The organism is Latilactobacillus parafuchuensis (genome assembly GCF_055271665.1).
Genome location: NZ_CM143875.1, coordinates 1,441,788 through 1,672,473, shown reverse-complemented (window position 1 = coordinate 1,672,473; position 230,686 = coordinate 1,441,788). Strand labels below are relative to the sequence as shown.

The following is a 230,686-nucleotide window of genomic DNA, read 5'->3' as shown; positions in this document are numbered from 1 at the left end:
TCGAAGCGATTATCGAAACTGCTTGGAACTGGCATTTAAGCCATCCAAACGGTTACGCTGATCGTTAAATTGAACAAGAGAAGCACTTGATTCTTAATCAAATCAAGTGCTTTTTTCTATCTGTTAAATAGTTCAATCAATCATGCCCCGTTATCAATGGATAAAATCAGCTAAGATTACGCCGTCTACAACAACTTTTAACCTGCGCTATTTTGTTTGTCTTAACTATTCTTCAATACAATATAGACCATTGCGCGTTGATTCTCATTTTTAATAGCAATTGAACCATTCATTTTTTTCAGCATCAAATTAGCCATATAAAGCCCTAGTCCAAAGTGTTCCTTCTCTCTTTGCAGTTGACTGGAATAAAACGGGACAAACGCGTTTTTTAAGTAGTCATCTGAAAATAAAGAACCCGTATTGCCAATAGTCACAATACTTTCAGAACCGTTATGGATAACAGCACACTCAATATTGCCATTTATATCAGCATGCTCAACTGCATTTGATAAAATATTCTGGATAACTCTCGTAACCATTAACCGATCTCCATATATAACGCTTTGCTTATCATTATAAATTTCTTTAATCCTAATCCCTTTAGGCTTACACAATGATGTAAAGGCTAATATTGTCGCATGTAAGAGACTAATTATATTTAGTTCTTCATAATTCAGATTGTTCCTATCTGTATTTAAGCGTGTTATTCTGAGCAGTTCAGTCAATAATTGATCTATTCTAGAAACTTCAGAGGTGATGACTGCACACCGTTCTTGGATATTGACATCCTTCGATAAAAGCTCAATTAGTTCGGTTTCGGCATTAATGATTGTTAAAGGCGTCCTGACATCATGAGCAATCGACGCGAATAATTGCTTTTGCATAATAGATTCTTTTTGTGTGTCATCTAATGATTTTTTCAACTCAATTCTCATTTTATTGACTCGTCTAGCTAATTCACTAAATTCCCGATCATTAAAATCAGGTAGCGCTTTTGATAAATCGCCATCTTCAATTGCCACTAAATGTGTTTCAATTATTCTAAAATTCAAACGGATTATCTGGTACAATCTTCTTGTAAAAAAGCTCAGAAAAACAATAAACATTACAAATGGACTCACAATAATAAAATACTGAAAGACGACATTGATATAATCTATAAACTGATTGCCGGTTGAAAAAGCAGGATAAATCATTAATATTTTAACGCTCGGATATTTTGCATATGTTTTAAAGGAATACATTTTGTTATTTTCTACAAACGAATGTGTTCCAGTAGATGTTGTATTTAACTTAACGCCTTTATTAGGAAAATGCTGACTGCTTGTTTGAATTTGATTATCAACAGTCATTAAATATTGAAATTTTGGCTCTTTTTTGCTGATATCTAATTTTTCCCCTGCAAGTAGATCCGGCATTTTCTTTTCGACTGTCCTTAAAAAATATTCCGAATAATCTTTTTCATAATAATTTCTGGGAAATACAGATAGCCATACTAACCAAAGCGTCATCATAATTGCAAAATAGCCAATTGTCGAGATGACAACCTTTATGACTAGCATACTAAATAAGCGTTTAAGCGAGTAATTACTTCTCATATTTTGGCTCCCAAATATAGCCCAATCCATATTTAGTTTGGATATACGTAAAATCAGGATCATATTCTGCTAGTTTAAATCTGATTTTTTTGATATGTTCAGTGACTGTATTGATACTACTATCGCTGTCATAGCCCCAAATCATTTCGAAAAGCTGGTCTTTACTAATGACATGACCAATATTGTTAATTAGCTTTTCAATGACCAAGTATTCCTTTTTAGGAAACGCCACAATCTCATTATTGATAGTAATCTCTTTTTTGGTCATACAGAGCATTATATTTTGAGTATGAATTTTTTTAGGAAGCGTCTTATTTCGATGCTCTCTTCTTAAATGGCTATCAATCTTTACTTTTAATTGTTTTAGACTAAACGGTTTAGTGATGTAATCATCACCACCGCTTTCTAGTCCACGGATGATATCTCCCTCTAAGCCTAATGCGCTGATAAAAATGATTGGATATGAAACAACATTTCGAATGCGCTGACATACGCTTATCCCATCAACTTCCGGTAACATGACATCTAACAACATTAAATCAAAAATTGAAATATCTAATCTATCTAGTGCTTGAAATGAATGGACAATCGTCACTCGATAACCATTCATTTCTAAATATTGTTTCACTAACGCCGTTATTTGGCGATCATCATCAACATAGACAAGCTCAATCATTAAAAAACTTCCTTTGACTTTCCCAATCGAGTAAAAACACCGCGTCCCAATTAGTTTTTTTTATTGCTAAGCATTGATACCCCTTACACCATCAATTATACCAATACAATTAAGTCTTTTCATCGCAAATAAACGTAATCTTGTCCTTCTAAGCCTGCTTATCAATCAGTATAAAAGTGAAATATAACGTTCTTGTAAACTAATTATTTTTTATTTGTTTATAAAAAGTTGATTATTGGTTGCTAAGCTAAAAATAACCAATCTTAAAAGGAGTGTATACGTATGGATTTATTATTAAGGACAGAAACGTTAACAAAAAAATTTAGAGCATGTCTCGTGGTTGACGCTCTGTGTATCAATGTCCAAAGAAATACTATTTATGGATTAGTTGGCCCAAATGGGGCTGGAAAATCGACAACCTTAAAAATGTTGACTGGTGGCTTAAGACCAACAAGTGGTCATATCCATTTTTATGATGGCCTTACTGACAAGCCGGTCATCGGATCACTGATTGAAAATGCTGCATTATATAAAAACTTAACCGCTAAAGAAAATCTTTTGGTATTGGTAAAACTATTCGGTTTGAATAAAAACCGCATTAGTGAAGTGTTGCATCTTGTAGCGCTGGAAAATACCGGCGATAAAACTGTTGCAAACTTTTCATTAGGGATGAAACAACGTTTAGGAATTGCAGCGGCTCTAATCAGGCACCCCACTCTACTTATTTTGGATGAGCCGACAAACGGTCTTGATCCCATCGGTATTAAAGAACTGCGTGATTTAATTAAATCTTTTCCAGAATCTGGTATTACGGTCATTATATCTAGTCATAACCTAAGCGAAATTCAACATATGACTAATTATGTCGGTATCATGGCTAATGGTATTTTGAAATACGAGGGACCCATTCCGACAAAAACTGATTTAGAGGACTTTTTTTTAGAAACAATCCATTCAGAAAGTGTTGGTGAACAAATAAAATGACGACTTATATAACGGCCGAATATATCAAAGGAAAAAGATCTTTTAGCCATTTCTTTATTTTCTTGTTTCCTTTTTTCATCGTGCTCATTTGTGTGCCCTTTTCTCAATTTATGTATGCCGATATCAATTTTTTTGTCCCACTCATTTATAATTGGTGGCCGACCCTTTTTTTTCCCATGGGTCTATCAATCTTGGGATACCAATCAATTCAAAGAGAAATTGAAACCGGTACCGATAACTATTCTCACCTATTGAATCAAAGCCTATTTTGGCAGTCAAAAATGATTGTTTTAGTTGGCTATTCATTATTTTCTAATCTGCTAATCGCCCTGCTAACCATCCTGCTAGAATATCTGATGTACAGTTTCTCAACTATCATCATCCTGAATGTCATAACAGCCTCATTGATTCTTTGGATAACAACCCTGTTCATTATTCCCCTCTCCATTTTACTTTCACAATTGTGCACACCGATTTTTTCGATTCTGATCAATATTTTAGGAATCGTTGCTAGCATCTTCACCGTTTCTGGAAAATATTGGTATACAATTCCGTGGGGCTGGTCATTACGTTTAATGATGCCACTTATCGGAATAAATCCTAATGGGACTTTACTATCAAAAGAAGCGACCTTAAACGCATCCGCTGTCATTATTCCTGGAACAATACTCGCAATCGTGACTTTCATCATTTTATATACTTGTGTTCCGCTATTCTTAACTAAAATTAGGAGGCGTTACTAAATGCTGACTTTTTCTTTAAGCGCCGAATGGCTAAAAACAAAAAGAACTTTTTTTAGAATGAGTTTATATAGTGCCCCATTTTTATTTAATCTATTAATTTTTGGCTATATTATTTTAACAAAACAGCGCCTATCAGTAAGTCGCTTTTATTTTAATTACTTTTCAATTCTCAATTTTCTTTTACCATTTACTGTCTGTTTTATATTAACGTTACTAAATGATAGTGAACGATTGGCTGGTCATTTTAAAAATATTTTTTACCTTAATCATCATTATTATTTCTTAATGTTCCAAAAATTTATATTTTCCTATCTAGTCATTACAGTGGCTTATCTATTCAATGCATTATTAACACTACTATTACTTAAGTTATCTGTTAATATGGCTTCTACTAGTCTATACGCTTACTTTAATTATGGCTTTATTCTAACTTGGATCACTTTTCTAACATCATTTATTATGTTCTTTTTTTTAAGCATTATTTGCAGTTTTATAACAACTTTTTTTATTGGTTTAACGACCTCGTTATTAACTGCAATTATTGGCCTAACAAATTTAGGCACTAATATTTGGGTTTTCTTCCCATTTACTTGGGGAAGTCGTTTTATTACGATGGTTATTAGTAATAACGCCCTCATTAAATTCTTTTCTAACCATATTCATTTAAGTTGTATGATGCTACTATCCCCACTCGTTGTCTTCGTCATAGCTATTTTTTTCTCCGTATCATTATCCCGAAAATAGAAATTGTTGTTTATTCAACATTAGCTTTTCCAGCGCCTGCTAAATTCTAAACAAAAAAGTGACCGCCAAAATGAATTATATCATTCATTCTGGCGATCACTTTTTATTTATAGCTGACTGACATTATTCAACGGTGACACTCTTAGCGAGGTTCCGTGGTTGATCGACATCTAATCCGCGTTGCAAGCTGGCATAATAGGCGATTAATTGGGCCGGTACCACACCGACTAGCGCCGTTAACAAAGCATTAACTTGTGGTAAGACAATTTGATCAGTTGGTTGCGCGAAAGCTTCGCTAACAATCGTGATTGTTTGGGCCCCCCGCGCCGTGACTTCTTGGAGATTACCGCGCGTATGGTCAATGGTCGTCTGGTCCATTAAGAAAGCTAATACCGGCGTCCCGTCTTCAATCAACGCAATCGTGCCATGTTTTAATTCACCAGCCGCAAAACCTTCCGCCTGAATGTACGAAATTTCCTTGAGCTTCAGGGCCGCCTCTAAACTCAACGCATAATCGGTGCCCCGCCCGATGTAAAACGCATTGCGCGTCGTGGCTAAATAGTGTTTAACTAAGGCTTCAATTTGATTCTTATCGCTTAGGACGGCTTCCATGCCAGTTGCGACTAACGCTAATTCATGATTAACGTCGAATTCAAGCGCAGCGGTTTGTTGACGATGCCGACCTAACGCTACGGCTAAGAATAATTCAACCGCAATTTGCGCCGTGTAAGCTTTAGTTGAAGCCACCGCAATTTCAGGACCGGCGTGCAACAACAGGGTATGATCAGCTTCACGTGAAAGTGTCGACCCTTGGCTGTTGGTAATCGTCAAACTTGGGTAGCCCATTTGATTGGTTTGCACCAAGACCTGACGACTATCGGCGGTTTCACCACTTTGTGTTAAAAAGATAAAGAATGGTTTCGCCGATAATAGTGGCATATGGTAGCCGAATTCGCTGGCAACGTGGACTTCCACTGGTTTATTAGCCAGTTTTTCAACCAAAGTCTTCCCAATCAAGCCAGCATGATAACTCGTTCCGGCCGCAACAATGTACAACCGATCAGCTGCTTCCAGCGCCGTTAATAAATCAGCATTAATCTTGATCTGACCATCAGTCGTCACGTATTCGTTTAACAACCGGCGCATGACAGCGGGTTGTTCATCAACTTCTTTCAACATGTAATGGGGATAAGCCCCTTTACCGGTTTCACTGGCATCCATTTCAACATGATAACTTGCCCGGTGAATAAAGGTGCCGTCTAAATCTTCAATTTGGAGGCTATTCTTTTTTAAAGTGACCATTTCACAATCATGAATTTCAATAAAATCTTTGGTTTCGTTGAGCATCGCTAGCGCGTCTGAGCAGACGACGTTAAAACCGTCACCCACGCCGATTAACAATGGCGATTTATTTTTTGCGACATATAACGTCTCTGGATCATCACGGTCCATCATGACAAAGGCGTATGAGCCTTCAATCATGGTTAACGCCTTACGGAACGCTTCTTTGGCCGATAACTGATCATCCTGGGCAATTTTCGCAATCAACTGAACGGCTACTTCCGTATCCGTTTCACTGGCAAATTGAACATCAGCTAAGTAAGTCGCCCGTAATTCAGCATAGTTGGTTAAAACACCATTATGCACAAGGTAAAAACGACCATCAGCTGAAACGTGGGGATGGGCATTGGCTTGGCTAGCCACACCGTGGGTTGCCCACCGCGTATGCCCAACCCCAATTGTCCCTTGGACTTCAGGACCAACTGCTGCTTGTAAGACACTAATTTTGCCGGATTCTTTGACTAAATAATCTTGCCCCGTTTGACTATTAACATAAATGCCAGCCGAATCATAACCCCGGTAAGCTAATTTCTCTAATCCATTTAATAAAATTTCAGTTGTATTTGATTTTCCAATAACACCAACAATTCCACACATTATAAAATCCTCTTCTCATCTTTGGTATGCATTAATTTAACAATTGGTATAACACTTAAATATAATACCATTAGGCTTTTTAATGTCAAGAATTTTAATTGGTATAGACTTATATTCAAAATAGGTATAGTCCTATTTATAATTGTTATTCAGTACTTTTTTATTAAAAAATAACGTCCGATACTCCTGAAATACAGGGCTATCGGACGTTATTTATAGGATTTTAAAACGCGCTTTTGTTGACAATAATTTCCGTCTAATCTAAAATCACCATTCAACCTCAGTTCGGGTTAAATGGTGATTTTTAATTAATCCTCAAAACCTAAACCATTCGAGTCGCGCTCTACCCGATTTCTTCCTTAACAACTGCTGCGATTTGGTCTGCGTATTGATTGACCTTTTCTTCCGTAGCGGCTTCACACATGACGCGTAGTAATGGTTCTGTCCCACTAGGACGCACTAGGACACGACCGTCGCCGTTCATTTCTTTTTCAACCGTATCAATCGCGGCTTGAATTTTAGCGTTAGTTTCCCATGCATCTTTATCAGTTACCGTTAAATTGATTAATTTTTGCGGATAAGTTTTGACTGGTGCGGCTAATTCTGATAATTTCTTACCGGTTTGTTTCATGACGTTCAACAATTGAATCCCAGTTAACATGCCATCCCCAGTATTATGATAATCAAAGATGATAATGTGGCCTGATTGTTCGCCACCTAAGTTATAACCAGAAGCCCGCATTTCTTCAACAACGTGCCGATCACCAACGTCAGTTTGGGCCGATTTCATGCCGTTAGCTTCAATTGCTTTATACAAACCAATGTTACTCATAACTGTCGTGACAATCGTATCTTGTTTGAGACGACCCTTTTGTGATAGATAATGGCCCAAGATAAACATAATCTTGTCGCCATCCACAATATTGCCTAATTCATCAACGGCGATACAACGATCGCCGTCACCATCAAAAGCAACGCCGACATCGGCACCGGATTCAAGCACTTTACGAACTAGATTTTCTGGATGGGTTGAACCCACACCATCGTTAATATTTAAGCCATTGGGATGGGTGGCCGTTGTCGTGAAATCAGTTTCTAAATCCGCAAAAACACGGCTAATTAAACCACTTGTCGAACCGTTCGCGCCATCCAACGCCACTTTTAACCCCGCTAAATCATCTGGAATCGTATGTTCGAGGAATTGTGTGTACTTCAAAGCACCTTCTGGGTATTCTTCGACAGTCCCCAAGCCTTCACCTTCTGGACGTGGTAAGGTATCCGTTGGTGCATCAATAATCGTTTCAATTTCTTCTTCGGTTTCATCTGGTAATTTATAACCATCGGCACCAAAAAACTTAATCCCATTATAAATTGCTGGGTTATGCGAAGCCGAAATCATAATGCCGGCACTCGCTTCTTGCACCTTGATTAAATAAGCCACAGCTGGTGTTGTAATCACACCTAACGACAACACTTCAATCCCGACTGATAGCAAACCAGAGATTAATGATTGTTCCAACATTTGACCAGAAATCCGTGTATCTCGAGCAACCAATACCTTAGGACGTTGATTTTTGTCTGCGTGTTTCGTTAAGACATAGCCACCAGCACGGCCTAATTTAAATGCCATTTCCGGACTTAATTCTTGATTGGCGACACCACGGACACCATCTGTACCAAAATATTTTGCCATTTCAAAAACTCCTCTATACTTATTCAAGATTATTTTTATTCGGTTGTTGTACTTTGACTCGTCGATGCTGATGAATCTGTCGAGCTTGATGATTGATCAGTCGAAGAACTGCTACTACTTGATTCAGACTGACTGCTAGCTGTACTTGTGCTGGCAGTGGTTGACGCAGTTGAACTTTGACTACTTTGCGTTTCTGTATTATCACTCGTAACAGCAATAGTGACTTTAATTGAAGTGGGTGCACTATCATAAACCCCATCTGGTAAGCTGAGTTTAACGGTCTTAGTCGTTGAACTGGTCACCCCACTTAAATCAACTGTTACCGGCAATGATGACAACTTGGCTAAGGTCTGCTGCTTCCCATAAACCGTTGCATTTTGAGTATTCGTCGTTAAGGTGTATTGATACCCCGAAACGGCATTCGTTTTTTCTAAACTAATGGGTAATGCTTTTTTATTCATCGAAACGGCAATTTTAACGTTGACCGTTTGTGGTGAAATTAAAACATTTAAGGCCTTACCCGCAGAATCAACTGCTTGCAATAGCACTTCTTCACTGATGTCTTTTTTAGTCCCTTTAGCAGGATCAACCGTTGCAATCACTTGGCTAACCGCATTAACAGCGGATTTAGCCCCACTAACTTCAACCACATCTTGACTTAACTTAGGATTGCCAATACTATAATCGGTCGCCAAATTTTCTTCATTAACGTTAACTTGAATTGGAAAATTCTTCGTGACCTTTTTTTCAATCTTAACTTTAATCGTTGCCGGTTTAATTTTAACACTGATTTCTTTATTAATCCCAGTCTGCTTTAATTTAACCGTATGCGTCCCAGTCGATAATTTGGTTAAATCTCCGATGACTCTGAAATTCAACGTATTAACCGCAGAAGTCACCAACGCATTGGGGCCTGACAACTTAACTTTAACTTTCTGTGGATAACCCGTAATGAAATATTGATCCGTATCAGCGTTAATCTGTAATGGCACCTTAACCGTTTCGGAACGGGTCGCTAACATTTGAGTCGTATTATTATCCGTTTGACGCGTCGTATTAATCTTATCTAAATTGACGTAACTAAATAATAAAATTGCTAAAAATAACGCAAAAATCCGGTACGGCCAAGGCCCTTCCACCCATTTTTTCATCATTTATGGCCTCCTTTTTTGAAACCATCAATGAATTCTTGTAAAAGGCTATTCTTGTCTTCTTCTTGCGTGATCAAATGGGAATTGAAATATTTCATATAATCATCCCGCGTTAAATCACGCATCAATTCATTATTCTTAGTTAATGTGACACCACCGGTTTCTTCGGAAACGACAATCGTTAAAGCATCAGTGACTTCACTGATACCAACTGCTGCCCGGTGCCGGGTCCCCAATTCTTTCGGAATTAAATTACTTTCAGATAACGGGAGATAAGCCGCGGCGACCGCAATCTTGCCTTCACGAATAATCACCGCACCATCATGCAATGGTGTATTTGGGATAAAGATGTTAATCAATAATTCGCCAGTCACGTCAGCATCCAAATCAATTCCGGTTTCAATGTAATCTTCCAAACCAGTCTTCATTTGAAGCGTAATCAATGCGCCAATCCGGCGTTTGGACATGTATTGAATCGATTTATCTAACGCTTTAATCAGTTGATTTTCTTGTTCTAATTTTGGATTATTGCCCCGCATTAGTAGCGATCCGCGACCGATATGTTCCAAGCCCCGGCGGATTTCTGGTTGGAAAATCACGATTAATGCAATCACGATCCAGTTGATAAACTGATCCATGATATACGAAACCGTTCTTAACCCCAGATACCAACTCACAATCTTAATCAGTGCGATAACGAGAATCCCTTTAAAAAGTTGAACTGCTTTGGTGCCGCGAATCAGCATCATTAATTTATAGACAAAATACCAAACAACGATAATGTCTAATATGTTGGCCAGCATGCGCCAAGTTAGTAATTGTGACCAGTCAATTGACATAGCGACCTCCCTTAAAAAAAGCTGTGTTTATTATACCATATAAATTATTTCAATTAAGCCCAACCTTAGGCTTAGTGTTGCATCTTAAACTCTAAAAATAAATCGTTGTACAACCCCACCGTTGTCGGTGATAAATCGCTGTAAACTTGCAATTTTTGAATCAGTTGATTGCTAGGATAAAAGGCGGGGTTATTCCGCGTGGCGGCTGGCAATAATTTTTTAGCCGCTGTGTTCGGTGTTGAATAGCCGATATAAGCCGCATTTTGTGCTGCATTCCTGGGCTCTAACATGAAGTTCAAGAAGGCATACGCCGCCTTTTCATGCTTAGCGGTCTTCGGAATCACCAAATTATCAAACCACAAATTGCTACCTTCAGTCGGCACAACGTAGTGTAAATGCGAATTATTCGTCAGCATTTCAGCCGCTTCGCCCGACCAAGTCACCGCGACACTCGCTTCATTTTGAACCATGTACATCTTAATTTCATCCGCAACGACCGCTTTGACGTTTGGTGCCATTTGATCGAGTCGTTGTTTGGCCTTTTCCAAAGCCGCCGGATTCGTACTGTTGACCGATTGACCGGTTTCAATCAATCCAACCGCCATCATATCCCGCGCACTATCGACGACCATGATGTCGCCTTTATATTGCGGTTGCCATAGATCAGACCAACTGGTAATCGGTTGGGTCGTCAATTGATCATTGTAGATAATCCCCAACGTCCCCCAGAAATACGGTAATGAATACCGATTACCCGGATCAAACGGTTGATTTAAAAATGATTGCCCGAGATTTTGATACCCCGTCAATTTTGAATGATCAATTGGTTTTAACATCTTGGCTTTGCGCATCTTTTCAATCATGTAATCACTAGGCACCGCTAAATCGTAGGCGGTTCCGCCTTGCTTGATTTTGGTGTACATCGCTTCATTACTATCAAAGGTTTCAACCGACACGTGGTAGCCGGTCTTGGTTTCAAACTTTTTAATTAAGGCTGGATCGATATAATCGCCCCAATTATATAACGTCAATGTGTTGTCTTTCGTAAAGCCTTGTGACTTTTGTAATTGAACAATCCCCAGCCACAATGCTAAACAGGCCACTAAAATTGCAACTGCAATTCGACTTAATTTATTCATTTGATTCGAGTGCCCCCCTTTCTTTTTTGCCGGGCTTTTTGAGCCTGATTCCGTTGATTAATCAGATAATAGCCACCGACCAAAATTAATGAGAAAACAAACATCAATGCGGATAAAGCGTTGATTTCCAAACTAATCCCTTGGCGGGCCCGCGAATAGATTTCAACGGATAAGGTTTCAAACCCGTTCCCGGTCACAAAGAAAGTCACCGCAAAATCATCGAGTGAATAGGTAAATGCCATAAAGAAGCCGGCAAAAATTCCGGAACTAATATAAGGTAAAATGACGCGACTCAATACTTGCCAGTCGCTCGCCCCTAAATCACGAGCAGCATCGACTAGTGCGGGCCGCATTTCGTTTAACTTCGGTAAGACCATCAAGACCACAATCGGAATTGAAAAGGCAATATGGCTCAATAAAACAGAACCAAACCCCAATCCGAGTCCTAAGAAAGTGAAGAAAATTAAGAAGCTCGCCCCAATAATGACATCGGGTGACACCATCAATATATTATTCAATGACAAAATAATATTGCGCATTCGGCGTTGCTTGGTGGAATAAATCCCCAAAGCCCCAAAAGTTCCAATAACCGTTGCACATAACGATGATAGAATTGCGATCAACAAGGTTTCTAGAACAATTTCAATCATCCGTTGATCGGCAAATAACGTTTGGTAGTTTTGCCAAGTAAAGGATTTAAAACCGTTCATATTGTCACCACTACTAAATGAATAGAAAATTAAATAAAAAATCGGTGCGTACAACAAGATAAAGATGACGATTAAATATAAATTTTGCCATTTAAACGCGTGCTTTTTCATTTAAGGGTCACCTTCTTCTTTGTTTTCTTTTCACCGGTCAAGGTCATAATCAGCCCCATTGCAACGATTAAGACGACCCCAATTGTTGAACCCATCCCCCAATTCATGGTGGTTAAGAAATGTTCCTCAATTGCGGTCCCTAAGGTGATCACTCGGTTGCCCCCAATTAAACGGGTTAACATAAAGAGTGATAATGACGGGATGAAAATTGCTTGGACCCCGGCTTTAACACCACTCATCGTCAACGGCACAACCACTTTGGTGAAGGTTTGCCAATTGCTGGCCCCTAAATCGCGACTCGCGTTAACCAATGAGGGGTTTAATTCTTCTAAACTGTTAAAAATCGGTAAAATCATAAACGGAATTTCAATGTACGTCGCGACCACTAAGAAACTAAAATTGGTGAACAGAATCTGTTGCGGGCCAATGCCAAACCAACCTAGGAAATGGTTGATGGCGCCGTTTTGACTAAAAATACCGATAAAGGCGTACGCTTTTAATAATAAGTTAATCCACGTTGGTAAAATAATCAGCAATAACCACAATTGTTTATGCTTGGTTTGGTGCAACCAATACGCCGTTGGATAACTAATCAACAACGTGATTAAGGTAATTAAAAAGGCATACCACAGTGAATTCAACGTCATCTTCAAATAAGTCCCTGATTGAAAATAGGTTGCGTAATTTTGCAACGTCGCATGTCCGTTAATATCAAAGAAGGATTGATAAATAATCAGCGCGACTGGGGCCAATACGAATAACACTAGCCACAGCGCGTACGGAATATAATAAATAAACTGTTTTCGCCGCATGCTAACCTATTCCTCCTCTTCGTAACTATCGAGTCGCGCATCGAAATCTTCTTCTGATTCCCCAAAACGCATAATATGCACATCTTCCGGTTCAAAGAACAACCCAACTTGTTGGCCATCTTTAGCGGCATTCGTCGAATGAATTAACCACCGGTTCTGGTCGGTATCGTACGCCGTGATTTCGTAATAATCCCCTCTAAACAATTGGGTATCGACCGTCACCACTAGTTGGCCTTGATCAACCGCCACAATATCTAAATCCTCTGGTCGTAAAACGATTTCAACGGCTTCATGAGGCCGCATGCCGGCATCGGCACATTCGAAGACCTTATTGACCATCTCAACTTGATAATCCGCGACCATCTTACCGGGTAAAATATTGCTTTCACCAATAAAATCGGCGACAAAATGGTTGATTGGTTCATCATAAATATCCACTGGTGTGCCGCTTTGTAAGACCCGACCTTCATTCATGACAAAAATTTCGTCGCTCATCGCTAAGGCCTCTTCTTGATCATGCGTGACAAATAAGAAGGTAATCCCTAACCGTTGTTGTAAATCGCGTAATTCATATTGCATCGCTTTGCGTAATTTCATATCAAGTGCGGATAACGGTTCATCTAATAGGAGCACTTTCGGTTCATTGGCTAGTGCCCGCGCAATGGCCACCCGTTGTTGTTGGCCCCCAGATAGCTCACTGATTTCACGTTGATCATATCCTTCTAAACGGACTAGTTTCAACGCCTCAATAACTTTAGTTTGAACATCCGCTTTTTTGACTTTGCGTAGGTTTAACCCAAACGCAACGTTGTCAAAAACGTTGAGATGCGGAAATAATGCGTAGTCTTGAAAAACGGTATTCACTTGCCGCCGATTAGCCGGTAAATCATTAATCCGTTGGCCTTCAAATAAAACATCCCCAGAGGTTGCATTCGTAAAGCCAGCGATAATTCTTAAAATCGTGGTTTTCCCACAACCGGACGGTCCTAACAACGTATAAAATTTGCCTTTTTCCAAAGCCATATCGATGCCTTTTAAAATTTGGGCATCATCATATTGTTTAATGACATTTTTAAATTCCACCATTGGTTGTTCCATTTTACCTGGCCCCTTTAACAATTCATTCAATTAACTCAGTTGTCAATATCCCTTTAATTATACCGTTTCCGAACTCTTATGCCAATTTAAACTGACGTTTGATGTATAATGACAGTAATAACGAAATCAGAAATGGGGTTTTACAATGGTCGCCTATCAAGCTTTAGTTCTAACTGCAACCGAAACTAACGTCACAGCAGCGTACGAAACGAAATTAACACCGGCGTTACCCAAAACCGGGGTCTTAGTAAAAGTCGCCTATTCCGACATCAACTACAAAGACCGACTGACGATGAACGCTAAAAGCGGCGTCTTGAGAAACTATCCAGCAACCCCCGGTATCGACTTTGCCGGTACCGTCGTCACCTCCGATAATCTCTTTTTTGAACCTGGCGATACGGTTCTATGTACCGGTTATGGAACGGGCATTCAAATTGATGGCGGGTATGCGCAGTACGTTAAAGTTCCTAGTGATTGGCTTTTAAAACTGCCAGCAGACCTCAGTTTACAAGAAGCCATGCAATACGGCACGGCCGGTTTTACAGCGGCGATTGCGGTCACTAAATTACTCCGCCAACCAGCGACCATCGATCACCATACGCCCTTATTAGTGACCGGTGCAACCGGTGGTGTCGGTAGTTTCGCGCTTAGTTTTCTGGCTAAACTTGGTTTTAATCAAATCACGGCGACCACCCGTGATTTAACGCAAAGTACTTATCTCACCCAATTAGGGGCCGCCCACGTGTTAGCGACTGATCAACTGACTGAACAACCAACTAAATTATTAGCGCACCAAACCTATACTGGGGTAATTGATACCTTAGGCGGTTCCGTTTTAGAACACGTCTTACCGCTGATGCACCAAGATGGCGTGATTGCCGCTTGTGGTAACGCGGCTGGTATTCAACTCAACACGAGTGTCCTACCGTTCATCCTCCGTGGCGTCACCCTTTATGGGATTGATTCCGTCTATTACCCACGGAAAGACCGCAAAGAAATTTGGCAACTACTCGCCACTAATTTCAAACCAGTCAATTGGCCAACGACTGAAACAGTGGCCTTCAATCAACTAGCAACGGTGTTCAATGAAGCAGCCCCCCAAACAGCTTCCAGAACTGTCATTCAATATTAATCAGGACATCAAAAAAGCTGACCATTTTTGGTCAGCTTTTTTGCGCTTCAAATTGATAGGCCGGTTCATCTAACGTCTCATCGTAAGCCACGTGTAAATCATAGCCCGCAAAAAACCAATCATCACTATCACTGATAAAATAAGTGACCCCATCGATGATGGCCGTCGTGATTGGCGATTGCACTTCAGCGCGCTCCACACCCAATGAGAAACCATCGTGCACCGTAGTTTGGCCGTACACCTTACCGAAAAAGCGCACTGAATCGCCGTTCGTTAAGCCCAATTCAGATTGAAACCAGTGACTCGCTGTCGGTGTCATTGTGATTTGCATGCCTTTACCCCCTAAGCTAGATGATTCTTAATCGCATAAATCGCGGCTTGCGTGCGATCTTCAACTTGTAATTTGGCTAAGATATTCGAAACATGGGTCTTAACCGTCTTTAACGTAATAAAGAGTTCATCGGCAATTTCTTGATTGCTACGGCCTTTGGCAATCAAACCTAAAACCTCGCGTTCCCGATTGGTTAAATCTTCATATAATTGAACTTCTGATTGATGTGACAAGCGGTTCATCATTTTATTGGTCACTTCCGGTTCCAACACCGATTGCCCCTGCGCCGTTCTACGAATCGTATTCGCAATTTCTTCAGCCGTCGAGGTCTTTAATATGTAACTGGCCGCCCCAGCTTCAATTGCGGGATAGACTTTCTCATCATCAATAAAACTGGTCAAAATAATAATTTTAGCGGCTGGCCATGTTTTTAAAATCGTCTTAGTCGCTTCAATTCCGTCCATTTCGGGCATAACTAAATCCATTAAAATCGCGTCTGGACGTAATGCTAAGGCCTTTTCGACCCCTTCACGGCCATTGACCGCTTGATCCATTACCGTTATATCGGATTGAACGCCTAAATACGTCGCAATCCCTAATCGCACCATTTCATGGTCATCAACAATCAATACATTAATCACTTAAGTTATTCTCCTTTAACAGTGGTACTCGAATTTCAATACTCGTTCCTTGTTGGGGCAAGCTAATAATCTTCGCCGTCCCACCGATACTGTGGCTTCGTTCCGTAATGTTATTTAACCCATAACTGCCCGCTTTTTGAGCGACGGCCGGATCAAATCCCTGACCATCATCGATGACTTTTAATAAGACACTCGGACCGACTTTTTTGAGATAAACTTCAATTTCGTGGGCCTTAGCGTGTCGCAACGTATTCGACAACAATTCTTGCACAATTCTAAACAGATTATCCTCGATTCCACTCGGTAACTGAACGTTATCGATGTCCCACGTAATCTCAATACTAATCTTAGTCTTGAGTTCGTTCAACAATTGAATAATCCCATCGCGTAAACTCTTACCCGCCAGATTAACCGGTCGCAGATGTAATAAGAGCGCTCGCATTTCGGATTGTGCATCGTTTAAGACGCGTTCAACCGTGGTCAAAGATTGCAACAATTGTGGTTGATCAGTCGCCTTTTGGGCAATTTCACTGAGCGCCGATAACATCATCGTCGCTGCAAACAATTGTTGACTGACCGAATCATGCAATTCGCGAGCTAACCGGTGCCGTTCCTGCGCTAAAATTTCTTCTTTGGTTTCACCGACCAGAACAGTCGGTCGATCGCTGTAACTTTGGATTTCATGTTGCAAGCGTATCATTTTTTGACGTAATTGTTCAATGGTTTGCTCAATCGGTTGGACAAAATCCGTCGTGTTCGTCGTCTTATTTTCAAAAATTGGCGATTCATATTGCCCCGACGCCAAATATTGTAGCTGACTTTCGGTATGCGATAACTGTTGGCGCATCAATAAATACACGACCGAAGTGACACTCAGTCCGACCACCACTGCCGCCGCAATGATGTACACTAGCAATGGCACGTAAAACAAGCGAACTGTGACTAACTTCAAGAGCCACTGTTTCTGGTTAACACTATAGAAATACGCAAAAAACAACGCCACTGAAAACAGGAGCGTCAATAAGACAGTCATACCAAAAATAAGACTACGGGCTAATTTACTCATACGAGAATCACCTCAAGGTCACCAATTACCACGTTGGTAATTATTTTGAGATGGCGACTTTCTTCATCATAGTTTTTACTATACAACTGAATTGACTCATTTTTCAAGTTATAACGTTGATTCTCGATGATAACGCTCCCCATCATCGCCGAATGGTCTAAATAAACCCCAGTCCCGACCGGCACTAAAATCCGCGTTTTACCAAAGCCTTTACGAATCACAATATGATTATCGGCTTTCGGTAAAATCGTACTCCCCAAATCAATAATCGTATCCCCGGCAACAACCGCAAAATTAATATCATCCCATTCGAAAATATTATTGCCAATCGTTTGGTTGCCAAACCATTGATGACGCTTGACCTGATCCGACTTAGCGGTCGGTTCTTTAGTATTGACCGGCACAAAATTCTTGCGGTGCCATGGCGCATTATCAAATAATTGATTTAAATTGCGGTTGTTAAATTGACCCACCCGTCGATGATTAAGCGCCAAAAAAACGACCGCATTAATCAATAATAACCACAATGAAAAATTAATGAAGAGCGTCACTAAAATTGAAATCGTCCCAATCATCGTCAACAAAGTTGTTAAAAAGCCGACTTTACGGTTACTCCGACGTTTATTCGCCCAGATTAAACAAACAATCCCGAAGATGATGAAAAAGAGATTGGCGGGATACGAAATAATCTGCCAAATAAATGTGCCAAAAATAATGGCTTCGATAATTAAGAAAATACGCCAGACTATCGGCATCTAAAAAGCTCCCTTCACACTTACTCATTAGTTCTTATTATACTAAGGTTTCAACAAAACCCAATCCGTCTATGGGCTGATTAATCAATCAGCCTCATCAAAAAAGACAACCCGCTGGATTGTCTTTTTTGATAAAACCTTTATTTAACTTCGGTAATAGTGACGTGCATGTCGCCACCCGGTGTTTGAATCACGACTTTGTCGCCGGCTTGTTTGCCAACGATTGCTTGACCAATCGGTGAATCATTTGAAATCTTGCCCGCAAGTGGATCAGATTCAGCCGCCCCAACAATTTGGTACGTTTCTTCTTCACCATCTTCATCGTCGGTGAAAGTCACAGTTCTCCCAACCGCGATAATGCCATCAGCAACACTGTCAGCATCAATCACTTCAGCAAAACGTAACATATTTTCAACTTCTAAAACGCGACTTTCTAACGTGCTCTGTTCATCTTTTGCTGATTCATATTCTGAATTTTCAGATAAATCACCATAGCTACGCGCAATTTTAATCCGGTTAATAACTTCTGGTCGTTTCACCATTTTTAACGTTTCTAGTTCTTCAACTAATTTTGCTTTACCAGCTTCGGTCATTGGATATTTTTTTCCAGCCATATTAGCCACCTCATTTATTTCGTTATTTTTTTAATTAAGCGTGTAAAATCGATTGAATCTTCGTCACTAATAAATCAATCGCAACGCGGTTATTGCCACCTTCAGGCACAATCAAATCCGCATAGCGTTTAGTCGGTTCGATAAATTCATGAAACATCGGTTTAACCGTCTTCAAATACTGCGCCACAATGTCGTCAAAACTCCGGCCGCGGGCTTCCATATCACGACTCATCCGCCGTAATAGTCGGATATCATCATCGGTATCGACGTAGACCTTGATGTCCATTAAATCTCGTAGCCGTGGATCAGCCAATACCAAAATACCTTCTAAAATAATCACATCTTGGGGTTCGACGTACACGACTTCATCCGTTCGGTTATGAATCGTATAATCATAGACCGGTTGTTCAATTGCTTGATGTTGTTTTAATTGCGTGACTTGCGCCAACAATAAATCCGTATCGAATGCATCTGGATGATCATAATTGGTTTGTTGTCGTTCTTCAAACGGTAAGTCTTGATGTTTATAATAAGCATCTTGTGGTAATAACATCACCGAATGATTGGCAAATTTAGTGGCAATGGCTTGGCTAACGGTTGTTTTACCGCTACCTGATCCACCGGTAACCCCGATAATAATTGGTGCTTTCTTTTTACTCGACATGAGACGCTCCTCTATTCTCCACTTCTTTTTGGACAGACAGAAGTCGACCCCGATTGAGGTCGACTTCTACGATTTTATCAGTTAATCTTCAATCGAATTGGTTGTTTGGGTATGTTCATCTAACGTATGTGAATAATAAACTTTCCCAGTCTTGAGATTAGCGACAAAGTATAGATAATTTTGATCGCGATCGGCCGGATTTAAGACCGCCGTTACTGATTGTAAACTTGGTGAATTAAACGGTCCTGGTCCGTAACCCGAATGAACATACAAGTTATACGGTGAATCGACTTGGACATCTTTATTGTACAGATGCGTCTTATGTGTGTTCAACGCGTACATAACCGAAATATCAGATTGAATTGGCATCTCAATGTCTAATCGGTTAAAGAAGACACCGGCAATCTTTTGACGATCGCTTGCAGTCACCCCTTCACGTTCGACTAAGGAAGCCAAGGTCAAGACTTCTTGAACCGTTAACTTCTTGCTCTTAATGGTTGCGTAATAAGGGCGTAAGTTTTGATCCGTTGTTTTGACCATTTCAGTTACAATTTCTTTTAACGTACTGTCTTTATAAACTTCATAAGTAGCTGGGAATAGATACCCCTCTAGATGGTACCGGACATTTTTCTTAGCCATGGTTGACGTTAATAATTCTGGATATTTCTTTTTCAAGCTTGCTAAGAATTGCTTGTCTTTGATTAACTTAATGAAGTCCGCTTTTGAATACTTAGTATTCTTACCAACCGCCGTTGCGATTTCTTCCAGCGTGACCCCTTCTTTAACCAAGACCTTACCGGTCACATCTCGTGGTCGGGTTGGTGTGCCTTCTTTTTGCAAGTTTGAAATAATCTTTTCAAAGCCCATTGATTGTTTCAATACATGATAACCCGCTTGGAAATCCGAAAAATTATGGGTTTTAACGTAGTAATTGAAAACCGTTGCGCTCTTAATTAATTTCTTTTCTTGTAAAATAGCCGCAATTTCCTTATTGGTTGACCCATTCGGAATCTTGACCGTAATTTCAGTTTTAGCCGTTGTATTATAGGGTTTTAATGAGGTTTGGACATACCGATATCCCATTAAACCAATGATCACAACAAGGGCTAGTGCGATCCCAATAATCCAATAAACAATTTTATTGGCCGCTTTTTTCTCAGCCCGTCGTTCTGCATATAATTGTTCTGATGTTTGTTCAACTGGCTCCTTTTGATCAGCTTTCTTCAAAGGATGACCTCCTAATAAAACTTTTAAATACAATCCTTAAGACATTATACCAAAAATTTTATAAATTGCATTAAAGATTCGGTATTAACGTACTTTTGCGTCAAAAGTGGCCACTAAATGGGCAACGACTTTTTCAAATGCAGCATTGACTTCTTCTTCGGTCAACGTCGCGCTTTCATTGAGATACGTCAACGTATACGCCATTGATTTCTCACCGGCTTCAATATGACTCCCTACATAGACATCAAACAATTGAACGGACACCAAATGTTGGCCACCCTTGGCTTGAATCGCTGCCACTAAATCAGCGTTTGTCACCGATTCAGCGACTTGTAGCGCGATATCCCGAGTGATTTCTGGGAATTTAGGCGCTAGTTTAGCAATTAACGTTTGCGCTGGTAAGGCTAGAATTTGCGCAATATCAATTTGGAAAACATAAGTTTCTTTTAAATGATTTGCTTTAGCAATTTGCGGATGAATTTGGCCGACAAAACCGACCAAAATTTCACCAACATAGACTGCGGCTGTTCGGCCTGGGTGCATCTCAGCAAATTCACTCGTCGCAACATAGCGCACATCATCGACTAAATTGTAGCTTGCTAATAAAGCATCAACAACGCCTTTAATCGTATAAAAATCAACCACTTCAGCGGTTACTTGCCATGATTTAACTTGGCGGTTGCCGCTTAACAAGCCAGCGACGTATTCTAATTCATGAGGCCGATCTTGTTCAGCCGTCGTCTTCAAGAAAACCCGACCTTGTTCGTATAACGCTAAATCAGTTTGTTTACGAGCGACATTGTAGGCCGCATCATCCAACAAACCAGTGATTAAATTCATTCTTAAATCCGAATGATCTTGCGTCATTGGCCAATCTAGAACGGTCGCTGTCGCGGGTCGTAACATGAATTGTTGCGCCTTTTCTGGCGTGGTTAACGCGTAACTAATTGCTTGGGTTAAACCAGCGCCTTCTAAGAAATGGCGCGTGTGTCGTAGGGCTTTTTGGGCTGCATTTAACGCCCCAGTTGTCATGGCACCCGTTGGTAACGTACTTGGTAAATTATCGTAACCATATAAACGAGCGACTTCTTCAATCACATCGGCTTCAATTTCGATATCCCAACGACGCGCAGGCACGGTCACGATTAAATGGCCATCCTTATTTGCAACATCAAAACCAAAGCGGTTTAATAACGTAATCATCGTTTCAATCGTTAAATCAGTGCCTAATACATGATTAATCCGTTGGGCGTCAATTTCAACTACTTTAGCTGTGGGTGCCAATTGAGTTGGACTCACAATCCCAGCAGTCGCCTGCCCGTTGCCTAATTCAGCCATCATGGCTGCCGCAGCATCTAACGCCACTTGAACATCGGCTACGTTGACGCCTTTTTCAAAGCGTGATGACGCATCGGATCTTAAATTATGCCGTTGGGCTGTTTTACGCACCGCTGTCCGTTCAAAAATGGCCGCTTCGATAATCACATTCGTCGTTTGCGGTGTGATTTCTGAAGCCAAACCACCCATAACACCCGCTAAAGCGATTGGTTGGTGGCCATCGGTAATCACAATATCTTCAGTGGTTAATTCATGTTCGGCTTCATCTAAAGTCGTTAGTTTTTCACCGGCTTGTGCTAACCGGACTTCAATTTGTTTATCAGTGCCCGTTAGTGTATTGGCATCAAAAGCGTGCAATGGTTGACCGTAAGTCAACATCATATAATTAGTGACATCGACTAAATTGTTAATTGGCCGAATTCCAGCGTGCCATAAACGGGTTTGTAACCAGAGTGGACTGGGTTGAATCGTCACATTTTGAACCATTCGTAATTGATAGCTAGGGGCTAAGGTTGAATCCGCCACTTTAGCGCTAATTTGTGACGCCGTTGTCACGTCACTTTCAGCAACCGTCACGGTTTCAAAATGCGGTTTTATATCTTCAATGGCAGCCACTTCATGGGCCACACCGTGCATCCCCATCGCATCCGCGCGGTTAGCGGTTAGATCTAAATCAATGATTGAATCGGTCATCCCAAGGGCTTCATAGACTTCAGTGCCGGGTTCAATACTTTCTGGGAAAACAAAAATCCCATCGACATAAGCTTTGGGGACAACGCTGTCAGCAAAACCAATTTCTTGGAGGCCACAAATCATGCCCATGGAAGCCACGCCGCGCATCTTACCTTTTTTTATTTTAACGTTATCGGCAATTCGTGAATTTGGTAACGCGACAATCACATCTTGTCCGGCGGCCACGTTCGGCGCGCCACAGACGATCTGGAACGGTTCGTCTTCACCGACATCGACTTGGCAGACGTTTAAATGATCTGAATCTGGATGAGGTTGGCAACTTAAAATATGCCCAACCACAATTTTTTTCAGACCAGCGCTCATTTGGGTCACGCCAGCGACTTCAATCCCTGTCCGGGTAATTTTTTCAGCTAACGCGGTTGGTTCTGTTGTTAAATCTAGATAGTCTTTTAACCAGTTATAAGATACTTTCATGAATTAGCCCTCCTGTGTGAATTGATTTAAGAATCGAACATCATTTAAGTAGAAGTTTCGAATATCATCCACACCATATTTCAACATTGCAAAGCGGTCAATTCCGAGACCAAAGGCAAAACCACCATAAACGTCAGGATCAACACCAGCGGCTTTTAAGACGTTCGGATGGGTCATCCCAGCCCCTAAGACTTCAATCCAGCCGGTTTGTTTGCAGACGTTACAGCCTTGACCATTACAACGGAAACATGAAATATCCACTTCGACAGAGGGTTCCGTAAATGGGAAATAGCTAGGACGGAAACGTAATTGACGATCTTCACCAAAGATGTGGCGAATCGTGTATTCGAGTGTCCCCTTCAAGTCAGCCATCGTAATGTGCTTATCAATCACTTGGCCTTCCATTTGATAAAATTGATGTGAATGGGTCGCATCATCGGTATCGCGACGATAAACCCGACCGGGGCTAATCATGCGAATTGGACCGTTAGCAAAATCATGGCTTTCTAAATCGCGCGCTTCGTTAGGTGACATGTGCGTCCGCATCAACGTATCTTTCGTGATGTAAAACGTGTCTTGCATATCGCGAGCCGGATGATTGGCCGGAATATTGAGCATTTCAAAGTTATGCTTCTCATCTTCAACTTCGTACCCAGCGATGACTTGGTATCCCATCCCAACAAATAAGTCTTCTAAATCATCGATGACTTGGGTTAACACGTGCGGGGTGCCTTTGGTCACTGGTTGACCTGGCAACGTCACGTCCAGTGTTTCATGGGCTAATTGTGCTGACGCCTTCTTAGCTTCTAATTCAGCTTTACGAGCTTCGATGGCTTGCGCTAAATCAACCTTAATTTCATTGGCAAATGCACCAACTTTAGGCCGTTCTTCATTACTAAGATCACGCATCCCCCGTAATACTTCGGTAATCGGACCTTTTTTACCTAATACTTCAACCCGAATTTGATTTAACGCGTCTAGATCAACGACTTTTTGAATCTCTTGCAAACTTTTTTGTTGCAAGGCTTCTAACTGTTCTTTTAATGACATGCTTTGACCTCCTTATTTTTAACAACAAAAAAAGCCCCATCCCTCAAAAGGGACGAAGCTTCGCGGTACCACCCTAGTTTACAGTTATGGTAACTGTACACTCAAAATTGCATAACGGGCAACACCGGACTGATTAGTCAACTCTGAAAGTGAACTTCACCTAACCCCGTTTGAATAACTTCCAGTCAACTGGTTATTCTCCCTGTTAAAACGGCTTAATAGGTTACTCTTTTTCGTCTTTGTTTTAATAATTCTATTTTAGCGTAATTTAATCAATTTCGCAACTCATCTTCTGGGTCACACCACTTATCAGACCACTGGTGGACAGCCGCCATTACGGGTGCTAATTCTTCACCTTTGGCGGTTAAACGGTATTCAATTAATGCCGAATCCGTACTTGTTATTCGGTCAACAACGCCAACCTGTTCGAGTTCCTTTAGTCGTTCGACTAAGACGCGGTCGCTGCATTTTGGGACACTATGCACTAAATTTTTAAACCGTTGAGTTCCGTTTTCTAATAGGACATCTATGATCAGACCATTCCACTTCTTACCTAGAATTGAAAATGTTTTTTCAAATTTAGGACAAAGTTGAAAGGCCTTCTGACAGTCAGAAGTTGCCTTTTCCTTAATCATATCCATTTTTTTCACCTCACACTTATTAATAATAAGTGTACTGAATATTGTTTCAAAAATCAATCTTTTAGCCTAAGCTATTTATTGATTTGTGATGACGCAACTGGTTTAGACCAACGCTTCTTCATCTTTTGCCAAACGGGTGAACAAAATTCAGTAATTGCACAATAATCATCGACCAATGAGACAATGTAACTTTCCCGATAATGCGGTAAACCAACCGTTGCGCCCCACATGTGTTTAACAATGATGTCTTTTTCCAGTGGTGACAACTCAGTTAGCTTCTCCGCATTGCGCAAGGCAATTCGGGGATGCACGTACGCGTGGGTGCCTAAATCAAATTTAGTGTCGCGCCAATCGTAATAGAATAAATCATGCAATAACCCCGCCCGTGCGATTGAACGCGCGTTTAGGTGCCATTTAAGGGCGACTTCGTAGCTCCGGTAAGAGACACTCAAAGAATGTTCCAACCGGTCAGAATGATGATGTTGGGTGTAATTAGCCAACTGTTGCACTTCTGGTTTCTCTAACAAATCGGCAATAATTGCCATGTACGTTTCATCAGTGGACCATTTAGCAGATGTATTCATTCAAAGACTCCTGACATGATTTAAATTAAATTCTGCCCATAGGATAACAGCTTTTACATTAAAAAAGAAGTTAAACGCCTTAAAAAGTTTTGACTATTAGAAAAACTTAACGATTTAGCCTTCGATTAATTTAAACATCAGAATCCCAGCAGCGACTGCCACGTTTAATGATTCGGCATGTCCTGGAATTGGAATGTATAAATTATCATCAGCAGCGAGCAATAGATCAACACTGACACCATTGCCTTCATTGCCTAAAATCAAAGCCAAATTATCAGACTTAGGGACAGCTTGATAGCTAATCGCTGATTGGTTTAATTCAGTGCCGTAAACGGGGACTGATTGATGTTGGAATCGTTTAACCCAGTCCAGTAACTTACCTTGATAAACGGGCAAATGGAAATGGCTACCTTGCATTGACCGTAACAATTTAGGATTATATAAATCAACACTGCCTTCACCTAAGACCACACCAGCAAACCCAGCAGCGTCCGCTGTCCGAATCATCGTGCCAATGTTACCAGGATCTTGAACGGCGTCTAATAAGAGATAACGGCCTTCTAACGTTTCTGGTACGGTATTTTCAACCAGTTCAACGACTGCAAAGATGCCTTGAGGAGCTTTAGTTTCACTTAAATGTTGCGCCACTTCTGGGGCAATTTCAAAGGTTTGATCGTAGAAACCACGTAAAGCCCGTTCTTCAACATATTTATCCGTTGCAAAAATTTGACGAATCGTCGCTTTACTTTGGATGGCTTCTTGCACGAGATGCCAACCTTCTAATAAATAAGTATTTTCCTTACGTTGATTCTTTTTAACCGTTAATTTTTTAGCAGCTTTAATCTTAGCGTTTTGGTTCGATTGAATGTATTCCATAATGTGCTCCAGTCTATTTAGTACCTATTATTATACGCGATTTGCCCCCCAATAGCTATGGGGACCATTCTTATTGGTCGCCAAAATGACCAGAACAGCTTACAATAGTATTTGAGGTGATTGAGATGAAAAAAGCAGTGCAATTAAACGTTTATGGTCGCGTGCAAGGCGTCGGCTTTCGCTGGATGACTAAACTCGTTGCGGACCAACTCGGGATTAAAGGCACCGTTGCCAACCAAGCCGATGGTTCCGTCAAAATTATTGCGATTGGTGAATCCGCTATTTTAACCCAATTTATTGGAGCCGTTAAAGCGTCGCCGAGCCCTAGTGGACACGTTACTAAATTGGTTCAAACCGAGCTAACCGATGTGTCACCGTGTCGTAAATTTTCGGTTGTTGGTTGAAATTCAGCGTTCCTTCCAGTATAGTTACTCTTGTTGAAACTTTACTTGAGAGGGTTAAATTTATGAAAAAAAATAAACGCATTGCAACGCTTGCAATGTTAGCATTGACGATGACGTTCTTCTTGGCTGGCTGTGTGCCCCAAAAGATGAGCGCCCATCCTAAGATTCCAACTGGTTTGATTTACGGGTCATCTTACAAGTACATCGCATTACCTTTACAGCATTTAATGGAAAGCATCGCGAACTTCTTTGGTGGGTTGAACGGCTACGGCTGGGCAATCATCATCATCACCTTCGTGGTCCGGATGATTCTATTACCATTGATGCTCAATCAATCGAATAAGATGACGGAACAACAAGAAAAGACCCGTCGTTTAAAACCGCAATTAGATATTATTCAAGAACAACAAAAAGTCGCCACTTCACCTGAAGAAAAGGCAGAATTAAGCCAATTAATGATGAAAGTTTACAAAGAGAATGGCTCAAGTATGATGCCTAGTCTCGGTTGCTTAACGTTAATCATTCAATTACCAATTTTCTCCGGCTTATACCAAGCGATTCAATATTCACCAGAAATTTCGAGCAGTCATTTCTTGGGCATTGGCTTAGGCCAACCGAACATCATTATTACAATTGTAGCCACCTTATTCTACGTTGGTCAAAGCGCATTGTCACTCGTTGGCATGCCCGCAGAACAAAAGAAACAAATGCAAACAACGGTTCTTATGAGCCCAGCCATTACGTTCTTCATTTCATTATTCGCCCCAGCCGGCTTAGCACTTTACTTCTTGGCTGGTGGGATGATCATGATTATTCAACAAATCCTCACCACTTTCGTCATCATGCCCCGTGTTAAAAAACGGGTTGATGCTGAAATTGCTGAAAATCCAATTGTCACAGTCGTGACCCGCGAAATGTTTAACAAACAAACCGTTAAACCCGCGCAGGCTGCTAGTGAAACAAACGTCAACACTAATGACCATTCATCCACAACGACTGGCCACAAACGTAATTCTGGTAAACAAAACCATAAACCACAAGCTTAAATCAAAAAAACAGGGGTCATCGCTTAATTCAAAGCGATGACCCCTGTTTTTTTAATGGTTTTCTTCTGGTTGTTCAGTCGTTGAAGTTAGTTTTAAGGGAAGTTCAATCCGGAAGACCGAACCATGCCCGACGCTACTTTCTAGCGACACATTGCCTTCATAGCCTTCAACTAATTGTTGCGCGATGGCTAAGCCTAAGCCATTGCCACCCTTCTCGCGACTACGCGCTTTATCGACCCGGTAGAAACGGTGAAAAACCCGTTTCTTATCATCTTCAGAAATCCCTTCGCCGAAATCTTGAACGGCAACCTGCGCGTAACGTTCATCACTAGCAACCGCGATGTGAATTTCTTTGCGAGTCGTTGTATATTTAATCGCATTATCCAATAAAATAATCATAATTTGTTCCAAGTGATTGCGATTGACGTTGACTAACGCCGGTTGATGTAAATCATCGTCTAAAATAAACGTAAAATCAGGATAGAGCATTTCAAAGTTGTGGTAATTCTGTAACACAACTTCACCGACATCGGTGACTTCCGCGGTCCCTTCAGTCACTGCTTGGTCCGCACGCGTCAAATCTAACATCTCTTGAATTAAATTCTTCATGCGCAATATTTCCTGTAACGAAGCCGCTAATGATTCAGCAAGTACTTCTGGATCATCCTTACCCCAACGATTTAATAGTTGGAGATGGCCTTCAATAATCGCGACCGGCGTCCGTAATTCATGCGAGACGTCACTCACAAATTGGTCTTGTTGTTCAAAATAATGTTGAATTCGATTGAGCATCGCATTAAACGCCAAACCTAATTCGGACAATTCATCTTGACTACGTCCTGTTTTCGGAATTCTGACAGCTGAATTCGGTTCTAAATTAATCGTTTCAATCGTCTGTTTCATGACTTCAATCGGTTGTAAAAATTGATTCGCCAATAAATACCCAATCACGACACTAAATAACATCGCGAACAAAACCACGACGACTAATACAATCCGTAATTCATTCATCGCATGATTATAATCGCGTAGATTATTCAGGACTTGGACGTACCCTATCACTTTACCGGAACGGCCCGCTTTAATCGGCCGGATGCCCACTAAGCGCGTTTGCCCAAACGTATTTTGACGTCTCAGTGTATTACTATCGCCCTTTGGAAAAGTCCCAACGGAACCCCGCGAGGCAAAAACCCCATGTTTGTCAGCATTAAAGACTTTAACCGTGATATCTTGTTGGGCTAAACGCATTAAGGCAGTATCTTGATAAATTGATTTAGAGCCCCGTAATTCGGGATCTAACTGATTAGTCACGTATTGGGTCGATAGGGGTTGATCAGCTTGCGCTAGCCGCTGTTGGATTACTAGAACCGTATCATGGACATTGTCGACTTCTTTATTGAGTAAAATATTTGAAATACTACTCGAAATCACAATTGAAAAAATCGCAAAAGTAATAAAGATGGCTAACCCGACGGCAGCTGCCCATTTTACTTTTAGCGATATTTTTCGACCCTTATTAACAACTTCAATGGGTTGGTCTTGTTCGGCGTTCATCAAGAGCGCATCACATAACCCGTACCACGAACCGTTTGGATGTAACTTTGTTCGCCAGCACGATCAATTTTATTTCTTAGATAACGAATATAAACATCAACCACGTTTGTTTCGACGTCCGAATCATAACCCCAAACCTTGCTTAATAGCACATCACGCGCTAAAACAACGTTGACGTTTTCCATTAATGTTAGAAGTAATTCATATTCCCGCTTGGTTAATTCGATGATATCATCACCACGACGCACAACTCGATTTTCTTTTTCGATTGTTAAATCGCGATAAGTCACCGTCGTTTGTTTCGTCGCATTATGTTCGCCTTCAATATCAATTCGGCGCAATAATGCACGTAACCGAGCTAATAATTCTTCAATCGCAAACGGTTTAACGATATAATCATCAGCCCCATGATCAAGGCCAGAAACGCGATCAATCACTGAATCACGCGCAGTCATCATAATAATCGGTGTATTCTTGACTTGGCGCACTCGGCGACAAACCTCTAACCCGTTTAATTCTGGCAACATTAAATCTAATAAAATGGCATCCCATTCTTCACTTAAAGCAGCTTCCAAACCAGTTCGCCCATTAAAATGAACCTCGGTTTCATAACCTTCATGTTTTAGCTCTAATTCTACAAATCGTGCTAAATTCTTTTCATCTTCAATAATTAATATGCGACTCATGTGGTCACTCCCCAGAAACGAAATTTGATGTCTGCCATAAACGCTCATTATAATGAGACCTTTACTCATCATCAATTAATGTTACACAGAATATTCTCTTTATTATTTTAGCATAGATTAGTCTAAATAACTAACTAAACTAGCTAGCCCTAGCTCATTATCTACTTCAGGATACCCCTTAAATTTTAATCAAATTAAACAAGCACCCTAGCCATTTAGTGGCCTAAGATGCTTGTCGAATCGTAACTTAGTGTTACCTTATTGTTCTTGATACCAAGTATAATGGAACGTTCCTTCACGATCAGTTCGTTGATAAGTATGTGCACCAAAATAATCGCGTTGTGCTTGGATTAAATTAGCGGGTAAGACTTCTGAACGATATGAATCAAAGTACGTAATCGCTGCTGTTAAACCAGGTGCTGGGACGCCTTGTTGAATGGCTAAAGCAGCCACATCACGAACGGCGCCTTGATAATTTTTAGTAATGTCTAAGAAATAGTCGTCTAATAATAAATTATTTAAATCAGATTGATGATCAAAGGCATCGGTAATCTTTTGTAAGAAACGCGCACGAATGATACAACCTTCACGCCAAATCTTAGCGATTTCACCATAATTTAATGACCAATCATAATGATCTGAAGCCACCCGCATTTGTTCGAAACCTTGGGCATAACTCATGATTTTACTGAAATAGAGGGCTTGGCGAATCTTTTCAATCATCGCTTTTTGATCGCCACTAAATTTAGCAACCGTTGGGGCTGGTAAAATCTTGCTAGCCGCAACTCGTTCGTCCTTCATCGCTGAAATATAACGCGCATAAACTGATTCAGTAATCAAGGATTGGGGCACACCTAATTCAAGCGCGCTTTGGGAACTCCATTTACCAGTCCCCTTATTGCCAGCTGCATCTAAAATCACGTCAACAATTGGTTTACCAGTTTCTAAATCATCTTTACGGGTCAAAATATCAGCTGTAATTTGCATTAGATAACTATCCAATTCGCCGTGATTCCATTCTTGGAAGACCGCGGCAATTTCTTCAACTGATAAACCGACGACGTTACGGAGTAAGTTGTAACTTTCAGCGATTAATTCCATATCGCCGTATTCAATCCCGTTATGCACCATCTTCACGTAATGACCTGCACCATTCGGGCCGATATAAGTCACACAAGGTTGACCATCTTCAGCTTTAGCTGACATTTGTTCTAGGATTGGGGCAACTAGGTCATAAGCTTCCTTTTGACCGCCTGGCATCATTGAAGGGCCTTCTAAGGCGCCTAATTCACCACCAGAAACACCCATGCCGATAAAGTTAATCCCTGACTTATCCAATTCTTTATTCCGACGGATTGTATCACCGAAGAATGTATTGCCACCATCAATTAAAACATCACCTTTATCCAATAAAGGTAATAATTCAGTGATGACCGCGTCAGTCCCAGCACCGGCTTTGACCATCAAAATAATTCGACGTGGTTTTTCAAGTGTCTTCACAAAATCAGCGATTGTGTAACTAGCGACCAATTTCTTTTCAGCGTGGTCTTGCATGACCGCTTCCGTTTTAGAACCTGTCCGGTTATAAATGGCGACTGTGTAACCGCGACTTTCGATATTTAATGCTAAATTCTTGCCCATAACTGCCATCCCGATGACACCAATTTGTGGTTGACTCATGTAAAAGGCCTCCTAATAATGTTCTAATTTTAATCGTCACCCATTAATTTTCCAGTAACGTGTTTACTCTGATTATGTTAGCAGAATTGGGGCTCAAATAAAAGGATTTTAACCGAAATGGACCGGTCCATTTTAATTTTTGGTACAAAAAAACGCCAGCTTAGTTGGCGTCATCGTTTTTAGCATCTAACATTTCTTTTAACTTCGCTAATTCTGGATTCGGTGCATATTCTTCTTCAGCTTGTTTCTGCGCAAATTCTTCTTCAGAAATCACGGCCCACGCTTCGCCAGCTGGCATCACGTTTTCCTGTTCTTCTTCGGTTGTTAGAATGTGGCTGGGAATATGCAACAAGATATGATCTTCAATCGCATTTTGTAACGTTAATGTTTCGCCTTCCAATGGGAACAACATATCAGCATCGGTAAACCGATCTAAATCTTCATCTTCAGGATCGACATAAATCTCACTAAACTTAAAATCAAGTGGTAATTCAACGGGTAACAAGCTGCGTGTTGAAGGTACCGTTAATTGGCCGACAACGTGAACAACGGCAATAATTGCCCGTTGATCAACGGTTAATTGGCCATCAACTTTAAATTCAGAGACATCGATAATATCGGGTTCTCTTTCTTGCAAGTTCCCCTTTAGTGCGAGCACTTCTTCAAACGGAAGTGGTCGATCGCGGTGTTTTTGTAAAGCTTGGACTGACCATTGTAACATTATTCAACATCCTTTCCCTGATAAAAAAGTGGTTGTCTTGCAAAATTCTGATGCGTATTCGTCAATTGCTCAAAGAGTCGATCGACACGCACTTCTAATCCTAACAAACCAGTCTCGGCCCCCAGCTTCGCCGAAATTTTACTAATTAACGGCCAAGTCAGTTGCTTTTTTAATTGGTGTAGATAGGTTTGCCCGACTTGGTTAAATCCTAACAAACGAACATACGGCTGCTCAAGGGTTTGCTGAATCGCCGTATCTTTAATATTTAAAAGAACGTATAAGCAAACGCGTTGTAACCGCGCATACGTGTACCGTTTGGTCTTTAAAGCTTGCAATAACGCTTCGTAGCTGTCAACTTGGGTGATAACCTTCTTAAAACGGTATTCCAGGCCTTCCGACATCTGGTAGACCTGTCTTAATTCGGCTAACGGCGTACTATTAATCCGGTATTGTAACAATGGCCACAGTTGCGACCACTGGACCCCCTGCTGCGTTGTTAAAGCCGCCATGGTTGTGGCCGGCACGACTGGTTGAACCGTGGTCAAATCAACTGGCGTGTGCGCCAATACTTTGCGAATCGCACTCGCACTCGCGTACACCCCAGTTTGAATCAATTGGTCGGCATGTTGCGCTTGTTGGCGTTCAATCGCTACCAATTGCATCGGTTGTGCTAATCGTGCATTAGCGACCGCATAACTAATGCCTAACAAATGATTCGGCTGATCGATAGAAAGGTTCAACGTTTGTTGATAGAATTCATTTAACTGCGTCGCATACGTCTTTTGATAGTCGACAAAGGCTGCAGACTGCGCCGGTAAAGCCGCAATCTTTTGCCCGATTGTTTGATAATCAAAAGCCGCTTCTTCACTACCAAAGGCCACTGTTTGACACCCCAATTGGGCTAATAAATCAATCGCGCCAGTCGCAAATCGGTCGGCTGGTTGAACGGCACTCGCAAATGGCAACTCGACGACCATATCCGCCCCCGCAGCCAATGCAAGTTGCGCACGCGTCCATTTATCAAGTACTGCCGGTTCGCCCCGTTGCACGTAATTCCCGCTCATACAAACAATCACGACATCCGCCTGTGACGTTTGTCGTGCCTGTTGTAATTGATAACGATGACCGTTGTGCAACGGATTATATTCAGCGATAATCCCCGTAACTTTCATAGCAACTCCTATTTAACGGCGCTAAAGAACCAGCGAACACTATCGGTTTGAACCGCATTTTGACCAAAATCAGCACTGACTTGAACATTTTTGAAACCAACCTGTTCCAAAGTCGTCGTGAAATCAGCCAGCGGATAAGTGCGTTCATGATGTAATTCATTCAATTCTTGATAACCGTCGATTTGGTCATCCCACACAAAGAAACTCAAATCATGTTCAACCGAATGGGGCACTTCGCCCGCATAACTGGTCCACATAAAAGCCGTCTCTTCAGTTTTATCGTTATACATAAAACCTGGGAATAAGTCGTCCATCTGGTGGAGCGAATGGGCGTCAAACAAAAACTGGCCACCAACGTTTAACCGTTGATAAACCTGTTCAAAGACCTGTTTAACATGGTCGAGATCGGGCATATAACAAATTGAATCGTCAAAACACGTGACCGCATCAAACGTCCCAATTTCACCTAAATCCGTCATATCCCCTTGCAATAAGGGCAAAGTCACATCCGCCTCAGTCGCTTTTTCAGACGCAATACTGAGCATCTCTTCGGATAAATCTAACCCAACGACGTCCAACCCCGCTTGCTTGAGTAAAATGGCTAAATCACCAGCCCCACAAGCCAGTTCTAAGACGCTAGCTTGGCCTTGTAGCTGTTCAAGCGTATAATCACGCCATTGTGTGTAAAGACTATGATCCATCAACCGATCATAGACGGTGGCAAAACTTTGATAAATCATTCTGCCGTAATCCAATCAGCAACATCGACCTTTGGTGCTTGATCCCATAATTCTTCGAGTTGGTATAAATCACGTTCTTCGGACATGAAGGCGTTAATCACTAAATCGCCAAAATCCATTAAGATCCAACGTGAGCCTTTTTTACCTTCGATACTCTTAACGAAGACGCCCTTTTCTTCTTCGGCATCTTCAATTGCAGTCACAATCGCCTTTAATTGACGTTCTGAACTCCCGGTTAACATGACAAAATAATCAGCTAATAAACTGATCCCTTCCATATTTAACGCAACGATATCTTCTGCGCGTTTACTATCAGCGGCTTTAACCGCAATTTCTAACATTTCTAAACTTTTCACTAATAATTCTCCTTTATTGTTCCTGAGTGGGTACCCAGGCATTGTAAGTATCAATTGTTTTTGGATAAATCTTTTTTTGACCTTTAATTAAAAAACTTAACGTGTTTAAAATTTCATACCGCACACCGGCTGCTAAATCAGCCTTTGCTGTTTGACGCGCTTGGTCGATGCCTGGAAAATCACGGCCCGGTTCGATAAAGTCAGCGACGAATAAAATCTGATCGATCAAGGTCATTTCAGGGGCCCCAATCGTGTGACGCCGAATCGCATTCAAGATGATGTCATCATGGATGCCTAGATCACGTTCAATAAAATACGCACCAACCACACCGTGCCAAATCGCATTCCCGTAATTTAACAAATCAGGGTCAAAATGATTGGCTTGAATCGCCGCAATAAACGTTTCATCTGGTAACTGTTTGGCATAGTCGTGAACCAAACCCGCAATGGCAGCCCGTTCAACGTCAGCGCCATTTTGACGGGCTAATTCAATCGCCGTTTGTTCAACGCGTAAACAATGTTCAAAACGACTGGTTGATAGCTTAGCGGCCACCTTTTCGACTAATTCAGCGCGCGGATACGGGACTAAATTGGCCTGATAAACGAATTCACTCATGATATAACCCTTCTTCTTCAATATAGTCAGCAACTGCTGTTGGGACTAAATAACGAATCGAACAGCCTTGTTGCACTTTCTGTCTAACTTGTGTCGAACTCAACGCGATCGTTGGTGCATCGACCCACAGCACCGGATACGGCGTTTGTTTCGAATACCCGGGTCGTTCGACCCCCACAATTTGGACCAATTGGACTAAATCATCAATTCGGTGCCAAGTCGGTAGATAATCAACCATATCGCCACCGATAATCAGGTAATAATCTATTTCGGGGTGCTGTTGTTTCAACGTGACGATTGTATCGTACGTATAGCTAATCCCACCGCGGTCAATTTCAGCTAATGACAGTCTAAACAACGGATTAGCCGCAATCGCCCGTTTAACCATTTCAACACGTTGGATAGCCGGAATCGTCTCTTTGTGATCGACATGCGGCGGGTTAGCATCCGGCATAAATACTACGTAATCTAACCCCAACTGATTAGCGGCTTGATCAGCCATCATCAGATGCCCAATATGTGGCGGGTTAAAGGTGCCCCCCATAATCCCGACTTGCGGACGTTGGCCATTGACGGCCACTAGTTCGTCTGGTGCCGTTTGAATGGTGGTTTGTCTCAATGTTGTGTTTTGCATCTCATCACCCTATCGATTAACGCCCGAGTTTGGTCACAATTGGTGAAATCTTTTGATATTTTTCTTTATGCGAAGCCTTATAAACGACTAAAGTCCGACCGATTTTTTGTGCAATTTCCATCCGGCTGTCTTGTTGTTTTAAATAGTTCGCTAATTCATCAACAGTGACTTCCGTCGTTTGTAAGAGGTTAATTTTAACCAATTCACGTTTTTCGATTGCTTCTTCGATTTGTTCAAAATAAGTTTGACTCAAACCGTTTTTACCCATTTGGAATAGGGGTTTGGTGGTCTGTGCTAGACCTCTTAAATAATGCTTTTGTTTGCCTGTTAACACAAGTTCAACCTCTTTCTGATTATTAAATAAGTGCTTTACGAATCATGACCGAAACCCCTTTAGGCGCATAACCAGCGACAACGACGTCTGCGGGTAATGTAATCCAACCTAAACCGGCAAAGACCAAATCGCTCTTTTGCTTTGTCGAAAATTCGTAACGGTGTAATTCTGGAAAATCCGCTAAATCTTCTGGATGTGGTGGCTGCAATAAATCACCTAAGTGTTTGCCGTAAAAATCATCCGCATTTTCCAATTTAGTCCGGTGAATGTAAAGTTCATTGTCGAAATAACCCACGAAACCAGCCCGGTCGCCTTGAATGAAATCAAAACGTGCAAGGCCTGCTAAAAACAATGTTTGACCCGCGTTTAATTGATAAACTTTAGGTTTAACTTGTTTTTGAGGGGCAATCAAGCGTAAATCCTTGTCGTGTAAATAATGGGCCATTTGTTGGGCGTGGATAATCCCTGGTGTATCAATTAAAGCATGGCCGTCATCCAATGGAATTTCAATCCGGTCTAACGTTGTGCCTGGGAATTGTGACGTTGTAATCACGTCTTGCATACCGTTCGTCTGTTTGATGATCCGGTTAATTAACGTTGATTTACCAACATTAGTCACCCCAACAACGTAGACATCGCGGCCTTTGCGTTCGCGATCAATCAAGGCTAATAATTCGTCGACCGAATTGCCTTTTTTAGCACTAATCAACATCGTTTCAATGGGATGTAAACCTTGTTCTTTCGCTTCTTTTTGAATCCAATTAATCATCTTATTCGGATTCAAAGCGGTTGGTAAGATATCCACTTTATTCCCAACCAGAATCACGGGATTGTCACCGACAAATCGGTGTAACCCAGGGATAATACTCCCGTTGAAATCAAAAATATCCACCACGTTGACGATTAAAGCGTCACTATCACCAATTTGGTTTAATAAAGCTAAAAAGTCATCATCACTTAATTGAATATCGCTAATTTCGTTGTAATGACGTAATTTGAAACAACGTTGACAATAAAGTTGGCCTGTTTCCAATCCTTTTTTTAGGACTGAGCTAGGCGTGTACCCTAATTGATTTTTATCCGTTGTTTGAATCTTTGCACCACAGCCGATACAAAATAGTTCTTCTTGTGTTTGTTCTTCGATTGAATCAGTCATTTAAATCCTCCCGCCATGTTAAGTCAGTATTTTTTTTCAAGAGTTGTTGCATCATATATTTTTCAAAGAATCGATTGATTGACGTATTCCAAGCATCGCTATCGATAATGGGTTTCACTAAAATGGTCCGCACGCCAGCGACGTTGCCCGCATGCATATCCGTAATCAATTGATCGCCGACCATCACGACTTCGTGCCGTGATAATCCCAATTGTTGATGTGCCTTGGTAATCCCGCCCGCAAGTGGTTTATTCGCCCGTGAAATAAAGGGCAAGTTGAAGGGCGCTACCGCACGTTCAACCCGTTGATGGCTGTTATTAGAAACGACCATTACCGGAATGCCAGCAGCTTCTAGTTGGGCCAACCACGCTTTTAATTGCGGTGTCCCGTTTGGATTATTCCAGGCAATTAGTGTGTTGTCTAAATCAGTCAACACAGCTTTAATCCCATGGGCCTGTAATTGGGCTGGTGTTAAGTCGTAAATTGCATTAACCATCCAGGTTGGTTTAAAGTTATTTAACATGCATTGTCTCCTTTTATCTAGTCACTGGTTAATTATAGGGTATTTGCCACTAAATTGCACCTGTCTACAATTAATTATTTCAGACTCATTAATCCCCGATTATTCGATAAAAAGCCCGTAATAAGTCAAACTAGTCGACTTTTAAACCGCTTTCTGTTACGTTTAAAGAAATTGTAAAGGATGTGTTGTTATGGAAAAATTTGGTTTTAATCAATTTGGTGATCCAACCGTTTTTGAACGCTTTGAACAAGCAGTACCAGTTCCTAAAGAACAACAGGTCCTCATTAAAGTGTTGGCTTTCGGGATCAACCCCTACGATGCACTTTTACGGAGTGGCAATCAACAAACCGTACGTCCATTGCCATTCCCAATTTTCCTAGGCGCAGATGTCGTCGGTGAAATTGTCGAACTAGGCAGCGCCGTTGATGACTACCGTGTCGGTGAAATCGTGATTAACCATCGCAGTCTGGGTGGCTACAGCGAATTTGTAACGGCTTCGACGAATAAGATTATTCGTAAACCCGTTAGTTTAAGTATCGCTGAAGCCGCGGGTTTACCAACCGCTGGCATCACGGCCTACAATACGCTCATGAACTTTACGCATTTCAAACATGGCGATTCAATCGCGATTATGGGTGCTAGTGGTGCTGTAGGTAATTTACTCGTTCAACTCGCCTTAGCGGCTCATCTAGACGTGACCGCCATTGCGCACAGTCGCAATCGCGAATATCTAGAATCATTTGGCGTCCAACATATTCTGGCTTACGACGCACCAGAATCATTAGCGACAATTAACCGTCAAATTAAAATTGGCGTCAACACGAGCCAGAATCCTGAATCAACCCAATTACTCAATCAATTAATTGCACCGAATGGCTATTTTGCCAGCACCACCATTTTACCAACTGAGGACCAGCAATTAGCCGATGTCACCTATCAAATGGTTTATCCACGTAAGGACCAACCGTCTTTAACGGCCCTTCAAGATTTAAGTGAATTAATCGATCAAGGATTAATCCACGTGACCGTTCACGAAACGTTACCATTCACTTTAGACGGCGTGATTACCGCACATCAATTATTAGCCACTCATCACGCCCCTGGTAAAATCATCATTTCACGTTAATCACTTAATTTTAGCTAATTTAAAAGGCTTCATATTCTAAATAGAATACGAAGCCTTTTTGAATAGCTTAATAACTAATTATTTGTTTAATGCAGCTTTAGCAGCATCTACAACTGATGTAAATGCAGCAGCATCATTAACCGCTAAATCAGCTAACATCTTACGGTTCATATCGATTTCAGCTAAACGTAAGCCGTGCATCAATTGGCTGTATGAAATATCATTCAAACGTGCAGCAGCGTTGATACGAGTAATCCATAATTTACGGAAGTCACGTTTACGTTGACGACGATCCCGGAAAGCATAACGGTATGAAACCATTACTTGAGTATTTGCTGATTTGAATAATAAATGTTTAGCGCCGCGATAACCCTTGGCTAATTTTAAAATCTTTTTACGACGTTTGCGCGTCACTGTTCCACCTTTAACACGTGGCATAAGAAATTCCTCCTTGAATAACAAACAACGTCAATGCGTTGTTGTACTGATCTAATTTTTACTGACGTTCAGATGTCTATTTAAGACCTGTTAACATCCGACGGATCCGACGCATGTCGCTATTTGAAACCATTCCAGATTTTCTTAATTGACGACGTTGTTTCTTACTCTTACCGTGGAAACGGTGACTAGTATAGGCATGGGCGCGTTTTAAACCGCCATTACCGGTACGTTTAAAACGTTTTGCTGAAGCACGATGTGTCTTAAATTTTGGCATGATATTTCCTCCTAATGAATCAGAAACAGGTTTTTATTTTTGGTCTTTAAGCGGTTCTAACATTAAGAACATACTACGGCCATCCATCTTAGGACGTGCAGTTACTTTCGCAATGTCCGCTGTTTCCTTAGCAAGTCTTTCTAATACGCGTTGACCAATTTCTTTATGCGTAATTGCTCGACCTTTAAAACGAATAGAAGCTTTCACTTTATCGCCTTTGCCAAGGAACTTACGTGCATTGTTCAACTTAGTATTAAAATCGTTCTGTTCAATTGTGGGACTAAGACGAACCTCTTTGAGGTTAATGGTTTTCTGCTTTTTACGAGCATCACGTTGTTTCTTTTGAAGCTCGAAACGATACTTACCATAGTCCATAATACGAGCAACGGGTGGTTTTGCGTTTGGTGACACCAAAACGACATCCATATTAGCTTGTTCAGCTAATGCGATCGCATCTTGAGTACTCTTAATACCAAGTTGTTCGCCATCTTGATCAATTAAACGCAATTCTCGTGCACGAATACCATCGTTAACCATCAAATCTTTTGCTATGACTTTCACCTCCATAAAGTTTAAAGAGAAAATGCAGCTAAGCACTAAAAAACGGGCCCTTTCAACAGAAAGGCCCGCGCGTTCTAATGACTTAATTCGTCCGAATTAGAAACTATCAGCCCAGAGACATCAAGTGTCTACTTAGGCGAGAAGCGGGAACTTCTGCTTTATTTCTCAACAGACATTAGTATACCGAGATTAGATTATGAAGTCAAGCTTTAATTACCATATAAATTATCGAGTAATTGTGTGGCCTTCACTTCATCAATATTATGGGTCCCAGCGAGTTGCATGACAAGTTCTAATTCAGTTTGGAGATAATCAAAGACACTCTTGACCCCTTGGCTCCCGCCCAAGGCTAATCCGTAAATCACTGGCCGACCAATGGCCACGATGTCAGCCCCTGATGCCAACGCTTTAAAGACGTGTTGGCCACGACGAATACCACTATCAAAGACGATTGGCACCCGTTTATTCACGGCTTTAGCGACCACTTGCAATGAATCAAACGCCGCTGGTCCACCATCTAATTGACGACCGCCGTGATTTGACACCCAAATCCCTTTAGCACCCGCTTGAAGAGCAATTTCAACATCTTCTGCCGTTTGCACCCCTTTTACGAAGACTGGTAAATGCGTGTAATCAGAAATAAATTTGACGTCTCTAGGACTTAGGCTTTGTTTAGCTGATTTATAAACCACGTCCATCGTTTGACCGACACCACTTTGGTAGTCTTCCACAATTGGTAAGCCAACTGGGAACGTAAAATGATTTCGCTTGTCAGTTTCCCGGTTACCACCAACGGTTGCATCCGCCGTTAAAACAATCGCTTTAACGTGATGAGCCATCGCTTCATCTAAGATTTTACGGTTAATGTCATCATCTTTACTCATATAGAGTTGGAACCATTGTGGGCCACCATGGGCCGCATCCGCCATATCAGCAATGCTTGCTGAGGCAAATGAACTCATCGTTAGAATTGAGCCGTAATCGGCAATTCCTTTTGCCGTGGCAGCTTCACCTTGCGTATTCGCTAGCTTGTGCGCTGCAACGGGGGCCATGATGATTGGTGATGTCAGTTGATCGCCAAATATTTCAGTCTTCGTGTCCGGATTTTCAATGTCTCTTAAAACATGGGGCACAATATATTTATGATTGAATGAGGCAATATTTTCTTTAATCGTATAGAGATCGCCTGCGCCGCTGTAAATATAGCCGTAGCCATCTTGTGGGATCACTTTACCAGCATCTTCTTCTAGTTCGTATAGATTGATAATATTGAGTGCTTTCTCTGCTGAACTTGTTACATATTGATTATTTGCCATTTTAAAGACCTCCATCGATCGTGTAATCGTTTACAATTCCATTATAGCGCTTTTATGGTTGTGCACAACCAATTCAACTTATAAATCGTTAATTTCATTAATAATATTCAATTTAACCTAAACTAGTATTAAAGACCACTCGTTTTTAGTCCTTATTAATTGCTAAAATTAATTGATCATTTAATATCATTCCCGCTATCAAAAAAGTCATCATTTCCTAATTAGAAATGATGACTCTTTTAATAGCTTACACCACACCTATAGTTGACTGATTATCATACTGTACGGTGATTTAAACGCTTATTATTAATTATAGATTAACTTTACTTGCGTGTTTCTTACCATCACGACTGTAATTGCCAACTTCAGCAAAAATCGCATTAACAAACATGTCTGAGGCTTCTTCGACGGCATTGTCTTCACCGTATTTACGAACCGAGACCGTTGCTTCGGCCATTTCTTGATCCCCAACAACTAATGTATAAGGAATCTTGCTTGTTTGGGCTTCACGAATCTTATAACCCATTTTTTCGTTGCGATCATCGATCCGAACCCGTAAGCCCTTTTTAACCATAGCATCTTTAACGCCCTTAGCATATTCATAGTGCAAATCATTCTTAACGGGAATAATCACAGCTTGCGTTGGTGCTAACCAAGTTGGGAAAGCGCCTTTGTAGATTTCTGTTAAGTAAGCAGTAAAACGTTCTATCGTTGACACTAAGCCACGATGAATCATGACTGGACGGTGCATTTCACCATCTTCGCCGACATATTCAAGTTCAAAACGTTCTGGCAACATGAAATCTAATTGAATCGTTGACAATGTTTCTTCATTGCCAGTGGCCGTCTTCGTCTGAACATCTAACTTAGGACCGTAGAAGGCTGCTTCGCCTTCGGCTTCAACATAGTTCAAGCCCAAATCATCCATAGCACCCTTTAACATTGCTTGCGCCTTATTCCACATTTCGTCATCGTCAAAGTACTTTTCAGTATTCTTAGGATCACGATAGCTCAAACGGAAGGTGTAATCATTGATGTTAAAATCAGCATAAACTTGAATCATCAAGTTCAAGATTGATTTAAATTCATCTTTGATTTGGTCGGGACGAACAAAAGTATGCCCATCATTTAAAGTCATTTCACGAACCCGTTGTAAACCTGATAAGGCCCCTGATTTTTCATAACGGTGCATCATGCCAAGTTCAGCTAAGCGAATTGGTAATTCACGGTATGAACGAGGGTGATGTTTGTAAACTTGGATATGTGAAGGGCAGTTCATTGGGCGTAATTCAAGCATTTCACCATCACCCATGTCCATTGGTGGAAACATGTCTTCACGATAATGATCCCAATGACCTGATTGTTTGTATAAATCAAGGTTCGCTAAGATTGGCGTGTAAACAGGTTCGTAACCATTAGCGACTTCTTTGTCGATAATGTAGCGTTCGATTGTCCGTCGAATAGTGGCTCCGTTTGGTAACCAGTAAGGTAAGCCTGCCCCGACCTTAGGATCAACGAAGAATAAGTCTAATTGGTTCCCAATCACCCGGTGATCGCGTTCTTTCGCTTCTTGACGACGTTGTAAATCAGCTTCCAATTCAGCTTGTTTCGGATAAGCCGTCCCATAAACCCGTTGTAACATTTGGTTGCTTGATTTACCTTGCCAATAAGCACCGGCCACTGATAATAGTTCAAAGAATTTAACATCGCTGACTTTCGCCAACATTGGTGCTAAAGCAAAGTCTGAATAAGTCCCTAATTGATAAATGAGTACTTGATCAGCATCAACTTTATCTAATAATGCTAATTTATAAGTTTGGCCCGCAAATAAAGCTTTGGCATCGGTTTTAGCCATCATCACACGTTGAATGGCTTCACCTGATTGAATCAATTTGGCCATTGCTTTTTTAATATCGGGTAAATCAGTCACGGCTAATTGGCCGTTTTCATTGTCGGTATCATAAAAGAAACCATCTTCAGTAGCGTTGACTTCACCAAATTGCATTTCTGGATAACGTTGGTTTAAAACAGCTGCCAAAACAAACGCAGCGGTATTCCAAATTGCCTTCAAGCTGATTGCTTCATCATCTTTGGTGATGATTTCAATAGCCCCATCTTCTAAAAGTGGTTGGTGTAAATCGACCACTTCACCATTGAATTTACCAGCAACTGCTTTTTTAGCTAAGCTTGTACTAATTGATTTCGCAACATCGAATAAACTAGCTGCTTGTTCAAAAGTCTTCTTAGCACCATCTGGAAACGTTAATTGAATTTCTGCCATCTTTTGACACTCCTTTATTTTTGGTTATCAACAATAAAAAAAGTCCCTGAGATACATATAAAAATGTACCTCAGGGACGAATTGATTTCGCGGTTCCACCCATCTTGAGCTCAAAAATAATTGAACTCCAGCTTTAGCGTCTTTAACGGTAACGACCCGATCTTACGATAACTCTCAAAAAGTGGTCCATTAAATGTACTTTTGAAAAACTTTCAGCGCTGTTTTTCTCTCTGATCAATCCTGCATTCAATAGGTGTCTTTTATCATTGATTAAATTCATTAAACCACTTTCATCGGCGTTATGCAACCCCTAATCAGATTAATTTAACCGACGATTATGGCCGGATACTTCGACCTCTTTAGCCAAATAACGAACTCGTTGCATAATCCGCCCGGCTTTGACCGGTTCATTGTCCCCCCGTTGGCTGGTGGTTAGATGTTGTTCGAGTTCGTCCATCGTAAAGTTGGAACTGAAGAAAGTCGGTAATTGTTCTTGCATCCGATATTGCAAGATGATTCCAAGCACCTCATCCCGAATCCACGCGCTCAATGCATCGGCCCCAATGTCATCAATCATCAAAATTGGCGCTTTTTTAATGACGTTAACTTTATCTAGCACGTTATTTTGACCAATCGCATTTTTCATTTCAACCGCAAAGGTCGGAAAATGGATCAAGGTGGTTTCGAATCCGTCTAACGCGAGTTCATTGGCTAAAGCGCCTAGCAGATAAGTTTTACCAACCCCGAATTTACCACATAGGTATAAGCCTTGGTGGTAAATCGTTGGGGCGTTTTTGATATCCTCAATAAATTGTAGCGCCGTCACTAATGGTAACTTACGCTCATTGATATCGTATTGGGCTAAATTGGCATCCACAATATCTTTAGGCATATTAATCGATTTAACCCGGGCCTTTAAAGCTTGTTGTTCCCGCTGCTTCATTAGCGAGGCTGTTGGTTCATAACTCACATCAATAAAATGATTGATTAAAACCAGCTTAGGCGCGTATCCGGGCGCTAACGTCGTTTGCCCGTTGGCTAATTTCTGCTTTTCATTAACGTATTCGTAGATTTTAGCGGCGCTCCGCGTGACTGTTTCCTGCGTCAGCCGATCCTGATTCGCCTCAATAAAAGCTTGCACATCCGGATCTTGTAAGGCGGATTCAACCAATTGATTGAAACGTTGGTTTAACTGGCGACGATTCATCTGTTCGATGAGTCCTTTTTTCATATCTTCCATTATTCTCCCCGCCCTTCACGAATTTTTTTGAGCAATTGATCGACTTGATTCTGATCGGCCTTAGTTGTTGTTTCCTTGGGTGCCTGATAATCGGGTTGCGCCCACTTCGGCACGGTTTCTTGTTTCGTCGGTTTTGTTTGATAACGATTATTTTGTTTCGTCTTCGCTTTATCAGTTTGCGCCGTTTGGAACTGACGAATCTGCTGAATCGCATCAACCGGCGTTTGAACCCCTTTTTGCGCCCATTGATTAGCAATCCGGTCCAACAAGGCTTGCGTTAACCCTTCATAACGTTCAGTAATGTACGCCACTAAAATGTTGAGCACATCGTTACTAAAAATATAGCGTCCTTGCAAATCTTTTAGTGCCCGAATTTCATTTTTAGCGACGTAGCCGTGTTTTTTCTGCTTTAAATCGTTCAAATAATCGACCGGTAGATAGCGTTGGCTGTCTGTTAACCACTGCATTTCTTGTTCGTTAAACTTGGCCTGCTGCCCCTGCTTTTGTAATTCACTTAAGGTATATTTAGAATCAGTCGCTACTTTATTTTGAGCGGCGTGGCGGCGCGTATAGTTGCCCAGAACATTTTGTTCAAGCGCCTCCATATTCAACGTATTGTCTCTGGCATCCATCGTCGTGCCCATTAAGTTCGCGAGGGTTATTTCGTCTAAGCCGTAGAAATAATGTAAATTAAATAACCGTTGTTCATTGCGTAGCACTTCATCGGGTGAAATCTGCCGTTGCCCTAACACATCTTGCAACAGTTCCCAATCAAACGTCTGTAACTCAAGCGCGCTAAAACTAGGTTTATTCGGCGATTTCTGCTGATAAAGGCTCTTCGTTTCTGCCACGCCATCTGGTGTATTTAGCAAATGGTCATTTTGAACGTGGAAGACGGTTAAAAAGTTCTTACTGACTTCTTTATAATCTTGTGAACGTACCGGTTGGAGCTTAAACCGCTCCCGCAATTCGATAAACCGCTTCTCGCCAACCGATTCATACAACACAACGCTCAATAGATCGTCTTTAAAAAAAACATTTGGTTTCATTGGCGCGTATAGTTCATAAACCAATTGGCGGCCTGCTTCACCATTTTTTTGATACGTCCGGATTAAGCCTAATGCCTCTAATTTACTGCGGCCGTCATAGAACGCTGGTAAATCGACACTCAATAAATTCAATAGCGTTGCGTGGGTTTGAAATTGATGTTGGCTCGCAACATCCTTCACTTGGCTCCACAATAACAAATAAAGACTATAGGCAACGGCACCCATCAACGGTTGATACAAATACGTCACCACCGTTTGGTCGAAATCAGTTAAGTAGTTTGCTTTCGTCACCAAAAAGCCGTCTTTTGGACTTAAAAAATCAAATGCATCAGCCATAAAAACGTCCTTTCCTTATTTTGATTCTTTTGCTTTTTCTTTTTTCATCATGTCTTGTAATTCTTTCATGAAGACATTCATATCCTTGAATTGCCGATATACACTGGCAAAACGAATATAGGCAATCTCATCGATTTCTGGCAATAGTGCCATCACGTATTCACCGACTGCTTGTGACGACACTTCATTTTCACCTAATGCTCGAATTTTATTTTCGACATCGTCGACGATTTCCGTCATTTGTTCCATGGTAACCGGCCGCTTTTCAGCCGCCCGAATCAACCCACGCAATAACTTATCACGATTAAATTCTTCGCGCGTCCCGTTTTTCTTGATGACTAGTAATGGTGTTTGTTCAACGCGTTCAAACGTCGTAAACCGGAAGCGACAGTTTTCGCATTCACGACGACGACGGATAACTCGCCCCTCATCGGTTGGTCGACTGTCAATCACCCGTGAACTATTTTGATGACAATGCGGACATAACATAGTGACACCTTCTATTCTTAAATTAAGCTTTTATTTTAGTTTAGTATAAACCCATCTTATCCTAGTTATTATACCATGAACACGCAAATTCACTAAATGTTGAATCGTCAAAAATCCCGACCAAAGTTTAATTTAGTCGGGATTTTTTAACTAATCAGTGATTTTCGTTAATAAACTATTAATTTGCGCCTGCAGTATTGCTAACGACCCTTCATTCTCTAATATAAAATCGGCCCGCGCTCGCTTTTCAGCCAACGACAACTGACTATTGATTCGTAATTCAGCCGCTTCAGCTGTTAACTGATTACGGGCCATCAACCGTGCTAATTGCGTCGCATGTGAGACAGCGACCACAGCCACGCCATCAAATAATTCGGCGTACCCTTGTTCATACAACAACGGAATATCAACCACCACAACTGAGGCTTGCTTAATCGCGGCCATCTGTGCAATCAAGGCCTGGCGAATAACCGGTGCGGTAATCGCGTTCAACTGCGCTAAAGCTGTCGGTTGTCCAAAAACGAGTTGGCCTAATTTGTGACGATCGACCTGACCATCAATCACTAACGAGTCCCCAAAAGTGGAGGCAATTTGTTCTTTAACCGTTTGATTTTCCGCCATCACTTGATGGGCCACTTGATCCGCATCAATCACCGGTACGCCCAACGTCTTAAAAATGGTGGAAACTGCCGATTTGCCCGTCGCAATCCCGCCCGTTAACCCTAAAAAATAGGTCATTAACGCGCCTCTTTTCTAATCTGACAATGCGGACAAAAGTGAGTGCCACGTTGGGCGACCTTTATTTTTTCAATCGGCGTCTGACAACGTTCGCACGGTTCCCCTTTTTTACCATAGACATGTAACATCTCTTGAAAGGCACCAGCATGTCCGGTCGCGTTCAAAAAGGTGTTGACGGTGGTGCCCCCACTATTAATCGCTAATTGCAATTCAGTAATGATGTCATCGTGGAGTTTTTGAACTTCCGCTTGCGTTAATAAATCAGCCGGTGTTTCCGGATGAATCTGGCTCAACCACAATGTTTCATCCACATAAATATTACCTAAGCCGGTCACCACTTTTTGATCCAACAATAACGGTTTGATGGCTTTATGGTGTTTTTGTAACGCTTGATAAAACTGGTGCACGTCAAACGTCGCCGGTGTCGGTTCGGGGCCCAAGGTTTTCAGCCCAGCAACCGTCATTTCTTGGCCGGTTTCAATCAACTGCATCCGGCCAAATTTACGCGTGTCTAAATAACGTAATTGCGTCCCATCAGTCATCTCAAAAATCACGTGGGTGTGCTTGGTGACGGGTGCACTTTGATCATCCACTTCGTATTTACCTTCCATCCGCAGATGGCTAACGACCGTTAAATCGTGATCAAATCGAATCAATAAATATTTGCCCCGCCGATCGACACCGGTAATTTGCCGATCCACTAAGCCGTCTAAAAAGACTTCATCAGGATTAACGACAATTTTAGACCATAAAATTTGGATGTCTTTGACGGTTTTACCAATGACTAATTCCGCTAATCCACGCCGGACATTTTCAACCTCTGGTAATTCTGGCATTGTTTTCCACCTTATTTCTTAATGTCATACCAAGTGGGCCCAAAGCCACTTTCGACTTTCAGTGGCACGGCTAAACTAACCGCTGAATCCATCACACTCGGCACTAATTTTTGTAGGATTGGTATTTCTGCTTCTGGTGCTTCAAAAATCAATTCATCATGGACTTGTAATAACATTTTAGCTTGTAAGTTAGCCTTGGTTAATTCTTGTTGCATCAAAATCATGGCCACTTTGATAATATCGGCCGCACTACCTTGAATGGGCGTATTCATCGCAGTCCGTTCAGCAAATGACCGTAGATTAAAGCTTTTAGCGTGAATATCTGGTAAATACCGACGACGGTGAAAGAGGGTTTCAACGTACCCTTCTTCACGCGCTTTTTTGACAATATCGACCATAAACTGTTGGACACCCGGATATTGTTCAAAATAGGCTTCAATGAAGCTCTTAGCCTGCTGACGGGTAATCCCAATATTTTGTGATAACCCGTAGTCACTAATCCCGTAAACAATCCCGAAGTTCGTCGCTTTCGCTTGACGTCGCATATCCGGCGTGACTTGGTCCGCACTGGTTAAGCCAAAAATCTTCATCGCTGTATTGGCATGGATATCCCGATTTTCCTTAAAGGCTTCTTGCATGTTAACGTCACCCGAAATATGGGCTAAAACGCGCAATTCAATTTGGGAATAATCAGAAGAAAATAGTTGCCAACCCGGTTGACTAGGGACAAATGCTTGGCGAATCTTACGTCCTTCGGCCACCCGGACTGGAATGTTTTGCAAGTTAGGATCGACTGACGATAAACGGCCCGTTTGCGTTAAAGTCTGTAAATAACGCGTATGCACTTTATTGTCTTGGTGAATCGACTTCAATAAGCCCTCGACGTAGGTCGATTGAATCTTGGCAATCTGGCGATAATCCAAAATGGTTTGAACAATCGGCGCATCTTTGCGAAGTTGTTCAAGCACATCAACCGCTGTTGAATAACCCGTCTTGGTTTTCTTAATCACTGGTAAGCCCATTTTTTCAAATAAAATGACCCCTAACTGTTTAGGAGAGTTGATGTTAAAGGTTTCCCCAGCTTCGGCATAAACTTTTTCTTCCAAGATCTTTAAGGTTTGAATAAATTCGGCACCCATTTGTTGCAAGCAACTGGCATCCACTTTAATCCCAGTAATTTCCATCCGCGCTAAAACCAGCGCTAACGGCAATTCCATATCGGTAAATAAATCAAATTGCTGATGTTCTTTTAACTGAGCGACTAATTGGGGTTGTAATTGATTAATCGCAGCCGCCTTTTGAACTAAATGCTGATAGAACGTGGTTAGTTCTTCAGGTAGCGCCCGTTTAGCCCCTTTACCGTAAACTTGTTCATCCGTTTGCACGTTTTGGTAGCCGTGTAAGTTAGAGAGCGTTCCTAAATCATTACTATTATTGGTCGTATTTAATAAGTACGACGCGAGCAATAAATCAAATTCAACCCCCGCCAATTCAATCCCTAAGCGACTAGCCGCCACTTGATTCCGTTTAACATCAAATACGGCTTTGGTTTGGTCAGTATCTTCCAACCAATCTTTAAAAATCGGTTCTGCTAATAAAGCCACATCATCGCTGACGTACCAGTGTTTTGGCGTACCAACGTAGAAACCAACCATCTCGGCCGTATGATAATTGTCCGTTAACATTTCAATCCCAAATGTAGCGGTACCCGTTAATTCAGAAAGAAGCGTTAAATTATCATTGGTTAAAACCGTGTAATCATACGATTCAACTGGCACGGCTTCTTCTGAAGTGACGTTCAACTGACTCAAAAATGATTTGAAATTCATCGCTTGATAAAACGCAATTAAGGTCTCTAAATCCGGACCATTATAAGCGAGATCATCAATACCGATGGTTAACGGCGCATCCCGACGAATCGTGGCCAACATCTTACTCATAAACGCTTGATCACGATCTTCAATTAAATGTTCTTTTAACTTGCTAGCTTTCATTTCATCGACGTGCTCGTAGACCCCTTCGATACTCTCATGAGCAGCCAGCAATTTTAACGCCGTTTTTTCACCCACTTTAGTGACGCCCGGATAATTGTCAGAAGTATCACCCATCAAACCCTTTAAATCGATAATCTGACTCGGCAATAGTCCCAGCTTTTCTTGCACGTGCTCTGGCGTGTAGGCTTCGATTTCGTTGACACCTTTAACCGTAATGTTAACGGTCGTCTTATCAGTCGTTAACTGGGTTAAATCGCGGTCACCAGTGACAATATCAACGGCAAAACCGGCTGCCTCGGCTTCTTTCGCCAACGTGCCAATAATATCATCCGCTTCAAAATTAGTTAAATCATACGATTGAATCCCATACGCACTCAATAATTCTCGAATGTACGGAAACTGTTCTGATAATTCGGGCGGCGTTTTAGAGCGGCCCGCTTTATAATCACTAAATTCAGCCGTTCTAAAAGTCGTCTTGCCCGCATCGAATGCCACTAACACGTGACTCGGTTCAATTTTTTTCAAAATAATATCAAGCATATTTTTAAACGCATAAATCGCATTAGTATGTAACCCGTCTTGATTGGTAAAATGATCTAACGCTTGATGCATTGCAAAAAAGGCGCGAAAAGCCACACTGTTACCATCAATTAATAATAATTTTTTTTGAGAACTCATTTTGTTCCTCCTTGTTGTCAAACCACTATCCCTATTCTATCAAAGATAGCCATCGACCGATACTGATTCGCGTTACAAAAAATCACATAACTTTATCAATCAAGATACCAATTAAAAATCCGATTAGTCCCAAACTCAGGATTAATCGGATTTTTTTATGGCACTTTATTTAGCTTCGGGTCGGTTGCTGTTGATGGTCACCATACGTTCAAAGATTTCTTTACTTTGACCAATGGTTGCTTCAACCTTATCTTCACCAATTTCTTCTTTTAGATCGTTATATAGATCAAGGTAATAGAATAATAAATGACGATAAACTTGCATCCCGTTATCCGTTAAATGAACACGACGAATTCGTTGATCATTTTCATCAGATTGTTCAGCAATGAACGCCATCTTCCGTAATGAACGGCATTGACGCGAGATTGCAGAACGACTAACTTGCATCTTATCAGCTAAAGCACTATTTGTTGTTTCATTATTAGCATTTTGAATTTCGTGCATGACTAAAAATTGATCAAAAGACAAACCATATTTCTGGCTTTCCTTACTCATACATTCACTTAAGTTATTAATTAACCAGCGGTATAACCCCGCAAATTCCATAAAATCTGACCACGTGCTGCCGATTAAATCGGACTTGTCTACTACATCCATATTCTTCCTCCTACAAAATTCTGAGCCCAATAATCTTAAAAAGGATTATCGATTTCGAATCTTTATTCCCGCACTTATTCGATAAGCTTCGATTATAATTCTTATCAAAAATGACACAATTGGTAATAATTATGACTTAAAGCGATATTAATAGTTTATAGCATTAAAAGATATATTTCAACTCACTTTACAGCTCATTTACAAAACAGATAAGTAAGTTCAAAGATAAAAACCTTGCTGTATCAGTGTTATCATGAAAATGGCCTTTAATTTTAATAAAAAAATTTATTTTTTCTTAATGAAATCAAACCTGTTTTCACACTATTTTCCATCATTAAAGCGAATTCATTACGAGTCTCTAGTAAGTAATAGCATGTTTTATTAACAGATGCAAGTACTTAGTCTCCATCAAAAAAACGACATCAGAAATCTGATTGTCGTTTAATCGTGATTTATTTTAATTATTGCACAATCGTAATTGCGACGCTCCGGCGACCCCAACTAACACATTGGCCGACTGTTGGAAAATGAACATCAATAATGTGACCTTTAATCGCACCACCGGTATCACCCGCAATGGCATAACCATAACCTGGCACCATCACCAATGACCCAAGCGGAATGACACTTGGATCAACCGCAATACAGTTCGGGTTCTTCATTAAATCAATCCCAGTTGCGCCGTAACGGCCCATACCTGGCGTTGCAATTGAATAGGCAGTTGCTTGAACCTGAATTGTTTGACCAGCCTTACCGCTCGCTTTATCGGCCAAACTAGCCTGTTGCTTAGCGGCAGTATCGCTGTTGCTTGTATCAACAGTCGTTGCCTTAGTCACTGTTGCAGCAGCTTTGGCTTGTTCTGCAGCTTTAGCAGCCGCTGCCTTTTCAGCCGCAATTTTGGCTTCTTCAGTACTCTTTTCTTGCGCAATCTTAGCTAATTTATCCCGACTTTGACTTAAATTAGTCTTCATCTGATCAATTTGCGTTTGTAATTCAGTTGTTTGTTGGTCTAATTGAATTTTTTCTTGGTCTAAATCAGTCTTACTGGTTTCTAACCGTTCTTGGACGACTTTCATATCATGGTAACTTTGGACCAATTCGTCCATATTTTGATTATCAGCCGTTTGGAGCACCGTCAATGCATATGCCCGGTTAAAAAAGTCGCTTAATGAATCAGCTGACAACAACGCGTTAACGACGTTGCGATCATCAGCACTTTGCTGTAATGATTGTAGCCGCTCTTTAGCATAACCTTCACGTTTTGCTAATAAGACCGTTTGCTTTTTTAAGACCTGCTTACTCTTTGTAATATTGGTTTCATTATCAGCAATTTTAGTTTTTAATTGATCAACCTTTTGATATTGTGCGTTGACACTCGTTAACGTCACCTGAATCTTTGAATTTGTTTCTGAAATATCTTTTTGTGTACTACTTTCTTGATCTTTTAATTCACTCAAGCTAGCAGCACTAACAGATGTTACCATCGTTACCATTGCAACTAATCCTGTAACAACAATCAACGCTAGTTTTTTAAATCGCATCTTGTTAAACTCCTCCATTCATAACCCAGAGTCGATTATACCCAAGAAGCGCCCCCACTAGATTTCAGATTCATGACGTTATATTACAGTTTAACGACATTTATATTTTTTGTGTAATAAATTTAAACTTTAACCGACGCTAGTCCTACTTGATAATTGACCACTCAAACCGTTACCTCTAAAAATAACCGGTATTTGTGTGCAGTTGGACAAAAAAACTCGTCAACCTAGAATTCAGGTTCAACGAGTTTTAATCGGTTGCTTATCGATTTTTTAACACTCTAGCCATTTCACGATCTTGTTCTTTGCGTTTGAGTGTTTCGCGTTTGTCATATTCATGTTTCCCTTGACCAACCCCAATTAACACCTTCGCAAAACCATGTTTTAAATAGACCTTTAACGGGACAATCGTGATGCCTTTATTCTTAGTAATACCCACTAATTTATCAATCTCTTTACGGTGTAATAATAACTTACGATTCCGTAGTGGATCATGATTAAATTGATTGCCCTGTTCATAGGGACTAATATGGACGTTTTCTAAGTAAGCTTCACCGTTGCGGACCCGGGCAAATCCATCCCGTAAATTAATTTTACCTTTACGAACCGATTTAATCTCGGTCCCAGTCAACACTAATCCGGCTTCAAATGTTTCTAAAATGCTGTAATCATGACCAGCTTTTTTATTTTGAGCAATCAGGTTTGCTGGTTTTTGCGGATGTTTCTTTGCCATTTAATCACCTACTTTTTAAAAGTACGTTTTTGTGAATCTTTGGCTGGCGCTGGGCGCCGACCGTTATTCTTTTTATTGTCAAAATGACGATTGCGTTTGTCGCCACTCTTTTCATTATCACGTGGACGCATTGGCCGCTTAGGTCTTGGTTCTATTTTACTCAATATCTCAGCAGAAGCCAAGGGAACGTCCTCGGTCTTCAAGAGTTCAAAATCAACTGAATGCGCATCGAGGTCAACATTTGCAACCTTCACTCGAACGGGTTGGCCAATTCGATACATCTTGTGTGTCCGATCGCCAACTAAAGCTAATTGACTCTCAACAAAGCTGTAGTAATCGTCTTTCATCTGTGAAATGTGCACAAGCCCTTCAACCGTGGTTGGTAAGGCGATGAACATCCCAAAGCTAGTGACTGAACTGATGACGGCATCGTATTCATTGCCAACTTTATCTAACATAAATTCAGCTTTTTTAAGATCAACGACTTCCCGTTCAGTATCAATTGAGCGACGTTCTTCGATTGAAGTTTGTTCACCGATTGGGGCTAGTTTAGGTTCCCACTTCGCCTTTTCTTCAGTTGTCATGCCATTTTTAGCATATTCGTGAATTAAACGATGAACCATTAAATCGGGATAACGACGAATTGGTGATGTGAAATGCGTGTAAAATTCAGCCGCTAAACCAAAATGGCCTAATGATTCGTCTGAATAATGTGCTTGTTGCATACTTCTCAATAACATCGTTGTAATGATGGGTTGTTCTGGTTGACCTTCAATTTGCGTCAAGACTTCTTGTAACATCATTGGTGTCACTTTTTGACTTGATCCTTGGATTTGAATGCCGTAAGCCGTGATGAATTCAAAGAATTTCTTCATCTTTTCGCTATCTGGTGTTTCGTGAATCCGGTATAAGAATGGCGCATGAGCCGTGCTGTAATGTTCAGCAACCGTTTCATTGGCAGCTAACATGAATGATTCGATCATCCGTTCCGATAACCCGCGTGAACGTAATTCGATGTCAATTGCTTTACCGTTTTCATCCACGATAATCTTAGCTTCGTCTTCTTCGAAATCAATTGCGCCGCGGTTATGGCGTTTCTTCAATAAAATTTCGTGTAATTCAGACATATCTTCAAACATTGGGACTAAGGCCGCGTATTGTTGACGAAGATCAGTATCTTGATCCGTTAAAATATGATTGACGTTATTGTAAGTCATCCGAGCAGTTGATTTAATCACACTTGGGAAAATGTGGTGTTCAACGACTTGACCGTGTTCGTCAATTTCCATTTCACACGTTAAAGCCAAACGTTCAACATCTGGATTTAAAGAACAGATCCCATTTGATAATCGGAAAGGTAACATTGGAATCACACGATCCGTTAAATAAGTACTCGTCCCACGTTCTAGCGCTTCAACATCCAGTGGTGAGCCTTCCGTTACATAATAGCTGACATCGGCAATGTGCACGCCTAAATGAAAATGACCATTCGCTAATTTACGGACATTAACCGCGTCATCGAAATCTTTTGAATCGTCGCCATCAATTGTCACCACGTCTTGGTTCGTTAAATCTTTGCGCCCAACTTTATCGGATTCTAAAACCGTATCCGGTACGGATTCAGATTGTAACCGAACTTCTTCAGGGAAGTCTGTTTTAATATCATGTTGATAAACAATCGATAAGACATCGACACCAGGATCGTTTTTATTGCCTAAAACTTGTTTGGCAATCCCACGCATTTGACCGGGGGCTTCAACACTTGGGTATTTCGTAATATCGACTTGAACCATATCGCCTTTTTGAGGATGTAACCCATTGTCCGTTAAATAAATTAAATAAGTACTCAATTTTTTGGCGTGACTTTGAATGTAACCAATCAAACCGGTTTTTTCTTTTTGAATATCGGAATAAGGCATAAATTCGCCGACAATTTCTTCAATCCCACGAGTAATGACGTTGACAATCTTGCCTTCAGGTCCCCGACGACTATTTTCTTCGGCCTCTTTAACAATTTCAACTTCAACGGTATCGCCGTTCATTGCAAAATTGGTATTGGGTGGTGCAATAAAGATATCGGGATCCGTATTATCAACGGGGAGTGAAACAAACCCAAAACCGCGTTCGTTTGCATGAAAAACCCCTTCAACACGGCGTTGAGTGGCTGGCATTCTAAACTTGCCGGCTTCATCCATGTTTAATGTTTTAGCGGCTTCTAAATCGGCCATCACTTTAACTAAGTCTTTAAAATCTTGTGAACCACTGACACCAATCCGTTCACTGATTTCTGATACGTTTAATTGTTGCGTTTCATCTGCGGCGAAAATGGCCATAATGGCTGATTTCATCTGTTCAACTTGTGTCATATCAACACCTCTTTCTTGTTTTCAAAGCGCTTAATAAACGCCGTTACGTCTGCTTCTAATTGATGGTGCGCGGTATCAACTGTAATCACGTGCCCGGCCTCAGCGTACCAATGATAATCGACTGGACTACCTAGGTCGGTCAACCGTTGTTGCAATTGTTTAGCTTGATTGGGATCAATCACTTGATCGTGGCCTCCCTGCCCAATAAAAACGGGTTTCGGGCCAATTTGATTTAAATCGGTTTGAACCAACTGGCTAAACTGTTGGATTTGCGCCAATTGCTGCGGTAATTGTTGTTGAATCTGGCCTAACTTAGCGGTTTGTAACGACTGACTAACGGCCGTCATTTGATAAATTTTTTGGGCGTACTGTTGAAATAATGGGGCTAAATTATCCGAAGTGCCTTCTAAAACCGGGGTACTAAAGACGCCACCGCCAACTACTTCCGGCATTGATTCAAGTGCTCGCAAAGCAAAAAGCCCGCCTAACGATAACCCGAAAACAAAGATGGGCTTTTTGTGGGCCTTGCTTAACTGCTGAATCGCTGTCACGGTTGTTTGCCACCAAAGCGTGACATTGCCGCCATTTAAAATATCCAACGGTTCAAACGTCGCGTGACCCGCAAAATTCGGTGCTAAAACGGACCAGTTTTGTTTTTCTAAAAAACGGCCTAACATCCGGACATCATTCGCACTACCGGTATAAGCATGTAGCAAAACGATGCCAATTGGGCCTTGTTCAAAATAATAGGGTTCTGGTAATCGATAACGCATACCACGGCCTCCTACCGGCAAAATTCATTTAAAAAGGTCTCCTGCCATTCAACAGGAGACCGCATCAACGTTCTTATTAGAATTCGATCCGCCTGTTAAATTAGTGTGATGAAAGATACACCAACGCTAACGCAAAGACGAAGAATAAAATGCCTAGGACAACTGTGACTTTTTGCATGAAAGCTTCAAAGCCCCGTGCCTTTTGTTTACCAAATAAATCACCAGCACCGCCTGATAACGCACTCAAAGCATCTTGCTGTTTACTTGGTTGCATCATGACTGCAATTACAATCAAGATTGAATCGATTAATAATAAGTTCAGGAAAAGATTTTCCAACCTAACCCCTACCTTTCTATCTACACTGTCTTTTAATACTTTAGCATAAAAAGTAATCAGACACCACATTTTTATCAATTATTTCACTAGATTTTCATCGATTTCTTGCAACTGTTGCGCCGCCAATTCAATCTGCCGTCTCACCGACGCGCGCAATTGGTGTTTGGTTAAAATTACGAGCGTATCCCCCGCCCGAATTAACGTATCGCCATGTGGAATTAACTCGGATTCCCCCCGGCGAATTGCAATCAATAAACTGGCTTTTGGCCAATCCAATTCACGTACTTGGCGATCTTCCAATGGTGCGCCCACAAAAACCGGCACCTCTAGTCGATCACTATACCCTTCAATTTGCGGCGACACTTTGCCAATTAACCGTTGCAATAGCGATTCATAAATTGGTGCACCACCCATTAAATCAACCACCACATACGCGATTAACGACAGAATCGCCAATGGCATCAGATGCGTTAGTGAACCAACCATCTCGGTCACCAATAAAATCGCGGTAAACGGTGCTTTCCCGATGCCGGCGAAATAACCACCCATTGAAAAGATAATCAAATTAACCACGTAATTTGGTGCCAATAACCCTAATTTCATCATCGTTAACCCGTAAACCGCCCCGATTAAAGCCCCCAATGACAGAATCGGTAAAAATATCCCACCCGGTAAACCGGAACCATACGAAATCATCGAAAAAACAAACCGAATCACTAATAAGGCAATCACGATTTTTAAGCTGGGAATCTGCTGGCCTAATTGCGTAATCACCGCATTGCCGCCGCCCAAAATGGTGGGCCAAAAATACCCAATCGGAATGACTAAAATCAACGGCACTAATCCCCGATAACGTTGTGGTAATTTAAGCTGCGCATAAACTTGCGGCATCCATAACAACACTTTTTGATACAAATAACCGGCTAAGCCCAGAATAATCCCGAGCACAATCAAATGCCAATATTGATTAATCGGCAAACTCTTGGTGTACGCAATATGTAAAACCGGCGTTAATCCAAAAAAGTTTAACGACACAAAGTTAGCCGCTAACGCACTCGTCAACGCCGTCAGCCAAACTAACGGTGAAAAGTTATGGTAGATTTCTTCTAAAACAAATAACGTGCCGGCAATCGGCGCATTGAAAGCGGCAGATAAACCCGCAGCTGCCCCACCGGCAATCAACAATCGTCGATCGGTCCCTTTATTATGTAGCTTTTCAGCGACGCCTTGACCGACCGCCGCGCCGAGTTGAATGGAAGGCCCTTCACGCCCTAAAAACAAACCCGGACCTAGACTCAAAAGACCGCCAACAAATTTTCGCCAAAGAATCGACCACCACTTCAAGTCGAATTCGCCCGCTAATTGGCCTTCAACTTGTGGAATCCCCGAACCACTGATGTTCGGTTCCTGTTTCAATAAATGGGCGACGATTAAACCGCACACCACGCTAATCGCTAACACAACCAGCAAGAGACTTGGCGCCTGTTGCGCACGTTGGTATAGATTAACCGAAAGTGCTAAACTCTTTTCGATTAACAATCGGAAGAGACTCACCACAATACCGGCTAATAATCCAACAATGAGCCCCTTAATAAGAAAGAAAAAGCGCGTCTTATTAAAGCGACTCTCACGTCGTGAATTTTCTTGTGCCACACGCATTCCTCCAAAAATAAATTGATGATAGTTTTATTATAAACTACTTGTCTAATGAATGATGGTTAATCGGCTAAAACTCATCATATCACAGCTAATTCCGACTTCAAATCTGTGAAATTATCCGCATTCTAATCTTAACTAAAATTCGATGTTAAAGTCATTAAAATCACGTTACAGCATCATTTGTAACCGTTTACACCTTGCGGATAATATGTTTAGCTTAGGGTGTTCTTAACAATTAATTTTTTGGAGGAATCGACATGACAAGACTTGAACGTGATAGCGTCGGCGAAATGATGATTGATGATACAGCTTACTATGGTGTCAACGCTGCTCGTGCGCAAGAGAATTTTAAGATTACCGATAATTTATTAGATACCGACTTTATTATTAGTCTCGCTGAAATAAAAAAAGCGTGTGCCTTAACCAACCGACAATTAAACGTGTTAGACCCCGCGATTGCTAACGCGATTGTTCGCGCCTGCGACGATATCATTGGCGGTAAACTACACGATCAATTCATCGTAGATCCACTCCAAGGGGGCGCTGGTACGAGTTCAAACATGAACGCTAATGAGGTGATTGCCAATCGAGCCATCGAATATCTGGGCGGAACTCGTGGTGCTTATGATCTCGTCCATCCCAACGATCACGTCAACAAGGGCCAATCGACCAACGACGTCTATCCTTCAGCTGGCAAACTAACGTTACTCAAAAAAGTCCCACTATTAATGGCACAACTAGATTATTTAGAAAACACCCTTCTACAAAAATCGGACCGTTACCAAGACATCATGAAATTAGGACGTACCCAACTCAATGATGCGGTCGCCTTATCGGTCGGTGATGAGATTCACGCTTATTACACTGTGATTAGTCGCAATCATCAACGAATTTTAACCGCGACCAATGAATTATTACGGATTAATTTAGGCGGTACCGCCATCGGGACGGGGCTCAATAGCCATCCCGATTTTCCACAGACTGCTGCCCAAATTCTACGAGAAATAACCGGTTTTAATTTCTTGCCTAGCCAAGATCTAATCGATGGTACGCAAAACGTCGAAAGTTACGCCGTTTTGGCCGATAATCTTAAAACACTAGCCCTTAGCCTTTCTAAAATTGCCAACGATATTCGCTTGCTCTCTTCGGGACCCTTATCCGGTATTGGCGAATATCGGATTCCAGCCAAACAAAATGGCAGCTCAATCATGCCCGGTAAAATTAATCCGGTGATTCCTGAAATCGTTAATCAATGCGCATTTGCAGTGATTGGCAACAACACCACGATTTCAATGGCGGTTGAAGCCGGCCAACTCGAATTAAACGCCTTTGAACCGGTTATCTTCTATAAACTCCTCGAATCATTCCAATATTTAACCCGGGCCATCGACACCTTCGTCACCAATTGCTTAGTCGATTTAGAACCGGATCCACAACGCTGTCTCGAAAATCTCGAAAACAGCACTTCCTTGGCAACTGATTTGTCAAAAGTCGTTGGTTATTCACGAGCAGCCAAAATTGCCAAAGCAACGGTTAAATCAAAAGACGACTTCAGAACAACTGCCTTGAAAGATGGTATTCCTGAAAAACTAGTCAACCAATTACACTACTGAAAGGAAACATGATCATGACTATTAATGAAGAAGCACTCGCTTTACACGCCGCTAAACAAGGTAAAATCGCAGTAGAAAGTACGGTTCAAATCCAATCGATGCATGATTTAGCACTCGCATACAGTCCCGGAGTGGCCGAACCTTGTCGGGTCATTCAAAAAGACCCTGAAGCCGCTTATCAATACACCGCTAAATCCCATATGGTTGGCGTCATTAGTGATGGTTCAGCGGTTTTAGGTCTCGGTAATATCGGTGCTCAAGCAGCAATGCCCGTCATGGAAGGCAAATCAATTTTATTCAAACAATTCGGCCAGCTCGATGCTTTTCCGATTTGTTTAGACACGCAAGAGCCCGCAGCCATTGTTACGGCCGTCCAACAAATTGCCCCTAGTTTTGGCGGCATTAATTTGGAAGATATTGCTTCGCCTAAATGTTTTGAAATCGAAGCCACTTTGAAAAAAACATTAAATATTCCGGTCTTTCATGACGATCAACACGGCACCGCAGTCGTCGTTGCGGCCGGTTTAATCAACGCGTTAAAATTAATCCATAAATCAATCGACAAAATTAAAGTCGTCCTCAGCGGCCCGGGTGCGGCCGGGACGGCCATCATCAAGATGCTCCAAAATCTCGGCGTCACCAATATTATCGCGGCCGATCAATTCGGAATTCTGCGCGCTGACGATTCAAATAGTCAGGCCCATAAACGTGAAATTGCCGCAACGACTAATCCGGAGCACGTTACCGGTCAACTGACCGACGCAATCGTCGACGCGGACGTCTTTGTTGGTGTTTCTGTCGCAGAAGCACTAACCCCTGAAATGATTCGCACAATGGCGCCGGATCCAATTATTTTTGCCTTAGCCAATCCGATTCCAGAAGTCATGCCCGAAATTGCCAAAACCGCTGGCGCAGCGATTATTGCAACCGGCCGTTCGGACTATCCGAACCAGATCAATAACGTGCTCGCATTCCCCGGTATTTTCGCGGGCGCCCTCCAAGTGCGGGCGACTGAAATCAATGAAGCCATGAAAGTTGCGGCGGCTTACGCGATTGCCAATTACGTCACACCAGACCAACTAACGACCGAACACATCATGCCCGAAATCTTCGAACCAGCCATCAGTGACACTGTCGCCCAAGCTGTAGCTAAAGCGGCGATTGACGCCGGTGTCGCGCAAAAAGGAGTGACTGCCAAATGACCCGAATTGAACACGATGCGCTCGGTCCCGTTGAAATTGATGATACCCATCTATGGGGCCCACAAACGCAACGAAGCCTGGAACATTTTAAGATTAGTACCGAAACGATTCCACTCCCCTATATCACGGCCTTAGCCCAAATTAAAAAAGCGGCCGCAATCGTTAACCTAGCCGAACATAAACTATCTAATGAACGCCAACAAGCGATTTGTCAGGCAGCCGATGCGATTATTGCCGGTCAACATGACAGCGAATTTCCATTAAGCGTTTGGCAAACTGGTAGTGGCACGCAATCAAACATGAACGTCAACGAAGTGATTGCGCATCTCTGTAATCAAACACATGCCGATTGGATGCATCCCAACGACCACGTCAACCTTTCGCAAAGTTCTAACGATACTTTCCCGACCGCAATGCACCTAGCCATCGTCGAAGCGATTAGCACCCAATTATTACCTGAATGTCAAAAATGGGCCACGCTCTTACAACAAAAGGCCAGTGATTACGCCGCAATTATCAAAATCGGGCGTACCCATTTACAAGACGCCACCCCCCTATCCTTCGGTCAAGAGGTTAGTGGCTGGGCTGGCATGTTAATCAATAATAGCCAGTTTATCGACCAAGCCCAAGATGCCGTGCGCAACTTAGCGATTGGTGGAACCGCCGTTGGGACCGGCATGAACGCCTCACCAACATTTGGCACCGCAATGGCTGAACAACTCAGCCACCAATATCAGTTGCGTTTCACCAGTGATCCGAATAAGTTTTACGCTTTAACGAGCCATTCTGCCATCAGTTACCTGCATGGTGCCTTACGCGCTTTAGCCGGTGACCTACTCAAAATTGCTAACGACATTCGCTGGTTAAGCAGTGGTCCCCGGTGTGGTTTAGGCGAGATTACGATTCCAGCCAATGAACCAGGGAGCTCAATCATGCCGGGCAAAGTTAATCCAACACAATGTGAAGCCTTAACCATGTTGGCGGTTCAAGTCATGGGCAACGACACCACGATTCAAGTGGCTGCCAGCCAAGGTAACTTCGAATTAAACGTCTTTAAACCAGTAATCGCTTATAATATGATGCAATCAATTCAATTATTAACTGACGGTCTCCGTTCGTTCCGGCTTAATTGTTTAGTCGGCTTAACCCCAAACGTTGAAAAAATGGCAGCCTTATGTGAAAACTCATTAATGTTAGTGACTGCACTAAGTCCCCATATTGGTTATGAACAAAGTGCTAAAATTGCGCAAGCCGCACTGGCTAACCAACAAACGTTAAAAGAGGCCACGCTTGAATTAACCACTATTTCTGAAGCTGATTTTGATTTGTGGGTCAATCCACAAAATATGAGTTGATTTGTGATAAATACTACGTACACTAGTCATCAACACTCAATAGCAGTCATATTAATTTGACATGACTGCTATTTATCATTGCTATCTCATTAATTTTCGCTTAATATGCAAGGAGTACCTAATTAATATCAAAGGAGATTTTATCATGGCATCAGATACAAAACAATTGCGCTGGTTTAACGTTGCACTAATTGCCTTCGTCGCCGTTTGGGGATTAGGCAATGTCGTCAACAACTATGCACAACAGGGACTTTCTGTTATTACTTCTTGGATTTTGATCATGCTTTTATATTTCGTGCCTTACGCCTTAATTGTCGGTCAATTAGGTTCCACTTTTAAAGAGGCGAACGGTGGCGTTTCATCTTGGATTAAAGCCACCAGTACAAAACGGCTCGCTTATTACGCCGCTTGGACTTATTGGGTCGTTCACATTCCTTATTTGGCTCAAAAGCCCCAAGGAATTCTGATCGCGATGAGTTGGCTCTTTAAAGGCAATGGTAATTTCGTCAACACGATTTCATCCTTGACGGTTTCGATTATCTGTCTCGCGTTATTCTTATTATTTCTCTGGCTATCATCACGCGGGATTGCAACTTTAAATCGGATTGGGAGTATCGCAGGGACGGCCATGTTCATCATGTCGATTCTTTTCATTATTCTAGCCGTTTCAGCGCCTTTCATGACTAAAGGGGCGCACATCGCAACACCGGATATGACCAGTATCAAAACCTACATTCCTAAATTTGATGTCAACTACTTCACCACGATTTCAATGTTAGTTTTCGCCGTGGGTGGTGCTGAAAAAATTTCACCTTATGTCAACAATACGCATAATGCCGCCCGCGAATTTCCGAAAGGAATGTTAGTCCTCGCTGGGATGGTCGCATTCTGTGCGATCTTAGGGTCATTCGGGATGGGAATGCTCTTTAATTCCAACCACATTCCATCTGATTTAATGGCAAACGGCGCTTATGAAGCTTTCCGTCGTTTAGGCCTTTATTACCATGTCGGCCCAACTTTCGTAATTCTCTATGCGCTCGCCAATACGCTCGCTCAAGTCTCAGCTTTGGCCTTCTCAATCGATGCACCGCTTAAAATTTTGCTAGGTGATGCCGATAGCAACTTCATTCCTAAAAAATTATCGAAACTCAACGCTAAAGGGATTCCAACCAACGGTTATATTTTAACCGGGACCTTAGTCGGTTTATTGATTGTGATTCCCGCCCTTGGGATTGGCAATATGAATGAGTTATATAACTGGTTATTAAACTTGAACTCAGTTGTTATGCCATTGCGTTACCTATGGGTCTTCTTAGCTTACATGCTCTTAAATAAACAATTAAAGAAATTCAATTCAGAATACCATTTCGTTAAAAATCCGACTGTCGGTATGATTATCGGCGGTTGGTGCTTCTTCTTCACCGCTTTTGCTTGTTTGATGGGGATGGTACCGAAACTCAGTTACGCCGCTAACCCATCAACTTGGTGGTTCCAATTGAGCTTAAACATCATCACACCAGTCATCTTCATTGCACTGGGCATGATTCTACCAGCCATTGCGCGTCATCAAAATAAAGTAGCTTAGTCAAACTGTGACAGAACTCGGTTATCAATTGAGTATCAAGTTAAAAAATCAGATTATCCCGTATTTAGGATAATCTGATTTTTTTGATTTGAACGGAGATTGATGAGTTTGGGCACGCGTCAATCAAAAATAGCGTTAATCCCGGATCAACTCAGGATTAACGCTATTTTTGCATTTAATTTATTTTGCGACTGGTTTTAAACCAACTCAATCGTATTTTTCGTTGCCAAGGTCGATCGATGAATAACCAACCACCAATTCCGACGAGTACGACATTGCGGATGAGATACCAAAGTAATAAGTATTTTTCATGGGTGTCCAATAGGTCATAAGGCAGTCGACTGAAAACCCCATTCATCGTCATCAGAAAGGCCACGTATAAAGTCCCTAGGATCAATAGTGGCCATTTCAACCAGTCCATTGTCACCACTTGATTTTGGTGTTCTAACGAACTCTTTTGATAGATTCGCTGACCCAGCCATAAAACAAACATACTGGTCATTAGAATACCGATAATTAATACAAAATATTTCCTGTTTCTATAAACCGTACCAACGTAGTGCGTATCAAGAATCCGATTTAAAAAGAACCGGATACTCCCAGGATCCATTCCATACTGAGTAGTCGTTCGACTTTGGATAAAATGCCGAAGATCCTCTAAATTAGTGATATTAAACGTTAAGGTAAATAGGAGTCCATAAGCACCAACGAGCAAGGTGACTAGTTCACCAACGACTAACCCTAGGAAGCATCCTAAGACGTAAAGCCCCATTAGAATGATCAGTAAGGCCAATTCGTGCTGTAATAGGTTACCAATCTCGATATTAAAATAGGGTTGGTGAACCATTGTTTTTAAAATTAAATAATAACTACTCTGGCCAATGACAATGCCCGCCAGTACCATTAATCCAACTAATTTTATTTTGGCCCAATAGATTGATCGTCGGTTGGTGGCTAGTCCAAATAAAAAAGCATCGAAATTCGTCCGGCGATCATACGTAAAGGTCAGCAGGCCTGCCGTCATACAAATAAAAGCAATTGTCAGGGTCATCACGGACGGTACGGCATTCTCCCGATTATCAAAAAAGTTCAACACCTCTTCTTGAAAGCTTTCAAGCGTCACTTTAGCTGGCTGCTTACCACTACCATCCTGATAACCAGCATACTTCGCCGAATCTGCTTTATAGTCCTTCACAAATTTGGTTGAATGATAATATTGATTATCCCTTTGCCAAGATTGGCCTTGTTGTAAGCCAACGGCCGCTTGAATCCCGACCATCAGTAACAATAACCCGATTAGATATTTGAAATAACGTTGTTTCATAATGGCTGCTAATTGTTGTCGTGTCATTTTAAGTGTCCCCTCTTTTTTAAATAAAAACTTGATAATCATCTTCCGTGACTAAATTAGCTTCAAATAAATCCTCTAGCGTAATTGGTAAACTTTCACACAAGACTGGTTCATATGCTTGAATTTGCGCGTCTAATTCATCAGAATAATTAGGGAAATAAACGACCATCACGCGACCAGAAACTGATAAGACCCGACCGGCTTCTTTGAACAACGCCGGTATCGTATTGGTTTTTAACACAATTTGTAATTTACGGTCGGTTTGCCGTAATTGTTCTAATTGATAATCTTTGATAATTTTAGTTTCTTTCAGAATCAACGTGCGATCGATTAATTGATCGAGTTCGACTAAGTTATGCGACGTGATTAAAACTGCCGTTTGCGTTTGTCCAACGTGGTCTAATAAGAGTCGAATGATGTTCTTACGGACAATCACGTCCAAACCGTCAAATGGTTCATCCAATAATAAATAACGCGCATGGCTACAAACGGCCAAAATAATGTTGAACAACCCCTGCATCCCTTTAGACATCTGTTGGTAGCGTTGGTGGCCGTCCAGATGATACATCGCTAATAAATCCGTTAACTGATCGGTATCAAAATCGGGATAGGCTTGCGCATAGTAGCGACCAATTTGTAATAACTGATTGCCTTTAAAGAATAAGTGCGCTTCATCTAAGTAAAAAAGTTGCGTACGCATTTCAGGTTGAATAGCAACATCGGTTTGATCAATCAAGACCTGTCCATCATCTAATTGATACGAACCGGCAATACACCGTAATAACGTCGATTTACCGACCCCGTTGCGCCCGACTAAACCAATGATTTCACCCGGTTTTTGGGTAAAGCTAATCGCGGTTAATATTGATTTTTTTTCAATTGTTTTATGAACGTTTTGAATTGTTAACATCTGTTTGATTCCTTTCATAACTTGTCACCAGCCATTCTGTCATTTCAGTTTGTGCAACCCCTAAATAACTGGCTTCTAAAACAAGTTCGTCTAATTTTTGTTGAATCTGTTGTTGTTTGGCGATATCACGTTGTTCCGTTTGACGTTCGGCAATGTAGGTCCCGCGACCTTTAACGGTCACAATCACCCGTTGGACTTCTAATAATTTATAGGCTTTGCTGACGGTATTAGGATTCATCAGCAACTGACGTGCCATCTCACGAACCGACGGAATTTGTTCCCCAGGTTGTAAAATACCTTGCATCACTTGTTCTTTAATCATCCATATAATTTGTTCGTAATAAGGTTTAGCACTGGTTTTATCAATTATCATTAAGCAATTCACCACCTTTTCGATTGCTGTACTACTGTGTACTATTATACACAGTACACTTCTAAATACAACTATTTTTTAAGGTAAAATAAAAAAACAGGCATTATGGCATAAAACACCACAATTCCTGTTTTTAAGTTAATCCTCAAAATCTAACCCATTTGAGTCAGCATTTTACATTTCTTTTGGTGCTTGAACGCCTAATAGATCTAAGGCCGTTTCTAAAACGGTACTGACACTCTTAACCAATGCCAACCGTGCGTTGCGTTGATCGTCATCCGCTAAAATCTTAGAATTTGCATAATATTTATTGAAAACTTTGGCTAAACGTAACGCATATTTAGCGATTACTGATGGTTCGTATTCCTTGCTAGCACGCACAATGACGTTCGGGAAGTTATTCAACATTTTTAAAACATCCCAAGCATTGCTGTCGGCAACTACTAATTGATCGTCAGCAACGACTTCTTGGTTGGCTTTGCGTAAAATACTTTGCGCACGCGCATTCGTGTATTGTACGTAAGGACCGGTTTCGCCTTCAAAACGCACCACTTCTTCCAAGTTAAAGTCGAAATTATCTAAACGATCATTCTTCAAATCATGGAAAATAACCGCGCCAATCCCGACTTGCTTGGCTACTTCTGCTTTATTCGGTAAGTCAGGATTCTTCGATTCAATTTGTTGACCGGCTAATTTCACCGCGTCGTTTAAAACTTCTTCCAACAAGATGACCCGACCACTCCGGGTTGATAATTTCTTACCCCCTTGCGTAATCAAACCAAATGGAATGTGATGAATATCGTCTGACCAGTCATTGCCCATTTCTTTTAAAACAGCTTTTAATTGGCTGAAATGTTCACGTTGTTCGCCACCAACGACGTACAATGATTGCACAAAATGGTAAGTATCATGCCGATACATCGCAGCCGCTAAATCACGTGTCATGTAAAGCGTGGCACCATCTGATTTTCTAATCAACGCTGGGTTTAAGTTATAAGCCGTTAAATCAACAATTTCAGCGCCGCGGCTTTCTTGCAATAACCCTTTAGATTCAATCGCATTAACAACCGTATCCATCTTATCATTGTAAAAAGCTTCACCATTGTATGAATCAAATTTAACGTCCAACATGTCGTAAATCTTTTGGAATTCTTTTAAGGATTCACTTCTGAACCATGACCATAATTCAGTGGCTTCTTCATCGCCACCTTCTAGTTTTCTAAACCAAGCACGCGCTTCATCATCCAATTCAGGATGTTCAACGTCTTCTTGATGGAACTTCACATAATATTTCAATAAGTTAGTGATTGGATCTTCTCTAACAGCTTCTTCACTACCCCATTTTTTGTAAGCCACGATTAACTTACCAAATTGCGTGCCCCAATCACCTAAATGATTAATTTTAATGGGTTGATAGCCTACTTTAGTTAAAATTTTGGCAATTGAATTACCAATCACGGTTGAGCGTAAATGACCCATTGAAATTGGTTTGGCAATGTTGGGTGATGACATATCGATTGGTACGTTACCGCCTTGGCCTAAATCACTTTGACCATAGTTACTCATTTCAGTTAAAACGGTTTTTAAGATTTGATCACTAAACGCCGCTTTATCTAAAAAGAAGTTAATGTAAGGGCCAGTTGCGACCACTTTTTCAAAATCAGTCGCGTCAATTTCAGCGACTAAATCTTGGGCGATTTGTTGAGGCGCTTTATGCAAACTCTTCGCCAAAATGAAGGTTGGAAAGGCATAGTCCCCTAAATCTGACGTCTTAGGGGTTTCAATTAATTTTTCGATTTGGGCTAATTCTAATGTCTCACCTAAAACTGATGCTAACGTATTGGCCACTTGTTGTTTAAAATCCATGTTAAATTCCTCCTTTAATTTCCGAAAAAAAAGTCCCTTCCAAATAAATGAAAGAGACGAGATTTCCCGCGGTACCACTCAAATTGATCAATCGATCCACTTTAAAGTATGCAATTGTTCAATCAAAAGCGCGCCACATCAGTTTGATTATTCGGCTTACACAATCCCGAACTCGCTAGTAATCGCCACTGATATTATTCTTTCGACTGTTCTATCTTGATCCTAGTATAACCAATCCGAATTAATTTTTCAACTATTATTCAGCAGCCAACGCTTCAATTGGATCTAACTTCGCCGCTTTACGGGATGGCGCTAATGCTGCCAGTAAACTAATCAGAATACTGATGACAATTCCAAAAATAATATAACCACTTGAAATATCAACAATCGCCATATGCGTTAACGGTTTCGCAATCGTATTGACAATCACTTGGCCGACTCCCGCGATTAAAGCACCGAGGACACTTGATAATAGACCAATCAAGAACGCTTCCGAAACGAATAAATGGCGAATATCTTTCTTGCGCGCACCAATTGCCCGTAGAATGCCAATTTCTTTGGTCCGTTCAGAAACACTGATGTATAAAACAACAATAATCATAATCGCAGAAACTAAGAGTGAAATACCAGCAATACCCGCTAAGACATAGAAGGCTAACATCAAATAAGTGTTGATCGAGTCTAAAATCGCACCGACCCCCGTAATTTGATAATCTTTATGCGCTTTGCCAGCAACTTGGCTACTATAAGTCTTAATCTTATTTTGCACCGCTTTAACATTCGCCGTTTCATTAATCGTCACCGCGGCAAAATTCGGGGCAAACTCTAATTTTTGAGCAGCGTACATCGCCGCTAGTGTGTTGTAATTAATTGCGTCCGTGCCGGATTTAATAATTCCCGAAACTTTCAACGTCTTTTTCATTTGAACCGGTTGTTGATTCTTCGAAAGCGCGTTGACGTAAACCGTAATCGTCCGGCCGACCATCTGTTTATAATGTTTATTCAATTCCTTAGCGGTCGCTTTGGTTAACAGAATTTCATCTCGCCCAGGTTGATGACCAACCGTAATGTCTGACACCCGTTCGGTCTTATTAAAAGTTTGGAACATTTGAATCGTAGTCCGCTTCTTTAAATAATTAACCTGGACCCCTTGTGCGAAAAAGCCTTTTTCAACTTTTGTTACATTCTTAATCTTTTTAAAACGATTTAAATCTTTCGTTGCTAAATCTCCGGTATCACCCGCTTCGGTCTGTTCTTTGGTGATATTTCTGGCCACTTGGACCGTATTCGGATTAACTTGTGACGAGACCTGATCATTGATGTAGCCGGTCACTCCTTGTCCCAGGCCCAGCATTAAAATCACCGAGAAAATCCCAATCGAAGCGCCAAAGATAATCAACAGATTACGTTTAATATCGTAACGCATGTGTTGCATCGCCATTTTAAACGCCGATGCAAAGCTTAACGGACTATTCTTCTTTGTAGCAACTTCTGCTGGCGCTGGATAAGCCGCCTTCAATGACTTGTCATAATCAATTTGACCATCAACCATATGAACGACGCGCGTGCCGTGATCCGCAACTGCTTGGGAATGCGTGACGGCAATCACCAACTTACCATCTTCAGCAATCTTTTGGAGAATTTCGAGAATCTCCGCGGTATTTTGGCTATCCAACGCCCCCGTTGGTTCGTCGGCAATAATCACATCGGGATTGGCCGCTAGTGCCCGTGCAATTGCGACTCGTTGTTTTTGGCCCCCCGACAATTGATTAGGATGTTTATGTACATGGTCTTTCAACCCAACTTGTTCGAGCAAAGCGGTGGCTTTAGCGACCCGTTCTTTGTGCGATAAATTAGTCATTTCGAGTGGCACCATCACATTTTCCAAATTGGTTAAATGACTGATTAAATTAAAACTTTGAAAAATAAAACCAATCGTCTGACTCCGATACGCATCAAATTTCTTTTCAGACGCATTTTTAAGGGATTCACCGTTGACGATTAATTCACCATCGTATTGGTGATCTAATCCGCCAATAATATTTAATAAGGTTGATTTACCACCACCGGATTCCCCCAAGATGGAGACAAATTCGCCTCGATCAAAATTGAGATTAATCCCTTTTAAAACTTTAAATTCTTCTTTATTCACGTAATATGACTTGTGAATATCTTTGATTTCTAACAATGTCATTCGATTCACTCCTGCCCATTCAATCGCCTAGAGTTTAAGGCGTTTACTACAGTCATTACTTTACCAAACCACTAATTGGGACACAATCCGCCTAAAGTCTTAACCCTACTGAATAATCAGCATATCATTGGCATCAAATTGCCAGTCCTTGGAGTAAGCCACTTCCCAATAATAACCGTTCAACTCTTTAAAATAGCCACTGTAACCACCCCAGTCGCCCCACGTCAGGGGTTTCACTAAAGTGGCACCGTTGGCCAATGCCCTTTGAAAGACACGATCAGCTTCAGCTACACTCTTCGTATTATAAGCGTAGGTCACGCCATTAAACGTCGTCGGCATTGGGTTCTTCTCTGCATCAAGACCGATATCAGCCAACAACGCTTTGTACGGAAAGAGTTCCAGTTTAGTGCCAAAGTTATTAAAAAAAGCAATCACATCAGCGTATTCGCTAGCCGGTTCATTAAAACCAAGTGCTTGATAGAATTTACGAGATGCCGTTAAATCTAAAACGCCTAAACAAATTAAATGGATACTATTCATCAGTTTGACCCCCTTGATTAGTTGTGAACCCATTATAACTGATAAGGTTTCAAAAGACGATGCTTCGCACTCTGACTAGCACAAAAAAACGATTACCCTCAAAATCGGATAATCGTTTTTCACTTATACTGTTTTATAGAAGCGAGTGACGGGAATCGGACCCGCGACACAAGCTTGGGAAGCTTGAATTTTACCACTAAACTACACTCGCATACCGCTTTAGTACTTGCCTAGTATAGCATATTATTTCGATTTTGTGCATATTTTTTTAAAAAACCGGTTCAAGGACTTAACAAAGCGCTACCCGATAAGGTATACTAAGGTCATTAAGCTAAGATTGGAGTCCTATTGATGGTAGATACGCGTGAAGAAACACCAGTTGCCACTGAATCAACGACAACTGCCTTTCATTGTCCAGCATGCCAAGCCGCTATTGATTACGGTATCAAGCGTTGTCCTACTTGTCAGACTGCCATTTTCTATCGCGATATGTCTGAATCATTTTGGAATGATCGTAAAGTTAAATTACTCAAACAAACCGACGCGATTCATCGCTAAGCCTTAATTTATACAAGCACCGAGCTGTGACAGAACTCAGTTATTGATTGAGTGCCCCCATCCACGGTTTGATTCTGAGCATTAGCCTAGTTTCGTGAATAAAGTCTAAATTTTGACTTTGTTTACGAAACGTCGCTAAGCACAGGAATCAGTGGGGGTGGCACGTTATCATTGAGTATCAAGTTGAAAAGGTGATTATCCCGAACTAAGGATAATCGCCTTTTTGATTTGAACGGAAATTGATGAGTTGTGGCGCGCGTTAAAGAAAACTGGCCGTTTAATGTCAAAATATCAATAAATTTTTTAATGGTTACCTTCCGAAACTAATTTTTTTGAAATCGCGAACGTCACTGCTGACAAACGATTGGTGGCCCTTTCTTAATCCGATTGCCATTTGTATCCCCCCTAATTGGTTGCTATAATAGCTCACCATACACAGGAGGTTGCCATGTTAGAGAAAAACAAAATGAGTTTATTTAGTTTAGTCATGTTAGGCCTCAGCTCAATTATTGGTTCAGGATGGTTATTTGGTGCTTGGGAAGCGACGACCGTTGCCGGACCGGCCGCCATTATTTCTTGGATTGTCGGGGCAATTGTGATTGGCGCCATCGCTTTTAATTACGTTGAACTCGGCACCATGTTCCCCGAAAGTGGCGGCATGAGTCATTACGCTCAATATAGTCACGGTTCTTTATTAGGTTTTATCGCCGCTTGGGCCAATTGGGTGTCGCTCGTAACGATTATTCCAATCGAAGCCGTGGCCGCTGTTCAATATATGAGTTCTTGGCCGTGGACTTGGGCCAATTGGACCAATCATTTTATGCACAATAGCGCGATTTCAAATCGCGGATTACTCGTCGTTTTCCTATTTATTATCGTCTTTACGTTACTTAATTTTTGGTCAGTTAAATTTCTGACCCGTTTCACGAGCTTTATCGCCATCTTTAAATTGGGTGTGCCGCTCTTGACGATTATCTTATTGATTTCAACTGGTTGGCATCCCGCTAATTTTGGTCATTCAATGGCGACTTTCATGCCGTATGGTTCCGCTAAAATTTTTGCGGCCACTTCGGTATCGGGGATTATCTTTTCCTATAACGCCTTTCAAACCGTGATCAATGTCGGCAGTGAGATTCAAGATTCCAAACGCAATATTGGGCGCGGCATTGCGATTTCACTCGGCATCAGTATTGTGATTTATCTATTATTACAAGTCACCTTCATTGGCGCGGTCTCACCAACAATCATCGCCAAGACGGGTTGGCACGGGTTAAACTTTCAATCGCCTTTTGCCGATTTAGCAATTCTATTAGGGATTCATTGGTTAGCCGTCTTACTCTATTTAGACGCTTTTGTATCACCTTTTGGGACCGGCGTTTCGTTTGTTGCGTCTTGTGCGCGCACCTTTGCCGCCTTGAAACAAAATCAACACATGCCGGCTATCATCGGGCGCTTCAACGCCCAATACCATATTCCGCGGGTTGCGATGGTGATTAACGCGCTCGTTAGCATGTTACTCGTCTCGATTTTTAGAAGTTGGGGAACCTTAGCCAGTGTCATTTCAACGGCGACACTGATTGCCTATCTGACTGGTCCGGTCACCGCAATGTCCTTACGTAAAATGGCCCCGGATTTCAAACGACCCGTTCAATCGCGTTGGCTCAAAGTCATGGCGCCTTTTTCATTTGTTCTGGCTAGTTTAGCGACTTATTGGGCGATGTGGCCGACGACGATTAAGGTGATTGGCGTGATTCTGTTAGGGATTCCTTTTTACATCTATTATGAATACCGCCGCCATTGGCAAGATACTTGGGCGCAAGTTAAAGGCAGTTTGTGGCTCATTATCTATCTCGCATTGTTATCGGTGATTTCCTATGTTGGTAGTAGTGCGTTTAATGGTCGTAACTGGCTACATTATCCATATGATTTCATCGTCATCACGGTGCTCGCCTTAATTTTCTATTACTGGGGCGTCGTTAGTCGCTTCCGTTCACAATACTTTGCACAAGCCGAAGCGATTAATCAAACCGTTAAAGATTAAAATTAAACTGCTCGTTGCACACGCACCACTTAAAAAGGGGCATCCGCCAAAAATTCTGGCGAATGACCCTTTTTTATATTGCGGTATACAAAATTGTGCTTCTAACTACTTGCGATTGTTCAATGATGTATAAGCAGACTAGGTGCATTATTAATAATCTCTGCTAGAATGGGGACAATGGCAACAATGAAAGCCCTTTAAAGGAGGCAATAAACCATGCACGTTTTTAAAATTAACTCGACTAAAGCCGATGTCGAATTGCATACCATCCTTTGGGAACCGACCGACCAAACACCCGTCGGTATTCTCCAGATTATCACCGGTATGGCCGAATATATTGAACGCTACACCCTGCTAGCAGAATATCTAACCGCTCAAGGTTGGGTGGTTATCGGCCATGATCATCTGGGACAGGGTCATTCAGTCCAATCCCTTAGCGAATTGGGCTACTTCGGTCAAGATGGTGCAGCGACACTACTGGCGGATAGTTTAAAAATTGGTCAATTCGCTCAGGTACGTTATCCCGAACTCCCCTTGTTCGTTCTAGGCCATTCAATGGGCTCAATGCTCGCGACCCAGTATTTGAAACAAGCGTCCAGTCGATTAAGTGGTGTTATTTTCATCGGGGTAATTGACGTCCCCGCTGTTTTAAAAGTTGGCTTACCGGTCATCCGACTCATCGCTAAAAAGGCGCCCCACAAACCGGGGAACGTCCTAAACCGGCTCGCTTTTGGCATCTATCCACAAAAATTTGATCGACGCCGCCCCTTTTCCTGGCTGAGTTACAATTTAGACAACGTTTCCGCCTATGAACAAAATCCCCTTTGTGGTTATACCTTTACCAACAATGGTTTTGCAACCCTCTTTACCATCGCGCAACAGTCCAGACAAACGGATTGGTTCGCCACAAATCAAACTTTTCCAATGCTTGTCTTAAGCGGCCAAGACGATCCAGCCGGTGGTAATGGTCGTCGGGCCCGCCAATTAACCAGTCAGTTTAATCAGGCGCAATTGACTGCCGCGACGGTCCAAATCTTACCACACACTGCCCATGAAATTTTACAAGAAACGACCGCCCCCATTACCTTCCAAAAAATTGCGTCTTGGTTATCTATAATAATTTCTTGATTTCTTTTAAAACCCCATAATTATCATTCGTATCGGCTTGATACGTCGCGTATTGGGCCATATCAGGCGCTGCATTGCCCATTAGATAACTATATTTCACGGTTTGAAGCATTTCCTTATCATTATAAGTATCGCCAAACGCCATCATTTCGGTTGGTAATATCTGGAAATGCTCGGCCAATAAATGCATGGCATGCCCCTTATTGACACCCTGATTCATAATATCAACCCATTCAACGCCCGCAACCGTCACTGAATAATCACTGCCAAATTCCGGTCCGTAAACCTGATTGTAGAAGGCTTGACTATTCTTTTCGGGGAAATAGACGGTAAATTTATCCGCTTCAACCGTGACTTGGGTCAAATCATCAACATATTCAATATTGGCATAAAATTGACGGAAGACGGCATCTGAATCTTGATATTGCCGTTCAATATAAGCAGCGTCCATCCCACAAATCATCCCGATTCCGGTCTGGCTTTCATTCACAAATTGAACCATTCGTTGATAATCGTTTAAGGGTAATAAACTCTTAAACAGAATTTCACCTCGATAGCTGATGACGCCCCCGTTATCACCGACATAACACATTTGGTCGGCTAACGTCGGAAACATTTGTTTCAACGTATACAATGGACGACCACTAGCGGCTGTGAATAAGATACCACTTTCGGTCAGCGCATGAACTGTTTCGACAAAATCGGGTGGTAGCTGCCCCTGTTCCGTTAATAAAGTATGATCCATATCGGATGCGATTAATTTAATTGCCATTTAGTAAACTCCTTCTCAATAATTACTTCTAATAATATAACGTTTAAATCTAATTCTAGCAACCGATTACATTGATTTTAAAACGATTAAAGAGACTAACATCCCCTATATGTAGACGTTGGTCTCTTTTAATACTGTCCTGATTTTAAGGTTAATCGATTCAAGCGCAATACATTTAATTCAGCCTACATAGAAAATTAAAATTATATTTTGTATAATTAAACTTTACTTTTATCAAATAATATTTTATAATATTATTTGAGGTGATGAGATGAAAAAAGACCTTGGTGATTCCATAGATAATAAAGTCTATGAGTTTAGAGTTTTAGCGAGATTATCGCAGCAAGAACTTGCTAAAAAAGCAGGAGTCTCCAAACAAACAATTTTTGTGATGGAAAAAGGCAACTATATCCCTTCAATGCTACTCGCCTTCCGTCTTGCAAAAATATTTAATGTCGATGTTAACGAGCTATTCGTATATAAGGAAGGTGGAAATTATGATGGCGATTAAATCAATTTCAGATATACCCAATGTCGCATTTTATTCTTTAAAGAGTTGGGCTGAAAGTTCAACAACTAATTGGAATAGACTAATTGGATTCGGTATATTCTTACTAGTTATAGGCGTGATCTTGCTTTGGACATATTCGAAAAAAATCGGTAAAGAAGATGAGTACTCACAAAGGATTTATTATATAGCCTGTGCATCAGCGCTTCTTACTATTGTTTTCTGCGATATAATATTTCCCAAAACATACATGTGGCATCAATTCTTTTTATTTAAATACGCTCTTGCTTTTATAGTTGCTAGCATTAGTATGGCAGTCAATTATCACAAAGATTTTTCATAGAATCCATAAATATTTCTCCGCTTGTAGTTAACCAGAGGCCGTGATAAAAATTTTCGAATTGAATCGCCATTTGCCTTAAACACTAGAATACTTCCGTGCTGATTTATTATAAGTTGGTAGTAGCTCATAACAGGGACACTGTTTTTCTTGATCGTTAAACCTTGTCCCCGTTATGGGTCTTTTTTTAGGCCACCAGTGTTGTGCTTAGATTGACAATTCGTCCCATTTAAAAAGGCCGATTCCCTATCGTTCAGGAATTAGCCTTTTTAGTTGGTGCCTATTTTAACGTCAACCGTTTCAAACGTAATGCATTTAATAACACCGAAACTGAACTAAAACTCATCGCTGCCCCGGCAATCATCGGGTTTAATAAGGGTCCTCCGAATAGATGTAAGACCCCCATCGCAACTGGAATCCCCAAAACGTTATACGCAAAGGCCCAAAAGAGGTTTTCTTTGATATTGCGCATCGTTTTGCGACTCAACGTCAAAGCTCGTGGCACGTCTTGTAAATCGCTATGCATCAGTACGATATCGGCTGATTCAATCGCCACATCGGTGCCAGAACCAATCGCAATCCCGATATCAGCTTGCGCTAACGCGGGCGCATCGTTGATGCCGTCGCCAACCATCGCCACGATTTGACCGGCTTCTTGTAAAGCTTGCACCTTTTGTGCTTTTTGTTCTGGTAAAACGTCGCTAATGACTTCAGTAATCCCCACGGATGCCGCAATCGCTTGCGCCGTTTGCGCGTTATCGCCCGTCAACATCACGACTTGAACCCCTTGTTGTTGTAATGCTTGAATCGCGGTGGCACTCGTTTCTTTAACTGGATCCGCAACCGCGACCACCCCTTGGAGTTGGCCCGCTTTAGCGAGATACATCGGTGTTTTACCTTGCGCCGCTAATTGCTGAACGGTGGTCTGTTGCTCAGCCGTCACTGACACATTTTGTTGTTGCATCAACGCCTGATTACCAAAAGCAATCGTTGCTTCAGCCACTTCGGCTAATAACCCAAACCCGGGAACGGCCGTAAATTGACTGATCGGTAATAAAGCTAAATCCTGATCCGTTGCCACCTGTTTTAAGGCACTCGCCAACGGATGTTCCGAACCGACTTCGACACTCGCCGCCAGTTGTAATAATTCAGTCGTGGTCCCTTGAACCACTACCGTATCGGTCACTTGGGGTTGGCCTTGCGTAATCGTCCCAGTTTTATCTAAAACGACCGTTTGAACCCGTTGGGCGGTTTCGAGCGCCGTCCCACTTTTGATTAGAATGCCGTTTTCAGCCCCTTTACCGGTTCCGACCATAATCGCTGTCGGCGTCGCTAAACCGAGCGCACACGGACAGGCAATCACTAAGACCGAAATCGTAATCGTTAAGGCAAATAACCATGATTCCTGGCCCAAGAAATACCAAGCTAAGCCGGAAAAGGCCGCTAGTCCCATCACAATCGGTACGAAAACGCCGGCAATCGTATCGGCTAATTTTGCAATCGGTGCTTTTGACCCTTGAGCTGATTCAACCAATTTTACGATTTGAGCTAAAGCCGTTGCCTCACCGACTTTAGTGGCTTTAAATTGGAAACTACCATTCTTATTCAGACTGGCCCCAATCACCGCATCGCCGACTTGTTTTTCAACCGGTAAACTTTCACCGGTAATCAACGCTTCATCAATCGCGGAATGTCCACTAATCACTTGTCCATCAACCGGAATCTTTTCACCCGGTTTAACCAGAATCACATCGCCCACTTTTAAATCGGCGACCGCCACGGTCTGTTCAATTCCGTCTATTAAGACCGTCGCTTGCTTTGGCGCTAAATTCATCAACCGTTCAATTGCGGCCGATGTTTTGCCTTTCGAACGCGCTTCAAAATATTTACCCAGCGTGATTAAGGTTAAAATAACACTGGCTGATTCATAATAAAGGCTCATTGTTAGTGCGGTTTGGCCAAACAAAATACCAATAGTCGCAGCCAGACTATACCCCCAAGCCGCACTCGTCCCGAGCGCCACTAACGTATCCATATTCGGATGTCCTTTGAATAACGCTTTAAAGCCAATGGTGAAAAATGACCGACCCCAATATAACACCGGTAATGTCAGTAGCAGTTGCGTCCCCGCGAACATCAACGGATGGCTAGTCGGGTGCCAGAGACTTGGTAACGGTGCACCGACCATATGCCCCATTGATAAATACAGTAGCGGAATCGTCATCAATGCGGACCACCAGAAGCGGTGCCAGAGCACTTGTAAATGCGTCGTCCGTTTATCCTGGATCTTAGCCGCCGTTTGTTGATGATCGACTTGTTCAGTGGCTTGATAACCGGCATCACTAACGGCCGCTTCAATTTCAGTCACGGCCAATTGTTGACTATCGTAATCGACCTGCATTTTCTCGGTCGCTAGGTTGACGGCCGCAGTGCGGACGCCTGGTAATTTACGGGTCGTGCCTTCAATCGTTTGCGCGCAAGAGGCACAAACCATCCCGTCGATATTAAAAGTTTTGGTGGTCATCGCTGACTCCTTTCTCGCCTAATTACTAAGCAATCGTGTATTTCGTATCTTGCAATGCGGCCGCTAACGTCGTTGAGGCAATCGGTTCAGTAACCGTCAACGTCGCTTGCTTTTGGGCTAAATCCATTTGGACGGATTGAACCCCCGCTAATTTTTCAAACCGAGCTTGCACCTTTTGTGTACAACCCGCACATTTCATGCCATCAATCTTAACAATTTGTTCCATGATTAAATCCTCCTGTTATTTACATTTGTAAACTTTATCTTTAAAAAAATAGCCGTTGCGAACAACTGCTTTCTTTCGATACATTAAATTTACATCTGTAAACACAAAAAGTCAAGCCTTAAATCTCATAAGTGTTCACGGACTGAGTTAATCAATCGGCGTGCTAAACTAATGACTAGCAAAGGAGGTCCTCATAATGATTGATTACACCACACTCTACCATCAACTCTTAGCCCAACATGGTCCGCAACATTGGTGGCCGGCCGATTCAGTTTGGGAAATGATGATTGGCGCCGTACTCGTTCAAAATACAAATTGGCGCAATGTCGATTATTCGCTCGCCAATTTAAAGCGCACCACTGCGTTACAACCGGCTCGCATTCTGGCGTTAACCGATGACCAACTGATGACGTTAATCCGCCCCAGTGGTTTTTATCGACATAAAAGTCAGACGCTGGTTGCCCTCCTCGATTTCTTCAAGACGCACGATTATCAGATTGGCCAAATGGACGCGACTTATTCAACGCTTGAATTACGGACCTTATTATTAGCACTCCCCGGCATCGGCCCCGAAACCGCTGATGTCTTATTATTATATGTCTTCAATCGACCAGTCTTTGTTGCCGACACTTACGCCCGCCGCCTCGTGGCCTACTATGAACAACGGTCGCTTAAAAGTTTAACTTATGCCGGGGTCAAGGAGCAACTCGAGGCGACCTTAACCACTTTGACGGTTCAAGACTTCCAAGAATTTCACGCGCTGATTGATGAATTCAGTCCAACATTGCTTCAATCCAACCAAAAAGACAACTAATCAGGACTTAAAATGCAAGTCGCGACTCGTTGCCAGACGTATTTCATTATTTTAAATTATCGACTAACCAAACTGAATCTCAATCGGGGCGCTATTTGGCTAATCAAGCCACATTTGATCAATTCGATGAGCACGTACGGTACAAATCCGGTCATCAACGCCACCGGCCACGTTAATTTTAAAAAGAATAACAACCAGACCGTCCCAATTAATAATTGACTGAGGCTGGCCACAAAAGTCACCCCAAATAGCGTTAATGGCTGGCGGCCTAACCAAGCAATCCCAATGGTCGTCACGGTACTATACGCCAAAAATCCGATCAGATAGCCACCGGTCGGCCCGACCAACACACTCATCCCACTGGTAAAATTGGCAAAGATTGGTAATCCGAGCAATCCTAACGTTAGGTAGGCTAAAATAATCATGAGATTTAAACGATACGGTAAAATCGTCGCTAATAAACCAACAACTAACGTTTGGAGGGTTACCGATATCGTCCAAATGGGCAAACTAATTTGGGCGCTGATGATTAATAATGCTAAGCCTAAACTCGCATAACTGATTTGACGTGCCTTGGATAAAATCATCGATTTTCACTTCTCCTAAAACACTAGGGGCCTGTTTTAAAATAAACCTTGGTCCCCGGTTGAATAATTTGATGGGGTGTCAAGTGCAACTGACCTGTTGGCGTCAGTGCCGTCACGTGGCCCAATAAGTCGTGCCAACCAGCATCCCGATAAACAGCTCGACCGATTAACTGGGTTGCTTGTAAATATTGCGCCACTAAATCAGGAGCGGGTTGTTCTAACGCCGGCACCAATTGCGTTAATAAAGTCGCAATCAACCGATTAAGGGACACTTGTCGTTCAGCAATCTGATTTGCGAGTGAACTAAACGGCGCCTTTTGTGCAACCGGTACGTCATAATTCAGACCAATCCCAATCACTAGACCAATTAGTTGGCCCTGTTGATTCACAATTCCGTCCGTTAGAATCCCGGCTAGTTTGCGTTGTTGCCAATACAGATCGTTGACCCATTTAACGGCCACGGTCATCCCAAATAAGTCTTTTAGGACTTGGCGCAAAACCACCGCGGTCGTGGCGGTATATTGAAAACTAGCCGCATTAGGACTTACTAATGGCACGGCTAAACTCAAATAAAGACCGCCAGCTGGTGACAAAAACGGCCGTGAGTACTGACCATGTCCAGCACTTTGTTGTTCGGCAATTACGACGGTCCAATCTTGCGCCGAACTGGTATATTGGGCTTTTAAATAATCACTAGTTGAGGATAACGTTTTAAAGGTTTGAAACGTTAATAATTGCTGTAACCTACTCGATAGCTGTGTTTCAATATGTTGTTGGTTTAAAATTTGCATCCCTAAATTAAATGAACACCCTTGTCGACATAAATCACATCACCCGTGATACCACTGGCTAACGAACTCAATAAGAAACTGGCGGTATTGCCGACTTCTTCAATTGTGACCGACTGGCCATCAACTGTCCGGCGTTCTGATTCATCTAACAAAGCCCGATAATCTTTGACCCCAGTGACGGCTAACGTTTTGATCGCGCCAGCAGAAATCGCGTTGACCCGAATGTTTTCAGCCCCTAAATCACGCGCTAAATAACGAACACTTGCTTCCAATGACGCTTTGGCAATGCCCATCACATTATAATTAGGAATTGCCCGTTCTGAACCAAAATAAGTTAACGTGACAATACTACCTGGCTGTTTTAAAATTAAACGACCGTATTTTGCAACGGCGATTAATGAATAAGCACTAATCTCTTGAGCGAGTATATAACCCGCACGCGACGTTTCATAAACAACACCTTCTAATTCTTCACGGTTTGCGAAAGCAATTGCGTGAACAATCCCATCAATCATGCCAATCTCGGTTTTAATTGTTTGAAAAGCCGTTTCAATCGCTTGGTCATCACTGACATCACACGCCACTAGAGTCGCTTCTGCTGGTAATATTTTAAGTAATTTTTGTTTAATCCGTTCATTTTGATAAGTATAAATCACGTCGCCACCAGCGGCGATAATCGCTTGTGCGCACCCCCAAGCAATACTTCTTTGGTTTGCAACACCCATCACTAATATTTTTTGACCTTTTAACACTTTGCGTCACTTCCTCTTCCTTAAAATTGGCGGAACCGCGCTTGACGCATCTTCAAGAGCGTCTCACTTGGAATCGCCTGTAAATTAGTTAACTGTTCAGCTAAAACGCTTTGAATCGCTTGACAGAATTCGGCTGGATTGTCCGATTCCGGAATAATCCCTTCAATGATCCCCGCCTTCTTCAAAGCGGTTGGTGTTAGTTGCATGATTTCAGCGGCTTGATCTGCCAACGAGCTGTCTTTCCACAAAATGGAAGCAAAGCCTTCCGGTGATAACACCGAATACATACTATTAGTGACCATCCAAACTTGGTCACCACACGCCAGTGCTAAGGCCCCACCAGAACCGCCTTCCCCGAAAATCACACTGATAATCGGGGTTTTTAGCGTGCTCATCGTATAGAGGTTATTAGCAATCGCCATCCCCTGACCCGTTTCTTCAGCATGGGCGCCTGGATAAGCCCCCGCCGTATTGACCAGCGTGATAATCGGCCGGTTAAATTTCTCGGCGGCCTGCATTAAACGCAAGGCTTTCCGATAACCGGCCGGTTCGGGACAGCCAAAATGACGCGCGATACGCTCCTCCGGTGTGGTCCCTTTATCCGTTGCAATCACGGTCACCGGTTGGCCTTGAAAAGTCGCAACCCCACCAACAATCGCGGGGTCTTCACCACCGACACGATCCCCATGAAAAACCAGCAAATCGTCAAACAGACCGGTTAATAATTGTTCTGTAGTGATTTTGTGTGGACTGCGCGCACCCGCCACAATTTCGGCCGCTTGGGTTTTAGTCTGTTTCATTAATTAACCCTGCTTTCGTGTAATCTGAGAATCTGTCCTAACACCGTTTTTTGTTGTTCACGGGAAACGATTTGATCAATAAAACCATTTTGGAGCACGGTTTCAGCATCTTGCAAATCGGCTGGAATTTGTTCATGGGTCGTTTGTTCTATCACGCGACGCCCAGCAAAACCAATCAAGGCTTTGGGTTCCGCTAGAATAATATCAGCTTGCGTGGCAAAACTAGCCGTCACACCCCCCGTAGTCGGATCCGTCAATAAACTAATGTACAACAACCCTTGGTCGGCATGGCGTTTAATCGCAGCCGAGGTTTTAGCCATCTGCATCAACGATAGAATCCCCTCTTGCATCCGCGCGCCACCCGAAGCCGTAATCAGCAACACGGGTAATTTTTTAGTGGTCGCTAATTCAAAAAGTCGCGTAATCTTTTCACCCGTAATCGTCCCCATGCTCCCCATAATAAAATAGGGGTCCATGATGCCCAGCGCCACTTGCTGACTTTCAATCGTCGCGAGGCCCGTTAGAATTCCGTCGTTTAAACCGGTAACCTGTTGGGCTTGTTTGACTTTCTGCGCATATTTCGGGAATTTCAATGGATTGGTAGTTTTAATTGTCGTATCAAGCGGTTGAAAATCGGCCGTTAACCACGCCAAACGAATCTTGGCCCGTGTTCGAAACCCATAACCACATAATGGGCAAACTCGGAAAGGACCGAGTTCTTTATGGTAAAAAGATTGCTGACATTTAGGACACGCAACCCATAAACCATCGGGGACTTTTTGACGACTGGCTTGATTATATTTCAGGTGCGCTTTGCCAATGTTACGCACGGCATTAAATAATTGCATGGCACCCTCCTACGTTAATCCGTTAATTTTTGCGATAAATAATCGGTTGTCACCTGGCTGGCTTCAAAGACCGGATCAACCAACAAAGTTTGTTGAAAAGTTTGATTCGTTTGAATCCCGGTTACAATCAATTCGCTTAACAAGCGTTGCATTTTGGCAATCGCAATTGCTCGCGTTGGTCCCCAAGTGACTAGCTTACCAATCATCGCATCGTAAAAAGGTGAAATCGTATAACCACTAAAAAGATGGGTATCAATTCGCACCCCAAGATTGCCAATCGGTAAATAGAGATAATCAATCGTCCCTGCTGAGGGCGCAAAATGTTGCGCCGGATCTTCAGCGTTCAACCGACATTCAAGCGCAAATCCATTTGGTGTCAGTTGACTTTGGTCAAACGACAACGGCTGTCCCTGTGCGACATTGATCTGTTCGCGAATTAAATCAATTCCAGTTACCATTTCCGTAATCGGATGTTCGACTTGAATCCGCGTATTCATCTCTAAAAAATAAAATTGATGGGCTTGATCCATTAAAAATTCAACGGTGCCCGTATTGACGTAGTTAATTTGCTCGGCAGCTTGCAACGCAATGGCGCCTAATTTTTGACGTTCTTCAGTCGTTAATAAAGCACTCGGTGTTTCTTCCAACACCTTTTGTTTAAACCGTTGTAATGAACAATCCCGTTCTGGAAAATAGACCCCGTGGCCCTGTTGATCTCTAAAAATTTGGACCTCAATATGTTTAACGTTGGTCATAATTTTTTCAAGGTACAGTGATTGATTGCCAAATGATGCGGCACTTTCAGCTTGGGCTTGCGGATAAAGTTGATTCAGTTGCGCTTCTGATTCAACACGTCGAATCCCTTTACCACCGCCACCAGCGACGGCTTTTAATAAAACCGGATAACCGATTTCACGCGCCACGGCTTGGGCTTGCGCCAAATCTTGCACCGGACCGTCACTGCCGGGAATCAACGGCACGACTGCTTGTTGCATGCTTAACTTGGCTTGACTCTTATCGCCCATCAAGGCAATCACTTGACTGCTAGGTCCGATGAACGTGATGCCACACGCTTCACACATTTCTGCAAATTGACTATTTTCGGATAAAAAACCGTAGCCGGGATGAATTGCATCACAACCAGTGCCCAAAGCGGCGGATAACACATTTTGCATATTGAGATAAGAATCTTGCGCGCGATTACCACCGATACAAACGGCTTCATCGGCTAACTGTGCGTGTAAACTATTGCGATCAGCCTGCGAATAAACCGCGACTGATGCAATCTGCATTTCTTTTAACGTTCGAACAATGTGGAGGGCAATTTCACCACGATTGGCAACTAATACTTTTTTAAACATCTGGGGCCCTCCTTATTCAATGATAAATGTTAATTCTGCGGTACAAGCTTTTTGACCATCAACGGTCGCAATCGCTTTTCCTAAACCAATTCTATCTTTTAACTTTTCTAAAGTGACTGTAATTTCTAAAACATCCCCTGGCCGTACAACGCGCCGAAACTTGGCGCTCTTAATGCCACCAAAGTAGACCGTCCGACCTTTAAATTGATCTAACGTTAATAACGCAATCGCACCAGTTTGCGCCATCGATTCTAAAATCATGACCCCCGGCAATACCGGATTACCTGGAAAATGGCCCTGAAAAACGGCTTCGTTAATCGTCACATTTTTTTGCGCTACGGCTGATTCACCCGGTATATGTGTTAAGACCCGATCGATTAATAACATCGGATAGCGGTGCGGTAATATCTTTTGAATTTCGACAATATCTAACATGTTTTATCCTTCTTTCACTTTGAAAAGTGGTTGATGGTATTCAACCAGTTCTTCATTGGCGACCAAGACTTCCGTCACAACGCCTGCGACCGTGCTCTTAACTTCGGTCATCATCTTCATCGCTTCAATCACACAAACGACAGTGCCGACAGTCACCGACTGCCCAACAGCGATGTAAGCTGCCTTGTCCGGTGCTGGTTGTAAATAGACACTCCCAACCATCGGTGATTTAATCGCAGCATTCTCTTCTGTCGCAACCTTGCCGTCATTGCTTGGTGCTGATGCTTCAATTGACGTCGCTTGCAGCGTCCCGACTGGCGTGATAGCAGCTGAGGCGGTGGCTGTTTTTTGTTTATTTAAATATAATTTGACATCTTCGGTTTCGAGTTGCATTTCTTGGTTGGCCGATTGATTAAATAAGGTCACCATTTCTTTGACTTGTTCGTATTCCATCTTTAGTCACTCCACTTCTTAAACAGCAACACCGCATTGTGACCACCAAAACCAAATGAATTACTCATCCCGTATTGGGCGTCAGGGGCACTCGTTGGCGCCGTAATCAGATTGATCTGACAATGGTCATCGCGTTGTTGTGTCCCGATATTCGGTGGCAAAATACCTTGTTGTAAAGCCGCTAACGTAATGACGGCTTCAACCGCGCCGGCCGCACCCAATAAATGACCCGTCATACTTTTAGTACTGCTGACTGGTACTTGGCTGTCTAAACCAAAGACCCGATTGAGCGCGGCCGATTCAGCGAGTTCATTGGCCATCGTCCCCGTCCCGTGGGCGTTGACGTAATCAACTTGGTTGGGTGTAATCTGGCCTTCATTGAGAGCCATCTGCATCGCTTTAGCTGCAACGCTCCCGTCCGGATTCGGCGACGTCATATGGTAAGCATCACAATTCGTGCCGTAACCAACAATTTCACCTAAAATTGTCGCGTTGCGGGCTTGCGCGTGTTCTAAACTTTCTAACACGAGCGTCGCACCGCCTTCGCCCATCACAAAACCTTGACGATTTTGATCAAACGGCAAAGAAGCGCGCTGCGGATCGGTCGCCGTTGACAACGTTGATAACGCCGCGAAACCACCGATGCCGATTTCATTAATCGACGCTTCAGCCCCGCCCGTTACCATGACAGTCGCGCGCTTTTCTTTAATTTGGCGATAGGCTTCACCAATAGCGTTGGCCCCACTAGAGCAAGCCGTGACAATTGTCGTACAAATGTTTTGCGCGTTGATTTCAAGGGCAATATTAGCCGATGCCATGTTGCCGATTGATTTTGGCACAAATAACGGTGAAATGTGATCAGCGCCTTTTTCGACCATTCGCATCACTTGTTCTTGAATCGTGGTTAACCCACCAATCCCAGAGCCATAAATCACACCTAAATCTTCAGAATTCGTATTCTCTGGTGTAATCTGCGCCTGTTGCATCGCTGCTAGCGCACTGTCGACCGCGTATTGTGAAAATAAATCCATCCGTTTCGCTTTTTTCTTACCAACCCGAGCAGCTACATCAAAATCTTGAACTTCGGCGGCTAAGGTCACCCCAGTCGCACTGGCATCAAATTTAGTGATCGGACCGATGCCCAAATCACCTTGTAGAATTCGTTTGGTAAAAGTGGCGGTATCGTTGCCTAAAGGTGCGACAACGCCCATACCGGTTACAACTACTCTTGTCATTGTTATCCCTCACTTATATCGTCATGCCACCATCAACTGTTAAGACTTGACCGGTGACGTATTGATTTTCAGCCAAGAAAAGCGCTGCTGATGCGACTTCTTCTGGTTCACCAAACCGATTTAACGGAATTTGTGCCAAAATGGCATCCGTCATCGCTGGTTTTAAGACGGCTGTCATATCGGTCGCAATCATGCCTGGGGCAATCGCATTACACCGGACATGTCGTTTAGCGCCTTCTTTAGCAACTGATTTCGTCAAACCAATAATTCCCGCCTTACTAGCGGCATAGTTGGCCTGACCGGCATTGCCATGTTGACCAATCACACTAGCTAAATTAATAATGCAACCACTGCGTTGACGTAACATCTTCGTAAAGGCGACTTGGGTGACATTAAACGTCCCCATCAAATTAACATCCACAACCGCCTTAAAATCAGCTGCGGACATCGCCATCAATAATTTATCTTTGGTAATCCCGGCATTATTGACCACAACGTCCAATCGTTCAAACCGTTCGAATGCGGTCGCTACGATTTGGGTCGCCGTCGTTTCATCAGTGACATCGCCTTGCACAAAAACACATTGGCGGCCAATGGTTTCAATTTCAGTAATCAGTTCAGGATCGACTGTCTGGCGACCATTGAGAATTAAATCATAGCCGGCCTTAGCAAAGATCACCGCAATCGCGCGACCAATTCCGCGGCTACTGCCGGTGATGGCCACGACTTTAGCTTCGTTTTTCATTAGTGCACCTCTTTCAACGCCGCTAGCACGGACGTCAATTGTTTTTGATTACCAATATTAAAGCGTTCAACTGTCGGAATGGTTTGCCGGGCAAATTTACTTAACGTCTTCCCCGGACCGACTTCAATTAAGACATCAATTCCCTCTTGGGCTAAAAACTGTAGATTAGCGCTAAAATGGGTCGCATGGGCCATCTGTTGGACCAACGTCGCCGTTAAAGTCGCCAATTCAAACGGCTGTTGCGTCGTATTACTAATCACGGGATACAGCCCTTGATTTTGCGGCGTTTGTTCAATAAACGGTTTAAAAACTTGCGCCGTTTCAGCAAACAATTGGGTGTGAAAAGCCCCGCTGACTTTCAATGGTAAACACTTCGTCGTTGGCGCCAATCGATTTAATTCAGTTGTGAATTGCTGAATGCCATTTGGTGTGCCACCAACCACAATCTGTTTCGGTGAATTGACATTAGCAATCGCCACCCACTCACCTTGCGCCTGAACGGTTGTACAAATTTGTTGGACTTGCGCAACATTTGGATCAATCAACGCGACCATTTGGCCGGCTTGGTGCTCAATCGCTTGTTGCATCAAACGACCGCGCGTTGCGACTAATGGTAAGCCTTCCGCCATCGAAAAGGTTTGGTTGGCAATCAACGCTGAATATTCCCCTAAACTCAAACCAGCGGCCGCCGTAATCGGCACATTATTCTCCGCTAAAAGTTGGGCAATTCCGACACTCATCGCGACGATTGCCGGTTGCGCATACTGAGTTTGCGCCAATAATTCTGGCGTTTGCATTATGACGGGTAAATCAAGACCCGTCACTTGGCTAGCTTGATCAATCACAGCTCGATAAGTCGGTTGATTCTGATATAAATCAAGCCCCATCCCAGCCACTTCGCTGCCCTGACCACTAAATAAAAGTCCAATTTTCTGCATCGTATTGCCCCTTATTTAGCAGCTAATGTTTGTTCAATGTAATCAACCACGTTTTGAACGGTCACGATTGATTCGTCTGGATCTAATTTGACTTCTAAATCATCTTCTAATTGGTTCATGACTTCGAAAATATCAAGACTATCAGCATCCAATTCTTCCCGAATATTAGTTGGTGGTGTCACTTTTTCAATCTCAACATCCAATTGTTCTGCGATTACCGCTTGTACTTTGTTTAAAATTTCTGCTTGTGTCATGATAAAATCCCCTTGTTTGTTAGTTTATTTTTTTAAATTTTTAATAACGTATGATTTGAATGCCAATCGTCAATCCACCGCCAAAACCGCATAAAACACATAAATCACCGGTTTTAATGCGACCTTGTTGGACTTCTTCGTCCAATAATAATGGAATACTGGCGGCGGAGGTGTTGCCGTAGTGCTGTAGATTCATCGGAAACTTGGACAACGGTTGTTTTAACCGTTTGGCTAATTGCGTAATCAGTCGCGCATTGGCTTGATGAATCAAGAAATGATCGACTTGGTCCAACGAATAGCCCGCCGCCAAAACGGCTTGTTCAAGTTCCACTGGCACCGTTCGTGTCGCAAAATTATAAATTGAACGCCCCGACATTTGAAAAAAGTCGATTGCTAAATGGGTTTGCGTTGGTGCTTGCCAATTCGTTTGACCGGTAACAAGTTGCCCTGAAGTCAGTTGATCGTTCTGCTGACCCAGAGTCACCAATCGTTCGCCTAACCAAGCGTCTGCGGCTTGCGTACCTTGTAATAACACACCTGCTGCCCCGTCGCCGAAAAGAACAGCACTACTGCGATCCGACCAATCCAACACTTTGGAAATCACTTCGCCACCAATCACCATCACGTAATCATCTTCTGATTGTAGATAACCTTTAGCAACGGATAAAGCGTACGTGAAACCCGAGCAAGCCGCACTAATGTCAAAAGCAAAAGCATTGACAGCTTCAATGTTCCCCTGTACAATCGCAGCAGTAGCTGGCGTATAGTAATCGGGTGTCATCGTCGCCACGATAATCGCTTTGACTTGACTCGCGGCTAATTGTTGCTGGTTCAATAACTGGCGTGCCACTTGCGTACATAAATCAGATGTATTTTCAGTTTGTGCGATTCGACGTTCTTTAATCCCGGTGCGACTTTCAATCCATTCATTAGATGTTTCTAAGCGTTTTGCTAAATCGTCATTGGTCACAATTTGCTGTGGCACTTGTTGAGCGGTTGCAATCATTTTAAAGGCCATCTTTTAACCCCTATTTTTTTCGAGTTGACTATCACGTGGACCCACAACAAACGTTAATTCTGCTGTGCAGACGTTTTCGCCGTCAACCGTTGCGCTAGTTTGCACAACACCCATATTTGATTTCGTCTTAATTAAGGTCACTGTCAATTGTAATTGATCACCTGGTCGAGCCTTCCGTCCAAAATCAACTTGTTTGGCCGCTCCCAGATAAGCCGTTTTACCGGCATATGCTGGTGATTTCAAAATTAAAATTGAAGCGGTTTGTGCGAGTGCCTCGATGATCAATGTATTGGGCATTTGCGGCTGATCAGGTTGATACCCGCGCATGAACGATTCATTAATCGTTAAAAGCTTAGTGGCCACAATTTTTTTATCCGGTTCCAACGCCTCAACACGATCAATGTAAATGATTGGGTAGCGGTTAGGAATTAGCGCCATTATCTCGGATGTCGTTAATATCGTCATAATTCCCCCTTGTGATTTTATGATAATAAAAATACGATACGGCATATCGCATTTCTATGTCGAGAAGATTATCACATGCTTTTTTAGAAGTCAATGTTAGTTCGCAAGTAATTTAGGCTCAGCGGTTATTAAAGCTTGCTACAAGTACTTTTTTAAGCAATATTAATTTTTATCAGGAAGCATTTATATTGACCTGTGTAAGCGCTGCCATATATGCTAAATCCAACTAATCTGTGACCAACATTTTCTACCCACCATCATTTAGGAGGATTACTATGCTTAAAGCCTACCGAAATTATTGGCGTTTCCTATTGGATTTTTCTGGCAGAACTAACCGCAAAGATTACTGGTCCGCTATTTTAATTAATTTGTTAATCAGTATTATTTTGATGCTAATCCTAGAAATTTTAATCGCTAATTTCATTAATATCAGTCCGATTGATAATGTTAATAAATTATTATTATCCGTCCTTTACCAGAGCATTCTATTGTTTAACTGGGTAGCTGCCTTAGGGATTACGGTTCGCCGACTCCATGATAGTAATCGCTCTGGTTGGTGGCTACTACTAGAGATTATCCCAGTCATTGGATTTATCTGGTTGGTGGTCTTAACCCTATTACCATCCGATCCAACAGCGCTTCAGAGAACACCTACTAAAAATTCGCGTTATCTCATCCTTCTATTAATCGGTATTTTAATCGTTGCGGTCGTTAGAATTGTTGAGAGTAATTACGACACTTATGTCAATGAAATCTACACCGCTAAGCAAGTTCCCAAATGGTCCGCTGATCAAGAACCTTTGCTAACGCAAGCAGCATTTAACCAAACAGTTGCTAAATACAGCAAAAATCAACTTTCAAAAGCTACGCTGAAAAAGGCTCGAACTGTGATTGTCCCTGGCCTGCATGGCGCTTGGTCACTTAATTATCAAACTAAAAAAGCCGCCTTCGGGAGTAACTGGATTCCACAGGGACTAGCTGAAAATCAACAGTCCTATTTTATTAGTGCTTATGATGGCAACCATCAATTAAATTCGTTAATCTTCGTCGTTGATAAAAGTACCGGTAAGTATCAAAAATCACTGATTTTGCCACGCAAATCACACGTTGGTGGTCTAGCGGTCGATGAGGATCACGATTTATTATGGGTGTCTGACGATACCAATCAATCAGCTCGTATTCGGGCCATTTCCTTTAAACAAATTGACCAATATGACGCTGCAAAATCCCAAAAACCGATTGGCGCAAAACAAATTGCACCCCTTCGTTGGGCCAGTCGGAGTTCCGGCTTAGTCTATTTTAAAAATAGTCTGTTAATCGTTAAATACGGCCGCGAAACCGGCTCACATAGCGTGGTTGATATTGCAGTGAATGCCAAAACGGGTCTCGTTCAAAAATCCAGCATGCGGACCGTTAAACTGACTAAACAATTAACTAATCAACTGGCTAAAAATAACAGCCCCGCCGCCTACGCCAAGATTATGCAAGACCAAAAAATTATCAAATCATATACCACTGGCTTCAAACGTATGCAAGGATTAGCCGTAGTGCCTTTCGAAGATAGCAGTGCCGTCCTAACCCTCTATACCCAAAGTAATGGTCAAGCAGCCAGCAATCTCATTATTAACATTGCTGACTTTAATCAACAATTAGACTTTAATCAAATCAAAAAGCTTAATCAACCGTCTAAATCTGAATCAATCATTAAACTACCACCGTCCGTTGAACAAATCAGCGTCGATCCGCAAAATCACAAAATTAGTTTAATTTTCGAAGGTGCCGCCAGAGAGTATCGTAACTTTAATCTCGGTTTGTTTAGAAAACCATTCATCGACCGCCTGATTATTTTTGATTACTAAAAATAAAGCTTTGGGTAAACGTTGTTTTGACAATGTTTATCACAAATTTTTATTTATATTGAACATTAAATATACCAAGATTGATGACTTTAATTAATGGCTAAAAAGCACTGGAACGTTTTAATATATTTTTATTATATGTAAAAATACTATTATTTTATTGTTTTTATTGACAATTAATTTAAGCAGTGTAAAATAGTGCGTAAGGTGACGTCCCTTAACTACTATTTTCTTGGAGGATTTAGTTTATGAAAAAAAATGTACGCTTACTAACAACGGCTGCGACAGCGATGATGCTAGCTGGTGTTTTTGCACCATTAACAACGGTGCAAGCATCTGTTGCTGGTACAACCGCGCCAACATCAACTGTCAGCAATCCTAAACAAGCACGAACTGCGATTATCACTGCTAAAGGCACCCTACAAGGACAAATGGTCCCTTACATTAGATGTGTTCCTAATACAGGTAAAGTCACTTTACACTACACCGCCCAAAATTGCGGCTTCGTTGATGGCGATATTGCCTACCTAACGATTAAATTACCAGAACAATTTAAATACCTTGCTAGTCAACCTGAATTCGCATCCTACATCACTGGGGAGATGCGTGAAACCAGATTGTTTGGCGATACCTCACAACCGATTAATCCCAGTAACGTAACTGTTTATACTGATCGTATTATTGTTGAAGTCCCAAGATCATTCTGGATTGGCGTTGGCGATGTCAACGCTGATATCGTGATTGATTACGGTCAATTACTAGAAGAGAATCATCACTTACCAGTTGATTCTGCACCAGCTGGTTACGAATTCATTGCGCACTTACAATATTCATCAGCCCCATGGGACCTTCTCAAGGCCCCAATTATTGGTACTAATAACGACACAATCTTCACTTCTGAAACAGACGCCATCTATTAATTATTTGAAATAAATTCCTCCCAAATTTTTTCAATAATTCAAATAAACTTCATCAATAGGGACTGTCTGTTAAATTTAAACCCAAAAAGCCATGGATAATATTTCTTAAAATATTGTCCATGACTTTTTTTCTGGATAATAAAACCCAAAGCTTAATCACCAACAGCAGCACCTAAGTCATCAGTCCAAGTTATCTAATTAACCTATTTTGCCTTTAGAAATCTATTTAGATTGGCTGATATATCTGTTCCAGTTGAGAATATTTTTGCTTCTTTACCATTTGATTTATCAAATCCTGCATAAAATATTAATTTTCTATTCCCATTAATATAGCCGTTAACCGTTATACCACCCATCGGATTAGGCTCTATGGTCTCAAAATCTAAATTTATTTCTGTTATTTTCTGTGTAAGATCCTCATCTTTTAAATCAGCAGTAACTAAACTTTTGTTTCCCTTCACTATTTCCACCATCTCTTGATGCACTGCCAATTGTTTCTCATACCTATAAACTATCCCACTGATAAGTCCGATTGCGATTATAACGACACTACTGATGATTATTTTCATTGTTTTAGTCATTTCTAATTCTCCATTTTATCCGGCTTTTACCTTTTTAACTTCATTAAACATGGCCTTGATGAAGCTGTTTTACGCCTTCTAAAAGTTTATCCAATTGCGCCGAATAACCACTTATGCCAGAATTTTTATCTAGTTCACCTTGATTATTACTACTTAAAGTAAATCTGACGTATAAATTCTTCTGATTGTTGATATATAAGGTCCCGTCTATGCCACCCAATGGATTATGTTCAATCGTTGATTCATCAACTGAATAGTTTTGAATGATGCCTTCTTTGGTAAAAGCTTGAGAATCTAATTTTTGAATACCATATTCAAAAATATCGGTTGCTTCTTTACTCCTAATAATTTCAATCATCTCTTGCTGCATTGCGACTTGTTTCTCATGCCTATAAGCTAACCCACCACCAAGTTCGATTGCGATTATAACGACACTACTGATGATTATTTTCATTGCTTTAGTCATTTCTAATTCTCCATTTTAATTCGCTTCATTGCTCACTAACCTCTGGTAATTGTCCACTTTGGATAGCGACATGGCCCTTATTCATTGCCAATATTACAGAAAAATCATTACTAGGATCATTATTTACGTATCCTGTCAGAGATATGCCCCCCATTGGACTATGTTGAATCGATTGATAGTCAATTACCACACGCTGTATTTTATGATTATCGTCTTTTAACCGGACATATTTCTCAATAACAGATTTATTTTCTTTCACTATTTTTACCATCTCTTGATGCACTGCCAATTGTTTCTCATGCCTATAAACTAACCCACCACCAAGTCCGATTGCGATTATAACGACACTACTGATGATTATTTTCATTGCTTTAGTCATTTTGGGTCCTCTATCTTATCAAAATTGACACCTGCTCCACCTTCTACAAATACTTTCCCATCCGACTTACCAAGCGTCAAAGAGTAATCTTGATTTTCTGCGTCTTTATTTACATACGCGACAACATTTATGCCGCCCATCGGATTGTGATCAATCTTAGAATAATCAATTTCTATAACGCTAATTTTTCTATTATTGCCATTCTTTTTATAATCTCGTTTAATGTAATTAAATATCACAGATTTATTTTCTTTCACTATTTTTACCATTTCTTGATGAAATACCGCTTGTTTCTCATGCGCATAAACCAACCCGCCACCAAGTAAAATTACGAGTATGACAACACTACTAATGATGATTTTCATTGTTTTAGTCATTTTTAGTTCTCCATTTTAATTCAGCACATCTTATCCGGCGTAATCACGTATATTTGCAGACAACTTTCTAGATTATTAATAATATCGCGACATAATAAATTTACTGCTTATGCCTATGCGCCAATAATTTTTCTAAATTAGCTGAATTCCCCCCACCATTATCTGTTAACTTTCCATTGTCCTTGTCCAAAGTAAAAAATATATATAAGTCTTTATCATGATTAATAAAAAGCGTTACATTAATACCGCCCAATGGATTATGTTCAATCGTTGATTCATCAACTGAATAGTTTTGAATAATGCTTTCTTTAGTAAATGCTTGAGAATCTAATTTTTGAATACCATATTCAAAAATATCGGTTGCTTCTTTACTCCTAACAATTTCAATCATCCCTTGCTGCATTGCGACTTGTTTCTCATGCCTGTAAAATAGTTCACCGCCAAGTCCGATTGCGATCAGGACAACACTTCCGATGATTATTTTCATTGTTTTAGTCATTTTTAGTGCTCCATTTTAATTCGCTTCGATTAATTCCCATATTTCCAATATGTAAAATATCGCTATAACATCCCTTATCTGGCATAGTCCGGTGTAGTAGCCGATTCAACATATATTTTATTTTGATTCTTGTCCAAAGTTAACGAATAATCTTTATTCTTAGTATCATGGTTTACATATGCAACGACATTTATGCCACCCATCGGATTATGTTCAATTTTAGAATAGTCTATTTCAATATCTTTAACCGCTCTTTGATTATTCCCTTCACGATAATCTCGTTTAATGTAATTAAATATCACAGATTTATTTTTTTTAACCGTTTTTACCATTTCTTGATGAAATGCCGCTTGTTTCTTATGCGCATAAACCAACCCGCCGCCAAGTAAAATTGCGATTATGACAACACTACTAATGATTATTTTCATTGTTTTAGTCATTTTTAGTTCTCCATCTTAATTCATTATGATTAAGGTGTCAGATTCGATTGCACACCAAGCTCACCAAAATTCTTCTAAAGTCTATCATAATCAGTTGCGCAATAGACTAGATTATCATGAACGTCTTTAAATCGGCCCTCAATGTTGTGCAAATATCGTTTTATTTGATAATAATTGCAAAATAATAGGCACACTAGCAGCACTGTTTTAACAGTCTTGCCAAAGTACCTATTGGGTTCATAAAAATATTGACTGTCTTATTTACCCTAACTTTTATACTAAATTCACTTATCATAGTTTCAATACCAATCTTAAAGGATTTATCTGCGTCTATTAATCTAGTGAAAGTCGCACCGGAAAAATCCGTTTTATAGCCCTTAATGGCAATTACTGAATACTGTCGTGGTGTTGTCATTTTATCATCTCGCTCTTTTCGTTAGAGTAAACAACATCTATTAAAAATTCTTATAATCAGGTATTCCATGTTATCAATAGTCACATATTGACTTAGCGTGTTCATTTTATAATCGCCTCTTTTCCTGTTGTATAAACTACTTTAATAGCCCCTTTCGTCACTCCTAACGTTAGTCCATTCTCACTATAAGAACCAAAACCGCCTATTGTCGTTGAATTTTCCTTAATAAACTTCCCATCAGTTTCAACGACATCAAAATCAATGTTTTTTATTCCAGGAGATGATTCATAAAAATCAGTTATTTTAATTTTTTTAATATTTTTAAAGCTCTCTTTTATCTCAATACTAGCTTGTTTTTCTAATGCCACTTGTCTGCTTTCTTTATCCCTATGAACCTTCACTCCGATGCCAATTCCTAGTAACACGAGGATTATTATTATTAAGACGATAATCTTGGTTTTTCTTCGCACAGTCCGTCCCCGCTAAATATGGTGCTCATTCTCAATTTAATTTTAAATAATACACAACGTGATAGTTTTTTAACGCTATATCTTTTACATCCAAAGATTTTGCCAATCTATTTTCTTTTTTTAATGCTGTTTTTTCCAACCTATCATCGCCATCAGCAATTATTCCGGCTTGAGATAATCCATCTACATCAATTCCCAATTTTGGCCCATCATTTACTGAAAATTCAAATTGAACCTCACTAGTATCACCAATTTTAGATACTTTCGTAAACTCAATTTTTTTAATGCCTTTATATTCTGAAATCAATTTTTGAGCAATCGATTTCTCTGTTTTTTGTAACTCTTGCGCTTGTGTTTCATGATTCATATGCATCCTTACTCCTACTCCCACGAAGAATATTATTATACAGCCTATAATCAATACTATTTTTTTCATAATAACCACTGATACCTATGTATTTATAATTTGTTAGAGCTTACCATAATCGTTCATGAATTTTACCCTATCGCATAACCGTGCCTAAGTTTGATCTAAACTTGGTATTCATTTTCTAATCGAATATTGCTTAGGCGTTGTCATTTTAAGGTTGCCTCTTTTTTGTTACTGTAGATGACACGAATTTTAGTCTCTGTTGGTTCATTAACAGCTATTATGCCATACCACTTACCATTAATTTTGACATCAGTACCACATGACCAACTACCAGCATCTGAGATGCTACTACCATTTTCATCAAATTTTATTTTCTCTAACCCTTTTAGAATTATTTTCACCATAATCAGCCTTGATTCACTGGTAGTCCTCTTAAATTTCTCCTTTTGACCCGTCTACAAATTCAATTTGGACAGATGTCCTAGTTTTACCTAAATCTAAACCATTATTCCTATAACTCCCCGTTGAAATAGAATTCAAATCCTTTTCTTCACCTGTAATCGTCATAACATCAAAATCAATGTTAGGGGTGCCAGGTGAACTTTCATAAAAATCAATAATCTTTATCGATTTAATATCTTTAAAAGTATTCTTAGCCAATTTGACTAACCTTATTTCTTCTTTTTTTATGTTATCATTATGAACTTTCACTCCGATGCCAATCCCTAGGAATACAAGGATTGTTATTAGTGCGATGCTAGTCTTTGCTTTTCTTCGCATCAAATAATGCCTAGAAGTTGTCATTTTAAGGTTTCCTCTTGCCCGTTACTATAAAGGACCTCGACAGGTGTTCTCGTTCCAGCATTTCCTTCTGGCAATGGATCTCCACCATCTAAACCATCTTGATTTAAAATTTCCTTATATTTCTTACCATTTACAATAACATTAACACTAACAGACCAATTCCCAGCACCTGAATAGGAACCATCTTGCATAAATTTAATTTCTTCCACTCCAGGTTGAACTTCTTTAAAACCAATAGCGGCGGACCGTTGCTTTTCTACACTATTATTTTCTTTATCCATATGAACCTTCACTCCGATTCCAACTCCTAGTAACACAAGGATTGTTATTATTAAGACGATAATCTTGGTTTTTCTTCGCACAGTCGTCCCTCGCTATCTGCATTAAATATACTTTAACTATCGCTATCAAAACGTCTCACTTTTACCTGATAAATAAATAACTTTAGTTTTATGATCTGTTTTACCTAGTTGCGTTTCAAAAATCCAATTTTCTTCAACGGAACCAAATGATTCACTATCGCCCAAGTCCAAATCAACTTTATAGCTTGTATCACGGTCATTCGTTATCTCAACAATATAAAAAATACTCCCAGAACTAGCCTCTCCCTTTTCGAGAATTTTGATTTCAATAATATTTTTAAAATTTTGCTTAGCCTGAAGAGCCACTAACCGCTCTTGCTCGATTTCGACTGTGTCCGTATGCACTTTCACACCGATTCCAATTCCTAGTAGTATAAGCATTGTTATTACGATGCTGATTTTTACTTTTCTGCGCATCAAATAATGCCTAGAAGTTGTCATTTTAAGGTTTCCTCTTGCCCGTTACTATAAAGGACCTCGACAGGTATTCTCGTTCCTGTATTTCCTTCTGGTAAATTATCGCCAGCACCAAGACCATTTTTTGTTAATATTTCATTATATATTTTATTGTTTATCTTTAATTTAGCATCAACAGACCACGCACCGCCGCCATCAATTGATCCGTCTTCAATAAAACGAATTTCTTCAACTTCAGGTTGAACTTCTTTCACACCAATTGCAGCCGTTCTTTGTTTTTCTAAATTGCTATTTTTATTATTGATCTGCACTTTCACACCGATCCCCATCAACAACATTATTATGCAACCTGCCATCACCATTATTTTTTTCATAAAAATCACTGACACCTATGTAATTATAATTTTATTAAAGCTTACCATAATCATTCACGGCTTTTACCCGATCAACATAAACGTGCCTATGTTTGACCTAAACGTTGCCAAATATCCTTTTTATTGATAAAAAATAGGATAAGCGCTTATCCTATACCTTCTTCCTTGTATTTTGGATTAAATATTTTTTTGCTTTTGAGAGATACAAATTATTACTAGATTGGCTATCTATATAACCTTTCGCCTAATAATATCGCGCTGCTCATTACTGCCTAGCTTAAAATAGTGTTCACCAATAGTTTCATGGTATTTCTATCCATCTGATTTTAATGAGTAAATAATTCTATAATCACTCAAATTAATTTCTTTTAATCTTAATGGTTTGTTTCGTCTATTCTTAGATTTCAAGATTGTTTGCTCAATTTCATTTTTACCATTCGCGAGACCATTACTAATATTGTCATCATACGCTGACTCCCCAACATCATATCCCAATAGAACACCCTCATTAATCTTAAATTGAAATTGCTTATAGCCAGTTTCTCCAATGTAACTGTCCGCAATAAATTCAATTTTGTTTATTCCTTGATATTCAGAGATTAATTTTTTGGCAATGACCGCTTCAGTTTGTTTAATTTCTTGATTTTGTGCTTCTTTATCCATCTGGATTTTCATCTTGATTCCTGTTAATAATAGAACTACACAACCTATAATTATCAATATTTTTTTCATAAAAATCACTGACACCTTTATTTTAAATTTCTATATTATCTTATAATACCCGTGGAATGTCTGATTCATCGATTAATACATCATGCCAATCATCAGGATTGGTAACCGTATAAGCAATATTATCTAAACTGGTATATTGTTTGGTTGTCGTTATTTCAACACCACCTCATCTCCATTACTATATTTAACTTTTACAGAATTTTTAGTTTTCTTTCCTGTTTTTTCTTCAGGAAAATCTTTATCGACACCACCATAGGAACCGCCATCTTTCCCTGTTGTAATTTCATACCAGTTATCAGAAATTTTTAATTTCACGTCGATATACCAAGTACCAAAATCATTTTCAGTTTTTGAAAACTGCCCACCATCTTTGTCAAAAATAATCTCTTCTAAATCTGTATACTCATTTCTCAATGAAATTGCAGATTCTCTTTGATATTCCAATTCTTTGGTCGCTTTATTGTCCATATAAACCTTTACCCCCAGCCCAATTCCGGTCAATAACAAAAACATACCACTTACAATAATCAATATTTTTTTCATAAAAATTACTGGCACCTTTATTTTTATATTTTTTTAAATTCTAACATAATAGTTTATATGATTTACCATTTCGACATAAACGCCATAAAATTTGTTCTCAACGTCATTGGAATATCGTTTTTATTGATACAACTATACATACGTTATACAACAATCACGAGATGAATTTTTGGAATATTAATAAAAAAAGCACTTCCCAAAATAATTGAAAAGTGCTTTTGATCATTGATATACCAATGATACTCAAATAGTTCATCATCTCTTACATGTCTATGATTAGTTAAAATTCGACTTTGCATAATATCTAAAAATTTGTCCATTGCTTCAAAGATATCCGTAAATTTATACTTACCAATAACAGAGGCACGTTCGTTTGTCATATCAACCTAATACGATAATCATCGCAACAATTAATAATATCTCATGGGTGGTGTCGGTCAAATTTTTGAGAGAATCTGTGTTCATTAACCCAGTAATTTCATGGGAGGTAACGCGTTAAATCAATTGGGTCTTTTACCGGAATTATTGCTACTTCAGAAATATCAACATCTTTTTCCCAACCAAATTTATCAACCCTTTTAAAATCAGGGATAGTCGGTTCGCTGTTACAAGTCAAAGTAATTATCGGACTGTTAGGATCAACTAACGCTCCAAACTTAATTCCTTGATAAATAGCTTGATAATAGAGTGTATAAGCATTTGTGAACAACTTTAACTTTTCTGGCGTATCAGCCGTATATTGATAATATTCAATCCCAGAATATGAGTTCTTAGTCTTTACATCGTACTTTAAATATTGTTTATCCGTTGTTCCAAAATGTGGTGCGTCACTGAGAAGTAACGGAAACTCTTTATTTGTTGGAACAAAAGTCACATATTTACCCATTTCTTTTAAATCGTTAGTCATCGTAAATCCCTCCAAAACTCTTTTGCATTTCCATCGTTATTTTGGGCATGAGTCTCATCTTATTGAATCTTTATATTAATTACGACCACGTTAACTAGTTAAATATTATGAAGATTCAGACTGATAGACTGGGTCCTTTCTCTGCTAACTGCTCGCAATGTCCCACACAGGAGAAGTATAAAAAGGCTTTTCACCGTGAGATACTCTCTCTTTGTTAATCTCAACTTGAAGTTTTAATTTTCTTATAAATTCTTTTTTTGCATGACGAATTGTCAAATCAAGTGCAACTGCCAACCATAAAAGACTTCATTCGGTGTTTTCCAGCCTAAGGCCTTGCGAGGGCGGTTGTTTAATTGTTCAACAAAAGCGCTAATCGTTTGGTCATCTTGACCGTCTAATTCTGTGCCTTTAGGGAAATATTCTCGAATTAAACCATTGATATTCTCGTTAGTTCCACGTTGATAGGGTGCGTGAGGGTCTGGGAAGTAAACTTGTGCGTTTAATTCGGTTGAGACCGCCTGATACTGCGCAAATTCGGTTCCTCGATCCGGCGTAATCGTGCGCACGCGGCTCGGTGTGATGGTCTGTAATAAATCAATCATCGCTTGTTTAACATATTCAGAATTAACTTTGACCACGCGTTGGGCCAATAATAAGCGTGATTTACGATCGACTAGCGTGACTAACGCTGAATGACCGGTCTTCCCGCGAACCGTATCACCTTCCCAATGCCCAAAGCGACTGCGATTTTCGGCAGAAATTGGGCGGTCATGAATTGACGCAGTATCATTAAAGCGTCCGCGCCGTTCTTTGACAGTGCCCTTAACTTTGCGTGTTTTACGGGGCAGGCCTAAATTATCGCGTTCAATCCCACGGTAGATGGTATTATAGCTGATTTTAAAAGACGCATTTTCATATGCCAGCCGCCCAGCAATCTGTTCGGGAGACCAATGACGTTGCGTTAAATAATCAATCACCCGCATTCTTAAATCAGAATTAGCTAACAAGCGTGGCCGGCGACTCGCCAAACGCGCTTTTGGATAATGTTCTTATGCAGTAGTCGCTCGATAATTTTCTGAACCACCGTTGCGGTTGATTTCACGACTGACGGTACTTTTAGAACAGCCGACTTGTTGGGCAATCTGGGATTGCGTTAGATCAGTTTTTAAACCAATCAGTATTAATTCACGGTCAATTAAGGTAAGATGTTTATACGGACTCATAGTCGAGTTCTCCTTGTGAATGACTTTGTGGTGATTTCATTATACAAGGACTCAGACTATGAGTCTTTTTTATTTGGTGAGTTGCACTTCAATTGTAAATTCGTCATCTGAAAATTCTTGAAAACTTTTTTTGACCAATAGTGCTAGCTCTTTCTGCTAAAGCATAAACATAGTATTTTTCAGATTCAAAATCTATACGTAACTGCCATTCTTTCCTATAATTATTTTCAGCATTCAGCAAGGAATATCGTAGAGAGTTATATCCTAAAGCATCGATTTCATCTTGCAGTTCTCTTTTTTGAATTTTTACTATAGAATCGTTCATCATTTAACCTCCTCTAAAAGCCCAAGTTTCTTATACCAATCTAAAACAGTTCCTAATTGAATTTGTTGTCCACCACCAGATCCAAAAACCTGTGCAATTTTCCTATCTGTGGATTCGCAATATCATCTACAGAAAATTCAAAATAATCCATATTTTTATTTAATATTTCCGCTTCATTTGGTGTGAGTTTTTTATGTGCTCTTCGAACATTCTCTTAATTAATATCCTTCATAAATTTATATTGATGGTATTCTTTATATTTACTGGTGTAAACATAGGGTAACCCTCGCTCATAAAAAGGAACCGAGTGTCCATCATTCACAGGGCTTGTAAAAGTACCGAATGTGTCACCATAACAATCAATAATAGCCCCTTTTTGTAAAGCTACTGGCTCCTTAATCGGATTTTCCAAAGGATCTAACTCAAATCCTTTGTGGTTAGGCCACTTAATACCCCCGTCATTATCCAAAAATTTAGGCGATCTAACTAAATCCTCATCAATCGACTTATACGCAACTTCTTCCGTTCCTAAAGTAACTTTTTCAGGAATGAAAACTTTTGCGCCTCTGCGTACGTCATTTAACGACCGCGTCTAGTTGATTAAGCACTTCACTGATTTGTTTAGTCGCTGAACTTGAAGCATAGGTAAAGTTATGAATTGCTTTAAATTCAATATTAATCGTCAAATCTTTCACATGTTGCATCGTACTATCGGCATTTGATTTAAAAATTATACTATCAGTCACACCTAACTACTCCTCAATCCTTTTTCACCATTCCGATACCATCTTTACTTGCATCTATGGCCTATTTTTTAAAGCTTACCATAGTAGTTCATGCGATTGACTGATTTGACGTGAACGTCATTAAATTTATTATGAACGTTCTTAAAATATCATTTTTATTGATATCACTAACTATTTATTCAGAGTATGATTTTCTTAACTCCAATCGTCATTACCAATATTAAAAATATGGTGTTCTTATTAGGTAAGACTATCCTAAATTCTGACTTATTCGCACGACAAAAAAGCATCGAAATCATTGATATTCACCGATTTCGATGTTTTACGCTAACTTTAACTATTTTCTCAATGCCCATGGCAAGCATTGTGATACTCCTACTAACCGTCAATAATTGACTTCTGTGTGCATTTCGTGTGCACGTTTCAAATATTTATACTTAACTAAAACTAGTCAAGTACTGCAACAATAAAATTCTATTGTTTATTGATGAAAAATAGATTAACTAGCATATTATTATTTGAGGTGATCATAATGGAAGCTTTAGAGATTGAAAGTTTAGGCATTTTCGTCGAACTAAACGGCAATTCCATTTATATACTTTGATATTTCATGTGTTTAACTTTGAAAGAGCACCCGCATAGTGTTCATTACTTATCCCAAAGCTCACATGGATACTTTGGGTCCTCATGATATCTAAGCAGTTGAATCAAAGCTGAATAATTTACCGCGCCGGCAATCAGGTTATCAAACACCACAAGAGCTGTTCTCCGCCGCTTCCGCCGGCTAAGTTAAGTCCATAAAATATGAATATTAATGAAAATACTGATTTAATGGGATTTGTCGTGTGGCTAAGTTGTTCTTGCAATTTGGGAAAGTTATTGTTTGATGTAGTTCTCATAATATTGTCGAAAATTATGATATATTATCTTAAAAGATATAGATTTATTTTATAAATAATGTAAGCTAACTTCAAATCAATATTCAAAAAGACTAGAAAAATCCTGTGATTTTTTAGCTTTTGTTGGCTATTGATAACTTGATTAATGAGTTCGTGCTTACTAACAAATTTTTTTACTGTCCGACACCAATCAGATAGGGCCTTTTTTATTTTATTAAATTCCACAACTTATCATTTAATGTACTGATGGACTGATTAATTTCTATTCTTTTGGAGTTGTCATTATCCCAAACATAAAAATCAGTTAATCCTCCCTGAGGCGGATAAATACTCTCCGATATATCTCTTAATATCTCTTTTATTTCCGAATTGTCCATATTTGAATTTAAAATTTCATTTATGTCTTTTAACTTCTGAATTTGATAATTGATTTTTCCATTATTATATTTTATTAAAAGCGGTAATAATTGTTGTACCACAGTTTTAATTTCAAGTTCGGTTTCCAAATAACTCACCCTATTCTACTTTAATGGTTGCTTCCCTAAAATATTTACTCTGTCTAAAAGCCATGGTTCTTGAATAAATACTTGATTATTATTTAAGCCGCCTTGGTAGATTTCGCCTTGGTTTCCTACTGGCCCTTTATAAATTGTTGTACCAGCTGGTATCTCAACCTTATAAACTGTATCTATAGTTGATGTTCCCGTTAACGCCCCATTTTTATCTAGCCATTGAGGTTTTACTGCTAAATTGATTCGAACGTCTGCTACCGAACTAGGTGGTATTTCTGTAAACCACTGTCCTAAAGGACTAGTTGAGTCCCCACTTCTATAGTAAATTTTTTGTTCCTTTAAAACCTCGATATCATATCTACCACCATAGAAATTCTTGTTTGGTTGCCCTCTAACTTCATTCAATGGTCCTGGATTGGCATATCCATTATATTTATAAGCATATAAATCATCATATTTTGAAGTTACATTAACACCACTGTCTCCTTCAACAGCTTTGCTAACCTTTGTCAGGAATTCCTCATCTACTGATTTTAACGCAGTTTCCTCAAGTATCACACCTTTTCGCAGATCTTTAAGCGTTGTAACGGCTTTTCCAACGGGAATAGCCAATAAGACTGTCCATAGAATTGCTTTTGCACGTTCTTGCGAGGTTACTTTTTCACCAGTAAAGGGGTCTTTCCCACTAATGGCTTCTAAGAAATCGGTAATTCCTAAAATGCCGCTGACAAACTTCAAACCTTCTTTGTTTTCAAGTTCAATTAACTTTTTACCCGCTTCAGGATTTAATTGACCATCTATATAAACTTCGTATTGCTTATCATAACCCACCACATTCCCAGCTGCACCATAAATTGGAGTCTGAATTATTTTAACGTCAATTGCCGGATCACGTTTGGTAGCATTATAGTTGGTTAAATTCTGATACCATTCAGCGTTATTGAGATTAGCAGGATTGAATTCACCCGTGGTCGTATTAAAATTTTTCGGATTATTTAAAGCTTGGACACCGATTTTAATACTATCCAGAGCACTTATAATGGTCGTATAGTCTGTCGTATGACGTCCTTCAAAATCGTCATATAAATCAAGTATTTTAATTTTTTTAGTATCACTCGAAATATTGTGATCAAACGCTGTCGTTGAAATCCCACCACTATATGGATTCATCTCGCCACCCGGTAGATGATTATTAATATGCGATTTTGAAACCGCCGCCACGGTTGCTTTTTTCATTGCGCGAATATCTGCCAAATCTTTTTGTAATGCACGAAGCTTATCAGAATCTAAATCCTTACCAGTCTGATTAACGGTCGTTTCAAAATCAGTTAAATAGTTATCCAGTACGACGCCAACATCAGTTAGGGCATTCGCAAGCCCTTTAGCCAGTGGGGTTGTCAAGTTAATGTATTCTTTCGCAGCTTGCCAAGTCGCCCCTTGTAACGCTTCTTCCTGAGTGAATGTTGCAACGTATTGTTGATATTGCGTTAAATCTCCTAATGTGGTCATTCTGGCATTGGAAATATTAGTTTTCACCGTAGTCCAGTCAGTATATCGAAACTTAGTCACCGTCGCACCTCGCTTTCTGATTGACGCATCGCTAATTCCAATTGCGTTTGTTCGCGGTATCTATTTTTAAGATTAACCGCGATTAAGTCATTAAATTCTGCAACTTCATTGGCAAATTTTCGATTAGCATCGTTCGTCTCTTCTAAATATCGTTGTGATTCACCAGCCGCAAGTGAACCATCACTATAATAATGGATTTCTTGTAGCAATTGCATTTCTCGTTTTTGAATCGCATTCAACTCACTCGATTCACGTTCTAAATCTAATCTGAGCTGTTTTAACTCATCGACCGCTGTTTGATTTTTTTGTAAGGTTTGTTTCACAATTATTTGATTAGATTTCATTGTTCATTACGCCATTTTTCTGCTTGCAGTATATCCGAATCTTCATGCGCTTTTGCAATTTTTTTAATATCATTTGAATTTTGAAGCGTTAATTCAGAAAATGATTTAACGATCGTGTCCAGTTGATTAAGCACTTCACCGATTTGTTTAGTCGCTGGACTTGAAGCATATGTAAAATCATGAATTGCTTTAAATTCAGTATTAGCGGTTAAATCATTCGCATGTTGATTAGCATTATCGATATCTGATTTAAAAGTCTTATTATCAGGCATGGCATTACTCCTTAAATTCAGTTTAAATCAGTATAGCATAAACAGATATTTAAAAACTATTATATTATATCAAATAAACGATATATATATTAATAAATACTATTTCATGCTATTTATCTTAATACTGGTCGTTATTCCAAGAGGTTCAGTATTAATTATCGTCAGTTGGAAAGCAAAAGATTGAGAAATCAACGCATGCTATCAACATCATAAGTCTGCAAGAGGTTTGCACGTCACCAATTCCTTGGAGATCTTCAGCAATATCCTTGGAATCAGATTGATTGGTTCCGGCATAAGCTACCGTGATATGTGAATAGTCAACCTCACCCTCTTTGTTCATTGGGGCAACGGCCATACCTTGAAAACCATTGGTATCGTAACCTTGACTATTTTAGCATTATCTCAGCGTATTCATTGGATAAGCTCACTTCCGCCATTTGAATAAATTACGTTTACTGTATCATCCGTCCCACCTTGCATATTTTTTAATGGGAATCCTTTTTCCATTATTTCGACACCATCTTTACTTGCATCTATGTCATACCAAACTGATTTTGATAATTTAACTTTTGCCCCAATTGACCATTTTCCTAAATCATTTTCTGTAGTTGAAAATTCCCCACCGTTTTTATTAAATTTAATTTCTTCTAATCCGGATATTGCTTTTTTATCTGCAGTGCTGCATCTCGTTGATTTATCAACTTCATATTTTTCTTAAATTCTAACGTAATAGTTCACATGGTTTACCATTCCGACATGAACGACCAAAAATTTGTTCTCAACGTCATTCAAATATCATTTTTATTGATATGGCTGGCTACATTTCTTGTTAGTATCGCTACACAAAAACAGCAATCACTGTTTTTTTAATAATTGATACACTTTTAACAAAGACATATTGAATCTTATACTATTTAATTTAAAAAAAGCACCAAAACCATTGATATATCAGTGGTTTTGGTGCTTTTTATTTTTCTTATAATGCCCGTGGCAGGATTCGAACCTGTACTTGGAAACCCAAACAGCGACCTGAACGCTGCGCGTCTGCCAGTTCCGCCACACGGGCAAAAAATTGTTACAAGACTATTGTACCAGTGTTAGCAAGCCCTGCCAATACCTTTTTACCAATCTTTGGCTTATAATAGAATCAAAATAACTGGAGGGATTTTTGATGCAAGTTATTACAACCGAAATGGTGCAAAAAGTGATTGTTAAGCGACCCGCCAATAGTCATAAAGGCCAGTTTGGCCGCATTCTAATCATTGGCGGCAACCAACAATATGGTGGCGCGGCCATGATGAGCGCCGAATCAGCAGTCCATGCCGGTGCCGGGCTGGTAACGGTGATGACTGATCAAATCAATCTGGCTAGCCTACACGCTCGGTTACCCGAAGCGATGTTTGTTGACTATCAAGCCCCGACCAACCAACTCGCACAGACCATTCAAAGTGCCGATGTCATCGTAATCGGTCCCGGTCTGGGCTTAAACGCCCACGCGTTAACGTTATTACAACTCACTTTTAAAACGGTAACGGCAACCCAAACCTTACTAGTGGATGGCTCAGCACTGACCTTAGTCGCTAAACACCACTTACGATTACCCAAAACGCAATTAATTCTAACGCCACATCAAATGGAATGGTCACGCCTCAGCCAGTTACCAATTGCCCACCAGACTATTAGCGCTAATCAACAATCATTAGCCCAGTTAGGTCAACCAATTTTAGTTTTAAAGAAACATCACACTGAAATTTATCATGACCAATCAGTTTACCAATTAACGATTGGCACCCCCGCTTTAGCGACTGGCGGCAGTGGCGACACATTAACTGGAATTATTGCCGCTTTTTGCGGTCAATTCCAAACCAGTGTCGCAACGGTCAACGCTGCGGTTTATACGCACAGCGCGATTTCAGATCAACTCGCGCAAACCAAATATGTCACCTTGCCAACCCAGATTATTCAAGCGTTACCGGCGTTTATGGCGCAGATGGCCAATTAACAAAAAAGTTATGACACAAGCCTGAGTATTCCGATATTTTAAACGAATATATTTCTCTGACGCGTGCCAAAACTCATCAATTTCCGTTCAAATCAAAAAAATGAGTATCCTAAATTCAGGATACTCATTTTTTAACTTGATACTCGATTGATAACCGAGTTCTGTCACAGCTTGTTCTTGCTATCCTTTTAAGGCTTCAATTTCAGCCGTGATTAACGCGCGGTATTGCCCCGGTAATAAGTCTGTGGGCAAGGTCAATGGCCCCATCGATAACCGTTGTAACGTTAAAACTTCCTTACCGACCGCATGAAACATCCGCTTGACTTGATGAAACTTACCTTCATGAATTTCAACGGTGATCAAACTAGTTTGCGTCTGTTCATCCGTTTCGAGAATCGTCAATTGCGCCGGTTGCGCTTGAAAATCACTTAATTGGATTCCCGCCGCAAACTGCGCTTGATCCGTTTCCGTCACAATCCCAGCAATTTTAGCCTGATATTTTTTAGCAACATGTTTCTTAGGACTCAATAACGAATGCGCTAAATCACCATCATTCGTTAATAATAATAAGCCGGTTGTATCTTTATCCAGCCGGCCAACCGGAAATAAATCCGCCCGATAATCGGCCGGTGTTAATAAATCGATGACCGTTTTTTGCGGATCAGTGGTCGCCGAAATCACGCCCGCCGGTTTATTGAGTAACCAATAAAAATCAGTTTGATAATGAATCGGTTCGCCATCAACTTCAACAACGGTCGCTTCAGTCACCTGAAACTTACCGTTGCCAATTACTTGACCGTCAACTTGTACCCGACCAGCCTTAAAAAGGGCTTTTAACGATTGCCGACTCCCCACTTGCATATAACTTAGAAATCGATCAATTCTCATTTTAATTTCAACTTTCTTCTAAAGCGGTCCATATTGGTCCCGAGTACAAAATCGGCTAACCGCGTTTTCAACGCTAAGGCGGCGTAAACACCGGCCCCAATCCCAACACTAATCACCAAGACCAAGACACTTTGTAACCGACTGTATGGGTTGAAAACAAGGTATAACAGCTTAACCGCACCGGCAGTGACGATGTACATGATTCCTGAGAAGATTAAGACCCCTGCTAAACGGCGTATGGTTTGTAAGACATCAAAATGGTAGTTGCGACGTAACGCCATCAACATTAAAATCGAACTCGTGGCAAATGCCAAACCAGTGGACGTCAATGGCCCGTACACACGGAAGAAATAAATTGCTGGATATTGCGCTACAATTTTAACAATAAAACCGATCATTAAATAAAAGAGCGCTGTTCGATTTTGATAGAGTCCTTGTAAAATCGCCCCTAAAACCGTGAATAACCCTAATAAAATTGAGATATATGATGAATATTGTAAAACATTGACCCCTAAAGCATCGTAGCCATAAAATAGTGTGTACAATGGACCAGCCACGGCCGCCATCCCACACGCTGCAGGAAGCATGACGAAACTAAAGAGCTGAATAGTACTCCCAATTTGGCGCTTTAATTCCTTTTGATTCCCACGCACATGAGCAGCTGACATCAATGGAATCGCAGTAACCGCCATGGCAGCGGCTAACGAAACCGTAATTGAAATTAATTTATTGGCGTTAACGGCAAATAAAGTATACATATTCCATAATTGATGATCGCTCGCAATCACAAAGTCACTCATCATTCGATTAAAACTAAATTGATCAATAATATAGACTAAATTAATACTGGCATCAATCACGATAAACGGAATTGATTGTTTGATAATGCCTTTAAGCAAATCAGTCGTTGAAACTTCAATTGCGTTATTACTATTTTCAATTAACTTTTCAAGCTTTGGTCGTTGTCTTAAATAGTGCCAGACAAGTAATAATAATCCGGCGATTGCCCCGATAAACGCAGCAAACGTTGCTTGTGTAACGGCGGTCACGTAACTCCCTTTGGCAACTTGTGTAATCATAAAAACGGTAATTGTCATGTAGGCAACTCGTGCAACCTGTTCAACAAATTGTGAGATGGCGGACGGTGCCATTTCAGCATAACCTTGGAAAAATCCCCGCATAATACTGAGTAACGGAATAATCAATAAAGGCCAACAGAGTGAATGAAAAACTGGAATCATTCGTGCATCACCTTGAGAAAGAACGGGTGACAATAAATATAAAGCCCCCGCCGAAAGAATCCCCATCACTAACATTAAAATCAATGATTTTTCAAATAACTTTTTTCCAATGCCATATTCGTTCATTTCATTATAATGTGCAATTTGCTTCGATAACGCCCCTGGAATACCGGCCGTCGAAACAACAATTAAAACACTGTAAATCTGATAACCTCGTCCAAATAAATTATTGGCGGCAATAAAATTAACGCCAAACCAAATTGGCCATGGAATAACATAGACAGCCCCTAAAATTCGCGAAAAAATACTGCCAGCTGTCATCCAAGCAGAACCGCGTAACATCTTACTCTGCGAAGAAGTGTCCGTAGTCCCCGTTTCTGGTGAATTGGTCATTTTTCATAACTCCTTGTCTAAACATCGAAAAGTGTCTTCCTACTATTCTAGTTGATTGCCACCATCCTTGCAATTCCTTTAACAAAACTTTAGAAAATATTTCAGAGTGCGAGTTTTCACGAAAGCTTCTGAGCATTAGCCTAGTTTTGTGAATAAAGTCCGTACTTGGGACTTTGTTTGCGAAACGTAGCTAAGCACAGGAAGCTGTGAGAACGAGCACGTTTTAGGCAGAGTGCTGCGCTCACCGGGTAGCTTCTGAGTATAGCCTAAAATCAGAAATTATGACCGGTTTTGAGTCATGATTTTTGATTTGTAGCTAGACGGAAGAAGTTGGTGTACGCAGAACGTTTTAATCAAAAAAGCCAACTACTCCTTTTTTCAGGACAAGTTGGCTTTTCAGTTATGCTGCTTTTTTCGTCATTCGAATTAACCACCACGTTAATAAAATACTGATGAAAACCATCGCAGCGCCAAAGATTGGCGTGCTGCCCAAGCCCCACGCAGCGGATGCTTGACCGCCGACTAGTGAACCAATCGTAATCCCGACATTAAACGCCGAAATATTTAAAGCCGAGGCCAACGGAATATCATTCGGTGTATATTTTTCAGCTAGTTGCACAATGTAGAGTTGCAGTCCGGGAACGTTCATAAACGCGAAGAAGCCCATCACTAAAACATTGATTAAGCCGAACCAGTGCCCATTCAAGGTGATTAAAAAGAAAATCAAGGTCACTAATAATCCGATAAACATCTTTAAAAGTGCCAACAACGGCTGATGATTCGACCATTTACCTCCCAAGGTATTACCAATCGCCACCATTAAGCCGTAAATTACTAAAATAATGACGACCGCACTTGGCGACCAACCCATTTTCGTTTCTAAAATCGGCGTCACAAACGTATACACGGTAAAAGTACCCCCGTAGCCCAACGCCGTAATCAATAGCGCTAAAACGATTTGACGATTCATGAAAACCCGTTTAATCCCACTAAAATGACTTGGCTGACCTAATGGTAAATCGTTCGGCACTAAGAACCAGTTGGCGATTAAACCGAGCACCCCGATTCCCGCAATAAAGATAAATGACATATGCCATGTTGATACTTGCCCGATAAAAGTTCCAAGGGGCACGCCCGTCACGGTTGCGACCGTTAATCCGGTAAACATGACCGCAATCGCGCTCGCCCGCCGTTCTGGTTCAACAACATCGGCGGCAATGACTGAAGCAATTGACATAAATATCCCGTGTGCCAAGGCTGAAATGATCCGCCCTAACAAGACAATTGGAAAAATAGGCGCAAAAGCGACGGTTAAATTACCGACGATAAACACTAACATAATCCCTAACAATAAATTTTTACGCGGCCAACGACTGGTTAAAATCGCTAGAATTGGGGCACCGATGGTAATCCCCAACGCATACATCGAAACCGTCAAACCGGCTTGACTCATCGTAATCCCAAAATCCTTAATCATCAGCGGCATTAACCCGACACTAATGAACTCGGTCGATCCGATGGCAAAGGCACTGATTGCTAAAGCTAATAACGTTAAATTGGCACGTTGTTTCTGATTCATTTTCCACACTCCTACACTTTTTATTGATGTGTTTATTATTGACTAACAATAAACGTTGCACAATTACGCACTTTTTTGTTATTAGGTTACTCAAAGGTTATAATTGGGTATTATCACAATGAAAAGGTGAATCAAAATTAAAAATGAATGAGAAAATATATAACATCGGCGTTGAAGCGACGATTGAAATCATCGGCGGTAAATGGAAACCGATTATTTTATGCCATCTGCGCAATCAACCCTTACGAACCAGTGAACTGTGCCAGAATATTCCCGGTATCTCCCAAAAAGTGCTCACGCAACAATTGCGCGAATTAGAACGCGATGGGATTATTAATCGTAAAATCTATCCAGAAGTCCCACCCCACGTTGAATATCGTTTGTCCGAATACGGTCAATCACTCAACCAGATTCTCAATCTACTCTGTACTTGGGGTGAACAAAACATCGATCGCCGTCAACAAGCCGGTGAATCGATTAAGGTGTTGCACCACGACCAGATTAATCCACTTTATTAACCAAAAAACTAGCCATCACTATTTTAAAGTGACGGCTAGTTTTTTTGAATCGAAAAATATTATTTACTTTAAGTGGTCTGATACTCACGTCCATCCAACATTAGGCTATTAGCTGCTAAACGATTATCATCGTTGAATTGCCGATTAAACAGATACAAATTTACTCTGATTTTAATTAGATTTTTTTGTAATATTCAAACCCTTTTACTTTCGTTCGTTAAAAACCTCTTTAGCAATATTAATGGCATTTAAAACTTTTGGAAAACCAACATAAGGCAAACAATGAATAAAAGTTTCAACAATCTCGGCTTTTGTTAATCCAACATTCAAAGATCCATTAATATGCACCCTAAGTTGGGAAGCCGTATCCCCTTGTGTTAGTAATGTCGTAATAGTAATCATTTCGCGCTGTTTCAAATCTAATTCTGGCCGATTGTAAACATCGCTAAATGCCCATTCGAAAATATATTTACCTACATCGGGTGCAATGTCCTTTAATGAATTCATGACATTATCCGCAGCTGGGCCGTCTACCATATTGAGTGTTTTCTTTCCAAGTTCAAGTCTATCAATTTCTGTCATTGCTCATTCCTCCGATAACACTTTTTAACTACAGGAGTAACAATACAATCTGGAGTAAACTCCATGTCAATTAGTATTTAAAATTTTATTTTGCTTTTTTTGGTAAATGCTAATCTTCTCATTGATAAAATTTATGTGTTCTTGTAATATTTCTTGTTCATCCTCTAAGCGATGACGTTGATCATATAGCAAAGACATTCGCTCTGACATTGTCTCGTCACCTTGATAGCGCAATACAGAATATTTACGAATTATACGAATTGGCATACCTGTGCTTTTTAACCGTTTGATAAATTCAATCCAAATTATATCTTCTTCTGTATAAATCCTTAGATTATTTTCTTTTCTATGAGGAATAATTAATTTTTCTTTCTCGTAATAACGAAGCGTGTCTATTGATAGACCAACTTTCTTTGAAAACTCTCCAATTTTATATATCATAAAAGTCCTCCCTGAAAACAATGACATAAAGCAAACTTCATGAAGTATTATACAACGTACAATATGAACTTAGATAAAAAGTAGTTCCATTTTGAACTTCTAATCCATGAATGACATTAAATAGTGTTACAAAATATGGAAGATTGTCTGTCAGATCAGGAAAACTAATGGGCAAACTATGCAGCAATCTGACTTAATAACATTGTTAACGTGTTTTTGAGTTGCAACAACCTCCGCTTAACCTAAAATTCCCAATTATCTTAAAAATCAAGATAACTGGGAATTTTCTGTTAATGCTCAGTTGCTAAGCGCAACTAAACACACTCAGCACTTCTTTAATGTGCTTCTCAACCAGCTTCTTCCGTCTAGCTACAAATCGGGAATCATGACCAAACCCAGTCATAATTCCCGATTTTAGGCTATACTCAGAAGCTACCCGGTTGAATCAGGCACTTCTTAATTTGCTACCACATTAACGATTTTATTTGGCACGACAATCACTTTGCGGACTGTTTTGTCGGCGATGAAGTCGGCGATTTTTTCATTGGCCATTGCTAGAGCTTCTAGTGCGTCTTTAGCCAGGTCTTTTTCAACTGTGACTTTGGCTTTCAACTTACCGTTAACTTGTAGAATAACTTCGACTTCACTATCCACTAGTGCAGCGGAATCAAACGTTGGCCATGCTTCGTAACTGATTGATTCAGTATGCCCAAGCATTGTCCACAATTCTTCCATCATATGCGGTGCAATTGGGGCTAACAACTTAACGAAACCTTCAGCATAAGCCATTGGGAATGTATCAGCTTTATAGGCATCATTGATGAAGACCATCAATTGTGAAATCGCGACGTTAAAGTGCATGTTTTCGAAATCTTCTGTCACTTTTTTAACGGTTTCGTTGTAAGATTTCTTCAACGTTTCATCGTTGGCTTGAACTAATTTGATTGAAACTTGATTTTGTTCGTCGGTATCTTCTTCAGTGTATAAACGCCATACCCGGTCCAAGAACTTCCGTGCGCCGGCTAGGCCCTTTTCACTCCAAGAAATTGACGCGTCCAAAGGTCCCATGAACATTTCGTATAACCGTAACGTATCGGCACCATAGCGATCAACCACGTCATCCGGATTAACCACGTTGCCTTTTGATTTCGACATTTTTTCGTGATTGTCGCCTAAAATCATCCCTTGGTTATACAACCGTTGGAATGGTTCTTTGGTTGGCACAACCCCGATATCATACAAGAATTTATGCCAGAAACGAACATAAAGTAAATGTAAGACGGCATGTTCAGCACCACCGATATACATATCAACCGGTAACCATTCTTCTAATTTAGCAAAATCAGCTAATTTATCGGGGTTTTTAGGATCAATATAACGGAGGTAATACCATGAGCTACCCGCCCATTGTGGCATCGTATTGGTTTCACGACGGCCTTTACGACCATTTTCATCCGTTACGTTCAACCAATCAGTTAAGTTGGCTAATGGACTTTCGCCAGTTCCTGAAGGTTTGATGTCGCTCGTAATTGGCAATTCAAGTGGTAATTGGTCTTCAGGCACTACTGAACTCGTGCCATCTTCCCAATGGATAATTGGAATGGGTTCACCCCAATAGCGTTGACGTGAGAACAACCAATCACGGAGTTTGTAACTCACCTGTTCGTGACCCGCATCATGTTCAACTAACCATGGAATCATGCGTTCAATTGCGGCTTGTTTATCTAATCCATCTAAGAAATCAGAATTAATCATTACGCCAGCTTCGTCATAAACGGCTTCTTCTGGATTGCCACCAGCAACGACTGGTTTAATCGGTAAATCAAACTTCTTCGCAAATTCCCAATCACGCGAATCATGGGCTGGTACGGCCATCACTGCGCCAGTTCCGTAAGTGGCTAACACATAATCCGAAATCCAGATTGGTAATTGTTCGCCATTCACTGGGTTAGTGGCATAAGCACCAGTGAATGCACCGGTTTTATCTTTCGCCAAATCAGTCCGTTCAAGATCACTTTTATGTTCGATTTCTTTCAAATAAGCATCAACGGCCGCTTTTTGAGCGGGAGTCGTGATTTTAGCCACCAAAGCATGTTCGGGGGCCATCACAATGTAGCTGACACCGAATAACGTGTCCGGACGCGTCGTAAAGACGGCGACTGAATCAGTTTGCCCTTCAATCGCAAACGTGACTTCAGCGCCCTTAGAACGGCCAATCCAGTTACGTTGCATATCTTTGACACTTTCAGGCCAATCAACCGTGTCTAAATCATCGATTAACCGATCAGCATAAGCCGTGATTTTCAACATCCATTGACGCATTGGTTTCCGATAAACCGGATAACCGCCCCGTTCGGTTTTACCGTCAATCACTTCTTCGTTGGCGACAACGGTTCCTAAATCAGGACTCCAGTTAACGGGTACTTCGGCTTCATAAGCCAGACCCTTTTCATACATCTTTTCAAAAATCCATTGCGTCCACTTGTAGAAACTAGGATCAGTCGTATTGACTTCACGATCCCAATCATAAGAAAAACCAAGTGAATTAATTTGCCGTTTAAACGTGTTAATATTTTTTTGCGTAAAATCAATTGGATTATTGCCGGTATCTAACGCGTATTGTTCAGCGGGTAAGCCAAATGCATCCCAACCCATGGGATGCAACACGTTAAAGCCTTGCATCCGTTTCATCCGCGCTAAAATATCAGTTGCGGTATAGCCTTCTGGATGACCAACATGTAGGCCTTGGCCGGATGGATAGGGAAACATATCGAGTGCGTAGAAGTTCTTCTTATTCTGATCTTCTGTGGTTTTAAATGATTTGTGGCTTTGCCAATAAGCTTGCCACTTTTGTTCAACTGCGCGATGATCGTAAGTCATAAAAACACTCCTCTTCTGGTTTATTTAACGAAAAAAGTCCTATGGTATAAAATACCATAGGACGAATTAACCGCGATGCCACCTAAGTTCTGCCCAACATAAATTAGACAACTCTCTGGCCTTAACGCGGCTCACGTTTCAACTTACTTAATTCGGTCGAAAACTCAAAGGCGAGTTCATCAGTATTAAAGACGTATTCTCACTAACCATACGCTCACTGAACACTTAATACTGACTACTAATCCTCTTCAACGTTAAATAATTGTTCTTAGCATACCAAACTATCACTTCAATTTCAAGGTTTGACCGACTAAGATTAAATCTGAATGTAGATTATTGATTTGTTTCAATTGGGTGATTGATAATTTGTTCTTTTGCGCGATTGACCAGAGACTATCACCAGACTTGACGGTATAAGTCTTCGCCGTTGATGCAGTCCCTTGGTTATTGTTTGACGTGCTGCTAGTCGTCGTGCTACCGAGTTTTAACACTTGACCCGGATAGATGAAATTATTTTTAATATTATTTAATTGAACTAATTTCGCCATCGAGATGCCGGATTTATTGGCAATTGCCCAAACTGAATCGCCGGATTTAACCGTGTACGTTTTACCAGTTTGATTAGTCGTCGTAGAACCCGAACCAGTGTTACCGGTACTAGTACTACCAGAACCACTTTGACTCACAACTAAGACTTGACCCGGATAGATAAAGTTGTTGCGGATACTATTCCACTTCACTAAATTCGCCATTGAAATACCGTGTTTATTGGCAATCGCCCAAACTGAATCACCGGACTTAACGGTATACTTCGTCCCAGTTGCCGGCGTGGTTGGTGTCGTCGTGCTGCCGGTATTACCACTATTACTGTTACCACTGCCAGATGCTGTTTTAGAAACAATTAAAACGTCGCCCGGGTGAATCATATTGTTCTTAATGTTGTTCCAACTAATTAAATTAGCCATTGAAATACCGTGTTTATTGGCAATTGCCCAGACTGAATCACCGGACTTAACGGTATACTTCGTCCCAGTTGCCGGTGTGGTTGGCGTGGTTGTGCTACCCGTGTTACCACTATTACCGTTGCCATTACCCGTTGCTGTTTTAGAAACAATTAAAACATCGCCAGGGTGAATCATATTATTCTTAATGTTATTCCAACTAATTAAGTTAGTCGTTGAAATCCCAAACTTATGGGCGATTCCCCAAACTGAATCACCAGATTTAACCGTGTATTTCGTGCCATTAGCAGGCGTGGTTGGCGTCGTCGTGCTACCAGTATTACCACCATTATTATTACCGGTACTACTACCAGGTGTATCGTATTGCGTTAAATTATATTGTTGAATCAAACGATTCAAACTTGATGCATAATTAGTCGCAGTGGCGTAACGTCCTTGTAAATATTGCGTTGCTTGTTGATAATTGCTCGTATAGCTCTTAAACGCGCCTTGGTAGTAAGGCGTTGCGCCAAACGACGTATTCTTCAAAACGTGCACATAATCTTGCAATGATTGGTAGTATGAAGGATATTTTCTAAAAGCAGCTTGAATTTGGTACAAGTTTCCATGACCATCATCTTCATTAGTCCACATATAAACGGAACTACCGTTGTATGACCCTTTAACGCCGAATAAGTTATAATTAGGGGCTTTACCTAATGAGCTACTCCCAAAACCAGATTCCAAAGAAGCTTGGGCAATCATGACCGAAGCATATAAATTGTTATCACTGGCTAATTGGCGGGCTGAGCTGGCCACTGAATTGATAAAAGCTTGAGCACTCGTACTAGCTGCTGACATAATCACGCGGGCTGAAGCCGCATTAGCACTAGTGCTCTGAACACCAACGATTGGTTGAGCTTTGGTAGGTGTTGGTTGGGCTGAAGCCACTTTATTGGCCTCATTTTCAGTCACTTGTGGCTTTACCGCTGGCTGTTGCGTTGATTGGCTAGTCGCTGTTGATTGGCTGCTCGTTGATTGCGCACTACTCGTAACCGCTGAACTGGTGACACTAGAACTCGTCGTATTATTAACCACTGAGCTACTTGTATTGGTCGTAGCCGTTTGATCTTGATTATTTTGAACGGCTTCAGTAGCCGCTTTAGCTTTACCGCTTGAAAAACTAGGCGCAATTGCGGAGCCCATTAAAACACTGGCCCCAGCAAACGTCGTGACATTCCGCATTTTTTTGATGCGAATCTCATTTTTTTGTTTATGTAAATTTAATTTCTGGACAGCAATACGCTGTTTTCTGGTTTCTTTCATTTTTAGACCCTCCAATGAAGTCGATTGCACGATTTAATTGAGCTTCAACTAGTGTATAGTATAATATTAATTTCTCGACAAAACAATCTATTTGTTAAACCACTTTAATTATTTGTACTATTACATCAAATTATTGTATGATCGTAGTTAAGCTAATACTAGCTAGAAAGGAACACCTTGCATGTCGAATCAACAAAAACAGATTTCTTTTACGCTGACCTGTTTCAGCGCTTTCGTCCTCTTACTCTTTAGTATTACAACTCGCGCCGCTTGGGTCAAACAATTTGATTATACAATCAATGATTGGCTTCATCAGAGTCTATCGTTAAAGTTCAAACCAATCCTAATCGGCATTACGACTTTGGGCAACCCAACCAGTATCATTGGACTTGTTTTACTGGTTTGCCTAATTTGTTACCATTACAAATTATATTCGGCTGCTGGTTTCGTGCTCTTCAACGTCACCATTTATACCAGTCTCAACCACGTCATTAAAGGCTTAGTTGCCAGACCACGCCCTGCTTATGAACATTTCGTTCACGCGGGTGGCTATAGTTTTCCCAGTGGTCATGCTTCCGGTAGTTTACTTTTTTGGGGTTCATTATGGATTTTGAGTCGTTATTTGATTCAGAATCGAACCTGGCGCCGGGTTTCGACTATTGTCTGCGCCTTATTGCCCTTACTAATCGGACTCAGTCGGATTTACGTTCAAGTTCACTATCCGACCGATGTGCTCGGTGGCTTTTTATTAGCGGCCGGTTGCTTAAGCCTAACTTCGTTAGCCTTTAAACAACAACAACTATTCCCCAACCTTCACGATTAACATTCAAAGGAGTTTTCACCTATGATTCTGACAGATCCAGTTCAATTCGCCCACCAACTATTAGCAAAAGCCATTCGTCCCGGCGACATCGTCATTGATGCCACCGTCGGCTATGGTCATGACACCCATTTTCTAGCTGAAAAGGTTGCTGATTTTGGCCACGTTTACGGTTTTGACTTGCAAAAATCGGCGCTTGATATCTGCACCGATCGTTTGACTAAAGCCAATTTACATCAACAAGTGACCCTCTACAATCAAGGTCACGAACGGATTATTACGGCTTTAGCGCCCGACCTCAAAGTCCAAGCAGCTATTTTTAGTTTGGGTATTCTATCGGCCGAGACCGCTACTCAAACGACTTTACCGAACACCACAATTTCAGCCTACCATCAGATCTTATCGCGTTTGAATCGTGGCGGTTTATTGGTTTTTGTCAGTGAAACCCAATTCAACCCCTCAGACGAAGAAATCAATTATTTGGTTGCTGACCTCACCCATTTAAACCCGGACCATTACCAAGTTAGTCGTTATCAAGGCATTAATCACTCAAGTGGCCAAGTCCTCGCTATCGAAAAAAAATAAAGACAACAAAAAAATACGATTCGCCAAAATCACTTTGGCGAATCGTATTTTTTTGTTGCTACGTTTAGACAATCTTAGTGCCATGGGCTTCGGTCACCCCTAATGCGGTCGTAATTGTTGTGACGTTCACTGCTGTCACGCCACCACCTGGCAAGATGACTAAGCGACCATCGGCAATCGCCACGAGTTCTTTTAAGTGGTCTTGATTTAAAGGTTGATCAAGTGGTCCACCATGCGTCAAAATTCGTTTAACCTCATGTTCGGCTAACCAATCAATTGCCGTAGCTTGTTGGGCTGCCGGAATCTCATCAAACGCCATATGGAAGACAACTTGCATCCCGTTAGCGGCGCCAATCAACATTTCCATCGCTTCATCGTCGATTTGATTTTCCGGCGTTAAACAACCCAGGACAATCCCATCGGCACCCAATTCTTGGGCTGAAAAAATATCGGCTTCCATGATTTTTAATTCTTGATCATTATAGACAAAGTTCCCACCACGGGGACGAATCATGACCATTACTGGTACATCGTGTTCGTGGGCATAGCGCACAGCTTCAGCCATGACGCCCCGACTGACAGTTGTGCCACCGACGGCTAAATTATCGTTTAATTCAATCCGTTTCGCACCTTGGCGAATCGCGGCGGGGATTGCTGTAAAATTCTCAACACAAACTTCTTTGATTAACAATTGAAAAACTCCCTTCAAACTTCAATTAAGCGAATAACATGGCGCCTAGTACTAATAATCCCAAGATAATCCGGTACCAACCAAATACTTTGAAATCATGTTTCTTAATGTAGTCCATCAAGAATTTAATCGACACGATTGAAATAATGAATGACACGACCATCCCAATTAACAGAATGATCGTTTGATCACCCGTAAACGTATTGCCTTCATAGAAGAATTTGCCAACCTTCAAGACACTGACCCCGACCATGGTTGGAATCGCCATGAAAAATGAGAATTCAGCCCCGACAAATCGAGAGGTCCCAATAATGATTGCCCCTAGAATTGTAGCGCCTGAACGTGAAGTCCCTGGAATAATTGATAACGCTTGGAAACAGCCAATCCAAAAGGCGGTTAAATAAGGCAACGTATTTAAATCGGTAAATTTCGGCGTAACGCTTTTATTCCGATTCTCAATCACAATGAACAAAATCCCATAAAGAATCAACATGCTGGCAACCACCCAATTGTTCATTAAATGGGCATCCATCCAATCGTTCAACGGAAAACCAATCACGACTGATGGAATCACGGCAATCACGACTTTAGACCATAACGTCCAAGTTTGTTTCTGTTCTAAACCCGTTTTACGGGGTGAAAATGGGTTTAACTTGTGGAAAAATAGGACGACGACCGCTAAAATCGCGCCGAATTGAATCACATAATTAAACATATCCATGAACGCTTTGGTTTCACCCATCTTTAAGACACTACCGACTAACACTAAATGACCAGTCGAACTAATTGGTAACCATTCGGTAAAGCCTTCGACAATCCCTAATATAATCGTTTTAATCACATTCAACGTAAACACAACACTCTTCCCTTCGTAAATCATAATCGCTTATTAGTATACTGATTTTGAAGCCTGATAACAGCCCCTAATCAATAGCTTAAGCTTTTTTTTATTATAAGGTATTTTCATCATAGGCTAAATGCCGCGCTTCTAAAACCGCTCTAAAATCAGCCGGCAACGGACTCTTCACCGTAATGATTTTTTCTTCAAACGGATGATAAAATTGTAATTGCCGACAATGTAACGCCTGGCGCGGTAGTAAATCGTCCGCTTCGCCATAGAGATTATCGCCGATTAGCGGATGGCCAATTGATTTAAAATGGACGCGAATCTGATGCGTCCGGCCGGTTAATAATTGTAATTTAACGAGCGTTGCATCATCACCATGCGCCGCTTGCCAATATTCAGTCAACGAACGCTTGCCACCCGGTGCGACCACCCGCCGCATATAGAAATCTTCCGAACGTTTAATCGGTCGATCAATCCAGGCGTGGTTCGGCATATCTTCGCGCATATCACCACTGGCAATCGCGACGTAAGTTTTTTGCAATTCTTTAGATTGCAGCTGCTTATCGACTAAGCTGTGGGCAAAACCGTGTTTGGTGAACATCATCAAACCGCTCGTGTCGCGGTCTAACCGAGTCACCACGTGAACGACTTGGCTTTCAGCGTGTTCGTCAATCAAATATTGTTTGACGTAATTAGCCATTGTGTTGCTTGGGTGTTGCGGTGCTGGTAACGACGCCACAAATGCCGGTTTATCGACCACTAAAAAATGGTCGTCTTCATAAACCACCCGTAAATCCCCTTTAACGGGAATCACGTGTTCGACGGCCACTTCTGGTGCGAGATAAATGGTGACTAAATCATTCTGAACCAATTTAGCATTCGTATAGGCTTCTTGTCCATTGACTAAAATCGTCCCGCCTGCAAACTTAATTTTGGCTAACTGACTTCTAGATAAACCATGGTGCCGTAAAAAGTTGCGTAAAACACAACCTTCTGATTCTTGATACTGCCATTCAAATTTCATGTTTTGTCCCAATAAATGCATCTTCGACACGATCCCAGAAATAAGTATGCCGGTATCGTGCAAATTGTATTCTTTCTTTTGCGATTTTAAATTGCATTTCTGCAATTGGTCGATCTTTCGACGTAAATTGATCAATCGTGACCACGTAGTCACTCGTCTTCGACGGTTTTAATAATAACCATTCATTAGATGGCAAGATGACCGGCGAGGATAACGTCCGGTAGACCCGATTGTTAATTGACGCAATTTCAGTCAGCTGCATGGCGTCTAATTGAGGGTGTAAAACGGCCCCACCAATTGATTTACTGTAAGCCGTTGAACCGGTTGGCGTTGAGACACATAAGCCGTCGCCTCTGAAACTTTCAAAAAAGTTTTCTTTGATATAGACGTCAGTTCGCAAAGTCGCCGCATAACGGCGCAACGTGACTTCATTCAACGCTAATTCACGTTTCATTTCACCCGTATCCGCATATTTAATTTTGACTTCCAGTAATGGATAACTGATACTTTGGCCCATATCTTCTTGCAACGCAACAACTAAATCTTCAACTTCAAAGTCGCGCCAATCAGTATAAAAGCCAAGATGGCCCGTATGCACACCGATAAACCGGATATGGTCTAAATCAGCAGCGTATTTGTGAAACGCTGATAACAAAGTCCCATCGCCACCCACCGAAATCACCACATCCGGATGCTCGCGTTCCATAATGAAACCGGTACTCGTTAACTTTTTGGTCAACCGATCGGCAACATGTCGTGATGAGTTGCCATCGTTGCTATAAACCATCACTTTCAATCGGCTCAGTCCCCTTTTAAGTCATTTTTAGGTGTTTCATCAAGCGTTTTTTGCCATTTACCATATGAGAATAATTGTTGCGCTTCTTGAATTTCTTCCCGAATCTCCGACATTTCTTTATCTAACATGAAGGAAGCTTCGGCCGCCCGTTTCAAACGCGCCTTTAAACTGTCCGGAAATTCACCTTGATATTTATAATTTAAGGAATGTTCAATCGTTGCCCAAAAGTTCATCGACATCGTCCGAATTTGAATTTCAGCCAATATTTTTTTCTCACCACTAATCAGTTGAACTGGATACTCAATCACAATGTGGTAAGACCGATAGCCACTGGGTTTAACGTTCGAAACGTAATCACGTTCTTCAATAATGGTCATATCCGTTCTTTGGTGTAACAGACCAACAATTTCATGAATATCTTCCACGAATTGACACATAATCCGTAAACCAGCGATATCTTGCATATCCTTTTCTAATAATTCTTCAGTAATATAACGACGTTGCATCTTTTCTTTAATACTATCAATCGGTTTTACCCGTCCAGTTACAAACTCGATAGGGGCATGTTCGTTGTTTTGTTGATATTGTTTACGCATGCCACGTAATTTAATTTTTAATTCACTAACCGCTTCTTCATACGGCATTAGGAATTTTTTCCAATTTTCAACCATTTAATTAATACCCCGCATTCAATCTGTCACATACAGTGTTATTTTACCATAGATTAGTTTTGTTGCGCCACGAAACGTCCAAAATACAAATTCGATTACAATTACCATTTTTTATGCTAGGATAGTCTTAATATCAATAAGGAGTTGAACTAGTGACTCAAACCACTGAACGGGAATTTAAAACGTTAATTACTAAAGCACAATTTAATCAAATTAAAAACGAGCACCCCACAGCATTAACGGTGCATCAAACAAATTACTATTTTGAACTACCCGACCAGCAATTGCGTCAACAAGGACTGGCCCTTCGGATTCGCCAGTTTGCCGCTGACGCGGAACAAACGTTAAAGGTCCCAACAAATTCGGCCCAGCGAACATTGATTGAAATCACTGAACCACTTTCATTAGATGTCGCTGAGCAGCTAGTCCAACAGCAAACTATCCAACCCGATGGCCCCATCATGACTTATTTTAATGAGCAAGCATTAAATTGGCCTGCACTCACGATTTGGGGCTATAGTACAACTGAACGAACAATCTTTAATGCGCCACAAGGGCAGTTAATGCTCGATCAAACCAGCTTTCCGGATCAGTTTGTCGATTATGAGCTCGAGTTAGAAGTCATTGATTTTCAAACAGCGCGACCTTATTTTGAACAACTGGTCCAGCACTATTCAATTAAACTGACTCCTGTCATCAACAAAATCCAGCGGGCGAGTCAGCATCAAGCACATTAATTGCAAAATGGGTGTGTTTTGCTTAAAGTAGTCAAATACGATTATGTCGTTTTAAAAATTAATTAGTTTGGGGGAACAGCTTTGTTAGAAGTGTTTTTATTTATTAACCCGATTGGTCAACTTTGTTTACGTTCTGAAGAAGCACTCATTAAAATTATCGAAGAATCTGGCGAAACGAATATTCATTTTAAATTTATTCCCGTTTTGAATTTAAAAAACGTTGAACATTATATGCATTTTCAACAATTGAATAGTCATGATTTAGATTTACGCAACCAAGTTTTTGGCACGATTTACCAAGCAGTCCTAGCTTATAAGGCCGCTACTTTCCAAGGCAATAAGAAAAGCCGTGCTTTTTTAATGTGCTTGCAAGAATCTTTCCGTCAGTTTGACGCCCCCTTCAACACAACCTTGGTCCTATCGATTGCCGAACAAGTGGGCTTAGATACTGAAATGTTACTCGAAGATTGGCATAGTGAATTGGCTAAGCAGGCTTTCGACAGTGATCAACAACTGGCCTGTGAAATGAACATTCAAACGAGTCCATCTGCGGTTATTTTTAATTATGCTAAAGATCAAAATGATTCCGGCCTATTGATTGAAAATTGCGCTTCTTACGATTTATTGAAAGAAGTCTGTCAGCAACAAACTGACGCCGAAACAACCTATCAAACACTAACGCAACAACAATCTAAATTCACCAACGTTGCCTTCCGGGTTTTAACTTAAACCGCCTTGTCAAAAAGCCTAACGTTATCTTTGAACTAGCCGTCAAAGATAACGTTAGGCTTTTTATTTAATGAGTATTTGTTGGTCTTTTACCAACTGACGAATTGGCCAATCTTTCAAAATATCTGTCGGTAATAATGGCTGCTGTAGTCGTGTTGCGTAGTCACCAAAATAATCAATTGATTGTCGTTCGAGTAACCAGTGCACCCGACTCATAAACTGACCCGTTTCAAATAATGGTGGTACATAATCAAGACAGTAACACCAGCGTGGTACCGTCTGCAAGGTTAGCCCTTGTTGGTAACAAGCTTGTTGTAAACTAACTAGCTGTGCATCCATTCGAATCAGGCGGTTTTGAATCACTTGCCGCTGTTGTGCAATGCCAATTGGCGACCACTGATGACCAATCGAGATGTTTGCAGGTTGCGCGATTAACTTCAACGCCTGTTGTGCTGTCAAATACCGATTCTGCCAAAAATAGCCTTTGAAATCAATCGTCACGATATGATGATACAATAACCATTTCTGTTGGTGGGGCGCATAACCAAGGAGATAAAAACCCCATTCTGGACGATATTGAATAAACGCTAATTGCTGTTGACTAAACCAACGGTGTTTCGGCCAAAATCGTTCACCAAGCACCCAGATGACCGTTAAACCCGCCACTAAATAATCATTGGTGCGTTGTGCCAGACAGGTTGGTGTTAAAGGACTACACTGATATTCAATCACAACTGATTGCGCATCCCGAGTTGCTAAAACATCTGCTCGTTGGTGCTGACCGATTGGGACCTCATAGTCGACTTGGTAATCACTGGCAACCGCCAAGGCCCCAATGGCTGTTTTACCAAGCCGATGTGTCTGGCTTTCACCGGTACCACCGGCTGGTCGAACGTGGGCAAAGTACGGCGCCACTCGTTGCCCACCTTTTAACATGACCGGTTGTTGACAGTTTGGACAACACAGTGGTTGATTTTTAGCTAACATAGCTGTTGCAAGCACTAATTCACCAGATTCAGTTTGAGCAATTTTCATCTTCTCACCCCGACCTAATATACGCAAAAAAACGACCATCCTTTGACAGATAGTCGTTTTTTCTAATCTTTAAAATAATATCGGGTTAATTCCAAAGCACTATTGTCCATGACTTGTTGACCATATTCTTTCAAAAAATCAGCTGTATAGGGTGCCTTCTGACCAAACTCATTAGCGACGGCTAAATCATCTTGCAAGAAAGTTTCAGTCGTATTTTCCAAAAAGAAAATTAACTGCGCATAATATTGATGCTGATAGACGAATAAATTCGAAACACCACTTTCAATCCGCAATTGTTGCGCAAGCGCAACCCAATCATCAAATGATTTAAAGCCTAACACAATTTGCCGCGTTGGATTATCCGTTTGGTTAAGATAATTCATGGTTTCGTCATCATCGTCATCCGCTTGTTGCTCATCATCCGAATCCCGTTTAAGCAACTGTTTTTTGATGTATTCCGTAATCCCGTCTTGTCCTTGGACCATTTCAGAATTAGAATGCCCTTCAACTTGCCCAAAATTAGGGAGATTCTTACTAATTAACAACTCTAATCCCTGATCATTTGGTAAAACCTGAAAAGTGACGGCCTCATTGTTAGCAAAGGCGTGGTCTTGATCAACTTCTTCTAAAATTGAATAGAAGAAACGTTCAATCTTTTTATGATTACTTAATAAATCAAGCCCGGTAATGCCACGTTCTTCTAAATCATCATTTTCAAGAAGAACTCGAATTGTATTATCATCAATTTTTTCCATCTTCATGGGCCAGCGCCCCTTTCCACTACTGTCTAATTCACTCAGACAGCCATTGATTGTACTTTGCTTTACCATACCAGTATCACTAACAACATTCAAGTCTAGCGATTATTCTTTAATCAATAACCACTAAAAAAGGTAGACCATCCTTAATGCGGATAACCTACCTTTCAAACTTAATTCTCAATTAATGACTGAGTGCTACCACAAATACTTAGAAGCCTGCCATCAATTGTGCTTGTTGTAATTCTAACGCACGTACTTCACGTGGTAAGAAACGACGAATTTCATCTTCATTGTAACCAACTTGCAAACGTTTCTCATCAAGAATAATTGGCCGACGCAATAAACCGGGATTTTCTTGAACCAAGTCTAATAGTTCATTAACTGATAAATCATCAATTTTAATATTCAATTCTTGGAAAATCTTCGAACGTGTTGAGATAATTTCTTCAGTACCGTCCTCGGTCATTCTTAAAATCGTTTTAATTTCGTTTTTATTGAGAGGGTCCGAAAAAATATTGCGTTCTTTAAATGGAATATCATGTTCCTTTAACCACGCGCGGGCTTTACGACAAGATGTACAACTTGGTGATGTGTATAATGTAACCATATGTCTCTCTCCTTTTCTACCATGGAAGCGCCTACGTTTCGTATTCGTTCCATTCTCTCTTACAAACTCTATTATACGCGATTGAGTCGTCAAAAACTAGTCTTTCTTAAAAATAAATTAATCGTTTTCCAATAAACTTTAATTAACGAAATTATAATAAATGTCTAATTAAAGCGTTTAATATCGATATTATAGAACTAAAGTTCAATAGTGACTGTTTTATTTTTATCGATACAATCATTTTATTATTATAGTTAATTATCGTTCTAATGAAATTGCACTTATTTTTTGTAAGTTTTGTATACCACTATCTTACGTCAGGCAATTTCAATTGTCAATCCTTGTTTAGCAACTTGAATTGGTAACTTGGGTAAAACCGCTTGTGCCTGTTCTAGAAGCGTTGCAGCTGTTGCAGTTTGTGGTAAATGGGTTAATAACAATTGCTTGACCTGACCGTTTTCAGCCAAAACAGCAGACTGGGTCGTCGTCATGTGGGCCATTTTACCGGTTTTATCTTGCAAGAAGTTCGTATCCGTCATCAGTAGATCAGCCTGTTGGGCGAAATCCGCAAGTTCAGGGAAATAGGCCGTATCTGCAGTAAAGACTAACACCTTACCAGTTGCAACTTCTTCAATCCGTGTCGCAAACGCGGGCACGGGATGAATCGTTCGTTTAAAAGTGATTTTAAACGGCCCGACTGTCAATACGGTATCCTCTTGATAACCGAATCCCTGCGTGACACCCGGCAAGGTTAAACTGCCAAAATGTAACGGATCTTGTAAATGACCATAGATTGGTAAAATCGGTTCTTTTTTGACACCTTGGTGTAATTGCCAATAATATTGTAAAACACCTAAATCAGCGATGTGATCATGATGGTAATGGGTCAATAAAACGGCATCTAGTTGCAATGGTTCTAAAACTTTTTCGAGCGCTAATAATGCGCCACTCCCACAATCTAATAATAAATGATAATCACCACTCGTTAATAAATAACTACTCGTACCGACACCATTGTAGGGATAACCACCATAATAACCTAAGACTTGTAATTGCATTTCACTCAACTCCTCTTCTACGGTCTATCATAGCTTATATTGACCACATTGAGTATGGCCTTAATTGATTTTTATCCATATTTAACGCAAAAAATCGTTATTGACTAACCACGCTAGCCGATAACGATTTTTGCTTTAATAATCAATTATTGAATGACTTGAATCCGATCTTTTTTAATGTCTTGATAAAATAGTGTGACACTCATAATCAGGTAAGGATAGAACCATAGAAAACCAATCCCGGCAGTGAAATAAACAACGATTTCCCAACCGATAAAAGAGACTACCAATCCCAATAGTCGCCACCAGTGCCCTTTTAGAATCACCGTTGATAACGACAAAATCATTTTAATTGAGGCCTGTGGAAATTCAAATTTTAATAATACTAAAATCTGATAATAAGCTAAAATAATCGGTTGAATTAAACTAATCACTAATAAAACAAGTAAAAAGGTCAGCACCAAGAAATAATTGGCTGGCTGTTGGCTAAGCTTCATGAGATAAGGTGCTGCCGATGTTAACCCGTTGTAGCTGAAGTTTAACACGCGTTGCCAACCAATCAGTTGATAAAATGGGATTAAGCCAATCAGTAATAATCCCCAGTTTAAGACTTGTTGAATTAAGTTTAAAATCACTAAATCCGTATAGAATGGCTTTTTGAATAACGGGGTGATGGCGTTGATGCCTTTCGTCTTGTGGTAACTTAATTTCAAAGTCGCTAAGAAAACCGCGTTTAAAAAAATAAAATAGAAGAAATAACTCGCAAAAGTATCCCCCATTTGATACCAAAATGTATTAGCTCCAAAGAGACCTTCAAGTCCCGCATCAAGGAGCATCGTAATCAGTAACCACCACGCCACCATGGTCGCTAATTGTTGCCAATGTCCTTTTAATAAAAGTCGCGCTTGTGTTCGATAAGTCTTTAATTGCACAGAAATGCCTCCGGTTTAATAGTGCGTATCTTCATACAACGGTCGATTGACGATACGATTATAGATTTTAGCTGTGAGTAAATAAAACATGAGATAAATCATGATGAAAATCCCACAAACAATGTACACCAATTGTAACCCGGGATTATCTAAAAATAAACTCAATAATCGAATCGCAAAAATGGCGTGTAGTGTTCCGAGAATAATCGGTAATAAAAAGATCATCAGAATCTGGAAATAAATCGAGTGTTTGATTTCAGCCATACTCATCCCAATTTTTTTCAACGTTTGATATTGTAAGATTTCTTCTTGGGCTTCTGAGAGCTGTTTCAACATAATAATACTCCCGGTCGCTAGCATGAAGATTAAGGCAATTAAAATCATGATATACAGATAAAAGCCAAAATTGGCGTTGGCCAATGCCTGATTAGGCTTTTTAATCAGCACTTCATTACGGGTATCACCTGTTTGCTGTGGTTTTTTAATGGTTAATCGATAATGATCAATCGGCTTGCCCTTCTCGGTCACCAGATAAGCTTGTTTCTTAGCTGTCTGCGTGTATTTCAATAACGCCGCCATGAACGGTTTATTCTGTTGATCTTTCTTGGTTAAATTCACCGTGTGAATCTGATCGGTAACATCCGCTTGAATCCGTTGATACTGAGCATCCGCAACGACGACCATATTCTGAATCGATTCAAAATAAATTGCGGGGCCGTTAGGAAATAATTTACGCACTCGAATCACCTCTAAATGGGTTAATCCAGATTGATATAAATTTAACGGCGTGTGATCACGCTGTACTGGTTTTAGTGCCTTACTACGGGGTATTTTCAACATGGTCAGTGGCATATCAACAATTGCCACGGCTTCTTGCGGTTCTAAATGAGTTGCCGGACGATCAAACTGACTGGCCATCATCTGATTATATTGAGATAACCCCATCACCGTCGTGGCCCCGTTTTGCTGGTACCCATCTTGGAGCAATGGGCTGTTTAATTTAAAATTACCAGCAATAATTTTATAATCAATGACCGTTTTGGACTTAGGTGTCACGTGATAGCGCGCCATTAAAGCTTCAACATCCGATTTTTGTAATTGCGTATAAATTAAATCAGCCGGAATATTTTGTTTCAACTGACTTTGACCGTACGTGTAAATCATCGCTGTACTACCAATTGCCGTAATCGTAACCGCGCTTAAAATCGTAATCATCCATAATGTTTTAGCGTTTTTACGAAACCGATAACTGAGATTAGAAACACTTAATAGATGCGTTCCCCGATAATACAGCCGTTTCCAACGTCGTTCAAATTGTAACCAGATTTGAATATAAGCTTGAAAAAAGGCTAACGTCCCAATGATTTCGAATAGCAGTATCGCTAATAGGTAGAAAAGATCCGCTTCATAGCCAAATTGGCGTTCCATCATTGGCATCAAGGTAAAAATCTTTTCCGCCAAATAATAACCGCCAGCAATCAGCGCGATTCCGATGGTGCCCCACAGATAGGTCCAACCAGTCGGATGTTTCATCTTTTTAGCCATCCGGGTTGGATGCAATAAATCGACCAGTCGGTATCTAAAAATTAACGTACTGTTTAAAAAACCAATCATTAGAAACAAAAAACCAAACGTGCCGGTTGTCTGCCGGATCGCTTTCCACGAAATCAGAAACGGCATCGCCACCGCAATTCCCATCATTCGCAATAACAACATCGCGAATAATTTTGATAAAAAAACGCCTAATAACAGACCAATCAAAATGGCAATCAAGCCAATGATTAAACTTTCACCAAAAAAAAGAAAACTAATCTGTAATTTGGTCACACCGATAACGCTTAAAATCCCAATTTCTTGTTTCCGTTTCTTCACAAAGAAAAGATTCGCATATGCTAGGAAAAAAACGACAAATAATAAGATGATAATCCGCGCCACACCAATCGTTCCACCAAAAATAAGACGTTCACCAGCCGTTTTCAAATGGGTCAGTACCGGATCCGTTTCAATTGAGATGAAACAGAAATACACCACAATCGCTGCCACACAAGCAATTAGATAAGCGGCATAGTCCCGAGCCCGGTTCATCGCATTTTTAAAGGTCAGTCTTAACAGCATTGTAGCGACCTCCCCCACCAATAGTGGCCTGCATATCAATAATCTGATTAAAGAACTGTTGCCGGTCACCGCTCCGTACTATTTCGGCAAATAACTGGCCATCCTTGATAAACAGGATTCGCCGACAATAACTAGCCGTAAAGGCATCATGCGTGACTAATAAGATTGTTGTTTTTTCTTGATGGTTAATCTCCGTTAAGTACAACAATAATTCCGTTGCCGCTTTAGAATCTAAACTGCCTGTCGGTTCATCCGCCAACAACAACGCTGGATTGGTAATCATCGCACGCCCGCACGCCACTCGTTGCCGTTGCCCAATTGATACTTCTTCTGGATAGCGTTCTAATAAGCCACTAATTCCGAGAATTCGACTGACTTTATTTAATCGCGATTCAATCACCGCAACGCTTAACTTGTCCAACGCTAAGGGTAATAAAATGTTTTCCCGAATCGTTAATGAATTCAATAAATTAAAATCTTGGAAGATGAAGCCTAAATCTTGCCGACGAAAATTGGCTAATTTCGCTTCGCGCATCTTGGTCACTTCTTGGTCTTTAATCAACACTCGACCGTGTGTTGGCCGATCAATCGTCGCAATCATGTTTAACAACGTCGTCTTCCCCGCACCGGATGGGCCCATGATACCGACAAATTCACCGGGTTCAATCTCAAATGAAATATCATTGAGCGCGTTGACAACGTTCAGTCGATGACCGTAAACCTTAGAAATATGTTGAACCGAAACTACTGCCATGTTTTAAGCGCTCCTTTTAATTTAGTTTCTTATATTCTAGCAAAATTCTGGGCAAAAACCCACCATCCACTTATCAGACCTTAGACGGTTGTCTTTTGACCTTAAAATCGGTATTATGAATTTAATTATGCTTAAGGAGCGATTTAAAATGTTTGAAATTATGATTGTTGAAGATGATCAAACGATTGCTAATTTAATTGCCGAGAATTTAGAAAAATGGCAATTAAAAGCCATCTTACCCAAAGATTTTAACGCTATTTTTGACCAATTTCTCACGGATAAACCCCATTTAATCTTATTAGACATTAATTTACCGGTTTATGACGGCTTTTACTGGTGTCAAAAAATTCGTGAAGTTTCAAAAGTGCCCATCATCTTTATCTCCAGCCGTAATACCAACATGGATATGGTGATGTCGATGAACATGGGTGGCGATGATTTCGTCAATAAACCATTCTCTATGGAAGTCCTGATTGCTAAAATCAATGCGCTATTACGCCGCACCTACAACTATGTTGATCAAAATACCGACGTCATTGAACATAACGGTTTATTGATCAATCTGCAAAGTGGTGGCGCACAAGTTGGCGAAATCACGATTGATTTATCCAAAAATGAATACAAACTACTCCAATTTTTAATGCGCCAACACGGTCAAATTGTCAGCCGCGAGAAATTATTACGCGCGCTTTGGGACGATGAACGCTTTGTCGATGACAACACCCTGACCGTCAATATTAACCGCCTTCGTAAAAAAATTGAACAAGCCGGGCTCGATGATTATATTCAAACTAAAATTGGCCAAGGCTATATCATCCCCTAAGGAGCAATCATGACCTTAAAAAAATTTATTCGCGACCATCTGTTCCACATCGTTTTTTTCTTTGGCGGCATGTTCGTGCTCGACGTCGTTTTATGGCTTGATCCGAGTATGCGTTTTGCCAAATCAACGTTACTTTATCTCGATTTCTTACTGACGATTTTCTTTTGCGCCTTTATCATCGGTCTTTATCTCTACCACCTTAAATGGTATCGCGCAATTCAAATTCGGATGCACGCCCAAGAAGATGGCCTCAATTGGCCGTTAACCGGTGCGACCTCGGCTGAAAAACAATTCATCCAAGACTACGTCAATCAACTCCTCGATTATCATCAGCAAAGTATCGAACGCTTGATTCACACGCAACAAGACCAAAAAGCCTTCATTGATAGCTGGGTCCACGAAATTAAAGTGCCCTTAGCCGCCACGCAATTACTCGTTGATTCCGTTGAAATGCAAATTCCCGACGAAAAATTCAATCAACTGACTGAAGAGCTCGTTCGCATTGAACATTACGTTGAACAAGTGCTCTACTATTCCCGACTAGATAGTTTTTCAAAAGATTATTTGGTTCAAGAAACCGCATTAAAACCCGTGATCAATCAAGTTATTCGCCAAAATAGTCATTATTTTATTCAAAAAAAGCTCCATTTTGAATTAACCGGTGATGACCAAACCGTACTGACGGATGCTAAATGGCTGAGCTTCATTCTGAATCAAATTATCTCCAATGCGATTAAATATACCCCCGATGACGGTCAAATTAAGATTAATCTCCACCACGATGCGCTCGGTGTTTGGCTGGATATCCATGATTCCGGGATTGGCATCCCGGCCGCCGATTTACCCCGAATTTTTGATAAAGGGTTCACTGGTCAAAACGGACGCTTATCGAATCGCAATTCAACTGGTTTAGGTCTGTACCTCGCCAAGGAGCTCAGTCTGAAACTGGGGCATGAACTCTACGTTGAATCGACGGTCGATACCGGCACCACCTTTAAAATTCTATTTCCGTTTTTAAGTTATTATAATGATCCGGACAGTGACCAACTATTCGGTAAAAATACAAAATCCTAAAAAAACAGCGCCTAACTCCTTTCGGAATTAGACGCTGTTTTTTCGTGTTGTGACAATGTTACTTTAAGCTTCTTCTTTTAAAGACATTGAAGTCGCAATTTTAACGAATGGAATATAGATCAGAGTTGAAACAAGTAAGTTGACGGCGGCTAAAACCCCACCTTGCCAGCTGACCGTTGCAATCACACCGCCGATAATTGGTGGTGTCACCCAAGGTGGCATAACCGTTGCAGCCGGCACCATTCCAGATTTAGTGGCAAAGTAGGCGATTGAAACAATCACCATTGGTGTCAAAATATATGGAATAAATAAAACTGGATTTAAGACAATTGGCAAACCAAAAGTTAACGGTTCATTAATGTTGAAAATCCCAGGTGCGGCACTCAAGTTACCGACGATTGAGTATTGTTTGTTCTTACGACCGACTAACCAAATCGCAAAGATTAGACCAAGTGTTGCCCCAGTCCCACCTAAGTTAACAAATGAATCAAAGAATGGTTTGTTAACGATGTAAGGTGCTGCTTTACCAGCTTTGATAGCAGCAATGTTGGCTGTAATCGCTGGCGCATTAATTGTTTGCATAAATGGTTCGATCATGTTGGCACCATGTAACCCGAAGAACCAGAGGAATGGTGTGACGAAGGCTAATAATAATGCTGAAGGATAGCTGTTAGCAAGCCCTTGGAATGGTTCTTGAACGGCTTTATAGAATGACGTCACAATATTTTCAACGCCAAAGCCTAATAGAATGGTTGCGAATAATGAGAAGACAGCGATTGTAATCATTGAAGGCAATAAAGCCGCGAATGATTGTGCAACTGCTGGCGGTACCCCATCTGGCATCTTGATGACCAAATGTTTGTTACCCAATAAACGACGTAGCATTTCAGTTGAGATCATCGCAACGATTAACGCTACGAACAAGCCCATTGAATCCATGCCAGCCAAACCACCAACGGCGAAGAACGACGCAAGTGAAGTGACACCAGCTGCCAATGGGTTGATCTTGTAAGACTTACCCAAATTATAAGCAACTAAGAATACGATGAAGACTGATAAGATGGCGAACGTGCCGCTCCACGCGTTACCACCAAACTTCGTCCAAATGTAAGTTTTGTCTGCACCGGTACCTGTTGTCTTTGAAAAAAGACCGTTCATAAAATTGGTATATGCCGGTATTGGTAAATTATTAAGCAACGTTGCAAACGCGCCTAAAATCATCAATGGCATCGTTGTGACGAAAGCGTCACGAATGGCGATTAAATGTCGCTGATTACCTACCTTAGCGGCAATTGGTAAGAAGCGTTTCTCCATGAAACTGATAAATGAATCCATTAAACATCACTCCCTATCTTATCTATTTAAAGATAAATGATTGCTGTTACACTTATTATAATACCGACCCCAGGAAGCGCTGTCAAACATAAAACCCCTATCTTACGGGATTACACTTTATTTCACAAGGTAACCAAAAAAGCGCCAATCTCCGACTAATGGGGATTGACGCTACTTTATATATTACTATGGTATATACCAATTAACTTTCTATGAAAATAAATATTTTTATTATTTATCCTTTGCAAATCGTTTTCAACGAACTAATTTATCCCAAATGACGACTTCGCCACTTGCCAATGATTTTTGCACATCGATAATCCGTTGATTTTTACTGCCTCTAAATTGCAAGGTTAAATCCATTTGATCCTGCATGAAACGACCATCGACTAAAATATCGATTTTAGATAACAGTTCTAATTTATCATCAGACTCCAACATCAATTCATCCCAAGTATAACCAGTCCACGACCAGACATCTTTGGTCTGCCCGAAATTGGCCCGAATACGGTTCACTAATGATAAGCAAGTAGCCGTATTTAAAAACGGTTCACCGCCAAGTAAGGTCAGACCTTGGACATATGATTGACCTAAATCAGCCATAATCTGATCCTCGAGCTCGGTCGTGTAGGCTTTGCCGTATTTAAAATTCTGCGCAATCCGGTTATAACACCCGGGACAAGCGAATAAACAGCCACTGACGTATAAACTACAACGCACCCCTTCACCATCGACAAAATTAAAGGGTTTGTAGTCAGCCACGTAATTCTGACTTAACTCAGCTGAAAGCCATTCTTGTGGTTCGGGATTTTTGGGTCCTCGTTTAACTGTCATTTTCTAAAACACCTCTCTAATTAGAAAAATCGCCATTACGGCGATTTTCTTAAACTTTTTTATTGTCTAGCAAAATCGTTATTATCGTTACCAACCGTGATATGCATGTGTTTCACACGACTGGCAATTTCTTTATGCCGACCGTGAACCATTGGCCGTTGTTGTGGATTACCTAAGTAACCACAAGTCCGTTTAACCACGTCACACGTTGCTGGATCCGTATTACCACATTGAGGACATTGGAAACCGCGTTCGGTTGGTTTAAAGTCGCCTTTAAAGCCACATTTGAAACATTGATCAATCGGCGTATTCGTGCCTAAATAACCAACCCGATCATACGCATAATCCCAAACCGCTTCTAACGCTTTTGGATTTTGACGTAGATTAGGGTATTCACAATAGTGGATAAAACCACCGGAACAATATTTAGGATAATCTTTTTCGAAATCCAATTTTTCAAACGGTGTTGGTGCCTTACGGACATCGTAATGGAAGCTATTGGTGTAGTATTCCTTGTCCGTAATATTTTCAACAATCCCGAATTTTTGCGTATCTTTTTGACAGAAAGTGTTCGTTAGACTTTCAGCTGGTGTGCTATAAACTGAGAAATGGTAACCGTATTCCGTTGACCAGTCCACACAATGGTTATATAAGTCTTTGACCACTTTTAGTGTAAAGTCTTTGGCAGTTGCATCCTTTTCCCAATTGGCGCCAAAGAAGGCCGCGCCAACTTCGTAGAGGCCGATATACCCAAGAGAAACTGTGGCACGTGAATTTTTGAAGACTTCATCAACACTGTCGGTTTTCTTTAAACGTTTGCCAAACGCACCATATTGATATAGAATCGGTGCATTTTCAGGTTTCGCTTCTTTGGCACGTTCAACTTTGAAGACCAAGGCTTCTTTACAAACTTGCAAGCGTTGTTCAAGAATTTCCCAGAACTTAGCTTGATCACCAGCCGCTTCAAGAGCGATCCGCGGTAGATTAACCGTCACAACGCCCAAGTTCATCCGACCACTATTGACCTCTTCATTTTGTTCATTTTTCCAACCTTGTAAGAAACTCCGACAACCCATAGGTGCTTTAAATGAGCCTGTCAGTTCAATTAGCTTGTCATACATGAGAACGTCGGGATACATCCGTTTCGTCGCACAGTCGACCGCTAGTTGCTTAATATCGTAATTAGGATCGGTTGGGTTTAAGTTTAACCCCCGTTTGATTGAAAAAACTAACTTAGGAAAGATTGCTGTCCGTTTTTCTTGGCCTAAACCACCAATTCGGATTTGTAAGATGGCTTTTTGAATCGCCCGTTCAATCCAGTTACTGCCTAACCCAAAACCAAGGGTTGTGAAAGGCGTTTGGCCTTGTGATGAATAAAGAGTATTAATTTCATATTCAAGAGCTTGCATAGCATCATAGATATCTTTTTCAGTTTTAGCTTGTGCGTAATCATGTTGCTTGTCTGCACCTTCGACCCATTGTTTAGCGTCAATCATGTGTTTGTCATAATTTTTTTGAGCAAATGGGGCTAATAATTCATCAACCCGATCGGCTGAACAACCGCCATATTGACTTGAAGCAACGTTCGCAATAATTTGTGACATTTGCGCCGTTGCGGTTTGAATAGAATGTGGTGGTTCAACTTCAGCATTACCAATCTTGAAACCATGGTTTAACATTTCGTTAAAATCAATTAAACAGCAGTTAGTCATTGGACTGTATGGTTGGTAATCCAAATCGTGCCAATGAATTTCGCCTTTCAAATGTGCATTAGCCACCTTAGAAGGTAACATCTTCAAGCCCATCGCTTTAGCGACCGTACCCGCTGTTAAATCGCGTTGTGTATTGAACACTTGACTATCTTTATTGGCGTTTTCGTTCACCACAGTTTGATCTTTTTTCAATAATTTTTGAATGGTGAAATTAATATCGGTCGCTTTATTTCGTGAAAAATCGCGTTGTGTCCGATAATTAATGTATTCTTGGGCAAAATCATATTGATGATGTTCTAATAAAGTGTGTTCAACGATATTTTGAATTTCATAAATCTTGATATCTTTATCAAAGCGATTTTTAATTTCAGCAACCACATCGTTAGCGACTGAATTCAAGATTTGATAATCTAACGGTTCAAGTTCTCTTTTGACGTTCTTAGCCGCCTTAATAATGGCTTGTTCAATCTTCTCAGCTGAAAAAGGTAAGATTCGGCCATCCCGTTTGATCACTTTAATCGCTAAAATATTGTTTGCATCTGACATTTCACGCATTTCTAACATCAACAATTTCCCCTTTTAAAAAATTACTATCCCCATCATAGCGAAATAAAAAAAGACAATCAACTATATGTGGTGTATTTTCCAAATAAAAAGGTGGACAACAACTATCTGTTGTATCCACCTAATTGTGTGCAATTTTTTCTTTTGCCCGTCGTTGTCCCGTTCTAATCAGACAGTCCTAAAAAAGAATTGACTTATTTCGTTTTCGTGATTTTTAAAGTCATCGCATTAACCGCCACAACGACTGTTGAAAGTGACATTAAAACGGCCCCCACTGCAGGACTTAAAATTAAACCGATACCGGCGAATAAACCAGCGGCCAATGGGATTGCGACGATGTTATAACCCGCTCCCCACCAAAGGTTTTGTTTCATCTTACGATTGGTGACCCGCGCCAAGTTCAAGAAATTAATGATATCGTGTGGATTGCTCTTAACGAGTACAACATCTGCTGAATCAACCGCGACGTCAGTGCCCGCACCGATTGCAATGCCAATATCGGCTCGCGTCAGACTCGGCGCATCGTTGACCCCATCACCAACCATCATGACAACTTGCCCTTTTGCTTGGTAATCTTGAATAATTCGTTCTTTATCTTCCGGTTTTAAATTAGCCTGGAAGTCGATGCCACCAAGTTGTTCAGCTACCTTAGCGGCCACTTGCTGGTTATCGCCAGTCAACATCACCGGCTGAATATGGCGCTTTTTCAAGGCTTGAATAAAAGTGATGGCCTCCGGTTTCAATTGATCCCCTTGAGCCACTAATCCTAAAACTGTTTGCTTCTGGAGCAAATAGCTGACCGAATTTCCCATTTGAGCTAATGCATCAAATTGTGATTGGTCAAAAACAATTTTTTGTTGCAGTAAATAAGTCGCCGTTACAATTTGGTAACTTTGCTGATCAATCGTCCCCGTTAAGCCCACACCTTGAATCGTTTGTACCTCGTCGGCTGACAAACTGGTGATTGAATGCGCCTGGTTATACGTCATAATACCAGTTGCCAACGGGTGACTTGAATGGCTTTCCAAAGCGCCGAAAAGTTGCATCAAGCGTGTTTCATCTAAGTGTTCATCAAAAATTTTAATCGCGTTAATTTTAAAGTCGCCTTGGGTTAAAGTCCCCGTCTTATCCATCAAAATAGTCGTGACCTGATCCGCCGTTTCTAAAGCTTGGCGATTTCGAATCAGTAACCCGTTGGTGGCCGCAATTGATGTACTCCGGGCAACGACCAACGGAATCGCTAACCCTAATGCGTGGGGACAAGCGATAATGAAGACCGTCACCATTCGTTCAAAGGCAGTATTTAAATCAGCCAAGAACAACCAACTGATAAACGCAATGATGCCGACCACTAATGCCGCGTAAAAGAGATAACTGGCGACTTTATCCGCCAAACTGGCGACTTTAGATTGATCTTGCTGAGCCTGTTTGATCAATTTCATGACTTGGGCCAGATAACCACTCTCACCAGTCCCGGTGATTCGGACGGTTAAGGTGCCATCACCGTTAACCGTTCCACCAATCACTTGGTCACCACTGGTTTTAGCAACGGCCTTAGCCTCACCAGTCACCAAGGCTTCGTTGACTTGACTGTCCCCGGCGATGATTAACCCGTCAGCCGGGACTTTCTCACCGGCTGGCACCAAAACGGTTTGACCAATTGTCAAAGCTTGCAATGGCACGGTTTGTTGTTGACCATTCGCATCGATAATCCGCGCTTGACCTGGTAAGAGCGCCGCCATCTTCTCTAAAGCACTACCGGCGCTCATCACAGCGTTCATTTCAATCCAGTGACCCAATAACATAATCACAATCAAGGTTGCTAATTCCCAGAAGAAATCCATTACGTGCGTCGCTGAATGCCAAAAATGATTGGCTATAAAAGCGTACAAGCTATAGCCGTACGAAACGCTAATCCCCATGGCAATCAACGTCATCATCGCTAGTTGACGTTCAGCTAACTCGCTTTTGGCCCCCTTCAAAAAAGGCGCACCGCCGTAAAAGAATAAAAAAGTTGCCAGTACTAATACTAGCCAATCAGACCCAGCAAAAGTCATTTGAAATGGGAGTCGAATACCCATCATTGGCGACAAAATAATAATTGGCACCGCGGCAACCAATGATAACCAAAATTTTTGTTTCAAGTTGCCCATATGCATCATTTGGCCACCGTGCATCATCATATCCTCATCGTGTTCTGAATCGTCCATCTGCATATGATCCATGCTCATGTGGTCCATATTCATATGATTCATGTCGTGACCTGTTTCGTGTTCATTCATCTTCATTAAATGTCCCTCCTATTCACAATCACAGTTAGCCGGCAAACAATTACAAGCCACTTTAACCGGTGCCGTTTTCAATTTGGTCGCCAACACCGTTTGTAACTGTTCAATATCCGTTTGACTTAAAGTCGTGGTTTCAACTAGATTAGCCAACGTTTGGCCTTTTTTCATTTCGCATAAATGGTCAAATAACCCTTGCGTAGCATGGTCCATCGCATCGACTTCCGCCACGGTTGCAGTATAACTAAACCGCCGTCCCTCTTTAGTCGCTGTTAAATAACCTTTTTTCACTAACCGACCAATCAACGTTTTGATGGTTGAGTCTTGCCAGTCCCGTTTTTGTTGTAAGATATCGATTAAATCACGACTATTAACCGCCCCTAACGACCAAATCACGCGCATGACTTCCCATTCAGAAGCAGTAATTTCATTATCTGGCATTTCATCACTCTCTTTCGTTTACAATTGTAGATTTATTATAAGTTCAGTTTAACCCGTCACTCATAGCTTGTCAATTAATATGACGCCACAAAAAAAAGACCCCCTAAAATAGGCGGTCTTCAAAGTTAAACGATTATAGATTACTCATGTAATCTTCAACTAATTTTTGATTTTCTTCATTACTTGTATTCACGTTGACAGCTGTTTCAACTAAATCAGCTAAATCAGTTGTATCCAAACGTTTCATCAAGCTCCGAACACGTAATACTGAAGTGGCACTCATTGAGAATTCATCTAAGCCCATCCCGACAAGGAGTGGGGCCATGATTGAATCTCCAGCCGCTTCACCGCACATACCAGTCCACTTACCTTCTTTATGAGAAGCGTCGATGACGTTCTTCACAAGACGCAAGATAGCTGGATTGTAAGGTTGGTATAAGTATGAAACGTGTTCGTTCATCCGATCAGCAGCCATTGTGTATTGAATCAAGTCGTTGGTCCCGATACTGAAGAAATCGACTTCTTTAGCAAATTGGTTAGCCAAAACGGCACTGGCAGGAATTTCCACCATCATCCCAACTTGTAAATCATCTGAAACGGTTTGACCCTTAGCAATTAAACTTGCTTTTTCTTCTTCGAGAATTCCTTTGGCTTGACGGAATTCAGCAACAGTTGCAATCATTGGGAACATAATCCGTAACTTACCGTAGTTAGAGGCACGCAATAAAGCGCGTAACTGCGTTCTAAAGATGTCATCACGATCTAAACTAATCCGAATTGCTCGGTAGCCTAAAAACGGATTCATTTCTTCAGGAAGTGGTAAGTAAGGTAATTTCTTATCCCCACCAATGTCCATCGTCCGGACAACAACGGGTTTACCGCTCATACCTTCTAGAACTGCTTTATAAGCTTCAAACTGATCGTCTTCACTAGGCAGTTCAGGTGAATCCATATAAAGGAATTCTGTCCGATATAAACCAATTGCTTCAGAACCATTAGCGACAACACCCTCTAAATCTTTAGGTGTCCCGATGTTGGCAGCAACTGTAAAGGTTTTACCGTCTTTGGTAACAGATTTTTCGTCCTTTAGTTTTTCCCATTCAGCTTTTTGAGCTGCAAAATCTTTTGCTTTCGCATCATATTCTGCAACGTCAGCTGCGGTTGGATCTAAAACAGCGACTCCGTTAATCCCGTCGACGATTAATTCTTCGCCAGCTTTAACGACACTCGTAATTGTTTCAGTCCCAACAATCGCTGGAATTTCTAAAGAACGCGCCATAATCGCAGAATGTGATGTCCGTCCACCAATATCAGTCACAAACGCCTTCACGAATTTACCATTCAATTGGGCTGTGTCACTTGGTGTCAAGTCATGCGCAATCACGATTACTTCTTCATTAATTAATGCTGGGTTAGGGAGTGTTACCCCTAATAGATGACTGAGAACGCGCTTAGTGACATCTTTGATGTCAGCAGCCCGTTCTTGCATGTATGCGTTATCAGTCATAGCCTCAAAAGTGGCCACAAATAAATCTGCGACCTCTTTCAAAGCTTGCTCAGCATTAACCTTATTATCTTTGATTTTACCTTCGATTTCGCCGGTAAATTCAGGGTCTGCTAAAATCATGATGTGGGCGTCAAAAACTTGTGCTTCTTCTTCCCCTAATGATTTAGCAGCAATCTTCCGAATGGTCTTTAAATCATCCGTGGAATCTTGTAAGGCCTTATGCAAACGATTAATCTCTTTTTCTGAATCCGTAATGGTTGATTTCGAAAATGACAAATCGGGTTGCACTAACATGTAGGCTTTCGCAGTTGCGATTCCGTCACTTGCAGCGATCCCTTGAAGTCTTGTCATTATTCAGATAAACCTTCCTTTTTCATTGTTTCTTCGATTGCGTTGATAGCATCAGCTTCGTCAGCACCTTCAGCAGAAATAGTAACGTCTGCGCCTTGACCAACACCAAGAGACATAACGCCCATGATTGATTTCAAGTTAACAGATTTACCTTTATATTCTAAGTTGACATCTGAGTTAAATTTGCTTGCTGTTTGTACCAATAATGTAGCTGGACGAGCGTGGATACCTGTGTCTGCTACTACGTGAAAATCGCGTTTTTCCATGTTAATCGATCCCCTTTTATCTATACAGATTTATTTTTTAACGAAATGGCTGACCGTAATTCTACCGTCACCCTTTCGATAGTTAAGATTACCATTTTTTGAAAAATACTACAACTGTTTCGCCAACAAAATTAATCACCGTCTAAACGATACCGCTTTCAGACGCTCGATAAATCACCTGCCCATTTCGTTGCGCAAACCCCACAATTTCTTTTCGATGATCATAATTAACCCAGACTTTCTGAAAATTAAGAAACTCGTTTTTCTCAACAATAATCTCATCTTTTTCGTGATTTAGTAGGGCGTTCATCTCTGCTAAAAAATCTCTTTGCATACTTACACCTCATATCTTATTATTTTCATTAGTTATTTCCATACTCATTTTCATTTAGATGTCACCTAAACCAATTCTATTGTACTGAAATTAATGTTCTAAATAAAGTTTTTATTTTCAAGTACGATTACTTGCAACTTTTTTTGACGATGCTTATAATTCATTTAAAGGTCAAAGATAGTCAGATAAACTTTGATCATCAAATTGATAAGAAAGGTCGTGACAGTCTGATGCTTTGTCAAAATTGTCAGCAAAATCCGGCAACAATCCATCTCTACACAAGCACTAATGGCCAACGACATGCCATTAATTTATGTCAAAACTGTTATCAACTCTTAAAACAACAAGATGGCACTAACCAACCTACTGGTAGTTATGCCGATCCATTTGGTTTTGGTAACCTTGATGACTTGTTTAAAGCCATGGGGGCAACACCCAATGAACAGATGAACCCTAATCAGGGACCGCAAACCCAAGCCGGTGGTAACAATGGTGGTCAAAATAATGAAAGTTTATTAAGTCAATATGGGGTTAACTTGACCAATCTCGCTAAAGGGGGCCAAATCGATCCCGTGATTGGTCGCGATAAAGAAATCGCGCGGGTGATTGAAATTCTCAACCGTCGGACCAAAAACAACCCGGTTTTAATTGGTGAAGCCGGTGTTGGTAAAACCGCAGTCGTCGAGGGTTTAGCACAAAAAATTGCGGATGGTAACGTCCCGACTAAATTACAAGATCGCCAAGTCATCCGACTAGACGTCGTTTCTTTAGTTCAAGGAACCGGCATTCGTGGCCAATTTGAACAACGAATGCAACAATTAATGACCGAATTAAAACAAAATAAACAATATATTCTCTTTATTGATGAAATTCACGAAATTGTCGGTGCTGGTAACGCTGAGGGTGGCATGGACGCTGGCAACGTTTTGAAACCCGCTTTAGCTCGTGGTGAGCTCCAATTGGTGGGCGCAACGACTAACAATGAATACCGCCAAATTGAAAAAGATGCCGCACTCGCCCGCCGTTTACAACCAGTCGCCGTCAATGAACCAACCGTTGATGAAACCGTTCAAATTCTGAAAGGGTTACAAGAAAAGTATGAAAGCTATCATCACGTTCATTATACAGATGATTCTCTAAAAGCCGCGGCAATGCTCTCTAACCGTTATATTCAAGATCGCTTTTTACCCGATAAGGCCATTGATTTGTTGGACGAAGCGGGTTCTAAAAAGAATCTAACGATTACCGTCGTGGATCCTAAAGTCTTGGAAGATAAGATTAAAACCGCTGAGGGTGCCAAACAAACGGCCCTCAAAGAAGAAGACTACGAAAAAGCGGCCTTCTATCGCGACCAAGTTAATAAACTAACTAAGATGCGTGAAACCGACAGTCCTGATGACTCACAAGAACCGACAATTACCGAAAAAGATATGGAAAAGATTGTCGAAGAAAAAACACGCATTCCAGTTGGCGAATTAAAAGCGCAAGAACAGGCCCAACTAAAAAATCTGGCAACTGATTTGGAAGCCCACGTCATTGGTCAAGATTCTGCAATTGATAAAGTCGCTCGTTCAATTCGCCGCAACCGGATTGGTTTCAATAAGTCTGGACGGCCAATTGGCTCCTTCCTTTTTGTTGGCCCAACTGGTGTCGGTAAAACAGAACTGGCTAAACAAATTGCCAAAGAATTATTTGGTAGTCCCGATTCAATGATTCGTTTTGATATGAGTGAATATATGGAAAAATTCAGCGTCTCGAAATTAATTGGGTCCCCGCCCGGCTATGTCGGCTATGAAGAAGCTGGTCAATTAACCGAACAAGTTCGGCGCAACCCATATAGTCTAATTTTATTGGATGAAATTGAAAAAGCCCATCCAGACGTGATGCATATGTTCTTACAAATTTTAGATGACGGTCGTTTAACCGATTCGCAAGGTCGCACCGTTAGCTTTAAAGATACGATTATTATTATGACGTCCAATGCTGGCCAAACCGATGCTGAAGCCAATGTTGGTTTTGGTGCAGCGGCGAACGGACAGACTCATTCTATTTTGAATCAGTTACAAAATTATTTTAAACCTGAACTGCTAAACCGTTTCGATGACATCATTGAATTCCAAGCTTTGGCTAAGAACAATCTTTTAAAGATTGTTTCACTAATGATTGATGAAACCAATGGGATGATTGCTGACCAAGGATTGCATATTGACGTCACTGATGACGTTAAAACTCGGTTAGTTGATCTCGGTTATAACCCTGAGATGGGGGCCCGCCCACTTCGTCGGGTGATTCAAGAAGAGATTGAAGACCGCGTTGCCGATTACTATCTAGATCACCCAGAGCATAAACAACTAGTTGCACACTTGGTCGATGAGCATATTAAAGTTAGTAGCGTTTAAGTGTCGATGCATTAAAAAATGATTAAAAAAAAGATAAATTAAGTGTAAACACGTGTTAAATAGAGCGCTTTCAATTATAATGATGATAGGATAAAATGATTAAGGAGTGATTTACATGCGTTTAGTTAATATTACAAATTCATATCAGCGACTTGTTAGCCAACAACTAGCAACGACCGCTGCAGACTACGTTAAAGTTTACTCTCTCGGTAAAACAACCATTCTTTATACCCGTTCATCGAAATCAGCCGAAATCCTCATGGAAAATAAAGTTCGGAATGTTCAACAAAGTGAAATAGATTTCGTTCTTGATAAGTTAGTCCCAAAACATATCAATAATGACGACTTAGCAATCCTAAATGATGGCCAATTGGTTGAAATCACAATTCCTAGTGCGTTGTTAACCTCTGCTTAATTTAAAAACAGTTCACTTGAAGTCAATTTTCAATGAACTGTTTTTTTGTTGCTTTTTCTAAATTGATTAACCCACTATATTTTTCATTAATTCCTACCGTTTATCCCGTATTATTACCTTAAATTATGATAGACTGTTAATAATGAATAACGTTTTACAAGGAGTTCTTATGAATTTAATCAGTTTGCTTCAATCGTTATTTAAAAAACGACCGAAATCAGTCGTTCATCAACAGTCAGTTCAAGCCACTCAGCCAGAACCCCATTTCTCATCCGTTGACCAACCCGTTAACAATGAGCTTTTTGACGTTCCTGAGCAACCGACAACCCAGATTGCAGTTGCGCCTCAACCTAAAATTTGTCATGCAACGATCCATTATTTAAACGAACACAATCAACCTCTCTGCTCTCCGATTAATTTAACAGGAAATGAGCACACTGCAATTCATCTTCCCTGGTTAAAATTTACGGGTTATTATCTAGCCAATATTCATAATTTACAACAAAATTTCGATCAATCACCGACAACCATCTGGTTAACTTATTTACCTAAAATGGCAGCACCGGTTTTTGTCATTCATCGTAATCTTGATGGTGGCCCCTTAGTTAAACCGCAACTATTGCGTGGTGCCTTAAATGAATCCTATCAAGCCAAACCGTTTGACGGGGGCGTCAATTTCGTGCAACACGTTTCCGCTAACCAAACGGGTCATTTTCAAGAAAAAACCCAGACTGTTGTCTTTGAATACGATCCCTTAAATTTGAAATATGCTAACACCGATGATGTGCGTTACATTCAATTATTAGCTAGTACACCGGTTTACAAAAAGCCCAGTCAAGAAACCCAGCTCACCACTCAGTTACCCAAGCATTCAATCTGGCGACTCTTCGGAACTGCTACAACGACGGCCGGTATCTGTTGGTATAACTTAGGCGGGTATTGGATTTTACCGACTGAATACGAATTATTAGCCACCAATCCCTATCTCAAACAAACTTACCGAGTGCCACCGCAGTTTAATCTCGATTATCAAACGATTACGTCTGAAGACGTTACGCTGCAAGGCCATATCTTAGGTGCGGCTGTCACTTTATGGCAAGCCCCTTATATTGCCCCAGTTCGGTGTCAGGTTCAAGAACAACAAGCTGTTAATCTGATTCAGGTCGTCATTTTAGATAACCACAGCCGTTGGTATGAACTCAGCAATCATTATTGGATTCTCGCATCATTAGTCACAGTTGATGATGCTTAAACTAAGCTTATCAAAAGAAGGCCACCATCCTGATTGAATAGGATGGTGGCCTTCTTTTTTAGATCATGCTTCTACCTTCACGTGCTTCTCAAGCAAACCTTTCCGCCTAACTACAGAAGGGCAATCATGGTCGGTTCACCATAATTGCCCTTCTTAGGTTATGCTCAAGGTTTAACCGCTTGAGATAGCACTTCTATAGTTTTGCTGTTAATTCTACTTCTGGGTACTTGTCTGCAAACCAGCGTTCTGCAAATTTATTTTCGAATAAGAACAATGGTGCGTCGTTGATATCTTTGACCAATAAATTACGCGATGACGACATCTTTTCATCTAATTGATCTGGATTAATCCAACGAGCCGTTCTTGAGCCGATTGGTTCCATGATGACTTCTGAATTATATTCGTGCTGCATCCGGTATTGGAAGACTTCGAATTGTAATTGACCGACTGCGCCTAAAATATAGTCACTGGTCGTATAGGTTTTATATAACTGAATGGCGCCTTCTTGAACCAGTTGTTGAATTCCTTTATGGAATGACTTCTGTTTCATAACGTTTTTAGCCGTGACGCGCATAAAGAGTTCTGGTGTGAATTGTGGTAATTTTTCAAATGAGATTGCCTCTTTACCCGCGTAAATGGTATCCCCAATTTGGAAGTTCCCCGTATCATACAACCCAACAATATCACCAGCCACGGCACTCGTGACCTGTTCACGCGTATCAGCCATAAATTCGGTTGAATTATTTAACCGCATCTTTTTACCAGTCCGTGTTAGCGTAACGTCGATGCCCCGTTGAAACTCGCCGGAACAAATTCGGACAAACGCAATTCGATCCCGATGAGCCGGGTTCATATTAGCCTGAATCTTAAAGATGAAACCTGAAAAATCAGGTGCAGTCGGCGTGATTTCAGTCGCTTCTTGGGTCAGATGTACTTCTGGTTGAGGCGCCATATCGACAAATGATTCTAAGAAAGTCTTGACCCCAAAATTAGTCAACGCTGAACCGAAGAAGATTGGTGTTTGGTCCCCAGTCGCAATCTTAGCGGGATCATAAGCATTCCCCGCTTCACCGATTAATTCGATGTCATCAAGTGCTTGAGTGTACACTGAATCTTCTTTTAACGGGTTGTCCCCCGCAATACGGCCAGCTTCATCTAATGCTAAATAGGGTTCTTCAACATCTGTAGGCCGATAAAGTTCGATCCGCTTCTTAGTAATATCGTAAAGACCACGTAAATCTTTACCCATCCCGATTGGCCAGTTCATCGCACAACCTTCGATATCCAATAATTCTTCCAGTTCAGCGATTAAATCGAGGGGTTCGCGACCATCTCGATCCAATTTATTCATGAACGTAAAGATTGGAATCCCACGCATTTTGCAGACCTTAAATAACTTCTTAGTCTGGGGTTCAATCCCTTTAGCGGAATCAATGACCATGACAGCCGCATCGACAGCCATCAACGTCCGATAAGTATCTTCGGAGAAATCTTCATGCCCAGGAGTATCCAAAATATTAATCCGTTTACCGGCATAATCGAATTGCATGACAGAACTCGTGACCGAAATACCACGTTGCTTTTCAATTTCCATCCAATCGGATTTAGCGAACTGACCACTCTTTTTACCTTTAACTGTCCCGGCTTGACGAATCACGCCCCCGAATAAAAGTAATTGTTCGGTAATCGTTGTTTTCCCGGCATCGGGATGTGAAATAATTGCGAAAGTACGGCGACGTTGCACCGCTGTTGTTAATTCTGTTGGTGTCATTACTGAGTCCTTTCTTTTGTGCCAAAAATAAGTCAGCCACTTAGGCCTAAAACAACCAGGCACGTATCCCTATTGGATTCAATAACCTGGTTGGCTTCAATCTTTTTAATTATTGCAACAACTAAACCAGCGTTTCCGATTCAGTCTGTTCGGGTATCCTTAATTTCAAATCAATTAATCGTGAACCCGCTACCGTTCCGGTCGTTAAAGTCAGTCCGTTCGGTAAATCAACTGATTCAGGATGACCACTGACTGGAATGGCACCAATTTCAGTGATCACAAAACCAGCAATCGTATCAACATCGGCGACTTGAATATCAGTACCAAAAGCATCATTGAAATCATCAATTGGCATCCGACCCATCACTGAATAATGGTGTTCATCAATTTTTTGATAAAGTTTTTCGGCTTGATCGGATTCATCATCAATTTCGCCGACAATCTCTTCAAGTAAATCTTCAATCGTCGCTAACCCGACCACACCACCATATTCGTCGAACAAAATGGCCATTTGTTGTTGCGTTTTTTTCATTTCAAATAATAAATCATCAATCGTAATTGTTTCGGGTACGAATAATGGCGCCTGCATCACCGTTTCGATTTGCATACTTTGGAAACCGGTTTGCCGCGCTTCTTTTAATAGGTTCTTGATGTGCACAATCCCAATCACTTGATCCTTATCTTCACGATAAACGGGAATTCTTGAAAATGGTTGCGCTAAAATGGCATCAATATTTTGATTATCATCATCTTGAATGTCGACCATAAACGCATCGGTTCTAGGCACCATGACTTCACGGGCCATCTTCTTATTCAAGCTAATAATCCCTTCTAGCATCTCATATTCGTCTGATTCTAATACACCAGCACTCTTACTCGATTCAATCATGTGAACCATTTCTTCACGGGTAAATTGCGGTTTGGTCTCGGAAAAATCAATCGGTGTTAATTTCATCAACAGATTGGTTGACATCGATAATAACCAGACAAACGGTCGTAATAAAACCCCCACCAATCGAATGGGTTGCACGGCCATTTTGGCAATTGCTTCCGCCCGGTGTAAGGCGACTTGTTTTGGATAGAGTTCGCCAAATACAAGTGAGAAATAGGATAAGATAATCGTCACAATGACGACCGCTGCTTCATGCGTCCAAGCAGCATCCCCCAATAACGGTGCTAATTTACCAGCAATCGTCGTAGCAGCACTCGCTGATGATAAGAAACCAGCAAATGTAATCGCAACTTGAATGGTCGCTAAGAAATTGTTGGAGTGGTTTAACACATCCAATAATACCTTCGCCTTCTTATCGCCGTTTTCGGCTTGATTCTCTAGCTTGGTGCGACTTAGTGAAACAACCGCAATCTCCGCTGCCGCAAAGAAAGCATTGATTAACGTTAAAATCAGGATCAACAGTAACTGTCCCCAAATCGAACTTCCAGGGTCAGGATTCATCGGCACATCCACTACCTTTCATTTTACAAATTTATACAAGTCACAAAGGACCTAGTATGCAGTATAGCATAGTCAATTTTAGAAATTCAATACCGGCTACAGTTTGCTAGCATCTTTTACTTTATTTCGTAATTGATTAATATCATATAGATAAACAACCACTGTCTTAGTCACCGCATAAAACGGAATGGCTAAAATCATGCCCAAGATGCCGTAAATATTACCCGCAACTAATAATAAAATAATAATCGTTAACGGATGAATGTCCAGTGAGCGACCAATGACGTTCGGATAAATTAAATTCCCGTCAATTTGTTGAACAATCACCACCACCACAATTACCATAATCGTCTTTGGAATCGAGATTGATAACCCGATAATCAACGCTGGCGCAATCCCGATATAGGGTCCTAAATAAGGAATGATATTCGAAACACCCGCAATAAAACCAAGCAAATACGCATACGGCATCCCAATTATTAGGTAACCGATAAACGTGAAGACGCCGACAAATAAACATTCAAGGGCCTGTCCACCGATATAAGCTGAAATCGTCGCCCCCATCTTACGTAATAAGTCAGCGACTTGTTGATTGTAGCGTTCAGGCAACATTTTTTGAATCGTTGGGACTAAGTGGTGCCCATCTTTTAACATATAAAAGAGCATGATCGGTACGGTGAAAACACCGACCGTGACACTAGTAACAGCCCCAATCATACTGCCAAAACTGCTCGTAAAGCTCTTCATAATATTTTCAGCAATTTTAGACGGTTTCAAATCTAGCTGACTAATATATTTATTGATATCAATGTTTTTAAGATGCGGATTTTTGGCAAGTTCATCGGCTAATTCCTGTAGTCGTTTCACAAAATCCGGGAGATTGGTGACCACTTGCGCCACTTGCTTCACGAGATTTGGAATAACCGTGGCCACGATAAAGATGATTCCGCCAAAAAAGACGATAAAGATAATGGCAATCGCCCAATTGCGCGATACCTTTAATTTTCCTAACAATTTGATCAACGGATTAAACAGGTAGAACAATAAACCCGCACCAATAATCGGACCAAATAAAGTTGAGATAAAGGTCCCGATTGGATCGAATAGGAAACTAATTTTAGTACAGACAAAAATCAAAACGGCAACGACTAATAGTTCAATTGACCAAAACATTAATTTGGAATGACGTAAACGATCAAACATAACATTCTCCTCCACAGTTGGCGCGCTCGAAATACACAACATTTTATGCTATGATGTTGCCAACATTATTTTCATTGTACCAAATTTCAATTCAAACTAACATGATTAACAACAGGGGGTTAATTTTTATGGACATCAAACAAACAACTAATTTATCGAGCCCTACCTACCAAGACGCGCTAACCATCCGCCAGGCCGTTTTTGTGGTGGAACAACAAGTCCCCGCTGAACTCGAAATTGATGCCTTTGAAAATCAAGCCCGCTATTTCGTCGGCTACGATCAAGGGCAACCAGTCGCCACCTTACGCTTGATTGACGAAGATCACGCCTACCACGTTCAACGCGTGGCCGTCATCAAAACCGCCCGGCATCGTGGTTATGGTCAATTGTTAATGCAGGTCGCCGCTGACTATGCCGAGAAATCCGGTAAACAAGCGCTCATTTTAAACGCGCAACTAACCGCCTTACCGTTCTATCAGAAATTAGGCTTTCATGCGACTGACACGCCAACCTTTATCGAGGCTGGCATTGAACACCAAGAAATGGTCAAGTCTTTTAAAAACGACCTAAATAGCTTATAATAAACGTCTAAAGCGAGGTTATTAATATGTCGAAACAGAAATCACTCTTGGTTAATCTATTTTTCTTTATGATTCCCTACCTATTAACAATTATGATCGCCGCTATCGCATATGATAGCTTAGTGATTCATAGTAATACTTGGGATCGCACCATTTTTGGTGGCATTGTGGCTAGTATTCTATTATATTTTGTTAAAATGCCTGTCGAACGACCTTTAACCATCATCAACGAGTTAACGCCCAGTTTAATGCTTAAAAAATTAACCGCGCTTTTCTTGATTGGTGATTCAACCTTCAAAAAAATCGGGACTTTCATGATCGACTTCGTACTCTTTTGTGTCGGAACTTACTTAATTCGCCATTTCCTACCGTTACCCTTCATCTCCGGGTCATTCCTAGGGTGGAGTGTCGCCGCCCTATTCATCTCAGTCACCATCGGCGTCGGCATCGGCTTCAACGACTTAACAATCCAACAAGACACATCGGTAGAAAACGACTGAGTGCTAACTGAGCTGGTCAGCTTCTGAGTATAGCTTAAACTAACAGATTATGACGGTTTATAAGTCATGATTTGTTAGTTGTAGCTAGACGGAAGAAGCTAGCTCAGAAGCACGTTATAATCGAAGTGTCTAACTCAAGTTGGTCAGGCTTTGAGGATTAACCTAAAAATCAGCGTTATGATTTGTACTTTGAATCATAACGCTGATTTTGTAGTTAACCGGAAAAGGCTACTTGGGTTAGCACGCTCATCTCTTCCCCACAAAAATAACCTCCGCAAAAGCGGGGGTTATTTTTGTTTGGATAAGACTAAATAGGGTTCTAACGGTGGTGCGATAACTCCTGATAACGGTTATACCAAATATCAATATATTCCTTTGAAAAAGGCCCCTTACCAGTGTTAATCCAATCAACCAAAATTTTGACATTGGCTTTCAATATCCGATCAGTCTCGGCAGAGTAATGCCACTTGGCGCTGTGCGCTTCGTATTCATCAACATCCAACAAGCGTTTCTCACCATTTGGGAAAACCTTCACATCTAGATCATAATCAATGTATTTCAAAGCTTCTTGATCTAAGACATTCGGTGATGCCAAATTGCAGTAATACGAAACGCCGCCTTCGCGAATCATAGCCACAACGTTAAACCAATACTTTTTGTGGAAATAAATAAGTGCCGGCTCTCGAGTAACCCACTTTCTGCCGTCTGATTCTGTAACTAAGGTATGATCGTTACAACCAATCACCGCGTTCTCGCTGGTTTTTAAAACCATCGTATCCCGCCATGTCCGGTGTAAACTCCCATCGTGTTTATAACTTTGAATCGCTATATAGTCGCCTTCTTTAGGAACATTCATCGCGCAACCCAGCTTTCCAAGGTTATGATTCATAATCACCTATCATTATAGCAAAGTCTGCTTAATATACCTAAAACTTTCTACCGTTAATTGGTCTTAAAGCGCGCCATTAATTTCTTTTGAACGGTCGGTAACGCAACCGTCTGTAAAGCGTCCTCTGAATACCATTGCCCTGGGAAAAAGGCCAAATCAACATCAGCCACTAATTCTGCTTGTAATAATTCAATCGTCCACTTTAGGTGGGTAAAGGTGTGGACAACTGGTTTCAGATTAGTGGGCCGTAATTGTTGCAACGTGATTGCATAAGTCTCCTGAAAGTAGCGTTCAATATAGGTCAAGATTTCTTCTGGCGTCAGGACTTCATCTTCCGGTAAAATATCAGCCGGCACGACTAATGGATAGGTGGTTAAATTCGCCAGTAACCCCGTACTCGGTCGCTTCTGCAACAAAACGCCTTGCGGTGACTGAATAATCACCGCCATTAACGCGACCGGTTTAGGCCGTTGCTTTTTAGTCTTTACCGGATAATCGAGTAACGTCCCATCTTGATAACTTCTAAAAAAGGGCGCCAAATCGGTCTCACCAACCGTCGGATTCTTAGCGGTGCAAACTTGTGAGCCAAAATCCATGACCGCTTGGTTAAAATCGCCCGGCCGGTCCTGCGGAATTAACGGTAAAATGGCGTCATAAAAAATCGAACGATTTTTCGGATTAGCGATGTCGGCGTCAATCTTTAATAGCCGACTGAAGACCCGAAACGCATTGCCATCAATTGCTGGCACGACTTCACCAAAACAAATACTGGCAATCGCACCGGCGGTATAGGGGCCAATCCCCGCTAATTTTTCTAACTCAGCTGACGTTTGCGGCCATTTTCCCGCGTAATCATCGACAATCTGGCGTGCTGCTTTTTGTAAATTACGAGCCCGCGAATAATAGCCGAGCCCCTCCCACGTTTTCAAAAGTAACTCTTCTGGCGCAGCCGCTAAATCGACCACAGTAGGGAAAGTTGTTAAAAAGCGTTCGTAATACGGAATCACCGTTTGGACCTGGGTTTGTTGTAACATAATTTCCGACAACCAGACCCGGTACGGTTCTTGGTTTAACCGCCAAGGTAACTCCCGACGGTGAACGTCATACCACGCCATAAAAGTCGTTTGAAACGCTTGAATCTCGCTAGTCGTCATCTGATAAGGCTTGTTCGTCAATGAATCGGTTGATGGCATCAATATTGAATCCCTTCCGATAAAGCGCTTGTTGCATCTTCATCCGTCGTTCTTGTGGTTCGAGTAATCGGTACCGACGCCATTTTTTGAGTCCAAGCGTCTTTAATGCGTCCTCTTCGTCATCCGGATCCGCTTCTAACGCTAAAGCCTCGATAATCAGACTTAAATCATCCCCAGAAAAGCCTTTTTGCATTAAGCCCTGTTTAATCTTTTGTTGCTGTTCAAAAAAGGAGGAATGGCGGTACTTCTTAGCCAGCTTCTGAGCGGCTGCTAAACCGACTTCGGCCCGATCATCAGTGGTATAAAGGGTTAAAGCTTGATCGATTTGTGGCCCCTTGACCCCTTTTTGAATCAGCTTTTGGCGAATGACTTTCGGCCCTTTATCGCCCGTGTGCATAACGGTGCGCACATAACTATCGGCATAATCTTGGTCATCGATGTAATGCAGTTCCCGTAATTTAGCCAGACTATGTTCAATGCCATCCGGCGTAATTTCGTGTTCCTGTAAATATTGCCGCAATTCTTTTTCAGTCCGTAATTGCCGACTTAAATAATTCAGCGCCAATTGGTAAGCTTTGGCGTCATCGTCGTCTTTTTGAATATCGCGTTGTAAGGTGGCATCCATTTCGAGTCCCTTAGCCAAGCGATATTTAATCAGGACACTTTCAGTGACGCCAAATGCAAAGGCCTCATCGATAAAAATGTTGTAGCGCCCTTTTTGTTTTTGTGACGAAATTTTAGTGATTTTAGGCATAGGCCACTCCTATTTCTTGTTTTGGCGAGTTGCTTTGACGTTTAAATAAATCTTGAAGCCAATCACGACGACTGCCAAGATTAACGTCAAAATAATCATCATTAAATCTTTTTCTTGAAAAGCATAGACCCCGATAGCTAAAACCACGACCATCGCGATTAAAAATTGATTTCGTTCTAAAAAATTCATTGATATACTCCTTTTAATTTACTGATTGTAGCATAGCATAAATGCGAAAATCCGACAAAAAATGCCGCCTACGCGTTTAAAGCTGTTATAATAGAAGTCATTCAATTCAAATCATAGGAGCTAATTAAATGCCACAACCAACAACCAACAATGAAGTCGCAGCCGGTCAACGTTTTCCATTAACGATTAAACGAATCGGGATTAACGGTGAAGGGATCGGTTATTACAAACGCAAGATTGTTTTCATCCCCGGTGCCCTACCTGAAGAAGTTGTCGTAGCCGAAGTCACTAATGTGGCCCCCCGTTTCATCGATGCTAAGGTGCATAAAATTCGTAAAATGGCGCCCAACCGCGTTGAACCCAAAGACGCAACTTACGGTCAAGTCGGTGGTATTGAACTGGAACATCTCAACTACCCTGGCCAATTAGCCTTCAAAAAAGACGTGGTCGTCCAAGCCCTCGAAAAATTCAAGCCCAACGGTTACGCCCAATACCACATTACTGAAACGGTCGGGATGGCCAATCCTTGGCATTATCGTAATAAAGCCCAATTCCAAGTGCGTGAAATCGATGGTCAGCTGGCAGCTGGTCTCTACGCACCAAGTAGCCACACTTTAATCGACTTGCCTGAATTTGCAACGCAAACCGACCTAACGATGCACATTATCCGCACCGTGCTTAAATTAGTCGAAGCACTCGGGATTCCCGTTTATGATGAACAACACAACGCTGGTATTTTGAAAACAATCGTTGTTCGTGAATCCTTCGAAACCGGTCAAGCCCAATTAACGTTGATTACCAATTCGCAAAAACTCCCTAAAAAACAAGCCTTAATCACCGCGATTCAAGAACAATTACCCGAAGTCGTTTCGATCATGCAAAACGTTAACAAAGGTAAAACCGTCATGGTTTGGGGTGATGAAACAATTCATCTGGCTGGCCAAGAAACCATCACTGAAACCTTAAACGGTATTCATTTCGAATTAACGGCGCGGGCTTTCTTCCAATTAAATCCCAAACAAACGGCCAAGATGTACGAAATGGTCGAAGACGCACTCGATTTAAACAGCAATGATCGCTTAGTCGATGCTTATTGTGGTGTCGGTACAATCGGTTTAAGTTTGGCTAACCAAGTCGCCGAAGTTCGTGGGATGGATACGATTCCGGATTCAATCGAAGCCGCAAAACACAATGCAGCTATTAATCAGATTGAAAACACCCAATATTTCGTTGGCGCTGCTGAAGAACTCTTACCACAATGGTTAGACGATGGTTTCCAACCAACTGCTTTGGTTGTTGATCCCCCTCGTACTGGTTTGGATCAACAATTAATCGACGCGATTTTATTAAGTCTCCCCGCTAAGTTTGTTTACGTTTCATGTAACCCATCAACCTTAGCTCGTGATTTAAAACAACTCACAACCCGGTACCAGGTTGAACAAATCCAACCATTGGATATGTTCCCCCAAACGGCGCGGGTTGAAGCGGTCGTCACATTAACGTTAAAATAAAACAAGCTGTGACAGAACTCGGTTATCAATTGAGTGCTCACGCCCACGGTTTGATTCTGAACATTAGCCTAGTTTTGTGAATAAGGCCGGGTTATGGACTTGTTTGCAAAACGTCGCTAAGCACAGGAATCTATGGGTGTTAGCACGTTATCAATTGCCTATCAAGTTAAAAAATAACGACCTAAATGGGGTCGTTATTTTTGTGCTATTTTTTTCGTAAAAAGAAAGTGACTAAGGGATTATCACTCGTCGTCACCAGTGTATCGGTTTTTGAAATTGAAACGACCAACAAGAAAACACCGATTAAAACCGCAATTAACGACCATGAACGCACTTGTAAGCCTTGGCTGAATCGTGAGGCTAACATATTCAATAGCCATAGAATAACAACTCCACGCCCGTTTAACCCGGCATCTCGATAGCGCCGCATCCCCATCGCTAACGTGGGAATCATTAGAAGCACTGTTAGTACCATAAAAATAGCTAATAATTGCCAACTATTAGTTTGGGGTAAACTATTTTTAGCCAACAACGCCATTAACAAACGAACACATAGATATAAAAAGGGAATGAACCAAACAATTGACAAAATCAGCATCACCCACCAATAACCGCCCCGTGTCGTTTGACCCACAAAATCAAAATAACCTTTGAAATAATCCTGTAGTGCTTGTTTTAACGTCACTTTTTGTGTTGCACCTTTCATCAAGAACCCTCCAAAAAAATTAATACCTTAATTGTACCGCACTACCGACCATCTTTGGTACAATTAAACCAGTTAAATGGAGGATGATTTTATGAAAATTTATTTTGCGAATGCTTTATTCTCACAAGCCGATTTTGAATACAATGCTCGCCTTGTCGCCCAGTTACGTCAAGCCGACCCGACTTTATCAATTTATCTACCACAAGAAAATGCGGCAATTAATGATAAGAACGCTTACGCCAATGCGGAAATGATCGCTCAAGCGGATACAGAACAGCTAACCGCCAGCGATTTAGTGATTGCGATTCTTGATGGGCCAACCATTGATGTCGGCGTGGCCAGTGAAATCGGCGTCGCTTTTGCAAAACAGATTCCAATTATCGGTCTCTACACCGACAGCCGTCAACAAGGCGCGACTAATACCAAAAAAATTGCAGCCTTACAACAAATCGCCGAGAACCAATTTCACTATTTAAACCTCTACACCGTAGGCTTAATCAAGAGTAACGGTTCGATTGTCAATTCAACCAATGACTTAATCCCGGCAGTCCAACACTATACTGATTAACCATAGAAATAGCCATGACGTCGTTGTTATTGACATCATGGCTATTATTATTTATCCAACGACTTCAAAATCAGCTTCAATAATATCGCCATCGTGCTTCCAATTTTCAAAATCTCTTTGGAAACTCTCACGTTCAGTCACCTGTTCATGCATATCAGCAACTTGCTTGGCTAACTCAACATAGCCTGGGAAAAATTGATCAACAAAACTTTTTTCACTATTTTGTGAGCTTCCTAATATTTCTAAATAGCCTTGTCTTTGTTTGTTGAAATCACCAACTAACTTATCGACAGTTTTTTTGAATGCTGCTTTTTTCTGAGCTTCACTATAGCTGTCCCAAAGTTCAACTGCAATACCCAATCCAGCACCAAACACTGCTAAACCTGCAGAAGCTTTTTCTGCGAATTTAATAGCACCCCATGGTTTAAATTTCATCGACGGCATAATAACATCTCTCGCTGCTAACACTCCGGCACTACTGAGTTTAAAGTTACCATTCTTTAAAAAATCACCGCCAACTTTTAATCCTTCAAAGGCCATTCCGCCGATGATACTATTATAATGCGTAAAGCTATCTTCAAAACTCATTTCGACCTTGTTGATTTGGCTAACCATCCGGCCTAATTGACGTTCAAATTCACTTTGAATCTTAGTTTCTAAAACAACCCCTTCTTCACCAATATTTCGCTCAAAAAAGTCCTCAATCGTGTCAGGATCGCTCCCTCTAACTTGAGTGATTAAATCAGTAAATAGACCAACGATATAGTCGGTTAAATCAGTCTTAATGTTAGTAATTGTTCGATCCGATTTGTCTAATTGGGATTGAATATCTTCACAAGCATTCTTAAGATTATCAATTTCTTCTGAAATTTTAATAACTCTTTCTTCTGCCCTGGGAATTTCATTCATCAAAACATCTTTAATGATGCTATCTTGTGAAGCAAGTACGATTGCATTGGCTCCACCCGCTTGCTGAATTTTATCCGCAGTTGCTTGTTGTAAATCATCAATATGCGAAATCGTTTTATACTCCGTCATATTTTCAAGCCAATATGGAATCCCTTCACCAAATGGATTGGCTGAAACAGCGACAATCGATAAATCTTGATCAGCATTCACAATTCCAAAATCTTGCAGTCGCTGCACAATATTGGCCCGTTTAATTGCAAAACCTTGTTGAAATTCTGCTTGGTCTTCAATATCAACTTCTTCATCAAACCGACTGACCACAAATACCGTTCTAGACAATAAATCTAAATCCTTAAATAGCCAAACTAAATCCTCTTTATGACTTTCCTTAATCGGATTATTCGGATTCATGACATATAATACAAGATTAGCTTCACTGACGTATTTCTTAGTGATATCTTTATATTTTTCCTTATCATCTGTTTCTTTAAACCCAAACAACCCCGGGGTATCAACTAATTCAATATCTTCTAATTCATAAACCAAGACATCATCGGTTGATTCTGATTGACTGATTTTCATCATCGATTTTTCATATTTTTCTGACCAAGCCGCCGCAATTGAGGTTTTCCCTTCTGAAAAACCGCCAACTAACGCAACTTTTAATTTATCATGGGCCGCTTTGTCAATCCCGTTTTGAAGTTTATTAATGACCGACTGGTCAGGTACGATTCCAAATTTTTCACCTGCTGTTAAGAAATCTGATAATCGTTGTAATAATGCTATGGCTTGCGCTTGTTGTGCCTTATAAGTATCAATTGTTTTCATTATTTAAAGTCCCCTTTTTTTCAACGTCTCCAGCTAATAGCGCCAACTCATTGATGACTTGTTTAAATACATTATTCATCGTAGTTACTTGTTGGACAGTGTTCAATTGTTCCTTTACACTCACAATACTTTCATGAATTGGTTCTTGTAGTTTATCGGTTTGCTTACTTAGTTCCTCGGTAAATGCGCCCCGCGCCTTAGTGATATTGGCGTTTACATTTCTTTTTTGTTCGGAAGTGCGGTAATCATGATTAAAAGCCCCGATAACCTTTTTCCCCAATGATAATGCAGTACCCAGTGCGGATAAAGCTAATACAATCCAACCGATTGGATTTGTTGCACTAATTGCGGCGATAGCAACCCCTGTAACATCTCCAAGTATCGAAGCCATTGCACCAAACGTATGCCGATTATTTTTAAATTTAAAAGTCGGATCGAATTCAAAAGTAAACGCAGCCGTTTTAGTATAGTTTTGTAAAACCTCATCAATATACCGTTGATATTTCTTAACAATTTCTGATACTTCCGTTTTAAAAGCTTCATTTGTTTTAACAATCTGTTTTTTCAGTGATTTAGTTAACGCGGTTGTTTTTTCATCAAGCAATCGTTTAAATACTGCCTCATACTCTCTATCTTTTATACCCTTATCAATTTCTACATAAGTTTCATTTAGTAACTCATGTTCAAAATTATCCAGTGCTTTATGACACATATTCTCTATGTTTTGTAAATAGGTTTCCTCCGCAACATCTAATTCAGCTGACGTTGCTCGATACGTTCGTCCCAATTGCTTTTCTAACTTTTCAAAACTAGTTACGATCGTTTCAATATTGGCTTTAGTCTCGACCAATGAAGTTTCAATTTTATGATAATTTGAAGCCTTGATTTTAGCTTGCATATTCTGTAATAAGTCAGTCGTTAGCCAATCTTTAAATTGTTCAACCCGGCTTAGCTGCAAAATTTCGGTTTGCGTCGCAAATGCCTGATTAAATTTTGTTTGGGCCTTCGTCAGTGGATCATCCCAGCCATTTCCGACTGCAACTAAGGCTGGATAAGCGCTCAACGCCATATGTTCGCCATAATGGTCACCAAGTGTAGCTTGCATAATTGTATCAACTTCATTTAAACTCGCTTCTTCTCCTGCATCAACTAATTCAGATTTCAACTGACGAGGACTGTTAACCCGTTTATTATAGATAAAGAATATTTCAGTTTGTTGTTTTAATTGTTGTGAGACTTTTTCAATCGTCCCATTTTCTTCCCCATCACCTTTTTGCGGTGGGGTTGCTTTACTACTTAAATAAAAAACGGCGTGCGCCTTTTCAACTGCATTATTGATTTCAGTTTGCACGGCGCCTTCTTGGCCTTCAATCCCTGGTAAATCAAGAATTGAAAACTGGTGCCCATCAATTTCAAAACGGAATTCATTCACCTTACGGGTGTAATCCGACCGACCATCACCCACAATTCGACCATCCTTAACGGCGGTTAATTCGGCTGCCGTCTCGGCTTGCTCATGTTCTAATATATCAACTTGCATATCAATTGCTTGTCGTTGTTGGTCAAATTCAGCATTCAAATCCGCTAACGCAGCCGTATACTGCGTGATTTTTTCAGTAGTTTCAGCAATTTGCTGTTCAGCTGGTTCAATCGTCGCTTGTAATGTCGCTCGTTCTTGTTGTTCATCTAATCGTTTAAACGTAGCTTTAAAGAAACCACTTAATTGCCAAACCACTTTTTCCAAAATTATATAATCTAGTTGGCTGATTCGTAATTGATTTTGAATTAACTTAGTTTCAACTTGTTCTTTGACCATTGTCGTTTTTGCTACGAGTTGTCGTTGCGCTTCCATTTCTTGATTATACGTTGTTTGGCGCGTTTCAGTTTCAATATGTAGTCGTTCAAGGGCTTTGTTGGCTGTCGTATATTGTTGATAGAACGTTTGAAATTTTTGTCGTTCATTAACCTTACTTTTTTCATTCAATAAAATTCGTAAGACTTCAATTAAGGTTGATTTACCAGCGTTCGTTTCCCCATAAAAGGCAATTGTGAAAGTATCCCATTCGGCATTATGTTTTAACGAATTCAGCGTAGCCGTGAGTTCAGTTTGCATCCCCTGTAATTTAAGTTTCGCTTCTTCAGTGTATTGTTCGATTTCCGGATTATCTTCACCTGTATCAATTGTGATTAACAATTGAGCAATCTTCTCCAACAGCTTAGGATAGATTGTTTCAGGTGTCCACTCAACATTATTCATTAAAACATCCCCATAATCATTAATTATATTTATTATTCTAACATAATTGATTGCTAAAGATAGTAGCAATCGTAAACTACTTGGCATCAAAAAAGGAATTCAAGTTATCGTTCACTTGAATTCCCCTACGTTGTAGAAAATAGCTTGGTGTGACACTGATGTCGCTGTTTCGAATTCTTAATACTTACACCTCAATTTATGCTATTCAATTGTAATTAATCGTTCATCTAGCTTACTGTTATCGAATAATCCGATCTGATTTGGTCTAATGACCCTGCTATACAGCTTCAGCGATTACGATTAACGTTGCGTTTATTACCTGAGTGATATACTGTGACGGACATCAGCCTCCGATATATTTGATGATGATTTATACTTCTAGCGTGTTGCACTTAAGTTGGCACTGGGCCCGCTCCCTTACAAACTCTTTTCCGTATTGATTGTTCTTGACCATTTACCAAATATCTATCTGTGGTACGACAGCTGATTGTTATCAATCAACTGCTATTACTTTAAAGCTAACTTGATTTACTTTAACCAACCAAGCTATCTTTCTACACCCTTAATATACCACCTTATGTAATCGGTTACAACTTAAACGCTCATAAATTTTAAAAAGAATTTTATTCTAAAAAATCAGCCTCTGAATACCGCTATTACAGTATTTAGAGACTGTTTTTTATTTATTAATTAAATGGTTAAACTAATTTTTTTAACGACTTTTATAACGTGCTTCTCAAGTAGCCTTTTCCGGTTAACTACGAACTGGTCATTATGAGTAAAAACCACTCATAACACCCAGTTCTAGGTTAATCCTCAAAGCCTAATCAACTTGAGTCAACACTTCTATTCTTAACGTGCTTCTGAGCTAGCTTCTTCCGTCTAGCTACGATTAGCAAACTATGACCAAATCCCGGTCATAATTCACTAATCTAGGCTATACTCAGAAGCTGACCAGCTCAGTCAGCACTTCTATTAGCGCACTTCGTATATTCTTTCATGTTCCTTCATTCCCTTTAGGACGACTGGTGAGGGGTCGACTGTTAGGTCGATTTCAAAGGTGCTGCCGTCTTCTGGTAGTTCCGTTTGGAATTGGGTTTCGTATTCGGCCATCGTCAATTGTTGACGTTTTGCTAATAAATCAGCATGTTTCTGGATGGCTAATTGCGCTTCAAAATTGGTTTGTAAAATGGCCGTGAAGAATTCACTGATTGCACCTGAACCATAACTGAATAAGCCAATCCGATCACCGGCTTGCAATTGTTGGGATTGTTCTAGTAGTGACATTAACCCTAAATACAACGAACCAGTATAGATATTACCGATTTGGCGACTATATAATGTACTTTCTTGATAGCGTGCTAATAATTCAGCCTGCTGTGCTTCAGTCGCTTCTGGCAAAATCGCCCGTAGCGCCTTTAAACCCATCTTCGTGTAAGGCAAGTGGAAACAAAGTGCTTTAAAATCAGCAATGGTCCGGTCGGTTGTATTGCGATAGTCCGCCCAAGTTTTTTGGAAGAAATCGATGTATTGTTCCGTCGAATACTTACCGCGGGCAAAAGCCTCTTTAGAATAGTTGGGCCGCCAGAAATCTTGAACGTCCGCACTGTGAACGGTTGTTTGGGGTTCTAAAACCATTAATCGGGGTTGCGCACTGACTAACATCGCCACCGCCCCGGCACCTTGCGTGACTTCACCAGGTGTTTCTAACCCGTAACGTGCGATATCGGAACCAATCACCAACGCTTTTTGATCCGGATGAGCATTCACATAATCGTACGCGGTCATCAAACCAGCCGTTGCGCCATAACACGCTTCCTTAATTTCAAAAGCCCGGGCATTTTGGAGCCCCAGCAAACGTTGGATATAAAGGGCACCGGCTTTCGATTGATCGATTCCTGATTCAGTCCCTAAAACTAATAATGAAATATTATCGCGATTCTCACCGTCGAGTAAATCTAATGCGGCATTAACCGCCATCGTCACCGAATCTTGACTAAGCGGTGCAATCGCCATCTGATCTTGACCAATCCCAATCGTAAATTTATCAGGATCAACGCCGCGCGCATTCGCTAACATGACGAGGTCTAAATAAGTATTCGGAGTAAATAACCCCATTTTATCAATTCCGATTTGCATCATTAACTTCCTATCTATTCGTTATTATGCCGTAACTGCGCTAATAAGGCCGTCGCAGTGGCTGTATTTAAATGTTTTGCTTGGGCTAATTGGACGACTAATGGTTCAATTTCCGTTTCAGTCGCGCCCACCGCAATGGCTAATGATTTGGCTTGCAGAGCCATGTGCCCTTTTTGAATGCCATCAGAAACTAACGCGCGTAAGGCCGCCAAATTTTGGCCTAAGCCAATCGCGGCAATGACACCTGCTAACTCACAAGCATTCGCCACTTTTAATAAACGATGAGCGACTTGCACCATTGGTAAAATCCCAATCGAACCACCAACCATGCCGATTGGTAACGGCATTTCAATCCGACCGACTAATCGACCGTCAGCCTCTAACTGCCAACTAGTCAACGGTTGATACTGGCCCGATTGCGCGGCATAACTATGGGCACCGGCTTCAATGGCCCGCCAATCATTACCGGTCGCTAAGACAACGGCATCCACGCCGTTCATAATCCCCTTATTGTGTGTCGCTGCACGTGGTAAATCAACTTGTGCAAACCGCGTTGCCTGGACAATTCGCTGAGCGACAACATCACCCGCTAGTTGCTTGGTCGCTAAAGTGGCCGAATCAAGCGTGACAGTTGCGACCGTCACAGCGCCAAACGCTGCATTGGTCAGGACACTTAACAGAATGGTCCCGCCCAAATCATTTTGAACTTCGCGCGCGATTGCTTCACAAATGGTATTGACGATATTGGCACCCATCGCTTCTTGCGTATCAATTGTTAATGCTAATTTCAAGAAGGTTCGATCGACCACAGTGACTTTAATCGCCTGCAACCCGCCACCGCGTTTAACAATCGATGGATGCGCTGCTTGGGCGATTTGCATTAATAAATCCTGATTCGCAAGAACCCAATTCTGCGCGACTTTCAAATCTGGTAAATCGGTTAAAACGACTTCGCCTAACATTGTTCGCTGTTGCTGGTGCGTCTGAAAACCACCATTCAAACGGACCATTTTAGCAGCGTTATTGGCCGCAGCAATCACCGATGGTTCTTCGACGACCATCGGCACTTGATAGGATTGACCGTTAACCACGACGTCTTGAACGACACCGAACGGCAACTGATATTGACCGATTTGATTTTCAATCATGCTTCCCGCAATTTCGTCTGATAAAGGTTGCTGTTGGGCTAGAAAAGTGGCATCTTCTGCCGACAATTGTTCGTGTGCCACTAGCCACGCTAAGCGTTCGGTTCTCGTTAATTGATAAAATTTAGGATTAGTCATTTAACCAAGCCTCGTTTAATTGAATTTCATAAGCAACCCCGAGACCACCACCAATACAAAGTGATGCAATCCCGGTTGTCTGTTGTGTCCGTTTTAATTGATTGATCAACGTCGTGACAATTCGTGCACCTGAAGCCCCGATTGGATGACCTAATGCGACGGCACCGCCAGCAACATTAACCTTGGCTGGATCTAATCCCAACGTTTGTTGAACGGCAAGACTAGAAGCCGCAAAAGCTTCGTTAATTTCAAATAAATCAATGGTTTCTTTGGTTTGACCCGCTTTAGCCAACAATTGTTCAATCGCCGTGACCGGTGCAACACCCATATAATCAGGATCAATGCCGACTTCTTGATAAGCGCCTAAAGTTGCTTGATAAACAATCCCTAGTGCTTCTGCTTTGTCCTTGGTCATCACGATTAGCGCCGAAGCACCATCGTTAATCCCCGAGGCATTGGCCGCTGTGACAGTCCCATCCGTTTGAAATGCTGACCGCAATTTAGCCATCGCCGCGGTCGTTGTTGCCGGCCGGATGGCTTCATCTTGTGTGACTTCAATCGTTTGTTTCCGGGTTTGAATCGTCACGGGGACGATTTCATCGGCGAACCAACCTTCAGCTGTTGCGTGCGCCGCTTTTTGATGAGATTTCAAAGCAAATTCATCTTGCATCTGACGCGTCACTTGATATTTAGCAGCCACATTTTCCGCAGTAATGCCCATCGGTTGCTGATTAAACGCATCGTTAAGCCCCTCACTACTAATACTATCAACGACTGTCTGATGACCAAATTGCGTCCCAAAACGCATTCCCGTGTTTAAATAAGGCGCGTTTGACATGCTTTCAGTCCCGCCGACTAAAACAATCTCCGCATCGCCCATTAAAATAGCACTTTGCGCTAACCGGAGTGCCTTTAAACCAGAACCACAGACTTCATTAATCGTCATCGCTGCACTACTTTGCCGTAAACCGCTCTTTAGGGCAATTTGTCGCGCGATATTCTGTCCTGATCCGGCTTGTAAAACATTGCCGAAAATAGCTTGGTCAATTTGATCAGTCGAAATCCCAGCCACGGCAATCGCTGCTTTAGCCGCAATGGTCCCTAATTGAACAGCGGTTAAACTGGCTAATTGTCCGCCAAACTTACCAATTGGTGTCCGTTTAGCACTGACAATCACAACTTCTTTCATAACAATCCCTCTTCACTTTCAAGTCTAATTATAACTATAACTAAAATTATGGAATTGGTACACCCAATAATGCCGATTTAAGTAATTTTTAGAGTTATTTAAAAATTTTTTCAAAAATAATTACCATTTTAATACGTTTTTGCATTACTCATCTATGTAAGCAACTCACCGGTGACCTTACAACAACTCATTCAATTAGGAGGAATTTATTATGACAACAAATTGGTTAAAATCAAGTATCGCTTTTGAAATGCAAAATAAAGATTATCCGGAAGATACACTTCATCGCCGCTTTAACGCAGTTGCAGAAGATGCGCCGGTCGAATCGATTCAAGCTGTTGGCGAAGCCTTAGCGACTTTACACCAAGATGATCAATTTTTATCTGCTGAACTCACTACCAAATCAGTTTACTTGGCTCAATAATCTTAAGGAGCTCTTCAAATGAAACAATTAAATTTAATCTTTATGAATAGTGCCGACAAAACCCGTGTTTTACGTCTCAATTATACCGATGATAATTTAGCACCCGACCAAGTCAAAGCCGCAATGTCTAAAATTGCAACTGCCAATCTGTTCGAAAAAGATGACGTGCAACTCTACAAAAAGCCGATTGCCGCTAAATACGTTGAACGCATTGAAACACCAATCTTCAATGATCAAGAAGCTTAATCACTAATTTCAAGGCCAAACGACTCTTAATTTGATTCGTTTGGCTTTTTAATTTGTTTTGGTGTAAACTTAAGCCACTCAATTAATGATTGGAATAATACGAATGACTGAATCTACGACTAATTTCTGGCCCCAATTAATTAAACTAATCCTGATTAACAACGGTTTATTAATCGCGCTGCCTTATCTAATTGCCGGCTTACTAACCTTCATTAATCATGCGACCAAAAAACGCCTCGCGCAATGGCACCAATCTGCCCAATTAATCGTCGGAGGCTTAGGGGTCTTCATTCACGAATCAAGTCACGCTCTAGCCTGTTTGCTATTTGGTCACCGAATTACGGAGATGCAACTAATTAATTTCAAGTTACGTGATAATCCTGACCGATCACTCGGTCACGTCACCCACAGCTATCGTACTGGTAAAATTTGGCCGACGATTGGTAATTTATGGATTGGCTTGGCACCGATTTTTGGCTGTTCAATCAGCATTCTCGGGTTAACGTGGTTATTAGCCCGACCAACCTTTACCGTTTGGATGACGTTTGCTTTTAATCCAAGTTGGCACGCCAATCAAATTTGGCCATTGTTCAAAACACTATTGACGACAACTGCGCCGATTGCTTTTCTAATCTGGTTAATCCTGTGCGGGATGATTGCTGTCGGTGGCTTTGATCTATCGCCAGCTGATTTCAAGGGAACGATTCCCGGCACCATCGCCACGGTGATTATCGTCACCTTAATCACGATTGGGCTCCAATTAATCGGTCAGCCCCAAGCGTTAACCAACTTATTATTAAAAGGCGCCATTCCACTAATCGTGATTGGTATCATGGCCTTAATCCTATCCGGCATTACTTGGTTGCTGATTAATGGTTTATTAGCCTTTCATTCTAAAAGACGCCATTAGGAGGCCCCAAAATGCGTGTGATTGATTTATTACAATTACTAGTCGATACCCAGAAAAACGCCACCATCTTCTTCGAAAATAGTGACCACCAAGTTTGGCCGATTGCCGACTTCACATTAGCAACCATTAATGACCAACCGCAACTGAGACTTAATCTCGAAGCGACTAAAAAACATCCGCTCAAACAATGGGAATTTAGTCTGCTACTGAATAAAAAAGAGTATTATCAACACTTCGTCTACGTCAATTATCAAGACACCGTTTATCCGTTGTTTGGTTTTAGAGTAGATCAGGATCGAATTCTATTAGGATGACCGATAAAAGGGTCCAATTCACTGTGAATTGGGCCCTTTTAAGTTAATTAAGCGAATCCGCTATCTGTTGTAAATAAGCATGACTGGCCATCATTTCTTGCGCGTCATTTTGATCCTTCAGTTTGACTTCATAAATCCGACTAGCTGCTGGGTTTAACAACGGTAGCACACCAGCCCAATTGATTTTGCCAGTGCCCAACGGTAACCCGTCGTGCGAACCACCCATCGAATCAACAAGGTGATAATGATGGACGTGGGGCCCCAACGTCTTCAAACTCTGCATTAACGCTTGATTATCGCCGTGCAATTTAATAAAGCAATGACTGATATCGAACGCTAACCGGTAGTTTTTCGCAAAAATCGCTTGATCTAAATTTGGATTACCGTAATAGAAAAGTGGCGAAATTGAATTTTCAAACACAATATTGTGACCACCAATTTTTTGAAGATAATCCATGCGTTTAAATAGGACCTGACTAGCTTCCCATAGATGCGCGTATCCGGCGGTCAATTCTTCAATCGGATCATCGTATGAACCATGAACTAATAATTGGACCGATTCAGCTTGTGCTAATTCCAATAAATCGAGCGTGCTCTGCCATAAGAAACGATAACGCTCCGGCGAAGCAACCTCGCTCATCGATAATTCGAGATGCCGATTCTGCCAGTTCATGGGGTGGTGCAACACAATCTGCGTAACGCCGTGTTGGCGGACGTATTGAATCTTGTCTCGTAACACTTTCAATCCTTCCGGTGTCACATTTGCTTCAACTAAATGAAATTCGAAAACATCTGGATGATACTGCAAACGGTCGGCAATCTGTCGATCATCCACGCCCGCTTTTAATCCTAATTGTAATGGCATCCCAATCCCCTCTTTCAATCAATCTTGTTAAAGTTAGTTTAACACCAAACAAGGTTTAACACGTCATCATTGTTTAGAAACAAAGTGGTTTAACCATTTCTTTATTTATTTTCTAATTAATATATTCAATAAATCCGCTCTATCCTGAATAGACTGTAAATTGACGTCTTTAAATTGCGCGTACAGATATGAAAAAAGTTGCGTATATTCATTTGAAGCTGTGCTAACCATTGTTATTAACATTGCTTCAATTCGACTATTTTGTGTTTTTACCGGCACGTCAAGTTGCAGATAGAATAATTTAAAAGGTTCTTCAATATCTGCACGAATATGAGGAATTGATAACTGACCAACTAATAATTGATTGCCCGCAGCCTCACGTTCTTGAATTGCGGCTACTTGTTGTCTCGTTAATTCACCTTTATCAGCTAATTGCTTTAATCCAGCTGATAACGTATCCGCAAATTTAGGCTGAGCAGCTATCGATAAAAAATGCTGTTCACTAAAAGTAGCTAATATTTCGTGATTAATCAGTTTCGTACTAACAATTTCTTGAATTTTAGCTAAATCGGTATTATTAATCAAACCATCAAATAGGTAATCCATCTTAAATTTAATCGTTTTTGCAATTTGATGTTGGTCAACAAGCAGAACTAAAACGGTCTCTTGATTAATAACCTTATTCAACTCCTCAACTGAGTGAATAACCTGTAAATCAATATTTTGAATCTGATCGGTTAGTAATTTTTGATTAATATTAGCAATTGAATGCCGCTCTTCATACATTACAATATTAACGAGACTACTCTTAGGTCTTTGTGCATTAATCATATATAACGCAATATATTGACTATCGATATAAAGGACTGCCAAGAAGTGTTGTAGTTCTTCAGTAATACTGCTAGCAAATTCAAAAATAAAAGGATATTCAATTTTTAACGTTTTAAACTGATTATCCACCGAACTTTCAAAGTAACTAGGAAACGAAATTGTTCGTTGCAAATGTTGGGTAATCATCGTTGCACAAGTCGTTGTTTCTAGCGCTAATTGATAATTATAATTCATTTTAGTTAGCACTTTAGCAAGATCAAATTTTTGAATTTTATCAACCTTCACTAATTTCTGTTTTAAATAACTATCAAAGTCAACTTGTAACAAATCCTGTTGCTGACAAATCAAGAATGCTACCCGTTGCAAAGCTAATTGTTGTTTTGTTTCAAATAATAAAATAGTTGTTAGATTTTGTGACTGACTATTTTCTTGTAGATAGTGTTGTACAGACTTGGTCAATTGGGTTGGTTGTTCACTTAATAAATCGGCATATGAAAATAATAAACTTGCCAATAAATTAATCCGTTCATAATCTGAAAGACTTATTGCAACACCCTTACTAACTTTTTTATCAATTATTAAGAGTTGTTGATATTCTTGATTCAACGTTCGAATAATTTCATCAACATCTTTTTTGCCAATAAAAAGCTCCTCGGCTAATTCATCGAGGGTTAACGATTGATGAGTCAATAATAAATATAAAATACGATATTTTTGAAATTGCAATCGCTGTAATTCATTTTGAATTCTGGTGCGCTCAATAACTATTAATGAGTAAATTTGTGAATTATTAATGCGACCGTACCCATTGATGGTCAGCCAATCATCAATTATCGCGATATCTCTAATAACGGTTCTTCTAGACGTATTCAACAAAGCGGCCAGTGATTGACCCGAGTATGGTTTTTCTAATAAATACTGAAGTATTCTTAATTGTCTATTTGTTAACATATTTAAGAATGAAGTGCGACCTTCATTCGTTTCAACCCCTCAATTAGCTTTGCCTTTGGACAGCCGATATTCATCCGCAAATAATGACTATCACCATATGTTGCGCCTGGCATAATCCCCACGTGTCCTTGATTAATTAATTTATCCTGTAATTCATCACTACTCAAGCCTAACCCAGAAACATTAATCCACGCTAAGTAAGTCGCATCTGGAATTGTAAATTGTATTTCTGGTAATTCAGTCGCTAAAAATTGCGCCAATATTTGATAATTTTCTTGCAAGTATTGATTTAACGTTACAACGTAGTCCCGACTCCCAGTATAACTAGCAATTGTACTTTCAATTCCTAGAACACTAGCAGACGATAACGCATCCTTTTGTTTTAAGGCCGTTAAATACTTTTCTTTTAAATCATTATCTGGAATCAAAGCATATGCGCCAATTAGACCAGGTGTATTAAAGGTTTTTGTGTTGGAACAACATAAAACAACGTTCTTAGTTGTCAAATTTGTAATCGGGAAATATTGCTTATCACCAATAATAATATCACGATGAATATCATCCGAGATAATAAAAACATGGTATTTTTGACACATTGCCACTAATCTAGCTAGTTCACTTTGATCAAATAAATGCCCCGTTGGATTATGGGGATTCGTTAATAGAAATATTTTAGTTCGATCTTGTGCTAGAACCACCTCTAGCGTATCCCAATCAATTTGATAACCTTGATCAGCGCCTTGAATCGTCACCGGCGCTAATTGGCGCTGATTAACTTCAATCGTGTTAAAAAAAGCATCGTACATCGGTGTAAAAGTAGCGACACTATCTCCCACTTGTGTTAGCAAACGAATAATTGTCCCAATCGTATAAACAACACTCGGACTATACACGAGCCAATCTTCTTCAATCTGGGTTTTCTGATCCGCCTCAAACCAGGTTTTAATACTATTTTTATAATCGTGGTGATTCCATCGTGTATAACCAAAAATGGGATGTTGAATTCGTTTCGTTAAAGCAGCCAACACCTCATTGGGAACCGGAAAATCAGTATCCGATATTGAAAACGGTAAAATATCGCTACGTCCAAATCGATCCTGAATATAATCCCACTGTGTACTGTAAGTTTGATGCCGGTCAATCACTTGATCAAAATTATAAGTCATTATTTTCATCCTTCTTCTCAAAAAGGGATGCCACTTGCGCGCATCCCTTAGATTCTAATTAAGCTGCTTTACGCGCTTCTCGTTTTAACCAAGCACCTTTAAAGATAATGATAAAAGTAACATTCAAGATTAAACCAATACCGACTGCCAAATAGAAAAAGTACCAAGGTTTTTCAAGGCCAATTAATGGATCAAAAATACCAATCCCAGGTGCAATTCTTTGAACATTGAATAAAATTGATAATGCACCCGCAATCCCACCAGCTAATGTATTCGCTGTAATCATTGGAACTGGTGCAGCTAAAGCATATGGAATCGCTGGTTCTGTCGCAACTGTTGCCCCAACAATAAAAGCACTAATGCTAGAACCTCTTTCCTGTTTCGTAAATAAATCAGGGCGAATCCAAGTTGAAATAGCAGCTGCCATTGGTGGTAATAAGGTCACAACTCCGACAATCCCATACCAATTATAAACATGTGAGCTTAGTAGTGAAAAGGCAAAGAACCAAGCTGTCTTATTTACGGGACCGCCCATATCAAAGGCTAACATCGCACCGATAATAAACCCAGTCCCAACTTTCATGCTCGTTGGAATTGTATTTAAGAAGCCGAGTAAACTACTCATAATCCATGACATTGCCGGGCCGATTAGATAGTAAGTTAATAACCCAAAAACGAGTAGTGTGATAAACGGAATTAACATTGAACCCAATAATGGCTGTAATGACTTGCCTAATTTAATTTTCTTAAAGTATTTAACGAAATAGCCAATTGAAATCCCAATGATCACGGCCCCTAAGAAACCGGCACCGGACTTAGTCCCTAATAGATCAATATCATTTGCCAAGTACGTTACTAAGAATGCTGGTGCGAATGCTGGTTTGTCCCCAATTGCATTGGCGATATATGCCCCCATAATCGGGATCATGAATGTAAATCCCAGATTCCCGATTGACGTTAAGACCCAAGCTAGTGAAGGCGTCACGCCTTTAGCCAAGGCAATATTTGGCATTCCAAATTGAACCAACATACTGCCCAGTGCGACTAACAAACCACCACCAATAACGAATGGTAGTGCAGCAGAAACACCCGCCATTAAATAGCTCATGATGCCTTCTTTGACCGCTTTTTGTTCGTTGCCTAACTTGACCTTTGAAGCATGTAGAATGACAGCGTTCGTATCAATATCATCAAACAACGTATCGATATGTTTAAGTGCTTCTGAAACTGGTAATTCAATAACTTTTTTACCATCAAATCGAATTCGATCTTCATCAGAAAGTCCTTTGCCCAATGCTAAGACCACGTAGTCAGCTTCACTAATCTGAGAATCGGTTAACCGATTCTCAACGCCACTCGCGCCTTGTGTTTCGACATGGACTTCATATCCTAATTCTTTACATTTTTGTTCGATTGCTTCAGCAACCATATACGTATGAGCAATCCCCGCCGGACAATTTGTAATCCCAACAACTTTCATATTGACCCCTCCTAATCTGATAATACTTGTGTAATTCTTGCTAAAATTTCTGCTTTAGAACCCGTTTTAAGAATGTCAGTAAAGTCAGTGTGCATCATTTGGCGACTCAGTTTCGCTAACATCTTAAGATGCGTATCGGCTTGGTTATCCGGAACTAATAAATTAATAATCGTATTGACCGGTTTGTCATCCAAAGAATGCCATTCCAAATCTTGTTGATTTCGGACAATAATCACCGTTGGTTTTTTAACTGCACTACTTTTAGTATGGGGAATTGCAATGCCTTTACCAAATCCCGTCGTTGACTCTTGTTCTCTTGTTTGTAACCCCAATTCAATTGTCTGACTATCGGACACTCTTGCTTCTTGAAAAGCCAAATTTGCTAAATAACTAAACATTGCTTGTTGTGAATTGACATCTACGGTTAAATCAATTAGTTGTTCATTAATCATCGTCATTTATAATCACTCCGTTCTGATTTGATGTCTTAATCATATAGCAAACATCGGAAAGCGTTAACATTCGTTTTGGCACTCGACTTGTGACATTTTTATTTAACATCAAAAAAGAGTCGCTAACAATTAAGTTAGCGACTCTTGACCATTACACATTCAATACCTTCTGTAAGAAATCTTTGGTTCTTGGGTTCTGCGGGTTGTCGAAGATGGCTTCTGGTGCGCCCTGTTCAACGATGTGTCCGTCCGCCATGAAGATGACGCGGTCGGCGACTTCTTTCGCAAAGCCCATTTCATGCGTGACGACGACCATCGTCATCCCCTCTTTAGCGAGCCGTTTCATTACTGCCAAGACATCGCCGACCATTTCAGGATCGAGTGCTGAAGTTGGTTCATCGAACAAGAGAATGTCGGGTTTCATCGCTAAGGCGCGCGCAATGGCGACCCGTTGCTTTTGTCCCCCTGATAACGATTGCGTTTTGGCATCGTATTTATCGGATAAACCGACCGTGGCTAATAATTCCTTCGCCACTTTTTCAGCTTCTTCGCTGGTCATTTTCCCGAGTTCAACTGGCGCCAACGTAATATTTTGAGCGACGGTTAAGTTTTCGAATAAGTTAAAATGTTGGAAAACCATCCCAATTTTTTCACGAATTTGGTTTAAATCATTTTTCGAATCATTGACGTTAAACCCATCAATGACGATTTCACCGCCAGTCGGTTCCTCCAAGCGATTTAAACAGCGTAGGAAGGTACTTTTACCGGAACCAGACGGCCCGATTAAAACCACCACTTCATTATTGCCGACGGTTAAATCCAAATCCTTTAACACTTCGTTGCTACCATAATTCTTAATGAGGTGTGACACTTCAATCCGATTCATCATTTAGCCATTCTCCTTTCGACAAACTTAGAAAGCCACGTCAAGAGTGTAATCACGACGAGATAAATCAAGGCGATCATCGCCCAAATCTTGAAGCCTTCTAGGTTACGCGCAATAATAATTTTCCCGGTTTGGGTTAATTCTAAAATCCCGATAATCGATAAAATCGAGGTATCTTTCAAGGTGATAATAAATTGATTAATGAATGACGGCACCATAATCCGAATCCCTTGTGGTAAGACCACGCGCCGCATCGCTTTGCCGTATGACAAGCCTAAACTGCGGGCGGCTTCCATTTGACCGGAATTGACAGCACCAATCCCACCTTTAACGAAGGCCGCGGTATACGCCCCTTCATTGAGCATTAACGTGATGACCCCTGCGACCATCGCCGGAATCTTTTGGCCCGTTAAACTTGGAATCCCCGTATAGATGAATAATGCGAGGACGATCAATGGCAATCCCCGGAAAATGTAGATGACCGTTGTCGAAACACCCCGTGCAAAGCGACTTGGTAAGACACCCATAAGCCCAAAAATTAACCCAAAAATAGTCGCGAAGAAAATTGAGATGACCGTTAATAACAACGTTTGGCCTAAGCCACTTAATAACGCATCTTTATTTTCCTTCATTAAGCCGAAGAAACTACGATCAGCTTTAGCTTTAGTTGTGACTGTCCCTAAATACTTCGCTTGAATCTTAGCATATTGACCGTTCGCTTTTAATTTAGCGAGGCCTTGGTTAAATTGTTTCAATAGCGCTTGGTTCGTGCCTTTCTTAACGGCAAAACCATATTCGCCACCACCCGTTGGTTTCGTAACAATCTTCAAATCAAGACCGGTTTTAATCCCATATTGCATGACCGGTTGATCTTCGAAACACGCTACGGAATTACCGTTAATCACATCGTTGTACATATTATCCGATTCATCAAACGTCACAGTTGTGAACCCGTATTTTTTAGCAATTGAATTGGCGTAGTCGCTAGCAGACGTCCCAGTCTTAACTGCGACCCGTTTACCCTTTAAACCAGCTAAGCCAGTGACTTTACTATCTTTTTGAACCGCCATCACCACGCCGGTTTTATAGTACGGATCCGAAAAATCAAACTTGGCTTTTCGTTCGTCGGTAATCGTCATCCCAGCGATGATGCCATCAATCTGTTGCGATTGAACCGCTTGAACCGACGCATTAAAGCCGAGCGGTTTGATATCGACCTTAAACCCTTCTGATTTGGCGATGCCTTTCATAATATCAATATCAATCCCGACATATTGATTCTGCTCGTTGGCAAATTCAAACGGGGGATAAGTCACATCAGTGCCAATTTGATAAGTCTGCGTTGCGGCCTGGACCTGCTTGGCCGATTGTCCCCCAACCATGAATAAGCCGACTAACAAAAAGCTACTTAGAAATAAGACAATTCTCTTCATGTAAAATCCTCCTTCGATCTGTCAAAAACGCGTTGTCTCTACTCTATTGAATGACACACTTTGTTTTTAATTAGAAAACGATTAGATAAGTTATAATAGTATATTAATAATTATAAGCGCTAATTAATATTTTGTCGATTATTTTTTCACTATTGTCACTTTAAATGAATATACATTCTCATTAAAGCCCCTTTTACGGGCAATTATCCAATATAAATTCATTCACATTGAATTCTCATAAACAAAAGAACACCATCCGCATTGGATGGTGTTCTAAATCAATTATGATATCTTTTTAATTACTTTTCTCAAAATAGCATAGACAGCCTCGTAATCTATTTGATGATCATCAACCGAGGCTATATCAACTGTTAATTTAAATAAGTCATCATTTGGCATTCTTAATTCATAGCCATTCATTTTCAAAAAGAGCACTAACGTAACAATTGCAGTTCGTTTATTACCATCTGAAAATATATGTCCTTTAATTAATTTGATATAAATAAAACCCGCTTTTTCAAAAATTGTTGGATAATTATCTTGCCCGAACAGGGTTTCATATGGTGCTTCACTGAGATAAGCTAGTTTATCAGGAAATACAATTGTTCCCTTTTGATGCCGTTTAATTAAAAGACTTGTATTGATTGCAATAATATCTTTGGCTTTAATCTGCATCATAATCTGCTAATCTTTCTAAAACCGTTTCGTACTCTTGAATTGTATTCTCAATCAGATTCATTGTTTCCGCTGAAACACTGTAGTCACTCTTCTTTTTTTCAATTCCTAAATCAATTAATACCTCATCACCTTGAACGATTCCACGTGACTCTAGCTCTTTCTTAGGGATACTGATACCATACGAATTACCAATTTTAATAATTTTTCTAGTTTCCTTAATTCTATCTTGCTCTTGCACATTATCCATATCGATCATCTCCTTACTTCAATTCTTATTACGACCATTCTACCACAAAACGTTATAACCGTATATACGTATGTACGCTATTAGAAAATCACAAAAATAAGACCTCATGACTAAAAATAATCACGAAATCTTAATTTAGGCTATACTTAGAAGCTGACCAGCTCAGTCAGGCACTCTGATTATAACGTGCTTTTGAGTTGCAACAACTTCCGCTTAATCTAAAATAACCGATAATCTTAAGGCCAAGATTACCGGTTATTTATAATTAATGCTCAGTTGCTGACCGAAACTCAACACACTCATTTTTTTAAACGTGCTTCTCAGCCAACTTCGATTCTTAACGTGCTTCCTCAAGCAAACCTCTCCGCCTAACTACAGAAGGGCAATCATGGTCAGTTCACCATAATTGCCCTTCTTAGGTTATGCTCAAGGTTTAGACGCTTGAGTCAGCACTTATTTTTTCTTTAATTGTTCTGCTAATTCGATAATGTATTTCTTTAAACCATCTTTGACTTCTGGATGTTTTAAGCCGTATTCAATACTTGTTTCTAAGTATCCTAGTTTGTTACCAACATCGTAACGACGGCCTTTGAATTCATGAGCGAAAACACGTTGCGTTTTATTCAATTCATCAATAGCGTCGGTTAATTGAATTTCGCCACCTAAACCAGGTTTTTGATTTTCTAAGATATCAAAGATTTCTGGTGTTAATAAGTACCGACCGATAATTGCTAAATCGCTCGGTGCTTTATCGATATCAGGTTTTTCAACGAAGCTCTTAACGTTATATAAATCGTCTTTCACTTTGTTTTCAGGATTGATCACGCCATATTTATCGACTTCCGCATGGGGCACCTTCATGACCGCTAATTGTGAAGCGTGCGTATCTTCATATTCATTAATTAGTTGTTGGCTCAATGGAATCTTATCTTCCATCAAATCATCGCCTAACATGACAACAAAGGGTTCGTCACCAACGAATGATTTAGCTAAGCGAACAGCATCGCCTAAACCATTGGGATGTGATTGGCGAATGAAGTAGAGATTAACACCCATATCGGTTGTTTCATTGACCATTTTTAACATTTTGGTTTTATTTTTAGCTTTTAAATTTTGTTCCAATTCGGGTGCAGAATCGAAATGATCTTCAATTGGCCGCTTACCCTTACCCGTGATAATCAAAATATCTTCAATCCCAGAAGCTTTCGCCTCTTCCACGATAAATTGAATGGTTGGTTTATCCACGATTGGTAACATTTCCTTAGCCATCGCCTTAGTGGCTGGTAAAAAACGGGTGCCTAAGCCGGCTGCCGGAATAACTGCTTTACGTACTTTCATTGTATGTATCCCCCAATAAATTTTTCTGTCTAAGTATAGTATGCCATATTCAGAACGATTTGTGACCCCTAAACGCTTAAATTAGACCACTTGATTAGAATTATCTTAATAAAGTACAACTAGATTCTCAATATTTTTGTATCCGGTTCCAAACGTTGCTATGATTGTATTATCTTATATATAGATTGGAGTTTTTAGATGTTAATCAAACCGTGTGCCAAACAACCAATTATCGCTACGCCACAACTTCACCCTGCGCGCCTTGGCACAACGCCGGCTTTCGATTTTACGCAACCGCTTGGCTATCCGTACACCGCCTCACAACAATCAACCGTGACTCACGATACCCTGTTGATCCAACCGGCAAATCGACAACACCCGACTAACCAAAGTTTGATTCTCAATCAACAAAACGAACTAGCACTGACCCCCTACTCAACCCGCCAGCTAATCCAACATTATAATCATCAACAACTCATTGATTTTTCACAAACGAGACATCTCTGTCGTTATTTCGATCACTATCGCAAAATTCCACAGATTAATGGTGATTATCAATTTCTCCCATTAGGCGGAACTGCGCATCAAAACACCAGTTGGGTGGCCTTGCATTATGTGGCGGCTTTCGAACAATTCGATCACCACGTGCTTTTTCGTTTTCTAAATGGCACGACCGCTGAACTCGACTATCATGGCCAGCATCTCGAAACTGAGATTCATAACTGTGCCGCAATTGGCCGAATTATTAAATCCAGCACCATGCTTTGCTCACAAGATTTTGGTTATCAAACAACCTTTCAATCTTGATTCCCGGACAGTATCATCCATCAGTATGACGACTGTACCTGCTCCCGTTGTCAAAAAATTCCCCGGACCACTGCTGATTTAGTTCAACTATTAGATGATTTAGAAATCAATAAATCCAATTACATCTATAAAGCCGCCACCCAAGCTTTCCCAGAATGTGCGCCTCACGAATTCGCTTGGTACAATGACGTGAGTGTGTTTATTAAAAAATTGCGTCGATTATAAAAGAACCGGTTCTAACCAACACCAAATCTTCGACTGCCATAATCAGCTTATATGACTATGAACAGCGGTATCACACCGCTTAAATCAGCCAAAACGGACCTTCGACCAATTCGCCGACCCGCGTTATAGTAACCTTACCGGTCAATATAACACTGTAAGCTTATGGTAGAAGGATAATTTCATGACTCAAGAACAGATTCAAGCCGCTTTCAACCTCATCAGCCAAGATGACACCCTGATTCACGGCGTCTTAAAGGCGCTGAATGTCTCCCGCAAACGGTCGAACTATGAAGATTTGTATCAAGAAGGCCTGCTTGCCTTCGTCGATGCTTATCAACATTTCCCGGGTAATCCAGAAACGGACCGCCACGCCTTAATGGTCTACTGCTTTCAAGCCGTTAAATGGACGCTACTGATGGACTTCCGCCAAACGAATCAATACAACCAGCACATCGGATTCGTCGATCAACAAGACGATAACAACGATGCGATTCTGGATTATCTCGATCAACTTAGCAGCCCGATCAGTAGTGCCGAAGCGAATCTCTTACATCAAGAGTGCTTCGAACAACTCTATCAAGCTTGTACTCCACGTGAACAGCGCTTCTTAGTCCTGCGCTACTTCTACAATGCTGAACTCAAAGAAATCGCCGCAGACTTAAACGTCACACGGCGAACAGCTAATAATATTAAGTTTAAGATTCAGAAGAAATTTAGTGCAGTGTTGATTGAATAAAAAGACTAATGTACCGCAAAAATACCCCGCCAGCCTATCTTCTTTCAGATAAACTGGCGGGGTATTCATATTTAATGCTTCATGACTTTAGTTTCAACTGAGTGCCATAATGGTAATAGTCGCACTTGAAGCCAAGTAAACCAATCATCGAAACAAGCAAACATGATTAGAATAAACGGATTATACGCAACCACGTTAAAATGTTCATCAATCATACTGCTAATTGCAATAAAGATTGTCACCAATGGCAACAGCCAGTCGCCTTTTTTGAAGAACCGTCTAACTGCAGTGGTGAAACCACCAATCATAATTAATGTATACCAAGTTCCTTGCATTAATAATAAGCGGATGAACGAAGAATCAATATAGAAATAGGCGGTACGATACTGTTCAGATAATACTTTACCAACCAGTCCACCAAAACCATTCTCTGAAATTAATCGACCAAAATTACTTAATGGATACTGGTTAAATGCTTGCTTACCTAATCTTAATCTCCCCGATAATAACTGGTTTAGTTTCACGAGCCATTGATGATCAACTTGATAACTATAGGTCAGTACATAAATCAATAACGCACCAATGATTGTTGACCAGATGGCTAACCGACTCACCCATTTAACGGGATGGTTCTTAAAGCCATACCGTAATATGCAAAAGAATAAGAGCATTGCTAACATTAAGTAGAAATCTAATCGCGCCCAAGTGACACGATAGGTTAACAAAGTCAGTCCTAACCCGCCTAGATACTCAAACCAATGCAACTGATTGCGACGAATGTAAATATAACAAAGCATTAAATAGAATACATGTGCGGCAAAATTCGTCGGATAGACAATTCCTAATGCGTTTCGAATATGACCATCCCGTAGATAGGTTAGATTAACAACATCACCGTGTAATGTGAGGATAATAGTCAACGCGAATAGAATAGTCGCTTCCCAAAAATATAACTTAATAATTCGCTGATAATCAATATTTCGGGCGCCCAATGCAAAGATGAATAACATCACCACATTGAAATCCTGCATATAAAAAGCCACTAAAAAAACTAACGCAAATATAATTCCGTATCCTAACAGTTGCCCTCGCGAAAAATGGTCGAACAGTACTATTTTCAGTACAACCAACGTTAATGCAATTTGTAATGTCACCGTTTGGATAATCGGTAATAGACTGACCATTGTTGTTAAGGAAAACGCATAAGCTAGATATAAAATAAAAGCGGATAAATATATCCGCTCTCCCATATTTTTAAATTGTCTACTTGATTCCATCAACCTAACTCCCTCAATGGTTAATCCTTTAATTCATCTTTAACCACTTGTAACGCAGCGTGGATGACTTGATGCATATCGTAATAACGGTATTGGCCTAAACGGCCACCAAAGACCACTTTGGGTTCGGTTTGGGCTAAATCACGATACGCTTTGTATAAACGGTTGGTTTGGTCGTTGTTAATTGGGTAATAAGGTTCGTCACCACGTGACCAATCAGCTGGGTATTCCTTGGTAATGATGGTTTTATTCTTATCACCCTTACCGAATTCAAAATGCTTGTGTTCAATAATCCGCGTATAAGGCGTTTCGGCATCCGTATAATTAACCACGGCGTTGCCTTGATAGTTATCAACGTCTTTTTCTTCGGTTTCAAACCGTAAACTCCGGTATTCGAGTTCCCCTAATTGATAATCAAAGAATTGATCAATCATGCCGGTGAAAATGACTTTATCATATTGATCAATGTACGCTTGTTTCTGGTCGAAGAAATCAACACCTGTTTCGACGTCGATTAAATCACTGGCCAACATCTTTTCAATAATTTGAGTATACCCACCAATTGGAATGCCTTGGTATGTATCGTTAAAATAGTTGTTGTCATACGTCAAACGAACTGGTAACCGGCGAATAATAAACGATGGTAAGTCCGTCGCTTTTTGGCCCCATTGTTTTTCCGTATAACCCTTAATCAGTTTTTGATAGACATCCGTTCCGATTAACGAAATGGCTTGTTCTTCCAAATTCTCAGGTTCTTTACCACCCAACACTTTACGTTGTTCCGCAATCTTGGCTTCAGCTTCAGCCGGTGTCACCACACCCCACAACTTATTGAACGTGTTCATATTGAACGGTAAATTGTAGATTTCGCCTTTATAGTTAGCGACTGGACTGTTGGTATACCGATTGAATTCGGCGAATTGGTTGATATAGTCCCAGATTTCCTTGTTGCTAGTATGGAAAATATGCGCACCATATTGGTGGACTTGAATGCCATCTACTTCTTTGGTGTAGATGTTACCAGCGATGTGATCGCGTTTTTCGATTACTTTAACGTGGTTCCCGCGTTTAGCCGCTTCATAAGCAAATGTTGCGCCAAACAATCCAGAACCTACTACTAGATAATTAGTCATATTTTTCCTCATACTTAATAAGCATATTTTAAATACTTTTTTAATCGATAAATCATAACGTACAGTATGATTGCCAACAGTATAGTCATACAAAAATTCAAATATATATTTATATTTTTATTCATAAAAAACGTATATATATATTTATTGACGAACGATATTCCTAGGTGAGAAAGATATATCACAGTACTACAATTCCTTAAATGATAGGCCATTTCACCTAAATTACTCTTTAGTTTTATACTAAGTATAAAAAGTAATATTGCTATAAATGGCAATATAAAATACTGGTCTGTCGTATAAACCACCCCTATTCTCATCGCATTTAATACTTCTGCGATGCCTAGCATAGTTGTTCCACAAAGAAATTCTATTAAAATAATATTAGATTTCTCTTGCAACTGCTCAGAATTCTGGGCAATATATGCTCCTATAGATACATAGAATAATCCGCAAAAAATACTTGTAGATGGTTGAAAGAAATATATCTTCATCATGTTTAATGTTTCATATGGCATAAAATATAGTCCATATGTACTTGTTAACACACAGAATATAAATATAGGTATGGTTAGAATAATCAACTTTTTCGGAGAAAAAAACTTTAATAAATAGCTTATTACTACGATAGAAAATATAGAACTAGTTAGATACCACGAAGCTCCAAATGTCTCACCAAAAAATAAGTTCTTCATTAAAATCATCAACTTAAAGATAATAGACCCCTCACCTTTAATTATATGTTGTGCAGTAGTTATTGGAAGAAGCACAATAAACCAAAACATATATAGTTTAATTATTCTAAAAGAAAACTTCTTAACCTTTTCTAATTTCGGACTGGGTAGATATTTAATATAAAATAAATACGCAGAAGCAATGAAAAAAAAGGGTACCGCAACTCTTCCAAATATTTGAAAAATAATAAAATTAAGCTTTCCGGTTTGATAAGGCAAGGTCGGATGTGTTAATAGGTGTATTCCAACTACAAAAATACTAGCTATGAATTTAAATAGATCTAATGTATCTAAATTTTTTTTATTCATTATTAACCTCAATATATTTTTCTATATATTTAGTTACAACATAATAAAACATAAATAATACTAAGATTAATGTAAAATCCCAAGAAAAAGAAATAACAGATAAACTAAAAAACATCAGCAAAAAATACTTGCCACTATCAAGAATAGCTTTATAATACATTTCCTTCTTACTATTTCTCATTTCCAATAATTTTGAAAAGTAGTTCATTCTTTTAAATAGTTTAAAAATAGAATATCCTGCAATTACACTTATAATGAGCCCAAATTGTGAAATAATTGCTAAAATAACAGACTGATCTCCTATCAATCCATATGTTGCCAGTAGTTTATACTCTGCTAAGCCTTTGACATACTCCGGAGCATTCAAAAGATTAAAAAATCCGGTTTGCTTAAATCCAACACCCACTATCGGATGCTGTATAATTGTTTTCATGGCCGATTCAGAAATACCTAGTCTCATTAAAGTCGAACCTGAACTTGTTCCCTTTTCAAATATATACTGTGTAAATGTATCTTGAACAAACGGAACATTATTATAACTCCAAACAATCATGAAAATTATCAATACATAACCAAAAATTAAATATAGTCTATTCTTTTTATTATTCCATAGTAAAAAGAATGCCCCCAAAATAACTGCAACAATTCCTGTACTGGTTTTTGCACCTAATAATATCAAACATACTATCAGAATTAATATATTAAAAAATATTGGATTATATCTTTTACTTGGAGAAAATATATTAATCTTATTTTGTATGGCACTTAGCATAAACGGACTAAAAACGATTGCTATGGTACTCGCTAAAAATCCAGATTCCGCATAAAAGCCATTAACTCTTCTTAAAGTTTGCGTATAACTACCAAACATATACCAAGTTGTTCTTATTGCATTTTGTCTTTCAAAATACTTCCCGTTGATACTCAGAAAATTATTAAACATTGAATTATCAATAACATTTATTAGCTGTATAATGCAAACAATTGCCAATAAGATAAATGCATATAAACTGCCTCTAATAAATAATTCAATGCTCCTATCACTAGTAAGTATCAGTCTCAAGCATATAAAATAAAGCCCTAAAATGACTATAAAAACACCTAGCTTCAGAATACCTTTAGTGAAATAATCTTTCCCAATTATATTACTTGTTTTCCACATCGCTACTGCTTGTAAAGTTAAGAGACAAATCGTAAAAATTATAGTTTTATAAGTTATTTTAACATCTATGCTCTCATTATTAGATCCTAGAACTTTAATGATAGTTATGGTGACAAGTATCATTATAAATTGAAGCGTCGATCCTGGGATATCAATCGCAGACTTATAAATCAATCCTGCCAGAAATAGTAGTATTTCCATTTTTGTCTCCTAATGTATTACTATATTATTTAAGATTATCAATTTTATTTAAAGCGTTAACTATGAAAAAACCTGATTTTATTTTTGAAGATACCATTCTGACATTCAACTTCATTTCATTATATTCTTCATTTGAAATCGAACCTAAGTACGAGTCGATCATTCCCAAATTATCAATAACGATTCCTAAATTATTATTCTGTATAAACGGTGCCATTGCAGCTTCTTTCCAAATAATTACAGGTAGTCCACTACTTAAATATAATGAAACTTTATGTGGATTATTATACCTAGTATATTCCCCATAAATACCACTATTAGTTTCTAAACTATCACCATCCCAAACTAATCCAAAACTACCATCTAAGTATTTAGGTAACTCTTCCGGACTTTTAACACCATTATAATGAATGTTATCAGGATATTGATCACTCGGGAATACACCAAATAGTTCAACTTTCTTGTCGACCGAAAACTTCTCTAGAAATTTAGATTTTTTTAAATTACCGGCAAAAATAATTGGCTTTTCATTTGACCCTTCAACAATAGGATTATCATTAATATAATCAAATATTTCTAACGATACCATATTAGTCGTAATTCCATTTTGCCGTAACCATTCTTCCATTTTTTTATTATGTACAATAATTGAATCAAATTTATTCAATAATTGTAATTCTTCATCGACCAAATTTTTATTATTCTTATAGAGTCTTAAAGATTCAATATCATGAATAATTACGATTTTATTTATTTTTAGATTTTTTTTATTTACAATTTTAAAGAAAGTATTAATAGCATATCTGCTATACATTGGATATTGTAGTACCACAACATCTTTATTATTGACCTTTGCTAATGATTTTTTCCAATCATGCCCAGTCATTAGCAGTTTAGCAATTTTATTAGTTCGTACAGAAAAAGACAGATTCTTATAATTATTTTTTAAAAGAATCTGTGTTATATCTTCTTTCGCTTTAGCCCCAGCAGTATTTTTTTGACCGTATTTAACATCTAAAATATACTTATTCACATTTATCTCCTAATATTTCACTTTTCAAAACTTGATTTTTCCGGAAACTTACTCTGCAAAGCTTTAATAATATTGCTCATCTTTATTTCATAATCTTCAATATCAGCATCATCATTAATACAGATTTCCTTTTGATGACCATTATTAATATCAGCTAGTATTCGATCATAATCAACCAAAGTATAGTGTTTCCCCAAATTAACTGATTGCGGATAAAAATCACCGCTCTCAATTTGCCAATAACTAAACAACCAATGATTAACATCTGAAAGCGTTCTGAACTTATTTTTTGATGTTTGATCCAATTGAGGATACGCTGCCGTCCAAACACTTTCCATTGTTGTTTTTAGATGTGATGATGTTAAATGTAAATTCCGATATCCAGTCACATTTTTCCAAGGCATCATCGCCAAAGTTCTTAATTGTTCTCTGCCATATCTAGGACTTATAAATTTTCTCCAATGCTGTTTAAAATCTTTTCTTTTATTAAAATTATCATTTATTATACGAACATCATTAAAGATAGTTGTTGAAAAATCTTTATAGGGTATTACTGGGCTATAAATGCCCACTTTTCTCGGTAATCCATTATGAAAAAAATCATCCTCAGTTACATAATTTGTTAAAAATAAATCGTCGTTAAACAATACAAAATGCTCAGATAGGTCCTTTATTCTATGAAGATTTAATTCTATTGGATTGGAGCTGAAGGTCGGTAAATATTTTCCCGGTATATAATCTGAATGCTTAACAATAACTAACTTATCAGAATCAATATTTAACCATTCTGGCAAATGTCCTTCCGTCACCAAAAAAACTTTGTGCACCCAAGGCGCATATTTTTCAATCGATCTGAACCAGTACTTAAATGTCCCAAAATCTCGATATCGGATATTAGAATTTATTGACATATTCTCTGGACTATATTCATTTTTCTTATTTAACCAAATAGGATCATTCCCATCTACCCATGTCACAACAAAATCAATATTTTCCATACCTTCTACTTCTCCCTACATAAACCAACTAAATTCATCACTACTTAGTTAGAATTATACATTCCATTTCATAATAGTTTTCCCAAAAGAATTAGCTTGATCAACTATAAATGCACTTGCAGCGTCCTCAACCGTATTAATATTTATAATTTGATTTACTAGCATACTCATTCTACTAATCAATCGTTGATTATCTGCTAATAAATCAACAACATCTTGAAAATCTTTCACTGATGATCGACTATTTCCAATCAACCGTAATCCTTTTTGTAAAACCATTCTAGTATTGATTGGTACCTCATCTTCACTAACGCCTAATAAAGAGATAGTGCCTTCAGGATTAATATGTTGAATAATTTGACGAATTGCCATCGCACAACCAGAACCACCTGTTGCTTCAATCGCAACATCTATCATAAGCTCATTGGGAATATTATCGGTTAAGTATGTTCCCTCTACAAAAGAATAATAATCTAATTTATTTTGATGATGTCCTAGAATATATATTTTCACTTTAGGGTCAATCTCTTTCAAGATAGCAGCAATCATATAACTAACATTCCCATCACCCCAAATACCAACTGATTCAATATCACTTGTCACACTCTTAAAAATACGATTCAAAGCGTGCTTGCTGACAGACATCATTTCAATAAATGCTGCAACTGTTTCTGGAATACCTGCAGCTAGTTTCACAATTTGATTATCATCTAAAATCATAAATTCTTGCATTAATCCATCACGATTTGATGACATAAACTGTGAATCTAATAAATAATTTTCACCATACTCGATTTCCTTGTGCACATTAACAGTTGGAACAATAACTACTTTATCACCGATGTTATACTCTTTACTCTTACTATATACAACAGTTCCCATACCTTCATGCACCAATGCCATTGGTAGTTTTTGTGCCATTATCTCTGAATCACGTTCAAAATTAAAATAACGTTGATCTGCATGACAAATAGATAGATAATCTGGTCGGATAACTACCTGATTATCTTTTGCTCGTTGTGAAACAATTTTAGATTCGAATTTTTTTTCGCCAACTAACTGATAGATTTGTTTTAACATTAGTTTTCCTCACTTTTATTAATAAGCGCTTCTGCTAATTTCAAATCAAAACTGGTTGTAATTTTAAAATTTTGTTGCTCACCAGTAACTAACTTAACATCTACACCATTATCAGATAGTAGAACAACCTTGGCCGCGTCCGTTAATATTAATTTTTCATCCTCTGTTAATTCTTCATATGCACCTAATAATAATTTAATGTTAAATGATTGTGGCGTCTGTCCTTGAAACATTGTATTTCTATTGGGAATTTCTGCAATATCAGTACGTTCAGAATTTGATTTTACAATCGTATCTATTGAGGGTATCACAGTATCGACAGCTCCGTACTTTAATGCATTCTCAATATTTTCTTCAATAATTCGTTGACTGACAAAAGGTCTAACGGCATCGTGTGTGACCACGATATCATCTTCGGTTAATCCAAATTTTGATTCAATAAACTTTAATCCATTTATCAATGTTTCACTACGATCAGAACCGCCTTGTACCAAATAAATTCTATCCATATCATCATTTGAAAAATATTTTTTTAATAAATCCATTGTATATTCAACCCAGTCAGTTGAAACAACGACTACAATTCCATCAAATTGTATGTTCATTAAAAATTTTTCTATTGTTTGAATAATGATGGGTGCATTTCCCAAATTTAAAAATTGCTTTGGTAAACTAGTATTCCCCATTCTAGTCCCTTTGCCACCTGCTAATATCTCTGCATATTTCATTATTAAACCATCCCTTCAATAACGTTTTTATGACTTTCTATTTTAGAACCTTGACCAACGACGCTAGCATAATTGCTAAATTAATAACAAAGTATATCCAATTAAAAATTACCATTTGACTAAAAATAATTGCCATCAACAACAGTACTTCGACAAGTCCTGAAATACTCGTCAGATTCAATGCGACAATTTTTGCAAAGCCAAAATTCTTCTTGTCAGCAATTTCATTTTTTTGACTAACACCAAGTTCCGTATTCGTCTTATGCATTATTAATCTTGGGAAAAGTACAAACATCCCCGATAGTGCACCAATAATGATCTGATTAACGTCTCCTGAAATGTTATAACAGTATAGTCCTGCACTAAAGTACAACAGAAACATTGCTTCATAACCACTCATGGCATCATAAACAGACCCTATTTTTGAACCAGTTTTCTTTAATCGAGCAATATTACCATCCACACCATCTAATAAATTCCAAAGAAAGAACAACATCCACCCTACTATTGCATAGCTTATAGTATCAGCTCGTCCTAACACAACTGCAGCAATTAATATTTCAATTGCTGCAATTAATGATACGGTATTCGGTTTGCTATTAGCCCAAAGAAATGGAATTGTAATAATATAAGATAATGGTCGACCTACATAAAAAGCAAACAGATCATGTTTTGCCTCTTTCTTCTTCTCGTCAGTCATTGTTCCTTGTAATTGCTTTAGATATCCCATACCACTTATATACCTCCTAATATCCTTTAATTTTAAGTAATGCTGGTCGGATATACGCCTGTAAAATACCAAACGCTTGAACAGCGACTTTTCTTGGTAATACATTAAATATTTTTTTCAGTTGTCCTTTTTTAGATATAACTACGTTATCTCCAAATATTTTATTTTCCAATTTTCGCCATTCATCACGATATTTATTCTCAGAATATTTCATCCAAGGACGATTATTGAAAAAATCACTCGTTAGATGCACTATTATTGGATTTTCTATTGCTTTTTTGATGCAACTTTCAGAGTAGTAATTAACTGGTTTACGGTAAATCATCAATTCTTTATAGGTGAATTCATTATAACTGCTAATCATATTATATTTAGGATCAAGTATTCTAAAACTCTTTTGAGCAACAACATCAATGATTCCTTGATCACCTTGAATAATGTGTCCTTTATATTTATTAATCACTTCCTCAATTTTTTGAGGAAATTGTTCTTTAATCCAGCTGTGACAATCGATTAACATAACTCCAGAATTAAACATTTCATCGCTTTTTGATAATCCTAAAAATTTTCGATAATTTTTGCTAAAAGGATCCTTAGCTAACATCAAGGTTTTTCCTTGTAAATCAGTTTCATATAAATCAAGTAAACTTGATTTAATCAAAGTATCACAATCGAGATATAATAATTTGTCGACATCGTTTGGTAAGTATTCATCAAAATATAATCTAAGAAATTGTGTATTAGATCCTCTATCAGAAACAATTCTATCAACTGTATTCCTTTTTTCAATAAACATCACTTGATGATTAGTTTCTTTAAATAAGTTTTTAATAACCGTTATATTACTATCACTGATATCATCGTTTAAGATAAAAATATTTATCTCCTGTTCCCGATTCTGTTCCAGCAAAGAATAGATTGAAACGCTTAAAATTCGAGCAAAATTATTATCTGCCGCATATAATATATTCATTATTTTCTCCAGTTAGTTTAGTAGGCATCATTTGGCATTACCATAATTTTGACGGTTCTAAAAATAATGCCAAAATCATATAAAAAACCACTTTTGCGAATATATTTTAAATCTAATTCCACCATTTCGTGGAATCCAATACTATTACGGCCACTAACTTGCCATAACCCAGTGCAACCCGGTTTAACCATCAATCGTTGCCAGTCGTAATCTGTATATTCTTTAATTTCTCGTTCTAAAGGTGGCCGCGGTCCAACCAATGACATATCGCCAATTAAGACGTTCCATAATTGAGGCAATTCATCAATGCTATATTTACGAATAAACTTACCAACTTTAGTAATCCGTGGATCTTCTTTCATCTTAAACATGGCACCTTCGACTTCGTTGTATTTCAACAAAGCCTTTAGTTTATCATCTGCATCGGAACACATTGACCGGAATTTATACATTTTAAAAGTTTTCTGAGCGCGACCTAAGCGCGTTTGTGAATAGAAGACGCCACCTTTTGAATCGTCGGCTTTAATCCAAATCGCAAGCACTAGAAATAGCGGGCTTAATATAATTAAACCCGCTAAACTTGCCACAATATCAAATAACCGTTTCAATCCCCGATAAACATACCGTTGGTTAATTGCTGCTTGGGTAAACAGCAATGCTTGACGTGTATTCTCAACTTCAGCTGCTTCTTCTATCGTTTGCTTTTGTATTTCCAATTTATTTCCCCCAAAGTCCACTTCTCAGTTCCTACTTTGTATCATCGGCACCATAGTAGCCACCGTAATAGCCGCCGTAGTAACCGCCAGTATTTTCAGACTTCACTCGGTTCATGATCGTGCCTAGAATCCGAGCATTAACGACTTCTAATAATTCTTTGGCTTTAACAATTGAACCCTTTTCAGCAATCCCTTGTGGGGTTACCAGAATGGTCCCATCGGTTTTGCTGGCTAGAATTTGCGCATCAGTGACTGAAATAACGGGCGGTGCATCGAAAATCACCAAATCAAAGTGCTTGGTCAATTCCGCAATTAACTTATCCATCTTCTTGGTGTTCAAGAGTTCAGAAGGGTTCGGCGGTACGACGCCACAAGGTAAGACAAACAAATGATCCACCGGTGTCTTTTGAATCGTACTATTTAAATCAAATTCATCTTCGGTTAATAAGGCGGTCAAACCGCGTTTATTTGGTACTTGGAAAGTTTGATGAATTGTTGGGCGCCGCATATCAGCATCGACTAATAGAACATCCACGCCTTGATCGGCCCAGGTGACGGCAACGTTAGCACTAACCGTTGATTTGCCTTGGGAAGGACCAGAAGAAGTAAAGACCACGCTCCGTAGTTTTTGATCGATTGATGAGAATTGAATGTTGGTCCGAATTGTCCGGAATTGTTCGGCAATCACAGAGGTTGGTTCGGTTAAGGTAATTAACCCGACCCCTTCACGCATAATGTCTTGTTCTAATTTCTTTTCTTTTCTAAAGAATCCCATGATGATCCTAACCTCTTCTCGTTAATCGACTACTACTAACTGACATAATCGCTTTTTTAATAATATCTTTATCGGCAATGTTATTAATCACGCCTAAGCTGGTTAAACCAAGTTCATCAGTTAAGAAACTTTCATCTTTAACCGTCTTATCCGTTAATTCACGAATAAAGGCAATCCCTACGCCTAACAAGAGCCCTAAAACCAAACCAATTAAGATATTTAATTTACTTTTCGGTGAAACGGGCGTTAAATCCGGTTTAGCTTTCGAAATAATTGAAACGTTATCGGTCCCACTCATAATCGTAGGAGCTTTCTTCTGGAAAGTCTCCGCAGTTGTATTAGCAATATCCGCGGCCGTATAAGCATTATCGGCTTTAACGTTAATTGAGAAGACTTGTGAGTTTTGATTATTGGAGATGCTAACCATCTCATCAATATCCGTTAATTTATGACTATTACCCTTATTGATTTTTGTTTCAACGGTATCCATAATCACTGGTTTAACGATTAAATCTTTGTAAGTATTAATCATCTGCACATCTGTTTGAACTTGATTGTATTGAACATTTGCATCGCTATTTTGTTTACGATTGACTAGTAGTTCCGTTGAAGCACTGTATTGCGGGGTCATAATGAAGAACGTCACGATGAATGCCAAGAGTGTGCAGGCAATCGTTGAGATTGCAATTAGTTTATGGTGTTTCCGTAGGATTCCGAAGATCTGTTCAATATTGATTGTTTGTTCCATAATTTCCTCCAAAGTTTGGTTCGCGCATCTTTTGAACCCAGTTCATACTAAAAGAAGTTAACCATCGTTCATCCGGTTAGCTTCTTAATAATCTAATCTAATGCTAGTTGAGTCCGCAATAGACTCGACATCTTGCTGACTTCGCTGCTATCCATGACTTGGAACGATTGACCATCGATCATCTGGCCCGTTCCTTTCAATTGTTGCGTCTTGAAATTCATTGCATCACCATAATTTTGCTGAATATTAACCATATCCTTCAACGTTAAATTAGTTTGCATATTATTATCGAGCACTTGTAAAAACTTATTGTAATTTGAAACCATACTGATATTAGCCGACTTCTTAAGAACCGCTTTAATGACCTCTTGCTGTCTTAATTGCCGTCCAAAATCACCTTCAGAATCACTATACCGCATTCTCGCATAATACAGAGCGTGTTCCCCGTCTAGTGAAATATTGCCTTTATTAAAATGATACTCGTCGATATCAAAAGCAAATTTATTATTAACAGTCACACCACCAACGGCATCCACCAACTGTTCGAGACCTTTCATGTTCATCAATACGTAATAATCAACCGGCACATTCAAGAAAGCCTGAACCGTGTTAACCGCCATTGGAATGCCACCGTAAGCGTACGCCGCATTAATCTTAGCGGTTTGGCCGTAGCCAACGATTGGCACCCGTGAATCACGGGCAATACTTAACATGTTGGTTTGTTTGGTCGCTGGATTGACCGTTGCGAGAATCATCGTATCCGTCCGACCTTTATACGTCCGACCTAATTCCCCGGTATCTGTCCCTAATAATAGAATCGAAAATGGCGTTTTCTTATTCAACGTCACACTTTGGTTCGCTTTACGTTTGTTTTGTGTTTTGCCTTTAGCTTTATAAACCGTCTTAGCGGTTTGATTGACATCGTAGTACACCTTAGCGGCAAATGCGCCCCCCGCTAAAATCAAAACACCCAATACGGCTAGAACGACCTTGGTAACCGTCCAGCCTTTACGATGGTGTTTATGATGATGGTGGCGCCGTTGACGATGTTGTTCAGGTTGCTGATTTGTCTCATCAGAATTCATAATGATGTTTCCCCCTTGAAACGCGTTTCGTAAAAGTAATCACAATATACTACATTATAAGATAAAACATTCTAAAAATAAAACCCTTTTTGGGGTTAATTAATAACGGAAAATAGTTTATAATATAAACTTCTTTATGACATTTTATTTTTAATGTTGTTCTTTACGGCGTTCAATGAAGTCGTAAACCTTGCCCCGACTGGTATCAACTTGTCCATGTAAGGCTTCTTCAACGACGACATTCAAGACAGCGCCGACCATTAAGACGGTGGCAGAATAATTAAGCCACAGTAACAAAATGATGAAAACGCCGATTGTCCCGTAACTATTCCATGAAGTTCCGAAGTAGCGCATATACAATGAAAAACCTTGTGCTAACGCTAACCAACCAACCGTCGTCAGTACTGCGCCAGGGATAACACTCCGTAATCGCATTTTAACGTTCGGAATGAAGAAATAGATAAAAATTAGAATGATAAAAACAACACTTGCTGTCACTGGCCATTTTAAACTACCAAAAATATTAATATAATGTGCCGGAATCTTGAAGATTGGGGCAATCAATTCGAGTACTTGTTGGCCAAACGTAAACACCAGAATCAGACTAATCAATAATAATAGTAGAACTAAGGTACTGCCCAGTGAGATTAGACGTTTCAAAACGAAATTCTGAACCTTTTCGACACCGTACGCACGGTTAATACTATCTTTCAACGCATTAATCCCTTTGCTAGCTGCCCACATTGTCCCGATAACCCCGATTGACAACAACCCACTGTTCGGTTTGTTGAGCAATGCTTGAAGTGTCGGGAAGATTCGATTAAAGATGGCTGGTGGCACAGCCGTTTGCACGTAACTGGCAACTGCCATCACATCTAAATGGAAATAAGGCAGCGCGTTACCGATGACAATTAATAATGGAAAAACCGATAATAGCGCAAAATAAGCGATTACTTTAGAACTATCACCGATATTAGCTTCTGATGAACGAAGAATCATTAGTTTAATGAACGCCATCGTTTTTCGCCTTTTCGGTAAAGTCTGCCGTAATATCGGCACCTCTTTTTTTTCAGTTTTCATAGTACTCCTTACAAACTCAATCATTATACCCTCGTAATTTATAAGCGACAAGAGCGTTGAATGTCATAAACTTGACTATCAAGGTTCATTATACATGATTAATCATGGTTCTTAATAGTTTTCTGAAAATAAAACCCACTTCACTAACCCTATTAAGGGCCTAACCTGATTCATTGATGATAATTTCACAAGTGGGCTGACTAAAAAAACTAGTGTTACGATTTAAAATTAAATCGTAACACTAGTTTTTTAGGTAAATCTTCAAAGCCTGACCAGCTCAGTCAGCACTCATTTTTTCTTTAACGTGTTCCTTCTCACAGTTTCCTGTGCTTAGCTACGTTTCGCAAACAAAGGTCATAACCCGACCTTTATTCACAAAACTAGGCTAATGCTCAGAAACTACCCGTGAGAACTCACACTCATTTTAATAAGTATTTTGGATCTTCGTTGTCGTGCGCCGTTAAGATTTTAGGACCTTCTTTTGTGATGGCAATGGTGTGTTCATATTGTGCACATGGGGTACCATCGGCTGTGACGTAGTATTCCCAATCGTCACCCTTAGCTTCTCTAGACGCGATATGCCAAGTCCCCATACTAATCATTGGTTCGATGGTAATCGTCATCCCTTCTTTAAGCCGTAACCCCTTACCGGCTTCACCGTAATGTGGCACGTTAGGTTGTTCGTGCATTGTTGGTTGGATACCGTGACCAATTAATTCACGGATATCGCCATAATTATTTTCGACTTCGGTGAATTGTTGGATTGCATGGCCAATATCACCAATCCGGTTGCCAATGATGGCTTGGTCAATCCCTAAATAGAGTGATTTAAGCGTATCATCCATTAATTTTTGTAATTCGGGTTTCACTTCGCCCACCGCATAGGTCCAACAAGCATCACTTTCATAACCATCGAGATTAACCGTCATATCGACACTGACGATATCACCAGTCTTCAGAATCAAGTTCTTACGGGGTGTTGCGTGCGCCACTTCTTCGTTAACGCTGACACAGGTTGCATATTTATACCCTTCAAAGCCTTTTTCAGAAGCGCGGGCACCGTGACTTTCAATGTAATCATTGGCAAATTCTTCAATCACCCAGCTCGAAATACCTGGTTTGATAATATCGAATAACCCTTGTTGTACACCGGCAATGATGGCACCTGATGCGGCCATCCCTTTAATTTCTCGTTCAGATTTTAATGTAATCAATCTTGTGACCTCCAAGTCGTTCTTAACATGGTTCAACTCAATCACTAGTTTGAGAGTTGAATCATCGTTCTTCAAAACTATTATACGCTATTTACCCCTAAAAAGTCGCTAATCTACCGCTTTTAGCAACTTTTTTCACCCGTCATGTCGGCCAGTCCTTTTATTATAGAATGGAATTTGCTATAATATCGGTTAGTATTGCAGACATTTTACGGTGCCTTAATCGTAATTGTTTTGATGAAAGGATGACCAATCATGGCAACTGCCAAAGTAGTCTACGCAAGTATGACTGGTAATAATGAAGAAATTGCTGAAATCGTTGAAGAAGCTTTAGAAAATGCCAACGTTTCAGTTGAAACAACCGAAATATCACAAGCTGATCCTGCTGATTTTGAAGATGCAGATATCTGTATTGTTTGTAGCTATACCTACGGGGATGATGGCGACTTACCCGATGAAGCCGTCGATTTCTATGAAGATTTAAAAGAAGAAGATTTAACCGGTAAGGTTTATGGTGTTTGCGGTTCAGGCGATACCTTCTACGATGAATTTTGTAAAGTCGTCGATGATTTTGCTGCCGTCTTCGAACAAACCGGTGCCACTAAAGGTGCTGGTGTCGTGAAAGTTGATTTAGCCCCTGAAGCCGACGATATCGCTAACTTAGAAAAATTTGTCAGTGAAATCGTGGCTAAGCAACAAAGTCTTTAATTTTTAGGACTAACGGCTGGCTAAATACCTGGGATGACCTAGGTATTTTTTTATAGCATCGCCTTTGTTGCATGATTAAACTAACTGAGGAGCTTACTAATGGCTTTTATCAAACGGATTATATTCAAGTACCACGACTTTTTGACTTATACGATTTTTGGTTTTTTGGCGTCAGTGGTCAACATTGCCACCTACTGGGTCTTTCGGCATACACTAGTTTGGCCGTATTTACTGGCCAATACAGTGGCTTGGTTGATTGCCAATTTGTTTGGCTTTTTCACTAATAAGTCGTTAGTCTTTCAATCGAAATACACCAGTTTTAAAGCATTATTTCAAGAAATTCTTTCATTCTTCTTTTTCCGTGGCGTTTCATTCTTCTTAGATAATGGCCTGATGATTGTTGGTATCTCGATGCTCGGCTGGCACAGTATGACTGCCAAAATTATTGATCAACTGATTGTCGGCATTGTTAATTACATTACAACTAGCTACACCTTCAAAAAATCAGAAAAACAAATGGCCCTACGCGGACGTATTTTACGCCACTACCACACGTTACGAAATCGAGGTAAATCATGATTAATCGTCTCCGAAACAAGTATCGGGAACAGCTGATGTATCTAATTTTTGGCGTTTTAACGACCCTAATTAATATGGTCGTTTTTTTCGTTTTGGATCGCTACACGAGCCTCTACTACTTACTGAGTAATACGTTAGCCTGGTTTTTATCCGTTCTATTTGCTTTTTTCACCAATAAAACTTGGGTTTTCAATTCAAAATACACAACATTTACTGATTTTATCCGCGAAATGGGTAGTTTCTTCTTCTTTCGTGGTATATCCTATTTAATAGATACTGCGATTATGTTTATTGGGGTTTCGATGTTGCAAGGTCCTAATATGCTCGTTAAAATTATCGATCAAGTGATTGTTATTTTAGCCAATTACATTTTTAGCAAATGGATTTTTAATCAGAAGTCGGGGGAGTAATATGTGTAAGACCATTTCAATCATTGTCCCATGTTATAACGAACAAGAATCAATTCCACTTTTCTATGCCGCCGTTGAAAAGGTTGCAGCAACATTAACCAGTCATCAAATCGAATATTGGTTTATCAACGATGGTTCAAGTGATCAATCGCTCGCCGAAATGCGGACCTTACAAGCCACTGATGAAGCCCACGTCCATTACATCTCATTCTCTCGTAACTTTGGCAAAGAGGCTGCGCTTTATGCAGGTCTCCAAGCAGCAACTGGTGATTACGTCGCTGTCATGGATGTGGATTTACAAGATCCACCCGCATTACTCCCTGAAATGATTGCCGGTATTGAACAAGAGGGCTACGACTGTGTCGGGACTCGGCGGACAACCCGCGCGGGTGAACCTTTGATTCGTTCTTTTTTTGCTAAACAATTCTATCGAATTATCAATCGAATTTCAAAAACTGAAATTGTTGATGGCGCACGTGATTACCGGTTAATGACCCGTCAAATGGTTGATGCGATTCTCGAAATGTCAGAATATAACCGTTTTTCTAAAGGTATTTTTAGCTGGGTCGGTTTTGATACCAAATACCTGGCCTATCCAAACCAAGATCGAATTGCAGGGACAACGAGCTGGTCTTTCTGGGGACTATTTAAATATTCCTTAGAAGGCATCGTCACCTTCTCAGAAACACCGTTAGCCTTTGCGTCTTTCGTTGGCTTTTTTTCATTCGTAATTGCCAGTATCGCGTTGATTTTTATCGTTATTCGGGCGTTAATCTTCGGCGATCCGACGAGCGGCTGGCCATCACTGATTTCAGTCATGTTAATGGTCGGTGGCCTACAACTTCTCTGCCTAGGGATTGTCGGTAAATACATCGGTAAAATCTACCTAGAAGTCAAAAATCGCCCGGTATATATCGTTAAAGAAAAGAAATGAAGTGCTAACTGAGCTATTCAGCCTCTGAGTACGGCTAGATTAGTGAATTATGACCGGGATTTGGTCATGATTTACTAATCGTAGCTAGACGGAAGAAGCTAGCTCAGAAACACGTTATAGAAATAAGTGCTGACTCGAACGGTTAATCTTTGAGCATAACCTAGAAATGACAATTATGGTGGTCCTTAACCACAATTGTCATTTCGTAGTTAAGCGGAAAAGATTGTTCGAGAAGCACGTTAAAGAGAAATGAGTGCTGTCTCAAGTTGGTTAGTCTTCGAGGATTAACCTAAAAATCAGCGTTATGATTTGCATTTTGAATCATAACGCTGATTTTGTAGTTAACCGGAAAAGGCTACTTGAGAAGCACGTTAAGAAGAAATGAGTGCTAACTGAGCTGTTCAGCCTCTGAGTATGGCTAGATTAGTGAATTATGACCGGGATTTGGTCATGATTTACTAATCGTGGCTAGACGGAAGAAGCTAGCTCAGAAACACGTTATAGAAAAATAAGTGCGAGTTCTCACGGGTAATTTCTGAGCATTAGCCTAGTTTCGTGAATAAAGGTTGGGTTATGACCTTTGTTTGCGAAACGTAGCTAATCACAGGAAACTGTGAGAAGGAACACGTTAAAAAATAAGTGTTAACTGGGCTATCTCCGGAATTGCAACCATTAGTATCGCATTTTTACAAATAGCGATTGGAGGGTTTTATGTGAAAGCTAAATTAGACTACTCAAAATTATGGCTTGTGCTTAGTTTTTTTGTCGTTTACCAATTGATATTTAGTCCCGAAATGGTGTTAGGCCTGCTCAACAACCAAATCGTGAGTATACTAATCGAAATTATCATATTTTGCCTGGCAGCCATTTTCACTGTCTATACGTATCGTTATGTGCACCGCATTGCTTATTGGAACGGTGATTTCATCAAAGAAAAAGTGCCGAGTTGGCTCATTTTTACTTTATCAATATTATTACTATTACTGCTACAATGGAGCAATTCTTTTTTAATTTCTCAAGAAGTCATTTCCAATACACAAAACCAGACTGAAATTCTAAAAGAATTGAATCATAATCCCGTTTTTACATTAATCGCGGGAATCGTCATTGCGCCAGTTTTAGAAGAATTAATTTTTCGAGGACTCTTTTACAAACTATTATTTGAAGGTCATCAGACGGACCAAATTAAAAACTGGGGTTTACTTTTGGTGATACTTGCCAATAGCCTTGTTTTTGCAATCCCACATCTGAATACAATCTCTTTAGATATCGTCCCTTACATGCTAATGGCAGCCATCTTTTCAGTTAATTTTATCTATTACAAAAAAATCAGCATCCCGATTATATTACATATTTTCAACAACCTGATTGCCAGTTTTATATTTTAAAGAAACGAGCGTGTCGATCGTCCAAATTGCTTAATTAAAAAAGATTGTTAGTCGTAACCACATATCTGGTTATTGCTAACAATCTTTTTTAATTGGTGACTAACTCGCCATTCAAGCTTTGATTTAACATTCTAGTTAATAATGCAAACACTTCATCTTCAGATAACGTCACCAAACTTGTATTCAACAATGTCGCAATTCCAGCAATAATCACACCCGTTTCGACGCTAATTCGTTTGCGTTCCGTTTCTGATTTAGCCATTAGTGGTTCATACTTACGCAAGGCTTGATTAGCCAATTGACTGACGAACGATTTCGTCTTTTCTTCCCCAAAATGATTATCAATAAATAACGCTCGATACAGCTGAGGTTCAATGGTGGCAAAGCGCATATAGCCCATCCCTAAATTAACAAGTGGATTATCCGTTCGCTGTTCTTCACTGACGTACCAAACCAAGCGCGCCTTGGCTTCTTCCAAAACCGCATTCTTAAGATGATCCATACTGCCGAATTCTAAATAAATCGGTTGCGTCGAACAGTCTAATTCCGTTGCTAATTTACGCGCCGTAATTGATTTTAAGCCATCCATCAATACCATCTCGTACGCTTTATCCAAAATTTGTTCTGCTTTAATCCTCTTTTTTCGTGCCATCTTAACAACCCCCAACAACTTCGATTAACAACCTTCATTACAGATACTCTAACACAAATTAAATAACATTGAAAACGTTTTAACTGGTATTCCAAGTTTTTTTAAGTCGCTTATGCTATGATGAACGTACTAAAAGCATTCAAGGAGGATTTTCTATGACCACTTTTGCACATAATCTTGAAAAATACGCCGCATTAATTGCTAAAACTGGTATTAATGTCCAAACCAGTGATACCATTGTTTTGCAAATTGCGGTCACTCAAGCCCAATTAGCGCGTGATATTACAGCTGCGTGCTACGACCTCGGTGCCGCTGAAGTCATCATTAAATGGCAAGATGATTTAGTTGATCGCCTCAACATGCAACACAAAGACGAAGCACGGTTAGTGAACGTGCCCGACTTCCAAACACAAGAATACGACTATTGGTTAGAACACGGTGCTAAACGCATTTCAGTCATGTCAAGTGATCCCGACAACTTGAAAGGCTTAGATGGCGACCGCGTAGCTGCAGTTCAAAAAGCCAATGGTCAAGCGATGCTTAAAGTTCGCCAAGCAACTCAATCTAACAAAAACAGCTGGATCGTGATTGCTGCGGCTAGTCCGGCTTGGGCCCACAAAGTCTTCCCCGATGTCGACCTGCAAACCGCGACTGATCAATTATGGACTGAAATCTTTAAGACCACACGGGTTGATCAAGCTGATCCAATTAAAGCTTGGGAAGCACACGGTCATAAACTCCAAGCTAAAGCGGCTGAATTAAACTCGGCGCAATTTAAAGCACTCCACTACACAGCTCCTGGCACCGATATTACCATCGGCTTACCTGAAAACCACATTTGGATTGGTGGCCCACATAAAAGTAGTGATGGTCGGTCATTCATCGCCAACATGCCGACTGAAGAAGTTTTCTCAGCCGCCGATGCTAACAATATTAATGGTTATATCTCTTCAACTAAACCATTGAGCTATGCCGGTAATACTTTAAATAACATGAAGTTCACTTTCGAAAACGGTCGCGTGATTAAAGCGACCGCTGAAGAAGGTAATGCTGTTTTACAAAAGTTATTGCAAACTGATGCTGGCGTGAAAAGCCTCGGTGAAGTCGCCTTAGTCCCTGACCCTTCCCCAATCTCACAATCTAAAATCACTTTCTTCAACACACTATTCGATGAGAATGCCTCTAACCATCTCGCTTTAGGCTCTGCCTACGCTTTCTCAATTAAAGATGGTACGAAGATGACCGAAGACCAATTAAAAGCGGCTGGCTTGAACCGCAGTCAAGCACACGTTGATTTCATGGTCGGTTCTAGTCAAATGAACATCGATGGTATCCAACATGATGGTTCGATCGTGCCAATCTTCCGCAACGGTGATTGGGCGGATTAATTCATGATTATTTGGTTAATGCTTTTAGGAATCGCCGTTTGTTTAACCACTTTTTTCGTTGGTCTGACAATTTACAGTGGTTGGCAACGGCAAAATATTAAGGGTTTGCTGATTATTTCGGTAATCGGTCTACTCGCGGTGTTTGTTTGTTATTACTTTTTTAACCAAGCCATTCAACGCCCGCAACTCTAATTAAAACCGGCAACGATAACGATGACGTTATTGTTGCCGGTTTTTTGATTTCTTATTAAGAATCATTAAAAACTAATCACGCAATTAATTTTGCACGATGCTTTCATTGTCATGAATTCCGAAAAATCAATTGATAACGTTTCTCAATTAGTTATAATAGAATTAAACTTATTTTGTTAGGAGCTCAATCCGATGAAAGAACTGTCCACTACCCAACCAGTTGAACACCAACTCTGCCTATCCGAACGCTTAAATATCATTCGCGCCGGTGTCCTAGGCGCCAATGATGGCATTATTTCCGTTGCTGGGATTGTTGTGGGCGTGGCGAGCGCACATCAGAGTCAATACACACTCTTCTTAGCGGGCGTCTCTGGCATGCTTGCTGGCGCCTTTTCGATGGGTGGCGGTGAATACGTTTCGGTCAGCACCCAACGGGATACTCAAAAATCCATGATGCGCTTGCAAAAAGAAGCCATCCAAAATGAATACGCTGATGAAGTTGCTAGTTTAACGCGCACATATGAATCAAAGGGATTACCGACGCCACTCGCTAGTCAAGTGGCTACGGCCTTCATGCAAAAAGACAGTCTCGATATCACGCTCCGTGAAAAATACAATATTGAACTCCACCACTATTTTAATCCATGGCACGCGGCCTTCTCTTCTTTCTTCTCATTCATGTTTGGTGCCCTGTTGCCCTTACTAGCGATTACATTGATCCCATACCCGTATAAGGTCGGTGGCACGATTATCGCCGTCATCTTCGCCCTAGTCGCGACCGGATTCACTAGTGCGTCACTCGGTCACGCTAACCGTTTAAAAGGTATTTTACGCAACGTCTCAATCGGTCTGTTAACGATGTTTGTCACCTATTTAATTGGTAGCGCAATCGGCTAATCTGAAATTAATTATAAAACGGAGCTAATCTCAAGAAAATCTTGATGATTAGCTTTTTTTGATGGCTTAAACAAAAAAAAGCCCAACCGAAGTTGGACTTTGAATTTAATTTGATTATTTAACTTCTGGAGTACTGAACCATTCGATACGTTCTTTAACAAGGTCAGTAATAGCTTGAGTACCAGGTGCAAATAACTTACGAGGATCAAAGCCTTTACCTTGTTGATCTTTGCCAGCTTCGATATATTCGCGAGTTGCTTTAGCAAATACTAATTGACATTCAGTATTAACGTTAACTTTTGAAATACCCATTGAGATAGCTTTGATGATTTGTTCCTTAGGAATACCTGAACCACCGTGTAATACTAAAGGAATCTTGATAACTGAAGCTAATTCTTCAAGACGTTCGAAGCTTAAGCCTTTCCAGTTAGCGGGGTATACACCATGAATATTACCAATACCAACTGCTAAGTAATCAGGACCAGCAGCTGCTAATTGTTTAGCTTCTTCAACGTCAGCTAATTCGCCAGCGCCAACGATACCGTCTTCTTCACCGCCAATTGAACCAACTTCGGCTTCAACTGAGATGCCTTTAGCATGTGCTAAAGCAACGATTTCTTTTGTCTTTTCTAAGTTTTCTGCAAATGGTAAATCATGACCATCAAACATAACTGAGTTGTAACCAACTTCGATACATTCTTTAGCAGCTTCGTAGTTACCATGGTCTAAATGCATGATAACAGGAACAGTGATATTCATTGCTTTAATTGTTTGTTGAACCAAGTTTAAACATAATTCGTAGCCACCCATATATTTAGCAGCACCCATTGATGTTTGGATCAAGATTGGTGTATTTGTTTCTTGACCTGCAGCCAAGATAGCGCGAGTCCATTCAAGGTTGTTTGTGTTGAATGCACCAACAGCGTAATGACCTTCACGAGCAGCTTTGAAAATTTCTGTACCATTAACTAATGACATGAAAAAGCCTCCAGATTAATTGCAACTATTTGAAGTTGCGATTTTTGAATACGAATCTATTTTAACATATTTTTAGCAAATAAGAATCAACTTTGCTAACTTTCTGAAAATGAAAACGCAACCAATTATTTCACAAAAAAAGTCTGAGTGAATTTACTCAGACCACTTTAATGCTAAAATCGGCTGTTACCAATGTCCCCGGCCAGAATCGAACTGGCAACCTATCGCTTAGGAGGCGATTGCTCTATCCAGTTGAGCCACGAGAACGCTACAAATAATATTGTCGCATTCAAGGGATTAATTGTAAAGTCGATTTGTTCAATCTGTTACTGATTTAAAGCTTGGTGCATCGTTTCTTCCCCTAAGGTTAAAACGGCGCCCGCCGCGATTAATATCGCGGCCGTGAAGATACCAAAAATAATCGGTAAGCTAACTTGACGGCCGATTAAGGTCCCAACCATCATCGGCCCGACAATCCCGCCAATTCGGCCGACAGCGGCCGCTAAGCCACTGCCACTACCACGGACGGCTGTTGGATATTGTTCTGGCGTATAAGCGTACAACGCACCCCACGCGCCTAAATTGAAGAAGGATAATAACGCTCCAGCTAAAATTAATAACCCGACACTATTCGCCGTCCCAAAAGCTAACGCACTAACGGCCGTCCCAATTAAGAATGTCCCGAGCACCAATTTACGGCCCCATTTTTCAATCAACCACGCGGCAACGAAATAGCCGGGTAACTGTGCTAAGGTCATGATTAAGACGTATTCAAAGCTGTGCACTAAACTGAATCCTTTTAGCACCATGACACTTGGTAACCATAAAAACATCCCATAATATGAAAAGACAACTAGAAACCATACCAACCACAACATGATCGTTCTGCGACGATACGTTTCTGACCAAAGGGTTGCTAAGCGTTGTCCTAACGGAATTTTCCGGTTAATTAACTGCGGTTCGTGTTCCTGTTTAATATGTTTTCGTAAGATCAACGTGTAAACAGCGGGTAACGATGTGATTAACAATACCACTCGCCAACCCCATGTTGGAATTACAAAGTAAGCTAGTAAGCTTGCGACTAACCAGCCGGCCGCCCAAAAACTTTCCAATAAGACCACTGCACGGCCCCGTGTTTCGGCCGGTGTATTTTCAGAAATCAGAGTTGACGCTACTGGCAATTCGCCACCGAGGCCAGCACCGACTAATAACCGTAAAACTAAAAATAAACTCAATGAGGTACTAAAAGCCGAAATCCCATTGCCAATTGAAAATAACAATAACGAACATAATAAACTATTCTTACGTCCAATTTTATCCGCTAGAATTCCAAAAAAAACGGCCCCAATTGCCATTCCGACTGAACTGATACTCCCAATCAGACCCATTTGGCTACTGTTGAGTTGCCACTCTTTCGCTAAGGCCGCGATGACGAAAGAAAGTAAGCCAACGTCCATTGCATCAAATAACCAAGCCCCACCTGCTGCCCATAATAATGTCCTGTGTTCTTTTTGCATCTGTCATTCCCCTTATCCATACCCTTTTATATGACTACAGGCATTATCATACGGAAAATGCAGACACGTGTCAAGACACCTATTTATTTTTCGTAGCACACACCAAGTTCCGATAGCGCCGTTAATATCCGTTCAAAATCCTGTTCTGATGCACATTCTATCGTATGCAAATGAACCCCATCGGTTAACGTTGCTAATAACCGTTGTTGTGGATTGGCTTTAATTTTTTGTATAAATCGATTGACATCTGTCAAGGTCGCAATCCCTAATTGGCCCGTTAATTCACCGTATAAGGGATGATCAACCGTCACATCGACGACCCGACCCCCATTTTGAATAATCGCTGTTAATTCAGCACGCGTTTTGGCAGGCGTATGTTGGCAAACAACTTGGCCGCGGTAATATTGTTGGCGTTGTTGGGCCGTCTGAATATAATAACCGCTGACCGTTGCAATCACGTTGACCCCTTGGGCGCGAATTAACGCAATATCGCCCACAATTGTTTGACGACTCACTTCGTATTGCTTGGCCAACGTTTTAGCGCTAATTGGTTGCGAACTATCCTGAATAGCGGCTAAGACGGCCGCACGTCTTTCTTGGGTTGTCATTTTTACGCCTCCGTTAATTTAGTTAGTGCTTATTTTAAGCGTAATCGACTAAAAAAGCTATCCCAAAAAATGGCATAGCTTTTCTAATCTATAAGGTTTGACCGTTACTACGAATCACTTTTTGATACCAATAGAAACTATCCTTAGGATACCGGTTCAATTCTTTTTCATCCGTTTCGTCGCGATCGACGTAAACAAAACCGTACCGTTTTTGGTAACCGTTCGTCCAACTTAATAAATCAGTAAAACTCCAAGTCGTATAACCGATGACCCGAACGCCATCGGTAATGGCTTCTTGAATCGCTTGAACGTGGGCTTTCAAGAAAGCAATCCGGTAAGTATCATGGATTTCACCATCAGTTTCAAGCGTATCATACGCGCCTAACCCGTTTTCAGTAATGAGTACTGGCAAGTGATAGCGACTTTCAATCCGACGTAATGCGATTCGCAAGCCTTCAGGATCAATATTCCAATCCCAATCGGTTTGTTGCATGTAAGGATTCTCAGCCGTCTTATAAGCGCCAGGCACGCCACTAGCTTGACTGGTTCCCTTTTTGCCAGACGTATTCTGTTTCGTCAAACCAACACCATCTTCTAGCGAATTCGCCGTTACCGTATTCGTTTGGTAATAATTCATCCCCATAAAATCAGGATGCGCTAATGGGTCGCTCAGTAACGCTTGGTCGGCTTCTGTGATTTCAGGCGCAATTCCTTGGTTTTTCAGATAAGTCATCACCAAGGTTGGGTAACGGCCCCACGCGTAAACGTCTAACCATAAGTCAGCGTTCAACTGTTCCGCATTGTCCGCAGCCACTTGGTTGACTGGATTCGCATCTAACGAATAAGTTGGGCTGTAAGCAAAGCTAGGTCCAATCCCACCTTGATACCCTTTTTCGTGGAATAATTTAATCGCACTCGCATTGGCTAAATTAGCCATGTGGTTCGCTTGATAAGTCCGTTTAGCGTCCATCACTGCTGGTGGATGCTCCGCCGTTAAATAGCCATGGGTAATAAACACATTTTGTTCATTCAAAGTCACCCAATGACTGACTCGATTACCAAAACGTTCAAATAATAACTGCGCGTAAGCTGTAAAATCATCGACTATCTGACGTGATTCCCAGCCACCGTATTCATCTTGGAGTGCTTGGGGTAAATCCCAATGATAAATCGTGACGATTGGTTCAATATGATTGGCTAACAGTTCATCAATCAACTGGCTATAAAATTCGATACCAGCTTCATTAACCGCACCACGACCAGTTGGTAAGACCCGGGGCCATGAGATCGAGAAACGATACGCTTTTAAGCCGGCTTTGGCCATCAAAGCGACGTCTTCACGGTACCGGTGGAAATGATCAACCGCAACGTCGCCATTCGTCTCTTTAAACGTCTTACCCGGAATCCGTACAAACTGATCCCAAACTGATAACCCTTTTCCTTCAGCCTGATAAGCCCCTTCGATTTGATACGCTGCTGATGCTGACCCCCACAAAAAATTAGTGGGGAAAGGTGCTAATTTAGGATATTCCATCTTAATTTGCTCACTTTCGAAATAATTTGTAAAGGCGGAGACGCGCTTCTTGAGCAATCTTTTCCGCTCAAGTCAGCGCTCTATTCTGAAACGCGCTTCTACACACAGGTTCCTGCGCTTAGCTACGTTTCGCAAACAAAGTCCATAACCCGGACTTTATTCACGAAACTAGGCTAATGCTCAGAAGCTATTCGTGCGTATCAGCACTCTATTTTTCAAACGCGCTTCTGAGCTAGCTTCTTCCGTCTAGCTACGATTAGTAAACTATGACCAAAAACCGGTCACAATTCACTAATCTAGGCTATACTCAGAAGCTGACCAGCTCAGTCAGCGCTCTATTCTGTGTACGATTTTTCAATCTGTTTTAGCATTTTTTTGAAACCGCGTTTGCGCATGAAACCCATAATGACACCCATGAAGGCGTCGTTGGCTTGCTGCAATTTACCACTGGCTTTGGCGCTTTCGCGGTAAATCACTTGCACTGATTTCGGGCCGTTTGCAAAGATATCATAACTCGCTTGATAGGTCCCACGTGTCGAACTTGTTTCATAATGGTAACTTTGATCTTTAATCAATTGCGTTACTTTAATCGTCGCTTTACTATTGTTACCGAAGCTTTTATCGTAAGCATAATTCATTAATTGAGCGGGCGTCACTGATTGACCCGTTTGTTTACGAATATCAAATAAAACAGAATCAATTACCTTCTGATAAAAATAACTAGCCGGAATATCTAACGTTTGTTTAATTTCCATCGATAATCACCTCATCTGATTCAATTTTCTAGAATTATTGAACAACCCCAGCTTGGAAAAATAGAACGGCACCCCATGGTTGCGCCTTAATAGCTGCTTTAGCAATTTTAACGGCTGCTTCTAAATCAGTTTGATTGGTTTCAAACAATAATTTCATTGGTGCTTCTTTTTTAACATACTTGAACGTGACGCCGTCTTGATTGTACCCATCAAGTAGTCCAATAATTTGATCCTGTTGAATTGGTGCGTTTAAAAAAATCATCGATTGATCCCCTTTTTAAGTAAAAGGGATTGGCTGACAATTCAGCCAACCCCAATTTAATTATTTCGTTTAATAAGTATGAACTTCAAGACCAGCCATTTTACGATAAACATCGACTACTTCACCAGCTAAATCGCGGAAAGTAATCGCATTCATTAAATGATCTTGTGAATGAACGGTTAATAAAGTCACTTCAATATGATCGCCACTAGCTTCTTTCGTTAACATGCCAGTTTGTGAATTGTGTGCTTCAGAAAGTGCTGCATCAGCTTCTTTTAATTTAGCGGCGGCTGTTTCAAAATCGCCTTTTTTAGCGGCTTGGATTGCTTCCATTGAGCTACTCTTAGCGTTCCCACCGTTGATAATTAAACCCATGATTGCTTCTAAATTTTGTTCTTCTGCCATTATAAAATCCTCCTCGATTTCTCTGATGATGCCAATAGTATTCAATTATTCATATCAAATCTTTAAAGGGCTTACAAAAATAATCAATCTGTCAATCCTTAATCGCATCGATCAGAAAGTCTAGCCAATTAAAACTGATACTCCTATTGTAACCGCTTCAAAAATTTTGTCAATTAATTCTATCAGTATTTGTTATTTAACGGCTAGGCCAATTAAAAAAAGCCCCAATCATTTGCAATGATTTTAGGGCTTTTAGGTTTAGACCGTTAGTCGATATTTTTTTTATGATACCCTTTGTTCTTTTGGTTACGGTTGCGATTCTTCTTGTGTTTTGGTTTTAAATTCTCAGGTTGTGCCCGACTCGGTTTAACCGGATTCGGCCGTTTTACCGGTTGTTTAGGCGCATCTGTTTTCGTAACGCTAACCGCTACTTTTTCAGTACCATCTGTTATTTTTTCAGTAACTTGTTCCTTTTGAACGGGTTCTGGTTTAGGCGCTACTGGGCGCGTTTCTTCCAAATGATCGCCTACTAGATAACGCGTAACTAAATCATATTCAGGCGCTAATAACTTGCGTAAATTACGACCATCATGTTGGTTCCCCAACGTTAAGACCGTCCCTTCACGACCCATCCGACCAGTCCGACCAGCCCGATGAATGTAAGTAATCTTAGCATTCGGCACGTCAAAATTAATCACGTATGGTAAATCGGTGATATCCAATCCCCGACCCGCAACATCCGTCGCCAATAAGAGTTGAATCTTATTTTCGCGGAAATCTTTTAAGGCCTTTTGACGTTCTGTTTGCCGACCTTGACCAGAAAGTGACGCGTAAGTCACTTTTTGATGGCCTAAAGTCCGCGCCGCTTGTAATAATTGGGCTGATTGATTAAAAATGACCAAACCACGGAAATGTTTTTGATGGGCTAAATGCCGCAAGACATTCACTTTTTGGGCATTGCCGGTTGGAATGAAGGCGTGGAGCACTTCGCCACCGGTCCGATCGACATCGCGGACATCAATCGTTTCAACTTCGACGCCAAACCATTTTTCCAATTCCGTTAAAATTTCAGTGGAAGTCGCTGAAAAGAAGCCTAATTGGACATCGGCAGGTGATTCCTGCACAATGTGGCGGGTTTCGGTTAAACCATTATCAGTCAACAATTCATCGGCTTCATCCATGACAATCGCTTGTAAGCCATAGAATTTAATTTTACGTTGTTCGTTTAATTCTAATAAACGGCCCGTCGTTGCGACGATAATCTCGGGTTTTTCTTTCAACCGTTCGATTTGACGTTTAACGTTGGCTTTACCCGTAATCGCCTGCACTTTACAGTCAATCGCTTTAGCGTAAGGTAGAATCACATCCCGGGTTTGAATCACGAGTTCTTGGGATGGCGCCAAAATTAAGATTTGTAAGCCTTCGCCAGGCATTACCTTCTCTAATAAAGGTAATGAAAAAGCTAGCGTTTTCCCAGAGCCGGTTGGTGCTAGGCCCAGGATTGATCGATCATTTTTTAATGGTTGTTCAACGGCTAGTTGAATGGGCGATTGTTCTTTAAAACCTTGTTCGTCCCATAATGCTTGAAATGCTGGTGAAACGCTCATGTATTGCCTCCGTTAATCTGCATCAAACACAATGCCAGCAGATTGACGTAATTGGTAGACGACCTGATTGACTGTTTGACTGAGTTGTAATAGTTCATGATACCGTTTTGTGTCGCGATTAGCAATAATCTCAGCAAAAATTGTCGCTTCGGCCACCATCGGATTGGCAAGTGGCGCTTGGCCTAAAGCCGTTTTTTGCGCGCCATCATTTTCGTAACGACTGACCGTGCCAATCGTGCCCGCATTATCCAACACAATCGTCGTTTGACCGCTATAAATTTCGGAATTCAAATAAGAATCAACCGTCTTACCGAAGATCAACGTGACATCAAAATCAGCGTAATGCAAGGTCGCAACGCCTTTACCGTCGACCCCAGTTGGCAAAATTTCAGCTTGATAATCAACGGATTCAGGAGCGCCAAACCAGCTGACGGCATCGTAAACCACATAGACGCCTAAATCTTGCAACGCCCCACCTGAAAAATGACGCGAGAAAATATTTGGTTCTTCCCCAGCCAAAACGGCATCATAACGGGATGAATATTTCATGTAGGCCAATGTCGCACCATTGATTGTTGGCAAGGATTGAATCGCCGTTTGTGCAATTTTGAAATTGGCTTCATGCACGTGCCGCGCTGCTTCAAATAAAAATTGATCAGGTCGATCTTTAAGCATCGCTTGAATCGTCGCCATTTCAGTCGGATTACTGAAAGCTGGCTTTTCGACAATCACATTTTTGCCCGCTTCGAGTGCCTGTTTAGCTTGTTCAAAATGCAAGCTGTTGGGAGACGCAATATAGACGGTCGCAAAATCACCCGCGATGAAAAAAGTGGCGAGGTCGGTATAATCTTGTGCCGCACCTGCTTCATAGTCGGTTCTAAATTGTTGGGCTTTAGCCGCCGTCCGTGAATAGACTGCGGTTAATTCAAACGCTTCAGCTGTTCGGGCCGCTTCCACGAACTGTCCCGTAATCCAATTGGTCCCAATAATGCCTAATTTTTGCATGACATTCAACTCCTCATTTAAGTAAGTTCAGTATACGGGAAATAGGTCTGAAATCCCATCAAAACGTTTACAAAATATTTTATTGAAAAATCAACCTTAAGTCCGAGAACAATATCCACAAAAAGAAAGTCATTCGTGCTAAAATAGAACTATATTGAGGTGTGATTATGAGAATTTTTCGTTTTAAAAAACCAAAGGAACTTTTTGAACAGACCATTCACCAATATCAGCAAAAAGTGCGAACGGCTCAAGCCAGTAAAGTCGCAAGTTTTTATGCCGGTAATTGGTCTTTTAACGACGAACAAACCCATAAGACACACACGTTGAAGATTACGCCTAACCTCCTCGTCCAAATTGATAATAAACCGCTCTCCGGTAACGTCATTCAATTGACCGAAGATGAATTAATTTTTTTAGACCATTTTGGTTACCAATTAAAAATTACCTGTGAAGATCAACATCCCGTTTCAATTTATGATGAAGCTGAAGACACTGATTATCCGATTGAATAAGTAAGGATACATAATTAAAAGTCCCAATCTCAAAAAATGAGATTGGGATTTTTTTAGTTATGCTAGTTAATCCTCAAAGCCTAACCATTCGAGTCAGCGCTTATTTTCTCTTAACGCGCTTTTGAATTGCAACAACTTCCGCTTAACCTAAAATACCAATTATCTTAAGTCCAAGATAACTGGTATTTTCTGTTAATGCTCAATTGCTAAACGCAATCCAACACGCTTATTTTCTCTTAACGCGCTTCTCAGCCAACTTCTTCCGTCTAGCTACAAATCAATCGTCATGACTAAAGCCCAGTCACAACGCTCGATTTTAGGCTATACTCAGAAGTTAATCGGCTGAGTCAGCGCTCAGCTTTTTTAACGCCTTTCTTGGGACTTCATTTCGATCGACTTTTTGCCATGAGACGACGCCTTTTAGTGAATTGACTCTTAATTGAAGGTAAGCTTGATGCTTTAATGGTGTTGATTTGACACCGTTGAAATCCACTTTTTTTAGGCGGCCTTGGTCGTCGTATGCCTTTTGTTGATATTGATAGCTGACGTGGTTTTCACCTTGATCGTCTTGTTCAACTTTTTTCTGACCAACCGTCGTAATCTGGGTGTAGTACATCTTACCGCTATAATATTGTTGGTAGATGCCCCAACTGCCACCGATGAAAAAAAGGACGATGGCGGTTAATAACCACCAGCCTTTGCGTCTAAATAAACGATTCAATTGATTCATTAAAAGGTTCCTTTCTGAACTTGGCGCCATTGGGCTTTGGTTCCCGTAAAGACCGCCAATTGATAAGTTGCTTGTCGATCTTGTTGCGGTAACGGACTGGCTAACGTGTATTGCCAAAAGCCACTGGTTTGCGTTGCTTTAGGGGCAGCACTTGTTGTTTGCCACAATGGATATTGCCCCTTAGCTGGCCGGTAACGGTTAACGATTGCTGGGGTTCCACCCAGTAGACAATCTTTTTGATAATGTTGATTAATTAACGCAATGAGTTGAGCGACCGCCTTTTGCGTTTTCTTGGTCGCCGGCTTTTTTTGTTGATATTGACCGTAATATTCAAGATAAATCATGATTGGTAAGTTGCCGCTATCTTGGCCCACCGATTTAAATAACTGGGCTGCTTGCTGTTCTGGGGTGCTATCGAAACTAAAATAATGATAGATGCCGACTTGCAGCCCTGAACCAACCGCCCGACTATAATTGCTATCAAAATAATCATCTTTGTAACTCGCACCCTCGGTCGCCTTTAAATAGACGAATTGGACGTCTTCTTTTTTTAACTTTTGAAAATCCTGATAACCATCTTCCTGACTGACTTTCAAGCCTAACACTGGGTACTGATTAACGTTGGGGCGATCCGTACGTTGCCAAAACCACCAACTTAGCCCGCCTGCCAATATGGTTAACAGACAAACAATTAGGCCTATTTTGCGCCAATAATGTTTTTGAAAACTATCTTGAAAGATCGGTTTGAACCTTTGTCCCATGACTGTTCACCATTTTCATCGTAATATCTTTCAGTTTACTATTGATACTCGATTTCAACAAGCAACCTAACAATTTTGTTCGTCGCCCGCTTTATTTGTTTGCGTTTTCACTAGAATCAGCTACAATATGGTCAAGGAGGCGTTATATGCTAGATGATCGGTTACTAGGCCAACGATTCTCATTACCAGATGACAAACCAACTGGCACAATCGCTTTTTTTGGCGTGTTATACCACTATCAAGTCACGGGTGAACCTTCAGCGGGCCTTTTGGTTGAAGTCACGGCTGTCACACCGCTATACTTAATCGTAACAGCACACCAAGCTGTTTTAGATTATTAATTTATCTTTAGAGAAGGGGTTTTATCATGGGCATTTTCTTAACCATCTTATTAATTGTTGTTTTAGTCTTAGTCGCCATCACACTATTTTCATCATTCGCTTTAATTCACACCGGGGAAGTTGGGATTCTCGAACGGCTTGGGGTTTACGTTAAAACGTTGGAACCCGGCTTTCACATTGTGATTCCCTTTTTGTACCACATCACAGAAATCGTCAACATGAAACAGATTCCACTGAAAGTCGCTGAACAAGAAGTGATTACCAAAGATAACGTTGTCGTCATGATTTCAGAAACATTGAAATACCACATTACCGACGTTAACTCATACGTTTATAAAAATAAAGATTCCGTTTTAAGTATGGTCCAAGACACCCGCGCACAACTCCGAGGGATTATTGGCAACATGGATTTGAACGATGTCTTAAACGGCACCGAACAGATTAACCACACCCTCTTTGAACAACTGAGCGAAGTGACAGCCGGTTACGGTTTAAACGTCGATCGGGTCAACATCGATTCAATCCAAGTCGCGCATGACATTCAAGATTCAATGAACAAATTACTCCGCGCTTCTCGTGAAAAAGAAGCCAATATTATGGAAGCGGAAGGTTTGAAAGCCGCTGCGATTCGTAAAGCCGAAGGGGTTAAGGAAGCTAACATCCTTGAAGCCGAGGCCAACAAACAAACACAGATTTTGGAAGCCGAAGGGAAAGCCCAAAGTCAACGGACCGTTGCCGAAGCGGTTAAGGATCAAATTAATTTGATCAATTCTAGTTTGGTCAACAACGGTGAACTTTATTTACAATTCAAGAATATTGAAGCGATGGAACACGTCGCAGCTGGCCAGAATAACACAATTGTCTTACCTAACAAATCAATCGACAGCCTAGGCACTTTACCAGCCATAGGCCAACTCTTAAAAGACCAAACGAAATGAGCGCTGAGACACACGAATAGGTTCTGAGCATTAGCCTAGTCTGGTGAATAAAGTCCGGTTTATGGACTTTGTTTACCAGACGTAGCTAAGCATAGGAACCTGTGTGTAGAAGCGTGTTAAAAGAAAATGAGCGCTGACTCGAGTTGATCAGGCTTTGAGGATTAACCTAGACATGGGTGTTATGAGTGGTTTTTACTCATAATGCCCATGTCGTAGTTAACCGGAAAAGGCTACTCGAGAAGCGCGTTAAAGAAAATGAGCGCTGACTCAGCTGTTCAGCTTCTGAGTATAGCCTAGAATCTGACATTATGACTGGGTCTTTAGTCATAATGTCAGATTTGTAGCTAGACGGAAGAAGTTAGCTGAGAAGCGCATTAAAGAAAAGTAAGTGCGCTATGATCTAAGTGCTAAAAAAAGCAACGACGAATTAAAAAAATTCGTCGTTGCTTTTTTGTGCCACTATTCCGTTGATTCATTGTTCTGCGTACCAGTTCGTGGCGGTTGATTGCGATTCGTCGTTTTAGTCAACACGTATTGTTCAATCAGACTAATAATCTGCTGATTTTGCGGTAAATCTGAATGTTGCGCATTATCACCGGTTACCGTAATTTCGGTATAACTCTTAGCCTGACCTTGATAAATATATTTACCGGCTTCCACACTGCGCGCGGGCACAATCCCATCATTTTCGTAATTTTCAGTCCCCGCAATTGAATACATCGCAAAGTTGGTTGGTATCTTTTCACGATTTTTAATAAAATCAGTCAACATTTGTGACTTGTGCGCTAATGACGTTTCACTAAAATTATACGGTGAGCCGATCGTCATCAGTTTCTTAACCGTAATATCATCGCGGTCAAAATAATTCTCTAAAAATGCCGTATAGATCAGCCCGCCGTTGGAATGGCCAATCGCTTTAAAATTATTAAACTGATATCGTTTGGCGAGTGCGTTAAAGGCGATTGAAAACCACTTCGCTTGTTTCTTAATATTGCTGTAACCATCTTTATTATTTTCAAACCCCACGACGATGAAGGGTTCATTATCACCCGAGCGGATTGAGCCTGAATAACTAATTTTATTATCGGTATGCACCGTCAATTTCAAAAGACTGTGCCGATTACCCCGTTTGGTATTGAGCTTGGTCACTAACTGATCAAACCGATTTTGAGTCGCACTACTGCCCGGAATAAAAATCACCGGGGACATCCGTGAATCATGTCGTTTGGCTAACGTGGTCACATTTTGATGCGTCCATTTCGCAGCTGGCCAAAGTAGCGCACCTACGCCGATTACCCCCGCTAATAAACAAATTAAACTCCATTTTTTAACCGTTTTTGACATCGTGGCCACCCCCTTGTTCATTTAACCGATTAGCGCATTGAACAAACGGCCGATAAATCAGCACGCCAATCACAATATTCAACAAGACGACTGCCAGTGCGCCCCAGTTGCCATTAGTACCGACAAACGCCTGCAATAAGCTAGGCGTCCCCAACGGCACGTTATACACAACTGCCGGTATTAAGTGGCACGCAATCGCCAGTGCCGCCACGCCCATGTTGACTAAGGGCACTAATAGAAACGGAATGAGATACAAACCATTCCCTAAAATCGGTAATCCGACTAACACCGTGCTATTAAAGTTAAATAAGACCGGCAATAAAGACCACCGGCTAATCAGATGTTGATTAGTTTGGCGGCTAAATAAGAAGATGGCAATGATCAATGCCAACGTGCCTCCGGTGCCCCCAATGGCGCCAAACGGTTCATAAAGCGTGCCTAGTGAGAACGGATAAGGCACATTCCAAATTGAATGGTGTGCCAAGGCATAATTCAAATTAGCATTGGTCGCAATCCCGTCTCGTCCGAACTGCGCTAATGTCGGCATGCTCGTTAAACCAAAGAACGTTAGAACACTTGCCAACAGAGTCACACCCAGCGTAAACGGCAAGGTCGCTTGGTTAGCATTCACCGATTGTAATTTTAAGATCACTTGATCCGGTAACACCGAAATCGCCAACCAATTCAACAATAAACTCAATAAGACAGCGATACTTAATACTAAAATAATCGCGCCAATTGAATCAAGCGTCCGACTCAAGGTCGCCTCCGCTAAAACCGGTGTTTGCCGTTGTTGATGGGCCAATTTTTTGAACGCGAAACCGACTAAATAACCGACTAATAGCCCCATAAACAGGCCACCCATACCCAACATGCCTTGAGTAAACGTCAATTCATTGTTGGCCGTGTAGCGGACCGCCAACATTAAATAGGCTAACAAGCCGGTCAGTCCCGCCAGTTGTTCATCTCGTGCATAATACTTGGCCGTATAGCGCGCCATACTGAATGCGGCCAGTGCAGCGATAATCCCCAACGTGAGTCCCGTTAAATGGTTAAAAATAATTGCCAAAAATTGGTGTTTGCCCAACCACGTTGACCAATTAAAAATGGTCGCTAAAAAACTATCGCGATTTAACACCGTTAATTGAATCACCTGACTTAAACTACCGACTAACACAAACGGAAATAATAACATTAAATTTTTTTGCAAAACTTGGTATAAACCGTGTTGCCGCAAACGCAATATCCAGTGAACTAACCAATCATTATTAACCATGTTTTCCCCAACTTCCTAACCCTCGATATACCTTGGCTTCATTCTAGCGGAAATCATCATATTTTGCACTGATTAATACCGTTCAAGACGATCACAATTGCACTTCAACAAAAAATAGCCAATTATCTTTAATACTAAGATAATTGGCTATTTTTCATAACGAATACTCAAAAGCCTGACCAACTCGAGTTAGCACTCATTTCCTTAACGTGTTTTTGAGTTGCAACAACTTCCGCTTAACCTAAAATCGCCAATTATCTTAAGTTCAAGATAACCGGCGATTTTCTGTTAATGCTCAGTTGCTAACCGCAACTCAACACACTCATTTCTTTAACGCGATCCTGCGCTAGCTTCTTCCGTCTAGCGACGCCTATCAAATCATGACCAAAAATCCGGTCATAATTTGATAGGCTAGGCTATACTCAGAAGCTGAACAGCTCAGTCGCGCTCATTTTTCTTTAACGTGCTTCTCGAACAGCCTTTTCCGGTTAACTACAGGTTTCAAATCATGGTTAAAACCGACCATAATTCGTATCCTTAGGTTAATCCTCAAAGCCTACCCGTTCGAATCAGCGCTTATTTTCTTTAACGCGCTTCTACACACAAGCTCTTCCGCTTAGCTACGTCTGGTGAACAAAGCCCACAACTCGGACTTCATTCACCAGACTAGGCTAATGCTCAGAACCTAACCGTGTGCAGTCAGCGCTTATTTTTCTTTAACGCGCTTCTCGAACAGCATTTTCCGGTTAACTACAGGATTCAAATCATGGTTAAAACCGACCATAATTCGTATCCTTAGGTTAATCCTCAAAGCCTACCCGTTCGAATCAGCGCTTATTTTTTTATAATCCGCACTTTAGTTGGATGCCGCAATTTGTGCAGGTGCTGCAGCCGCCTATTTCTTGGATGGTGCCTTTTTTACAGATTGGGCACGGGTTGCCGATTGCGAGTGGATCATTTTCGTCCACGACTGGCAATTCAGGTGCTGTCGTCGTTTGCTTATCCGCCTTTGCTTGATCGTCGTCTTTCAAAATTAGAACTTGTGAATCGCGACTGCCATCGACGTAGACTGTGCCCCCTTTAGCCCCACCGAAGTAGAGCGCCTTATAGATATCGGAGACTTGATCAACCCGGTAACCGCGTGGTGCGTTAACTGTTTTAGAAATCGAACTATCGACCCAGCGTTGAATCGTGCATTGCACGCTGACGTGCGCTTCTGGTGATAAGGACATCGCCGAGACAAAATAATCAGGTAAATGTTGCGCATCGGCTTCTGGATGTTGGGCTAAATAATCTTCAACAATCTGGGCGTTAACTTCGATAAACTTACCAAGCCGTCCACTTCTGAAATACGAAAATGAGAAGTACGGTTCAAGACCAGTTGAAACACCGACCATCGTGCCCGTTGACCCCGTTGGTGCGACGGTTAAGAGATGCGAATTTCGAATCCCATATTTTAAAATATCAGCTTTCAATGTTTCTGGCATTTGCCGCATATAACCGGTTTCGATAAAGCGTTGGCGTAATGCGCTTGTCTCGACTTCAGTCTTGCCGACTAAGAATGGGAAACTGCCTTTTTCTTTAGCCAATTCAACTGAAGTTTCGTAAGCTGTCACCGCAATTTTTTCGAAAACTTGATCAATTAATCGATTACCTTGGCTAGAACCGTACTTTTGACCGCAATCAATCAACAAATCTGCTAAGCCCATCACACCCAAACCAACCCGGCGTTCATGTTTGGCTTGAATTTCATTTTTATCGAAGAAATACGGCGTCGCATCAATCACGTTATCTTGGAACCGCACACTATTCTTCACGGTTTGCGCTAATTTCTCGAAATCGACGGTTTGCGTTTGCTTGTTCACCATGTTGGCCAAATTGATTGACGCTAAATTACAGACCGAATAGGGTGTTAGCGGCTGTTCGCCACACGGATTAGTCGCAACCACCTTTTGACCGTAAGCCGTCGCATTGGTCATCGCATTGGCATTATCGATGAAGAAAATCCCGGGTTCTGCTGAATAGGTCGCACAAGTCGTGATCAAATCCCACAATTGACGGGCTTTAATGGTTTGATAAACATGCACCGCGTGGCCTTGAGCCACCCATTCGCGCACATCGCCACAGTCTTGCCATTGCGTATCATAAACCTGCATTTCGGCTTGATCGTAATGGGCCACATCAGGGAAGCGTAATTGATAGTCGCCATCGCTAATCACCGCGTCCATGAATTCTTTAGTGATGCAGACCGAAATATTAGCGCCAGATAAAAAGTCCTTATCGCGCACGTCGTAAGTCCCATTTAAGGTTAACTTTTGTTGGAGTCGTTGGATTTGTTCCGCCGGTAAATCAGTTTTCTTAGCCAATAGAAATTCAGTGTATTCTTTTTCAGCTGGATCAAGTGGCGTGAAAACTAATTTTTCATCAATCAATTCTTTGATGATTGGATTCGTGTTTTCCGCTTGAATTTTACGTAAAACATCTGGATTTTGCATCTTTGATAAAATAAATTCAAAAATATCGGGATGCCAATCCGCCATCATAATCATTTGCGCACCACGCCGACTGCCACCTTGTTGGACTAGTTGCGTTAAATTGGCTAAATCATTTAACCACGATACGGCGCCGGATGATTTACCGTTGACGCCCCGGACAATCGTATCCTTCGGCCGCAATGTTGAACCGTTCGTCCCGACTCCGCCACCACGACTCATAATTTCCATGACTTCTTGTCGGTGTTTGGCTAAGCCTTCGCGTGAATCCGCGATAAATGGCATCACATAACAATTAAAATAAGTCGCTTGCGACTGTGTGCCAGAACCGTATAACACTCGACCAGCCGGGATTAAATCTTGATTTAACAATAATTTGTAGAACGTTTGTTGCATCTGCTCTTGGTGTTTTGTTTCTTGGCGCGCCATTTCGGTTGAAACCCGTTTGGCAATTTGTTCGTAGAATAATTCTAACGGTTTTTCAACCGCTAACCGGTCGCGCATCACTAGGCCAGTCGTAGCTTCTTGAGTATTCGTTAAACTGCTCCGATAATCTGGTGTGACCTCAATCGTCAATTGATCACCTTCGATGGCGGTCACAAACCCCAACCCTTTAGTTGGATAAGTCGGATCCGGATTCGTGGTCAGCACCACTAAATCACCAACCGTGATTGTTTCGCCACTAATATCTTTATAAGCATAGCGATCGAGCATAATCATCCGCGAAATCCCGTCGAACGTCATCTGCATGTCAGGCGTAATCGGAAAGATCACTGGAAATTGTTGAATATCTTGGTTCAATTTATCAATATTAACTGTTGCTTCAATTGTCATCGTTAGTAGCCTCCAAATAAAAAAGACACAACATATTGTGTCTTTAATAAATTCTACTACCCTATACAGATATTTTCAACCAATTATCGCATAATTTTAGCGTTGACATTTCTCTTCAAAAATAAGACTACCACAAATCTTAACTGAGAAGCACAATCAGTTGGCGACAATTTAACCTACCGAAACTGATTGTGTGCTAACGTTATATTTATTTGACGGATTGGACGGATTGCCGCGATTTTTTGAGAAAATAAAAAAGCGCAAGTAGCGCGCTTTAGTCCTCAATCAATCCTATTGGGCTGACCAGTTATAACTTCTTTAAAATCGCAATAACATTAGCATAGTCGTCTTCGCTAAAAGAAATATGAAATATTTGTTCTGTTGGTGCCATAATATCAACAAGATCATTATAGAGTCTCTTATGTTTATTCAGAATTGCCGTCAAATGAATATTATTAGGAATCAAATCGTGGTTTCTTATTCTTTGAATATTACACGCAATATGAATAAATAACCCTAATTCCTGATCTTGAGACAGTCCACCAGTTAATTGTTTAATCTTTTTTACCGCCGGTGGCAAGACGGCCTTAAGAGCTTCAATATCCAGCCCTATCAATTGTTCTGATAAATAATCATAAATTAACGCATAATCAACAACATCTGGTGCCTCGATTTCTTCAGTAGCAATCAATAAACTTAGTTTGTCCTTTGGCGTTTCAAATAATTTGGAAATTGAAATATAAGGAATCCCGTGCAACTCAGGGTTATAGGTCCCGATGACATAGAGAATATCGTGCGCCTTTTTTAAATGATTCACCTTACTAATTAAATTGGTACGATCACTCGTTGCGAGCGGTACAACACTAATATCGTTCATTTTGATATTCTCTTCTAAATAATTTTTAATTTGCAAGGCCCCACCATGACCACTCATACATAATGTAATAATCACTTTGGTATTTTGCGATTTATGATAATCAGAACGCAATAAATCATAACTGCCTTGATAACTATCTAACACATCCGAATATAATTCATCTAAAGTTGAAACACTGGTAGCTTTATGTGCCACATCAAGTACAATCAACGCGCCTGGAATTTGTACAGTCTTAATTCTAATGCCCGTTTCAAGCGCAATTGACTCGGCTAACTTCTTAAGCGATCCCATATCGTAAAGCATGAGAATGCCTTGGCCCTGATCAATTTCCCTAACTAACATTTTTAATTCTTCAAAAGCGCTATGCATATCTTTGTCCAAGGCCAGGTCATAGGAAAACGTATTTTTAACATCCACTAATGTATTCACCATATTAACAGTAGCTGTAGCCGTGCCTTCCCCATGCGTTGCCACTAAAACGACCGGCTTTTGAGTATCATTCGACTGTGAATATTCTTCCGAAATAAACATTGCTATAAATAAAGCCTCATCACTTGACAGGCTTACATCCATCTCGTGATTAATAACGGTAACTAGGTCTTCGCTAAGACCGTATTCAATACTCGCCCGATCAATAAAGCCTTCCACGTTGTTATCTACAAACGGATACGGTTTGTGTTTATTTTTAAGACTGGTAGCAATATGCAGACACAAACCATAATACACCGATGTTGGGAAGACACGGCCCAATTTTTCTGACGCACCAATTAGAAAAGCATTGACGCTTTTTACAATCCGCGCATCCACCACTTTACTAATTGATTCGATATTGACTGGACTGTCCGCTAAACTTTGGTTAACCGCCTGTAAATCTTTTTTTAGATCCGCGTTTAGAATCGCATTAATGGCTTCGTTAGAAACACCTTGCATTCGGAGTAATCTAATTTTTTCTTCCAATCGACCGTAGATGGAGAATTCTTCACCATTAGGGGTACTTGTTGTCCGCGTTTTTGTCATATTTTCTTCTGTAAAGGTATAAGAATAGTCGTGTGGAATCAACTTTTCAACTTCATCACGCCGTTCTTTATAAAATAAAAAGCCTTTGCGAATATAGGCCGGAAAATCATTTAAATAAACGTATAAATCCGGTGTATCTCCTTCAAATTCTCTAACAAATGCATTCGCACAACCTAGCTTAATATCCGTCTTCAGTTGTTTAATATTATTATCACACTTATATAATAAAAGGCAGCGTAAAACTTCTGCATTTAATTTAATCGTCTTTTTCACTTTTGTGGCTTCATTTTTCAAAAAGCGTTGAATGACAGCTAAACGATCTTCCAAAGCCCATTTCGCTAATGATGCTAGATTAATTCTAATCGCAAAACGCGACGCTATCATTTCTAATTGGCTCTTCCCAATTGAATCATTAGTTGCACAAATCACGATAATATCAGATAGTTTCTCTGATTCATTTGACAGCATCTCATAAAATCGATCTTTAGATTTCGAGGGCAGATGATCAATATGGTCGATAAATAGAACCCCGTTTTTCGCTTGGGTCACCGCACTTTCACTATTCGTATTTTCGCCAAATAGACGTTCATCCAGTTCATCTTTATTATCATAATTTCGACAATTAACTTTAATATAGGGGGCATCCTGTTTAATAACGTCATTTTCGATTGCAAAATCATACATCAGTGCTGAAAAATAACTTTTACCCGACCCATTAGCCCCAACAATCAAAGACGGCAGACTATGTTGGGGGTATAAAATAGCTGCTTTAGCCAGATTAACTTCATTTTTAAGGCTTACGGCATGTCCCACAAGTTGATTAAAACATGACATTTCTTTACTGCTACGTTTCGTATAATCATAATACACATATTTAACGGGGCGCGTTTTCGTTTTTGAAATGCGTTTATCTTTAACCAACGCATTTAAAATGCTGCTGACATTTGTGCGTTGCATCGCTAACGCATTGGCAATATCTTCTGTTGTATATTCTTTAGCAACCGTTTCACCATTACTAAGCGCTTGTGATTGGATATAATCAAACACTTTCTTTTTATTTGACATAGATTAACCCCCTCCTTTTATTGTAACGCAAAACAAAGTAAGGCCATGGCCTTACTTTGTTTCATGTCATTTTCTCTCAATCAGAATAATCCACTGTTCCGATCCACTAAAGTTCCCGACCGTTTGATTTAATCACTTTTTGATACCAATAGAATGAATCTTTTCGATAACGTTTCATCGGCGAATTCTTGGCAATCTCATCATCTTCATCTCGGTCAACGTAGATGAGACCATAACGCTTCGAAATCCCCTCCCGCGTTGATACAAGATCTAAGGCACTCCATGGACAATAACCGATTAACATTGACCCTTCAGAAAGACCAATCTCTATTTGGCGAATTGTTTCTCTGAGATGTTCAATTCGATAATCATCGTGAATCGAACCGTCAGCCTCAAGTTTGTCGGGTCTGCCATAGCCATTTTCAGTAATAATTTGAGGTAAATGATAACGATCGGTTAAGCGTCGTGAAGTGACCCGGATACAATATGGATCAAACATATGTCCATCCGTAACAGCTTTCATCAAAAGTGGATTATCGACTGATTTTCCAATCCCGGGTTTTTCCGCCAATTTCATGAGATAACTTGTATTCCGATTATCGGCCTTTAACAAATCCGAAAGATCCTGTTTATAATAGTCCAGCGCTTCAACTGTATCGTTTGCGTAGCAATTAAAACCTATAAAATCGGGGTGACACGTTGCCATGCATGCCATATCACCATCTTCAATTTCCAAGACAATGTCATTGAGTTTGAAGTAATTATCAACACTCTTAGGGTACGTTCCTAAAATGAGCGGATCCAGATAAAAGTTATTCCGCAAATCATCATGGTTCATCGCCGCAATATGGTCCTTAGGATCCGATGTCGCTGCATACGTACTTGTGATGTTGGGTGCAGGTCCAATTAATGCCTCTGGACACATTTCATGACAGAGATGAATGACTTGCGCTTGAGCGACGATTTGATCATGCGCTTCATTGTATAACTTGTTAATATCTTTAAAGCCTCCACCAATCATATCAATCGCGCCATAGAAGATTAACATATTTTGTTCATTAAACGTCAACCAATATTTGACATCATCTTTAAATTCGGTGAATAAAACTCGGGCATAATCCACATAAGCTTGGCCCATATTTCGGTTTGTCCAATCACCGTATTTTTGTTGAAGTGCCAATGGTAAATCAAAATGGAAAATCGTTACTAAGGGTTCAATACCGTATTTATGGCATTCTGCAAAAACACGCTTATAAAAATCAATCCCCTCTTGGTTAATTTCACCTTCACCACTTGGCAAAATTCGGCTCCAAGAAATCGACATCCGAAACATCTTAAAGCCCATCTCGGCCATTAATGCAATATCCTCTTTATAGTGACCGTAGAAATCAGAAGCGTAGTGAAACGAACTCGTTCCCTCGTTTATTTTTTTAATATCCCAAATCGATAAACCACGACCGCCTTGATCAAAGCCCCCTTCAACTTGTG

Annotated in this window: 232 protein-coding genes, 3 tRNA genes, 3 pseudogenes and 2 other annotated features (2 of these 240 only partly in view); of the genes and pseudogenes, 52 read left to right on the top strand and 186 right to left on the bottom strand. The window is 40.5% G+C overall.

All coding sequences use genetic code 11. The annotated features are described in order from the left end of the window. A protein-coding gene (gene galE, locus ACVPPQ_RS08250) for a UDP-glucose 4-epimerase GalE (RefSeq protein ID WP_463493936.1) crosses the window boundary here: on the top strand, window positions 1-68 show its end. The gene continues 925 nt to the left of window position 1, outside the view; 68 of the gene's 993 nt are visible here — the last part of the coding sequence; its start codon lies off the left edge, out of view; the stop codon is at window positions 66-68. Between the two features lie 153 nt (window positions 69-221). On the opposite strand, the gene ACVPPQ_RS08245 is transcribed toward galE, so the two are convergent. Then, on the bottom strand, window positions 222-1,598 hold the full coding sequence (locus tag ACVPPQ_RS08245) for a HAMP domain-containing sensor histidine kinase (RefSeq protein ID WP_463493934.1): 1,377 nt from the start codon (window positions 1,596-1,598) through the stop codon (window positions 222-224). Further along, window positions 1,588-2,274 (bottom strand): response regulator transcription factor, encoded by a 687-nt coding sequence (locus ACVPPQ_RS08240; RefSeq protein WP_463493932.1) that lies wholly within the window; start codon window positions 2,272-2,274, stop codon window positions 1,588-1,590. Before ACVPPQ_RS08240 ends, ACVPPQ_RS08245 begins: the two co-directional genes overlap by 11 nt. 282 nt (window positions 2,275-2,556) lie before the next feature. Between ACVPPQ_RS08240 and ACVPPQ_RS08235 the strand changes: the two genes are divergently transcribed. Continuing rightward, entirely contained in the window at window positions 2,557-3,258 is a 702-nt protein-coding gene (locus ACVPPQ_RS08235) for an ATP-binding cassette domain-containing protein (protein ID WP_463493930.1), read from the top strand. Continuing rightward, complete coding sequence (locus ACVPPQ_RS08230; protein ID WP_463493928.1) at window positions 3,255-4,001, top strand: lantibiotic immunity ABC transporter MutE/EpiE family permease subunit; 747 nt, start codon at window positions 3,255-3,257, stop codon at window positions 3,999-4,001. The genes ACVPPQ_RS08235 and ACVPPQ_RS08230 overlap by 4 nt, the downstream gene beginning before the upstream one ends. A gap of 867 nt (window positions 4,002-4,868) precedes the next feature. Here ACVPPQ_RS08230 and glmS read toward each other — a convergent pair. The 8 genes from glmS to ACVPPQ_RS08190 all read right to left on the bottom strand — a co-directional run bounded on the left by glmS (window position 4,869) and on the right by ACVPPQ_RS08190 (window position 14,236). Then, a complete protein-coding gene (gene glmS, locus ACVPPQ_RS08225) occupies window positions 4,869-6,683 on the bottom strand; it encodes a glutamine--fructose-6-phosphate transaminase (isomerizing) (RefSeq protein ID WP_463493926.1) in 1,815 nt (604 codons plus the stop codon). Window positions 6,684-7,026: 343 nt separating this feature from the next. Beyond that, on the bottom strand, window positions 7,027-8,376 hold the full coding sequence (glmM, locus tag ACVPPQ_RS08220; protein WP_463493924.1) for a phosphoglucosamine mutase: 1,350 nt from the start codon (window positions 8,374-8,376) through the stop codon (window positions 7,027-7,029). Between the two features lie 35 nt (window positions 8,377-8,411). Then, window positions 8,412-9,527: a CdaR family protein gene (locus tag ACVPPQ_RS08215; protein ID WP_463493922.1), complete on the bottom strand. Its 1,116-nt coding sequence runs from the start codon at window positions 9,525-9,527 to the stop codon at window positions 8,412-8,414. Further along, a complete protein-coding gene (cdaA, locus tag ACVPPQ_RS08210; protein ID WP_463493920.1) occupies window positions 9,527-10,366 on the bottom strand; it encodes a diadenylate cyclase CdaA in 840 nt (279 codons plus the stop codon). Before cdaA ends, ACVPPQ_RS08215 begins: the two co-directional genes overlap by 1 nt. A gap of 71 nt (window positions 10,367-10,437) precedes the next feature. Next, window positions 10,438-11,505: an ABC transporter substrate-binding protein gene (locus ACVPPQ_RS08205; protein WP_463493918.1), complete on the bottom strand. Its 1,068-nt coding sequence runs from the start codon at window positions 11,503-11,505 to the stop codon at window positions 10,438-10,440. Then, window positions 11,502-12,326, bottom strand: coding sequence for an ABC transporter permease (locus ACVPPQ_RS08200; RefSeq protein ID WP_463493916.1), 825 nt, complete (start codon window positions 12,324-12,326; stop codon window positions 11,502-11,504). Before ACVPPQ_RS08200 ends, ACVPPQ_RS08205 begins: the two co-directional genes overlap by 4 nt. After that, a complete protein-coding gene (locus ACVPPQ_RS08195; protein ID WP_463493914.1) occupies window positions 12,323-13,138 on the bottom strand; it encodes an ABC transporter permease in 816 nt (271 codons plus the stop codon). The genes ACVPPQ_RS08200 and ACVPPQ_RS08195 overlap by 4 nt, the downstream gene beginning before the upstream one ends. A gap of 6 nt (window positions 13,139-13,144) precedes the next feature. Beyond that, window positions 13,145-14,236 carry an ABC transporter ATP-binding protein gene (locus ACVPPQ_RS08190; RefSeq protein WP_463493912.1) on the bottom strand — a complete coding sequence of 364 codons (1,092 nt, stop codon included), beginning with the start codon at window positions 14,234-14,236 and terminating at the stop codon, window positions 13,145-13,147. Window positions 14,237-14,381: 145 nt separating this feature from the next. Between ACVPPQ_RS08190 and ACVPPQ_RS08185 the strand changes: the two genes are divergently transcribed. Beyond that, on the top strand, window positions 14,382-15,368 hold the full coding sequence (locus tag ACVPPQ_RS08185; protein WP_463493910.1) for a YhdH/YhfP family quinone oxidoreductase: 987 nt from the start codon (window positions 14,382-14,384) through the stop codon (window positions 15,366-15,368). A 31-nt stretch (window positions 15,369-15,399) separates the two neighbouring features. Here ACVPPQ_RS08185 and ACVPPQ_RS08180 read toward each other — a convergent pair whose 3' ends face one another. From ACVPPQ_RS08180 to ACVPPQ_RS08125, 12 genes are all read right to left on the bottom strand, one after another. Further along, window positions 15,400-15,699, bottom strand: coding sequence for a HesB/YadR/YfhF family protein (locus ACVPPQ_RS08180; RefSeq protein ID WP_463493909.1), 300 nt, complete (start codon window positions 15,697-15,699; stop codon window positions 15,400-15,402). Window positions 15,700-15,710: 11 nt separating this feature from the next. After that, window positions 15,711-16,340 carry a response regulator transcription factor gene (locus ACVPPQ_RS08175; RefSeq protein WP_463493907.1) on the bottom strand — a complete coding sequence of 210 codons (630 nt, stop codon included), beginning with the start codon at window positions 16,338-16,340 and terminating at the stop codon, window positions 15,711-15,713. Further along, the gene (locus tag ACVPPQ_RS08170; RefSeq protein WP_463493905.1) at window positions 16,333-17,406 is read right to left on the bottom strand and encodes a sensor histidine kinase; all 1,074 of its coding nucleotides are present in this window, start codon (window positions 17,404-17,406) and stop codon (window positions 16,333-16,335) included. Before ACVPPQ_RS08170 ends, ACVPPQ_RS08175 begins: the two co-directional genes overlap by 8 nt. After that, window positions 17,403-18,161 (bottom strand): cell wall-active antibiotics response protein LiaF, encoded by a 759-nt coding sequence (gene liaF / locus ACVPPQ_RS08165; RefSeq protein ID WP_463493903.1) that lies wholly within the window; start codon window positions 18,159-18,161, stop codon window positions 17,403-17,405. The genes ACVPPQ_RS08170 and liaF overlap by 4 nt, the downstream gene beginning before the upstream one ends. Window positions 18,162-18,301: 140 nt before the next feature. Continuing rightward, window positions 18,302-18,775 carry a transcription elongation factor GreA gene (gene greA, locus ACVPPQ_RS08160; RefSeq protein WP_463493902.1) on the bottom strand — a complete coding sequence of 158 codons (474 nt, stop codon included), beginning with the start codon at window positions 18,773-18,775 and terminating at the stop codon, window positions 18,302-18,304. Window positions 18,776-18,809: 34 nt separating this feature from the next. Further along, window positions 18,810-19,439, bottom strand: coding sequence for a uridine kinase (gene udk, locus ACVPPQ_RS08155; RefSeq protein ID WP_463493900.1), 630 nt, complete (start codon window positions 19,437-19,439; stop codon window positions 18,810-18,812). An 81-nt stretch (window positions 19,440-19,520) separates the two neighbouring features. Next, the gene (gene mltG, locus ACVPPQ_RS08150) at window positions 19,521-20,666 is read right to left on the bottom strand and encodes an endolytic transglycosylase MltG (protein WP_463493899.1); all 1,146 of its coding nucleotides are present in this window, start codon (window positions 20,664-20,666) and stop codon (window positions 19,521-19,523) included. An 84-nt stretch (window positions 20,667-20,750) separates the two neighbouring features. After that, entirely contained in the window at window positions 20,751-23,171 is a 2,421-nt protein-coding gene (gene pheT / locus ACVPPQ_RS08145; RefSeq protein WP_463493897.1) for a phenylalanine--tRNA ligase subunit beta, read from the bottom strand. Window positions 23,172-23,174: 3 nt separating this feature from the next. Next, window positions 23,175-24,221, bottom strand: a complete 1,047-nt coding sequence (gene pheS, locus ACVPPQ_RS08140; RefSeq protein ID WP_463493895.1) for a phenylalanine--tRNA ligase subunit alpha — start codon at window positions 24,219-24,221, stop codon at window positions 23,175-23,177. A gap of 45 nt (window positions 24,222-24,266) precedes the next feature. Then, window positions 24,267-24,470: a binding site (T-box leader), on the bottom strand. Window positions 24,471-24,493: 23 nt separating this feature from the next. Continuing rightward, window positions 24,494-24,862 (bottom strand): winged helix-turn-helix transcriptional regulator, encoded by a 369-nt coding sequence (locus tag ACVPPQ_RS08135; protein ID WP_463493893.1) that lies wholly within the window; start codon window positions 24,860-24,862, stop codon window positions 24,494-24,496. A gap of 71 nt (window positions 24,863-24,933) precedes the next feature. Further along, complete coding sequence (locus tag ACVPPQ_RS08130) at window positions 24,934-25,446, bottom strand: HD domain-containing protein (protein ID WP_463493891.1); 513 nt, start codon at window positions 25,444-25,446, stop codon at window positions 24,934-24,936. Between the two features lie 114 nt (window positions 25,447-25,560). Beyond that, window positions 25,561-26,322 (bottom strand): TrmH family RNA methyltransferase, encoded by a 762-nt coding sequence (locus tag ACVPPQ_RS08125; protein WP_463493889.1) that lies wholly within the window; start codon window positions 26,320-26,322, stop codon window positions 25,561-25,563. A gap of 125 nt (window positions 26,323-26,447) precedes the next feature. On the opposite strand from ACVPPQ_RS08125, the gene ACVPPQ_RS08120 reads away from it, so the two are divergent. Together ACVPPQ_RS08120 and yidC are read left to right on the top strand one after the other, a co-directional pair. Then, window positions 26,448-26,726, top strand: coding sequence for an acylphosphatase (locus tag ACVPPQ_RS08120; protein WP_463493887.1), 279 nt, complete (start codon window positions 26,448-26,450; stop codon window positions 26,724-26,726). Window positions 26,727-26,788: 62 nt separating this feature from the next. Beyond that, window positions 26,789-27,772: a membrane protein insertase YidC gene (gene yidC, locus ACVPPQ_RS08115; protein ID WP_463493885.1), complete on the top strand. Its 984-nt coding sequence runs from the start codon at window positions 26,789-26,791 to the stop codon at window positions 27,770-27,772. Between the two features lie 51 nt (window positions 27,773-27,823). Here yidC and ACVPPQ_RS08110 read toward each other — a convergent pair whose 3' ends face one another. The 12 genes from ACVPPQ_RS08110 to ACVPPQ_RS08055 all read right to left on the bottom strand — a co-directional run bounded on the left by ACVPPQ_RS08110 (window position 27,824) and on the right by ACVPPQ_RS08055 (window position 37,944). Next, on the bottom strand, window positions 27,824-29,326 hold the full coding sequence (locus ACVPPQ_RS08110; protein WP_463493883.1) for a HAMP domain-containing sensor histidine kinase: 1,503 nt from the start codon (window positions 29,324-29,326) through the stop codon (window positions 27,824-27,826). Further along, complete coding sequence (locus ACVPPQ_RS08105) at window positions 29,326-30,012, bottom strand: response regulator transcription factor (protein ID WP_463493881.1); 687 nt, start codon at window positions 30,010-30,012, stop codon at window positions 29,326-29,328. Before ACVPPQ_RS08105 ends, ACVPPQ_RS08110 begins: the two co-directional genes overlap by 1 nt. Window positions 30,013-30,270: 258 nt before the next feature. After that, the gene (gene gndA / locus ACVPPQ_RS08100; protein WP_463493880.1) at window positions 30,271-31,692 is read right to left on the bottom strand and encodes an NADP-dependent phosphogluconate dehydrogenase; all 1,422 of its coding nucleotides are present in this window, start codon (window positions 31,690-31,692) and stop codon (window positions 30,271-30,273) included. 160 nt (window positions 31,693-31,852) lie between these two features. Beyond that, window positions 31,853-32,413 carry a DUF177 domain-containing protein gene (locus ACVPPQ_RS08095; protein WP_025083912.1) on the bottom strand — a complete coding sequence of 187 codons (561 nt, stop codon included), beginning with the start codon at window positions 32,411-32,413 and terminating at the stop codon, window positions 31,853-31,855. Then, on the bottom strand, window positions 32,413-33,585 hold the full coding sequence (locus ACVPPQ_RS08090) for a nucleotidyltransferase (protein ID WP_056950298.1): 1,173 nt from the start codon (window positions 33,583-33,585) through the stop codon (window positions 32,413-32,415). Before ACVPPQ_RS08090 ends, ACVPPQ_RS08095 begins: the two co-directional genes overlap by 1 nt. A gap of 8 nt (window positions 33,586-33,593) precedes the next feature. Next, window positions 33,594-34,325, bottom strand: a complete 732-nt coding sequence (locus ACVPPQ_RS08085; RefSeq protein WP_056950294.1) for a class I SAM-dependent DNA methyltransferase — start codon at window positions 34,323-34,325, stop codon at window positions 33,594-33,596. After that, the gene (rsfS, locus tag ACVPPQ_RS08080; protein WP_051552857.1) at window positions 34,322-34,723 is read right to left on the bottom strand and encodes a ribosome silencing factor; all 402 of its coding nucleotides are present in this window, start codon (window positions 34,721-34,723) and stop codon (window positions 34,322-34,324) included. The genes ACVPPQ_RS08085 and rsfS overlap by 4 nt, the downstream gene beginning before the upstream one ends. Next, window positions 34,695-35,297 (bottom strand): bis(5'-nucleosyl)-tetraphosphatase (symmetrical) YqeK, encoded by a 603-nt coding sequence (yqeK, locus tag ACVPPQ_RS08075; protein ID WP_463493877.1) that lies wholly within the window; start codon window positions 35,295-35,297, stop codon window positions 34,695-34,697. Before yqeK ends, rsfS begins: the two co-directional genes overlap by 29 nt. After that, window positions 35,290-35,931 (bottom strand): nicotinate-nucleotide adenylyltransferase, encoded by a 642-nt coding sequence (locus ACVPPQ_RS08070; protein ID WP_025083910.1) that lies wholly within the window; start codon window positions 35,929-35,931, stop codon window positions 35,290-35,292. Before ACVPPQ_RS08070 ends, yqeK begins: the two co-directional genes overlap by 8 nt. Window positions 35,932-35,947: 16 nt before the next feature. Then, window positions 35,948-36,265: a YhbY family RNA-binding protein gene (locus ACVPPQ_RS08065; RefSeq protein ID WP_025083909.1), complete on the bottom strand. Its 318-nt coding sequence runs from the start codon at window positions 36,263-36,265 to the stop codon at window positions 35,948-35,950. Window positions 36,266-36,287: 22 nt separating this feature from the next. Then, the gene (gene yqeH, locus ACVPPQ_RS08060) at window positions 36,288-37,421 is read right to left on the bottom strand and encodes a ribosome biogenesis GTPase YqeH (protein WP_025083908.1); all 1,134 of its coding nucleotides are present in this window, start codon (window positions 37,419-37,421) and stop codon (window positions 36,288-36,290) included. Further along, on the bottom strand, window positions 37,414-37,944 hold the full coding sequence (locus ACVPPQ_RS08055) for a YqeG family HAD IIIA-type phosphatase (protein WP_056950288.1): 531 nt from the start codon (window positions 37,942-37,944) through the stop codon (window positions 37,414-37,416). Before ACVPPQ_RS08055 ends, yqeH begins: the two co-directional genes overlap by 8 nt. 190 nt (window positions 37,945-38,134) lie before the next feature. Here ACVPPQ_RS08055 and ACVPPQ_RS08050 point away from each other — a divergent pair, with 190 nt between their 5' ends. Then, window positions 38,135-39,070, top strand: coding sequence for an NADP-dependent oxidoreductase (locus tag ACVPPQ_RS08050; RefSeq protein ID WP_463493874.1), 936 nt, complete (start codon window positions 38,135-38,137; stop codon window positions 39,068-39,070). Window positions 39,071-39,148: 78 nt separating this feature from the next. Here ACVPPQ_RS08050 and rplT read toward each other — a convergent pair whose 3' ends face one another. The 18 genes from rplT to ACVPPQ_RS07960 all read right to left on the bottom strand — a co-directional run bounded on the left by rplT (window position 39,149) and on the right by ACVPPQ_RS07960 (window position 59,363). After that, window positions 39,149-39,508, bottom strand: coding sequence for a 50S ribosomal protein L20 (gene rplT / locus ACVPPQ_RS08045; protein ID WP_025083906.1), 360 nt, complete (start codon window positions 39,506-39,508; stop codon window positions 39,149-39,151). 76 nt (window positions 39,509-39,584) lie between these two features. Next, window positions 39,585-39,785, bottom strand: coding sequence for a 50S ribosomal protein L35 (gene rpmI, locus ACVPPQ_RS08040; RefSeq protein WP_025083905.1), 201 nt, complete (start codon window positions 39,783-39,785; stop codon window positions 39,585-39,587). A 33-nt stretch (window positions 39,786-39,818) separates the two neighbouring features. Beyond that, the gene (infC, locus tag ACVPPQ_RS08035) at window positions 39,819-40,322 is read right to left on the bottom strand and encodes a translation initiation factor IF-3 (protein WP_035439254.1); all 504 of its coding nucleotides are present in this window, start codon (window positions 40,320-40,322) and stop codon (window positions 39,819-39,821) included. A gap of 233 nt (window positions 40,323-40,555) precedes the next feature. After that, window positions 40,556-41,662: an alpha-hydroxy-acid oxidizing protein gene (locus ACVPPQ_RS08030; RefSeq protein ID WP_025083903.1), complete on the bottom strand. Its 1,107-nt coding sequence runs from the start codon at window positions 41,660-41,662 to the stop codon at window positions 40,556-40,558. Window positions 41,663-41,972: 310 nt separating this feature from the next. Continuing rightward, entirely contained in the window at window positions 41,973-43,943 is a 1,971-nt protein-coding gene (gene thrS / locus ACVPPQ_RS08025) for a threonine--tRNA ligase (RefSeq protein ID WP_463493871.1), read from the bottom strand. 319 nt (window positions 43,944-44,262) lie between these two features. Next, window positions 44,263-45,183, bottom strand: coding sequence for a primosomal protein DnaI (gene dnaI / locus ACVPPQ_RS08020; RefSeq protein ID WP_025083176.1), 921 nt, complete (start codon window positions 45,181-45,183; stop codon window positions 44,263-44,265). Beyond that, window positions 45,183-46,568: a replication initiation and membrane attachment family protein gene (locus tag ACVPPQ_RS08015; RefSeq protein WP_463493869.1), complete on the bottom strand. Its 1,386-nt coding sequence runs from the start codon at window positions 46,566-46,568 to the stop codon at window positions 45,183-45,185. Before ACVPPQ_RS08015 ends, dnaI begins: the two co-directional genes overlap by 1 nt. A 15-nt stretch (window positions 46,569-46,583) precedes the next feature. Next, on the bottom strand, window positions 46,584-47,057 hold the full coding sequence (gene nrdR / locus ACVPPQ_RS08010; RefSeq protein ID WP_025083175.1) for a transcriptional regulator NrdR: 474 nt from the start codon (window positions 47,055-47,057) through the stop codon (window positions 46,584-46,586). A gap of 150 nt (window positions 47,058-47,207) precedes the next feature. After that, window positions 47,208-47,795 (bottom strand): dephospho-CoA kinase, encoded by a 588-nt coding sequence (coaE, locus tag ACVPPQ_RS08005; protein WP_463493867.1) that lies wholly within the window; start codon window positions 47,793-47,795, stop codon window positions 47,208-47,210. After that, entirely contained in the window at window positions 47,795-48,631 is an 837-nt protein-coding gene (gene mutM, locus ACVPPQ_RS08000) for a DNA-formamidopyrimidine glycosylase (RefSeq protein WP_463493865.1), read from the bottom strand. Before mutM ends, coaE begins: the two co-directional genes overlap by 1 nt. An 11-nt stretch (window positions 48,632-48,642) precedes the next feature. Then, window positions 48,643-51,303 carry a DNA polymerase I gene (gene polA / locus ACVPPQ_RS07995; RefSeq protein WP_463493863.1) on the bottom strand — a complete coding sequence of 887 codons (2,661 nt, stop codon included), beginning with the start codon at window positions 51,301-51,303 and terminating at the stop codon, window positions 48,643-48,645. 165 nt (window positions 51,304-51,468) lie between these two features. Next, window positions 51,469-51,960, bottom strand: coding sequence for a transcriptional regulator, SarA/Rot family (locus ACVPPQ_RS07990; protein ID WP_025083173.1), 492 nt, complete (start codon window positions 51,958-51,960; stop codon window positions 51,469-51,471). Window positions 51,961-52,421: 461 nt separating this feature from the next. After that, window positions 52,422-53,501, bottom strand: a complete 1,080-nt coding sequence (locus ACVPPQ_RS07985) for a 3D domain-containing protein (protein WP_463493861.1) — start codon at window positions 53,499-53,501, stop codon at window positions 52,422-52,424. Between the two features lie 262 nt (window positions 53,502-53,763). Continuing rightward, the gene (smpB, locus tag ACVPPQ_RS07980; RefSeq protein WP_025083171.1) at window positions 53,764-54,234 is read right to left on the bottom strand and encodes an SsrA-binding protein SmpB; all 471 of its coding nucleotides are present in this window, start codon (window positions 54,232-54,234) and stop codon (window positions 53,764-53,766) included. Window positions 54,235-54,242: 8 nt separating this feature from the next. Then, entirely contained in the window at window positions 54,243-56,600 is a 2,358-nt protein-coding gene (rnr, locus tag ACVPPQ_RS07975) for a ribonuclease R (RefSeq protein ID WP_463493859.1), read from the bottom strand. After that, window positions 56,597-57,373: an alpha/beta hydrolase gene (locus ACVPPQ_RS07970; protein WP_463493857.1), complete on the bottom strand. Its 777-nt coding sequence runs from the start codon at window positions 57,371-57,373 to the stop codon at window positions 56,597-56,599. Before ACVPPQ_RS07970 ends, rnr begins: the two co-directional genes overlap by 4 nt. A gap of 100 nt (window positions 57,374-57,473) precedes the next feature. Next, window positions 57,474-57,710 (bottom strand): preprotein translocase subunit SecG, encoded by a 237-nt coding sequence (gene secG, locus ACVPPQ_RS07965; protein WP_025083169.1) that lies wholly within the window; start codon window positions 57,708-57,710, stop codon window positions 57,474-57,476. 78 nt (window positions 57,711-57,788) lie between these two features. After that, window positions 57,789-59,363: a ClC family H(+)/Cl(-) exchange transporter gene (locus ACVPPQ_RS07960; protein WP_463493855.1), complete on the bottom strand. Its 1,575-nt coding sequence runs from the start codon at window positions 59,361-59,363 to the stop codon at window positions 57,789-57,791. Window positions 59,364-59,626: 263 nt separating this feature from the next. Here ACVPPQ_RS07960 and ACVPPQ_RS07955 point away from each other — a divergent pair, with 263 nt between their 5' ends. From ACVPPQ_RS07955 to ACVPPQ_RS07940, 4 genes are all read left to right on the top strand, one after another. Further along, a complete protein-coding gene (locus ACVPPQ_RS07955; RefSeq protein WP_463493854.1) occupies window positions 59,627-60,982 on the top strand; it encodes an aspartate ammonia-lyase in 1,356 nt (451 codons plus the stop codon). Window positions 60,983-60,996: 14 nt separating this feature from the next. Beyond that, complete coding sequence (locus tag ACVPPQ_RS07950; protein WP_463493852.1) at window positions 60,997-62,184, top strand: NAD(P)-dependent malic enzyme; 1,188 nt, start codon at window positions 60,997-60,999, stop codon at window positions 62,182-62,184. Next, the gene (locus tag ACVPPQ_RS07945; RefSeq protein ID WP_463493850.1) at window positions 62,181-63,539 is read left to right on the top strand and encodes a class II fumarate hydratase; all 1,359 of its coding nucleotides are present in this window, start codon (window positions 62,181-62,183) and stop codon (window positions 63,537-63,539) included. Before ACVPPQ_RS07950 ends, ACVPPQ_RS07945 begins: the two co-directional genes overlap by 4 nt. Window positions 63,540-63,684: 145 nt before the next feature. Then, window positions 63,685-65,124, top strand: coding sequence for an amino acid permease (locus tag ACVPPQ_RS07940; RefSeq protein ID WP_106483368.1), 1,440 nt, complete (start codon window positions 63,685-63,687; stop codon window positions 65,122-65,124). Window positions 65,125-65,299: 175 nt separating this feature from the next. Here the strand turns inward: ACVPPQ_RS07940 and ACVPPQ_RS07935 are convergent, their stop codons facing one another. The 7 genes from ACVPPQ_RS07935 to ACVPPQ_RS07905 all read right to left on the bottom strand — a co-directional run bounded on the left by ACVPPQ_RS07935 (window position 65,300) and on the right by ACVPPQ_RS07905 (window position 72,569). After that, on the bottom strand, window positions 65,300-66,475 hold the full coding sequence (locus ACVPPQ_RS07935) for a hypothetical protein (RefSeq protein WP_463493848.1): 1,176 nt from the start codon (window positions 66,473-66,475) through the stop codon (window positions 65,300-65,302). Between the two features lie 19 nt (window positions 66,476-66,494). Next, window positions 66,495-67,385, bottom strand: a complete 891-nt coding sequence (locus ACVPPQ_RS07930; RefSeq protein WP_463493846.1) for an ATP-binding cassette domain-containing protein — start codon at window positions 67,383-67,385, stop codon at window positions 66,495-66,497. Further along, complete coding sequence (locus ACVPPQ_RS07925) at window positions 67,360-67,758, bottom strand: GntR family transcriptional regulator (protein ID WP_025083162.1); 399 nt, start codon at window positions 67,756-67,758, stop codon at window positions 67,360-67,362. Before ACVPPQ_RS07925 ends, ACVPPQ_RS07930 begins: the two co-directional genes overlap by 26 nt. A gap of 174 nt (window positions 67,759-67,932) precedes the next feature. After that, a complete protein-coding gene (argS, locus tag ACVPPQ_RS07920) occupies window positions 67,933-69,624 on the bottom strand; it encodes an arginine--tRNA ligase (protein ID WP_025083161.1) in 1,692 nt (563 codons plus the stop codon). A gap of 256 nt (window positions 69,625-69,880) precedes the next feature. After that, window positions 69,881-71,818, bottom strand: coding sequence for an ABC transporter ATP-binding protein/permease (locus ACVPPQ_RS07915; protein ID WP_463493844.1), 1,938 nt, complete (start codon window positions 71,816-71,818; stop codon window positions 69,881-69,883). Between the two features lie 105 nt (window positions 71,819-71,923). Further along, the gene (locus ACVPPQ_RS07910) at window positions 71,924-72,358 is read right to left on the bottom strand and encodes a VOC family protein (RefSeq protein ID WP_463493842.1); all 435 of its coding nucleotides are present in this window, start codon (window positions 72,356-72,358) and stop codon (window positions 71,924-71,926) included. Window positions 72,359-72,498: 140 nt separating this feature from the next. Next, a tRNA-Gly gene (locus ACVPPQ_RS07905) sits at window positions 72,499-72,569 on the bottom strand. 140 nt (window positions 72,570-72,709) lie between these two features. Between ACVPPQ_RS07905 and ACVPPQ_RS07900 the strand changes: the two genes are divergently transcribed. From ACVPPQ_RS07900 to ACVPPQ_RS07890, 3 genes are all read left to right on the top strand, one after another. Beyond that, entirely contained in the window at window positions 72,710-72,916 is a 207-nt protein-coding gene (locus ACVPPQ_RS07900; protein WP_025083158.1) for a hypothetical protein, read from the top strand. A gap of 448 nt (window positions 72,917-73,364) precedes the next feature. Further along, window positions 73,365-74,957 carry an APC family permease gene (locus ACVPPQ_RS07895; RefSeq protein ID WP_463493841.1) on the top strand — a complete coding sequence of 531 codons (1,593 nt, stop codon included), beginning with the start codon at window positions 73,365-73,367 and terminating at the stop codon, window positions 74,955-74,957. A gap of 216 nt (window positions 74,958-75,173) precedes the next feature. Next, complete coding sequence (locus ACVPPQ_RS07890; protein ID WP_463493839.1) at window positions 75,174-76,085, top strand: alpha/beta fold hydrolase; 912 nt, start codon at window positions 75,174-75,176, stop codon at window positions 76,083-76,085. On the opposite strand, the gene ACVPPQ_RS07885 is transcribed toward ACVPPQ_RS07890, so the two are convergent. Beyond that, window positions 76,069-76,857: an HAD family hydrolase gene (locus ACVPPQ_RS07885; protein WP_463493837.1), complete on the bottom strand. Its 789-nt coding sequence runs from the start codon at window positions 76,855-76,857 to the stop codon at window positions 76,069-76,071. The two genes, ACVPPQ_RS07890 and ACVPPQ_RS07885, sit on opposite strands and share 17 nt — an antisense overlap. Window positions 76,858-77,128: 271 nt before the next feature. Between ACVPPQ_RS07885 and ACVPPQ_RS07880 the strand changes: the two genes are divergently transcribed. Both ACVPPQ_RS07880 and ACVPPQ_RS07875 read left to right on the top strand, forming a co-directional pair. Beyond that, on the top strand, window positions 77,129-77,368 hold the full coding sequence (locus ACVPPQ_RS07880; protein ID WP_463493835.1) for a helix-turn-helix transcriptional regulator: 240 nt from the start codon (window positions 77,129-77,131) through the stop codon (window positions 77,366-77,368). Then, window positions 77,358-77,708 (top strand): DUF2178 domain-containing protein, encoded by a 351-nt coding sequence (locus tag ACVPPQ_RS07875; protein WP_463493834.1) that lies wholly within the window; start codon window positions 77,358-77,360, stop codon window positions 77,706-77,708. The genes ACVPPQ_RS07880 and ACVPPQ_RS07875 overlap by 11 nt, the downstream gene beginning before the upstream one ends. Window positions 77,709-77,985: 277 nt before the next feature. Here the strand turns inward: ACVPPQ_RS07875 and ACVPPQ_RS07870 are convergent. Beyond that, window positions 77,986-80,455: pseudogene (locus tag ACVPPQ_RS07870) on the bottom strand (heavy metal translocating P-type ATPase). A 196-nt stretch (window positions 80,456-80,651) separates the two neighbouring features. On the opposite strand from ACVPPQ_RS07870, the gene ACVPPQ_RS07865 reads away from it, so the two are divergent. After that, entirely contained in the window at window positions 80,652-81,269 is a 618-nt protein-coding gene (locus ACVPPQ_RS07865) for an endonuclease III domain-containing protein (RefSeq protein WP_463493833.1), read from the top strand. 56 nt (window positions 81,270-81,325) lie between these two features. On the opposite strand, the gene ACVPPQ_RS07860 is transcribed toward ACVPPQ_RS07865, so the two are convergent. Genes ACVPPQ_RS07860 through fabZ (ACVPPQ_RS07795) form a run of 14 tightly spaced genes read right to left on the bottom strand, consistent with a single transcriptional unit; the run spans window position 81,326 to window position 91,951 of the window. Continuing rightward, window positions 81,326-81,856 carry a biotin transporter BioY gene (locus tag ACVPPQ_RS07860; protein WP_463493831.1) on the bottom strand — a complete coding sequence of 177 codons (531 nt, stop codon included), beginning with the start codon at window positions 81,854-81,856 and terminating at the stop codon, window positions 81,326-81,328. Window positions 81,857-81,879: 23 nt separating this feature from the next. Continuing rightward, window positions 81,880-82,647: a biotin--[acetyl-CoA-carboxylase] ligase gene (locus ACVPPQ_RS07855; protein WP_463493830.1), complete on the bottom strand. Its 768-nt coding sequence runs from the start codon at window positions 82,645-82,647 to the stop codon at window positions 81,880-81,882. A gap of 2 nt (window positions 82,648-82,649) precedes the next feature. After that, window positions 82,650-83,372, bottom strand: coding sequence for an enoyl-ACP reductase FabI (gene fabI / locus ACVPPQ_RS07850; protein ID WP_463496354.1), 723 nt, complete (start codon window positions 83,370-83,372; stop codon window positions 82,650-82,652). A 47-nt stretch (window positions 83,373-83,419) separates the two neighbouring features. After that, window positions 83,420-84,199, bottom strand: coding sequence for a carboxyltransferase subunit alpha (gene accA, locus ACVPPQ_RS07845; RefSeq protein WP_463493828.1), 780 nt, complete (start codon window positions 84,197-84,199; stop codon window positions 83,420-83,422). After that, a complete protein-coding gene (locus ACVPPQ_RS07840; protein ID WP_463493826.1) occupies window positions 84,199-85,047 on the bottom strand; it encodes an acetyl-CoA carboxylase carboxyltransferase subunit beta in 849 nt (282 codons plus the stop codon). The genes accA and ACVPPQ_RS07840 overlap by 1 nt, the downstream gene beginning before the upstream one ends. A 14-nt stretch (window positions 85,048-85,061) precedes the next feature. Then, a complete protein-coding gene (accC, locus tag ACVPPQ_RS07835; protein ID WP_463493824.1) occupies window positions 85,062-86,408 on the bottom strand; it encodes an acetyl-CoA carboxylase biotin carboxylase subunit in 1,347 nt (448 codons plus the stop codon). 12 nt (window positions 86,409-86,420) lie between these two features. After that, entirely contained in the window at window positions 86,421-86,843 is a 423-nt protein-coding gene (gene fabZ, locus ACVPPQ_RS07830) for a 3-hydroxyacyl-ACP dehydratase FabZ (RefSeq protein WP_463493822.1), read from the bottom strand. 3 nt (window positions 86,844-86,846) lie between these two features. Next, complete coding sequence (accB, locus tag ACVPPQ_RS07825; RefSeq protein WP_463493820.1) at window positions 86,847-87,296, bottom strand: acetyl-CoA carboxylase biotin carboxyl carrier protein; 450 nt, start codon at window positions 87,294-87,296, stop codon at window positions 86,847-86,849. Window positions 87,297-87,298: 2 nt separating this feature from the next. Then, window positions 87,299-88,531 (bottom strand): beta-ketoacyl-ACP synthase II, encoded by a 1,233-nt coding sequence (gene fabF / locus ACVPPQ_RS07820; RefSeq protein ID WP_463493819.1) that lies wholly within the window; start codon window positions 88,529-88,531, stop codon window positions 87,299-87,301. A 13-nt stretch (window positions 88,532-88,544) separates the two neighbouring features. Then, window positions 88,545-89,276, bottom strand: coding sequence for a 3-oxoacyl-ACP reductase family protein (locus ACVPPQ_RS07815; protein WP_463493817.1), 732 nt, complete (start codon window positions 89,274-89,276; stop codon window positions 88,545-88,547). Beyond that, complete coding sequence (locus tag ACVPPQ_RS07810) at window positions 89,276-90,214, bottom strand: ACP S-malonyltransferase (RefSeq protein WP_463493816.1); 939 nt, start codon at window positions 90,212-90,214, stop codon at window positions 89,276-89,278. The genes ACVPPQ_RS07815 and ACVPPQ_RS07810 overlap by 1 nt, the downstream gene beginning before the upstream one ends. 11 nt (window positions 90,215-90,225) lie before the next feature. After that, window positions 90,226-90,468: an acyl carrier protein gene (locus tag ACVPPQ_RS07805; RefSeq protein WP_025083143.1), complete on the bottom strand. Its 243-nt coding sequence runs from the start codon at window positions 90,466-90,468 to the stop codon at window positions 90,226-90,228. A 40-nt stretch (window positions 90,469-90,508) separates the two neighbouring features. Continuing rightward, entirely contained in the window at window positions 90,509-91,486 is a 978-nt protein-coding gene (locus ACVPPQ_RS07800; RefSeq protein WP_254680694.1) for a beta-ketoacyl-ACP synthase III, read from the bottom strand. A gap of 3 nt (window positions 91,487-91,489) precedes the next feature. Further along, the gene (gene fabZ / locus ACVPPQ_RS07795; RefSeq protein WP_025083141.1) at window positions 91,490-91,951 is read right to left on the bottom strand and encodes a 3-hydroxyacyl-ACP dehydratase FabZ; all 462 of its coding nucleotides are present in this window, start codon (window positions 91,949-91,951) and stop codon (window positions 91,490-91,492) included. A gap of 275 nt (window positions 91,952-92,226) precedes the next feature. Between fabZ (ACVPPQ_RS07795) and ACVPPQ_RS07790 the strand changes: the two genes are divergently transcribed. Together ACVPPQ_RS07790 and ACVPPQ_RS07785 are read left to right on the top strand one after the other, a co-directional pair. Continuing rightward, window positions 92,227-93,810: a DUF805 domain-containing protein gene (locus ACVPPQ_RS07790; RefSeq protein ID WP_463493814.1), complete on the top strand. Its 1,584-nt coding sequence runs from the start codon at window positions 92,227-92,229 to the stop codon at window positions 93,808-93,810. A 248-nt stretch (window positions 93,811-94,058) separates the two neighbouring features. Next, the gene (locus ACVPPQ_RS07785; RefSeq protein ID WP_463493813.1) at window positions 94,059-94,730 is read left to right on the top strand and encodes a hypothetical protein; all 672 of its coding nucleotides are present in this window, start codon (window positions 94,059-94,061) and stop codon (window positions 94,728-94,730) included. A 203-nt stretch (window positions 94,731-94,933) separates the two neighbouring features. On the opposite strand, the gene ACVPPQ_RS07780 is transcribed toward ACVPPQ_RS07785, so the two are convergent. The 22 genes and pseudogenes from ACVPPQ_RS07780 to ACVPPQ_RS07675 form a co-directional block, all read right to left on the bottom strand. Further along, the gene (locus tag ACVPPQ_RS07780; RefSeq protein ID WP_463493811.1) at window positions 94,934-95,311 is read right to left on the bottom strand and encodes a DUF1310 family protein; all 378 of its coding nucleotides are present in this window, start codon (window positions 95,309-95,311) and stop codon (window positions 94,934-94,936) included. A 43-nt stretch (window positions 95,312-95,354) separates the two neighbouring features. Next, window positions 95,355-95,777, bottom strand: coding sequence for a DUF1310 family protein (locus ACVPPQ_RS07775; RefSeq protein WP_463493810.1), 423 nt, complete (start codon window positions 95,775-95,777; stop codon window positions 95,355-95,357). A gap of 25 nt (window positions 95,778-95,802) precedes the next feature. Beyond that, window positions 95,803-96,156, bottom strand: a complete 354-nt coding sequence (locus ACVPPQ_RS07770; RefSeq protein WP_463493808.1) for a DUF1310 family protein — start codon at window positions 96,154-96,156, stop codon at window positions 95,803-95,805. Beyond that, the gene (locus ACVPPQ_RS07765; RefSeq protein WP_463493806.1) at window positions 96,153-96,533 is read right to left on the bottom strand and encodes a DUF1310 family protein; all 381 of its coding nucleotides are present in this window, start codon (window positions 96,531-96,533) and stop codon (window positions 96,153-96,155) included. The genes ACVPPQ_RS07770 and ACVPPQ_RS07765 overlap by 4 nt, the downstream gene beginning before the upstream one ends. A 100-nt stretch (window positions 96,534-96,633) precedes the next feature. Then, a complete protein-coding gene (locus ACVPPQ_RS07760; RefSeq protein WP_463493805.1) occupies window positions 96,634-97,032 on the bottom strand; it encodes a DUF1310 family protein in 399 nt (132 codons plus the stop codon). Window positions 97,033-97,106: 74 nt separating this feature from the next. Next, entirely contained in the window at window positions 97,107-97,472 is a 366-nt protein-coding gene (locus tag ACVPPQ_RS07755) for a DUF1310 family protein (RefSeq protein WP_463493803.1), read from the bottom strand. A 516-nt stretch (window positions 97,473-97,988) separates the two neighbouring features. Then, a complete protein-coding gene (locus ACVPPQ_RS07750) occupies window positions 97,989-98,255 on the bottom strand; it encodes a hypothetical protein (RefSeq protein WP_463493801.1) in 267 nt (88 codons plus the stop codon). A 133-nt stretch (window positions 98,256-98,388) separates the two neighbouring features. Then, a complete protein-coding gene (locus ACVPPQ_RS07745) occupies window positions 98,389-98,724 on the bottom strand; it encodes a hypothetical protein (protein ID WP_463493799.1) in 336 nt (111 codons plus the stop codon). Between the two features lie 209 nt (window positions 98,725-98,933). Continuing rightward, the gene (locus tag ACVPPQ_RS07740; protein WP_463493798.1) at window positions 98,934-99,134 is read right to left on the bottom strand and encodes a hypothetical protein; all 201 of its coding nucleotides are present in this window, start codon (window positions 99,132-99,134) and stop codon (window positions 98,934-98,936) included. 28 nt (window positions 99,135-99,162) lie between these two features. Then, window positions 99,163-99,441 carry a hypothetical protein gene (locus ACVPPQ_RS07735; protein ID WP_463493796.1) on the bottom strand — a complete coding sequence of 93 codons (279 nt, stop codon included), beginning with the start codon at window positions 99,439-99,441 and terminating at the stop codon, window positions 99,163-99,165. Window positions 99,442-99,530: 89 nt separating this feature from the next. Beyond that, window positions 99,531-99,815: a hypothetical protein gene (locus ACVPPQ_RS07730; protein ID WP_463493794.1), complete on the bottom strand. Its 285-nt coding sequence runs from the start codon at window positions 99,813-99,815 to the stop codon at window positions 99,531-99,533. Between the two features lie 126 nt (window positions 99,816-99,941). Further along, the gene (locus tag ACVPPQ_RS07725; RefSeq protein WP_463493792.1) at window positions 99,942-100,313 is read right to left on the bottom strand and encodes a hypothetical protein; all 372 of its coding nucleotides are present in this window, start codon (window positions 100,311-100,313) and stop codon (window positions 99,942-99,944) included. Between the two features lie 20 nt (window positions 100,314-100,333). Beyond that, entirely contained in the window at window positions 100,334-100,687 is a 354-nt protein-coding gene (locus ACVPPQ_RS07720) for a hypothetical protein (RefSeq protein WP_463493790.1), read from the bottom strand. Between the two features lie 312 nt (window positions 100,688-100,999). Continuing rightward, entirely contained in the window at window positions 101,000-101,350 is a 351-nt protein-coding gene (locus tag ACVPPQ_RS07715) for a hypothetical protein (protein ID WP_463493788.1), read from the bottom strand. A gap of 219 nt (window positions 101,351-101,569) precedes the next feature. Further along, window positions 101,570-101,977, bottom strand: coding sequence for a hypothetical protein (locus tag ACVPPQ_RS07710; protein ID WP_463493786.1), 408 nt, complete (start codon window positions 101,975-101,977; stop codon window positions 101,570-101,572). Between the two features lie 128 nt (window positions 101,978-102,105). Next, on the bottom strand, window positions 102,106-102,342 hold the full coding sequence (locus tag ACVPPQ_RS07705) for an Imm59 family immunity protein (RefSeq protein ID WP_463493784.1): 237 nt from the start codon (window positions 102,340-102,342) through the stop codon (window positions 102,106-102,108). A gap of 98 nt (window positions 102,343-102,440) precedes the next feature. Next, a complete protein-coding gene (locus ACVPPQ_RS07700; protein ID WP_463493782.1) occupies window positions 102,441-102,869 on the bottom strand; it encodes a hypothetical protein in 429 nt (142 codons plus the stop codon). Window positions 102,870-103,013: 144 nt separating this feature from the next. Further along, window positions 103,014-103,163 carry an Imm59 family immunity protein gene (locus ACVPPQ_RS07695; RefSeq protein ID WP_463493780.1) on the bottom strand — a complete coding sequence of 50 codons (150 nt, stop codon included), beginning with the start codon at window positions 103,161-103,163 and terminating at the stop codon, window positions 103,014-103,016. After that, window positions 103,142-104,092, bottom strand: a pseudogene (locus ACVPPQ_RS07690) (IS30 family transposase). Before ACVPPQ_RS07690 ends, ACVPPQ_RS07695 begins: the two are co-directional and overlap by 22 nt. A gap of 103 nt (window positions 104,093-104,195) precedes the next feature. Next, complete coding sequence (locus ACVPPQ_RS07685) at window positions 104,196-104,417, bottom strand: Imm59 family immunity protein (protein WP_463493778.1); 222 nt, start codon at window positions 104,415-104,417, stop codon at window positions 104,196-104,198. Window positions 104,418-104,631: 214 nt separating this feature from the next. After that, complete coding sequence (locus ACVPPQ_RS07680; protein WP_463493776.1) at window positions 104,632-104,829, bottom strand: glycohydrolase toxin TNT-related protein; 198 nt, start codon at window positions 104,827-104,829, stop codon at window positions 104,632-104,634. A gap of 163 nt (window positions 104,830-104,992) precedes the next feature. Continuing rightward, window positions 104,993-105,163 (bottom strand): hypothetical protein, encoded by a 171-nt coding sequence (locus ACVPPQ_RS07675; protein ID WP_463493774.1) that lies wholly within the window; start codon window positions 105,161-105,163, stop codon window positions 104,993-104,995. Between the two features lie 668 nt (window positions 105,164-105,831). Between ACVPPQ_RS07675 and ACVPPQ_RS07670 the strand changes: the two are divergent. After that, window positions 105,832-105,951 (top strand): annotated as a pseudogene (locus tag ACVPPQ_RS07670) (IS30 family transposase); the annotation flags it as partial. A 317-nt stretch (window positions 105,952-106,268) separates the two neighbouring features. Here the strand turns inward: ACVPPQ_RS07670 and ACVPPQ_RS07665 are convergent. The 5 genes from ACVPPQ_RS07665 to ACVPPQ_RS07645 all read right to left on the bottom strand — a co-directional run bounded on the left by ACVPPQ_RS07665 (window position 106,269) and on the right by ACVPPQ_RS07645 (window position 109,825). Beyond that, a complete protein-coding gene (locus tag ACVPPQ_RS07665; RefSeq protein WP_463493772.1) occupies window positions 106,269-106,568 on the bottom strand; it encodes a hypothetical protein in 300 nt (99 codons plus the stop codon). 15 nt (window positions 106,569-106,583) lie between these two features. Next, the gene (locus ACVPPQ_RS07660) at window positions 106,584-108,143 is read right to left on the bottom strand and encodes a pre-toxin TG domain-containing protein (RefSeq protein WP_463493770.1); all 1,560 of its coding nucleotides are present in this window, start codon (window positions 108,141-108,143) and stop codon (window positions 106,584-106,586) included. Continuing rightward, a complete protein-coding gene (locus ACVPPQ_RS07655; protein WP_463493769.1) occupies window positions 108,140-108,487 on the bottom strand; it encodes a hypothetical protein in 348 nt (115 codons plus the stop codon). Before ACVPPQ_RS07655 ends, ACVPPQ_RS07660 begins: the two co-directional genes overlap by 4 nt. Further along, complete coding sequence (locus tag ACVPPQ_RS07650) at window positions 108,484-108,759, bottom strand: hypothetical protein (protein WP_463493767.1); 276 nt, start codon at window positions 108,757-108,759, stop codon at window positions 108,484-108,486. The genes ACVPPQ_RS07655 and ACVPPQ_RS07650 overlap by 4 nt, the downstream gene beginning before the upstream one ends. A 982-nt stretch (window positions 108,760-109,741) precedes the next feature. After that, window positions 109,742-109,825, bottom strand: a tRNA-Leu gene (locus ACVPPQ_RS07645). Window positions 109,826-109,930: 105 nt separating this feature from the next. On the opposite strand from ACVPPQ_RS07645, the gene ACVPPQ_RS07640 reads away from it, so the two are divergent. Beyond that, window positions 109,931-110,761 (top strand): NAD(P)H-hydrate dehydratase, encoded by an 831-nt coding sequence (locus tag ACVPPQ_RS07640; RefSeq protein WP_463493765.1) that lies wholly within the window; start codon window positions 109,931-109,933, stop codon window positions 110,759-110,761. A gap of 180 nt (window positions 110,762-110,941) precedes the next feature. On the opposite strand, the gene ACVPPQ_RS07635 is transcribed toward ACVPPQ_RS07640, so the two are convergent. The 3 genes from ACVPPQ_RS07635 to ACVPPQ_RS07625 form a co-directional block, all read right to left on the bottom strand. Further along, complete coding sequence (locus ACVPPQ_RS07635; protein ID WP_463493764.1) at window positions 110,942-111,649, bottom strand: pseudouridine synthase; 708 nt, start codon at window positions 111,647-111,649, stop codon at window positions 110,942-110,944. Further along, window positions 111,646-113,283, bottom strand: coding sequence for a putative polysaccharide biosynthesis protein (locus ACVPPQ_RS07630; RefSeq protein ID WP_025083781.1), 1,638 nt, complete (start codon window positions 113,281-113,283; stop codon window positions 111,646-111,648). The genes ACVPPQ_RS07635 and ACVPPQ_RS07630 overlap by 4 nt, the downstream gene beginning before the upstream one ends. A 400-nt stretch (window positions 113,284-113,683) precedes the next feature. Further along, a complete protein-coding gene (locus tag ACVPPQ_RS07625) occupies window positions 113,684-114,862 on the bottom strand; it encodes an MFS transporter (protein ID WP_463493763.1) in 1,179 nt (392 codons plus the stop codon). Between the two features lie 143 nt (window positions 114,863-115,005). Here ACVPPQ_RS07625 and ACVPPQ_RS07620 point away from each other — a divergent pair, with 143 nt between their 5' ends. After that, window positions 115,006-115,380: a winged helix-turn-helix transcriptional regulator gene (locus ACVPPQ_RS07620; protein WP_463493761.1), complete on the top strand. Its 375-nt coding sequence runs from the start codon at window positions 115,006-115,008 to the stop codon at window positions 115,378-115,380. Window positions 115,381-115,584: 204 nt separating this feature from the next. On the opposite strand, the gene ACVPPQ_RS07615 is transcribed toward ACVPPQ_RS07620, so the two are convergent. The 4 genes from ACVPPQ_RS07615 to ACVPPQ_RS07600 form a co-directional block, all read right to left on the bottom strand. Further along, window positions 115,585-115,962 carry a carboxymuconolactone decarboxylase family protein gene (locus ACVPPQ_RS07615; RefSeq protein ID WP_463493760.1) on the bottom strand — a complete coding sequence of 126 codons (378 nt, stop codon included), beginning with the start codon at window positions 115,960-115,962 and terminating at the stop codon, window positions 115,585-115,587. Between the two features lie 66 nt (window positions 115,963-116,028). Then, entirely contained in the window at window positions 116,029-116,403 is a 375-nt protein-coding gene (locus ACVPPQ_RS07610; protein WP_463493758.1) for a MerR family transcriptional regulator, read from the bottom strand. Between the two features lie 456 nt (window positions 116,404-116,859). Beyond that, window positions 116,860-119,283, bottom strand: coding sequence for a leucine--tRNA ligase (leuS, locus tag ACVPPQ_RS07605; protein ID WP_463493755.1), 2,424 nt, complete (start codon window positions 119,281-119,283; stop codon window positions 116,860-116,862). A 54-nt stretch (window positions 119,284-119,337) separates the two neighbouring features. After that, window positions 119,338-119,544 (bottom strand) — a binding site (T-box leader). A 23-nt stretch (window positions 119,545-119,567) separates the two neighbouring features. Continuing rightward, complete coding sequence (locus tag ACVPPQ_RS07600; RefSeq protein WP_463493753.1) at window positions 119,568-121,550, bottom strand: muramidase family protein; 1,983 nt, start codon at window positions 121,548-121,550, stop codon at window positions 119,568-119,570. A gap of 181 nt (window positions 121,551-121,731) precedes the next feature. On the opposite strand from ACVPPQ_RS07600, the gene ACVPPQ_RS07595 reads away from it, so the two are divergent. Together ACVPPQ_RS07595 and mnmM are read left to right on the top strand one after the other, a co-directional pair. Beyond that, window positions 121,732-122,373: a phosphatase PAP2 family protein gene (locus ACVPPQ_RS07595; RefSeq protein WP_463493752.1), complete on the top strand. Its 642-nt coding sequence runs from the start codon at window positions 121,732-121,734 to the stop codon at window positions 122,371-122,373. A gap of 21 nt (window positions 122,374-122,394) precedes the next feature. Beyond that, on the top strand, window positions 122,395-122,955 hold the full coding sequence (mnmM, locus tag ACVPPQ_RS07590) for a tRNA 5-(aminomethyl)-2-thiouridylate-methyltransferase MnmM (protein WP_463493751.1): 561 nt from the start codon (window positions 122,395-122,397) through the stop codon (window positions 122,953-122,955). 64 nt (window positions 122,956-123,019) lie between these two features. Here the strand turns inward: mnmM and ACVPPQ_RS07585 are convergent, their stop codons facing one another. The 5 genes from ACVPPQ_RS07585 to ACVPPQ_RS07565 all read right to left on the bottom strand — a co-directional run bounded on the left by ACVPPQ_RS07585 (window position 123,020) and on the right by ACVPPQ_RS07565 (window position 126,984). Continuing rightward, window positions 123,020-123,646 carry a copper homeostasis protein CutC gene (locus ACVPPQ_RS07585; RefSeq protein ID WP_463493749.1) on the bottom strand — a complete coding sequence of 209 codons (627 nt, stop codon included), beginning with the start codon at window positions 123,644-123,646 and terminating at the stop codon, window positions 123,020-123,022. A gap of 25 nt (window positions 123,647-123,671) precedes the next feature. Beyond that, window positions 123,672-124,526 carry an undecaprenyl-diphosphate phosphatase gene (locus ACVPPQ_RS07580; protein WP_463493747.1) on the bottom strand — a complete coding sequence of 285 codons (855 nt, stop codon included), beginning with the start codon at window positions 124,524-124,526 and terminating at the stop codon, window positions 123,672-123,674. A gap of 70 nt (window positions 124,527-124,596) precedes the next feature. Then, window positions 124,597-125,517: an RluA family pseudouridine synthase gene (locus ACVPPQ_RS07575; RefSeq protein WP_056950060.1), complete on the bottom strand. Its 921-nt coding sequence runs from the start codon at window positions 125,515-125,517 to the stop codon at window positions 124,597-124,599. Continuing rightward, window positions 125,507-126,313 carry an NAD kinase gene (locus ACVPPQ_RS07570; protein WP_025083789.1) on the bottom strand — a complete coding sequence of 269 codons (807 nt, stop codon included), beginning with the start codon at window positions 126,311-126,313 and terminating at the stop codon, window positions 125,507-125,509. The genes ACVPPQ_RS07575 and ACVPPQ_RS07570 overlap by 11 nt, the downstream gene beginning before the upstream one ends. Window positions 126,314-126,318: 5 nt before the next feature. Then, complete coding sequence (locus ACVPPQ_RS07565) at window positions 126,319-126,984, bottom strand: GTP diphosphokinase (protein WP_025083790.1); 666 nt, start codon at window positions 126,982-126,984, stop codon at window positions 126,319-126,321. A gap of 152 nt (window positions 126,985-127,136) precedes the next feature. On the opposite strand from ACVPPQ_RS07565, the gene ACVPPQ_RS07560 reads away from it, so the two are divergent. After that, on the top strand, window positions 127,137-127,721 hold the full coding sequence (locus ACVPPQ_RS07560) for a CYTH domain-containing protein (protein WP_463493746.1): 585 nt from the start codon (window positions 127,137-127,139) through the stop codon (window positions 127,719-127,721). Window positions 127,722-127,811: 90 nt separating this feature from the next. Continuing rightward, window positions 127,812-128,450, top strand: a complete 639-nt coding sequence (locus ACVPPQ_RS07555) for a DsbA family protein (protein WP_235805103.1) — start codon at window positions 127,812-127,814, stop codon at window positions 128,448-128,450. Window positions 128,451-128,513: 63 nt separating this feature from the next. Here the strand turns inward: ACVPPQ_RS07555 and ACVPPQ_RS07550 are convergent, their stop codons facing one another. The 7 genes from ACVPPQ_RS07550 to ACVPPQ_RS07520 all read right to left on the bottom strand — a co-directional run bounded on the left by ACVPPQ_RS07550 (window position 128,514) and on the right by ACVPPQ_RS07520 (window position 135,712). Continuing rightward, window positions 128,514-129,485 carry a competence protein CoiA gene (locus ACVPPQ_RS07550; RefSeq protein WP_463493744.1) on the bottom strand — a complete coding sequence of 324 codons (972 nt, stop codon included), beginning with the start codon at window positions 129,483-129,485 and terminating at the stop codon, window positions 128,514-128,516. A 62-nt stretch (window positions 129,486-129,547) separates the two neighbouring features. Then, window positions 129,548-130,246: an adaptor protein MecA gene (locus tag ACVPPQ_RS07545; RefSeq protein WP_463493742.1), complete on the bottom strand. Its 699-nt coding sequence runs from the start codon at window positions 130,244-130,246 to the stop codon at window positions 129,548-129,550. Window positions 130,247-130,454: 208 nt separating this feature from the next. After that, entirely contained in the window at window positions 130,455-130,853 is a 399-nt protein-coding gene (gene spxA / locus ACVPPQ_RS07540) for a transcriptional regulator SpxA (RefSeq protein ID WP_025083353.1), read from the bottom strand. Window positions 130,854-131,170: 317 nt separating this feature from the next. Continuing rightward, window positions 131,171-131,911 carry an MBL fold metallo-hydrolase gene (locus ACVPPQ_RS07535; protein WP_463493740.1) on the bottom strand — a complete coding sequence of 247 codons (741 nt, stop codon included), beginning with the start codon at window positions 131,909-131,911 and terminating at the stop codon, window positions 131,171-131,173. A gap of 146 nt (window positions 131,912-132,057) precedes the next feature. Further along, the gene (locus tag ACVPPQ_RS07530; protein WP_463493739.1) at window positions 132,058-132,843 is read right to left on the bottom strand and encodes a DUF975 family protein; all 786 of its coding nucleotides are present in this window, start codon (window positions 132,841-132,843) and stop codon (window positions 132,058-132,060) included. A gap of 15 nt (window positions 132,844-132,858) precedes the next feature. Beyond that, a complete protein-coding gene (locus ACVPPQ_RS07525) occupies window positions 132,859-134,958 on the bottom strand; it encodes an ABC transporter permease (RefSeq protein WP_463493737.1) in 2,100 nt (699 codons plus the stop codon). After that, on the bottom strand, window positions 134,936-135,712 hold the full coding sequence (locus ACVPPQ_RS07520; RefSeq protein ID WP_463493735.1) for an ABC transporter ATP-binding protein: 777 nt from the start codon (window positions 135,710-135,712) through the stop codon (window positions 134,936-134,938). Before ACVPPQ_RS07520 ends, ACVPPQ_RS07525 begins: the two co-directional genes overlap by 23 nt. A gap of 148 nt (window positions 135,713-135,860) precedes the next feature. Here ACVPPQ_RS07520 and ACVPPQ_RS07515 point away from each other — a divergent pair, with 148 nt between their 5' ends. Further along, a complete protein-coding gene (locus ACVPPQ_RS07515) occupies window positions 135,861-136,535 on the top strand; it encodes a response regulator transcription factor (RefSeq protein ID WP_025083358.1) in 675 nt (224 codons plus the stop codon). 9 nt (window positions 136,536-136,544) lie between these two features. Then, complete coding sequence (locus ACVPPQ_RS07510) at window positions 136,545-137,609, top strand: sensor histidine kinase (RefSeq protein WP_463493734.1); 1,065 nt, start codon at window positions 136,545-136,547, stop codon at window positions 137,607-137,609. Window positions 137,610-137,672: 63 nt separating this feature from the next. Here the strand turns inward: ACVPPQ_RS07510 and ACVPPQ_RS07505 are convergent, their stop codons facing one another. The 8 genes from ACVPPQ_RS07505 to ACVPPQ_RS07470 form a co-directional block, all read right to left on the bottom strand. Then, entirely contained in the window at window positions 137,673-138,944 is a 1,272-nt protein-coding gene (locus ACVPPQ_RS07505) for a PTS sugar transporter subunit IIC (protein ID WP_463493733.1), read from the bottom strand. A 255-nt stretch (window positions 138,945-139,199) separates the two neighbouring features. Further along, window positions 139,200-139,778 carry an anaerobic ribonucleoside-triphosphate reductase activating protein gene (gene nrdG / locus ACVPPQ_RS07500; protein ID WP_463493732.1) on the bottom strand — a complete coding sequence of 193 codons (579 nt, stop codon included), beginning with the start codon at window positions 139,776-139,778 and terminating at the stop codon, window positions 139,200-139,202. A gap of 59 nt (window positions 139,779-139,837) precedes the next feature. After that, window positions 139,838-142,054 carry an anaerobic ribonucleoside-triphosphate reductase gene (nrdD, locus tag ACVPPQ_RS07495; RefSeq protein WP_463493731.1) on the bottom strand — a complete coding sequence of 739 codons (2,217 nt, stop codon included), beginning with the start codon at window positions 142,052-142,054 and terminating at the stop codon, window positions 139,838-139,840. A gap of 194 nt (window positions 142,055-142,248) precedes the next feature. Beyond that, a complete protein-coding gene (locus ACVPPQ_RS07490; protein WP_463493730.1) occupies window positions 142,249-144,342 on the bottom strand; it encodes a heavy metal translocating P-type ATPase in 2,094 nt (697 codons plus the stop codon). Window positions 144,343-144,354: 12 nt separating this feature from the next. Continuing rightward, on the bottom strand, window positions 144,355-144,780 hold the full coding sequence (locus ACVPPQ_RS07485; protein ID WP_025083362.1) for a CopY/TcrY family copper transport repressor: 426 nt from the start codon (window positions 144,778-144,780) through the stop codon (window positions 144,355-144,357). 133 nt (window positions 144,781-144,913) lie between these two features. Then, complete coding sequence (ptsP, locus tag ACVPPQ_RS07480; protein WP_463493729.1) at window positions 144,914-146,638, bottom strand: phosphoenolpyruvate--protein phosphotransferase; 1,725 nt, start codon at window positions 146,636-146,638, stop codon at window positions 144,914-144,916. Beyond that, a complete protein-coding gene (locus ACVPPQ_RS07475) occupies window positions 146,638-146,904 on the bottom strand; it encodes a phosphocarrier protein HPr (protein ID WP_004265632.1) in 267 nt (88 codons plus the stop codon). Before ACVPPQ_RS07475 ends, ptsP begins: the two co-directional genes overlap by 1 nt. 142 nt (window positions 146,905-147,046) lie before the next feature. Continuing rightward, complete coding sequence (locus ACVPPQ_RS07470) at window positions 147,047-147,238, bottom strand: hypothetical protein (RefSeq protein ID WP_463493726.1); 192 nt, start codon at window positions 147,236-147,238, stop codon at window positions 147,047-147,049. Between the two features lie 230 nt (window positions 147,239-147,468). Between ACVPPQ_RS07470 and ACVPPQ_RS07465 the strand changes: the two genes are divergently transcribed. The 3 genes from ACVPPQ_RS07465 to ACVPPQ_RS07455 all read left to right on the top strand — a co-directional run bounded on the left by ACVPPQ_RS07465 (window position 147,469) and on the right by ACVPPQ_RS07455 (window position 151,304). After that, the gene (locus ACVPPQ_RS07465) at window positions 147,469-149,637 is read left to right on the top strand and encodes an ATP-dependent Clp protease ATP-binding subunit (RefSeq protein WP_463496352.1); all 2,169 of its coding nucleotides are present in this window, start codon (window positions 147,469-147,471) and stop codon (window positions 149,635-149,637) included. A 115-nt stretch (window positions 149,638-149,752) separates the two neighbouring features. Further along, window positions 149,753-150,052 (top strand): DUF1827 family protein, encoded by a 300-nt coding sequence (locus ACVPPQ_RS07460; protein ID WP_463493725.1) that lies wholly within the window; start codon window positions 149,753-149,755, stop codon window positions 150,050-150,052. Window positions 150,053-150,221: 169 nt separating this feature from the next. Further along, complete coding sequence (locus ACVPPQ_RS07455; protein WP_463493724.1) at window positions 150,222-151,304, top strand: MucBP domain-containing protein; 1,083 nt, start codon at window positions 150,222-150,224, stop codon at window positions 151,302-151,304. A gap of 193 nt (window positions 151,305-151,497) precedes the next feature. On the opposite strand, the gene ACVPPQ_RS07450 is transcribed toward ACVPPQ_RS07455, so the two are convergent. The 3 genes from ACVPPQ_RS07450 to ACVPPQ_RS07440 all read right to left on the bottom strand — a co-directional run bounded on the left by ACVPPQ_RS07450 (window position 151,498) and on the right by ACVPPQ_RS07440 (window position 155,731). Continuing rightward, complete coding sequence (locus tag ACVPPQ_RS07450) at window positions 151,498-153,075, bottom strand: peptide chain release factor 3 (protein ID WP_463493723.1); 1,578 nt, start codon at window positions 153,073-153,075, stop codon at window positions 151,498-151,500. Between the two features lie 121 nt (window positions 153,076-153,196). Then, window positions 153,197-154,528 (bottom strand): hemolysin family protein, encoded by a 1,332-nt coding sequence (locus ACVPPQ_RS07445; RefSeq protein ID WP_463493722.1) that lies wholly within the window; start codon window positions 154,526-154,528, stop codon window positions 153,197-153,199. A 96-nt stretch (window positions 154,529-154,624) separates the two neighbouring features. After that, window positions 154,625-155,731 carry an AI-2E family transporter gene (locus ACVPPQ_RS07440; protein ID WP_463493721.1) on the bottom strand — a complete coding sequence of 369 codons (1,107 nt, stop codon included), beginning with the start codon at window positions 155,729-155,731 and terminating at the stop codon, window positions 154,625-154,627. Window positions 155,732-155,859: 128 nt separating this feature from the next. On the opposite strand from ACVPPQ_RS07440, the gene ACVPPQ_RS07435 reads away from it, so the two are divergent. Both ACVPPQ_RS07435 and ACVPPQ_RS07430 read left to right on the top strand, forming a co-directional pair. Further along, the gene (locus ACVPPQ_RS07435) at window positions 155,860-156,312 is read left to right on the top strand and encodes a GNAT family N-acetyltransferase (RefSeq protein WP_463493719.1); all 453 of its coding nucleotides are present in this window, start codon (window positions 155,860-155,862) and stop codon (window positions 156,310-156,312) included. Between the two features lie 26 nt (window positions 156,313-156,338). Then, window positions 156,339-156,812 (top strand): hypothetical protein, encoded by a 474-nt coding sequence (locus ACVPPQ_RS07430; protein ID WP_463493717.1) that lies wholly within the window; start codon window positions 156,339-156,341, stop codon window positions 156,810-156,812. A 319-nt stretch (window positions 156,813-157,131) separates the two neighbouring features. On the opposite strand, the gene ntdP is transcribed toward ACVPPQ_RS07430, so the two are convergent. From ntdP to ACVPPQ_RS07410, 4 genes are all read right to left on the bottom strand, one after another. Next, window positions 157,132-157,668, bottom strand: coding sequence for a nucleoside tri-diphosphate phosphatase (ntdP, locus tag ACVPPQ_RS07425; protein ID WP_025083370.1), 537 nt, complete (start codon window positions 157,666-157,668; stop codon window positions 157,132-157,134). 86 nt (window positions 157,669-157,754) lie between these two features. Continuing rightward, window positions 157,755-158,894, bottom strand: a complete 1,140-nt coding sequence (mutY, locus tag ACVPPQ_RS07420; RefSeq protein ID WP_463493715.1) for an A/G-specific adenine glycosylase — start codon at window positions 158,892-158,894, stop codon at window positions 157,755-157,757. Continuing rightward, window positions 158,845-159,648, bottom strand: a complete 804-nt coding sequence (gene recX / locus ACVPPQ_RS07415; protein WP_056950372.1) for a recombination regulator RecX — start codon at window positions 159,646-159,648, stop codon at window positions 158,845-158,847. The genes mutY and recX overlap by 50 nt, the downstream gene beginning before the upstream one ends. A gap of 9 nt (window positions 159,649-159,657) precedes the next feature. Continuing rightward, complete coding sequence (locus ACVPPQ_RS07410) at window positions 159,658-159,837, bottom strand: hypothetical protein (RefSeq protein ID WP_025083372.1); 180 nt, start codon at window positions 159,835-159,837, stop codon at window positions 159,658-159,660. A gap of 128 nt (window positions 159,838-159,965) precedes the next feature. Here ACVPPQ_RS07410 and rlmD point away from each other — a divergent pair, with 128 nt between their 5' ends. Next, entirely contained in the window at window positions 159,966-161,348 is a 1,383-nt protein-coding gene (gene rlmD, locus ACVPPQ_RS07405; protein ID WP_463493713.1) for a 23S rRNA (uracil(1939)-C(5))-methyltransferase RlmD, read from the top strand. A gap of 205 nt (window positions 161,349-161,553) precedes the next feature. Here rlmD and ACVPPQ_RS07400 read toward each other — a convergent pair whose 3' ends face one another. Further along, entirely contained in the window at window positions 161,554-162,054 is a 501-nt protein-coding gene (locus ACVPPQ_RS07400) for a DUF805 domain-containing protein (protein WP_463493711.1), read from the bottom strand. 91 nt (window positions 162,055-162,145) lie between these two features. Between ACVPPQ_RS07400 and ACVPPQ_RS07395 the strand changes: the two genes are divergently transcribed. Further along, a complete protein-coding gene (locus ACVPPQ_RS07395; protein ID WP_463493710.1) occupies window positions 162,146-162,622 on the top strand; it encodes a nucleoside 2-deoxyribosyltransferase in 477 nt (158 codons plus the stop codon). A gap of 51 nt (window positions 162,623-162,673) precedes the next feature. On the opposite strand, the gene ACVPPQ_RS07390 is transcribed toward ACVPPQ_RS07395, so the two are convergent. The 5 genes from ACVPPQ_RS07390 to ACVPPQ_RS07370 form a co-directional block, all read right to left on the bottom strand. After that, window positions 162,674-164,359 (bottom strand): LeoA/HP0731 family dynamin-like GTPase, encoded by a 1,686-nt coding sequence (locus tag ACVPPQ_RS07390; RefSeq protein ID WP_463493708.1) that lies wholly within the window; start codon window positions 164,357-164,359, stop codon window positions 162,674-162,676. Further along, entirely contained in the window at window positions 164,346-166,616 is a 2,271-nt protein-coding gene (locus tag ACVPPQ_RS07385) for a GTPase (protein ID WP_463493706.1), read from the bottom strand. The genes ACVPPQ_RS07390 and ACVPPQ_RS07385 overlap by 14 nt, the downstream gene beginning before the upstream one ends. Before the next feature lie 975 nt (window positions 166,617-167,591). Then, window positions 167,592-168,755, bottom strand: coding sequence for a hydroxymethylglutaryl-CoA synthase (locus tag ACVPPQ_RS07380; RefSeq protein WP_463493705.1), 1,164 nt, complete (start codon window positions 168,753-168,755; stop codon window positions 167,592-167,594). Between the two features lie 14 nt (window positions 168,756-168,769). Then, window positions 168,770-170,038 carry a hydroxymethylglutaryl-CoA reductase, degradative gene (locus tag ACVPPQ_RS07375; protein WP_463493703.1) on the bottom strand — a complete coding sequence of 423 codons (1,269 nt, stop codon included), beginning with the start codon at window positions 170,036-170,038 and terminating at the stop codon, window positions 168,770-168,772. Then, window positions 170,031-171,227 (bottom strand): acetyl-CoA C-acetyltransferase, encoded by a 1,197-nt coding sequence (locus tag ACVPPQ_RS07370; protein ID WP_463493701.1) that lies wholly within the window; start codon window positions 171,225-171,227, stop codon window positions 170,031-170,033. Before ACVPPQ_RS07370 ends, ACVPPQ_RS07375 begins: the two co-directional genes overlap by 8 nt. A 211-nt stretch (window positions 171,228-171,438) precedes the next feature. Between ACVPPQ_RS07370 and ACVPPQ_RS07365 the strand changes: the two genes are divergently transcribed. From ACVPPQ_RS07365 to ACVPPQ_RS07350, 4 genes are all read left to right on the top strand, one after another. Continuing rightward, on the top strand, window positions 171,439-171,651 hold the full coding sequence (locus ACVPPQ_RS07365; protein ID WP_463493699.1) for a DUF1659 domain-containing protein: 213 nt from the start codon (window positions 171,439-171,441) through the stop codon (window positions 171,649-171,651). Window positions 171,652-171,669: 18 nt separating this feature from the next. Further along, complete coding sequence (locus ACVPPQ_RS07360) at window positions 171,670-171,897, top strand: DUF2922 domain-containing protein (protein ID WP_463493698.1); 228 nt, start codon at window positions 171,670-171,672, stop codon at window positions 171,895-171,897. Between the two features lie 103 nt (window positions 171,898-172,000). Continuing rightward, a complete protein-coding gene (locus ACVPPQ_RS07355) occupies window positions 172,001-172,807 on the top strand; it encodes a hypothetical protein (RefSeq protein ID WP_463493696.1) in 807 nt (268 codons plus the stop codon). Between the two features lie 11 nt (window positions 172,808-172,818). Next, on the top strand, window positions 172,819-173,121 hold the full coding sequence (locus ACVPPQ_RS07350) for a hypothetical protein (RefSeq protein ID WP_463493695.1): 303 nt from the start codon (window positions 172,819-172,821) through the stop codon (window positions 173,119-173,121). A gap of 43 nt (window positions 173,122-173,164) precedes the next feature. On the opposite strand, the gene ACVPPQ_RS07345 is transcribed toward ACVPPQ_RS07350, so the two are convergent. The 10 genes from ACVPPQ_RS07345 to galU all read right to left on the bottom strand — a co-directional run bounded on the left by ACVPPQ_RS07345 (window position 173,165) and on the right by galU (window position 183,448). After that, the gene (locus tag ACVPPQ_RS07345) at window positions 173,165-173,986 is read right to left on the bottom strand and encodes a TIM barrel protein (protein ID WP_463493693.1); all 822 of its coding nucleotides are present in this window, start codon (window positions 173,984-173,986) and stop codon (window positions 173,165-173,167) included. 105 nt (window positions 173,987-174,091) lie between these two features. Continuing rightward, window positions 174,092-175,768, bottom strand: coding sequence for an HTH domain-containing protein (locus tag ACVPPQ_RS07340; protein ID WP_463493691.1), 1,677 nt, complete (start codon window positions 175,766-175,768; stop codon window positions 174,092-174,094). A gap of 2 nt (window positions 175,769-175,770) precedes the next feature. Beyond that, window positions 175,771-176,937: a MalY/PatB family protein gene (locus tag ACVPPQ_RS07335; protein ID WP_463496351.1), complete on the bottom strand. Its 1,167-nt coding sequence runs from the start codon at window positions 176,935-176,937 to the stop codon at window positions 175,771-175,773. A gap of 55 nt (window positions 176,938-176,992) precedes the next feature. Continuing rightward, on the bottom strand, window positions 176,993-178,414 hold the full coding sequence (locus ACVPPQ_RS07330; RefSeq protein ID WP_463493689.1) for a PTS fructose-like transporter subunit IIBC: 1,422 nt from the start codon (window positions 178,412-178,414) through the stop codon (window positions 176,993-176,995). Between the two features lie 11 nt (window positions 178,415-178,425). Further along, window positions 178,426-178,872 carry a PTS fructose transporter subunit IIA gene (locus ACVPPQ_RS07325; RefSeq protein ID WP_463493687.1) on the bottom strand — a complete coding sequence of 149 codons (447 nt, stop codon included), beginning with the start codon at window positions 178,870-178,872 and terminating at the stop codon, window positions 178,426-178,428. Between the two features lie 145 nt (window positions 178,873-179,017). Then, complete coding sequence (locus ACVPPQ_RS07320) at window positions 179,018-179,755, bottom strand: amino acid ABC transporter ATP-binding protein (RefSeq protein WP_106483432.1); 738 nt, start codon at window positions 179,753-179,755, stop codon at window positions 179,018-179,020. Then, window positions 179,752-181,134: an amino acid ABC transporter substrate-binding protein/permease gene (locus ACVPPQ_RS07315; RefSeq protein ID WP_463496350.1), complete on the bottom strand. Its 1,383-nt coding sequence runs from the start codon at window positions 181,132-181,134 to the stop codon at window positions 179,752-179,754. Before ACVPPQ_RS07315 ends, ACVPPQ_RS07320 begins: the two co-directional genes overlap by 4 nt. A gap of 333 nt (window positions 181,135-181,467) precedes the next feature. After that, on the bottom strand, window positions 181,468-181,860 hold the full coding sequence (locus ACVPPQ_RS07310) for a type II toxin-antitoxin system death-on-curing family toxin (RefSeq protein ID WP_463493685.1): 393 nt from the start codon (window positions 181,858-181,860) through the stop codon (window positions 181,468-181,470). Continuing rightward, complete coding sequence (locus ACVPPQ_RS07305) at window positions 181,850-182,110, bottom strand: AbrB/MazE/SpoVT family DNA-binding domain-containing protein (RefSeq protein ID WP_463493683.1); 261 nt, start codon at window positions 182,108-182,110, stop codon at window positions 181,850-181,852. Before ACVPPQ_RS07305 ends, ACVPPQ_RS07310 begins: the two co-directional genes overlap by 11 nt. Before the next feature lie 453 nt (window positions 182,111-182,563). Further along, complete coding sequence (gene galU / locus ACVPPQ_RS07300) at window positions 182,564-183,448, bottom strand: UTP--glucose-1-phosphate uridylyltransferase GalU (RefSeq protein WP_463493681.1); 885 nt, start codon at window positions 183,446-183,448, stop codon at window positions 182,564-182,566. 198 nt (window positions 183,449-183,646) lie between these two features. Between galU and ACVPPQ_RS07295 the strand changes: the two genes are divergently transcribed. Together ACVPPQ_RS07295 and ACVPPQ_RS07290 are read left to right on the top strand one after the other, a co-directional pair. After that, entirely contained in the window at window positions 183,647-184,255 is a 609-nt protein-coding gene (locus ACVPPQ_RS07295; RefSeq protein WP_463493679.1) for a competence protein ComK, read from the top strand. 406 nt (window positions 184,256-184,661) lie between these two features. Next, a complete protein-coding gene (locus ACVPPQ_RS07290; RefSeq protein WP_463493678.1) occupies window positions 184,662-185,216 on the top strand; it encodes a sigma-70 family RNA polymerase sigma factor in 555 nt (184 codons plus the stop codon). Window positions 185,217-185,287: 71 nt separating this feature from the next. Here the strand turns inward: ACVPPQ_RS07290 and ACVPPQ_RS07285 are convergent, their stop codons facing one another. From ACVPPQ_RS07285 to map, 16 genes are all read right to left on the bottom strand, one after another. Continuing rightward, window positions 185,288-186,493, bottom strand: coding sequence for a hypothetical protein (locus ACVPPQ_RS07285; RefSeq protein WP_463493676.1), 1,206 nt, complete (start codon window positions 186,491-186,493; stop codon window positions 185,288-185,290). A gap of 20 nt (window positions 186,494-186,513) precedes the next feature. Further along, window positions 186,514-187,626, bottom strand: coding sequence for a UDP-galactopyranose mutase (gene glf / locus ACVPPQ_RS07280; protein ID WP_463493674.1), 1,113 nt, complete (start codon window positions 187,624-187,626; stop codon window positions 186,514-186,516). A gap of 14 nt (window positions 187,627-187,640) precedes the next feature. Beyond that, on the bottom strand, window positions 187,641-188,669 hold the full coding sequence (locus ACVPPQ_RS07275; RefSeq protein WP_463493672.1) for an acyltransferase family protein: 1,029 nt from the start codon (window positions 188,667-188,669) through the stop codon (window positions 187,641-187,643). Next, a complete protein-coding gene (locus ACVPPQ_RS07270) occupies window positions 188,662-190,032 on the bottom strand; it encodes an O-antigen ligase family protein (RefSeq protein ID WP_463493670.1) in 1,371 nt (456 codons plus the stop codon). Before ACVPPQ_RS07270 ends, ACVPPQ_RS07275 begins: the two co-directional genes overlap by 8 nt. A 25-nt stretch (window positions 190,033-190,057) precedes the next feature. Continuing rightward, entirely contained in the window at window positions 190,058-191,065 is a 1,008-nt protein-coding gene (locus tag ACVPPQ_RS07265) for a sugar transferase (protein WP_463493668.1), read from the bottom strand. 17 nt (window positions 191,066-191,082) lie between these two features. Further along, entirely contained in the window at window positions 191,083-192,063 is a 981-nt protein-coding gene (locus tag ACVPPQ_RS07260; RefSeq protein ID WP_463493666.1) for a stealth family protein, read from the bottom strand. A 54-nt stretch (window positions 192,064-192,117) separates the two neighbouring features. Next, entirely contained in the window at window positions 192,118-193,143 is a 1,026-nt protein-coding gene (locus ACVPPQ_RS07255) for an alcohol dehydrogenase catalytic domain-containing protein (protein WP_463493664.1), read from the bottom strand. Next, entirely contained in the window at window positions 193,143-193,871 is a 729-nt protein-coding gene (locus tag ACVPPQ_RS07250; protein ID WP_463493663.1) for an IspD/TarI family cytidylyltransferase, read from the bottom strand. Before ACVPPQ_RS07250 ends, ACVPPQ_RS07255 begins: the two co-directional genes overlap by 1 nt. 37 nt (window positions 193,872-193,908) lie before the next feature. After that, window positions 193,909-194,601, bottom strand: a complete 693-nt coding sequence (locus ACVPPQ_RS07245; RefSeq protein WP_463493661.1) for a CDP-alcohol phosphatidyltransferase family protein — start codon at window positions 194,599-194,601, stop codon at window positions 193,909-193,911. Window positions 194,602-194,617: 16 nt separating this feature from the next. Continuing rightward, window positions 194,618-195,574 carry a glycosyltransferase family 8 protein gene (locus ACVPPQ_RS07240; protein ID WP_463493660.1) on the bottom strand — a complete coding sequence of 319 codons (957 nt, stop codon included), beginning with the start codon at window positions 195,572-195,574 and terminating at the stop codon, window positions 194,618-194,620. A 17-nt stretch (window positions 195,575-195,591) separates the two neighbouring features. Beyond that, window positions 195,592-196,290 carry a sugar transferase gene (locus ACVPPQ_RS07235; protein WP_463493658.1) on the bottom strand — a complete coding sequence of 233 codons (699 nt, stop codon included), beginning with the start codon at window positions 196,288-196,290 and terminating at the stop codon, window positions 195,592-195,594. A gap of 31 nt (window positions 196,291-196,321) precedes the next feature. Then, window positions 196,322-197,065: a CpsD/CapB family tyrosine-protein kinase gene (locus tag ACVPPQ_RS07230; RefSeq protein WP_463493656.1), complete on the bottom strand. Its 744-nt coding sequence runs from the start codon at window positions 197,063-197,065 to the stop codon at window positions 196,322-196,324. 7 nt (window positions 197,066-197,072) lie between these two features. Next, window positions 197,073-197,813, bottom strand: a complete 741-nt coding sequence (locus tag ACVPPQ_RS07225; protein WP_463493654.1) for a YveK family protein — start codon at window positions 197,811-197,813, stop codon at window positions 197,073-197,075. A gap of 92 nt (window positions 197,814-197,905) precedes the next feature. After that, window positions 197,906-198,898, bottom strand: coding sequence for an LCP family glycopolymer transferase (locus ACVPPQ_RS07220; RefSeq protein ID WP_463493652.1), 993 nt, complete (start codon window positions 198,896-198,898; stop codon window positions 197,906-197,908). Window positions 198,899-199,048: 150 nt separating this feature from the next. After that, window positions 199,049-199,978, bottom strand: a complete 930-nt coding sequence (locus ACVPPQ_RS07215) for a YihY/virulence factor BrkB family protein (RefSeq protein ID WP_463493650.1) — start codon at window positions 199,976-199,978, stop codon at window positions 199,049-199,051. A gap of 419 nt (window positions 199,979-200,397) precedes the next feature. After that, entirely contained in the window at window positions 200,398-201,192 is a 795-nt protein-coding gene (gene map, locus ACVPPQ_RS07210) for a type I methionyl aminopeptidase (protein WP_463493649.1), read from the bottom strand. 255 nt (window positions 201,193-201,447) lie between these two features. Between map and ACVPPQ_RS07205 the strand changes: the two genes are divergently transcribed. The 5 genes from ACVPPQ_RS07205 to ACVPPQ_RS07185 all read left to right on the top strand — a co-directional run bounded on the left by ACVPPQ_RS07205 (window position 201,448) and on the right by ACVPPQ_RS07185 (window position 205,211). After that, on the top strand, window positions 201,448-201,900 hold the full coding sequence (locus ACVPPQ_RS07205) for a flavodoxin (RefSeq protein ID WP_463493647.1): 453 nt from the start codon (window positions 201,448-201,450) through the stop codon (window positions 201,898-201,900). 99 nt (window positions 201,901-201,999) lie between these two features. After that, window positions 202,000-202,479, top strand: coding sequence for a GtrA family protein (locus tag ACVPPQ_RS07200; protein WP_463493645.1), 480 nt, complete (start codon window positions 202,000-202,002; stop codon window positions 202,477-202,479). Beyond that, window positions 202,476-202,889: a GtrA family protein gene (locus ACVPPQ_RS07195; protein ID WP_463493643.1), complete on the top strand. Its 414-nt coding sequence runs from the start codon at window positions 202,476-202,478 to the stop codon at window positions 202,887-202,889. The genes ACVPPQ_RS07200 and ACVPPQ_RS07195 overlap by 4 nt, the downstream gene beginning before the upstream one ends. A gap of 1 nt (window position 202,890) precedes the next feature. After that, window positions 202,891-203,823, top strand: a complete 933-nt coding sequence (locus ACVPPQ_RS07190; RefSeq protein ID WP_463493641.1) for a glycosyltransferase family 2 protein — start codon at window positions 202,891-202,893, stop codon at window positions 203,821-203,823. A gap of 713 nt (window positions 203,824-204,536) precedes the next feature. Next, entirely contained in the window at window positions 204,537-205,211 is a 675-nt protein-coding gene (locus ACVPPQ_RS07185; RefSeq protein WP_463493640.1) for a lysostaphin resistance A-like protein, read from the top strand. An 88-nt stretch (window positions 205,212-205,299) separates the two neighbouring features. Here ACVPPQ_RS07185 and ACVPPQ_RS07180 read toward each other — a convergent pair whose 3' ends face one another. After that, a complete protein-coding gene (locus ACVPPQ_RS07180; protein WP_463493638.1) occupies window positions 205,300-205,863 on the bottom strand; it encodes a TetR/AcrR family transcriptional regulator in 564 nt (187 codons plus the stop codon). 155 nt (window positions 205,864-206,018) lie between these two features. On the opposite strand from ACVPPQ_RS07180, the gene ACVPPQ_RS07175 reads away from it, so the two are divergent. The 3 genes from ACVPPQ_RS07175 (at window position 206,019) to ACVPPQ_RS07165 (ending at window position 208,340) form a co-directional block, all read left to right on the top strand. Continuing rightward, complete coding sequence (locus ACVPPQ_RS07175) at window positions 206,019-207,251, top strand: aminopeptidase (RefSeq protein ID WP_463493636.1); 1,233 nt, start codon at window positions 206,019-206,021, stop codon at window positions 207,249-207,251. A gap of 3 nt (window positions 207,252-207,254) precedes the next feature. Further along, window positions 207,255-207,443, top strand: a complete 189-nt coding sequence (locus tag ACVPPQ_RS07170; RefSeq protein WP_463493634.1) for a hypothetical protein — start codon at window positions 207,255-207,257, stop codon at window positions 207,441-207,443. Between the two features lie 192 nt (window positions 207,444-207,635). Then, a complete protein-coding gene (locus tag ACVPPQ_RS07165) occupies window positions 207,636-208,340 on the top strand; it encodes a VIT1/CCC1 transporter family protein (RefSeq protein ID WP_463493632.1) in 705 nt (234 codons plus the stop codon). A 114-nt stretch (window positions 208,341-208,454) separates the two neighbouring features. Here the strand turns inward: ACVPPQ_RS07165 and fba are convergent, their stop codons facing one another. From fba to ACVPPQ_RS07115, 10 genes are all read right to left on the bottom strand, one after another. Next, entirely contained in the window at window positions 208,455-209,318 is an 864-nt protein-coding gene (gene fba / locus ACVPPQ_RS07160) for a class II fructose-1,6-bisphosphate aldolase (protein WP_463493631.1), read from the bottom strand. A 193-nt stretch (window positions 209,319-209,511) separates the two neighbouring features. After that, window positions 209,512-209,585 (bottom strand) — tRNA-Arg (locus ACVPPQ_RS07155). Between the two features lie 59 nt (window positions 209,586-209,644). After that, window positions 209,645-210,835, bottom strand: coding sequence for an MFS transporter (locus ACVPPQ_RS07150; RefSeq protein ID WP_463493629.1), 1,191 nt, complete (start codon window positions 210,833-210,835; stop codon window positions 209,645-209,647). 83 nt (window positions 210,836-210,918) lie between these two features. After that, on the bottom strand, window positions 210,919-211,443 hold the full coding sequence (locus tag ACVPPQ_RS07145) for a 3H domain-containing protein (RefSeq protein WP_463493627.1): 525 nt from the start codon (window positions 211,441-211,443) through the stop codon (window positions 210,919-210,921). An 88-nt stretch (window positions 211,444-211,531) separates the two neighbouring features. Next, a complete protein-coding gene (locus tag ACVPPQ_RS07140) occupies window positions 211,532-212,977 on the bottom strand; it encodes a glycoside hydrolase family 1 protein (protein ID WP_463493625.1) in 1,446 nt (481 codons plus the stop codon). Window positions 212,978-213,312: 335 nt separating this feature from the next. Further along, entirely contained in the window at window positions 213,313-213,732 is a 420-nt protein-coding gene (locus ACVPPQ_RS07135; RefSeq protein WP_463493623.1) for a DUF3284 domain-containing protein, read from the bottom strand. A gap of 34 nt (window positions 213,733-213,766) precedes the next feature. After that, window positions 213,767-213,994 (bottom strand): hypothetical protein, encoded by a 228-nt coding sequence (locus ACVPPQ_RS07130; RefSeq protein ID WP_463493621.1) that lies wholly within the window; start codon window positions 213,992-213,994, stop codon window positions 213,767-213,769. A gap of 69 nt (window positions 213,995-214,063) precedes the next feature. Further along, window positions 214,064-214,399: a PTS lactose/cellobiose transporter subunit IIA gene (locus ACVPPQ_RS07125; RefSeq protein ID WP_025083590.1), complete on the bottom strand. Its 336-nt coding sequence runs from the start codon at window positions 214,397-214,399 to the stop codon at window positions 214,064-214,066. A gap of 266 nt (window positions 214,400-214,665) precedes the next feature. Continuing rightward, entirely contained in the window at window positions 214,666-216,006 is a 1,341-nt protein-coding gene (locus ACVPPQ_RS07120; RefSeq protein WP_463493619.1) for a DEAD/DEAH box helicase, read from the bottom strand. 12 nt (window positions 216,007-216,018) lie between these two features. Continuing rightward, window positions 216,019-217,011, bottom strand: a complete 993-nt coding sequence (locus ACVPPQ_RS07115; RefSeq protein WP_463493618.1) for a Gfo/Idh/MocA family protein — start codon at window positions 217,009-217,011, stop codon at window positions 216,019-216,021. A gap of 167 nt (window positions 217,012-217,178) precedes the next feature. On the opposite strand from ACVPPQ_RS07115, the gene ACVPPQ_RS07110 reads away from it, so the two are divergent. Then, window positions 217,179-217,523, top strand: a complete 345-nt coding sequence (locus tag ACVPPQ_RS07110) for a DUF4828 domain-containing protein (protein WP_254680054.1) — start codon at window positions 217,179-217,181, stop codon at window positions 217,521-217,523. Window positions 217,524-217,857: 334 nt separating this feature from the next. On the opposite strand, the gene ACVPPQ_RS07105 is transcribed toward ACVPPQ_RS07110, so the two are convergent. Next, complete coding sequence (locus ACVPPQ_RS07105) at window positions 217,858-218,253, bottom strand: YxeA family protein (protein WP_254680053.1); 396 nt, start codon at window positions 218,251-218,253, stop codon at window positions 217,858-217,860. Then, a complete protein-coding gene (locus ACVPPQ_RS07100) occupies window positions 218,253-218,924 on the bottom strand; it encodes a GH25 family lysozyme (protein ID WP_233210640.1) in 672 nt (223 codons plus the stop codon). Before ACVPPQ_RS07100 ends, ACVPPQ_RS07105 begins: the two co-directional genes overlap by 1 nt. Window positions 218,925-219,160: 236 nt before the next feature. Here ACVPPQ_RS07100 and ACVPPQ_RS07095 point away from each other — a divergent pair, with 236 nt between their 5' ends. Both ACVPPQ_RS07095 and ACVPPQ_RS07090 read left to right on the top strand, forming a co-directional pair. Beyond that, window positions 219,161-219,355: a hypothetical protein gene (locus ACVPPQ_RS07095; protein WP_463493615.1), complete on the top strand. Its 195-nt coding sequence runs from the start codon at window positions 219,161-219,163 to the stop codon at window positions 219,353-219,355. Window positions 219,356-219,381: 26 nt separating this feature from the next. Continuing rightward, window positions 219,382-220,293 carry an SPFH domain-containing protein gene (locus tag ACVPPQ_RS07090; RefSeq protein ID WP_463493613.1) on the top strand — a complete coding sequence of 304 codons (912 nt, stop codon included), beginning with the start codon at window positions 219,382-219,384 and terminating at the stop codon, window positions 220,291-220,293. Window positions 220,294-220,752: 459 nt separating this feature from the next. Here the strand turns inward: ACVPPQ_RS07090 and ACVPPQ_RS07085 are convergent, their stop codons facing one another. From ACVPPQ_RS07085 to ACVPPQ_RS07065, 5 genes are all read right to left on the bottom strand, one after another. Continuing rightward, a complete protein-coding gene (locus ACVPPQ_RS07085) occupies window positions 220,753-221,637 on the bottom strand; it encodes an alpha/beta hydrolase (RefSeq protein ID WP_463493611.1) in 885 nt (294 codons plus the stop codon). Next, window positions 221,621-222,913, bottom strand: a complete 1,293-nt coding sequence (locus ACVPPQ_RS07080; RefSeq protein WP_463493610.1) for a PTS transporter subunit EIIC — start codon at window positions 222,911-222,913, stop codon at window positions 221,621-221,623. The genes ACVPPQ_RS07085 and ACVPPQ_RS07080 overlap by 17 nt, the downstream gene beginning before the upstream one ends. An 842-nt stretch (window positions 222,914-223,755) precedes the next feature. Beyond that, window positions 223,756-226,239: a vitamin B12-dependent ribonucleotide reductase gene (locus ACVPPQ_RS07075; RefSeq protein WP_463493608.1), complete on the bottom strand. Its 2,484-nt coding sequence runs from the start codon at window positions 226,237-226,239 to the stop codon at window positions 223,756-223,758. Window positions 226,240-226,546: 307 nt separating this feature from the next. Continuing rightward, window positions 226,547-229,198 (bottom strand): PRD domain-containing protein, encoded by a 2,652-nt coding sequence (locus ACVPPQ_RS07070; protein ID WP_463493606.1) that lies wholly within the window; start codon window positions 229,196-229,198, stop codon window positions 226,547-226,549. Window positions 229,199-229,304: 106 nt separating this feature from the next. Beyond that, a protein-coding gene (locus tag ACVPPQ_RS07065; RefSeq protein ID WP_463493605.1) for a glycoside hydrolase family 1 protein crosses the window boundary here: on the bottom strand, window positions 229,305-230,686 show its 3' portion. The gene runs 46 nt beyond the window's last position; the window shows 1,382 of its 1,428 coding nt (coding positions 47-1,428); its start codon lies beyond the right edge, outside the window — the gene reads right to left on this strand; the stop codon is at window positions 229,305-229,307.

Bases quoted from the DNA above. Each gene is read 5' to 3' on its own strand.
- ACVPPQ_RS08245 (WP_463493934.1), bottom strand. From the start codon at position 1,598: ATGAGAAGTAATTACTCGCTTAAACGCTTATTTAGTATGCTAGTCATA.
- ACVPPQ_RS08240 (WP_463493932.1), bottom strand. From the start codon at position 2,274: ATGATTGAGCTTGTCTATGTTGATGATGATCGCCAAATAACGGCGTTA.
- ACVPPQ_RS08235 (WP_463493930.1), top strand. From the start codon at position 2,557: ATGGATTTATTATTAAGGACAGAAACGTTAACAAAAAAATTTAGAGCA.
- ACVPPQ_RS08230 (WP_463493928.1), top strand. From the start codon at position 3,255: ATGACGACTTATATAACGGCCGAATATATCAAAGGAAAAAGATCTTTT.
- glmS (WP_463493926.1), bottom strand. From the start codon at position 6,683: ATGTGTGGAATTGTTGGTGTTATTGGAAAATCAAATACAACTGAAATT.
- glmM (WP_463493924.1), bottom strand. From the start codon at position 8,376: ATGGCAAAATATTTTGGTACAGATGGTGTCCGTGGTGTCGCCAATCAA.
- ACVPPQ_RS08215 (WP_463493922.1), bottom strand. From the start codon at position 9,527: ATGAAAAAATGGGTGGAAGGGCCTTGGCCGTACCGGATTTTTGCGTTA.
- cdaA (WP_463493920.1), bottom strand. From the start codon at position 10,366: ATGTCAATTGACTGGTCACAATTACTAACTTGGCGCATGCTGGCCAAC.
- ACVPPQ_RS08205 (WP_463493918.1), bottom strand. From the start codon at position 11,505: ATGAATAAATTAAGTCGAATTGCAGTTGCAATTTTAGTGGCCTGTTTA.
- ACVPPQ_RS08200 (WP_463493916.1), bottom strand. From the start codon at position 12,326: ATGAAAAAGCACGCGTTTAAATGGCAAAATTTATATTTAATCGTCATC.
- ACVPPQ_RS08195 (WP_463493914.1), bottom strand. From the start codon at position 13,138: ATGCGGCGAAAACAGTTTATTTATTATATTCCGTACGCGCTGTGGCTA.
- ACVPPQ_RS08190 (WP_463493912.1), bottom strand. From the start codon at position 14,236: ATGGAACAACCAATGGTGGAATTTAAAAATGTCATTAAACAATATGAT.
- ACVPPQ_RS08185 (WP_463493910.1), top strand. From the start codon at position 14,382: ATGGTCGCCTATCAAGCTTTAGTTCTAACTGCAACCGAAACTAACGTC.
- ACVPPQ_RS08180 (WP_463493909.1), bottom strand. From the start codon at position 15,699: ATGCAAATCACAATGACACCGACAGCGAGTCACTGGTTTCAATCTGAA.
- ACVPPQ_RS08170 (WP_463493905.1), bottom strand. From the start codon at position 17,406: ATGAGTAAATTAGCCCGTAGTCTTATTTTTGGTATGACTGTCTTATTG.
- liaF (WP_463493903.1), bottom strand. From the start codon at position 18,161: ATGCCGATAGTCTGGCGTATTTTCTTAATTATCGAAGCCATTATTTTT.
- greA (WP_463493902.1), bottom strand. From the start codon at position 18,775: ATGGCTGGAAAAAAATATCCAATGACCGAAGCTGGTAAAGCAAAATTA.
- udk (WP_463493900.1), bottom strand. From the start codon at position 19,439: ATGTCGAGTAAAAAGAAAGCACCAATTATTATCGGGGTTACCGGTGGA.
- pheT (WP_463493897.1), bottom strand. From the start codon at position 23,171: ATGAAAGTATCTTATAACTGGTTAAAAGACTATCTAGATTTAACAACA.
- pheS (WP_463493895.1), bottom strand. From the start codon at position 24,221: ATGTCATTAAAAGAACAGTTAGAAGCCTTGCAACAAAAAAGTTTGCAA.
- ACVPPQ_RS08135 (WP_463493893.1), bottom strand. From the start codon at position 24,862: ATGGATATGATTAAGGAAAAGGCAACTTCTGACTGTCAGAAGGCCTTT.
- ACVPPQ_RS08130 (WP_463493891.1), bottom strand. From the start codon at position 25,446: ATGAATACATCTGCTAAATGGTCCACTGATGAAACGTACATGGCAATT.
- ACVPPQ_RS08125 (WP_463493889.1), bottom strand. From the start codon at position 26,322: ATGGAATACATTCAATCGAACCAAAACGCTAAGATTAAAGCTGCTAAA.
- ACVPPQ_RS08120 (WP_463493887.1), top strand. From the start codon at position 26,448: ATGAAAAAAGCAGTGCAATTAAACGTTTATGGTCGCGTGCAAGGCGTC.
- yidC (WP_463493885.1), top strand. From the start codon at position 26,789: ATGAAAAAAAATAAACGCATTGCAACGCTTGCAATGTTAGCATTGACG.
- ACVPPQ_RS08110 (WP_463493883.1), bottom strand. From the start codon at position 29,326: ATGAACGCCGAACAAGACCAACCCATTGAAGTTGTTAATAAGGGTCGA.
- ACVPPQ_RS08105 (WP_463493881.1), bottom strand. From the start codon at position 30,012: ATGAGTCGCATATTAATTATTGAAGATGAAAAGAATTTAGCACGATTT.
- gndA (WP_463493880.1), bottom strand. From the start codon at position 31,692: ATGAGTCAACCACAAATTGGTGTCATCGGGATGGCAGTTATGGGCAAG.
- ACVPPQ_RS08095 (WP_025083912.1), bottom strand. From the start codon at position 32,413: ATGTTACAATGGTCAGTCCAAGCTTTACAAAAACACCGCGATCGACCA.
- ACVPPQ_RS08090 (WP_056950298.1), bottom strand. From the start codon at position 33,585: ATGAAAGTTACGGGGATTATCGCTGAATATAATCCGTTGCACAACGGT.
- ACVPPQ_RS08085 (WP_056950294.1), bottom strand. From the start codon at position 34,325: ATGATTTATCAAAGTTTTGCCACCGTCTATGATCGGTTGATGGATCAT.
- rsfS (WP_051552857.1), bottom strand. From the start codon at position 34,723: ATGCCTGGGTACCCACTCAGGAACAATAAAGGAGAATTATTAGTGAAA.
- yqeK (WP_463493877.1), bottom strand. From the start codon at position 35,297: ATGAGTGAATTCGTTTATCAGGCCAATTTAGTCCCGTATCCGCGCGCT.
- ACVPPQ_RS08070 (WP_025083910.1), bottom strand. From the start codon at position 35,931: ATGCAAAACACAACATTGAGACAAACCACCATTCAAACGGCACCAGAC.
- yqeH (WP_025083908.1), bottom strand. From the start codon at position 37,421: ATGACTGATTCAATCGAAGAACAAACACAAGAAGAACTATTTTGTATC.
- ACVPPQ_RS08055 (WP_056950288.1), bottom strand. From the start codon at position 37,944: ATGTTAAATAACTTTAAACCAACCTGGATGGTTAATGCAATTTACGAC.
- ACVPPQ_RS08050 (WP_463493874.1), top strand. From the start codon at position 38,135: ATGGAAAAATTTGGTTTTAATCAATTTGGTGATCCAACCGTTTTTGAA.
- rplT (WP_025083906.1), bottom strand. From the start codon at position 39,508: ATGCCACGTGTTAAAGGTGGAACAGTGACGCGCAAACGTCGTAAAAAG.
- rpmI (WP_025083905.1), bottom strand. From the start codon at position 39,785: ATGCCAAAATTTAAGACACATCGTGCTTCAGCAAAACGTTTTAAACGT.
- infC (WP_035439254.1), bottom strand. From the start codon at position 40,322: ATGGTTAACGATGGTATTCGTGCACGAGAATTGCGTTTAATTGATCAA.
- ACVPPQ_RS08030 (WP_025083903.1), bottom strand. From the start codon at position 41,662: ATGGCAAATAATCAATATGTAACAAGTTCAGCAGAGAAAGCACTCAAT.
- thrS (WP_463493871.1), bottom strand. From the start codon at position 43,943: ATGGCAGAAATTCAATTAACGTTTCCAGATGGTGCTAAGAAGACTTTT.
- dnaI (WP_025083176.1), bottom strand. From the start codon at position 45,183: ATGGAAGATATGAAAAAAGGACTCATCGAACAGATGAATCGTCGCCAG.
- ACVPPQ_RS08015 (WP_463493869.1), bottom strand. From the start codon at position 46,568: ATGGCTGATGCATTTGATTTTTTAAGTCCAAAAGACGGCTTTTTGGTG.
- nrdR (WP_025083175.1), bottom strand. From the start codon at position 47,057: ATGTTATGTCCGCATTGTCATCAAAATAGTTCACGGGTGATTGACAGT.
- coaE (WP_463493867.1), bottom strand. From the start codon at position 47,795: ATGACCTATTTTTTAGGGTTAACGGGCGGGATTGCGACGGGCAAATCG.
- mutM (WP_463493865.1), bottom strand. From the start codon at position 48,631: ATGCCAGAATTACCAGAGGTTGAAAATGTCCGGCGTGGATTAGCGGAA.
- polA (WP_463493863.1), bottom strand. From the start codon at position 51,303: ATGAGTTCTCAAAAAAAATTATTATTAATTGATGGTAACAGTGTGGCT.
- ACVPPQ_RS07990 (WP_025083173.1), bottom strand. From the start codon at position 51,960: ATGGATGTAGTAGACAAGTCCGATTTAATCGGCAGCACGTGGTCAGAT.
- ACVPPQ_RS07985 (WP_463493861.1), bottom strand. From the start codon at position 53,501: ATGCGATTTAAAAAACTAGCGTTGATTGTTGTTACAGGATTAGTTGCA.
- smpB (WP_025083171.1), bottom strand. From the start codon at position 54,234: ATGGCAAAGAAACATCCGCAAAAACCAGCAAACCTGATTGCTCAAAAT.
- rnr (WP_463493859.1), bottom strand. From the start codon at position 56,600: ATGACACAAGTTGAACAGATGAAATCAGCCATTATGGCCATTTTCGCC.
- ACVPPQ_RS07970 (WP_463493857.1), bottom strand. From the start codon at position 57,373: ATGCGTTATCGATTACCAGAACCCTATTATTTTGAACAAGGCCCAATT.
- ACVPPQ_RS07955 (WP_463493854.1), top strand. From the start codon at position 59,627: ATGACAAGACTTGAACGTGATAGCGTCGGCGAAATGATGATTGATGAT.
- ACVPPQ_RS07950 (WP_463493852.1), top strand. From the start codon at position 60,997: ATGACTATTAATGAAGAAGCACTCGCTTTACACGCCGCTAAACAAGGT.
- ACVPPQ_RS07945 (WP_463493850.1), top strand. From the start codon at position 62,181: ATGACCCGAATTGAACACGATGCGCTCGGTCCCGTTGAAATTGATGAT.
- ACVPPQ_RS07940 (WP_106483368.1), top strand. From the start codon at position 63,685: ATGGCATCAGATACAAAACAATTGCGCTGGTTTAACGTTGCACTAATT.
- ACVPPQ_RS07935 (WP_463493848.1), bottom strand. From the start codon at position 66,475: ATGACACGACAACAATTAGCAGCCATTATGAAACAACGTTATTTCAAA.
- ACVPPQ_RS07930 (WP_463493846.1), bottom strand. From the start codon at position 67,385: ATGTTAACAATTCAAAACGTTCATAAAACAATTGAAAAAAAATCAATA.
- ACVPPQ_RS07925 (WP_025083162.1), bottom strand. From the start codon at position 67,758: ATGATAATTGATAAAACCAGTGCTAAACCTTATTACGAACAAATTATA.
- argS (WP_025083161.1), bottom strand. From the start codon at position 69,624: ATGGATTTTAAACAACAAGTGGCCAATACGTTAGCATCAGTTTTAGGT.
- ACVPPQ_RS07915 (WP_463493844.1), bottom strand. From the start codon at position 71,818: ATGACATTGTTAGAAATCAAAGATATTCACAAGTCATATTACGTGAAT.
- ACVPPQ_RS07910 (WP_463493842.1), bottom strand. From the start codon at position 72,358: ATGAATAGTATCCATTTAATTTGTTTAGGCGTTTTAGATTTAACGGCA.
- ACVPPQ_RS07900 (WP_025083158.1), top strand. From the start codon at position 72,710: ATGGTAGATACGCGTGAAGAAACACCAGTTGCCACTGAATCAACGACA.
- ACVPPQ_RS07895 (WP_463493841.1), top strand. From the start codon at position 73,365: ATGTTAGAGAAAAACAAAATGAGTTTATTTAGTTTAGTCATGTTAGGC.
- ACVPPQ_RS07890 (WP_463493839.1), top strand. From the start codon at position 75,174: ATGCACGTTTTTAAAATTAACTCGACTAAAGCCGATGTCGAATTGCAT.
- ACVPPQ_RS07885 (WP_463493837.1), bottom strand. From the start codon at position 76,857: ATGGCAATTAAATTAATCGCATCCGATATGGATCATACTTTATTAACG.
- ACVPPQ_RS07880 (WP_463493835.1), top strand. From the start codon at position 77,129: ATGAAAAAAGACCTTGGTGATTCCATAGATAATAAAGTCTATGAGTTT.
- ACVPPQ_RS07875 (WP_463493834.1), top strand. From the start codon at position 77,358: ATGGCGATTAAATCAATTTCAGATATACCCAATGTCGCATTTTATTCT.
- ACVPPQ_RS07865 (WP_463493833.1), top strand. From the start codon at position 80,652: ATGATTGATTACACCACACTCTACCATCAACTCTTAGCCCAACATGGT.
- ACVPPQ_RS07860 (WP_463493831.1), bottom strand. From the start codon at position 81,856: ATGATTTTATCCAAGGCACGTCAAATCAGTTATGCGAGTTTAGGCTTA.
- ACVPPQ_RS07855 (WP_463493830.1), bottom strand. From the start codon at position 82,647: ATGCAAATTTTAAACCAACAACATATTGAAACACAGCTATCGAGTAGG.
- fabI (WP_463496354.1), bottom strand. From the start codon at position 83,372: ATGGGTGTTGCAAACCAAAGAAGTATTGCTTGGGGGTGCGCACAAGCG.
- accA (WP_463493828.1), bottom strand. From the start codon at position 84,199: ATGAAACAGACTAAAACCCAAGCGGCCGAAATTGTGGCGGGTGCGCGC.
- ACVPPQ_RS07840 (WP_463493826.1), bottom strand. From the start codon at position 85,047: ATGCAATTATTTAATGCCGTGCGTAACATTGGCAAAGCGCACCTGAAA.
- accC (WP_463493824.1), bottom strand. From the start codon at position 86,408: ATGTTTAAAAAAGTATTAGTTGCCAATCGTGGTGAAATTGCCCTCCAC.
- fabZ (WP_463493822.1), bottom strand. From the start codon at position 86,843: ATGTTAGATATTGTCGAAATTCAAAAGATATTACCGCACCGCTATCCG.
- accB (WP_463493820.1), bottom strand. From the start codon at position 87,296: ATGGAATACGAACAAGTCAAAGAAATGGTGACCTTATTTAATCAATCG.
- fabF (WP_463493819.1), bottom strand. From the start codon at position 88,531: ATGACAAGAGTAGTTGTAACCGGTATGGGCGTTGTCGCACCTTTAGGC.
- ACVPPQ_RS07815 (WP_463493817.1), bottom strand. From the start codon at position 89,276: ATGAAAAACGAAGCTAAAGTCGTGGCCATCACCGGCAGTAGCCGCGGA.
- ACVPPQ_RS07810 (WP_463493816.1), bottom strand. From the start codon at position 90,214: ATGCAGAAAATTGGACTTTTATTTAGTGGTCAGGGCAGCGAAGTGGCT.
- ACVPPQ_RS07805 (WP_025083143.1), bottom strand. From the start codon at position 90,468: ATGACACAAGCAGAAATTTTAAACAAAGTACAAGCGGTAATCGCAGAA.
- ACVPPQ_RS07800 (WP_254680694.1), bottom strand. From the start codon at position 91,486: ATGGCCTTTAAAATGATTGCAACCGCTCAACAAGTGCCACAGCAAATT.
- fabZ (WP_025083141.1), bottom strand. From the start codon at position 91,951: ATGACGATATTAACGACATCCGAGATAATGGCGCTAATTCCTAACCGC.
- ACVPPQ_RS07790 (WP_463493814.1), top strand. From the start codon at position 92,227: ATGCTTAAAGCCTACCGAAATTATTGGCGTTTCCTATTGGATTTTTCT.
- ACVPPQ_RS07785 (WP_463493813.1), top strand. From the start codon at position 94,059: ATGAAAAAAAATGTACGCTTACTAACAACGGCTGCGACAGCGATGATG.
- ACVPPQ_RS07780 (WP_463493811.1), bottom strand. From the start codon at position 95,311: ATGACTAAAACAATGAAAATAATCATCAGTAGTGTCGTTATAATCGCA.
- ACVPPQ_RS07775 (WP_463493810.1), bottom strand. From the start codon at position 95,777: ATGACTAAAGCAATGAAAATAATCATCAGTAGTGTCGTTATAATCGCA.
- ACVPPQ_RS07770 (WP_463493808.1), bottom strand. From the start codon at position 96,156: ATGACTAAAGCAATGAAAATAATCATCAGTAGTGTCGTTATAATCGCA.
- ACVPPQ_RS07765 (WP_463493806.1), bottom strand. From the start codon at position 96,533: ATGACTAAAACAATGAAAATCATCATTAGTAGTGTTGTCATACTCGTA.
- ACVPPQ_RS07760 (WP_463493805.1), bottom strand. From the start codon at position 97,032: ATGACTAAAACAATGAAAATAATCATCGGAAGTGTTGTCCTGATCGCA.
- ACVPPQ_RS07755 (WP_463493803.1), bottom strand. From the start codon at position 97,472: ATGACTAAAACAATGAAAATAATCATTAGTAGTGTTGTCATAATCGCA.
- ACVPPQ_RS07745 (WP_463493799.1), bottom strand. From the start codon at position 98,724: ATGAATCATGAAACACAAGCGCAAGAGTTACAAAAAACAGAGAAATCG.
- ACVPPQ_RS07740 (WP_463493798.1), bottom strand. From the start codon at position 99,134: ATGGTGAAAATAATTCTAAAAGGGTTAGAGAAAATAAAATTTGATGAA.
- ACVPPQ_RS07730 (WP_463493794.1), bottom strand. From the start codon at position 99,815: ATGGATAAAGAAAATAATAGTGTAGAAAAGCAACGGTCCGCCGCTATT.
- ACVPPQ_RS07725 (WP_463493792.1), bottom strand. From the start codon at position 100,313: ATGCGCAGAAAAGTAAAAATCAGCATCGTAATAACAATGCTTATACTA.
- ACVPPQ_RS07720 (WP_463493790.1), bottom strand. From the start codon at position 100,687: ATGAAAAAAATAATGGTGATGGCAGGTTGCATAATAATGTTGTTGATG.
- ACVPPQ_RS07715 (WP_463493788.1), bottom strand. From the start codon at position 101,350: ATGGATAAAGAAGCACAAAATCAAGAAATTAAACAAACTGAAGCGGTC.
- ACVPPQ_RS07705 (WP_463493784.1), bottom strand. From the start codon at position 102,342: ATGACAAACGAACGTGCCTCTGTTATTGGTAAGTATAAATTTACGGAT.
- ACVPPQ_RS07700 (WP_463493782.1), bottom strand. From the start codon at position 102,869: ATGACTAACGATTTAAAAGAAATGGGTAAATATGTGACTTTTGTTCCA.
- ACVPPQ_RS07685 (WP_463493778.1), bottom strand. From the start codon at position 104,417: ATGAACGATTCTATAGTAAAAATTCAAAAAAGAGAACTGCAAGATGAA.
- ACVPPQ_RS07655 (WP_463493769.1), bottom strand. From the start codon at position 108,487: ATGAAATCTAATCAAATAATTGTGAAACAAACCTTACAAAAAAATCAA.
- ACVPPQ_RS07650 (WP_463493767.1), bottom strand. From the start codon at position 108,759: ATGCCTGATAATAAGACTTTTAAATCAGATATCGATAATGCTAATCAA.
- ACVPPQ_RS07640 (WP_463493765.1), top strand. From the start codon at position 109,931: ATGCAAGTTATTACAACCGAAATGGTGCAAAAAGTGATTGTTAAGCGA.
- ACVPPQ_RS07635 (WP_463493764.1), bottom strand. From the start codon at position 111,649: ATGAGAATTGATCGATTTCTAAGTTATATGCAAGTGGGGAGTCGGCAA.
- ACVPPQ_RS07630 (WP_025083781.1), bottom strand. From the start codon at position 113,283: ATGACCAATTCACCAGAAACGGGGACTACGGACACTTCTTCGCAGAGT.
- ACVPPQ_RS07625 (WP_463493763.1), bottom strand. From the start codon at position 114,862: ATGAATCAGAAACAACGTGCCAATTTAACGTTATTAGCTTTAGCAATC.
- ACVPPQ_RS07620 (WP_463493761.1), top strand. From the start codon at position 115,006: ATGAATGAGAAAATATATAACATCGGCGTTGAAGCGACGATTGAAATC.
- ACVPPQ_RS07615 (WP_463493760.1), bottom strand. From the start codon at position 115,962: ATGACAGAAATTGATAGACTTGAACTTGGAAAGAAAACACTCAATATG.
- ACVPPQ_RS07610 (WP_463493758.1), bottom strand. From the start codon at position 116,403: ATGATATATAAAATTGGAGAGTTTTCAAAGAAAGTTGGTCTATCAATA.
- leuS (WP_463493755.1), bottom strand. From the start codon at position 119,283: ATGACTTACGATCATCGCGCAGTTGAACAAAAGTGGCAAGCTTATTGG.
- ACVPPQ_RS07600 (WP_463493753.1), bottom strand. From the start codon at position 121,550: ATGAAAGAAACCAGAAAACAGCGTATTGCTGTCCAGAAATTAAATTTA.
- ACVPPQ_RS07595 (WP_463493752.1), top strand. From the start codon at position 121,732: ATGTCGAATCAACAAAAACAGATTTCTTTTACGCTGACCTGTTTCAGC.
- mnmM (WP_463493751.1), top strand. From the start codon at position 122,395: ATGATTCTGACAGATCCAGTTCAATTCGCCCACCAACTATTAGCAAAA.
- ACVPPQ_RS07580 (WP_463493747.1), bottom strand. From the start codon at position 124,526: ATGATTTACGAAGGGAAGAGTGTTGTGTTTACGTTGAATGTGATTAAA.
- ACVPPQ_RS07575 (WP_056950060.1), bottom strand. From the start codon at position 125,517: ATGAAATTTGAATGGCAGTATCAAGAATCAGAAGGTTGTGTTTTACGC.
- ACVPPQ_RS07565 (WP_025083790.1), bottom strand. From the start codon at position 126,984: ATGGTTGAAAATTGGAAAAAATTCCTAATGCCGTATGAAGAAGCGGTT.
- ACVPPQ_RS07550 (WP_463493744.1), bottom strand. From the start codon at position 129,485: ATGAAAATTGCTCAAACTGAATCTGGTGAATTAGTGCTTGCAACAGCT.
- ACVPPQ_RS07545 (WP_463493742.1), bottom strand. From the start codon at position 130,246: ATGAAGATGGAAAAAATTGATGATAATACAATTCGAGTTCTTCTTGAA.
- spxA (WP_025083353.1), bottom strand. From the start codon at position 130,853: ATGGTTACATTATACACATCACCAAGTTGTACATCTTGTCGTAAAGCC.
- ACVPPQ_RS07535 (WP_463493740.1), bottom strand. From the start codon at position 131,911: ATGCAATTACAAGTCTTAGGTTATTATGGTGGTTATCCCTACAATGGT.
- ACVPPQ_RS07525 (WP_463493737.1), bottom strand. From the start codon at position 134,958: ATGCTGTTAAGACTGACCTTTAAAAATGCGATGAACCGGGCTCGGGAC.
- ACVPPQ_RS07520 (WP_463493735.1), bottom strand. From the start codon at position 135,712: ATGGCAGTAGTTTCGGTTCAACATATTTCTAAGGTTTACGGTCATCGA.
- ACVPPQ_RS07515 (WP_025083358.1), top strand. From the start codon at position 135,861: ATGTTTGAAATTATGATTGTTGAAGATGATCAAACGATTGCTAATTTA.
- ACVPPQ_RS07510 (WP_463493734.1), top strand. From the start codon at position 136,545: ATGACCTTAAAAAAATTTATTCGCGACCATCTGTTCCACATCGTTTTT.
- ACVPPQ_RS07505 (WP_463493733.1), bottom strand. From the start codon at position 138,944: ATGGATTCATTTATCAGTTTCATGGAGAAACGCTTCTTACCAATTGCC.
- nrdG (WP_463493732.1), bottom strand. From the start codon at position 139,778: ATGACAGTTAAACGAGGACCCAAAAATCCCGAACCACAAGAATGGCTT.
- nrdD (WP_463493731.1), bottom strand. From the start codon at position 142,054: ATGTTAGAAATGCGTGAAATGTCAGATGCAAACAATATTTTAGCGATT.
- ACVPPQ_RS07490 (WP_463493730.1), bottom strand. From the start codon at position 144,342: ATGAAGATGAATGAACACGAAACAGGTCACGACATGAATCATATGAAT.
- ACVPPQ_RS07485 (WP_025083362.1), bottom strand. From the start codon at position 144,780: ATGCCAGATAATGAAATTACTGCTTCTGAATGGGAAGTCATGCGCGTG.
- ptsP (WP_463493729.1), bottom strand. From the start codon at position 146,638: ATGACAAGACTTCAAGGGATCGCTGCAAGTGACGGAATCGCAACTGCG.
- ACVPPQ_RS07475 (WP_004265632.1), bottom strand. From the start codon at position 146,904: ATGGAAAAACGCGATTTTCACGTAGTAGCAGACACAGGTATCCACGCT.
- ACVPPQ_RS07470 (WP_463493726.1), bottom strand. From the start codon at position 147,238: ATGCAAAGAGATTTTTTAGCAGAGATGAACGCCCTACTAAATCACGAA.
- ACVPPQ_RS07465 (WP_463496352.1), top strand. From the start codon at position 147,469: ATGCTTTGTCAAAATTGTCAGCAAAATCCGGCAACAATCCATCTCTAC.
- ACVPPQ_RS07460 (WP_463493725.1), top strand. From the start codon at position 149,753: ATGCGTTTAGTTAATATTACAAATTCATATCAGCGACTTGTTAGCCAA.
- ACVPPQ_RS07455 (WP_463493724.1), top strand. From the start codon at position 150,222: ATGAATTTAATCAGTTTGCTTCAATCGTTATTTAAAAAACGACCGAAA.
- ACVPPQ_RS07450 (WP_463493723.1), bottom strand. From the start codon at position 153,075: ATGACACCAACAGAATTAACAACAGCGGTGCAACGTCGCCGTACTTTC.
- ACVPPQ_RS07445 (WP_463493722.1), bottom strand. From the start codon at position 154,528: ATGAATCCTGACCCTGGAAGTTCGATTTGGGGACAGTTACTGTTGATC.
- ACVPPQ_RS07440 (WP_463493721.1), bottom strand. From the start codon at position 155,731: ATGTTTGATCGTTTACGTCATTCCAAATTAATGTTTTGGTCAATTGAA.
- ACVPPQ_RS07435 (WP_463493719.1), top strand. From the start codon at position 155,860: ATGGACATCAAACAAACAACTAATTTATCGAGCCCTACCTACCAAGAC.
- ACVPPQ_RS07430 (WP_463493717.1), top strand. From the start codon at position 156,339: ATGTCGAAACAGAAATCACTCTTGGTTAATCTATTTTTCTTTATGATT.
- ntdP (WP_025083370.1), bottom strand. From the start codon at position 157,668: ATGAATGTTCCTAAAGAAGGCGACTATATAGCGATTCAAAGTTATAAA.
- mutY (WP_463493715.1), bottom strand. From the start codon at position 158,894: ATGCCATCAACCGATTCATTGACGAACAAGCCTTATCAGATGACGACT.
- recX (WP_056950372.1), bottom strand. From the start codon at position 159,648: ATGCCTAAAATCACTAAAATTTCGTCACAAAAACAAAAAGGGCGCTAC.
- ACVPPQ_RS07410 (WP_025083372.1), bottom strand. From the start codon at position 159,837: ATGAATTTTTTAGAACGAAATCAATTTTTAATCGCGATGGTCGTGGTT.
- rlmD (WP_463493713.1), top strand. From the start codon at position 159,966: ATGCCACAACCAACAACCAACAATGAAGTCGCAGCCGGTCAACGTTTT.
- ACVPPQ_RS07400 (WP_463493711.1), bottom strand. From the start codon at position 162,054: ATGAAAGGTGCAACACAAAAAGTGACGTTAAAACAAGCACTACAGGAT.
- ACVPPQ_RS07395 (WP_463493710.1), top strand. From the start codon at position 162,146: ATGAAAATTTATTTTGCGAATGCTTTATTCTCACAAGCCGATTTTGAA.
- ACVPPQ_RS07390 (WP_463493708.1), bottom strand. From the start codon at position 164,359: ATGAAAACAATTGATACTTATAAGGCACAACAAGCGCAAGCCATAGCA.
- ACVPPQ_RS07385 (WP_463493706.1), bottom strand. From the start codon at position 166,616: ATGAATAATGTTGAGTGGACACCTGAAACAATCTATCCTAAGCTGTTG.
- ACVPPQ_RS07380 (WP_463493705.1), bottom strand. From the start codon at position 168,755: ATGCAAATCGGAATTGATAAAATGGGGTTATTTACTCCGAATACTTAT.
- ACVPPQ_RS07375 (WP_463493703.1), bottom strand. From the start codon at position 170,038: ATGACTAATCCTAAATTTTATCAATTAACGAGAACCGAACGCTTAGCG.
- ACVPPQ_RS07370 (WP_463493701.1), bottom strand. From the start codon at position 171,227: ATGAAAGAAGTTGTGATTGTCAGTGCTAAACGGACACCAATTGGTAAG.
- ACVPPQ_RS07365 (WP_463493699.1), top strand. From the start codon at position 171,439: ATGACAACAAATTGGTTAAAATCAAGTATCGCTTTTGAAATGCAAAAT.
- ACVPPQ_RS07360 (WP_463493698.1), top strand. From the start codon at position 171,670: ATGAAACAATTAAATTTAATCTTTATGAATAGTGCCGACAAAACCCGT.
- ACVPPQ_RS07355 (WP_463493696.1), top strand. From the start codon at position 172,001: ATGACTGAATCTACGACTAATTTCTGGCCCCAATTAATTAAACTAATC.
- ACVPPQ_RS07350 (WP_463493695.1), top strand. From the start codon at position 172,819: ATGCGTGTGATTGATTTATTACAATTACTAGTCGATACCCAGAAAAAC.
- ACVPPQ_RS07345 (WP_463493693.1), bottom strand. From the start codon at position 173,986: ATGCCATTACAATTAGGATTAAAAGCGGGCGTGGATGATCGACAGATT.
- ACVPPQ_RS07340 (WP_463493691.1), bottom strand. From the start codon at position 175,768: ATGTTAACAAATAGACAATTAAGAATACTTCAGTATTTATTAGAAAAA.
- ACVPPQ_RS07330 (WP_463493689.1), bottom strand. From the start codon at position 178,414: ATGAAAGTTGTTGGGATTACAAATTGTCCGGCGGGGATTGCTCATACG.
- ACVPPQ_RS07325 (WP_463493687.1), bottom strand. From the start codon at position 178,872: ATGACGATGATTAATGAACAACTAATTGATTTAACCGTAGATGTCAAT.
- ACVPPQ_RS07320 (WP_106483432.1), bottom strand. From the start codon at position 179,755: ATGATGAATCGGATTGAAGTGTCACACCTCATTAAGAATTATGGTAGC.
- ACVPPQ_RS07315 (WP_463496350.1), bottom strand. From the start codon at position 181,134: ATGGTTGGGGGACAATCGGCCAAGCAGGTCCAGGCCGCAACGCAGACT.
- ACVPPQ_RS07310 (WP_463493685.1), bottom strand. From the start codon at position 181,860: ATGCAGATTAAAGCCAAAGATATTATTGCAATCAATACAAGTCTTTTA.
- ACVPPQ_RS07305 (WP_463493683.1), bottom strand. From the start codon at position 182,110: ATGGATAATGTGCAAGAGCAAGATAGAATTAAGGAAACTAGAAAAATT.
- galU (WP_463493681.1), bottom strand. From the start codon at position 183,448: ATGAAAGTACGTAAAGCAGTTATTCCGGCAGCCGGCTTAGGCACCCGT.
- ACVPPQ_RS07295 (WP_463493679.1), top strand. From the start codon at position 183,647: ATGTTAATCAAACCGTGTGCCAAACAACCAATTATCGCTACGCCACAA.
- ACVPPQ_RS07290 (WP_463493678.1), top strand. From the start codon at position 184,662: ATGACTCAAGAACAGATTCAAGCCGCTTTCAACCTCATCAGCCAAGAT.
- ACVPPQ_RS07285 (WP_463493676.1), bottom strand. From the start codon at position 186,493: ATGGAATCAAGTAGACAATTTAAAAATATGGGAGAGCGGATATATTTA.
- glf (WP_463493674.1), bottom strand. From the start codon at position 187,626: ATGACTAATTATCTAGTAGTAGGTTCTGGATTGTTTGGCGCAACATTT.
- ACVPPQ_RS07275 (WP_463493672.1), bottom strand. From the start codon at position 188,669: ATGAATAAAAAAAATTTAGATACATTAGATCTATTTAAATTCATAGCT.
- ACVPPQ_RS07270 (WP_463493670.1), bottom strand. From the start codon at position 190,032: ATGGAAATACTACTATTTCTGGCAGGATTGATTTATAAGTCTGCGATT.
- ACVPPQ_RS07260 (WP_463493666.1), bottom strand. From the start codon at position 192,063: ATGGAAAATATTGATTTTGTTGTGACATGGGTAGATGGGAATGATCCT.
- ACVPPQ_RS07255 (WP_463493664.1), bottom strand. From the start codon at position 193,143: ATGTTAAAACAAATCTATCAGTTAGTTGGCGAAAAAAAATTCGAATCT.
- ACVPPQ_RS07250 (WP_463493663.1), bottom strand. From the start codon at position 193,871: ATGAAATATGCAGAGATATTAGCAGGTGGCAAAGGGACTAGAATGGGG.
- ACVPPQ_RS07245 (WP_463493661.1), bottom strand. From the start codon at position 194,601: ATGGGATATCTAAAGCAATTACAAGGAACAATGACTGACGAGAAGAAG.
- ACVPPQ_RS07240 (WP_463493660.1), bottom strand. From the start codon at position 195,574: ATGAATATATTATATGCGGCAGATAATAATTTTGCTCGAATTTTAAGC.
- ACVPPQ_RS07230 (WP_463493656.1), bottom strand. From the start codon at position 197,065: ATGGGATTCTTTAGAAAAGAAAAGAAATTAGAACAAGACATTATGCGT.
- ACVPPQ_RS07225 (WP_463493654.1), bottom strand. From the start codon at position 197,813: ATGGAACAAACAATCAATATTGAACAGATCTTCGGAATCCTACGGAAA.
- ACVPPQ_RS07220 (WP_463493652.1), bottom strand. From the start codon at position 198,898: ATGAATTCTGATGAGACAAATCAGCAACCTGAACAACATCGTCAACGG.
- ACVPPQ_RS07215 (WP_463493650.1), bottom strand. From the start codon at position 199,978: ATGAAAACTGAAAAAAAAGAGGTGCCGATATTACGGCAGACTTTACCG.
- ACVPPQ_RS07205 (WP_463493647.1), top strand. From the start codon at position 201,448: ATGGCAACTGCCAAAGTAGTCTACGCAAGTATGACTGGTAATAATGAA.
- ACVPPQ_RS07200 (WP_463493645.1), top strand. From the start codon at position 202,000: ATGGCTTTTATCAAACGGATTATATTCAAGTACCACGACTTTTTGACT.
- ACVPPQ_RS07195 (WP_463493643.1), top strand. From the start codon at position 202,476: ATGATTAATCGTCTCCGAAACAAGTATCGGGAACAGCTGATGTATCTA.
- ACVPPQ_RS07190 (WP_463493641.1), top strand. From the start codon at position 202,891: ATGTGTAAGACCATTTCAATCATTGTCCCATGTTATAACGAACAAGAA.
- ACVPPQ_RS07180 (WP_463493638.1), bottom strand. From the start codon at position 205,863: ATGGCACGAAAAAAGAGGATTAAAGCAGAACAAATTTTGGATAAAGCG.
- ACVPPQ_RS07175 (WP_463493636.1), top strand. From the start codon at position 206,019: ATGACCACTTTTGCACATAATCTTGAAAAATACGCCGCATTAATTGCT.
- ACVPPQ_RS07170 (WP_463493634.1), top strand. From the start codon at position 207,255: ATGATTATTTGGTTAATGCTTTTAGGAATCGCCGTTTGTTTAACCACT.
- ACVPPQ_RS07165 (WP_463493632.1), top strand. From the start codon at position 207,636: ATGAAAGAACTGTCCACTACCCAACCAGTTGAACACCAACTCTGCCTA.
- fba (WP_463493631.1), bottom strand. From the start codon at position 209,318: ATGTCATTAGTTAATGGTACAGAAATTTTCAAAGCTGCTCGTGAAGGT.
- ACVPPQ_RS07150 (WP_463493629.1), bottom strand. From the start codon at position 210,835: ATGCAAAAAGAACACAGGACATTATTATGGGCAGCAGGTGGGGCTTGG.
- ACVPPQ_RS07145 (WP_463493627.1), bottom strand. From the start codon at position 211,443: ATGACAACCCAAGAAAGACGTGCGGCCGTCTTAGCCGCTATTCAGGAT.
- ACVPPQ_RS07140 (WP_463493625.1), bottom strand. From the start codon at position 212,977: ATGGAATATCCTAAATTAGCACCTTTCCCCACTAATTTTTTGTGGGGG.
- ACVPPQ_RS07135 (WP_463493623.1), bottom strand. From the start codon at position 213,732: ATGGAAATTAAACAAACGTTAGATATTCCGGCTAGTTATTTTTATCAG.
- ACVPPQ_RS07130 (WP_463493621.1), bottom strand. From the start codon at position 213,994: ATGATTTTTTTAAACGCACCAATTCAACAGGATCAAATTATTGGACTA.
- ACVPPQ_RS07125 (WP_025083590.1), bottom strand. From the start codon at position 214,399: ATGGCAGAAGAACAAAATTTAGAAGCAATCATGGGTTTAATTATCAAC.
- ACVPPQ_RS07120 (WP_463493619.1), bottom strand. From the start codon at position 216,006: ATGAGCGTTTCACCAGCATTTCAAGCATTATGGGACGAACAAGGTTTT.
- ACVPPQ_RS07115 (WP_463493618.1), bottom strand. From the start codon at position 217,011: ATGCAAAAATTAGGCATTATTGGGACCAATTGGATTACGGGACAGTTC.
- ACVPPQ_RS07110 (WP_254680054.1), top strand. From the start codon at position 217,179: ATGAGAATTTTTCGTTTTAAAAAACCAAAGGAACTTTTTGAACAGACC.
- ACVPPQ_RS07105 (WP_254680053.1), bottom strand. From the start codon at position 218,253: ATGAATCAATTGAATCGTTTATTTAGACGCAAAGGCTGGTGGTTATTA.
- ACVPPQ_RS07095 (WP_463493615.1), top strand. From the start codon at position 219,161: ATGCTAGATGATCGGTTACTAGGCCAACGATTCTCATTACCAGATGAC.
- ACVPPQ_RS07090 (WP_463493613.1), top strand. From the start codon at position 219,382: ATGGGCATTTTCTTAACCATCTTATTAATTGTTGTTTTAGTCTTAGTC.
- ACVPPQ_RS07085 (WP_463493611.1), bottom strand. From the start codon at position 221,637: ATGTCAAAAACGGTTAAAAAATGGAGTTTAATTTGTTTATTAGCGGGG.
- ACVPPQ_RS07080 (WP_463493610.1), bottom strand. From the start codon at position 222,913: ATGGTTAATAATGATTGGTTAGTTCACTGGATATTGCGTTTGCGGCAA.
- ACVPPQ_RS07075 (WP_463493608.1), bottom strand. From the start codon at position 226,239: ATGACAATTGAAGCAACAGTTAATATTGATAAATTGAACCAAGATATT.
- ACVPPQ_RS07070 (WP_463493606.1), bottom strand. From the start codon at position 229,198: ATGTCAAATAAAAAGAAAGTGTTTGATTATATCCAATCACAAGCGCTT.